General features: G+C 41.2%; 196 protein-coding genes, 1 other RNA gene, 13 pseudogenes and 2 riboswitches (2 of these 212 cut by a window edge). Of the genes and pseudogenes, 168 read left to right on the top strand and 42 right to left on the bottom strand.

The window, feature by feature from the left end; all coding sequences use genetic code 11:
- The 6 genes from IYQ92_RS01600 to IYQ92_RS01575 all read left to right on the top strand — a co-directional run.
- Window positions 1-328 carry the 3' end of a UDP-N-acetylmuramoyl-tripeptide--D-alanyl-D-alanine ligase gene (locus IYQ92_RS01600; RefSeq protein WP_195675009.1) on the top strand. 1,040 nt of this gene lie to the left of the window's left edge, so only the last 328 of its 1,368 coding nucleotides appear in the window; its start codon lies off the left edge, out of view; the stop codon is at window positions 326-328.
- A 229-nt stretch (window positions 329-557) separates the two neighbouring features.
- The gene (locus IYQ92_RS01595) at window positions 558-2,102 is read left to right on the top strand and encodes a peptide chain release factor 3 (RefSeq protein WP_195675008.1); all 1,545 of its coding nucleotides are present in this window, start codon (window positions 558-560) and stop codon (window positions 2,100-2,102) included.
- 236 nt (window positions 2,103-2,338) lie between these two features.
- Window positions 2,339-4,693 carry an SH3 domain-containing protein gene (locus tag IYQ92_RS01590; RefSeq protein WP_195675007.1) on the top strand — a complete coding sequence of 785 codons (2,355 nt, stop codon included), beginning with the start codon at window positions 2,339-2,341 and terminating at the stop codon, window positions 4,691-4,693.
- A gap of 142 nt (window positions 4,694-4,835) precedes the next feature.
- Window positions 4,836-5,216, top strand: a complete 381-nt coding sequence (locus IYQ92_RS01585) for a PH domain-containing protein (RefSeq protein ID WP_195675006.1) — start codon at window positions 4,836-4,838, stop codon at window positions 5,214-5,216.
- A 31-nt stretch (window positions 5,217-5,247) separates the two neighbouring features.
- On the top strand, window positions 5,248-5,586 hold the full coding sequence (locus tag IYQ92_RS01580) for a hypothetical protein (RefSeq protein WP_195675005.1): 339 nt from the start codon (window positions 5,248-5,250) through the stop codon (window positions 5,584-5,586).
- A gap of 128 nt (window positions 5,587-5,714) precedes the next feature.
- Entirely contained in the window at window positions 5,715-7,298 is a 1,584-nt protein-coding gene (locus tag IYQ92_RS01575) for a DEAD/DEAH box helicase (RefSeq protein WP_195675004.1), read from the top strand.
- A gap of 98 nt (window positions 7,299-7,396) precedes the next feature.
- Here the strand turns inward: IYQ92_RS01575 and IYQ92_RS01570 are convergent.
- The 3 genes and pseudogenes from IYQ92_RS01570 to IYQ92_RS01560 all read right to left on the bottom strand — a co-directional run bounded on the left by IYQ92_RS01570 (window position 7,397) and on the right by IYQ92_RS01560 (window position 9,437).
- A pseudogene (locus IYQ92_RS01570) lies at window positions 7,397-8,237 on the bottom strand (transposase).
- Window positions 8,238-8,401: 164 nt separating this feature from the next.
- Window positions 8,402-8,680, bottom strand: coding sequence for a GIY-YIG nuclease family protein (locus IYQ92_RS01565; protein WP_195675003.1), 279 nt, complete (start codon window positions 8,678-8,680; stop codon window positions 8,402-8,404).
- Window positions 8,673-9,437, bottom strand: coding sequence for a tRNA1(Val) (adenine(37)-N6)-methyltransferase (locus tag IYQ92_RS01560; RefSeq protein ID WP_195675002.1), 765 nt, complete (start codon window positions 9,435-9,437; stop codon window positions 8,673-8,675). The genes IYQ92_RS01565 and IYQ92_RS01560 overlap by 8 nt, the downstream gene beginning before the upstream one ends.
- Before the next feature lie 145 nt (window positions 9,438-9,582).
- Here IYQ92_RS01560 and IYQ92_RS01555 point away from each other — a divergent pair, with 145 nt between their 5' ends.
- Window positions 9,583-10,323, top strand: a complete 741-nt coding sequence (locus IYQ92_RS01555) for a lysophospholipid acyltransferase family protein (protein WP_195675001.1) — start codon at window positions 9,583-9,585, stop codon at window positions 10,321-10,323.
- A gap of 38 nt (window positions 10,324-10,361) precedes the next feature.
- Here IYQ92_RS01555 and IYQ92_RS01550 read toward each other — a convergent pair whose 3' ends face one another.
- Window positions 10,362-10,874, bottom strand: a complete 513-nt coding sequence (locus IYQ92_RS01550) for a cysteine hydrolase family protein (protein WP_195675000.1) — start codon at window positions 10,872-10,874, stop codon at window positions 10,362-10,364.
- Between the two features lie 100 nt (window positions 10,875-10,974).
- Between IYQ92_RS01550 and IYQ92_RS01545 the strand changes: the two genes are divergently transcribed.
- Window positions 10,975-11,634, top strand: coding sequence for a helix-hairpin-helix domain-containing protein (locus IYQ92_RS01545; RefSeq protein ID WP_195674999.1), 660 nt, complete (start codon window positions 10,975-10,977; stop codon window positions 11,632-11,634).
- On the top strand, window positions 11,627-13,849 hold the full coding sequence (locus IYQ92_RS01540) for a DNA internalization-related competence protein ComEC/Rec2 (RefSeq protein ID WP_195674998.1): 2,223 nt from the start codon (window positions 11,627-11,629) through the stop codon (window positions 13,847-13,849). The genes IYQ92_RS01545 and IYQ92_RS01540 overlap by 8 nt, the downstream gene beginning before the upstream one ends.
- A gap of 38 nt (window positions 13,850-13,887) precedes the next feature.
- On the opposite strand, the pseudogene IYQ92_RS01535 reads toward IYQ92_RS01540, so the two are convergent.
- The 6 genes and pseudogenes from IYQ92_RS01535 to IYQ92_RS01510 all read right to left on the bottom strand — a co-directional run.
- Window positions 13,888-14,514, bottom strand: a pseudogene (locus tag IYQ92_RS01535) (IS982 family transposase); the annotation flags it as partial.
- A 613-nt stretch (window positions 14,515-15,127) separates the two neighbouring features.
- Window positions 15,128-15,637 (bottom strand): DinB family protein, encoded by a 510-nt coding sequence (locus tag IYQ92_RS01530; protein WP_195674997.1) that lies wholly within the window; start codon window positions 15,635-15,637, stop codon window positions 15,128-15,130.
- A gap of 12 nt (window positions 15,638-15,649) precedes the next feature.
- Window positions 15,650-17,167: an ABC transporter permease/substrate-binding protein gene (locus IYQ92_RS01525; RefSeq protein ID WP_195674996.1), complete on the bottom strand. Its 1,518-nt coding sequence runs from the start codon at window positions 17,165-17,167 to the stop codon at window positions 15,650-15,652.
- Complete coding sequence (locus IYQ92_RS01520) at window positions 17,168-17,890, bottom strand: ABC transporter ATP-binding protein (protein ID WP_195674995.1); 723 nt, start codon at window positions 17,888-17,890, stop codon at window positions 17,168-17,170. It lies immediately after the preceding gene.
- Entirely contained in the window at window positions 17,887-18,342 is a 456-nt protein-coding gene (locus IYQ92_RS01515; RefSeq protein WP_195674994.1) for a MarR family winged helix-turn-helix transcriptional regulator, read from the bottom strand. Before IYQ92_RS01515 ends, IYQ92_RS01520 begins: the two co-directional genes overlap by 4 nt.
- Before the next feature lie 17 nt (window positions 18,343-18,359).
- Window positions 18,360-19,070: pseudogene (locus tag IYQ92_RS01510) on the bottom strand (hypothetical protein).
- Between the two features lie 225 nt (window positions 19,071-19,295).
- Between IYQ92_RS01510 and IYQ92_RS10475 the strand changes: the two are divergent.
- The 11 genes from IYQ92_RS10475 to IYQ92_RS01460 all read left to right on the top strand — a co-directional run bounded on the left by IYQ92_RS10475 (window position 19,296) and on the right by IYQ92_RS01460 (window position 27,704).
- Window positions 19,296-19,421, top strand: a complete 126-nt coding sequence (locus tag IYQ92_RS10475) for a hypothetical protein (RefSeq protein ID WP_267490022.1) — start codon at window positions 19,296-19,298, stop codon at window positions 19,419-19,421.
- Window positions 19,422-19,540: 119 nt separating this feature from the next.
- Window positions 19,541-20,347, top strand: coding sequence for an HAD family hydrolase (locus IYQ92_RS01505; protein WP_195675064.1), 807 nt, complete (start codon window positions 19,541-19,543; stop codon window positions 20,345-20,347).
- A 39-nt stretch (window positions 20,348-20,386) separates the two neighbouring features.
- Window positions 20,387-21,331 carry a LacI family DNA-binding transcriptional regulator gene (locus IYQ92_RS01500; protein WP_195674993.1) on the top strand — a complete coding sequence of 315 codons (945 nt, stop codon included), beginning with the start codon at window positions 20,387-20,389 and terminating at the stop codon, window positions 21,329-21,331.
- 197 nt (window positions 21,332-21,528) lie between these two features.
- Window positions 21,529-21,927, top strand: a complete 399-nt coding sequence (locus tag IYQ92_RS01495) for an NAD(P)-dependent oxidoreductase (RefSeq protein WP_229311257.1) — start codon at window positions 21,529-21,531, stop codon at window positions 21,925-21,927.
- Window positions 21,928-22,092: 165 nt separating this feature from the next.
- Entirely contained in the window at window positions 22,093-22,647 is a 555-nt protein-coding gene (locus IYQ92_RS01490) for a DsbA family protein (protein ID WP_195674992.1), read from the top strand.
- 185 nt (window positions 22,648-22,832) lie between these two features.
- A complete protein-coding gene (locus tag IYQ92_RS01485) occupies window positions 22,833-23,645 on the top strand; it encodes a TIM barrel protein (RefSeq protein WP_195674991.1) in 813 nt (270 codons plus the stop codon).
- 63 nt (window positions 23,646-23,708) lie between these two features.
- A complete protein-coding gene (locus IYQ92_RS01480; protein WP_195674990.1) occupies window positions 23,709-24,227 on the top strand; it encodes a GNAT family N-acetyltransferase in 519 nt (172 codons plus the stop codon).
- 9 nt (window positions 24,228-24,236) lie between these two features.
- The gene (locus IYQ92_RS01475) at window positions 24,237-24,683 is read left to right on the top strand and encodes a DUF805 domain-containing protein (RefSeq protein ID WP_195674989.1); all 447 of its coding nucleotides are present in this window, start codon (window positions 24,237-24,239) and stop codon (window positions 24,681-24,683) included.
- Window positions 24,684-24,746: 63 nt separating this feature from the next.
- Window positions 24,747-25,787, top strand: coding sequence for a DNA polymerase III subunit delta (gene holA / locus IYQ92_RS01470; protein ID WP_195674988.1), 1,041 nt, complete (start codon window positions 24,747-24,749; stop codon window positions 25,785-25,787).
- A 97-nt stretch (window positions 25,788-25,884) separates the two neighbouring features.
- The gene (gene sodA, locus IYQ92_RS01465; RefSeq protein WP_195674987.1) at window positions 25,885-26,493 is read left to right on the top strand and encodes a superoxide dismutase SodA; all 609 of its coding nucleotides are present in this window, start codon (window positions 25,885-25,887) and stop codon (window positions 26,491-26,493) included.
- A 146-nt stretch (window positions 26,494-26,639) separates the two neighbouring features.
- Window positions 26,640-27,704 (top strand): serine hydrolase, encoded by a 1,065-nt coding sequence (locus IYQ92_RS01460; RefSeq protein ID WP_195674986.1) that lies wholly within the window; start codon window positions 26,640-26,642, stop codon window positions 27,702-27,704.
- 35 nt (window positions 27,705-27,739) lie between these two features.
- On the opposite strand, the gene IYQ92_RS01455 is transcribed toward IYQ92_RS01460, so the two are convergent.
- Window positions 27,740-28,174 carry a MarR family winged helix-turn-helix transcriptional regulator gene (locus IYQ92_RS01455; protein ID WP_195674985.1) on the bottom strand — a complete coding sequence of 145 codons (435 nt, stop codon included), beginning with the start codon at window positions 28,172-28,174 and terminating at the stop codon, window positions 27,740-27,742.
- Between the two features lie 109 nt (window positions 28,175-28,283).
- On the opposite strand from IYQ92_RS01455, the gene IYQ92_RS01450 reads away from it, so the two are divergent.
- Entirely contained in the window at window positions 28,284-29,624 is a 1,341-nt protein-coding gene (locus IYQ92_RS01450) for a dihydrolipoyl dehydrogenase family protein (RefSeq protein ID WP_195674984.1), read from the top strand.
- Between the two features lie 31 nt (window positions 29,625-29,655).
- Here the strand turns inward: IYQ92_RS01450 and IYQ92_RS01445 are convergent, their stop codons facing one another.
- On the bottom strand, window positions 29,656-30,891 hold the full coding sequence (locus tag IYQ92_RS01445) for a DUF3114 domain-containing protein (RefSeq protein ID WP_195674983.1): 1,236 nt from the start codon (window positions 30,889-30,891) through the stop codon (window positions 29,656-29,658).
- Between the two features lie 222 nt (window positions 30,892-31,113).
- Between IYQ92_RS01445 and IYQ92_RS01440 the strand changes: the two genes are divergently transcribed.
- The 6 genes from IYQ92_RS01440 to IYQ92_RS01415 all read left to right on the top strand — a co-directional run bounded on the left by IYQ92_RS01440 (window position 31,114) and on the right by IYQ92_RS01415 (window position 39,193).
- Window positions 31,114-31,734 carry a hypothetical protein gene (locus IYQ92_RS01440; protein WP_195674982.1) on the top strand — a complete coding sequence of 207 codons (621 nt, stop codon included), beginning with the start codon at window positions 31,114-31,116 and terminating at the stop codon, window positions 31,732-31,734.
- The gene (locus IYQ92_RS01435; protein ID WP_195674981.1) at window positions 31,682-32,404 is read left to right on the top strand and encodes a hypothetical protein; all 723 of its coding nucleotides are present in this window, start codon (window positions 31,682-31,684) and stop codon (window positions 32,402-32,404) included. The genes IYQ92_RS01440 and IYQ92_RS01435 overlap by 53 nt, the downstream gene beginning before the upstream one ends.
- On the top strand, window positions 32,404-33,423 hold the full coding sequence (locus tag IYQ92_RS01430) for an ArsR/SmtB family transcription factor (RefSeq protein WP_195674980.1): 1,020 nt from the start codon (window positions 32,404-32,406) through the stop codon (window positions 33,421-33,423). The genes IYQ92_RS01435 and IYQ92_RS01430 overlap by 1 nt, the downstream gene beginning before the upstream one ends.
- A 284-nt stretch (window positions 33,424-33,707) precedes the next feature.
- Window positions 33,708-35,948 carry a 5-methyltetrahydropteroyltriglutamate--homocysteine S-methyltransferase gene (gene metE / locus IYQ92_RS01425; RefSeq protein ID WP_195674979.1) on the top strand — a complete coding sequence of 747 codons (2,241 nt, stop codon included), beginning with the start codon at window positions 33,708-33,710 and terminating at the stop codon, window positions 35,946-35,948.
- A gap of 17 nt (window positions 35,949-35,965) precedes the next feature.
- On the top strand, window positions 35,966-37,804 hold the full coding sequence (locus tag IYQ92_RS01420) for a bifunctional homocysteine S-methyltransferase/methylenetetrahydrofolate reductase (protein ID WP_195674978.1): 1,839 nt from the start codon (window positions 35,966-35,968) through the stop codon (window positions 37,802-37,804).
- 909 nt (window positions 37,805-38,713) lie between these two features.
- Window positions 38,714-39,193: an NUDIX domain-containing protein gene (locus IYQ92_RS01415; protein ID WP_195675063.1), complete on the top strand. Its 480-nt coding sequence runs from the start codon at window positions 38,714-38,716 to the stop codon at window positions 39,191-39,193.
- 165 nt (window positions 39,194-39,358) lie between these two features.
- Here IYQ92_RS01415 and queA read toward each other — a convergent pair whose 3' ends face one another.
- A complete protein-coding gene (gene queA, locus IYQ92_RS01410; RefSeq protein WP_195674977.1) occupies window positions 39,359-40,387 on the bottom strand; it encodes a tRNA preQ1(34) S-adenosylmethionine ribosyltransferase-isomerase QueA in 1,029 nt (342 codons plus the stop codon).
- A 173-nt stretch (window positions 40,388-40,560) separates the two neighbouring features.
- On the opposite strand from queA, the gene nagB reads away from it, so the two are divergent.
- Window positions 40,561-41,262 carry a glucosamine-6-phosphate deaminase gene (gene nagB / locus IYQ92_RS01405; RefSeq protein ID WP_195674976.1) on the top strand — a complete coding sequence of 234 codons (702 nt, stop codon included), beginning with the start codon at window positions 40,561-40,563 and terminating at the stop codon, window positions 41,260-41,262.
- 130 nt (window positions 41,263-41,392) lie between these two features.
- On the opposite strand, the pseudogene IYQ92_RS01400 reads toward nagB, so the two are convergent.
- Window positions 41,393-42,385 (bottom strand): annotated as a pseudogene (locus tag IYQ92_RS01400) (glutathione S-transferase family protein).
- 95 nt (window positions 42,386-42,480) lie between these two features.
- Between IYQ92_RS01400 and IYQ92_RS01395 the strand changes: the two are divergent.
- A complete protein-coding gene (locus tag IYQ92_RS01395) occupies window positions 42,481-43,200 on the top strand; it encodes a pseudouridine synthase (RefSeq protein ID WP_195674975.1) in 720 nt (239 codons plus the stop codon).
- A 36-nt stretch (window positions 43,201-43,236) separates the two neighbouring features.
- Here the strand turns inward: IYQ92_RS01395 and IYQ92_RS01390 are convergent, their stop codons facing one another.
- Window positions 43,237-45,999 carry a cation-translocating P-type ATPase gene (locus tag IYQ92_RS01390; protein ID WP_195674974.1) on the bottom strand — a complete coding sequence of 921 codons (2,763 nt, stop codon included), beginning with the start codon at window positions 45,997-45,999 and terminating at the stop codon, window positions 43,237-43,239.
- Window positions 46,000-46,113: 114 nt separating this feature from the next.
- Here IYQ92_RS01390 and IYQ92_RS01385 point away from each other — a divergent pair, with 114 nt between their 5' ends.
- The 11 genes and pseudogenes from IYQ92_RS01385 (at window position 46,114) to IYQ92_RS01340 (ending at window position 59,014) form a co-directional block, all read left to right on the top strand.
- The gene (locus IYQ92_RS01385; RefSeq protein ID WP_195674973.1) at window positions 46,114-47,061 is read left to right on the top strand and encodes a competence protein CoiA; all 948 of its coding nucleotides are present in this window, start codon (window positions 46,114-46,116) and stop codon (window positions 47,059-47,061) included.
- Between the two features lie 10 nt (window positions 47,062-47,071).
- Window positions 47,072-48,874, top strand: a complete 1,803-nt coding sequence (gene pepF / locus IYQ92_RS01380; protein WP_195674972.1) for an oligoendopeptidase F — start codon at window positions 47,072-47,074, stop codon at window positions 48,872-48,874.
- A 9-nt stretch (window positions 48,875-48,883) separates the two neighbouring features.
- Window positions 48,884-49,510 carry an HAD-IA family hydrolase gene (locus IYQ92_RS01375; RefSeq protein WP_195674971.1) on the top strand — a complete coding sequence of 209 codons (627 nt, stop codon included), beginning with the start codon at window positions 48,884-48,886 and terminating at the stop codon, window positions 49,508-49,510.
- A 542-nt stretch (window positions 49,511-50,052) separates the two neighbouring features.
- On the top strand, window positions 50,053-50,760 hold the full coding sequence (locus IYQ92_RS01370) for an O-methyltransferase (RefSeq protein WP_195674970.1): 708 nt from the start codon (window positions 50,053-50,055) through the stop codon (window positions 50,758-50,760).
- A 63-nt stretch (window positions 50,761-50,823) separates the two neighbouring features.
- Window positions 50,824-51,783, top strand: coding sequence for a peptidylprolyl isomerase PrsA (gene prsA / locus IYQ92_RS01365; RefSeq protein ID WP_195674969.1), 960 nt, complete (start codon window positions 50,824-50,826; stop codon window positions 51,781-51,783).
- Between the two features lie 155 nt (window positions 51,784-51,938).
- Window positions 51,939-52,010: pseudogene (locus tag IYQ92_RS10150) on the top strand (UDP-N-acetylenolpyruvoylglucosamine reductase); the annotation flags it as partial.
- Window positions 52,011-52,056: 46 nt separating this feature from the next.
- Window positions 52,057-54,675, top strand: a complete 2,619-nt coding sequence (gene alaS, locus IYQ92_RS01360) for an alanine--tRNA ligase (protein ID WP_195674968.1) — start codon at window positions 52,057-52,059, stop codon at window positions 54,673-54,675.
- 242 nt (window positions 54,676-54,917) lie between these two features.
- On the top strand, window positions 54,918-55,940 hold the full coding sequence (gene argC, locus IYQ92_RS01355) for an N-acetyl-gamma-glutamyl-phosphate reductase (protein WP_195674967.1): 1,023 nt from the start codon (window positions 54,918-54,920) through the stop codon (window positions 55,938-55,940).
- Window positions 55,941-55,950: 10 nt separating this feature from the next.
- On the top strand, window positions 55,951-57,144 hold the full coding sequence (gene argJ, locus IYQ92_RS01350; protein WP_195674966.1) for a bifunctional ornithine acetyltransferase/N-acetylglutamate synthase: 1,194 nt from the start codon (window positions 55,951-55,953) through the stop codon (window positions 57,142-57,144).
- Window positions 57,145-57,147: 3 nt separating this feature from the next.
- Entirely contained in the window at window positions 57,148-57,882 is a 735-nt protein-coding gene (gene argB / locus IYQ92_RS01345) for an acetylglutamate kinase (protein ID WP_195674965.1), read from the top strand.
- Window position 57,883: 1 nt separating this feature from the next.
- Window positions 57,884-59,014 carry an acetylornithine transaminase gene (locus IYQ92_RS01340; RefSeq protein WP_195674964.1) on the top strand — a complete coding sequence of 377 codons (1,131 nt, stop codon included), beginning with the start codon at window positions 57,884-57,886 and terminating at the stop codon, window positions 59,012-59,014.
- 244 nt (window positions 59,015-59,258) lie between these two features.
- Here IYQ92_RS01340 and thiT read toward each other — a convergent pair whose 3' ends face one another.
- From thiT to IYQ92_RS10675, 3 genes and pseudogenes are all read right to left on the bottom strand, one after another.
- Window positions 59,259-59,795, bottom strand: a complete 537-nt coding sequence (thiT, locus tag IYQ92_RS01335) for an energy-coupled thiamine transporter ThiT (protein ID WP_195674963.1) — start codon at window positions 59,793-59,795, stop codon at window positions 59,259-59,261.
- Window positions 59,796-59,858: 63 nt separating this feature from the next.
- Window positions 59,859-59,955: riboswitch (TPP riboswitch) on the bottom strand.
- Between the two features lie 46 nt (window positions 59,956-60,001).
- The gene (locus IYQ92_RS10470) at window positions 60,002-60,172 is read right to left on the bottom strand and encodes a hypothetical protein (protein ID WP_195674962.1); all 171 of its coding nucleotides are present in this window, start codon (window positions 60,170-60,172) and stop codon (window positions 60,002-60,004) included.
- Between the two features lie 27 nt (window positions 60,173-60,199).
- Window positions 60,200-60,271, bottom strand: a pseudogene (locus IYQ92_RS10675) (hypothetical protein); the annotation flags it as partial.
- Window positions 60,272-60,283: 12 nt separating this feature from the next.
- Here IYQ92_RS10675 and IYQ92_RS10465 point away from each other — a divergent pair.
- The gene (locus tag IYQ92_RS10465) at window positions 60,284-60,454 is read left to right on the top strand and encodes a hypothetical protein (protein ID WP_195674961.1); all 171 of its coding nucleotides are present in this window, start codon (window positions 60,284-60,286) and stop codon (window positions 60,452-60,454) included.
- Here IYQ92_RS10465 and IYQ92_RS10460 read toward each other — a convergent pair.
- The 4 genes from IYQ92_RS10460 to IYQ92_RS01305 all read right to left on the bottom strand — a co-directional run bounded on the left by IYQ92_RS10460 (window position 60,435) and on the right by IYQ92_RS01305 (window position 64,459).
- Entirely contained in the window at window positions 60,435-60,671 is a 237-nt protein-coding gene (locus tag IYQ92_RS10460; RefSeq protein WP_195674960.1) for a DUF6261 family protein, read from the bottom strand. The genes IYQ92_RS10465 and IYQ92_RS10460 overlap by 20 nt on opposite strands.
- Before the next feature lie 153 nt (window positions 60,672-60,824).
- The gene (nrdF, locus tag IYQ92_RS01315) at window positions 60,825-61,784 is read right to left on the bottom strand and encodes a class 1b ribonucleoside-diphosphate reductase subunit beta (protein WP_195674959.1); all 960 of its coding nucleotides are present in this window, start codon (window positions 61,782-61,784) and stop codon (window positions 60,825-60,827) included.
- Between the two features lie 183 nt (window positions 61,785-61,967).
- Complete coding sequence (gene nrdE, locus IYQ92_RS01310; protein WP_195674958.1) at window positions 61,968-64,127, bottom strand: class 1b ribonucleoside-diphosphate reductase subunit alpha; 2,160 nt, start codon at window positions 64,125-64,127, stop codon at window positions 61,968-61,970.
- Between the two features lie 107 nt (window positions 64,128-64,234).
- Window positions 64,235-64,459, bottom strand: coding sequence for a redoxin NrdH (locus IYQ92_RS01305; protein ID WP_195674957.1), 225 nt, complete (start codon window positions 64,457-64,459; stop codon window positions 64,235-64,237).
- A 417-nt stretch (window positions 64,460-64,876) separates the two neighbouring features.
- On the opposite strand from IYQ92_RS01305, the gene IYQ92_RS01300 reads away from it, so the two are divergent.
- The 6 genes from IYQ92_RS01300 to IYQ92_RS01280 all read left to right on the top strand — a co-directional run bounded on the left by IYQ92_RS01300 (window position 64,877) and on the right by IYQ92_RS01280 (window position 70,610).
- The gene (locus IYQ92_RS01300; RefSeq protein WP_195674956.1) at window positions 64,877-65,140 is read left to right on the top strand and encodes a phosphocarrier protein HPr; all 264 of its coding nucleotides are present in this window, start codon (window positions 64,877-64,879) and stop codon (window positions 65,138-65,140) included.
- Between the two features lie 4 nt (window positions 65,141-65,144).
- Window positions 65,145-66,878: a phosphoenolpyruvate--protein phosphotransferase gene (ptsP, locus tag IYQ92_RS01295; RefSeq protein ID WP_195674955.1), complete on the top strand. Its 1,734-nt coding sequence runs from the start codon at window positions 65,145-65,147 to the stop codon at window positions 66,876-66,878.
- A gap of 68 nt (window positions 66,879-66,946) precedes the next feature.
- Entirely contained in the window at window positions 66,947-67,435 is a 489-nt protein-coding gene (locus IYQ92_RS10580; RefSeq protein ID WP_324253039.1) for an SDR family oxidoreductase, read from the top strand.
- Window positions 67,436-67,471: 36 nt separating this feature from the next.
- Entirely contained in the window at window positions 67,472-67,738 is a 267-nt protein-coding gene (locus IYQ92_RS10575) for a hypothetical protein (RefSeq protein ID WP_324253038.1), read from the top strand.
- Window positions 67,739-67,791: 53 nt separating this feature from the next.
- The gene (locus tag IYQ92_RS01285) at window positions 67,792-69,219 is read left to right on the top strand and encodes an NADP-dependent glyceraldehyde-3-phosphate dehydrogenase (protein WP_195674954.1); all 1,428 of its coding nucleotides are present in this window, start codon (window positions 67,792-67,794) and stop codon (window positions 69,217-69,219) included.
- A gap of 140 nt (window positions 69,220-69,359) precedes the next feature.
- Entirely contained in the window at window positions 69,360-70,610 is a 1,251-nt protein-coding gene (locus IYQ92_RS01280) for a polysaccharide deacetylase family protein (RefSeq protein WP_195674953.1), read from the top strand.
- A gap of 46 nt (window positions 70,611-70,656) precedes the next feature.
- On the opposite strand, the gene IYQ92_RS01275 is transcribed toward IYQ92_RS01280, so the two are convergent.
- Window positions 70,657-71,739, bottom strand: coding sequence for a DEAD/DEAH box helicase (locus IYQ92_RS01275; RefSeq protein WP_195674952.1), 1,083 nt, complete (start codon window positions 71,737-71,739; stop codon window positions 70,657-70,659).
- Between the two features lie 144 nt (window positions 71,740-71,883).
- Here IYQ92_RS01275 and udk point away from each other — a divergent pair, with 144 nt between their 5' ends.
- The 9 genes from udk (at window position 71,884) to IYQ92_RS01230 (ending at window position 80,384) form a co-directional block, all read left to right on the top strand.
- On the top strand, window positions 71,884-72,516 hold the full coding sequence (gene udk, locus IYQ92_RS01270) for a uridine kinase (protein WP_195674951.1): 633 nt from the start codon (window positions 71,884-71,886) through the stop codon (window positions 72,514-72,516).
- A 335-nt stretch (window positions 72,517-72,851) separates the two neighbouring features.
- Window positions 72,852-74,405: a 2-isopropylmalate synthase gene (locus tag IYQ92_RS01265; protein WP_195674950.1), complete on the top strand. Its 1,554-nt coding sequence runs from the start codon at window positions 72,852-72,854 to the stop codon at window positions 74,403-74,405.
- Window positions 74,406-74,414: 9 nt separating this feature from the next.
- Window positions 74,415-75,452 carry a 3-isopropylmalate dehydrogenase gene (leuB, locus tag IYQ92_RS01260; RefSeq protein WP_195674949.1) on the top strand — a complete coding sequence of 346 codons (1,038 nt, stop codon included), beginning with the start codon at window positions 74,415-74,417 and terminating at the stop codon, window positions 75,450-75,452.
- Window positions 75,449-75,712 (top strand): DUF1294 domain-containing protein, encoded by a 264-nt coding sequence (locus IYQ92_RS01255; RefSeq protein ID WP_195674948.1) that lies wholly within the window; start codon window positions 75,449-75,451, stop codon window positions 75,710-75,712. The genes leuB and IYQ92_RS01255 overlap by 4 nt, the downstream gene beginning before the upstream one ends.
- Before the next feature lie 66 nt (window positions 75,713-75,778).
- A complete protein-coding gene (gene leuC / locus IYQ92_RS01250; RefSeq protein ID WP_195674947.1) occupies window positions 75,779-77,167 on the top strand; it encodes a 3-isopropylmalate dehydratase large subunit in 1,389 nt (462 codons plus the stop codon).
- A gap of 11 nt (window positions 77,168-77,178) precedes the next feature.
- On the top strand, window positions 77,179-77,769 hold the full coding sequence (leuD, locus tag IYQ92_RS01245) for a 3-isopropylmalate dehydratase small subunit (protein WP_195674946.1): 591 nt from the start codon (window positions 77,179-77,181) through the stop codon (window positions 77,767-77,769).
- A 171-nt stretch (window positions 77,770-77,940) separates the two neighbouring features.
- Window positions 77,941-78,438 (top strand): GAF domain-containing protein, encoded by a 498-nt coding sequence (locus IYQ92_RS01240; protein ID WP_195674945.1) that lies wholly within the window; start codon window positions 77,941-77,943, stop codon window positions 78,436-78,438.
- Entirely contained in the window at window positions 78,438-80,105 is a 1,668-nt protein-coding gene (gene dnaX / locus IYQ92_RS01235; protein ID WP_195674944.1) for a DNA polymerase III subunit gamma/tau, read from the top strand. Before IYQ92_RS01240 ends, dnaX begins: the two co-directional genes overlap by 1 nt.
- An 84-nt stretch (window positions 80,106-80,189) precedes the next feature.
- On the top strand, window positions 80,190-80,384 hold the full coding sequence (locus tag IYQ92_RS01230; protein ID WP_195674943.1) for a DUF3272 family protein: 195 nt from the start codon (window positions 80,190-80,192) through the stop codon (window positions 80,382-80,384).
- Here IYQ92_RS01230 and birA read toward each other — a convergent pair.
- The gene (gene birA / locus IYQ92_RS01225) at window positions 80,365-81,300 is read right to left on the bottom strand and encodes a bifunctional biotin--[acetyl-CoA-carboxylase] ligase/biotin operon repressor BirA (protein ID WP_195674942.1); all 936 of its coding nucleotides are present in this window, start codon (window positions 81,298-81,300) and stop codon (window positions 80,365-80,367) included. The two genes, IYQ92_RS01230 and birA, sit on opposite strands and share 20 nt — an antisense overlap.
- Window positions 81,301-81,627: 327 nt before the next feature.
- Between birA and metK the strand changes: the two genes are divergently transcribed.
- The 6 genes from metK to IYQ92_RS01195 all read left to right on the top strand — a co-directional run bounded on the left by metK (window position 81,628) and on the right by IYQ92_RS01195 (window position 88,098).
- A complete protein-coding gene (gene metK / locus IYQ92_RS01220; protein WP_195674941.1) occupies window positions 81,628-82,818 on the top strand; it encodes a methionine adenosyltransferase in 1,191 nt (396 codons plus the stop codon).
- 286 nt (window positions 82,819-83,104) lie between these two features.
- Window positions 83,105-84,364, top strand: a complete 1,260-nt coding sequence (locus tag IYQ92_RS01215; protein WP_195674940.1) for a UDP-N-acetylglucosamine 1-carboxyvinyltransferase — start codon at window positions 83,105-83,107, stop codon at window positions 84,362-84,364.
- Window positions 84,365-84,457: 93 nt separating this feature from the next.
- Entirely contained in the window at window positions 84,458-85,012 is a 555-nt protein-coding gene (locus IYQ92_RS01210) for a GNAT family N-acetyltransferase (protein WP_195674939.1), read from the top strand.
- The gene (gene spxR / locus IYQ92_RS01205; RefSeq protein WP_195674938.1) at window positions 85,005-86,288 is read left to right on the top strand and encodes a CBS-HotDog domain-containing transcription factor SpxR; all 1,284 of its coding nucleotides are present in this window, start codon (window positions 85,005-85,007) and stop codon (window positions 86,286-86,288) included. The genes IYQ92_RS01210 and spxR overlap by 8 nt, the downstream gene beginning before the upstream one ends.
- 27 nt (window positions 86,289-86,315) lie before the next feature.
- Window positions 86,316-87,176, top strand: a complete 861-nt coding sequence (locus IYQ92_RS01200; protein ID WP_195674937.1) for a methionyl aminopeptidase — start codon at window positions 86,316-86,318, stop codon at window positions 87,174-87,176.
- A 1-nt stretch (window position 87,177) separates the two neighbouring features.
- Window positions 87,178-88,098 carry a YihY/virulence factor BrkB family protein gene (locus IYQ92_RS01195; protein ID WP_195674936.1) on the top strand — a complete coding sequence of 307 codons (921 nt, stop codon included), beginning with the start codon at window positions 87,178-87,180 and terminating at the stop codon, window positions 88,096-88,098.
- Window positions 88,099-88,180: 82 nt separating this feature from the next.
- Here the strand turns inward: IYQ92_RS01195 and IYQ92_RS01190 are convergent, their stop codons facing one another.
- Entirely contained in the window at window positions 88,181-88,621 is a 441-nt protein-coding gene (locus tag IYQ92_RS01190) for a GtrA family protein (protein ID WP_195674935.1), read from the bottom strand.
- Between the two features lie 51 nt (window positions 88,622-88,672).
- Window positions 88,673-88,788: riboswitch (PreQ1 riboswitch) on the top strand.
- Between IYQ92_RS01190 and IYQ92_RS01185 the strand changes: the two genes are divergently transcribed.
- From IYQ92_RS01185 to IYQ92_RS01065, 25 genes are all read left to right on the top strand, one after another.
- Complete coding sequence (locus IYQ92_RS01185) at window positions 88,786-89,295, top strand: QueT transporter family protein (RefSeq protein WP_195674934.1); 510 nt, start codon at window positions 88,786-88,788, stop codon at window positions 89,293-89,295. It overlaps the preceding riboswitch by 3 nt.
- 120 nt (window positions 89,296-89,415) lie before the next feature.
- Complete coding sequence (gene ligA / locus IYQ92_RS01180; protein WP_195674933.1) at window positions 89,416-91,374, top strand: NAD-dependent DNA ligase LigA; 1,959 nt, start codon at window positions 89,416-89,418, stop codon at window positions 91,372-91,374.
- 10 nt (window positions 91,375-91,384) lie between these two features.
- Complete coding sequence (locus IYQ92_RS01175) at window positions 91,385-92,407, top strand: diacylglycerol kinase family lipid kinase (protein WP_195674932.1); 1,023 nt, start codon at window positions 91,385-91,387, stop codon at window positions 92,405-92,407.
- A gap of 3 nt (window positions 92,408-92,410) precedes the next feature.
- Entirely contained in the window at window positions 92,411-94,711 is a 2,301-nt protein-coding gene (gene pulA / locus IYQ92_RS01170; protein ID WP_195674931.1) for a type I pullulanase, read from the top strand.
- Window positions 94,712-94,884: 173 nt separating this feature from the next.
- Window positions 94,885-96,801 carry a 1,4-alpha-glucan branching protein GlgB gene (gene glgB / locus IYQ92_RS01165; RefSeq protein WP_195674930.1) on the top strand — a complete coding sequence of 639 codons (1,917 nt, stop codon included), beginning with the start codon at window positions 94,885-94,887 and terminating at the stop codon, window positions 96,799-96,801.
- On the top strand, window positions 96,798-97,937 hold the full coding sequence (locus IYQ92_RS01160; protein ID WP_195674929.1) for a glucose-1-phosphate adenylyltransferase: 1,140 nt from the start codon (window positions 96,798-96,800) through the stop codon (window positions 97,935-97,937). The genes glgB and IYQ92_RS01160 overlap by 4 nt, the downstream gene beginning before the upstream one ends.
- The gene (gene glgD, locus IYQ92_RS01155; RefSeq protein ID WP_195674928.1) at window positions 97,927-99,060 is read left to right on the top strand and encodes a glucose-1-phosphate adenylyltransferase subunit GlgD; all 1,134 of its coding nucleotides are present in this window, start codon (window positions 97,927-97,929) and stop codon (window positions 99,058-99,060) included. The genes IYQ92_RS01160 and glgD overlap by 11 nt, the downstream gene beginning before the upstream one ends.
- On the top strand, window positions 99,057-100,484 hold the full coding sequence (gene glgA / locus IYQ92_RS01150; protein WP_195674927.1) for a glycogen synthase GlgA: 1,428 nt from the start codon (window positions 99,057-99,059) through the stop codon (window positions 100,482-100,484). The genes glgD and glgA overlap by 4 nt, the downstream gene beginning before the upstream one ends.
- Window positions 100,485-100,682: 198 nt before the next feature.
- The gene (locus IYQ92_RS01145; protein WP_195674926.1) at window positions 100,683-100,883 is read left to right on the top strand and encodes a F0F1 ATP synthase subunit C; all 201 of its coding nucleotides are present in this window, start codon (window positions 100,683-100,685) and stop codon (window positions 100,881-100,883) included.
- 32 nt (window positions 100,884-100,915) lie between these two features.
- A complete protein-coding gene (atpB, locus tag IYQ92_RS01140) occupies window positions 100,916-101,626 on the top strand; it encodes a F0F1 ATP synthase subunit A (RefSeq protein ID WP_195674925.1) in 711 nt (236 codons plus the stop codon).
- Window positions 101,627-101,643: 17 nt separating this feature from the next.
- Window positions 101,644-102,141, top strand: a complete 498-nt coding sequence (gene atpF, locus IYQ92_RS01135; RefSeq protein WP_195674924.1) for a F0F1 ATP synthase subunit B — start codon at window positions 101,644-101,646, stop codon at window positions 102,139-102,141.
- On the top strand, window positions 102,141-102,677 hold the full coding sequence (locus IYQ92_RS01130; RefSeq protein ID WP_195674923.1) for a F0F1 ATP synthase subunit delta: 537 nt from the start codon (window positions 102,141-102,143) through the stop codon (window positions 102,675-102,677). The genes atpF and IYQ92_RS01130 overlap by 1 nt, the downstream gene beginning before the upstream one ends.
- A 15-nt stretch (window positions 102,678-102,692) precedes the next feature.
- Window positions 102,693-104,198, top strand: coding sequence for a F0F1 ATP synthase subunit alpha (atpA, locus tag IYQ92_RS01125; protein ID WP_195674922.1), 1,506 nt, complete (start codon window positions 102,693-102,695; stop codon window positions 104,196-104,198).
- Window positions 104,199-104,214: 16 nt separating this feature from the next.
- A complete protein-coding gene (locus IYQ92_RS01120; RefSeq protein WP_195674921.1) occupies window positions 104,215-105,096 on the top strand; it encodes a F0F1 ATP synthase subunit gamma in 882 nt (293 codons plus the stop codon).
- Window positions 105,097-105,134: 38 nt separating this feature from the next.
- Window positions 105,135-106,541 (top strand): F0F1 ATP synthase subunit beta, encoded by a 1,407-nt coding sequence (gene atpD / locus IYQ92_RS01115; RefSeq protein WP_195674920.1) that lies wholly within the window; start codon window positions 105,135-105,137, stop codon window positions 106,539-106,541.
- A gap of 12 nt (window positions 106,542-106,553) precedes the next feature.
- On the top strand, window positions 106,554-106,970 hold the full coding sequence (locus IYQ92_RS01110) for a F0F1 ATP synthase subunit epsilon (protein ID WP_195674919.1): 417 nt from the start codon (window positions 106,554-106,556) through the stop codon (window positions 106,968-106,970).
- A 163-nt stretch (window positions 106,971-107,133) separates the two neighbouring features.
- Complete coding sequence (locus IYQ92_RS01105; RefSeq protein WP_195675062.1) at window positions 107,134-107,364, top strand: DUF1146 family protein; 231 nt, start codon at window positions 107,134-107,136, stop codon at window positions 107,362-107,364.
- A gap of 67 nt (window positions 107,365-107,431) precedes the next feature.
- Window positions 107,432-108,703, top strand: a complete 1,272-nt coding sequence (gene murA, locus IYQ92_RS01100) for a UDP-N-acetylglucosamine 1-carboxyvinyltransferase (RefSeq protein ID WP_195674918.1) — start codon at window positions 107,432-107,434, stop codon at window positions 108,701-108,703.
- A gap of 2 nt (window positions 108,704-108,705) precedes the next feature.
- On the top strand, window positions 108,706-108,894 hold the full coding sequence (locus IYQ92_RS01095; RefSeq protein WP_229311256.1) for a DNA-directed RNA polymerase subunit beta: 189 nt from the start codon (window positions 108,706-108,708) through the stop codon (window positions 108,892-108,894).
- A gap of 22 nt (window positions 108,895-108,916) precedes the next feature.
- Window positions 108,917-109,795 (top strand): DNA/RNA non-specific endonuclease, encoded by an 879-nt coding sequence (locus tag IYQ92_RS01090; protein WP_195674917.1) that lies wholly within the window; start codon window positions 108,917-108,919, stop codon window positions 109,793-109,795.
- A gap of 476 nt (window positions 109,796-110,271) precedes the next feature.
- The gene (gene pheS, locus IYQ92_RS01085; protein WP_195674916.1) at window positions 110,272-111,312 is read left to right on the top strand and encodes a phenylalanine--tRNA ligase subunit alpha; all 1,041 of its coding nucleotides are present in this window, start codon (window positions 110,272-110,274) and stop codon (window positions 111,310-111,312) included.
- Between the two features lie 3 nt (window positions 111,313-111,315).
- Window positions 111,316-111,837: a GNAT family N-acetyltransferase gene (locus tag IYQ92_RS01080; protein WP_195674915.1), complete on the top strand. Its 522-nt coding sequence runs from the start codon at window positions 111,316-111,318 to the stop codon at window positions 111,835-111,837.
- A gap of 276 nt (window positions 111,838-112,113) precedes the next feature.
- On the top strand, window positions 112,114-114,519 hold the full coding sequence (gene pheT / locus IYQ92_RS01075) for a phenylalanine--tRNA ligase subunit beta (RefSeq protein WP_195674914.1): 2,406 nt from the start codon (window positions 112,114-112,116) through the stop codon (window positions 114,517-114,519).
- A 150-nt stretch (window positions 114,520-114,669) separates the two neighbouring features.
- The gene (locus IYQ92_RS01070) at window positions 114,670-115,101 is read left to right on the top strand and encodes a YbaK/EbsC family protein (protein WP_324253040.1); all 432 of its coding nucleotides are present in this window, start codon (window positions 114,670-114,672) and stop codon (window positions 115,099-115,101) included.
- 12 nt (window positions 115,102-115,113) lie between these two features.
- A complete protein-coding gene (locus IYQ92_RS01065; RefSeq protein WP_195674913.1) occupies window positions 115,114-115,530 on the top strand; it encodes an EamA family transporter in 417 nt (138 codons plus the stop codon).
- Between the two features lie 125 nt (window positions 115,531-115,655).
- Here the strand turns inward: IYQ92_RS01065 and IYQ92_RS01060 are convergent, their stop codons facing one another.
- Window positions 115,656-116,423 carry a DUF6261 family protein gene (locus IYQ92_RS01060; RefSeq protein WP_195674912.1) on the bottom strand — a complete coding sequence of 256 codons (768 nt, stop codon included), beginning with the start codon at window positions 116,421-116,423 and terminating at the stop codon, window positions 115,656-115,658.
- A gap of 681 nt (window positions 116,424-117,104) precedes the next feature.
- On the opposite strand from IYQ92_RS01060, the gene IYQ92_RS01055 reads away from it, so the two are divergent.
- The 8 genes and pseudogenes from IYQ92_RS01055 (at window position 117,105) to IYQ92_RS01020 (ending at window position 130,128) form a co-directional block, all read left to right on the top strand.
- Entirely contained in the window at window positions 117,105-118,991 is a 1,887-nt protein-coding gene (locus IYQ92_RS01055) for an Eco57I restriction-modification methylase domain-containing protein (RefSeq protein ID WP_195674911.1), read from the top strand.
- Between the two features lie 27 nt (window positions 118,992-119,018).
- Window positions 119,019-123,224, top strand: coding sequence for a hypothetical protein (locus IYQ92_RS01050; RefSeq protein WP_195674910.1), 4,206 nt, complete (start codon window positions 119,019-119,021; stop codon window positions 123,222-123,224).
- A gap of 200 nt (window positions 123,225-123,424) precedes the next feature.
- Window positions 123,425-124,150 (top strand): Fic family protein, encoded by a 726-nt coding sequence (locus IYQ92_RS01045; RefSeq protein WP_195674909.1) that lies wholly within the window; start codon window positions 123,425-123,427, stop codon window positions 124,148-124,150.
- Window positions 124,151-124,155: 5 nt separating this feature from the next.
- Window positions 124,156-127,449 (top strand): DEAD/DEAH box helicase family protein, encoded by a 3,294-nt coding sequence (locus tag IYQ92_RS01040; RefSeq protein ID WP_195674908.1) that lies wholly within the window; start codon window positions 124,156-124,158, stop codon window positions 127,447-127,449.
- 20 nt (window positions 127,450-127,469) lie between these two features.
- Window positions 127,470-127,817 (top strand): annotated as a pseudogene (locus tag IYQ92_RS01035) (GTP pyrophosphokinase); the annotation flags it as partial.
- A gap of 64 nt (window positions 127,818-127,881) precedes the next feature.
- Window positions 127,882-128,505 carry a protein adenylyltransferase Fic gene (gene fic, locus IYQ92_RS01030; protein WP_195674907.1) on the top strand — a complete coding sequence of 208 codons (624 nt, stop codon included), beginning with the start codon at window positions 127,882-127,884 and terminating at the stop codon, window positions 128,503-128,505.
- Window positions 128,489-129,415, top strand: coding sequence for a PfkB family carbohydrate kinase (locus IYQ92_RS01025; RefSeq protein WP_195674906.1), 927 nt, complete (start codon window positions 128,489-128,491; stop codon window positions 129,413-129,415). Before fic ends, IYQ92_RS01025 begins: the two co-directional genes overlap by 17 nt.
- A 14-nt stretch (window positions 129,416-129,429) precedes the next feature.
- A complete protein-coding gene (locus IYQ92_RS01020) occupies window positions 129,430-130,128 on the top strand; it encodes a carboxylesterase family protein (RefSeq protein WP_195674905.1) in 699 nt (232 codons plus the stop codon).
- A gap of 220 nt (window positions 130,129-130,348) precedes the next feature.
- On the opposite strand, the gene IYQ92_RS01015 is transcribed toward IYQ92_RS01020, so the two are convergent.
- Entirely contained in the window at window positions 130,349-131,014 is a 666-nt protein-coding gene (locus IYQ92_RS01015; protein WP_195674904.1) for a Crp/Fnr family transcriptional regulator, read from the bottom strand.
- Window positions 131,015-131,161: 147 nt separating this feature from the next.
- On the opposite strand from IYQ92_RS01015, the gene nrdI reads away from it, so the two are divergent.
- The 10 genes and pseudogenes from nrdI to IYQ92_RS10670 form a co-directional block, all read left to right on the top strand.
- The gene (gene nrdI / locus IYQ92_RS01010; RefSeq protein WP_195674903.1) at window positions 131,162-131,635 is read left to right on the top strand and encodes a class Ib ribonucleoside-diphosphate reductase assembly flavoprotein NrdI; all 474 of its coding nucleotides are present in this window, start codon (window positions 131,162-131,164) and stop codon (window positions 131,633-131,635) included.
- The gene (gene nrdE / locus IYQ92_RS01005; RefSeq protein ID WP_195674902.1) at window positions 131,632-133,800 is read left to right on the top strand and encodes a class 1b ribonucleoside-diphosphate reductase subunit alpha; all 2,169 of its coding nucleotides are present in this window, start codon (window positions 131,632-131,634) and stop codon (window positions 133,798-133,800) included. The genes nrdI and nrdE (IYQ92_RS01005) overlap by 4 nt, the downstream gene beginning before the upstream one ends.
- A gap of 9 nt (window positions 133,801-133,809) precedes the next feature.
- Complete coding sequence (locus IYQ92_RS01000; RefSeq protein ID WP_195674901.1) at window positions 133,810-134,757, top strand: ribonucleotide-diphosphate reductase subunit beta; 948 nt, start codon at window positions 133,810-133,812, stop codon at window positions 134,755-134,757.
- A gap of 9 nt (window positions 134,758-134,766) precedes the next feature.
- Window positions 134,767-135,717 carry a class 1b ribonucleoside-diphosphate reductase subunit beta gene (gene nrdF / locus IYQ92_RS00995; RefSeq protein ID WP_195674900.1) on the top strand — a complete coding sequence of 317 codons (951 nt, stop codon included), beginning with the start codon at window positions 134,767-134,769 and terminating at the stop codon, window positions 135,715-135,717.
- A 106-nt stretch (window positions 135,718-135,823) separates the two neighbouring features.
- A complete protein-coding gene (gene sufB / locus IYQ92_RS00990; RefSeq protein WP_324253037.1) occupies window positions 135,824-137,227 on the top strand; it encodes a Fe-S cluster assembly protein SufB in 1,404 nt (467 codons plus the stop codon).
- A gap of 91 nt (window positions 137,228-137,318) precedes the next feature.
- Window positions 137,319-140,558, top strand: a complete 3,240-nt coding sequence (rexB, locus tag IYQ92_RS00985) for an ATP-dependent nuclease subunit B (RefSeq protein ID WP_195674899.1) — start codon at window positions 137,319-137,321, stop codon at window positions 140,556-140,558.
- On the top strand, window positions 140,548-144,168 hold the full coding sequence (gene addA / locus IYQ92_RS00980) for a helicase-exonuclease AddAB subunit AddA (RefSeq protein WP_195674898.1): 3,621 nt from the start codon (window positions 140,548-140,550) through the stop codon (window positions 144,166-144,168). Before rexB ends, addA begins: the two co-directional genes overlap by 11 nt.
- 115 nt (window positions 144,169-144,283) lie before the next feature.
- Window positions 144,284-145,551 (top strand): annotated as a pseudogene (locus IYQ92_RS00975) (glycoside hydrolase family 68 protein); the annotation flags it as partial.
- 12 nt (window positions 145,552-145,563) lie between these two features.
- Window positions 145,564-146,073 carry an HRDC domain-containing protein gene (locus IYQ92_RS10570; protein ID WP_195674897.1) on the top strand — a complete coding sequence of 170 codons (510 nt, stop codon included), beginning with the start codon at window positions 145,564-145,566 and terminating at the stop codon, window positions 146,071-146,073.
- Between the two features lie 233 nt (window positions 146,074-146,306).
- Window positions 146,307-146,576: pseudogene (locus tag IYQ92_RS10670) on the top strand (IS110 family transposase); the annotation flags it as partial.
- Window positions 146,577-146,969: 393 nt separating this feature from the next.
- Here IYQ92_RS10670 and IYQ92_RS00960 read toward each other — a convergent pair.
- Window positions 146,970-148,508, bottom strand: coding sequence for a cation:proton antiporter (locus IYQ92_RS00960; protein WP_195674896.1), 1,539 nt, complete (start codon window positions 148,506-148,508; stop codon window positions 146,970-146,972).
- Between the two features lie 320 nt (window positions 148,509-148,828).
- Between IYQ92_RS00960 and glnA the strand changes: the two genes are divergently transcribed.
- From glnA to IYQ92_RS00945, 3 genes are all read left to right on the top strand, one after another.
- Window positions 148,829-150,175 (top strand): type I glutamate--ammonia ligase, encoded by a 1,347-nt coding sequence (glnA, locus tag IYQ92_RS00955; protein ID WP_195674895.1) that lies wholly within the window; start codon window positions 148,829-148,831, stop codon window positions 150,173-150,175.
- 159 nt (window positions 150,176-150,334) lie between these two features.
- Window positions 150,335-154,855 carry a glutamate synthase large subunit gene (gltB, locus tag IYQ92_RS00950; RefSeq protein ID WP_195674894.1) on the top strand — a complete coding sequence of 1,507 codons (4,521 nt, stop codon included), beginning with the start codon at window positions 150,335-150,337 and terminating at the stop codon, window positions 154,853-154,855.
- Window position 154,856: 1 nt separating this feature from the next.
- Window positions 154,857-156,293 carry a glutamate synthase subunit beta gene (locus tag IYQ92_RS00945; RefSeq protein WP_195674893.1) on the top strand — a complete coding sequence of 479 codons (1,437 nt, stop codon included), beginning with the start codon at window positions 154,857-154,859 and terminating at the stop codon, window positions 156,291-156,293.
- 117 nt (window positions 156,294-156,410) lie between these two features.
- On the opposite strand, the gene mnmE is transcribed toward IYQ92_RS00945, so the two are convergent.
- Window positions 156,411-157,787 carry a tRNA uridine-5-carboxymethylaminomethyl(34) synthesis GTPase MnmE gene (mnmE, locus tag IYQ92_RS00940; protein WP_195674892.1) on the bottom strand — a complete coding sequence of 459 codons (1,377 nt, stop codon included), beginning with the start codon at window positions 157,785-157,787 and terminating at the stop codon, window positions 156,411-156,413.
- Between the two features lie 93 nt (window positions 157,788-157,880).
- Here mnmE and IYQ92_RS00935 point away from each other — a divergent pair, with 93 nt between their 5' ends.
- The 7 genes and pseudogenes from IYQ92_RS00935 (at window position 157,881) to IYQ92_RS00910 (ending at window position 166,341) form a co-directional block, all read left to right on the top strand.
- The gene (locus IYQ92_RS00935; RefSeq protein WP_195674891.1) at window positions 157,881-159,791 is read left to right on the top strand and encodes an ABC-F family ATP-binding cassette domain-containing protein; all 1,911 of its coding nucleotides are present in this window, start codon (window positions 157,881-157,883) and stop codon (window positions 159,789-159,791) included.
- Between the two features lie 227 nt (window positions 159,792-160,018).
- Window positions 160,019-160,987, top strand: a complete 969-nt coding sequence (locus tag IYQ92_RS00930; protein WP_195674890.1) for a thiamine pyrophosphate-dependent dehydrogenase E1 component subunit alpha — start codon at window positions 160,019-160,021, stop codon at window positions 160,985-160,987.
- Window positions 160,988-161,025: 38 nt separating this feature from the next.
- Window positions 161,026-162,027, top strand: coding sequence for an alpha-ketoacid dehydrogenase subunit beta (locus tag IYQ92_RS00925; protein WP_195674889.1), 1,002 nt, complete (start codon window positions 161,026-161,028; stop codon window positions 162,025-162,027).
- A gap of 63 nt (window positions 162,028-162,090) precedes the next feature.
- Window positions 162,091-162,337: pseudogene (locus tag IYQ92_RS10665) on the top strand (biotin/lipoyl-containing protein); the annotation flags it as partial.
- A gap of 116 nt (window positions 162,338-162,453) precedes the next feature.
- Window positions 162,454-163,473: pseudogene (locus tag IYQ92_RS00920) on the top strand (dihydrolipoamide acetyltransferase); the annotation flags it as partial.
- Between the two features lie 45 nt (window positions 163,474-163,518).
- Window positions 163,519-165,270, top strand: coding sequence for a dihydrolipoyl dehydrogenase (gene lpdA, locus IYQ92_RS00915; protein WP_195674887.1), 1,752 nt, complete (start codon window positions 163,519-163,521; stop codon window positions 165,268-165,270).
- Between the two features lie 81 nt (window positions 165,271-165,351).
- Window positions 165,352-166,341 (top strand): lipoate--protein ligase, encoded by a 990-nt coding sequence (locus IYQ92_RS00910; protein ID WP_195674886.1) that lies wholly within the window; start codon window positions 165,352-165,354, stop codon window positions 166,339-166,341.
- 42 nt (window positions 166,342-166,383) lie between these two features.
- On the opposite strand, the gene gatD is transcribed toward IYQ92_RS00910, so the two are convergent.
- Entirely contained in the window at window positions 166,384-167,172 is a 789-nt protein-coding gene (gene gatD, locus IYQ92_RS00905; RefSeq protein WP_195674885.1) for a lipid II isoglutaminyl synthase subunit GatD, read from the bottom strand.
- Window positions 167,172-168,515, bottom strand: a complete 1,344-nt coding sequence (gene murT, locus IYQ92_RS00900; RefSeq protein WP_195674884.1) for a lipid II isoglutaminyl synthase subunit MurT — start codon at window positions 168,513-168,515, stop codon at window positions 167,172-167,174. The genes gatD and murT overlap by 1 nt, the downstream gene beginning before the upstream one ends.
- Before the next feature lie 125 nt (window positions 168,516-168,640).
- Here murT and cdaA point away from each other — a divergent pair, with 125 nt between their 5' ends.
- From cdaA to ssrA, 17 genes are all read left to right on the top strand, one after another.
- The gene (cdaA, locus tag IYQ92_RS00895; protein WP_195674883.1) at window positions 168,641-169,489 is read left to right on the top strand and encodes a diadenylate cyclase CdaA; all 849 of its coding nucleotides are present in this window, start codon (window positions 168,641-168,643) and stop codon (window positions 169,487-169,489) included.
- Window positions 169,486-170,448 carry a YbbR-like domain-containing protein gene (locus IYQ92_RS00890; RefSeq protein ID WP_195674882.1) on the top strand — a complete coding sequence of 321 codons (963 nt, stop codon included), beginning with the start codon at window positions 169,486-169,488 and terminating at the stop codon, window positions 170,446-170,448. Before cdaA ends, IYQ92_RS00890 begins: the two co-directional genes overlap by 4 nt.
- Window positions 170,449-170,499: 51 nt before the next feature.
- The gene (gene glmM / locus IYQ92_RS00885) at window positions 170,500-171,852 is read left to right on the top strand and encodes a phosphoglucosamine mutase (protein ID WP_195674881.1); all 1,353 of its coding nucleotides are present in this window, start codon (window positions 170,500-170,502) and stop codon (window positions 171,850-171,852) included.
- A gap of 74 nt (window positions 171,853-171,926) precedes the next feature.
- The gene (locus IYQ92_RS00880) at window positions 171,927-172,571 is read left to right on the top strand and encodes a GNAT family N-acetyltransferase (protein ID WP_195674880.1); all 645 of its coding nucleotides are present in this window, start codon (window positions 171,927-171,929) and stop codon (window positions 172,569-172,571) included.
- A 42-nt stretch (window positions 172,572-172,613) separates the two neighbouring features.
- The gene (gene hemW, locus IYQ92_RS00875) at window positions 172,614-173,744 is read left to right on the top strand and encodes a radical SAM family heme chaperone HemW (RefSeq protein ID WP_195674879.1); all 1,131 of its coding nucleotides are present in this window, start codon (window positions 172,614-172,616) and stop codon (window positions 173,742-173,744) included.
- A 3-nt stretch (window positions 173,745-173,747) separates the two neighbouring features.
- Complete coding sequence (locus IYQ92_RS00870) at window positions 173,748-174,476, top strand: acyl-ACP thioesterase domain-containing protein (RefSeq protein WP_195674878.1); 729 nt, start codon at window positions 173,748-173,750, stop codon at window positions 174,474-174,476.
- A gap of 8 nt (window positions 174,477-174,484) precedes the next feature.
- Window positions 174,485-175,255 (top strand): TIGR01457 family HAD-type hydrolase, encoded by a 771-nt coding sequence (locus tag IYQ92_RS00865; RefSeq protein ID WP_195674877.1) that lies wholly within the window; start codon window positions 174,485-174,487, stop codon window positions 175,253-175,255.
- Window positions 175,245-175,880: a TIGR01906 family membrane protein gene (locus IYQ92_RS00860; protein ID WP_195674876.1), complete on the top strand. Its 636-nt coding sequence runs from the start codon at window positions 175,245-175,247 to the stop codon at window positions 175,878-175,880. Before IYQ92_RS00865 ends, IYQ92_RS00860 begins: the two co-directional genes overlap by 11 nt.
- Window positions 175,881-175,970: 90 nt before the next feature.
- The gene (locus IYQ92_RS00855) at window positions 175,971-176,141 is read left to right on the top strand and encodes a hypothetical protein (protein ID WP_195674875.1); all 171 of its coding nucleotides are present in this window, start codon (window positions 175,971-175,973) and stop codon (window positions 176,139-176,141) included.
- Window positions 176,142-176,253: 112 nt separating this feature from the next.
- The gene (gene ndk, locus IYQ92_RS00850) at window positions 176,254-176,670 is read left to right on the top strand and encodes a nucleoside-diphosphate kinase (RefSeq protein ID WP_195674874.1); all 417 of its coding nucleotides are present in this window, start codon (window positions 176,254-176,256) and stop codon (window positions 176,668-176,670) included.
- A 148-nt stretch (window positions 176,671-176,818) separates the two neighbouring features.
- On the top strand, window positions 176,819-178,651 hold the full coding sequence (gene lepA / locus IYQ92_RS00845) for a translation elongation factor 4 (protein WP_195674873.1): 1,833 nt from the start codon (window positions 176,819-176,821) through the stop codon (window positions 178,649-178,651).
- A 588-nt stretch (window positions 178,652-179,239) separates the two neighbouring features.
- Window positions 179,240-179,365: a hypothetical protein gene (locus IYQ92_RS10450; protein WP_267490021.1), complete on the top strand. Its 126-nt coding sequence runs from the start codon at window positions 179,240-179,242 to the stop codon at window positions 179,363-179,365.
- A gap of 117 nt (window positions 179,366-179,482) precedes the next feature.
- Window positions 179,483-179,782 (top strand): rhodanese-like domain-containing protein, encoded by a 300-nt coding sequence (locus IYQ92_RS00840; protein WP_195674872.1) that lies wholly within the window; start codon window positions 179,483-179,485, stop codon window positions 179,780-179,782.
- A gap of 108 nt (window positions 179,783-179,890) precedes the next feature.
- The gene (locus IYQ92_RS00835) at window positions 179,891-180,544 is read left to right on the top strand and encodes an HD domain-containing protein (protein WP_195674871.1); all 654 of its coding nucleotides are present in this window, start codon (window positions 179,891-179,893) and stop codon (window positions 180,542-180,544) included.
- A gap of 19 nt (window positions 180,545-180,563) precedes the next feature.
- A complete protein-coding gene (locus tag IYQ92_RS00830) occupies window positions 180,564-181,028 on the top strand; it encodes a GNAT family N-acetyltransferase (RefSeq protein ID WP_195675059.1) in 465 nt (154 codons plus the stop codon).
- Between the two features lie 138 nt (window positions 181,029-181,166).
- Entirely contained in the window at window positions 181,167-181,673 is a 507-nt protein-coding gene (locus IYQ92_RS10130; protein ID WP_229311253.1) for a DUF2798 domain-containing protein, read from the top strand.
- A gap of 123 nt (window positions 181,674-181,796) precedes the next feature.
- Window positions 181,797-182,148, top strand: a transfer-messenger RNA (tmRNA) gene (gene ssrA / locus IYQ92_RS00820).
- A 97-nt stretch (window positions 182,149-182,245) separates the two neighbouring features.
- Here ssrA and IYQ92_RS00815 read toward each other — a convergent pair.
- From IYQ92_RS00815 to IYQ92_RS00800, 4 genes are all read right to left on the bottom strand, one after another.
- The gene (locus IYQ92_RS00815; RefSeq protein ID WP_195674870.1) at window positions 182,246-183,391 is read right to left on the bottom strand and encodes an Mbeg1-like protein; all 1,146 of its coding nucleotides are present in this window, start codon (window positions 183,389-183,391) and stop codon (window positions 182,246-182,248) included.
- A 127-nt stretch (window positions 183,392-183,518) separates the two neighbouring features.
- Window positions 183,519-184,289 carry an ABC transporter permease gene (locus tag IYQ92_RS00810; protein WP_195674869.1) on the bottom strand — a complete coding sequence of 257 codons (771 nt, stop codon included), beginning with the start codon at window positions 184,287-184,289 and terminating at the stop codon, window positions 183,519-183,521.
- Window positions 184,290-184,308: 19 nt separating this feature from the next.
- The gene (locus IYQ92_RS00805; RefSeq protein WP_195674868.1) at window positions 184,309-185,007 is read right to left on the bottom strand and encodes an ABC transporter ATP-binding protein; all 699 of its coding nucleotides are present in this window, start codon (window positions 185,005-185,007) and stop codon (window positions 184,309-184,311) included.
- The gene (locus IYQ92_RS00800; protein ID WP_195674867.1) at window positions 185,007-185,375 is read right to left on the bottom strand and encodes a GntR family transcriptional regulator; all 369 of its coding nucleotides are present in this window, start codon (window positions 185,373-185,375) and stop codon (window positions 185,007-185,009) included. The genes IYQ92_RS00805 and IYQ92_RS00800 overlap by 1 nt, the downstream gene beginning before the upstream one ends.
- A gap of 197 nt (window positions 185,376-185,572) precedes the next feature.
- Here IYQ92_RS00800 and IYQ92_RS00795 point away from each other — a divergent pair, with 197 nt between their 5' ends.
- From IYQ92_RS00795 to IYQ92_RS00755, 9 genes are all read left to right on the top strand, one after another.
- Complete coding sequence (locus tag IYQ92_RS00795; RefSeq protein WP_195674866.1) at window positions 185,573-188,677, top strand: DNA polymerase III subunit alpha; 3,105 nt, start codon at window positions 185,573-185,575, stop codon at window positions 188,675-188,677.
- Window positions 188,678-188,759: 82 nt separating this feature from the next.
- A complete protein-coding gene (gene pfkA, locus IYQ92_RS00790) occupies window positions 188,760-189,773 on the top strand; it encodes a 6-phosphofructokinase (protein WP_195674865.1) in 1,014 nt (337 codons plus the stop codon).
- Window positions 189,774-189,830: 57 nt separating this feature from the next.
- Window positions 189,831-191,333 carry a pyruvate kinase gene (pyk, locus tag IYQ92_RS00785; RefSeq protein WP_195674864.1) on the top strand — a complete coding sequence of 501 codons (1,503 nt, stop codon included), beginning with the start codon at window positions 189,831-189,833 and terminating at the stop codon, window positions 191,331-191,333.
- A gap of 92 nt (window positions 191,334-191,425) precedes the next feature.
- Window positions 191,426-191,983 carry a signal peptidase I gene (gene lepB, locus IYQ92_RS00780; protein ID WP_195674863.1) on the top strand — a complete coding sequence of 186 codons (558 nt, stop codon included), beginning with the start codon at window positions 191,426-191,428 and terminating at the stop codon, window positions 191,981-191,983.
- A gap of 211 nt (window positions 191,984-192,194) precedes the next feature.
- Entirely contained in the window at window positions 192,195-194,009 is a 1,815-nt protein-coding gene (gene glmS / locus IYQ92_RS00775) for a glutamine--fructose-6-phosphate transaminase (isomerizing) (protein ID WP_195674862.1), read from the top strand.
- 81 nt (window positions 194,010-194,090) lie between these two features.
- Window positions 194,091-194,420, top strand: a complete 330-nt coding sequence (locus IYQ92_RS00770) for a zinc ribbon domain-containing protein YjdM (RefSeq protein ID WP_195674861.1) — start codon at window positions 194,091-194,093, stop codon at window positions 194,418-194,420.
- A gap of 148 nt (window positions 194,421-194,568) precedes the next feature.
- A complete protein-coding gene (locus IYQ92_RS00765) occupies window positions 194,569-195,210 on the top strand; it encodes an amino acid ABC transporter permease (protein WP_195674860.1) in 642 nt (213 codons plus the stop codon).
- A 10-nt stretch (window positions 195,211-195,220) separates the two neighbouring features.
- A complete protein-coding gene (locus IYQ92_RS00760; protein ID WP_195674859.1) occupies window positions 195,221-195,850 on the top strand; it encodes an amino acid ABC transporter ATP-binding protein in 630 nt (209 codons plus the stop codon).
- A 17-nt stretch (window positions 195,851-195,867) separates the two neighbouring features.
- A complete protein-coding gene (locus IYQ92_RS00755; RefSeq protein WP_195674858.1) occupies window positions 195,868-196,704 on the top strand; it encodes an amino acid ABC transporter substrate-binding protein in 837 nt (278 codons plus the stop codon).
- Window positions 196,705-196,808: 104 nt separating this feature from the next.
- On the opposite strand, the gene rpsT is transcribed toward IYQ92_RS00755, so the two are convergent.
- A complete protein-coding gene (rpsT, locus tag IYQ92_RS00750; RefSeq protein ID WP_195674857.1) occupies window positions 196,809-197,042 on the bottom strand; it encodes a 30S ribosomal protein S20 in 234 nt (77 codons plus the stop codon).
- Between the two features lie 68 nt (window positions 197,043-197,110).
- Window positions 197,111-198,031: a type I pantothenate kinase gene (gene coaA / locus IYQ92_RS00745; protein WP_195674856.1), complete on the bottom strand. Its 921-nt coding sequence runs from the start codon at window positions 198,029-198,031 to the stop codon at window positions 197,111-197,113.
- 99 nt (window positions 198,032-198,130) lie between these two features.
- On the opposite strand from coaA, the gene IYQ92_RS00740 reads away from it, so the two are divergent.
- From IYQ92_RS00740 to nox, 9 genes are all read left to right on the top strand, one after another.
- Window positions 198,131-198,718, top strand: a complete 588-nt coding sequence (locus tag IYQ92_RS00740) for a class I SAM-dependent methyltransferase (protein ID WP_195674855.1) — start codon at window positions 198,131-198,133, stop codon at window positions 198,716-198,718.
- Between the two features lie 2 nt (window positions 198,719-198,720).
- Complete coding sequence (locus IYQ92_RS00735; protein ID WP_195675057.1) at window positions 198,721-199,998, top strand: pyrimidine-nucleoside phosphorylase; 1,278 nt, start codon at window positions 198,721-198,723, stop codon at window positions 199,996-199,998.
- Window positions 199,999-200,029: 31 nt separating this feature from the next.
- Complete coding sequence (gene deoC / locus IYQ92_RS00730; RefSeq protein WP_195674854.1) at window positions 200,030-200,692, top strand: deoxyribose-phosphate aldolase; 663 nt, start codon at window positions 200,030-200,032, stop codon at window positions 200,690-200,692.
- Complete coding sequence (locus IYQ92_RS00725; protein WP_195674853.1) at window positions 200,679-201,068, top strand: cytidine deaminase; 390 nt, start codon at window positions 200,679-200,681, stop codon at window positions 201,066-201,068. Before deoC ends, IYQ92_RS00725 begins: the two co-directional genes overlap by 14 nt.
- 59 nt (window positions 201,069-201,127) lie before the next feature.
- On the top strand, window positions 201,128-202,177 hold the full coding sequence (locus tag IYQ92_RS00720; RefSeq protein ID WP_195674852.1) for a BMP family lipoprotein: 1,050 nt from the start codon (window positions 201,128-201,130) through the stop codon (window positions 202,175-202,177).
- A gap of 144 nt (window positions 202,178-202,321) precedes the next feature.
- Entirely contained in the window at window positions 202,322-203,848 is a 1,527-nt protein-coding gene (locus IYQ92_RS00715; protein WP_195674851.1) for an ABC transporter ATP-binding protein, read from the top strand.
- Complete coding sequence (locus IYQ92_RS00710) at window positions 203,848-204,909, top strand: ABC transporter permease (RefSeq protein WP_195674850.1); 1,062 nt, start codon at window positions 203,848-203,850, stop codon at window positions 204,907-204,909. The genes IYQ92_RS00715 and IYQ92_RS00710 overlap by 1 nt, the downstream gene beginning before the upstream one ends.
- A gap of 1 nt (window position 204,910) precedes the next feature.
- Entirely contained in the window at window positions 204,911-205,867 is a 957-nt protein-coding gene (locus IYQ92_RS00705; protein WP_195674849.1) for an ABC transporter permease, read from the top strand.
- A gap of 189 nt (window positions 205,868-206,056) precedes the next feature.
- The gene (gene nox / locus IYQ92_RS00700; RefSeq protein ID WP_195674848.1) at window positions 206,057-207,427 is read left to right on the top strand and encodes a H2O-forming NADH oxidase; all 1,371 of its coding nucleotides are present in this window, start codon (window positions 206,057-206,059) and stop codon (window positions 207,425-207,427) included.
- A gap of 112 nt (window positions 207,428-207,539) precedes the next feature.
- Here nox and IYQ92_RS00695 read toward each other — a convergent pair whose 3' ends face one another.
- Window positions 207,540-208,526 carry an L-lactate dehydrogenase gene (locus IYQ92_RS00695; protein WP_195674847.1) on the bottom strand — a complete coding sequence of 329 codons (987 nt, stop codon included), beginning with the start codon at window positions 208,524-208,526 and terminating at the stop codon, window positions 207,540-207,542.
- Between the two features lie 341 nt (window positions 208,527-208,867).
- Between IYQ92_RS00695 and gyrA the strand changes: the two genes are divergently transcribed.
- The 6 genes from gyrA (at window position 208,868) to IYQ92_RS00665 (ending at window position 215,338) form a co-directional block, all read left to right on the top strand.
- Window positions 208,868-211,318, top strand: coding sequence for a DNA gyrase subunit A (gene gyrA / locus IYQ92_RS00690; protein ID WP_195674846.1), 2,451 nt, complete (start codon window positions 208,868-208,870; stop codon window positions 211,316-211,318).
- On the top strand, window positions 211,319-212,062 hold the full coding sequence (locus tag IYQ92_RS00685; protein WP_195674845.1) for a class A sortase: 744 nt from the start codon (window positions 211,319-211,321) through the stop codon (window positions 212,060-212,062).
- 43 nt (window positions 212,063-212,105) lie between these two features.
- Window positions 212,106-212,519 (top strand): VOC family protein, encoded by a 414-nt coding sequence (locus IYQ92_RS00680; RefSeq protein WP_195674844.1) that lies wholly within the window; start codon window positions 212,106-212,108, stop codon window positions 212,517-212,519.
- A 130-nt stretch (window positions 212,520-212,649) separates the two neighbouring features.
- The gene (locus tag IYQ92_RS00675; protein WP_420705735.1) at window positions 212,650-213,591 is read left to right on the top strand and encodes a DUF1002 domain-containing protein; all 942 of its coding nucleotides are present in this window, start codon (window positions 212,650-212,652) and stop codon (window positions 213,589-213,591) included.
- A 160-nt stretch (window positions 213,592-213,751) separates the two neighbouring features.
- Window positions 213,752-215,014, top strand: a complete 1,263-nt coding sequence (locus tag IYQ92_RS00670) for an NRAMP family divalent metal transporter (protein WP_195674842.1) — start codon at window positions 213,752-213,754, stop codon at window positions 215,012-215,014.
- A gap of 90 nt (window positions 215,015-215,104) precedes the next feature.
- Window positions 215,105-215,338, top strand: coding sequence for a hypothetical protein (locus IYQ92_RS00665; RefSeq protein ID WP_195674841.1), 234 nt, complete (start codon window positions 215,105-215,107; stop codon window positions 215,336-215,338).
- 95 nt (window positions 215,339-215,433) lie between these two features.
- Here the strand turns inward: IYQ92_RS00665 and IYQ92_RS00660 are convergent, their stop codons facing one another.
- Both IYQ92_RS00660 and IYQ92_RS00655 read right to left on the bottom strand, forming a co-directional pair.
- Window positions 215,434-215,988, bottom strand: a complete 555-nt coding sequence (locus IYQ92_RS00660; RefSeq protein ID WP_229311252.1) for a hypothetical protein — start codon at window positions 215,986-215,988, stop codon at window positions 215,434-215,436.
- Between the two features lie 352 nt (window positions 215,989-216,340).
- The gene (locus IYQ92_RS00655) at window positions 216,341-217,351 is read right to left on the bottom strand and encodes a site-specific integrase (protein ID WP_195674840.1); all 1,011 of its coding nucleotides are present in this window, start codon (window positions 217,349-217,351) and stop codon (window positions 216,341-216,343) included.
- A gap of 245 nt (window positions 217,352-217,596) precedes the next feature.
- On the opposite strand from IYQ92_RS00655, the gene IYQ92_RS00650 reads away from it, so the two are divergent.
- The 6 genes and pseudogenes from IYQ92_RS00650 (at window position 217,597) to IYQ92_RS00625 (ending at window position 222,958) form a co-directional block, all read left to right on the top strand.
- Window positions 217,597-217,872: a hypothetical protein gene (locus IYQ92_RS00650; protein ID WP_229311251.1), complete on the top strand. Its 276-nt coding sequence runs from the start codon at window positions 217,597-217,599 to the stop codon at window positions 217,870-217,872.
- A 165-nt stretch (window positions 217,873-218,037) separates the two neighbouring features.
- Window positions 218,038-218,217: pseudogene (locus tag IYQ92_RS00645) on the top strand (restriction endonuclease); the annotation flags it as partial.
- Window positions 218,216-218,506: pseudogene (locus IYQ92_RS00640) on the top strand (hypothetical protein); the annotation flags it as partial. The pseudogenes IYQ92_RS00645 and IYQ92_RS00640, both read left to right, overlap by 2 nt.
- A gap of 526 nt (window positions 218,507-219,032) precedes the next feature.
- A complete protein-coding gene (locus tag IYQ92_RS00635) occupies window positions 219,033-220,559 on the top strand; it encodes a DUF262 domain-containing protein (RefSeq protein WP_195674838.1) in 1,527 nt (508 codons plus the stop codon).
- Between the two features lie 2 nt (window positions 220,560-220,561).
- The gene (locus tag IYQ92_RS00630; RefSeq protein ID WP_195674837.1) at window positions 220,562-222,637 is read left to right on the top strand and encodes a DUF262 domain-containing protein; all 2,076 of its coding nucleotides are present in this window, start codon (window positions 220,562-220,564) and stop codon (window positions 222,635-222,637) included.
- 84 nt (window positions 222,638-222,721) lie between these two features.
- Window positions 222,722-222,958 carry a hypothetical protein gene (locus IYQ92_RS00625; protein ID WP_195674836.1) on the top strand — a complete coding sequence of 79 codons (237 nt, stop codon included), beginning with the start codon at window positions 222,722-222,724 and terminating at the stop codon, window positions 222,956-222,958.
- A gap of 254 nt (window positions 222,959-223,212) precedes the next feature.
- Here IYQ92_RS00625 and guaA read toward each other — a convergent pair whose 3' ends face one another.
- Window positions 223,213-224,775: a glutamine-hydrolyzing GMP synthase gene (gene guaA, locus IYQ92_RS00620; protein ID WP_195674835.1), complete on the bottom strand. Its 1,563-nt coding sequence runs from the start codon at window positions 224,773-224,775 to the stop codon at window positions 223,213-223,215.
- Window positions 224,776-224,933: 158 nt separating this feature from the next.
- Between guaA and IYQ92_RS00615 the strand changes: the two genes are divergently transcribed.
- The 3 genes from IYQ92_RS00615 to trmFO all read left to right on the top strand — a co-directional run bounded on the left by IYQ92_RS00615 (window position 224,934) and on the right by trmFO (window position 228,626).
- On the top strand, window positions 224,934-226,400 hold the full coding sequence (locus tag IYQ92_RS00615) for an HlyD family secretion protein (protein WP_324253035.1): 1,467 nt from the start codon (window positions 224,934-224,936) through the stop codon (window positions 226,398-226,400).
- Window positions 226,401-226,472: 72 nt separating this feature from the next.
- Complete coding sequence (locus IYQ92_RS00610; protein WP_307977307.1) at window positions 226,473-227,168, top strand: GntR family transcriptional regulator; 696 nt, start codon at window positions 226,473-226,475, stop codon at window positions 227,166-227,168.
- Between the two features lie 117 nt (window positions 227,169-227,285).
- Complete coding sequence (gene trmFO / locus IYQ92_RS00605) at window positions 227,286-228,626, top strand: methylenetetrahydrofolate--tRNA-(uracil(54)-C(5))-methyltransferase (FADH(2)-oxidizing) TrmFO (protein WP_195674834.1); 1,341 nt, start codon at window positions 227,286-227,288, stop codon at window positions 228,624-228,626.
- A gap of 30 nt (window positions 228,627-228,656) precedes the next feature.
- Here trmFO and IYQ92_RS00600 read toward each other — a convergent pair whose 3' ends face one another.
- A complete protein-coding gene (locus tag IYQ92_RS00600; protein ID WP_195674833.1) occupies window positions 228,657-229,148 on the bottom strand; it encodes a PASTA domain-containing protein in 492 nt (163 codons plus the stop codon).
- A gap of 157 nt (window positions 229,149-229,305) precedes the next feature.
- Here IYQ92_RS00600 and IYQ92_RS00595 point away from each other — a divergent pair, with 157 nt between their 5' ends.
- The 3 genes in view from IYQ92_RS00595 to IYQ92_RS00585 are tightly spaced (at most 25 nt apart) and all read left to right on the top strand, a layout consistent with a single transcriptional unit that may run on beyond the window.
- Complete coding sequence (locus tag IYQ92_RS00595; protein ID WP_195674832.1) at window positions 229,306-229,452, top strand: hypothetical protein; 147 nt, start codon at window positions 229,306-229,308, stop codon at window positions 229,450-229,452.
- The gene (locus IYQ92_RS00590; protein WP_195674831.1) at window positions 229,449-230,369 is read left to right on the top strand and encodes a S41 family peptidase; all 921 of its coding nucleotides are present in this window, start codon (window positions 229,449-229,451) and stop codon (window positions 230,367-230,369) included. Before IYQ92_RS00595 ends, IYQ92_RS00590 begins: the two co-directional genes overlap by 4 nt.
- 25 nt (window positions 230,370-230,394) lie before the next feature.
- Window positions 230,395-230,686 carry the 5' portion of an ABC transporter ATP-binding protein gene (locus tag IYQ92_RS00585; protein ID WP_195674830.1) on the top strand. 461 nt of this gene lie beyond the right edge of the window, so only the first 292 of its 753 coding nucleotides appear in the window; its start codon is at window positions 230,395-230,397; its stop codon lies off the right edge, out of view.

Below are 230,686 nucleotides of genomic sequence, written 5' to 3'. Positions count from 1 at the left end.
TGGCAAGAAAATTGCTGTACTGGCAGACATGAAAGAACTAGGAGAAGCTTCAGTCAATCTTCATAATCAAATGATTATGAGCTTACGCCCAGATGTTATTGACACATTGATTTGTTACGGAAAAGATATCCAAGACTTATCACAACTAGCTAGTCAAATGTTTCCAATTGGAAAAGTTTATTTCTTCAAGAAAAATGAAGAAGAGGATCGATTTGATGACCTTCTCAGCCAAATTCGCGAAGTTTTGGGAGAACATGACCAAATTCTCTTAAAAGGCTCAAATTCAATGAATCTATCAGCTATTGTAGATGCCTTGGTTGAAAATTAGTATTAAACGTGAGATTAGCTTGCTCACGTTTTTTTTAATTTTTAAGGTACTGCGCCAGCTTTTTCACCGTGGATAATGATTGAAAAAAGCCCCTAAATTCGTTATAATAGTAAAGTTAGAGACAGTGCCTCTATTTTTTATTGTCACGAAATAGGAATGACCAATGTAAAAAGAAAAGTAGCTATTTATCTGTAAAAAGCTCTGCTATTATCAAAAAAAGGAAAAGAAAATGACATTACAAGATGAAATTAAAAAACGCCGTACTTTTGCCATCATCTCTCACCCGGATGCTGGTAAAACGACGATTACTGAACAATTACTTTACTTCGGGGGCGAAATCCGCGAAGCGGGTACTGTTAAAGGGAAAAAGACAGGGAACTTTGCTAAATCTGACTGGATGGATATTGAAAAGCAACGTGGTATCTCCGTTACTTCATCAGTGATGCAATTTGATTATGCTGGAAAACGTGTCAATATCCTTGATACACCAGGGCACGAGGACTTCTCTGAAGATACTTACCGTACGCTAATGGCGGTGGACGCTGCGGTCATGGTTGTCGACTCTGCCAAGGGTATTGAAGCGCAGACCAAAAAACTTTTTGAAGTTGTTAAACACCGCAACATCCCAGTTTTCACTTTCATTAACAAATTGGACCGTGATGGTCGTGAGCCTCTTGATTTGTTGGAAGAATTGGAAGAAGTGCTTGGTATTGCAAGTTATCCAATGAATTGGCCAATTGGGATGGGAAAAGCTTTTGAAGGACTTTACGATTTGTACAACAAACGTTTGGAACTTTACAAAGGCGATGAACGTTTTGCAGCACTTGAAGCTGGTGATGAATTATTTGCTAACAACCCATTCTACCAACAAGTTTTGGAAGATGTTGAATTGTTAGAAGAAGCAGGTAATGAGTTCTCAGAACAAGCTATCTTGGATGGTAATTTGACACCAGTATTCTTCGGTTCAGCCCTTACAAACTTTGGGGTACAAACTTTCCTTGACACCTTCTTGGAATTCGCGCCAGAACCTCACGGTCACAAAACGACAGAGGGTGACATGATTGACCCGCTTGATAAAGATTTTTCAGGTTTTGTCTTTAAAATCCAAGCCAACATGGACCCACGCCACCGTGACCGTATCGCCTTCGTTCGTATTGTCTCTGGTGAATTTGAACGTGGGATGAGCGTGAATTTGACCCGCACGGGTAAGGGGGCTAAGCTATCAAACGTGACTCAGTTCATGGCTGAGAGTCGCGAAAATGTAAGCAATGCTGTTGCAGGTGACATCATCGGAGTCTATGATACGGGGACTTACCAAGTTGGCGACACGCTTACTGTCGGAAAAAATAAATTTGAATTCGAACCACTGCCAACCTTCACACCAGAATTGTTCATGAAAGTTTCTGCTAAAAACGTCATGAAACAAAAATCCTTCCATAAAGGAATCGAACAATTGGTACAAGAAGGAGCTATCCAGCTTTATAGAAACTACCAAACAGGCGAATACATGCTTGGTGCTGTTGGTCAACTTCAGTTTGAAGTCTTCAAGCACCGTATGGAAGGTGAGTACAACGCAGAAGTTGTCATGACACCAATGGGTAAAAAGACGGTTCGCTGGATTAGTCCAAATGATTTGGATGAGCGCATGTCTTCAAGCCGTAATATTTTAGCTAAAGACCGCTTTGACCAACCAGTCTTCTTGTTTGAAAATGATTTTGCTCTCCGTTGGTTTGCTGATAAATATCCTGATGTTAAACTAGAAGAAAAAATGTAATAATTGACACCTTTTTGTCACAATAAAGTGATTTAAAAGGTGTTTTTTAGTTGCAAATGTTATTTAGTATATGACAATTTAGCTTAAAAACGAAATAAAGATGACAAAATATTACAAAAGTGTTGCAAAATATTCTAAAAGCGTTACAATAAAACCATAAAGAAATAGAAAACGATTTAGGAACTTGCCAAATCATTTTCAACAGATGATTAGTAAGTTTAGGAAGTGTGATTAAGATGATGAAAACAAAAGGATATAACCACCAAGAACAACGTTACTCAATTCGTAAATATTCAATTGGTGCTGCTTCAGTATTGATTGGTTGTGTGATGTTTGCCAATTCTCCACTTGTTTCTGCAGACGAAGTAACAACAAATACCGTCTCAACCTGGGTTCCTGGTTTAGTGGATAGTAATCAAGCACAAGCTGATACTAATAATATCATTGTCAGCACTAAGGAAAAAACACCAGCAGAAGTTACTAGCACAAGTAGCGCAGCAGTTGTTACTGATAATACTACTGAATCAACTACTACAGAAACTAAATCTGCACCAGCTAAAGAGGATGTACCTACAGAAACTGTGACATCAGAACCAGTTGAAGCAAAAACACCAGCAACAGAAGTTACTACCACTACAGCGAAATCTAGTGAACTTCCAGAAGTTTCAGCGGACACAACAGTAGAATCTACAGCAACAGAGACTGTTGACCCTAAGACAATTTCTAGCACATCGGCTGATACACTAGCAACAAGCAAAGTTGTTACAAGCACTCTCCCAGCGCAAGGAACCTATGTTTTCACAAAGCGTACAGAAGTCAAAAATGCTGCCAATATGAGCCAACCAACTGTCTTTTATTTCAACGAAGGCGACAGCGTTAACTACGACAAGGTTGTCAATGAAGATAACCACACTTGGGTCAGCTATCGTTCATACAGCGGTACTCGTCGCTACGCTCCCATTGCAGAGCTAAAAACAGCAATCCAAGAAAGTCCAACCATTACAGATAAAACAACCAAAGATAGCAATCTTCCTGATAAAGGAAAATACATTTTTGTTGAAAAAGCTGCTATTAAAAACGAACCAAAAACATCAAGTCCAACCATCTACTATTATGACAAGGGTGAATCTGTTAATTATGACAAGGTTTTAACAGCGGATAGCCATCAATGGATTTCTTACGTGTCTTACAACGGTACACGTCGTTACATTTCTGTTGGGGAAGCGAAAGCTCAAGTATCTTCTGATGCTAAAGCGCCAGCTATTACTACGACAGATAAAAAAGAAGAAACTCTTCCAAGTAGCGGTAGCTATGTGACAACTGACCGTACTGCTGTTCGTAATGATGCTAAGATGGATAGTCCAGTCGCTTTCTATCTAAACAAGGGCGACAAGATTAATTATGACAAAGTTTTGACAGCGAACAATCATTCATGGATTTCTTACGTGTCATACAGTGGTACTCGCCGTTACATCGCTCTTGAAAAAGCAACTGTAGCTAAGGATACGACTAAAGATGTGGTTAGCACACCTGTTAAACAAGCAACTACAGGTACTATTACCATTCAAAATCAATCTGATAAGGGCTTTGATGTTCGTGTAACAGATGTTTACAATAAAGATGGTATTTCAGAAGTCAAAGTGCCTGTTTGGTCAGAAGTTGGTGGACAAGATGACCTTATCTGGTACACAGCTAGCAAACAAGCCGACGGTTCTTATCAAACAAGTGTCAAAGTGAGTGATCACAAAGGTGACTTAGGTGTTTACAATGTTCATCTTTACTACGATCAACCAAATGGTCAATTGAAAGGTGTCACTGGTCGCCAAGTGACATTGGAAACTAAGGCAGAAACAAAACCTATTACTGAAACAACCCTTCCAGCGAGCGGTACTTATACCTTTACTGAAAGAACAAGTATTAAGGCAGAAGCAAAAGTTACTTCTCCAGAACTCGCTTACTACGATAAAGGTGACAAAGTCAACTATGATAAAGTAGTCAAAGCTGACGGTTATCAATGGATTTCATACATAAGTTATAGCGGTGCTCGCCGTTATCTTCCTGTTGTTAAATTAGCAACGGAATCGGCGAAGACAAGTGATACAACTACAAAAACAGCGACTGAAGCAACAGCGCAAGCAGTGACATCTAATCTTCCAGCAAGCGGCACTTATACCTTTACAAAAACGGTTGATGTGAAATCAGAAGCTAAAATGGCTAGCGCGACTGAATTTAATTTCCAAAAAGGGGAAACAATCAATTATGACCAAGTACTTGTAGCTGATAATCATGAATGGATTTCATATAAGAGCTATAGTGGTACTCGTCGTTACATTCCGGTAGCTACTGTTTCAGCTAGTCAAGCATCAGCTAGACCTGCCGAAACCGCTAAAGCTAGCCTTCCAGCAAGTGGTAGCTACACTATGACAAAACACTCTGCTATTGTTAACAACCCAAGTAAATCTGCTGATGTAGTTGCTTACTACAATGCTGGCGACAAGGTTAACTATGATAAAGTTATTAGTAGAGATGGGGCACAATGGATTAGCTATATCAGTAATTCAGGCGTTCGTCGTTATATTAATGTTGCTTAATGCGTTAGGAAACTAGCGATTAAGATAGATATCTTGCCTAGCAAGATGGAGGTTCTTATCAAGAAGGTGCAGGGAACAAGTTTTCCTGTGCTTTTTCTTTGGCTTTTGGGTATAATGAAGAAAAAACATAGGAGGTGCTGATATGGGACTATTTTCAGGGATGATTGGTAATGCGTCACAGCATGACAATGATAAGGTGGAGCGTCAGCTGGAGGATATTCTGATTCCAGATGAGCAGGTTAATCTGGCTTTTATTTTGGTGCGGGATTTGATTGTCTTTACAGATTATCGTTTGATTTTGGTGGATAAGCAGGGGGTGACTGGGAAGAAGACTTCTTACAAATCTTTACCTTATCGGTCTATTTCGCGATTTACGGTAGAGACTTCGGGACATCTTGATTTGGATGCGAAATTGAAAATTTGGATTTCATCGGCAGCAGAGCCAGCTGAAGTTTTGCAGTTTAATAGTGACCATAACGTGGTGGAAATTCAGCAGGCACTTGCTGAAGCTGTTTTGCGGTAATCAAATTGAGGTTTAGGGGATGGGAAAGAAGATGACAAACGTTGTTTGGGTGATGACTGGGCTAGCTTGGTTGACATTAGTCATTGCTATGGTTGGTCATCTGGCTTTCCCAAAGGTGTTTTTGACCGTGCTTGCTCTATTGACTGGGTTATTTTATCTTTTTGTTGTAATGGTTGGTTTGATGCGTTTTCGGGTGGCTTCTATTGAGCGAAGGCGCAAGCGCTATGGGATTGTGCTTATTTTGGAGATTGGGGTTTTATGTCGCATGGTTAGCTTGATGATTAGACAGAACCAGGAATTAGTGTTTAGTTTGATTTTGGCTTTTGTCTTGGGCTTGCTGGTGTTTAGCGCAGCTTATTATCCTAAATAAAAACCTTTTCACAACTTATTTTCTATCTTTTTAGTTTTAATTGTGTTACACTAGTTAGGTTGTTAATAAAGACAATGAATAAAGGCTTATAAGACAGCTTCGCACTGTCTTTTAGAAAAGAGAAACATTTGAAATTTACAGAACTTAACTTATCGCAAGATATTCTTTCAGCGGTAGAAAAAGCAGGCTTTGTTGAGCCATCTCCAATTCAAGAAATGACCATTCCACTCGCCCTCAAAGGTAAGGATGTTATCGGTCAAGCGCAAACGGGTACTGGTAAAACAGCTGCCTTTGGGTTGCCAACTCTAAATAAAATTCATACTGAAGATAATACTATTCAAGCACTTGTCATTGCGCCTACTCGTGAATTGGCTGTGCAGTCTCAAGAGGAACTTTTCCGTTTTGGTCGTGATAAGGGTGTTAAAGTACGCTCTGTTTACGGTGGTTCTAGCATTGAAAAACAAATCAAGGCGCTTCGTTCAGGTGCTCATATCGTTGTGGGGACACCGGGTCGCTTGCTTGACTTGATTAAACGCAAGGCGCTTAAACTTAATCATGTTGAGACTTTGATTTTGGATGAAGCGGATGAAATGCTTAACATGGGCTTCCTTGAAGATATTGAAGCTATCATCAGCCGTGTGCCAGAAACACGTCAAACCCTTCTTTTCTCAGCAACGATGCCAGATGCTATCAAACGTATCGGTGTGCAGTTCATGAAAGAGCCTGAGCATGTGAAAATTGCGGCTAAGGAATTGACAACGGACTTGGTTGACCAATATTATATCCGTGTCAAAGAACAAGAAAAATTTGATACCATGACGCGTCTTATGGATGTTGACCAACCAGAGCTGTCTATCGTTTTTGGACGTACCAAACGTCGTGTTGATGAATTGACCCGCGGACTTAAGTTACGTGGTTACCGTGCAGAAGGTATCCACGGAGACCTTGACCAAGGCAAACGTCTTCGTGTTCTTCGTGATTTTAAAAATGATAACCTTGATATCTTGGTTGCAACAGATGTGGCGGCGCGTGGTTTGGATATTTCAGGTGTGACTCACGTCTACAACTACGATATTCCACAAGACCCTGAAAGTTATGTTCACCGTATCGGTCGTACCGGTCGTGCTGGTAAACATGGTCAATCAATCACCTTCGTGTCACCAAACGAAATGGGTTACTTGGCTATCATTGAGAACTTGACTAAGAAGCGCATGAAAGGTCTTAAGCCAGCGACTGCTGAAGAGGCTTTCCAAGCTAAGAAAAAAGTGGCTCTTGCTAAAATCGAACGTGATTTTGCGGACGAAGCCATTCGTGCTAACTTTGACAAATTCAAGGGTGACGCGGTTAAATTGGCTGCGGAATTCACTCCGGAAGAGTTGGCTTTGTATGTTTTGAGCTTGACTGTCCAAGACCCAGATACACTTCCAGAAGTGGAAATTGCACGTGAAAAACCATTACCATTCAAACCATCAGGCGGTGGCTTCCAAGGTAAAGGTGGTCGTAATAATCGTGGTGGTGACCGTCGTCGTAATGACCGAGGAAATCGTCGTGGCGGACGTGATGGTAATGATCGCAACGGTGACCGTCGTGATTTCAAACGTACCTCAAACAAGAACCGTAGGGATTTTGAAAACAAAGAAAATCGTCGACCACACCGCACTTCAAGTGAGAAGAAAAACGGCTTTGTTATCCGTAACAAAGGCGACAAATAATAATGATATAACATGGAAATAAGCATCTAATTCAGGTGCTTATTTGTTTTGTTGCCTATTAACTTGGCTCATTGTCAACTGTAGTGGGTGACTTATCACTAACATCTAGAGAGAATCAGATTGGTTCTCTCTATTTTGATGTTCAAAGCGATGAGAATTTTTGTTTTAAAGTTTTTGAAGTTTCGAAAGCCGAAAGCTTGACGCTTAATGTCCTTGATGAGTTTGTTAGTGGCTTCTAGCTTAGCGTTAGAATAAGGGAGCTCCAGGGCGTTTGCGATGTAGGATTTGTATTTCTTGAAGGTCTTAAAGACAGCGGTAAATATAGGATTGACAAAGGGAAGGTTGTCGTCAATCAGTGCCATAAAATGGTCGGTATTCTTCTCTTGAAAATGGAATAATAAGAGTTGATACAAGTCATAATAATAGCGGAGTTCGTCCGATAAATCTAGAATTTTCTTAACAATTTCTTTCGGAGTCAAGGTTTGCCTAAAGGTTCGTGAATAAAAGCGTTTGTCAGAAAGTTTGTGACTGTCTTTCTGGAGTATTTTCCAGTGATTTTTCATAGCTCGATAAGGGAGAGAATGCTTGTCAAAGGTCTTCATCATGGCAATTCTGGTCGCTATCATAGCCTTGCCAAGGTGTTGGACGATATGGAAGCGGTCGAGCACGATTTTAGCTTTGGGGAGTGAAACAGTCTGGGGAGAGACTGTTTCAGCCTGAGCCTAAAAATAGGAGAGCGAAGGGTCTTAGGATTGGAATAGTAGAAGCTCGTTGAAAGTCATACTTGCTCATCTGACTTTTGCAGTGAGGGCAGAGTGGAGGCTGATAGTCTAGGCTAGCCTCAATCGTGATGTGGGTATCAGCCTTAAAAACCGTCTTGATTTTGATATTTTTGTCTTTTAATCCGATGAGTTCTGTGGTATTCTTAAGCTGTTCCATAAGGTCTTCCTAATGATGGTTTAGTCGCTTTTCATTATAAGTCTTATGGAGCTTTTTTGCTACACTGAAAAAGCCCCATAATCTCTGTGGTGGATTTACCCACTACAGAAATTATAGAGCCCTTATTTTGGGAGTCCTTCCTCTTTTAATCTATGGTTTGATGGTTAGTCGTTAGTCGAGTCCTCATTTTTGTGTGTGGCGATGTAGTCGAGTTTTTGTTTTCTAGTTTTGCGTTTGAAGGTGGCTTCTGCGGACATGGCTTGGTTTTTGCTAGCGAAACTTTCAGAGTAGATGAGTTTGACGGGTCTGCGGACGCGGGTGTACTTAGCGCCTTTGCCTGCATTGTGGGTCTTGATGCGGCGCTCTAAGTCGGTTGTGTAACCGGTGTAGAGCGTGTCATCTGCGCAACGGACCACGTACATGTAAGCTACTGCATCAGCCATTAGCTCTGCTATTTTTCCCAAAATATATCTCGAAAATCTCGTCGGTATAGTCGCCGTTGTCCTTGTGGACGATGAGGGGCGGGAGGATTTTCATGCCTTCGGTTGAGCCGTCCTTGATAGCCTCGATGAGGAGCATGTTGGCATCCTTGCCTAGCTTGGGATAGACAAATTGGATACGTTTGGGCGCGAGGTTATACTGGCGCATGGTGTCAATAATCTCCAAGAAACGGTCAGGACGATGAACCATGGCCATACGACCGTTGGACTTGAGCGCGTGTCTAGCTACGCTGAAAATTTCTTCTAGGTTGGTCGTAATCTCATGGCGGGCAAGCAAATAGTGCTCACTGATATTCTTCTTGGAGGTCTCCGTCGCTTTAAAATAGGGCGGATTGCAGAGGATGAGGTCAACTTGTGACCGTGGCACATGGTTAAGCAGGTTTTTGAGGTCGTCGTTAACCATGGTCACTTGGTCGCTAAGGTCGTTTAGCTGGATTGACCGCTCAGCCATGTCCGCTAGGCGCTCCTGAAGCTCAACTTCCACAATCTTGGCAGAAGTCTTGGTGCTAGCAAAGAGCCCAACGGCGCCATTACCAGAGCAAAGGTCCACGATAAGCCCGCGCGATGGCAACTTGGGAAAGCGCGACAGGAGGACGCTGTCGATAGAGTAGGAAAAAACTTCCTTGTTCTGAATAATCTTCACATCAGTCGAAAAAAGCTGGTCGATACGTTCATTTTCTTTTAAAATTGGATTTGTCATAGGCTTATTATAGCAAAAATTGCTGGCGCAGAATAGCTAAAATCCCCCAAGCCTGCACTTCAAAACCAGTTTCTTCTTTCTAAATTAGCCTAAGCATGGTAGAATAAGGTAAGTTAAAAATTTGATTTAGGAAAGGAAAAAGCTCGTGTTTTATACTTATTTACGTGGATTGGTCATGTTCTTGCTGTGGATTTTCAATGGCAACGCGCATTTCCATAATGAAGACAAAATTTTGAACAAGGATGAGAATTATATTTTGGTGGCGCCACACCGTACTTGGTGGGACCCCGTCTATATGGCTTTCGCTGCTCGTCCTAAGCAGTTCATTTTCATGGCTAAGAAGGAATTGTTTACCAACCGTATCTTCGGTTGGTGGATTCGCATGTGTGGGGCTTTCCCCATTGACCGTGACAATCCTGGTCAAGAAGCTATCAAGTACCCAATCAAGATGCTCAAGAAAAGCAAACGTTCTTTGATTATGTTTCCAAGCGGTAGCCGTCATTCGACAGATGTTAAGGGTGGTGTTGCTGTCATTGCTAAGATGGCTAAGGTTAAAATCATGCCTGTTGTTTATGAGGGACCTCGTGAATTGAAGGGACTTGTGACTGGTGAGCGCGTGGACATGAACTTTGGGAATCCAATCGATATCTCAGACATCAAACGCATGAATGACGAGGGAATTGAAGAAGTAGCCAGCCGTATCCAAGCAGAATTTGACCGTTTGGATGCTGAAAATGCCACTTATAACAATGGCAAGAAACCAAATCCATTGACCTACATCTACCGTATTCCACTTGGACTCGTAGCGTTGGTTGTGGTTATCTTGACCCTAATCTTTAGCTACATTGCTAGCTTTGTTTGGAAACCAGAAAAACATTTGAAATAATAGAAAAGTCCTCGGTGTGATTGCCGAGGACTTTTTAGCTAGTTCAGTCGGTCTGTTGGGATGACTTTGGCGAAGTTTGGCCAGATAGTTTGGTTGTAGAAACCCATGATGGCTTGACCAGTCATGTTATCACGGTCGTAGGTGGTGACGGCGTCGGATAGAACCGTTAGATTGATTTCTTTTTCAAAGCCAACGGTCAGGGTTGCATTGATGCAGTACTCAACCTGCATGCCACAGACGACAAGGTGGTCAATGGCTTTCTCTTTTAGGTAGCTTTCGAGGTTGGTTTTTCGAAAGGCAGAGTTGAAGTATTTGCGGATGATTTTATCATCCTTTCTGACATCAAGTCCTGCGTAGAGCTGCCAGCCCTTGCTATTAAGCGCCAGCAATTCTCTATCATCTTCGGTGTGTTGAACGAAGATGACCTCCTCGCCTCTTTCTCGGAAGTGAGCGATGGCTTTGTCAACCTTGGCTAGATAAGTGTCTTTGTTGGTTGGCTCTAGGTCAATCAAGGCTTGCTGGATGTCAACGACTAGAAGTGCACGTGTCATAGGGTCTCCTTTTGATCTAATAGCTCCATTATAGGAATTTTTTCAGCTTTTGTAAAAGATTTTCACCTTCCGTTGCGAATAAGTAAGTGGAGGTCTTTTTATGTTAGAAACGTTATTAGAAAAAGCAAAAGAATACAAGTGGCAGGCTGGCCTTGTCTTGGGAGCAGTCCTTGTGGTTGCTGTCTTTTTGGTGACAAAGGCAGAGCCAAAAGTCGAGCAGGTCAGCCAACTGACACCGCAGCTTGAAGCAGTCTCGCAATCGTCTGCTCAGCCCAAAACAGATCAGTCTCAAGAAAAAGTGGCGACTGAAAGCCAGCAAGTGACTGTCGATGTCAAAGGAGCGGTGCAAAAACCAGGTGTATACACTTTACCCGCTGGCAGTCGAGTGACTGATGCGGTTAAGGTTGCGGGTAGCTTCTCGGGAGAGGCAGACAAAAACTCAGTCAATCTGGCTCAGAAAGTAGCCGATGAACAAGTGGTCTATGTCGCAAAAGTTGGCGAAGCAGTCAGCGAGGTTACTGCCACACCTGCAACCTCAACGGCATCAGAAACACAGTCTAGCCAAGGAAAAATCAACCTCAATAAGGCGACGCTAGCAGACTTGCAGACCATTTCAGGTATCGGAGAAAAGCGTGCTCAGGACATTTTGGATTATCGCGACAGTAATGGTGGCTTTAAGTCGGTGGATGATTTGAGCAATGTCTCTGGCATCGGCGACAAGACCTTGGAGCGCCTGAGAGCAGAGGTGACGGTTGATTAGCCGTCTGCCCCTCAAGCCCATCTCGCTTGCATTTTTCATCGTCCAGCTTTATTTTTTGCTATTTTCTTGGTCAATAGCAGGGCTGGGGCTATTTGTCTTTTCTTTGCTCTGCCTATGGTTCAACCAAGACCGAAAAAACGTCTTAAAAACTCTCGTCATTTTATCCCTATTTTCAGGCTATTTTGCCTATTTGCGACATGATGAGACGGTGCAGGACAAGGCTCAGCCCTCGCAACTGACCAGCATCCAAGTCATCCCAGATACCATCAGCGTGAATGGTGATTTGCTCAGCTTCCGCGGGAAATCGCAAGGACAGACCTATCAAGCTTTTTATCCCTTGAAGAGTCAGGATGAACAAAAGCGATTTGCTAACTTGAATAAGACTGTTCAACTTAACGTTAAGGCAAGTCTAGAAATTCCAGATGGTCAACGTAATTTTGGTGGTTTTAATTATAGGCGTTACCTCAAAACACAAGGCATTTACCGCCTTGCTAGGATTGAACAAATTCAGTCAGTGCGAGTTATCTCTCCGAGAACACCTGTGGAATGGTTGCAGGAGAAACGTCGTCAAGCTATTTTACTTAGCTTGACCTTCCCCAATCCCATGCGCCACTATATGTCAGGGCTCTTGTTCGGCTATCTGGATAAGTCTTTTGAGGAAATGAGTGACCTTTATAGTAGTTTGGGTATCATCCACCTATTTGCTCTTTCTGGGATGCAAGTTGGTTTTTTCTTGGGAATTTTTCGCTATTTCTTTTTGAGATTGGGTGCGAGACGGGATTATGTGGCTTGGTTGCAAGTACCATTCTCCTTTGCCTATGCAGGCATGACTGGCTTTACGGTGTCTGTGGTACGGTCATTGCTACAAGCTATTTTATCCAATCTAGGACTTAAGAAACTTGATAATTTTGCCGCAACACTCTTAGTTTGTTTCTTTATCATGCCAAATTTCCTGCAGACGACAGGTGGGATTTTAAGCTTTGCCTACGCCTTTATTTTATCTATGACAAGCTTTGAAGGACTATCCAAGGTCAAACAGATAGCGGGTCAAACAGTCAGCATCACATTTGGCGTCCTACCCTTACTCATGCTTTATTTTGCTAGTTTTCAACCCCTTTCGATTGTCTTGACCGCCTTGTTGGGCTTTGCCTTTGACTTGGTCTTTCTGCCTCTATTGAGTTTGGTCTTTTTGCTGGCACCGCTGGTACGGCTAAGTTTTGTCAATCCCTTATTTGAGCTTTTGGAGGTTTTGTTAAAAGGGGCTGGCGCTTTGTTTCCTCGTCAGTTGGTTTTCGGTCAGCCCAGTTCATTTCTGCTCTTAGCCCTGCTGCTAGGTTTGGGTTTCCTATATGATTATCATAAAAGAAAGAGCTGGCGTCGAGGATTGCTAGTGTTGGTTGCTCTGCTATTTTTCATCTGTAAAAATCCACTGACCAATGAGGTGACGGTGGTGGATATTGGGCAGGGGGATAGCATTCTGCTGAGGGACTGGCGTGGGAAGACGGTTCTGATTGATACGGGTGGCAAGGTGGAGTTTGGGGTCAAGGAGGCTTGGCGCAAGCGCAGGTCGGATGCTAATGCTGAACGGACGCTTCTGCCGTATTTGAAAAGTCGTGGGATTGGAAAGATTGACCAGCTGGTGCTGACCCATACCGACACTGACCACATGGGGGACATGGAAGTGGTGGCAAGACAAGTTAAGGTTGGCGAGGTGCTGGTTAGTCAGGGAAGTTTGACGAATGGTGACTTTGTCAAGCGACTGAATGCGATGAAGCTGCACGTGCGAGCTCTTTCAGCTGGTGACAGAGTGCCGATTATGGGAAGTTCCTTGCAGGTGCTTTACCCTTGGGAGGTTGGTGATGGCAAGAACAATGATTCGCTGGTTCTGTATGGCAAATTGCTCGATAAGACTTTTCTCTTTACAGGTGATTTGGAAGAGGCTGGGGAAAAAGATTTGCTTTCAGCCTATCCCAATTTGCAGGTGGATGTGCTGAAAGCAGGTCACCATGGCTCCAAAGGGTCATCCAGTCCAGACTTCATCAAACAATTATCACCTAGCGTCAGCCTCATTTCCGCTGGGAAAAATAATCGCTACAAACACCCTCACCAAGAAACATTGGAACGATTGAAGGAAACTACTATTTATCGAACGGATGAGCAAGGGGCAATCCGTTTCTCGGGGTGGCGAAATTGGAAGATTGAGACGGTGAGGTGAATAAAGTTTTCCTTGAAAAGGATATTGTATTCTTAACTATTTCTAAGCTCGCGACTAAGATAGCCCAAATCAGCCAAAATGTAAGAGTGATGGCAGTTTTCCAGTAAGTCCTCAACGGCTCTAATATCGTGAACAGATGCTGGTGTCACAACGTAGTTCAGAATATAGTCTGATAGAGTGACCAGCATATGAACTTTGAACCCATAGAACCATAGGTTCTTGGAAGCATTGTAACCAATGTCTGCCAAGCCATTAAAAATACGTGTCCTATAATTACGGACAGGTTGACATAGTGATAAGGGAAAACTATCTATGATAACAATGGTATCAAGAGATAGTTGGGTATTCATTGCTTGTCTGATGAGTTGAACTAACCAAATCAGTTGTCGTGCTCGCCGGTTAAAACGACTTCGTTCCAGTAACCTTCCGCAAGAAAATAGTTGGCAGATACGATAGAAATGACGTTGAGACTTAATTCCCAGTTCAGCTTGCAAGATAAGTAAGACTAATAGAGATTGGTCTGAAACCTTAGATAGGTTAACCTTTCGACGATGTTTGAAAGATTCAGGACAGTAATTCCTATACAGCTGATGGCATATTTTTGATAATTGCTTTAAATTCCATTGTAAGTGATGAGATTTAGCGGTATACTGTAAGTGGCTCATTTGGACGTCCTCTCTGTTTGTTTAGTCACTTACAGTATAGTCCTTTTGGACTTTTTATAGTATTTTGAAATTAACTAGCACCACGGGTTAGTTAGTTAAATTAATAAGGATAAATAGGCTTACTTGAAATTTTGTTATTGCTCTTTAATTCATGGTATGATTTTAAGTGGTGAATCATCAGTTTTATAAATAGCTGATGACTAATTATGTTAATAAAAAGTGAATTCAAAAAAGTTGAAGCAGAAATGGAGGCTAACTTGACTAAAAATAAGCTGGCTCACCTCAAATAATCAAATTTTCGGTAAAAACCTTTCCGTCCTTCCCCGATTAACCTTGTGGATACCCTATGGGAGAATGACCTGACTTGAGTTGAGATTTTTCGATTTTCTTAGAATGTTCAGGGGCTATTTAGACGATTTGACTGTTTAGCAATTCGATTTTAACTTTAGCAAACTAAAAACGAACTCGGTCGAGCTCGTTTTTAGTTAAGTATCTTTTGTTTTATCAATTATTGAAAATATCATTAACATTGCATTACACTTGCTTACCCTAGCTAGTGGTAAAGTGCCTTCAATATTTTTGACTTGAATGGCTTTCATCTTGGCTACCTCGTTTATTTGTTAATGACTAGGCGACGTGTGTAGACCGCTTGTCCGGAGTGCATGACTGCGTCATCTATGGTTGACACTAATCTGACATCACGGGTAACGGCTGGTGTCCATGAGCGATCGATGATATCAGAAAGACTGCTTTCGTCTAGGGTGTACAAATAAGTTTTAGCGCGAGCGATTGTTGCCTCCAAATAATCAATCAAAACTTGCTTGTCGCTGACCACGACCTTTGCAGCTTCCTCAGGCGTGTGCTTCCAGTCTTGAGTATCGTCGGGCAAATCAAGATTGAAGCGGTCTTTAAAGCCGTCAGTGGTATAGAGTTGGTCAAGTCCAGCCAGCGGAGAAACTTGGTAGTCCAGCATGCGACTGGTGTGCCAAATGAGCCAAGTCACCGATTTGATAAGTGGGTGAGGCATGGTATTTGCCTGGTCCACAGTCATTTGGTTTAAGGTGTCAAGAAAACGTTCTTGAGCTCGGTCAAGGGTATCGATGGATAATTGTGTTGCTTTCATGGGAGTTCTCCTTTAGTTTAACAGACCTTCTTTTTCAAGATAGGTTTTGGCGACGGTTTTAGCAGACTTGCCTTCCACACCGACTTTGTAGTTCATGCTCTGCATTTCTTTTTCGCTGATTTTGCCAGCTAGTTTGTTGAGGGCAGTCTTGACTTTTGGATATTTCTTCAAAGTGCTTTGGCGCAATAGCGGAGCTCCTTGATAAGGTGGGAAGAGTTGCTTGTCATCTTTGAGGGCGACCAGATTGTATTTGACCAGCTCCGCGTCGGTTGAGTAGGCATCGATGATTTGCACTTCATTTGATTGAATGGCTTGATAGCGGAGGGCTGGTTCCATAGTTGCGACATTGAGGTTGAGTCCGTAGAGTGAGGTCAAGCCCTTGTTACCATCTTGGCGGTCGTTAAATTCCAAGGTGAAACCAGCTTTTGCAGTGTCTTGGACCTTAGCCAAGTCAGTGATTTTGCTGATGCCATTTTCAGTGGCGAAGTCTTTTTTCACAGCGACAGCATAGGTGTTTTGATAAGCCATAGGCTTGAGCAGTGCTAGTTTATTTTGTTTAGCAATACCAGCCTTGGCAGCCTTGTAGACAGCCTCGGGGTCGTGCGACACCTTAGGCGGATTTTTGAGCAGGCTCTCGGTCACGGTCCCCGTAAATTCGGGGTAGATATCGATATCGCCAGATTTAAGCGCCTTGTAAAGGAAGGTTGTCTTCCCAAAGTTCGGTTTGACGGTTACCTTGATGTTGGTTTCGTCCTCGATGAGCAGTTTATACATATTGATGAGGATTTCAGGCTCAGCTCCCATTTTCCCAGCAACGACAAGGGTTTCTTGCTGTTTTTTAGGCCAATAGGCTGGCGCGTAAGAACCAGATAGTCCTATCAGCATAATGAGCAAAGCCACCGCCATGGTTTTGAGCTTGGCTTTTTCCAAATACCCAATCACGATGTTGAAAAGAATGGCTAGCAGTGCTGATGAGATAGCCCCAATCAAAATGAGTGAAGTGTTGTTGCGGTCAATCCCTAAGAGAATGAAGGAACCAAGTCCGCCAGCCCCAATCAAGCTAGCCAGTGTAGCTGTCCCGATAATCATAACAGCAGCTGTCCGAATCCCAGACACAATGACTGGCAGACTGAGAGCTAGCTCAAATTTTTTGAGCCGTTCCCAGTGGGTCATGCCAAAAGCAGTGGCAGCCTCAACCAAGTTGGGGTCGATTTGGCGGATAGCAGTGACCGTATTTTGCAAGATAGGAAAGATGGCATAAACCACCAGAGCTACGACGGCGGGTAGGGTACCAATTCCCATGAAAGGGATGAATAAACCTAATAGCGCTAGCGATGGAATGGTTTGAAAAATACCAGTGATTTGAAGAATCCAGTTGCTGATGCGCTTAGAATTGCTAATGAGAATCCCAAGCGGGATAGCAATCAGCATGGCAACCAGCAAAGTCAAAAGAGAGATTTGCAAGTGTTCAACCAAGCTCGTCACCCAGTCGCTAAATCGGTCTTGAAAGGTTGATATTAAGTTGGGCATCTAGTCTTCCTCCTCAAATAAGTGGCGCACAAAATCGCTGGCAGGACGCGACTTGATGTCTTTTGGATTTGCAATCTGTTTAATCTGCCCATCGTTGATAATGCAAATGCGGTCTGCTAATCGCATGGCTTCCTTCATATCATGAGTGACAAAAACCAAGGTGATTCCAAGTTCTTTCTGCAATTGCTTGGTCAATTCCTGCAATTGTCGGCGTGAAATCGGGTCCAGCGCCGAGAAAGGCTCATCCATGAGAAGAACCTTCGGCTCAGCAATAATGGCCCGTAAAATGCCGATACGCTGCTGTTCCCCACCAGAAAGCTCAGCAGGGTAGCGGGTCAAGTATTTATCAGGGTCAAGTCCGACTTTGGTTAATAGCTGGCGCGCTTTTTCTAGACGACGAGCCTTGTCCCAGCCCTTCATTTCAGGAATGAGTTCAATATTTTCCTGCACGGTCAAATTTGGAAAGAGAGCAATCTGTTGAAGGACGTAGCCTGTCTCCAAACGCAACTGACGCAAATCAATAGTCGAAATCGACTTATCATCACGCTTAATTTGACCCGAGCTAGGCTCAATCAAGCGGTTAATCATCTTGAGAATGGTTGTCTTCCCACTCCCACTTGGTCCAACCAAGACGAAAAATTCTCCATCTGCAATCGAAAAAGTGATATCAGTCAAGACTTCGTTGTCTTCGTAGGATTTGCTGATATGGTTGAAACTAATCATTTATTGTCCTTTCTGTCTAAGCCTTCTTGGAGATTGGCTACCACGCGTTCTAGGTAGCCGTTCAGTTGAGCAATCTCTTGGTCAGAGAAGCCCTTGTAAAAAATGTCGTCCAGTTCCCGACTAACCTCATTGCCAACAACTTCTTGACTTTTTCCTAAGTCGGTTAGGTCAAATAATCGCTTGCGCTTATCAGTCGGATGCGGTCCGCTAGTAATTAGTCCCTTTTCCTCCAATTTTTTTAACATTTGGGTTAAGGTATTGTTGGCCAAGCCTGTCACAATTGCAATATCCGTTGCTGTTTGAGGAGATTTTCTCCAAAGAGCAGATAAAATCTTGCCCTGCTCAGCCGAATAAATGGCTCTGCCATCTTGGGCTAAAAGCCGATTAAATAAACGTCCGTTGAGAAAACGTACCTGCAAGGTCAGGTAGCCTCCTGATTTTGAAATGGTCATAGTTGTCTCCTTTACTTCTAATCATCAGTTGAAAAGTGTGTTGAATGCCTGTTCTTCCAATCTTGAATGTATTTTAGCCGTTGCTTAACCCGAGCTTCGTTGCCTTCCTCAGTTGGTTTGTAGTGAACGTGGTCAGCAACGCTGTCGGGTCTCGTTGGCATGGCGGTCAATTTATCCTCATAGAAATGCGCCAGCTGATAGCCCTTATCGTAACCAACTTCTTTCATCAGTTTAGTCGCGCCATTTCGCAGATGAAGTGGGACAGGCTCGTTTTGCGTCTTCTTAATATCTTTTTGAACAGCTGTGCGTGCCTTGTAGACAGCGTTGGATTTGGGAGCCAGTGACAGATAAATAACGCACTGGATCAGGTGAACGTCACACTCAGGTAGCCCAAGAAATTGGCAGGCTTGAAAGGTGTTAATGGCCAGATTAGAGCGCTGTTGTCAGCTAAATCAACATCTTCGCTAGCAAATTGAATCAGTCGTCTAGCAATGTAAACTGGGTCCTCGCCACGCAATAATTTCAGCCAAGGTTGTTTTTCCAACGCTAGGAGGTCCCCAGAAAATCATGGAAGAGACCTGGTCGTTTTTGATCGTATCACGCAGAAACTTTCCCTGACCAACCAAGTGCTCCTGACCAACAAAATCATCTAAAGTTTCAGGTCTCATGTGATTAGCAAGCGGAGCAGTAGCTACCATGTCTGAATCAAATAACGATGCTTGTGTCATGCCTTCCTCTTAATTAGTTCTATATAGAATTATTATTTACCTAAATATTACCATATAGAACTAAACGATGCAAGAAGAAAGCGTGACAGAAATTGGTAAGACCAAGTCTTCGATTACGTTGTCACGACTCTTCATCGAAGTCACTTTAATTGGCGAGTCAAGTATCATAGCGTAAACTAAAATAATCGCACACGACTGCGTTTGTTTCAAGAAAGAGGTGACCTGATGATTACGAATGATTTTAAAGGGATCATGTTTGGTCGCAAATCTGTCAAAGTTTACGATGAAACAGTCAAAATTTCCCCAGCTCGTTCTGTTGGACAGGCTGTTGTTGAAGCCCTCCAAGCATAATTTTAGGAAACATCGGACAGTGGTTCGGTGTTTTTTTGAAAAATTAAAAAAAGTACTTGACCTGGAACGCGTTCCAGCTATTATACTGTAGTCAAGAAATGAAAACGAGGTAAATGAAGATGATTAAACGTATCTTTTCTGACATGGATGGGACTCTTTTAAACAGCAAGGGTTGGGTTAGTGACTCAAATGCACAAAAAATTCGTCAAGCGGGTCTTCCAGTCACCTTGGTATCAGCACGTGCTCCAATGGAAATGCGTCAAGCTATCGATGCACTTGGTTTGGATGGGGTTCAAGTTGGTTTTAATGGTGGGCTCATCTATCAACTCATTGATGGGGCAGTTAAGCCACTTCATACCGAGATTATTAAAAAAGCGACAGCTCAGCACTTGTTACAAACGGTGCGCCAGCATTTTCCAAGCGTCAGCTTGTCTTACTATGACCTAAACCGCTGGTATTGTGATAAAATAGATGACGGAATCCGATACGAGACCAGCATTACGCTTCAAGACCCGACTATTTTGACAGAGTCAGCCTTTCTTAAAGGTGAGACTTATACTTTCAAAATCATGATGATTACCTTTGATGAGGCGACTATGGTTGAGATGGAAGCATACTTGCAGAGCTTGGAACTTGACGGCGTGACTATTCAGCGTTCAGGACCTTTTCATCTTGAAATCACGCATAGCCGTGCTAAAAAATCAAAAGGTATTGCCTTTATCATGCAAAAAGAGGGGCTAAGAAAAGAAGCGACGGCCGCTTTTGGTGATGGGCATAATGACATTCCCATGCTTGAAATGGTGGGTTATCCAATTGTTATGGCTAATGCTTTTGACGATATCAAGTCGCTAGCATACAAGGTGACCAAGTCTAATGACCAAGATGGTGTCGGCTACGGTATCGAGAATTATTTGATAAATTTATAGAATACCTAAAGTCAATGTACTTAGGGAGAAGGAGTTAGAATGACCTCAGTCAGTGATATCGCAAAGAAGGTTGGTGTTGCTAAATCCACCGTCTCAAGGGTGCTCAACAACCACCCACATGTTTCCAATAAAACTAGAGAAAAGGTCATGGCTGCCATTGCCGAGTTGGATTATAGTCCCAATCAGGTGGCGCGTGACCTCAGTCGTGGCAAGACTATGAAGATTGGCGTCGTTATTCCTCATACCCGACACCCCTATTTTACCCAGCTCATCAATGGTCTTTTGGATGCGGCTAAAGAAAGTCATTATCAGCTGGTCATGATGCCTTCTAATTATGACCACGAGTTGGAGATTTCATATCTGGAGCAGCTACGTCATGCAGCCATTGATGCCCTGATTTTCACCTCGCGTGAAATTTCTGTTGATGTAATCGAAGGCTATGCCAAGTATGGTCGCATTGTACTTTTGGAAGATTTGAAGGGGCATAATCTCCTATCATCGGCTTTTGTGGACCGCTACTGGGCTTACTTGGGTATCTTTACTCAACTTAAGGAGCAGAAACTCACCAATCCAGCTCTGCTATTTACCCGAAACAACCCCGACTCAGCCACCTATCGGACAGCCATGGCAGCTTATGAGGCGGTCTTTGGAGAGCAAGAGCCCCTGACTTTTGGAGGAGTCAATACCTATGAGGATGGCTACGCTGTGGTCGAGCAACTCCTAGTTGCGCCGAGAAAAATCGATGTCGTCATCGCAAACAGCGACAATATGGCAGCGGGAATCTTGGACGGTTATCAGGACAAACAAGTGACTGCTCCGCTGGTCATCGGACAAGACAGGCAATTGGTTAGCAAGCACTTAGGTCTCATCACCATCGACCATAAATCTTACCAGCTGGGAAAGTTAGCTTTTGAGCAAGTATTGTCAGAAGAGGTCAGTCAAAAATGGCTGAAATCCGAAGTGATTAGACCAGATAAGGGATGAGAGTGAGACAGAAATCGATTTTGTCGTCTCAACTGAGACTCGCAACCTGTCTAGACAAAATACGATGAGGTTAGGATTTTATACCAGACTCATTTTTCATTGCCAAACCTTTTTCTTGTCAGCCTGGTTAAGAAGTGCTAAACTATACTTGTAAATTTAAAAAGTACAAGTTTTTTTAAAAAAGAAAGAGGTTTATTATGAAAATTACAGTTCTTGGTGCCAGTGGTAAAGCAGGTCATTTGATTGTTAAAGAATTAGTCAATCGTGGGCATGATGTGACAGAAGTGGTTCGCCGTCCAGAATCGACTCAGACAGAGCAAGTCATTGTGAAAGACTTCCTTGAATTAACTAAAGAGGATATTGCTGGTGCGGATGTGCTAGTCAGCGCACTCGGTGGCGCAGCCGATTTCCACATGCAGATGGTTGAAAAATTTGCAGAGCTGTTGGCAGGAAGTTCAACGAGACTGGTCATGATGGGTGGTGCTGGTAGCTTGTTTGTCAACCAAGAGCACAGTTTGCAACGTTATCAAGAGGCTGATTTCCCAGAAGCATTCAAGGAAACAGCGACAGCTATGTCAGCCCTGCCGATTTCTTAGATGTCAATGGACCAAAGACAGGCAAGTATCGTATTGCTGGTGAAGAAATGGTCCGAGACAATGATGGTAAGAGCTACATTTCTTATGAAGATTATGCTTTAGGCTTCGTTGATATCGTAGAAGAAAACCATATTCGTCAACGTTTGTCCTTAGTCGGAGAGTGAGATGACGATTTACTATTTTTTTGATACTTATTGTGGCTGGTGCTATGGTTTTGATAAGGCAGTTTCAGAATTTTTAGACCGAATGCCTGATGACCTTGATATTTGTTTGGTTAGTGGTGGTCTTTTTACAGGTGACCGCGTCGCACCAATTTCTGCTTATGGTCATATCAAAGCTGCCAATCAGCAGATTGCTGACGTGTACGGTGTGACTTTTGGTGATGCCTACAATGATTTATTTGACGACGATAGTCAACTGATGGATTCAGCGCATCCAGCTTCTGGTTTGGCTTTGGTTAGACCTCATTTGACTGGTAAAGAGTTTGTTCGTTTTGCTATTGCTCTGCAAAAGGCTTTTTATCAAGATGGTGCGGATTTGAGCAAGCCTGATGTTTATCTGACGTTAGCGCAAGCATTTGGCGTAGCCGATAAAGTCAGTAAAGAGGAGGTGGCGCAAGCCTTGGTAGACAAGACACTTGCCAGTGCAGACTTTGACTTCACTGCCAAATGCGGTATCCAATCTTGCCCAACTTTCTTGCTCAATAAGGGCGATAAGTGAGTGGTACGACCTTCGTGGGCAAGCAAGCTCAGGTGAGGAGCTTTTTGCTAATTATCAATATCTTTTGGAGCTGGACAAATAGAAGACGAGAGATTGGGCAGATGGCTCAGTCTCTTTTTGACTGACAGCACTTGCCAAGAGATGCTATAATGAAGAAGTGTATTAAAACTGATAAAAGGAGTAGCATGAAACATTTATTAGGCTTAAAATCAAGTAGCGATAGCCAGCAACTCAACAGCCGTCTAATCTACCACCCAGACGTTTTCGAATTTTATACTAGCCAAAAGAATTTCAGCAAAGAAGGTTTGAGACGTTTGGAGGAGGCTATTCAGGAAGTGCAAGTCCAAGCCACCAAACGCATCGTGCTCCATCATCCCATGACTTTTGAAAATGAGTATTTAGAGATGGTTGTGCCAGAAGCGACTTTTCCAAGGACCTATGCTTTTTTGCAAGAGTCAACGGAAGCCTTGCTAGATTTGGCTGATTCTTATGACACCAAGGTGCTAGTGCACGGCTCTTATGAACTGCGTAACCCAGCTACGGTTGACTATTACGGCAGTCTTGAAGCTGCCAATGACTATCTTTTTAGAGAATTGGAAAAGTGGACTAGATTAGGTAAAGGGCATATCTTTTTTGAAAACGGCATCTCGCCTCTGTTTTCATTCGGTGAACCCGATTATGATAAAGCTATTTTGGAGGCGGGTTTCCCGTTAGCTTATGACGTTTCACACGCCTTCATTCATTTAGCTGGGGACAATGCTGCGCTGGTACAATCTTTGGAGACCTTAAAACCCAATATCCAGCATTATCATTTGGTGGATTCTATGGGGATTAGCCACGATAGCCTTCCACTAGGGCAAGGAAAAATTGATTGGAAGAAGGTCTATCAGCATCTCAATCCAAGCGCCAGCAGCATTTATGAAATTGACCTCAAGGATGTAACTAATCCCTACGAACAACTGGCGTCCCATCAGTATTCCTTGGACTTGGAGGACTAAAGAAGAGAGCCTCAACGCTCTCTTTTGTGCTATAATGAAAGTATTAGAAAGTGAGACAATAAGATGACTAGAGAAGATTTTTCTCACACTTTGTCGGAGCAAGGCTTGCGCCACGCAACCCTTGATGATTTGAACAACTTAGCTACTATCGAAGCTGCTTCTTACCCTAAAGCAGAAGGCGCTAGTTACGACAGCATTCATGACCGTTTGGCGGTTTTCTCAGATTATTTTTGGCTGTTGGAGGACAATGAGGCGGTGCTGGCATTTATCAATGGCATGGCGACTAACCAAACAGATTTGACAGATGATATGTACGATGACGCTAATCTGCATAATCCTGCTGGCGACTGGTTCATGATTTTCTCAGTCGTGACCAACCCTGATTTTCGTGGCAAGGGTTATGCCAGTCAGGTCATGACCAGAGTCATTCAGGACATCAACTCCCAAGGAAAGAAAGGTATTGTCCTAACTTGTAAGGAGGACCTTCTTGGCTTTTATGGCAAATTCGGATTTATCAACGAAGGCATTTCCTCGTCTGAACACGGAGGCGTAGCTTGGTACCAAATGCGCTTGACCTTTTAGGAGGGGAAGATGTTATCAGATTACAAAGACTTTTGGAAAAGTTTTGTCTACTTTAAAGGGAGAACCAGTCGTAGCCAGTTTTGGTTGACCTATCTGGTCAACAGCCTGATTAGCTTGGTTAGCTTTGGTCTAGTTGCTCTTCCCTTGTTTGGAAATGTCCTTCTCAGACAATCCAATATTTTTCATCTGGCGCCGACCTACCAAGACATGATTTGGGCTAGGTTACTGCCCATTCTTTTAGTCTTTTCAGCGCTAGCCATTCTCTGGCAAATCGTCATCCTACTCCCCAATTTCGCCATTCAGGTTCGCCGTCTAAGAGACGCTGGCTTTCATTGGACGTTTATCCTTTTTCGTCTTGGGGACATAGCGGTGCTGATTCCTTATGTGGGCTGGGTGCTGACGCTAGCCTGTCGAGTGACTTTGCTGGTATTCTTTTGTTTGAGAAGTAAGAAATGACTTATTAAGGATTTTATCTGGTTCCTTAAGCAGAAAAGTGACTATTCATGTTATAATAGTCCCATGATTGCAATCGAAGAAATTGGGCGTATGAGCCCTGATAATATTGGTTTAGTGACAGTTTTGGCAGGTGAGGATTTAGGGCAGTATGCTCAGATGAAGGAGCGCTTGTTTGAAGCTGTTGCTTTTGACAAGGACGACTTGACCTATTCTTATTTTGACCTGTCAGAGGAGGATTATGCGACGGCTGAGATGGATTTGGAGAGCCTGCCCTTTCTGTCTGACTACAAAATCGTCATTTTTGATAACTTTCAAGATTTGACTACGGATAAAAAGTCTTACTTGGACGAAGCTGCCCTCAAGCGGTTTGAGGCTTATTTGGCAAATCCAGTTGATACGACGCGATTGATTGTACTTGCTCCGGGAAAATTAGATGGCAAACGTCGCCTGGTTAAATTGCTGAAAAGAGATGCAAAGGTTCTCGAAGCTAATGCCTTAAAAGAAGCGGACCTCCGCACCTATTTCCAAAAACAGGCTCACCAAGCGGGATTGATTTTTGAGTCGGGTGTTTTTGAGGAGCTTTTCATCAAGTCCAATTTTGATTTCAGCGATATTCAGAAAAATCTTGCCTTTCTAAAAGCCTATAAAAAAGATGGTCACATCACCTCAAAGGATATCAGCGAAGCTATTCCCAAGAGTCTGCAGGACAATATTTTTGACCTGACTCAGATGGTTCTCCGAGGGAAAATTGATGCTGCGCGTGATTTGGTACGTGATTTACGCTTGCAAGGTGAAGATGACGTCAAGCTCATCGCCATCATTTTAGGGCAATTTCGTATGTTTCTGCAAGTTAAAATTCTAGCCAGTCATGGGAAAAATGAGTCGCAGATTGTGGCAGATTTGTCGGATTATCTAGGTCGGAAGGTCAATCCTTATCAGGTTAAATTTGCGCTACGTGATTCTAGAACCTTATCGATAGCTTACTTGAAGACCGCCATCAAAACTTTGATTGAAACGGACTACGCCATCAAGACTGGTACTTACGAAAAGGAGTACCTATTCGACATTGCTCTCTTAAAAATCGCACATACTAAGTTAGCTTAGCTTTTATCCTTGATTAGAATCTTTGCAGACAAATTATTTGAAAGCTCTGCCATTTTTCTATAAAATAAGGGTACAAAAACGAAAAGAGGACAACATCATGGCAATTATTTTACCAGATCTACCATACGCTTACGACGCACTTGAGCCACATTTTGATACAGAAACAATGACTCTTCACCACGATAAACACCACGCAACTTACGTGGCAAATGCTAACGCAGCACTTGAAAAACATCCAGAAATCGGTGAAGATTTGGAAGCTCTTCTTGCAAATGTTGAGTCAATTCCAGCAGACATCCGCCAAGCACTTATCAACAATGGTGGTGGTCACCTCAACCACGCCCTTTTCTGGGAACTTTTGTCACCAGAAAAAACTGAAATCTCTGCAGAACTAGCAGCGGATATTGATGCAACATTCGGTTCATTCGATGCTTTCAAAGACCAATTCACAGCAGCTGCAACTGGACGTTTCGGTTCAGGTTGGGCATGGTTGGTTGTCAATGCTGAAGGCAAACTTGAAATCACTTCAACAGCTAACCAAGATACACCAATCTCAGAAGGCAAAAAACCAATTTTGGCACTTGATGTTTGGGAACACGCTTACTATCTTAACTACCGTAACGTTCGTCCTAACTACATCAATGCCTTCTTTGAAATCATCAACTGGAACAAAGTTGACGAACTTTACAAAGCTGCCAAAGCGTAAATCTTATTTAACACATTGAATCTAAAATAGGAGTTGAGACTTGTTGCTCAACTTCTTTTTTTCTAACAATTTAATAAAAACGCCTAAAAACCATTTGATTTTTCATTAAATAATGCTTATAATAAAACAGTTATGAGGAGGAGGATGTGCGAAAAGAAAAGGACTGTTTAATTTTAGGAAGTTTAGTGAGTGTTTTGCTGGCACTCTTGACGCTATTTGTTTTTTCAGTCATGTTTCAGCAATCGACAAAAAACAACAAGGTTCAAAAGACATCCGTCAAGCAGACAAGTAGTTCAAGTTCATCAAAACCAGCTACTAAAAAAGAGACTGCCACAGTCAAATCAGCAGAAGCTAAGCAGGCAGTCATGACAGCAGAAGCGACAGCTTTGAGCAATTTGGGACTCTATTATGATTATGCCAACCTATCTTTAGAAGACACCATTAAGGCTTACATGGCGGAAAATGGTATAGCTGATGACCAAGTTGCCTTCTCCTATAAGGATTTAGCCAGCGGTCAGACGGCATCTATGAACGATACCGAGTTGATGACAGCGGGCTCAACTTACAAGTTACCACTCAATATGTTGGTCGTTGATGCTGTAGCTAAAGGCAAAATATCAATGGACGAACGTTTTGACATTACGAATACTGATTACGAATATATCGGCGAACACAACAATTACGTTGCAGCCTTCGATGGAGCTATGAGCATTTCAGACATGCAAAAGTATTCACTAGTTTATTCAGAAAATACGCCAGCCTATGCCCTTTCTGAACGCATCGGAGGTATGGACAAGGCCTACACCATGTTTGGGCGTTACGGCAAATCAAAATCAAAAGAAGTTAAAACCATTCGCCAAGAGGGAAATAAAACAACAACGGACTACTATATCCAAGTTTTAGATTACCTCTGGAAGCACAAGGACAAGTATAGTGACTTGATTGGATACCTAGAAGAAGCCTTTCCACAAGATTATTACCACGCCCTCTTGCCAGATTTAGTGGTTGCTCAAAAGCCAGGTTATGTACGTGAGGCGCTGAATGTCGGAGCAATTGTTCAAGAAACAACTCCATATATCGTTGCCATCTACACCAAAGGTCTCGGTGGCGCAACAGAGTCTGATAGCGAGATCAATGGTGTTGGACTTTACGAGTTGGAGCAACTATGTTATGTTGTCAACGAATGGCACCGCGTTAACATGAACCCATAGTAAACAAAAACCAGATTGTCTCGGCAATCTGGTTTTTAGTCTTCACGTAAGGCTTGATTGATTTTTTGGAGAAATAACAGAGCTGTTCGATATTCTTCTTCTGACAAGCCACTGAGACAGGCACCACAAGAACGAACAGAGGCCTGGATGCTGTCCTTGGAAGCTTGTCCTTTTTCTGTTAATTGAATCATCAACTGGCGTTTGTCCTCTTTGGGTTTGTGTCGCACCAGCCAGCCTTGCTCTTCCATTCGGCGCAGCAAAGGCGTCAGCGTATTGGAATTCAGGGATAAAATGTAAGCCAGCTCCTTGAGGTGACGATTGTCCTCTTCCCAAAGTGCTAGCAGGACCGTGTACTGGGTGTAGGTCAGTTTGTAGTTCTCAAGCGCTTTTTGATAGAATTTATTAAATAATTTATGGGTCTCATTGACCGTGAAACAAAATTGTTCGTCTAAGGGTAATTGCTCTTTCATGTTTCTATTATACCATGTTTTTCCAAACCATTTTCTTGAATAATGGTTTGGAAGTGTTATAACAAAGTAAATCAATCGCGTACGATTAAAAAGAAGTGGAGCGACAATTATGAAACAATATGATGCGATTTTTATCGGAAGTGGTCATGCAGCCTGGCATGGCGCAACAATTTTGAAACAGGCTGGCAAGTCAGTTTTGATTATCGAAAAGGACCTTGAGGGTGGGACCTGTACTAACTATGGTTGTGATGCCAAAATTCTCTTGGACGGACCATTTGAAGTTCTTCATAAATCAAACCGTTACCAAGGTATCGGAAAAGAGGGTGATTTCACCATTAACTGGCCTCAATTGATGGCTTACAAAGATGCAGTGACTAACCCCTTCCCACAATTTTTGAACGGTATGTTCCAACGCCTCGTCTTTGACTTTATCAAAGGTCACAGTCAATTGACAGGTGAGCACACGGTCTTGGTCAACGGTGAAGAAATTTATGGTGAGAACATCATCATCGGAATTGGCGCTCGCGAGGCTCGCCTCAACATTCCTGGTCAAGAATTCTTGAAAGACAGCCGTGATTTCTTGTCTCTTCATGCTCTTCCAGACCGCTTTGTCATGATTGGCGCTGGTATCATCTCACTTGAATTTGCCTCAATGATGGCACTTCTTGGCAAAGAAGTTCATATCATTGAATTTACCAGCCAAGCGCTCGCTGCTTACCACCAAGATTATGTGGCGACAGTGGTAGCTGACTTGGAAAAACAAGGCGTGCAATTTCACTTCAACCAAGCAGTTGCCTCCGTTGAAGAAGTGGCTAAGGGTTATCTTGTTAAGACGCAAAATGGGCTTGCGCTTGAAGTTGACTATGTCCTAGACGCGACAGGACGTGTGGCAAACGTTGAAAATATCGGTCTTAAATCACTTGGTATCGAAGCGTCAGCGCGTGGTATCAAAGTTGATGACCATTTGCGGACAAAGTATCCACATATCTACGTTTCAGGGGATGTCATTGACAAAACCGTGCCTAAGTTGACACCGACGGCTATTTTTGAATCAAAATACATCGCCGGTCAAATCTTAGGAAACCAAGAAGCTATCAGCTACCCAGCTATTCCAAACCTTGTTTTCACCCTTCCACGTATTGGACAAGTCGGTGTGACAGTCAAAGAAGCAAAAGCCAATGAAAATCTCCAAATCATCCCATACAAATACGGTCAAGCTAGCCTCTTTGAAACAAAAAATGAAAAAGATGCTGAAATTACCTTCATTTTGGATGAAAATAAACACCTTGTCGGTGCTGAACTAATCAGTGATGATGCGGAAGCAATTCTCAACATGATGACCCTCATCATCAACCAAAAAATCACAGGTCAAGACCTTGGCAACATGATTTTTGCCTTCCCAGGTGTGACCCACGCCATCATCAGCCAACTTGGAGCAGTGATGCGTTAAGTTGAATAAGACAAAAGAGGGTTAATCGCGTTTAACTCTCTTTTTTGATGTTTCCGATGACGGATTGGTAATAGTCGATGAGCTTAGAAAACTGTTTAACCACAGCCTTGACCAGCTGTTTTGAGGATTTTCCTTTGCGACTAAAGATTTTATTGTGCTTGGATTTTTGTTGCTTGATTGTTGGCACCATGAAGACGCTGTCGCCGTGGAGCAGAGCTTGCAAGGCAAACTTAGGCTCGTGGGGCTCGATAGAATTGACATCTAACTGGAAGTGTCTGGCGTCGTTTTGGTTGGCATAATTGAAGCTAGCGCTATTGATGATTGCATTTCTGGAGCGATTTTCGACATCCGTCTCATTCAAGAATTGTCCTTGCTCGGATACAATAAATTCCGAGTGGAACTTAATCAGCACCTTGAAATTGCTCTGCTCAACGTTATCCGCATAAACCGCTTTGAGTTTGCCACTGCTTGTTTTTTCTGCCGCGACTTTATTGTGGTAGCGGGAGGATTCGGTCAGACTGTAGTCGTCCTTGGACAGGTGAGCCAAGTATTTGGCTAGGGCATCGCTGTCTGTCTCGCCGTCCTCACGATAGAAATGGCGGACCCACTGGGCTTGTTGGCCAGAAATAATATAGCGTAGCTGATGAACCTGGTCACTAAATGGACTTGCTAGGGTAAAATCATCATTAGGGTAAAGCGTCTGAACCAGCAGGGCTAATTGGCTCCAGAAGGGGTCGCTGGGTGTCAGGCTGTTATCGAAATGGCTGAGCAATCGTTTGGTCTGCTTGACTTGACCGTTGAGAGCTTTTGGCATCTTAATGCTGGTCATAATCAGGTGGAGTAGTTTGTCTGCCTTGTCTTGACTGAGATTTTCAGCGTTGCCGTATTCAGTCTGCCAGAGTTGGCGAAAGCTGTTACTGCCGATGATGCGGGCTTGTTTGACAGGCTTTTCAATTTGTTTTTTGAGAGATTTTGATATGTCAGAGCGGAGGTAGAGGCTGTTTAGGTAGGTCGTCTGAATCGTCGTCTGGGACCAACCTTGAGCTTGTAGCGCAGCAATATTTTTCAAAATAATGGGGCGAATCTTTAGCTTATCCTCAAAGGGGAGAGCTCGGTAGCTGGAATTTTTGGCGACCATTTTCTCAAAGAGGGGTGTCTGCTTGCGAAAACGCGTTTCAAAGGCGCGCTGTCTGCTGTCGTGCTGCCAAATCATGAAGCCCAGACTAGCTAAAATGATAAGGCTAAGTAGTCTTTTTAGGTAAATCATGTTGGTTTGTCCTTTTTGTCCTGCCTTCTATTTTAGCATAAAAGTAGTAGGGGTGTCACTTTAATGTTATTTAGCATCTGTTTTATTCATTTTAGATAATTCTTTTTAAATTAAGTATTGGCTTAATGAATATGAATGCTAAACATAATCAAGTAATTACTTAATAGAACAAAATATATTAAGCTGGTGTTTATAAAAAAACTATTAACCAATCGCCTCTACATGACAACTTTAGCTAGTGACATGCTATCAAACTTCGGGGATGTCCTTTATTATCTAGCTTTGATGAATTACGTTTTACTTTTACCTACCGCCAAGTTCGCCATTTCGTTGATTTCTGCCTCGGAGACCTTTCCGATTTTATCTGCCTTCCTCATTCTTGTTGAATTTTTAGCAGCGATAGCAGGTCAGTACGAGAATGGCTTGTACACATCCATCAGTCTACGAGTGGTCTCCAATGATGACCGTCAAGATGCTCTGGCTTTTCGCCAAGCTATTTCTTTCGACCTAGATATCGCTTTTCAAGGAGCAGGTGTCGCTCTTATCACCTTCCTGTCTTACCGAACCCACGCTTTCCTCAACTCTGGCACTTTCTTAATTTGCGGTCTCATTATTTTTTCTTTGAGGCCTTCTCTAAAAGCATTGCTGTGCCAAGAACACTATCAAACGCTGGGCACGACTTCAGTAGAGACTCGGAAATCAGAAGCATCCGGCCTGCTCAATGAATTATGGTTAGGACTTAAAGATGCCCTTAGAGAATTGATGCATATTGATGAGCTCCGTCCCTATCATGAATGGCATGTTTTCAAGTTTATCTCTTATAGTTGTTCTTTTGATTGCTGAAGATAAGCAGTTTGTCATCGTCAATTCTGCCATAACACTTGCAACCATCTCTATTGTGACAGCTATCGGTAATGTTTTAGGAAATGTTTTAAGCATGCGTTTCTTACATCATGCTCACACCATCAACTTATTACTAGCAGAATTGCTCCTTAGTATCTTATTGTTTGCTGGTTTTTATTACCATAATATCTTTTGGGTGCTAATGATTTTGGGTATTATGATTGTCTTGCTAGGTTTTATCAATCCTAAATTTGTAGCGACTATGATGAATCAAGTCCCAGAAGATAAGATTGCCACGGTCTCAAATGGTACGACTTCTTACTTTCAAGCAGGAAATATTCTCATGAAGCTTTTGCTTTCAGGCTTGATTTTGCTAGTAAAATCCTCTACAATTATTGTGCTAATGATTTTGGGTATTATGATTGTCTTGCTAGGTTTTATCAATCCTAAATTTGTAGCGACTATGATGAATCAAGTCCCAGAAGATAAGATTGCCACGGTCTCAAATGGTACGACTTCTTACTTTCAAGCAGGAAATATTCTCATGAAGCTTTTGCTTTCAGGCTTGATTTTGCTAGTAAAATCCTCTACAATTATTGTGCTAATGATTTTGTTAAGCGTCGGCTTAACTATTTATGGTTACTCTATTAAACGTAAAGAAGAATTATAATGACAACTTATTATTTTGAGGCGTATCGAGGTCAGATTTTCGAATTTCTAGCCATCAGTGCTATGGCAGTCGTGGATTATTCAGATGATTTCAAGGTTTTATTGAGCTCTGTCAATAAGGATGTGCTTTCTGATTATGAAGAAGTAGCAAAAGCTCTGGCTCCGTTAAAAGATGAACTTGCACCTTATATTCTAAAAGGACCTCATTTTAAATTTCCTTCTTACCTCTACTGGAATTTACTTAGACAAGGGCAAGACCCTAAGACTTTTGAAGAAACCTTAGCATTTTTTGAGGGAATGTCAGCAGAAAGTATTATCGAGAGTCTGCTAGAAGCAATGGAAGTAGCTGAGGACAGACGAGGTCTGCTTATTTCCCAATTACTAGAGGAATCAGACCGATTTTCAGCTCAAGAAAAGTGGTATTGTTACACTATTGCTCAACACCCTAAGGAGATGGTTAGCAAATTTGCGGTTATTTTAAAAAAGGTCAAGGCTATTTACGACCCCTACTATAAAAAATATAGTCAAGAGCTTGCTAATTTTTCAGCTCAGCTTGATTTAAACGCTCTTCGTATCAGTGAACACGAAAGTAATTTTCTAGATTATGTTGGCCAACTAGATGACGTGCATGTTATGGTTGTTAGTAAGCTCATCGGCTCCTTTGCCCTTATCACGGAAGAAAATGAAGCAAAGGGGTTATTAGTTGTCTCTACATCAACACCACATTACTTATCCAATGTTGAACAATTTAACGAAGAACGCTTTTCCGAAATCGTTAAATGTTTGAGTGATACCAACCGCTACAAAGTCCTAGTTGAATTGGTTAAATCTCACATGAAGAATAAGGACATTGCTGAAAAAATCGGTATTACCACCGCAGGCGTGTCTTTCCACACAAAAAAGTTAATCAACCAACGCCTACTAACCTTTAACGAAGAAGATAAGAATATCAAATATAACATCAACAAAACCCTCCTCCGTCAAGTCGTTGACAAATTGACTAAAGATTTTGATTTATAAATGAAAATAATCGTCAGCTCCAATTGACGATTATTTTTTAGATAGTGAAGCAACGATTTTATAAGTAGCAAAGCGAAAGAAACTACCATCACCCAAAAATACATGAACAATAGAGTAAAAAAAACTTTCAACATCATATTCCAACACAGATATAGTTTAAAACTATATCAAGAGATAATCAAATAATATACTAAAACCTATTGCAATATGGTATACAGGTATTGTAAAATTAGTTTCAAAAATATAGGTTATAGTTATTAAATATAACTAGCTTGGAGGTAATTATGGTAAAAGTGTCAAATTTGGGTTATCCGAGACTTGGTGAGAATCGTGAATGGAAGAAATTGATTGAGTCTTATTGGAATGGCGACATCAATCAAGATGATTTATTAGTCCAAATCAAAGCTTTACGAGTAGCTTTCTTAACCAAGCAAGCTGAACTTGGTGTGGACTTGATTCCGGTAGGCGATTTTTCGCTGTATGATCATATCTTGGACTTGTCTTTCCAATTCAATATTATTCCTGAGCGTTTCGCCAAAGAAAATTTTGATTTGGACCTCTACTTTGCTCTTGCGCGTGGCAATAAAGACAATGTAGCGTCAGCTATGAAAAAATGGTTCAATACCAACTACCATTACCTTTTGCCAGAATGGTCTGAGCAAAAACCGACTTTAACAAACAATCGTCTTTTAGAGCTTTACCTAGAGGCGCGAGACTTAGTCGGTGATAAAGCGAAACCTGTCATCACAGGTCCCATTACCTATGTTGCTTTGTCTTCGGGCGTAGAGGACTACACGGCAGCCATTTTGAGTCTCCTTCCTCTCTACAAACAGATTTTTCAAGAGCTTGTTGCTGCGGGTGCGACCTATATTCAGGTTGATGAACCGATTTTTGTAACCGATGAAGGGCACAATTTTCTAAATGCCGCTAAGAATGTCTATGCTTATTTTGCTAAGGAGGTTCCTGAAGCCAAGTTGATTTTCCAGACTTACTTTGAAGCATTAGTGGATGCTGAGACTTTGTCAAGCTTACCAGTTGCGGCTTTTGGTCTTGATTTTGTCCATGGTTTAGAGGAAAATGTGGCTGCGCTAGAAGCTGGCTATTTCAAGGACAAGGTCATTTTTGCAGGTCTTATCAATGGTCGAAACGTCTGGGGAACTGATTTAGCCCAAGCACAAACCTTACTTGGCAAAATTCAAGATCAAGTCAAAGAAGTCATTATCCAGCCATCATGCTCACTTTTGCATGTGCCAGTAACTACCAAAAATGAAACTGGCTTAGACCCAGTTTTGAAAGATGGCTTAGCCTTTGCCGATGAAAAATTGCAGGAGTTACGTCTTTTAGCTGACCAAGTGGGACAGGCAGAGCATAGCCCAGCATTTGCTCAGAAGCTTCTAGCCTATGAAGCCTTGCAGGCAGCTGATTTCCGTCATGTGGCTTTAGAAGATTTGGAAACTGTTGCTAAGGAGCGCCAGCTTCCATTTAAAGAACGTTATGCCCTTCAACAAGAAAAGCTCAACTTACCGATCTTGCCAACGACAACCATTGGTTCCTTCCCTCAATCTGCTGAGGTGAGAAGGACGCGTCTGGCTTGGAAGCGTCAGCAAATTTCTGACCAAGATTATGAAGACTTTATCAAATCAGAAATTGCGCGTTGGATTAAGATTCAGGAAGACTTGGACATTGATGTTTTGGTACACGGAGAATTTGAGCGCGTGGACATGGTAGAATTCTTCGGTCAAAAATTAGCTGGTTTTGCAACAACAGCAGGTGGTTGGGTGCAATCTTATGGCTCTCGTGCTGTTAAACCTCCGATTATCTATGGGGATGTGCAACATATTCAGCCCTTGACGGTTAAAGAAACTGTTTATGCACAAAGTTTGACTAAGCGACCTGTCAAAGGGATGTTGACTGGACCAATTACCATTACCAATTGGTCATTTGAACGGACAGATATTTCACGTCAGGAGCTTTTTAATCAGATTGCACTTGCCATTAAGGATGAAATCAAACTCTTGGAAGATGCAGGTATTCCGATTATTCAGGTGGATGAAGCAGCGCTTCGTGAAGGCTTGCCCCTTCGTAAAACGAAACAAAAAGCTTACTTGGATGACTCGGTTGCAGCATTCCGATTAGCAACTTCATCTGTTAAGGATAGCACTCAAATTCATACGCATATGTGCTATTCTAATTTCGCTGAAATCATTGATTCCATTCGTGACTTGGATGCTGATGTTATCTCTATTGAAACTAGTCGTAGTCATGGTGATATCATTGAAGCCTTTGAAACTGCAACTTATCCGCTAGGAATTGGTCTTGGAGTTTATGATATCCACTCACCACGTGTTCCGACTTTGGAGGAAGTTGTGGCAAATATTGAACGCCCATTACAGCAATTATCAGTGCAACAATTTTGGGTCAATCCAGATTGTGGCCTTAAAACAAGACGTGAGCCTGAAACAATCGCTGCTTTAAAAGTCTTGGTCGCAGCCACCAAGCAAGTCCGTCAAAAATTTAATAACTAAGCTAGAAAGGAAGAACTATGGCCCAACTATTAGAACGTTTAAAAACTGATATTCTCCTAGCAGATGGTGCTATGGGAACCCTTCTCTATAGTAATGGCTTAGACAATTGTTATGAAGCCTATAATTTAACAAATCCGCAAGATATTAAAGCCATTCACAAGGCTTACATTGATGCAGGGTCTGATATTATTCAAACCAACACCTATGGTGCCAAGCGTCATAAGTTGAAAGGCTATGGCTATGACAGCCAGGTCAAGGAAATCAATGTGGCTGGCGCTCGCTTAGCAAGAGAGGTGGCAGGCGAGGAGACTTTTGTACTGGGTACCATTGGTGCTTCCCGTGGCGTTCGTCAATGTGACCTTTCCTTAGAAGAAATCGTTGAAGAAACACTAGAACAAGCGACTTATCTCTTAGACACAGGACTGATTGATGGTATTCTTTTAGAGACTTATTATGATGTTGAGGAGTTGGAAGCGGTCTTAACTGCCTTGCGTCCTCTGACAGAGCTTCCAATCATCGCCAATGTTTCTCTCCAAGAAGTAGGCGTTACAGCGTCTGGACAATCAGTCGTAGAAGTCTTTAGCCACTTAGTCATGTTAGGTGCTGATTTGGTTGGTCTCAATTGTCATCTTGGCCCTTACCATATGATTCAATCCTTCAAGCAAGTACCGCTCTTTGCTCAGGCCTACCTAGCGGTTTATCCTAATGCCAGTCTTTTATCATTAGATACAGGAGGAAACAGCGCCTACCAATTTTCTTCCAATGCGGAGTATTTTGGAAAATCGGCGGTGCTTTTAGCCAAAGAAGGGGTGCGTCTGATTGGTGGTTGTTGTGGGACGACCCCAGCTCATATCAGAGCAGCAAGACGTGCCCTGAATGGCATGAAACCTATCAGTAAAAAACATGTCACTCCACTTGTGGCAGAAGCGGAGCTATTTCCCCAACCAATCGGTAATGAAAATTTAGTTGATAAAGTAAAGCGAGAGATAACCGTTATTGCTGAGTTAGACCCTCCTAAGACCTTGGACATTACCAAGTTCAAAGAGGGGATAAGAGCACTAGATGCTAGCACTATCTCAGCTATTACGCTAGCCGATAATTCTCTAGCAAGAACTAGGATTTGTAATCTAAGCATGGCAGCTTTGATGAAAGAAGAATGTCAGACTCCGTTTTTATTACATATGACTTGTCGTGATCATAATATGATTGGTCTACAATCGCGTCTTTTAGGAATGGATTTATTGGGGATTGATCATGTCTTAGCTGTGACAGGTGATCCATCAAAATTGGGGGATTTTCCAGGTGCGACAAGTGTTTATGACGTGACCAGTTTTAAACTGATTGAGCTTATAAAAGGGCTCAATAAGGGACAAAGTTACAGCGGAGCGAGCTTAAAGAAGGCGACCAATTTCACCGTTGCGGCAGCCTTTAACCCTAATATCAAAAACTTGGACCGCTCTAGTCGCTTGATTGATAAGAAAATCGCTTCAGGGACAGATTGCTTTATAACGCAACCGATTTTCAAGGAAGAAGTTATTGAAGAGTTAGCCGCAGTAACTGCTAATTACGACCAGCCATTTTTCATTGGCATTATGCCTATCACAAGTTATAATAATGCGGTCTTTTTACATAATGAAGTGAGAGGAATTGATTTATCAACTGGTTTCTTGAAATCTCTAGAAGCTGTCAAGGATGACAAGGAAGCCTGTCAGCAACTCGCTCTAGCAGAAAGCAAGCGCCTGATTGACCGTGCTCTCAAGTATTTCAATGGCATATACCTCATCACACCATTTACAAGATATGACCTCATCTTGGAGTTAAATGATTACATCAACCAAGTTAAGGAAAACCGATAAAACCTGACCAATAACCAAAATCAATCAAAGTAGTAACGTAAAAGTGACTAACTACTTTGATTGATTTTTTCTGTGTTGGATTGATAGTGATAAAAGTCTATAGTGAAGTTAGCTAACATCATTAAAAATACAGGGGTATCGGAGTGATTTTAGCCAACATTACTAAAAAACTATGCGTATCGTAGTGAAGTCAGTCAACATCATCAAAAATTCATGAACACCAGAGTGATGCAAACCAACATGATAAAAATTTTACGAACGCCGGTGCAAAACATTTAACATGACGAAAATGATACGAATTCCGAGCTGAAGCAAGTTAGCATGACAAAAAATTCATAAGCAATAGAGTAAATCCATCTGAAATTGAAACCACACCATGTCATTCAAAGTGAATCTGATTGGATTTAGAAAAATACCGTAGTCACAGGAGTGAATCTGACTAGATTTAGAAGAATACTGTAGTCTTAGGAGTGAATCCGACAGAATTTAAGAAAATACTGTAGTCTTAGGAGTGAACCCGATAGGATTTAAGAAAATACTGTAGTCTTAGGAGTGAATCCGACAGAATTTAAGAAAATACTGTAGTCACAGGAATGAATCTGACTGAATTTAGAAAAATACTGTAGTCACAAGAACGAATCTGACTGAATTTAGAAAAATACTGTAGTCTTAGGAGTGAATCTGATTGGATTCAGAAAAATACTGTAGTTTCAGGAGTGAATCTGACTGTATATAGAAAAATACCATGTTATCGCGAGTAAATCTATGACATAGTAGAGAGCGACAAAACAAAGACGCTTTTACTACAGATATGAATTTTGAATAGCTTATCTGTCTAAATAAAAAGGAGAAAACACAATGAATGAATTATCTTTATCTTTCCAAGATACCGAGTGACCTAATAAGGGCATCACTCATGACCGTTTGATTGCTAGAGCGATTGTTTTTGATGATGAGGGGCATTTCTATTTTGTTCGGGTGGAGCGGGACGATGATTTTGGCAGGGCTACTTTGATTGAAACGGCAGGTGGTGGCGTGGAGAGTGGTGAGGATTTGGAAGCTGCTGTCCATCGTGAGTTGAAAGAGGAGTTGGGTGTTCAAGTTGCGATTATCAAGAAGCTTGGGCTGGTTAGTGATTATTACAATTTGGTTCACAGGCACAATCTCAACCACTATTTTCTCTGTCGGATTGTGGGGCAGGGAGATAAATCGCTGACGCAGGTGGAAGAAGAGGACTTTCACTTATCCACCTTGAAACTAAGTTATGAAGAGGCAGTGGCGGAATATGGAAACTCTTCGCAGACGAAACTCGGCAAGCTAATTGCCAACCGAGAATTACCTGTATTAAATGAAGCCAAGAGATTCTTAGATACCTTGCTCATTGATTGATTTAACAAAAGATTTCTAAAAGACGCAACCATTTCTGTCGGGCAAAGGCAGTGACTGGTTGCGTCATTTTGTAAGTATCGAAAAGTTTAGCAATGTTTCCTGATTAAAAACTGATAATGAAAAAAACAAGCTCATCAACAATCTGTGAACCTGCTTTTAACGATTTTATTTAACAAACATGGCATCGCCAAAGCTAAAGAAGCGGTATTTTTCATCAACAGCGTGTTTGTAGGCGTCGAGAACAAACTCGCGTCCTGCAAAGGCTGAAACCAACATAACTAAGGTTGATTTTGGCAAGTGGAAATTGGTTGAAAAGGCGTCGACAACCTTGAACTCATAGCCTGGTTTGATGAAAATATTTGTCCAACCTGAGTCAGCTTGAATCTTGCCGTCAAATTTTGAGCCGATAGTTTCAAGGGTACGGATAGAAGTAGTTCCGACAGCGACAACGCGCCCCCCAGCAGCTTTGACTTCATTTAGAGTTTTAGCAGCCTCTTCAGACAAACTGTAAAATTCAGAGTGCATTTCATGTTCGTCAACGTTATCAACTGAGACAGGACGGAAAGTTCCAAGTCCAACGTGGAGGGTGAGGTAAACTAATTTAACACCCTTTGCTTCGATTTTCGCAAGAAGCTCATTTGTAAAGTGGAGCCCTGCAGTCGGAGCAGCGGCGGAGCCATTTTCCTTAGCATAAACAGTCTGATAACGGTCACGGTCTTCCAATTTTTCGTGTATGTAAGGTGGGAGGGGCATTTCGCCAAGGCTTTCGAGGACCTCAAGGAAGATGCCGTCGTAGCTAAACTCGACGATACGACCGCCGTGGTCAAGCTCTTTGATGACAGTTGCGACCAGGCGACCGTCCCCAAAGGAAACTTTGGCACCGACACGGAGGCGTTTAGCAGGCTTAGCCAAAACTTCCCATTGGTCGCCCTCCGTATTTTTGAGCAGAAGTAGCTCCACATGACCGTGCGTCTCAGGTTTTTCACCGTAAAGACGGGCAGGCAGCACGCGCGTGTTATTCATGACCAGAGCGTCGCCAGGATTGAGCTCGTCCAAGATGTGGTCGAAGTGCGTATCTACCATAGAATGGCTAGCGCGGTCAATGACCAAAAGTTTTGAGCTGTCGCGCTTCTCAAGCGGTGTCTGAGCAATCAGCTCCTCAGGCAAATCAAAATCAAAATCGTTAGTATTCATATCTTCTCCTTATTCAAAAACTTTAGCCTATCTATTATAACACGATAGCAAGGAAATACCCTAGATAATCTTCGGAATCTCCCACTTGGAATCCTTTTCAGAAATCTCTTGACAGGAATTGGTATATACCATATAATAAAATTAAGAAAAAAATAGACCGAAAGGAGCTCCTCATGAACATTATCACCGTTAAAAATCAAGAAGAAGGCGGCAAAATTGCCTTCGATTTGCTCAAAGACAAATTAACAGCTGGTGCTAAGACGCTAGGTTTGGCAACGGGCAGCAGCCCCATCACTTTTTACAATGATATAATCGCAAGTGACCTCGATTTTTCACAAGTGACCACCATCAATCTTGATGAGTATGTCGGTTTGCCAGCTGAGAATGACCAAAGCTACGCTTATTTTATGAATGAGCATTTGTTTAAGTCGAAAGCCTTCAAAGCCAATTATCTCCCAAATGGTTTGGCAAGTGATTTGGATGCCGAAGTGGCTCGTTATGATGCCTTGATTGCTGAACATCCCATTGATTTTCAGGTTCTAGGAATTGGTCGCAACGGTCATATCGGTTTCAACGAACCAGGAACGCCTTTCACCCAAAAAACTCATTTGGTAGATTTAACTCCAAGCACCATTGAAGCCAATAGTCGCTTTTTTGATACCATCGACGATGTTCCTAAACAAGCTATTTCCATGGGAATTGCTTCTATTATGTCAGCCAAGACCATCGTCCTCATGGCATACGGCGCAGAAAAAGCAGATGCCATCTACGGCATGGTCAAAGGACCAGTAACCGAAAACATGCCAGCCTCCATTCTCCAAACCCACGATGATGTCGTGGTCATTGTTGATGAAGCAGCTGCTGCAAAATTGTAAGTCATTTCATAAGAATGCAGGTTTGAGCAATCAGACCTGTTTTTAAATGCCGTAGAAATCAAAAATGACATGATGAGTTCAATCCAGAGAAATAGCGAACGAAGTGAGCTTCTACTCTAATATTTTCACCTTAAGAAAATATCAAAAAGGGGCTGGGCAAAAAGTCTAATGAAGTCCACTCCAATACAGGTCCCAAAGGAATAACGCCCGTTGGGTTAATGGTTTTATGGCTACCATAGTAGTGGGTCTTGATATGGTCGAAGTTCACCGTGTCAGCAATTCCTGGCATATTGTAGATGCGTTTGGTGTAGTTCCAGAAGTTTGGATAATCGACCAAGCGTTTGAGATTGCATTTGAAATGACCATGGTAAACGGCATCGAAGCGCACGAGTGTAGTGAAGAGGCGAATATCAGCTTCAGTGAAACGATTGCCAACTAGATAATCTGCTTGATTCAAATCAGCTTCAAGTTTATCCAGCGCAGCAAAGAGGGCTTTGACCTCTTTTTCATAAACGTCTTGCGAAGTAGCAAAACCTGCCTTGTAAACACCATTGTTGATGTTAGGGTAGACAAAGTCGTTCATAGCGTCAATCTCAGCCTGAAGCTCCTAGGGATAGTAGTCGTCGGTGTTGCCAGTCAGGTCGTTGAAGGAAGTGTTGAGCATGCGCATGATTTCAGCCGACTCGTTGTTGACGATGGTGTGAGTTTTCTTGTCCCAGAGCACTGGCACGGTGACCCGACCAGTGTAATCAGCTTGCGCTGCCTTGTAAACCTCGTAGAGGAAGCGACTGTGATTGATGTCATCAGCCACGACACCGTCCGTCTCTTAAAATGTCCATCCGTTTTCGAGCATGTAAGGGTTGACGATGGAAATTGAGATATGGTCTTCAAGACCTTTGAGCTTACGCATGATGAGGGTACGACAAGCCCAAGGACAAGCCAGCGAAATATAGAGGTGATAGCGACCAGATTCTGCCTTGAAGCCAGCTTTTCCAGTCGGACCAGCGGAACTATCTGCCGTCACCCAGTTACGAAATTGTGCGGTGGTGCGAACGAAGTTGCCGCCCGTTGATTTGGTGTCATACCACTGGTCAACCCAGTTACCGTCTACTAAAAGTCCCATGATGTCTCCTTTTGATGTTTAAATGTTACTAACTAGTATTATATGGCACTGAAAATCAAATGCAAGTTTTTGATTTCTTGTGTTAAACTAGTCTTATGCGTTTAGATAAATTATTAGGACAAGCGGGTTTTGGTTCCCGCAATCAGGTTAAGAAATTGATTCGTTCCCAGCAGGTGCGGGTGGATGGTGAATTAGCTCTCAGGGACAATCTCAATGTTGACCCTAGCCTGCAAGACATTCGAGTTTCTGGGAAGCTGCTTGCTCATTCGACCGACGTGTATTTTATGCTTCACAAGCCAGCAGGTGTGGTGTCGGCAGTTTCAGATAGCCAGCACCAGACCGTCATCGATTTGATAAGGGGAAAAGACCGTGTTGACGGACTCTATCCTATCGGTCGTCTGGACCGCGATACGGAAGGGCTCTTGCTGATTACTAATAACGGACCGTTGGGATTTCGCATGCTCCACCCCAAGCACCATGTGGACAAGACTTATTATGTGGAGGTCAATGGCGCACTTGATAGCGACGCGCCAGCTTTTTTTGGTAATGGCATAGCTTTCTTAGATGGCACTGTCTGCAAGCCAGCTAAGCTTGAGGTCATCTCATCGAGTGATACACAGAGCTACGCCCATATCACCATCAGCGAAGGTAAGTTTCATCAGGTCAAGAAAATGTTTTTAGCCTACGGCGTCAAGGTGACCTATCTAAGACGAGAAAGTTTTGGTGATTTTGTTTTGGACGCCAATCTACCAATAGGCGCTTATCGAGAACTGACAGCAGATGAAAAAAACATTTTGAAGCAGTATTTAGATTAAAAACAGTCTGGAAAGTAAGATTCCAGACTGCTCTTTTTATTTCATCAATTTTTTCCGGAGTTCATCTAAACCAATCATGACAAATGGACAGAGGATGAGGTAAATCCAGTGCCACAAGCCAAGGGCTGCGGTATTGAAGAGTCCGTGGAAGATAGGGAGATAGACGAGGGCTAAGAAGATAATCAACTCGGTGATGAGACCGATATTGATGAGACGGTTGCCGAAAATCTTGAATTGGCGGATAGAATGGTCGCCAGCACGGCTATTCATGACCATACCGATTTGGCAGAAGACGATGGCGCCTAGTGTCATCGTGGTCGCTTCGCGATAAAGGCTACCACTAGCAATTAGGTGACTAAGATTACCTTGATTTATCCAGTAAGTGAGGAAGAAGGCACCCATGGCCAAAATGGATTCAATGATACCATACCAAAGAAAGGCTTTCATCAATAATCCCTTGTTTAGTAGGCGGTCGGTGAGCTTGCGTGGTGGGTGATTCATGACACCTGGTGCAGGTGGTTCAACCCCTAAACCAAGGGCGGGAATCATATCAGTCCCCAGATCAACAGCAAGAATTTGCATGACGGTTAGTGGTAGTGGCACCCAACCTTTAGAGAAGAGGAAGAAGGCTGAAGGCACTGCTTCAGGTGTATTAGAATTAAAAATGTAGGTCAAGAATTTCTTGATGTTTTGATAAACAGCTCGGCCTTCTTCAATGGCATGTACGATTGACGTGAAATTATCGTCTGTCAAAATCATATCAGCAGATTCCTTGGCAACATCGGTACCAGTGATACCCATTGCCACACCGATGTCGGCTTTCTTGAGGGCAGGTGCATCATTGACCCCGTCACCAGTCACGGCAACAACTTCGCCAAGTTCTTGGAGGGCAGTCACGACACGGTATTTTTGTTCAGGAGCCACGCGGGCAAAGACGACTTCGCCTTTGAGGGCTTCTTTAAGTTGAGTATCTGAAAGACTTTCGAGTTCCAAACCGCTGATAACACGGGCATCATCACCACGGACGATACCGATTTTCTTGGCAATGCTGAGGGCGGTTAGACCGTAGTCCCCAGTCACCATGATGATACGAATGCTAGCTTGGTGGCATTTTTCAACGGCTTCGCGAACACCTTGACGAGGAGGGTCACTCATGGCAACGAGACCAAGGAAAATCATTTGATTTTCGAGAACTTCTTGTGTCCATTGGTCAGATTCTTCTTGGACAGTACGGTAGGCAATAGCTAGCACGCGCAAGCCATCTTGAGCAAACTGGTCATTGGCAGCCAAGATTTGATTGAAGACCTGGTCGTTCATGCCATGGATGCCATTTTGGTCTTTGTAAAATCGGCAGAGCTCAGCAATTTCTTTAGGAGCGCCTTTGGTGATGGAGATATAGTTGCTCTTATCGACTGGCGTTTCCAATGAATGCACAGTGGTCATGCGTTTGCGGACAGAGTCAAATGGTAACTCCTTGAGACGCGGTGCCCAGGCATGGTTCTTGTCCAGAGAGAGTCCAGCTTTTTCAGCCAAAACATTGAGGCAGGCTTCGGTCGGGTCACCAAGGACGGTGTAATTTGGGTGATCACCATCTGGTGGGAGGACTTGTGCGTTGCTGCAGAGGTGAGCGAAGCGGACTAGGTGTTCAAGGGATTCATTGTCAGCCAGGGAGACCTTTTTGCCATCTGATTTGCGGATATCGCCTTCGTTACTGTAACCGAGCCCTGACACATTATAGCTGTCAGAGACTTGCCAGAGGTGGTTGACGGTCATAGCGTTTTGAGTAAGGGTTCCGGTTTTATCAGAGCAGATGACAGAAGTGGCACCGAGGGTTTCAACGGATGAAAGTTTTTTCACTAGAGCATTTTCTTTTGCCATGCGTTGCACCGCCATTGCCAAAGAAAGGGTAACTGTAGGAAGCAGTCCTTCAGGGATGAAGGCCACAATCATACCGAGGGCGAAAATAAAGGCTTGCGCTACGGATTCTTTAACGATGAAGGTCGCAGCTAGGAAGAAAAAAATCCCCACCGTGATAGCAATGGCTGAAATTTGCTTGGTCAAGTGGTCAAGTTCTTTTTGAAGAGGACTCTTTTCATCAGCCATAGACTGTGTCAAACTAGCAATTTGTCCAAACTGGGTGGTCATACCGATAGCTGAAACAACGATTTTAGCGCTACCACTGGAAACGCTGGTTCCAGCAAAGACCATGTTGTCGTATTCTAGGCTGGTTTTATTGGTGTCGGTGTCTGCTTGATTATTTTTGTAGACGGGATTGGATTCGCCGGTGAGGGCGGATTGGTTGACTTGGAAGTCAGTCGCAAAAACGATGCGACCGTCAGCAGAAATCTTATCCCCTTCTTCGATGAGGACTACATCCCCTGGTACTAAGTCCTGCGCTAGCACTTTTTCTTCCTGACCATCACGAATGACACGGGCATAGGAAGGCAACATCTTCTTCAAGGCTTCAGTGGCTTGGCTGGCTCGATATTCTTGGATGAAGGAGAAGACGCCATTGACGATATTGACGAACCAAATGGCAATCCCCAGAGCCAAACTCTGGGACAGCATGGCAACAGCCCCCCCAACCCAGAGCAGAATCGCCATTAGGCTGGTGAAATTACGGATGAAAACCAGAGCGACAGGCTCTTTTTTGGTTTCCCGCAGGATATTGACGCCGTATTGATTTTGGCGCTCCTTAACTTGTTCCTTGGTCAACCCAGAAACTTGCGAATTGGCGGCAGCATAAACGTCGTCGGGTTCGTAGGTTTCGAGGTCAAATTTTTGTAGATTTGTAGCCATAAAAGACTTACCTCGATTCTAAACGCTTACATTTTATGTCTATATTATACACCTTTTTTCAGAAAGCGGATGAAAAAAGCTAAGTTTTACGAATATGATAGTAGGAGGAAGCCTATGTTATCAGCCTTAGACCAAGATGGAAAACTGTATAATCTTTTGGAAAAATTGCCCAGCAGAGGAGTTTATTTCTGCCCTGGCTGTCAGACAGCGGTCAGGTTAAAAGCAGGAAAAATCATGCGCCCCCACTTTGCACACGTTAACTTGGAAAGTTGCGATTTTTACAATGAAAACGAGTCAGCAGAGCATTTGAATTTGAAAGCAGGTCTATTTACCAGCCTAGCTAGTACAGAGCAAGTTGTGGTTGAACAAGTCTTACCCGACCTCAATCAGATTGCAGACCTTATGGTCAATAGCAAACTAGCCTTGGAAGTCCAGTGCAGTCGCCTGTCAGAAGAGCGTCTGAGAGAACGGACGCATACCTACCACCAAGCAGGCTATCAAGTGCGTTGGTTATTGGGGAAGAAACTCTGGTTAGCTGGGCGTTTAACCAGTCTTCACAAGCAGTTTCTTTACTTTTCCAGAAACATGGGTTTTCATTTGTGGGAATTGGATGCGGAGCATGGGCTCTTGCGGATCAAATATCTGATTTATGAGGATTTGCGGGGGCAGGTTCATTATTTGGAGGAGACTTGTTCGTTTGATGGGGATATATATGCTTTTCTGCGCAAGCCTTATCAAGCCCAATCTTTAAAATCCTATCAAGTGGCCTCCGATAAAGGGATTGTGACCTACATTCAGAAGCAGTTGGCTTATGGCAATGCTTACTGGCTAGCGCGACAGGAGGAGGCTTATTTGTCAGGGGACAATTTGCTGGCGCAGGCAGTTGATGATTTTTACCCGCAGGTTAGACCGCCTGCGAGCAAGGACGGCTTTTGCCAAATTCAGCAAGACCTATCTGCTTTTGGCGCAGCTTATTTTTCCTACTACCAAAAACAAAAGGATAAAAGTCGGCAAATCCTCTATCCGCCTGCCTTTTATGATAGAATAGAAGAAAAAACTTAAGGAGTTAAGAATGTCAGATAATCGTGCACATATCGATGAAAAATACCAATGGGATTTAACAACGGTCTTTGCGACCGATGAGCTTTGGGAGGCTGAAATGGTGGAACTGTCTGCTGAATTGGAAAGAGCCAAGGCTTTTGCGGGTCACCTTTTGGACTCAAGCCAGTCGCTCTTAGAAATCACCGAGGCAGAGTTAGAGCTGTCCCGCCGTTTGGAGAAGACCTATGTCTACGCGTCAATGAAGAACGACCAAGACACGACGGTAGCCAAATACCAAGAGTTCCAAGCTAAGGCAACTGCCCTTTACGCCAAGTTCAGCGAGACTTTCTCTTTCTACGAGCCAGAATTCATGGCTCTTTCAGACGACACCTACAAGGCTTTTGTCGCAGAGGCACCCGAACTTTCAAAATACGCTCATTTCTTCGAGAAGATTTTTGCTCATAAGGCGTATGTGCTGTCGCAGGCAGAAGAAGAACTCCTAGCTGGCGCTAGCGAAATTTTCGGCGCAGCCGCAGAGACTTTTGAAATCTTAGATAATGCAGACATCGTCTTTCCAGTGGTTAAAAACGAAGTGGGTGAAGAGGTGGTCTTGACCCACGGCAACTTCATCTCACTCATGGAATCAAAAAATCGTGACGTCCGCAAATCTGCCTACGAAGCCATGTACAGCGTCTATGAGCAGTACCAACACACCTACGCTAAAACCCTTCAAACCAATGTCAAAGGGCATAATTTCGATGCCCGTGTTCATAAATTTAGCTCTGCGCGTGAATCAGCTTTGTCTGCTAACTTCATTCCAGAATCCGTTTATGAAACTTTGGTTGATGCAGTCAATAAACATTTGCCACTCTTACAACGCTACATGAAACTTCGTCAAGAGGTGCTGGGGCTTGATGACTTGAAGATGTACGATGTTTACACGCCTCTGTCAGAGACGGATATGAGTTTCACTTACGACCAAGCGCTTGAAAAAGCTGAAAAGGTCTTGTCTGTCTTTGGGAAAGATTATTCAGACCGCGTGCACCGTGCTTTCACCGAACGTTGGATTGATGTTCAGGTCAATAAGGGCAAACGTTCAGGTGCTTATTCTGGTGGTTCTTACGACACCAACGCCTTCATGCTTCTCAACTGGCAGGATACCTTAGACAATCTCTTCACCTTGGTTCACGAAACAGGGCACAGCCTGCATTCAACCTTTACCCGTGAAAATCAACCTTATGTTTATGGTGATTATTCGATTTTTCTAGCGGAAATTGCCTCAACGACTAATGAAAATATCTTGACCGAAACGCTTTTGAAGGAAGTTGAGGACGACAAGGACCGCTTTGCTATTCTCAATCACTACTTGGATGGCTTCAAGGGCACCATTTTCCGTCAAACACAGTTTGCTGAGTTTGAGCACGCTATCCACAAGGCTGACCAAGACGGTGTCGTTTTGACCAGCGAGTATCTCAACAATCTCTACGCAGACCTCAATGAGAAGTACTATGGACTTGCTAAAGAGGATAACCATTTCATTAAATACGAATGGGCACGCATTCCGCATTTCTACTACAATTACTACGTCTTCCAGTACGCCACAGGCTTTGCTGCGGCCAGCTATTTAGCGGAGCGCATTGTCCACGGCAGCCCAGAAGACAAGGAAGCTTACCTCAACTATCTCAAGGCGGGGAATTCTGATTATCCGCTCAATGTTATCGCCAAGGCTGGGGTTGACATGACTAGCAGCGACTACCTCGATGCTGCCTTCAAGGTCTTTGAAGAACGCTTGACGGAGCTGGAAGACTTGGTTGCTAGAGGGGTTCATTTGTAGGGAAAGCTTATGATACAAACAACATTTATCTGGGATTTTGATGGCACCTTGGTGGAGTCTTACGAGGCCATTCGTCAGGTGTTGGTTCTACTTTACAAGACTTACGATTTGCCGCTGGATGAGGACTTTGTTTTCGACTTTATCATCAAGGAGTCGGTGGGGTCTCTTCTTCGTCGTTTGGCCGCGGAGCACGATTTGCCTTTTGAAGAATTGCTGCGCTTTTTCAATCGGGAGCAGGAAGCGCGTGACGACATGATTAACCTCATGCCCTATGCCAAAGAAGCTCTGCAATTGACCAAGGAAAAGGGGGTCCAACATTTTATCTACACCCATAAGGGGGCGACGACTGGGGCGGTGCTTGCGCGTCTGGGGATTGACCATTTTTTCACCGAGGTTATCACTAGCGCTAATGGGTTTGCTAGAAAACCACATCCTGAAGGCGTGGACTATCTGGTGACCAAGTACGGGCTGGACAAGTTGCAGACCTACTATATTGGGGACCGCAGACTGGACGTGGAAGTGGCTGAAAATGCAGGTATCCAGTCCCTCAATCTCCATCAGCCAGACTCAGCTATCAACCGCAAGATTGATGACCTGTCTGACTTGGTTGATTTGCTGTCAGACGGGACTTTGTAAGTAGATAGAATTTTTTCTGAAAGGCTGACCTTGATGGGGTCGGTCTTTCATTTTTAGTATAAGGTCAACCGATGGCTTGGTTGTTATTTCTAGATTATCAGAGAGTGCAATCAACCCCTCGATTGCCTCCCTCGAATTTCGGAGAAGCTAATCAACCCCTCAATTTATCTCCTCGGATTTCGGAGAGTCCAATCGATACCTCAGTTACCTTCCTCGGACTGCGGAGAGCCCAATGCCTCGGTTGTCTCCCTCGGATTTCGGAGAAGTCAATCGTCCCTTGGTTGTCATACCTCGATTCTCGGAGACACCGACCGACCCCTCGATTACCTTCCTCGATTTGCGGATAAGGTCAGCCGACCTCTTGATTTTAAAAGAAAGTAAACAGCGAAAGCCTAGCATTTATTTTTTTCTGGGAAGCTGCCTCATCGACAGTCTGGGCTTTTAATCGCTAAGCTAAACAAATCAACTCCCAGCTCGGCTATTATCCTTGCCAAAAATTTGGTATAATAGGGCAGTTAAGAATAGAGGTAGAAAGTGACATTATGGTTCAATCTTATAGTAAAAATGCTAACCACAACATGCGCCGTCCTGTGGTTAAGGAAGAGGTCGTGCGATATATGCGCACGCATCAGAAGCAAAATGACGGTTTTTTGGCAGAATTAGAGGCTTTCGCTAAGAAGGAAAATATCCCGGTCATCCCGCGTGAGACGGTTGCTTATTTCCGCTTTCTCATGCAGACCCTACAGCCTAAGAAAATTCTAGAAATCGGGACAGCTATCGGCTTTTCAGCCCTGCTTATGGCAGACAATGCGCCACAGGCTCAGATAACGACCATCGACCGAAATGAAGAAATGATTGGCTTTGCCAAGGACAATTTTGCCAAATACGACAGCAGGCATCAAATCACCTTAGTAGAAGGCGATGCGGTGGATATGTTGCAGACTTTGGATGAGACTTATGATTTCGTCTTTATGGACTCGGCCAAGTCCAAGTACATTGTCTTTTTGCCAGAAATTCTGGAAAAATTGGAGGTTGGTGGTGTCGTTGTCATGGATGATATCTTCCAAGGGGGTGACATTGCTAGACCGATTGAAGAAGTCCGTCGCGGTCAGCGTACCATCTACCGCGGTTTGCAGCGCCTCTTTGATGCGACCTTGGACAATCCCGGTTTGACAGCCACCCTAGTCCCACTTGGCGACGGCTTGCTCATGCTTCGAAAAAACGCGGAGCATATTGACCTTGGAAGTTAAGCCCTTTTTAAGAAAATGTGGTATAATAGACAAGTTAATGTATAAAAAAGGAGTTTTATATTAATGAAAAAACGTTCTAAATTTGCTGCAGGAGTGGTAACATTGCTCTCAGTTGTTACCTTGGCTGCTTGTTCTGGGAAATCATCAGAAGGTACAAACATCATTACCATGAAAGGTGATACTATCACTGTCTCTGATTTCTATAACCAAGTGAAAAGCTCAAGCTCTGCACAACAATCAATGCTAACTTTAGTATTGTCACGTGTTTTTGAACAACAGTACGGCGATAAAGTATCTAAAAAAGCAGTTACAAACTCTTACAACAAAACAGCTGCTAATTACGGAGATTCATTCTCAAGTGCCTTGTCAAAAGCTGGCTTGACAACTGAGTCTTACAAACAACAAATTCGTACAACCATGTTGGTCGAATACGCTGTTAAACAAGCAGCTAAGAAAGAATTGACAACTGCCAACTACAAAGCAGCTTACAAGAACTACACACCAGAAGTGACTGCTCAAGTCATCAAACTTGATTCAGAAGACACTGCTAAAACAGTTTTAGAGTCTGTAAAAGCAGACGGAGCTGACTTTGCTAAGATTGCCAAAGAAAAAACAACAACATCAAAAAACAAATACGAGTACACTTTTGACTCAGCTGATTCAACACTTCCAAGTGACGTTATGTCTGCAGCCTTTAAACTGGATAAAGACGGTATCTCAGATGTCATCTCAGTTGTAGATTCATCGACCTATAAGACAGCCTACTACATCGTTAAAGTAACAGCTAAGGCAGAAAAGAAAACTGACTGGAAATCTTATAAAGCTCGTTTGAAGAAAACTATCATGAATAAGAAGACTAGCGACGCTAGCTTCCAAAACAAAGTGATTGCAGCTGCGCTTGAAAAAGCAAATGTGAAAATCAAGGATAAAGCCTTTGCAAATATTCTTGCTCAATATGCAACATCAAGCAGCAGTTCTTCAAGTTCATCAAGCTCATCAAGTTCATCAAGCTCAAGCAACTAATTTTAGCAGTTGACCTAGTCTAGAAAAGACTGTATAATAAGGCTATTGAGAATTATTTTTTCATCGATTTGAGACAGAAAAGTGGCGGTCGCTGTGAGCCATGGATAATCTGAAAAAGTATGCTACTCGAAGGCTATAATTGAAAATTAACGAGAATGACAAGTTCATTGAATGAAGGTGGTACCGCGGTTTTTCGCCCTTCGTCTGGTGGACTTGTCTTTATTATTGGTTAATAAAGCTAGCAAACTACCATTTAATGTTAGGAGAATAGAAATGAAACAAATGACGTCAGCACAAGTTCGCCAAATGTGGTTGGACTTCTGGAAATCAAAAGGACATGCTGTGGAACCATCAGCCAACCTTGTTCCTGTTAACGACCCAACCCTCCTTTGGATTAACTCAGGTGTTGCGACCCTTAAAAAATACTTTGACGGGTCAGTCATTCCAGAAAATCCACGTATCACCAATGCCCAAAAAGCTATCCGTACCAACGATATTGAAAATGTTGGTAAAACAGCTCGCCACCATACCATGTTTGAAATGCTTGGTAACTTCTCAGTCGGTGATTACTTCCGTGATGAAGCTATCGAGTGGGGATTTGAACTTTTGACAAGCCCAGAATGGTTTGGCTTCCCTAAAGATAAACTCTACATGACTTACTATCCAGACGATAAAGATTCATACAACCGCTGGATTGAAGTTGGGGTTGACCCAAGTCACTTGATTCCAATCGAAGATAACTTCTGGGAAATCGGTGCTGGTCCTTCAGGCCCTGATACAGAAATCTTCTTTGACCGTGGTGAAGCCTTTGACCCAGAAAATATCGGTATCCGTCTCTTGGCAGAAGATATTGAAAACGACCGCTACATCGAAATCTGGAACATCGTTTTGTCACAATTCAACGCTGACCCAGCCGTTCCACGTTCTGAGTACAAAGAATTGCCACACAAAAACATTGATACGGGCGCAGGTCTTGAACGTCTTGTAGCCGTTATCCAAGGGGCAAAAACAAACTTTGAAACTGACCTCTTCATGCCAATCATTCGAGAAATCGAAAAATTGTCTGGTAAAACTTACGACCCAGATGGCGATAACATGAGCTTCAAGGTTATCGCTGACCACATCCGTTCATTAGCATTTGCCATCGGTGACGGTGCCCTTCCAGGAAACGAAGGTCGCGGATACGTTCTTCGCCGTTTGCTTCGTCGTGCTGTAATGCACGGTCGTCGTCTCGGTATCAACGAGACTTTCCTTTACAAATTGGTTCCAACTGTCGGACAAATCATGGAATCTTACTATCCAGAAGTCGTTGAGAAACGTGATTTTATCGAGAAAATCGTTAAACGCGAAGAAGAAACATTCGCGCGTACTATCGATGCTGGTTCAAGCATGCTTGACGAGCTTTTGGCTGAATTGAAAGCTGAAGGTAAGGATACACTTGAAGGTAAAAATATCTTCAAACTTTACGATACCTACGGCTTCCCAGTTGAATTGACTGAAGAATTGGCTGAAGACAAAGGCTTCAAGATTGACCACGAAGGCTTCGAAGCAGCTATGAAAGAACAACAAGAACGTGCGCGTGCAAGTGTTGTCAAAGGTGGTTCAATGGGGATGCAAAACGAAACCCTCTCAAGCATCACTGAAAAATCAGTCTTTGACTACGAAAACCAAGAATTGGATGCTAAATTGTCGGTTATCATCGCCGACAATGAACGTACGGAAATAGTTTCAGAAGGCCAAGCGCTTCTTGTTTTTGACCAAACACCATTCTACGCTGAAATGGGTGGACAAGTTGCTGACCACGGTGTCATTTTGAATGCTAAAGGTGATGTTGTTGCGCAAGTGACAGATGTTCAAAAAGCACCAAACGGTCAACCGTTGCACACTGTTGATGTTCGCGCCAACCTTTCTGTTGGTGAAACTTACCACTTGGCTATCGATACTGACCGTCGTAACCGTGTCATGAAAAACCACACGGCAACTCACTTGCTTCACGCAGCCCTTCACAATATCATCGGAAACCACGCTACTCAAGCAGGTTCTCTCAACGAAGCCGAATTCCTCCGTTTTGACTTCACTCATTTTGAAGCAGTAACTCCAGAAGAATTGCGTCAAATCGAAGCGCAAGTCAATGAAAAAATCTGGGAAGCTATTCCAGTAACAACTATCGAAACTGACATTGATACCGCTAAAGGTATGGGAGCAATGGCCCTCTTCGGTGAAAAATACGGAAAACATGTTCGTGTCGTTTCAATCGGTGACTACTCTGTTGAACTTTGTGGTGGTACTCACATCAAGAATACTTCTGAAATCGGTCTCTTCAAGATTGTCAAAGAAGAAGGTATCGGTTCAGGAACACGTCGTATCCTCGCTGTGACAAGTCGCGAAGCTTACATGGCTTACCGTGAATCAGAAGAAGCTCTCAAAGAAATTGCGACAACTGTTAAAGCACCGCAATTGCAACAAGTTGCTGCCAAAGTGGCATCACTTCAAGAGCAATTACGTAACCTGCAAAAAGAACACGCCGAATTGGTGGAAAAAGCAGCGGCAGCAGTTGCTAGAAATGTCTTTAAGGAAGTTAAGGAAGCTAATGGCAAATCATACATTGCAGCCCAAGTTTCTGTATCTGATGCGGGTTCACTTCGTACCTTCGCTGATAACTGGAAACAAAAAGACTACTCAGACGTTCTTGTCTTGGTAGCGGCAATCGGTGAAAAGGTTAATGTTCTTGTGGCAAGCAAGTCTAAAGACGTTCATGCAGGTAACCTCATCAAGGTCTTGGCACCAATCGTATCAGGTCGTGGTGGTGGTAAACCAGACATGGCCATGGCCGGTGGTTCAGATGCCTCAGCTATCGATGCCCTTCTTGCAGCAGTCGCTGAAAATTTGTAAGATAACAATAATTAAGGAACAGGATTTAGTCTTGTTCCTTATTTTTATGATAAGAATGTTATCGACAGTAGCATTAGCATAACTGTGTTTGGAAATTCTTTCAACAGACCTCGCGATTTCTTTAAATAAATGTAATAATATACAAAAAATGTTCAAATATTGGATGTTTTTTTATTTTATCCTTGACAAAAGAATAAATATGCATTAAATAACATACATATTTATAAAAGGAGCGAATAAATATGAAAGTTTCTATTGTAGGTGTGACAGGTTATAGTGGGCTAGAACTTGTGCGACTATTGAATAATCATCCAAATGTTACCATTGTGTCTGTTCATGCTACGCGTGACATCGGGCAGAAACTTTCGAATATTTATTCATATTTAAAAGGTGTCTGTGACCTACCGATTGAAGTCTTTGATAGTCAGGCTATTATGGCTAAGTCAGATTTAGTTTTCTTTGCGACACCGAGTGGTGTGGCTAAGGAGTTATCAGCAGACTTTGTTAAAGCTGATTTTCCAGTGATTGATTTATCAGGTGACCATCGTTTGCCTGCTGAGACTTACCAAAAGTGGTACGGAAAGGAACCTGCTGAGCAGGAGATACTCAATCAATTCACCTATGGTTTAACAGACTTTACGTATGTGGCGGGCAAGAAATGGATTGCTAATCCTGGCTGTTACGCTACAGCAACATCTATGGCACTTATCCCCCTCATTCAGGCGCAAGCCATTGACCTAAAAAGCATCATCGTGGATGCTAAGAGTGGCTTGACAGGGGCGGGAAAGGTCTTGTCTGAGTCCAGCCACTTCGTCAATGTGCATGATAATTACGTGACCTACAAGGTTAATCGCCACCAGCATATTCCCGAGATTGTGCAGACCCTTAAGCAGTTTGACAGCCAGCTCGACCATATCCAGTTTTCAACCTCATTGCTGCCGGTCAATCGTGGCATCATGGCGACTTGCTATGTACAGCTGAAGGAGGGCGTGACTGAGGACGACATCAAGCAGGCTTATCAGAAGGCTTACGCTGACAAACCCTTCGTTCGCCTCCAGTCAAGTCTGCCTGAATTACACAATGTCATCAGCTCAAATTTCACCGACATCGGCTTTGCCTATAACTCAGTCACCAATATTCTGACTGTCGTTTCTGTGATTGACAATCTGGTCAAAGGCGCAGCCGGTCAGGCCATGCAAAATATGAACCTCATGTTCGGCTTTGAAGAGACAGCTGGTTTCATGAGAATCCCAAGTTATTTATAAGGAGAACCCTATGAAGATTATTGAAGGAAATATCGCAAGTCCACTCGGCTTTTCGGCAGACGGTCTCCACGCAGGTTTCAAAAAGAGAAAAATGGATTTCGGCTGGATTGTTTCAGAAGTTCCAGCCAGTGCAGCGGGCGTTTACACGACCAATAAAGTCATTGCGGCTCCCCTTATCGTCTCTCGTGAGGCAGTTAAGAAAAATGGGCTACTACAGGCTATCGTTGTCAACTCTGGTGTTGCCAATTCTTGTACAGGTGCCCAAGGTATGGATGACGCTTACCAAATGCAAAAACTCACCGCAGACAAACTAGGAATTCAAGCAGACTTGGTAGCCGTTGCCTCAACAGGAGTCATTGGAGAACTCCTATCTATGGACAAATTGGAGAACGGTCTCTCAAAAATCGTCGTCAACGGCAACGCAGATGATTTTGCAAAAGCTATCTTGACGACAGACACTGTGACCAAGACCGTTGCAGTGACCGAAAACTTTGGCATGGACGTGGTAACTATGGCGGGTGTGGCAAAGGGTTCAGGTATGATTCATCCCAACATGGCAACCATGCTTGCCTTCATCACTTGCGATGCCAATATTTCCAGCGACACCTTGCAGCTTGCCCTCAGTCAACAAGTCGAAACCAGTTTTAATCAAATCACGGTTGACGGCGACACCTCTACCAATGACATGGTTCTAGTCATGTCTAACGGCTGCACGAAAAACAAGGAAATTCTTCCAGATACTGATGACTTTGACAAGTTTGTCGCTATGCTTGATTTTGTCATGACAGATTTGGCGAAAAAGATTGCCAAGGATGGTGAGGGGGCGACCAAGCTCATTGAGACTCAGGTGGTTAATGCACCGAATGCAATAGATGCTCGTATGATGGCTAAAAGTGTAGTAGGTTCAAGTCTCGTCAAAACAGCTGTTCACGGAGAAGACCCTAACTGGGGACGTATCCTATCTGCGGTTGGTTATGCGGGAGTGGATGTACCAGTTGATAATATCAACATCTATTTGGGACATTTGCCTGTTATGTTAGCTTCAAGTCCAGTTTCCTTTGATGAAGAAGAAATGGCGGAAATCATGCAGGCAGACGAGATTAAAATCACGGTTGACCTTCATGCAGGAGATAGCACTGGTCTCGCTTGGGGATGTGACCTTTCGTATGATTATGTGAAAATCAATGCACTTTATAGGACATAAGCGATGGAAAATATTATTGTAATTAAAATTGGTGGTGTTGCCAGCCAACATCTTTCAGAAACAGCTATCAAGCAACTGAAAAAATGGCAACAGCAGGGCAAAAAACTCATCATCGTGCACGGCGGTGGCTATGCCATCAACAAACTCATGAAAGAAAAGCAAGTGCCCGTTCAGAAGGTCAACGGTTTGCGCGTGACCAGCCAGTCAGACATGGACCTCGTGACCTACGCCCTCTGTGACCAGGTCGGTCAGCACCTCAGCCGTCAGCTGATTAAGGCTGGGCTAGAAGCGGTGCAGGTTGAGGCCAGTCTTTCAAAAATCGTCACAGCTGATTTTTTGGACAAGGAGACCTACGGCTATGTCGGTCAGGTTCAGAGCATCCAGACAGACTATCTTGAGAGTATGCTTTCAAGCGATATGATTCCTGTCATTCCGTCACTTGGATTTGACAGCAGGGGTCAGGCGCTTAACATCAATGCGGATTATCTAGCGACAGCCATGGCTTGTGAGCTGTCAGCGCAGCGATTGGCCCTCATGACTGACGTCAAAGGTGTCATGGAAAATGGGGCGGTGCTGGACAGTTTGAGTGTGGGAGCGGTGCAGGAGAAAATCGACAAAGGTGTGATTACAGGTGGCATGATTCCCAAAATTCAATCTGCTGTGCAGACAGTTTTGGCGGGTGTGGGTCAAGTCATGATTGGGGATAATCTGACCACGGGAACAGTGATTGAGGTGTGAGATGACAAAGTTATTTGAAAATTATAAGCGTGCAGACATCGAATTTGTCAAAGCAGAAGGCAATTATCTGTTTGACAGCCAGGGCAAGCAGTACTTGGACTTTTCATCAGGTATCGGCGTGACTAATCTGGGCTTTCACCCTCAGGTCAAGGCTGCGCTGGAAAAGCAGGTGGTTGAAATCTGGCATACGCCTAACCTTTACCAGAATAGCCTGCAAGAAGAAGTAGCTAGCAGGCTGATTGGTGACGGTAATTATCGTGCTTTCTTTTGCAATAGCGGTGCCGAGGCCAACGAAGCGGCTATCAAACTGGCTCGTAAGGCAACTGGCAAGCAAGAAATCATCACCTTCCAAAATTCCTTCCACGGACGAACCTTCGGCTCCATGTCTGCAACTGGTCAGGACAAGATTAAGACTGGTTTTGGTGAGGGAGTGCCTCATTTTAGCTACGCTGATTACAATGATTTAGATAGCGTCAAGGACTTGGTGACTACTGATACAGCGGCAGTTATGCTGGAGCTGGTGCAAGGGGAATCTGGCGTCCTTCCAGCTGACAGCGACTTTGTCACGGACTTAGCAGATTTCTGCCAAGCTCAGGGCATTCTTCTGATTGTGGACGAGGTTCAGACGGGCATGGGGCGCACGGGCAAGCTCTACAGCTTCCAGCACTACGGCATCACGCCCGATATTTTCACCCTTGCCAAGGGGCTCGCTAACGGCGTTCCGGTCGGGGCCATGTTAGGTCTGGAAAAATGGGCTTACGCTTTTGATTACGGTAGTCACGGATCAACCTTTGGGGGCAACAAATTAGCTATGGCGGCCAGCTCAGCGGTGCTGGATGTCATGTTGGCAGATGGCTTTCTCGCTGAGGCCGGCCAAAAAGGAGACTACCTCCAAGCCCAACTCCAACAAGCCCTTGAAAACAAGTCAACAGTCACTCAAATTCGTGGACTTGGTATGATGATTGGGATTGAGACAAATGAAAATCTGGCTGATATTGTTGAGGCTGCGCGTGGAGCGGGGCTCATTGTCCTCACTGCGGGTAAAAATGTTATCCGACTCTTGCCACCGCTAACATTGACAAAGGATGAGATTGACCAAGGGGTGACCATCTTGGCTCAAGTCTTTAACTGATTAGAAAAGAGAGTGGGGCAGAAATCGGTAAGACAAGTCTTCGATTTTCCCTCACATCTTTATATTTTTCGGTTCGGGCTGAAACAGTCTCTCCCCAGACTGTTTCACTCTCACCTCCGCACAGTTGAGTAGGTCTCTAAGTGCTGATTTATCGGTGCTTAGATGCCACTCAACCACTGCGACTCACAATAAGTCCGTACGAAAAGTGAAAAGGTTGAGATTTTTGTCTCAACCTTTTTATCATCTATTTTCTAAAAAATTCAGGTCGTGCCTTGTAAATGACCACTAGCAGGCTGGCGCAAAGAACGATTGACGGAATCATGTAAGAAGCGTTGTAGGTCAAAGAATAGAGCCAGACAGGTATTCCTTTTGGCGCATAGTCAGCATAGAAAATGACACCAGCTAGAAAACTCCCCAGCAAGCGACAACCACCACCCAGAAGACTAGCCCCCAGCAGGTAGCTGATTTTAGGTTTACGGGTAAAAGCTTGCGCGAAGGCTCCGCCTAATCCAACCCCAGCATAGGCCAAGCCATAATCGAGAAAGACCTGAAAGACATTCAAGAAATAGCCCCCGAAGAATAATTGCACCAGCCCAACAATGAGACCAGCTAATACCCCCAACCGCCAGCCATGACGAAGGGCAACCAACAAAATAGGTAACATGACCAAGGACACCGAACCACCCTGAGGCATGGTGAAAAGTGTAATCTTATCAAGAACGATAGCAATAGCAGCAAAAACAGCCAGTTCAGTAATAACCTTAATAGAAGAACGAGACATAAAAAACTCCTTTTTAACAAAGGAGTTTTGGGTTAGTCTGATATAACTTGCTCTGATAGCTATCTTCTTCTATCTCACAATCCCTACGCTCGTCCTAACGAGATCAGGTTATCAGGATTTCGCTTGCGCGATCTCAGCCTTGGCACTCCTTTGTGATATGTAATTGCTTACATTATAGCGTCAAATGTGTGGGTTGTCAAGACTTGTTAAATAGAAGTGATCGTATCTTTTTCTGTATCTGGCTTAGTTGTTTGTGGCTCATCTGTTTTAGGGGAGTCAGTTGTAGAAGCTGTTTTGCGACCTTGACGTTTTTTGATGATGTTAGCAAACTCTTTACGGCTATGATTGACGATAGCAAGGAGGGGCTTGTAGTCCACTTCCTTATCACGACGCGTCAGCAGGTCAATGTAATTGCAGATGTCGGTATAATCATCAAGTAGATTCTGACGGAGTTCACGGTAGTCATAGACTGTTTGACTGAGTTTTCCATGACTGCGTGTCTTGGTAGCTTCCTCAAAAGCAGCTTGGCTATTTTCCTAACGGGTGACAAAACACTTCAAGCCGAGATAATCAATATGCTTGATGGTATCATCGTCCTTGAGCTTTTGGAGGAGGTGGTTAATCTGAACGGTTTCGGCCTCATAGTTGAGAACGACTGACGGTACGATAGTCCTTGAAAAGGCTAGCCAATTGCGTATAAGCCTTAGATTCCTCGGCATCAGGAGTCTCCGCGAAAGGTTTAATGGAAGATAGCAGAGCCTTTAAGTCAGCGTCTCTGCGGTCATCAAACTGGGCGAGATTGTCAGCACTTGTAGGCTGTGTGACCTGTTCCTGTGAACGGTTATAATGAGCCAGCGTCTGACGAAGGGATGACATCAAGTCAAGCAAGCGCTCGTCAGAAATGCTGAACTGACTTTCCTCATAATCAGCAATGGATAAAAAGGCTGTAAATGATTAGCATGGGTTACATATTAGTATCAGGAAATTCAACATAGAAAAAGCTACCGCACATGCGATAACTTTTTCTTTTTACAATCCATAGTTATAATCATCATCCTGCATAGCTTCAACAGAACCGAGCAGGTAACCATTTCCGACTTGTGAGAAGAAGTCGTGGTTGGATGTCCCAGTTGAGATACCGTTCATGACGATTGGGTTGACGTCGTTAGCGGTGTCTTGGAAGAGTGGGTCTTGCCCCAGGTTCATGAGGGCCTTGTTGGCGTTGTAGCGCAAGAAGGTCATGACTTCCTCAGTCCAGCCGACTTGGTCATAAAGGGTTTGGGTGTAGAGCTCCTCGTTTTCGTAGAGTTGGTAGAGCAGGTCATACATCCAATCGCGGAACTTATCTTGTTCTTCCTCTGACAATTCATTGAAACCAAGTTGGAACTTGTAGCCGATATAGGTACCGTGCACAGATTCGTCACGGATGATGAGTTTGATAATTTCAGCAACGTTGGCTAGCTTGTTATTGCCAAGATAGTAGAGTGGGGTGAAGAAACCTGAATAGAAAAGGAAGGTTTCAAGGAAAGTTGATGCCACCTTCTTCTCTAAAGCTCCGCCATTTTCATAAATATCATTGATGATTTTGGCTTTCTTTTGCAGGTATTCGTTGTTGTTAGTCCACTCGAAAATCTCTTCAATCTCAGACTTGGTGTTGAGGGTTGAGAAGATTGAGGAGTAGGACTTGGCGTGGACGGACTCCATGAATTGGATGTTGTTGAGGACGGCCTCTTCGTGAGGGGTGCGCACATCACCGCGGATGGCCTCAACCCCAGATTGAGACTGCATGGTATCCAGCAGGGTCAGACCACCAAAGACCTTGCCCACCAAATCCTTTTCCTCTTCTGACAGCTTGCGCCAGTCGTCCAAGTCATTTGACAAAGGGATGCGGGTATCGAGCCAAAATTGCTCGGTCAACTTTTCCCAAGTTGACTTGTCAATCACATCCTCGATTTCATTCCAGTTTATTGCTTCGTAGTATGTCGTCATGTGTTTCTCCTATGAGTGACTATATTTCTTAAAAATAATTCAGTTTGAAAGTTTAAGTTACGACACGGAATAAAAGCTGCCGATATTGCGACTTTTATGCAGTTAGTGAGGTTGTTAGCTAATCCGCCATAGCGGTTAGCCTAGTAATTGTTACGGCTTTAGTCGTTACAATTACTTACAACGCTAGATGACACAGCTTTCACACTGGTTAGACCCAACTTCTTCCCCATCATCCGTGTAAGTACGCACATAGTAGATTGACTTGATGCCCTTGTTGAAGGCGTAGTTACGAAGGATTGACAGGTCGCGAGTGGTTTGCTTGCTTTCAGATTTCCATTCGTAGAGTTCTTTTGGCAATTCGCTGCGCAGGAAGAGAGTGAGTGACAAGCCTTGGTCCACGTGCTGAGTCGCTGCCGCATAGACATCAATGACCTTGCGCATGTCCATATCGTAAGCAGAGGTGTAGTAAGGGATGGTATCAGTAGAAAGCCCGTTAGCTGGGTAGTAGATTTTACCGATTTTCTTCTCCTGACGCTCTTCGATACGTTGCGTGATTGGGTGAATAGAAGCAGAGCAGTCGTTGATATAAGAGATAGACCCATTTGGCGCTACCGCAAGACGGTTTTGGTGATAGAGTCCCTCTTTCATAACAGCCAGACGGAGAGCTTCCCAGTCTTCTGCCTGAGGAATAAAATGATCTTTAAAGAGTTCTTTAACTTTATTAGATTTAGGAACGAATTGACCAGTCACATACTTGTCGAAGTAAGTCCCATCAGCGTATTTAGACTTTTCAAAACCAACGAAAGTTGTCGCGCGTTCACGAGCAATATTGTTAGACTCAACCAGTGTCCAATAGTTCATGAGCATAAAGTAAATGTCTGTGAACTCGATTGACTCAGGGCTACCATATTCAATGTGATGAGTAGCAAGGTATGAGTGCAGTCCCATGGCACCAAGCCCGAAAGTATGAGCCTGGGCATTCCCGTTTTTAATGGTTGGCACAGCATCAATGTTTGATGAATCCGTTACGAAAGTAAGCGCACGCGTCATAGCCTTGATAGAACGCCCAAAATCAGGTGATGTCATCATGTTGAGAACATTGGTTGACCCCAAGTTACATGAGATATCCGTCCCCATTTTGACAAATTCTTGTGCATCATTAATCGAGCTAGGCGTTTGCACTTGCAGAATTTCGGAACACAAGTTTGACATGATAATCTTACCATCAATTGGATTGGCGCGGTTAGCCGTGTCAATGTTAATGATGTATGGGTAACCAGATTCTTGCTGCAATTTAGAAATTTCAGTTTCTAACTCACGGGCATTGATTTTCGTTTTGGTGATGTTTGGATTGGCAACCAATTCATCGTATTTTTCAGTGATGTCAATGTAGCTAAATGGTACGCCGTATTCTTTTTCAACCGTGTATGGGCTGAAAAGGTACATGTCCTCATTCTTACGCGCTAGCTCATAGAACTTATTAGGGACAGTAATTCCAAGTGACAAGGTCTTGACGCGAATCTTTTCATCCGCATTTTCTTTCTTAGTCGAAAGGAAGTGAAGAATGTCTGGGTGGAAAACATCAAGATAAACTACCCCAGCACCTTGGCGTTGACCAAGTTGGTTAGAGTAAGAGAAGCTGTCTTCGAACAATTTCATGACAGGCACAACCCCAGAAGCAGCGCCAGCATAACCCTTGATAGGAGCACCAGCTTCACGGAGATTGCTAAGCGAGATACCGACCCCACCACCGATACGGGATAATTGCAGAGCTGAATTGATAGAACGACCGATAGAGTTCATGTCGTCGGTCACTTGGATGAGAAAGCAGGACACCAACTCTCCACGACGGCTACGCCCAGCATTCAAGAATGAAGGAGTGGCAGGTTGGTAGCGCTGATGAATCATCTCCATGGCTAAATCAGCAGCCAAAGCTTCATTTCCATCAGCAAAGTAGAGAGCGTTGAAAAGCACACGGTCTTCAATGCTTTCCAAATAATAGGCGCCATCGTTAGTCTTCAAAGCATACTGTTGGTAAAACTTGTAAGCAGCCATGAAAGATTTGAAACGAAAATTTTGCTCTTGAAGCGATTTAGCAAGACCTTCGATAAATTCAGGCTTGTATTTACCAATAAACTCAGCTTCAAGATAATCATTTTCAATGAGAAAGTTGATTTTCGCAGTGATGCTATCAAAAGCCATAGAATTTGGCTCTACATTTTCTTTAAAAAATGCAGCCAAGGCTTCCTTATCTTTATGAAGCGGAATTTGCCCGTTAACCGGACGGTTGATTTCATTGTTTAAGCGGAAGTATGATACATCCCCAAGATTTTTTAAACTCATGTCGTAGTTCCTTTAACAATATAAATGGGGAGTCAGATAAAAATCAGAAATCCATGACTGATTTTCATCCTTCCCCCTTTCCGAAGTTGGTTTGGTTCTTTTGTGACTTAGACAATCTCTTTAAGTTTAGCAGGCTGGAAACCTGAGAAAACAAGGTCACCAGCTTCGATAACAGGTGCTGATGTAAAACCAAGACTCTTCACATAGTCAACTTTTTCTGGATGCTCATCAATGTTGATTTCTTCAAATTCAGCACCATTTTGCTCTAAGAATTTTTTAGTCATTTTGCATTGCATGCAGTTATTTTTTGAAAAAACGGTAATTTTAGCCATTTCATCCTCCTCGATTTTTAACATGTTCCTAGAATATAAAAAAATAGCTAAAAAAGCAAGTGATTTATCTGCATGATAACACAACATATAGTACAAAAATATGTATAAAAAACACAAGATATTGTGCTCGTCCTAGTTTTAATAATGATTAGACTAGTGCATGAAGAAGAAAAATATTCATTCAAAAATATCAAAATAATATGAGCTCAAAAACAAAAATTATCCAACAGATTGCAATTTTTATATTTGTCAATTTTCTATAGAAGAAAAGTTGTGAAAAGTCAAAGAAATATTTCAAGTTTTTTTCCTAAAAGAACTTTTAACCTTGAAAATCAAAAATCAATATGGTATAATTTCATATTGTAAGGGTTACCATAAAGGTAACCTAAATAAACACATAAAAAGGAGAACCATAACATGGCTTCAAAAGATTTCCACATCGTTGCAGAAACAGGTATTCACGCACGTCCAGCTACTTTGCTCGTTCAAACAGCTAGCAAATTTGCTTCAGACATCACTTTGGACTACAAAGGTAAAGCAGTAAACCTTAAATCAATCATGGGTGTTATGTCACTTGGTGTTGGTCAAGGTGCTGATGTTACAATCTCAGCTGAAGGTGTTGATGCAGGCGACGCTATCGCAGCTATCGAAGAAACAATGACTAAAGAAGGATTGGCATAAGAATATGACAGAAATGCTTAAAGGAATCGCAGCCTCTGATGGTGTTGCAGTTGCTAAAGCATATCTACTCGTTCAACCGGATTTATCATTTGAGACTGTTACAGTCGAAGATACAAACGCAGAGGAAGCTCGCCTTGATGTAGCACTTCAAGCTTCACAAGACGAGCTTTCTGTTATCCGTGAGAAAGCAGTAGAAACGCTTGGTGAAGAAGCAGCAGCAGTTTTCGATGCACACTTGATGGTACTTTCAGATCCAGAAATGATCAACCAAATGAAAGAAACTATCCGTGCAAAACAAGTAAATGCTGAAGCAGGACTTAAAGAAGTGACTGACATGTTCATCACTATCTTTGAAGGCATGGAAGATAACCCATACATGCAAGAACGTGCAGCGGATATCCGAGACGTGGCAAAACGTGTATTGGCTAACCTTCTTGGTAAAAAATTACCAAATCCAGCTGCAATTAACGAAGAAGCTATCGTTATTGCACACGATTTGACACCATCTGATACTGCCCAATTGAACAAACAATTCGTTAAAGCCTTTGTAACAAACATTGGTGGACGTACAAGTCACTCAGCTATCATGGCTCGTACACTTGAAATTGCAGCAGTTCTTGGTACAAATGACATCACTGAACGTGTTCAAGATGGTCAATTGATCGCAGTTAACGGTATCACTGGTGAAGTCATCATTGAACCAACTGATGAACAAGTTGCTGAATTTAAAGCAGCAGGTGAAGCTTACGCTAAGCAAAAAGCTGAATGGGCTCTTCTTAAAGATGCAAAAACAGTTACAGCTGACGGTAAACACTTCGAATTGGCTGCTAACATCGGTACTCCAAAAGACGTTGAAGGTGTTAATGATAACGGTGCAGAAGCTGTTGGTCTTTACCGTACAGAATTCTTGTACATGGACTCACAAGACTTCCCAACAGAAGACGAACAGTACGAAGCATACAAAGCTGTTCTTGAAGGTATGAATGGCAAACCAGTTGTTGTTCGTACAATGGATATCGGTGGGGATAAAGAACTTCCTTACTTCGACCTTCCAAAAGAAATGAACCCATTCCTTGGTTTCCGTGCTTTGCGTATTTCTATCTCAGAAACTGGAAATCAAATGTTCCGTACACAATTGCGTGCTCTTCTTCGTGCATCTGTACATGGTCAATTACGTATCATGTTCCCAATGGTTGCCCTTCTTAAAGAATTCCGTGCTGCTAAAGCTATCTTTGAAGAAGAAAAAGCTAACTTAGTTGCTGAAGGTGTTGCAGTTGCAGACAACATCCAAGTTGGTATCATGATTGAAATCCCAGCGGCAGCCATGCTTGCTGACCAATTTGCGAAAGAAGTAGACTTCTTCTCAATTGGTACAAACGATCTTATCCAATATACAATGGCTGCTGACCGTATGAACGAACAAGTTTCATATCTTTATCAACCATACAATCCATCAATCCTTCGTTTGATTAACAACGTTATCAAAGCAGCTCACGCTGAAGGTAAATGGGCTGGTATGTGTGGTGAAATGGCTGGTGACCAAACTGCTGTACCGCTTCTTGTTGGTATGGGCTTGGATGAATTTTCAATGTCAGCTACATCTGTACTCCGTACACGTAGCTTGATGAAGAAACTTGACACAGCTAAAATGCAAGAGTACGCAAACCGTGCTCTTACAGAATGCTCAACAATGGAAGAAGTTATCGAACTCGGTAAAGAATACGTTAACGTCGACTAATTGAGATGAGGAGACTAGGGATTTCCCTAGTTTTTTTCATTTTGTAAAGAATATTAGAAAGAGTGAACATGTCAAAAGTTATTGTGATTACAGGAGCTTCATCTGGGATCGGTGAGGAGACTGCAAAATTATTAGCTAAGGATGGTGCTAAACTTGTTTTGGGAGCTAGACGTGAGGAACGTTTGAAAGATGTTGCCTCAGAGGTGGTAGCTCTAGGTGGTCAGGCAGTCTATACTGTCACTGATGTGACGAAATACGAGGATGTTGAAGCTTTAGCTAAACTGGCACTGGCTACTTACGGACGGATTGATGTCTGGATTAGTAATGCTGGGGTAATGCCTCAGGCGCCCTTTATGAGCCAGACGGTGAAAGAATGGGAGTCGGCTATCGATACCAATATTAAGGGCGTTTTGTATGGTATCAGCCTAGCTTTGCCACAAATGAAAAAGCAAAAATCTGGTCAAATTATTACAGTTGTCTCTGTTGAAGGGCATCATGCCCATGTAGGCGGAGGTGTTTATTTAGGGACAAAATACGCTGTGCGTGCTATGGCATAATCGCTCCGCGAAGAAATAACGCAAATGGAAGGTAACTTGCGGCCAACAATTATTTCGCCAGGGGCTATCAATACAGAATTGTTGACCTCAGTGGCAGACGAGTCTATTAAGGAGCGCTATGAGGATTTTTATGCCAGTCATGGCATTCCTGCGGATCGCGTAGCCTTGACCATCAAACAAGCCATAGATTTACCAGAAGATACTGCTTGGAATGAAGTTGTTATGAGACCCATTGAGCAAGTTTTCAAAAACCTCAATCAAAGTTTTAAAAATTTTCAGATATTTTACGTACCAAATGATTGAAAAATATTTTTAAAATGATAAAATAAGGATATTACATTTAAAGGAGACTGACTTTGACTAAAGAATATAAAAACTATGTCAATGGTGAGTGGGTTTCTTCTGAAAATTCAATCGAAATCTTTTCACCAATTAACGATGAGTCTTTAGGTACTGTTCCGGCTATGACACGTGCTGAAGTTGATGCAGCGATGGCTGCAGGACGTGCTGCACTTCCTGCCTGGGCTGCACTTACTGTTTATGAACGTGCACAATACCTTCATAAAGCTGCTGATATCATCGAGCGTGATAAGGAAGAAATGGCTACCATTCTTGCTAAAGAAATTTCAAAAGCTTACAATGCTTCACTTACAGAAGTTGTTCGTACAGCAGATTTGATTCGTTATGCAGCTGAAGAAGGTATCCGTCTTGAAACACGTGCTGACGAAGGTGGTAAAATGGATGCTTCAACCGGTCATAAGTTGGCGGTTATCCGTCGCCAACCAGTTGGAATCGTTATGGCGATTGCACCTTACAACTACCCAGTTAACCTTTCAGGGTCTAAGATTGCACCAGCCCTTATTGGAGGAAATGTGGTGATGTTTAAACCACCAACGCAAGGTTCAATTTCAGGACTTGTTTTAGCAAAAGCCTTTGCTGAAGCTGGTATCCCTGCTGGTGTTTTCAACACTATCACTGGACGTGGTTCAGAGATTGGTGACTACATCGTTGAACACGAAGAAGTTAACTTCATCAACTTTACAGGTTCTACACCAGTTGGTAAACGTATTGGTACATTGGCTGGTATGCGTCCAATCATGCTTGAATTGGGTGGTAAAGACTCAGGTATCGTTCTTGAAGATGCTGATCTTGAAAATGCTGCTAAACAAATCGTTGCAGGTGCTTATGACTACTCAGGTCAACGTTGTACAGCAATCAAACGTGTATTGGTTGTTGAATCAGTTGCTGACAAATTAGCTGAATTGATTTCAGAGAAAGTTGCCGCATTAACAGTTGGTGATCCATTCGATAACGCAACAGTTACACCTGTTATTGATGATAAATCAGCTGATTTTATCGAAGGACTTGTTGAAGATGCACGCGCTAAAGGTGCTAAAGAACTTAACCAATTCACACGTAACGGTCGTCTTTTGACACCAGGTTTGTTTGACCATGTTACAACTGACATGCGTATTGCCTGGGAAGAACCATTTGGTCCTATCCTTCCAATCATCCGTGTTAAAGATGCTGATGAAGCCGTAGCTATTGCTAACAAATCAGAATATGGTTTGCAATCTTCAGTGTTTACACGTGATTTCCAAAAAGCATTTGACATTGCTAACAAACTTGAAGTTGGTACTGTTCACATCAACAATAAAACAGGTCGTGGGCCAGATAACTTCCCATTCTTGGGACTTAAGGGTTCAGGAGCTGGAGTACAAGGTATCAAGTACTCAATCGAAGCGATGACTAATGTAAAATCAATCGTATTTGATATGAAATAATAAATACTGTTAAAGCTAGGACTCGTTCCTGGCTTTTTCTTTAGACAAAATGCAATCTTTATGACAGAATTATTACTTTTACAAACTCTACTTTATGCTATAATTAAAAGCAATAATGTAAAAGATTAGGATAGAGGTATATGAGAAAATTACTGCTAGGATTGGTAGCAATTTTGGGGATTTTGACTTTGCTAGGAGTTAGTTATTTAAAGTCGGGTAGGCATTATCACCAGTCTTATCGTAAAATTATAAAGCAAGAGAAAACTTTAGCAAATAAATCAATCGCAATAAAACAAGTTGAGCAGAACGGTCATACTGTTATTCTAGCGCCAGAAGGCTATGGAACATCGATTTACCGTGATTTGATAGCTTGGAATCAGGCTGTTTTAAGTAAGAGGGCGCTAAAGGCTAATCAATTTGCAGTGCTGAGACCAGAGATAAATAAGACTAATATTAAAAATGTAAGTCTAATGACTATCCATCGTACGGTTTACCAAAAGGAAAGATTCACTTATCGAAAGGTCAGCTCAAAAGTCATTCGCAAACAGCATGTCAATGAAGATTTGACAGCATTCACCTTAGAGAATTTATTGAACGGGCGCACAGAACGCTTATCTGAGGAAATGTCTAAAATCTCTTCAGGAGCAAATTATACTGGTCACGATGCTCAGGCAGAGATTTCTCAAAATGGTTATTCGTCTGATGGCTTTGATGTGAAAGATGAGCACCTGATTGTTGATAAGGTCAGTGTACCATTGGAAAATCTTTCTGATGTGGTCAACGATTCATATCTCCAAGGAGATGATTTAAAGGCAGTTGTTGATAAACGAAACCAAGGTCCAGCTATTGCCTTGACTTTTGATGATGGACCTAGCGCTGAGACGACTCCACAGGTATTGGACATTCTCAAAAGGTATAAGGCTAAGGCGACATTTTACATGTTAGGGTCAAAAGTTGCTGGAAATGAGGACTTAATCAAGCGTATGGTTAGTGAGGGGCATGAGATTGGAAACCACAGTTGGGATCACCCAAACCTCTCTAAATTAACATCAGACCAAATTGCTTGGCAGGTTAATACTACAAATGATACTATCGCCTCTATCATTGGACAGCCACCGCATACCTTGAGACCTCCCTATGGAGCAACAAATGATACAGTAAGAGCAGTGACGGGAATGCCTGAGGTACTTTGGACAGTTGATACCCTGGATTGGCAAAGTAAGAATACACAAGCGATATTAGCTAAAGTTCAGTCTCAAGCCAATGCAGGAGGGATCATTTTGATGCATGATATTCACCAGACAACTGTCAATGCGCTGCCGACGGTGTTGGATTATCTGGTGTCGCAAGGCTATCATTTTGTCACTATTGATGAATTGAATCAGAATTAGAGGTGTAAAAAAGAAGTTCAGTTGTTCTGGACTTCTTTTAATATGACTATTTGTGATGTAGGGTTTGATTTTTCAAATATAACTCAGAAACAGAAGCGTATTTTTTTAATTGCTTAAGCTCTTCTTTGTGAGTAACTAATGTGATGACGGTCCCTGGTTTCCCCATACGTCCAGTGCGTCCAGCACGGTGCGTGTAAATCTCCTTATCGCGAGCAACATCAAAGTTAATCACGTACTCTAGATTATCAATATCAATGCCACGCGCAACAAGGTCAGTTCCTAGTAAAAGCGAGATGTCATGATTTTTAAATTTTTCTAAAATAACCTTGCGGAATTTAACATTGATATCACTGGCTAGCGACACAGCCGAAGCGTTATTAAATTGCAGACGCTCCTCCGTTGCCCCTAAATCAGAAAGACTGTTAAAGAAAACTAAGCCACGAAAATCAGGGATATTTGCCATTTTACGAAGTAATTCAGTGCGTTCACGTTTGTTAACCAAAATATAGTAGTGGGAGATGCTATCAAGTTTCTGATTAGAAAGATCAAAGGTAATAGTGTTTTCAGCTAGAACTTTATTATCAACTTTATCAGTTGCGCTGATGTAAATCATTTGGTGGTCACGTGGCACACGGTGGATGATATTGTCAACAAAATGGTATTGAGAATCGCTGAGCAATTCATCGAATTCATCAAGAACAATGGTACCCACATTCATCATTTTGATCTTTTTGAGTTTGACTAGTTCAAAGACGCGTCCAGCAGTTCCAATCAGGATTTCTGGTCCTTTTTTGAGGCGTTCAATTTGGCGTTTCTGACTTGAGCCAGATAAAAAGAGTTGTGCTGTTAAGTTTAAAGGCTCTGCCCATTCCTTTGTAACCTCAAAAATCTGCCCAGCCAATTCAGAATTGGGTGATAAAATCAAGAGTTGTTGTGACTTTTTAGGTTTTAATTTTAAGAGAATCGGCAATAGGTATGCCAAGGTTTTTCCTGTGCCTGTTGGGCTAATGCCTAGGACATTATCGCCGTCGCTAATAGGCTGAAAGAGTTTTTCTTGGATGGCAGTCAGTTCAGTGAAGTGTCGCTCCGCCAATTTTTCCTGCCAAATAGTTGGAAATGTTGTAATCATAAGTTTCCTTTTCTAGTTGAAATGTTCTTCTAGCTATTATACCATGATTTTTTGAATTAGAACGTTTTCAATCGTCCTTTCCTCTTTAAAAAAAATGATATTGTAGTAAAATAGATAAAGGATAATTTGAGAATGGAGTTATAAATGCGTAAAAAACCTATTATAATTGGTGTTACAGGCGGTTCTGGTGGCGGTAAGACCAGCGTATCGCGTGCAATTTTATCAAACTTTCCTGATGAAAATATTGCTATGATTGAGCACGATTCTTACTACAAGGACCAAAGTCATTTGACCTTTGAAGAGCGCGTCAAGACTAACTATGACCATCCGCTTGCTTTTGACACTGATTTAATGATTGAGCAATTGAATGAATTGATTGAAGGGCGTCCAGTCGATATTCCAGTCTATGACTATACTCAGCATACACGTAGTGACCAAACCATTCGCATGGAACCGCAAGATGTCATTATCGTTGAAGGAATTCTTGTCTTAGAAGATAAACGCTTGCGCGATTTAATGGATATCAAGCTCTTTGTGGACACTGATGATGATATTCGTATTATTCGTCGTATCAAGCGCGATATGGAAGAACGCGGACGTAGCTTGGATAGTATTATCGAGCAATACACTGAGGTGGTTAAGCCAATGTACCACCAATTTATCGAGCCAACAAAACGTTATGCCGATATTGTCATTCCTGAAGGGGTCAGCAATGTTGTTGCTATTGATTTAATCAATACCAAGGTCGCAAGTATTTTGAGCGATGCTCATGATTAATATTTGATGGTAAGCTAGGGAATTTTCCTTAGCTTTTTTGTTAAATTTATTGACTCATTTCACCTGTGAAAAATGCATATCTTTATTTTTCAGAAAATTTGATATTTTATCACCTTTATCATTGACAAAATAGTCAGAAAATTATATCATATATAACAAGTAATATCGAAAAAGGAGAAAGTCAAATGATGACACGCAATGAAACTTTGTTGTTGAGGTGTTCGGGCTAGTGCAAAAGCATTAGTCCTGTTTGGCTTACCAAGCGGGAGAAAGACATCTCGCTTGGTGTGAGGTGTCTTTTCTTTTGATGTTCTAAAATTTGAAAGGTGAACAATATGCGTAAAGTTGAATTTCTTGATACTTCCCTTCGTGATGGGGAACAAACTCCAGGAGTAAATTTCTCCATTAAAGAAAAAGTAGCGATTGCTAAACAATTGGAAAAATGGGGGATTTCATCAATTGAAGCGGGCTTCCCAGCAGCTAGTCCGGATTCGTTTGAAGCTGTTAAACAAATTGCTGCAGCAATGACAACAACTGCGGTTTCAGGTTTGGCACGTTCAGTAAAATCTGATATTGATGCTTGTTATGAAGCTATCAAGGATGCTAAATTCCCACAATGTCATGTTTTCATTGCGACTAGTCCTATCCATCGCGAGTACAAATTGAAAAAATCAAAAGAAGAAATTCTAGAGATTGTTAAAGAACACGTTTCTTACGCGAGCGAACGTTTTGATGTTGTTGAATTTTCACCAGAGGATGCAACACGTACTGAACTTGACTACCTTCTAGAAGTTGTCCAAACGGCTGTAGATGCAGGTGCAACTTACATCAATATCCCAGATACAGTTGGTTTCACAACCCCTGAAGAGTTTGGACACATCTTTAAATATCTGATTGCTAATGTCAAGTCAGACCGCGAAATTATCTTTAGTCCTCACTGTCACGATGACCTCGGAATGGCAGTAGCTAACACTTTGGCTGCCATTAAAAACGGTGCAGGTCGTGTCGAAGGTACAATCAATGGTATCGGTGAACGTGCAGGGAATGCTGCCCTAGAAGAAGTTGCAGTTGCCCTTAACATTCGCGAAGACTACTATCAAGTTGAAAGCCCAATCGTCCTCAATGAAACTGTCAACACTGCGGAAATGGTATCACGTTTCTCTGGAATTGCTATTCCTAAGAACAAAGCAGTGGTTGGTGGCAATGCCTTCTCACATGAATCTGGTATTCACCAAGACGGTGTCCTAAAAAATCCATTGACTTATGAAATTATTACTCCTGAACTCGTTGGGGTTAAGAAATCATCACTGCCACTTGGAAAACTTTCCGGACGTCACGCTTTTGTTGAAAAACTCAAAGAACTTGAACTTAACTTTGAAGAGTCAGAAATTGTATCACTATTTGCTAAATTCAAACGTCTAGCTGATAAGAAACACGACATTACAGATGCCGACATTATTGCGCTTGTATCAGGTACAGATATTGCCAATCCTGAAGGTTTCCACTTTGAGAATTTACATTTGTCATCAAACAGTGACGATACAATCACGGCAGAAGTGTTTATGATCAATAAAGACGATGAAGAAATTGCTATCCTTGCTAACGGGAAGGGCTCAGTAGAAGCCATTTACAATGCAGTTGATAAATTCTTCAATCAAACCGTTAAGTTATTGAGCTATACGATTGATGCCGTAACTGATGGTATTGATGCTCAGGCACGCGTGTCAGTTTCTATTGAAAATGTTGACACTGGTACAATTTTCAATGCTTCAGGGATTGACTTTGACGTGTTAAAAGCTGGTGCTATTGCATACGTTAATGCAAATGCGCTTGCGCAAAAAGAAAATGCAGGTGAAATCGGACACCGTATTTCTGAAAAAGATTACTAAGAGGCACTTATGACAAAAACAATTGTAACCCTTGCAGGGGACGGAATCGGACCAGAAATTATGGCAGCGGGACTTGAAGTCTTAGAAGCTGTTGCTAAAAAAAATAACTTTGATTACACAACCGTAGCCAAACCATTTGGAGGTGCTGGTATTGATGTAGCAGGGCACCCACTTCCTGAGGATACCCTGGAAGCTGCAAAAACAGCGGATGCTATTCTACTTGCCGCTATTGGTAGCCCTAAATACGATAATGCGCCTGTTAGACCAGAACAAGGTTTACTTGCCATCCGTAAGGAATTGAACCTTTTTGCCAATATTCGTCCAGTGAAAATCTTTGATGCATTGAAGCATTTGTCACCTCTGAAACCAGAGCGTATTGAGGGTGTTGACTTTGTTGTTGTGCGTGAGTTGACTGGCGGTATTTACTTTGGTGAACACATTCTTGAGGACGAAAAAGCGCGTGATATCAACGATTATTCAGCCGATGAAATTCGTCGCATTATGCATAAAGCCTTTAAATTGGCTCAGATGCGAGGTAAGAAGGTAACTAGCATTGATAAACAAAATGTTTTGGCGACTTCAAAATTATGGCGTAACGTGGCTGAAGAAGTGGCTACTGAGTATCCAGATGTCACGCTTGAGCACCAATTGGTGGACAGTGCAGCTATGATAATGATTACTAATCCAGCTCGCTTTGATGTGGTTGTGACTGAAAATCTTTTCGGTGATATCCTGTCAGACGAATCTTCAGTTCTTCCTGGAACGCTTGGCGTTATGCCTTCTGCAAGCCATTCTGAAGGTGGTCCAAGCCTCTATGAGCCAATCCACGGTTCAGCACCTGATATTGCAGGCCAAGGTATTGCCAACCCAATCAGTATGATCTTATCAGTTGCTATGATGCTTCGCGAAAGCTTTGGAGAAATTGCTGGCGCTGAAATGATTGAAAATGCTGTCGATAAGACCCTCAACCAAGGTATTCTAACACGAGATATCGGTGGTCAAACATCAACAGCAGACATGACTGCAGCGATTATCAGCAATCTATGAGGCAAGACAGTTTAATCGTTCTCATTCTGTTAATTTGGAACATCATTGTCTTTATTACGTATGGGATTGACAAGAGACGAGCTGTCCAAAAAGCGTGGAGAATTTCTGAAAGGACTCTATTACTGGAGGCAATTTGTCTAGGTGGACTTGGAGCCATTCTGGGAGGGAATTATTTTCATCATAAGACTCGAAAATGGTATTTTCAGGTGACTTGGCTCGTAGGTTTGGCAATTTTAGTGATAGTTATTTACCTTATCTAGTCAATCAGAAAACGATAATAATAAACGAAGGGATATTTTCCCACACAAAATAAATGGAGAAATAATATGAGCGGAAAATCAATTTTTGATAAGCTTTGGGAACGTCATGTGGTGACTGGTAATGAAGGTGAGCCACAGCTTATGTACGTTGACCAACATTACATTCACGAGGTAACAAGTCCGCAGGCTTTCCAAGGACTTCGCGATGCAGGTCGTAAAGTGCGTCGTCCTGATTTGACATTTGGAACAACTGATCACAACGTACCGACTGTAGATATTTTTAACATTCGCGATTTGATTTCAAAAAATCAAATTGATACCCTTGCACGCAACGTTGAGGAATTTGGAATTGATGCTGCGACACATGGTACTGAGCGCCAAGGTATTGTTCACATGGTCGGTCCTGAAACAGGTCGCAGTCAACCTGGTAAATTTGTTGTTTGTGGTGATAGCCATACAGCAACACATGGTGCCTTTGGTGCCATTGCCTTTGGTATCGGGACCTCAGAAGTTGAGCATGTCTTTGCGACTCAATGTCTCTGGCAAGTGAAACCAAAACGTATGAAGGTTGAATTTGTTGGAAAACCACAAAAAGGTGTCTACTCTAAAGATTACATCCTTGCCCTTATTTCACGTTATGGTGTTGACGCTGGTGTTGGTTACTCTGTAGAATACACCGGTGAAGCTGTGGATGCTCTTTCAATGGATGAGCGCATGACCATCTGCAACATGTCTATTGAATTCGGTGCTAAGATGGGACTTATGAATCCTGACCAAAAAACTTATGATTATGTAAAAGGACGTCCATGTGCACCCAAAGGACAAGATTTTGAAGATGCTGTAGCTGATTGGAAAACACTTGTGTCAGATCCGGACACTGTCTATGACAAAGTCATTACCATCGATGTTTCAGAACTTGCTCCAATGGTTACTTGGGGAACTAACCCTGAGATGGGTGTCGAATTTGACCAGCCTTTCCCAGAAATCAAGGACATTAACGGTGAACGTGCCTACAAATACATGGATGTCAAACCTGGTGATAAGGCTGAAGATATTGACCTAGGTTATGTCTTCATCGGTTCTTGTACCAATGCTCGTCTCTCTGACCTTGAACTTGCTGCTAAATTTGTCAAGGACAAACATATTGCACCTACCCTCACAGCCATTGTTGTACCAGGTTCACGTCCGGTTAAGAAAGAAGCAGAGCGTCTTGGACTTGATAAAATCTTTATGGACGCTGGATTTGAATGGCGCGACCCAGGCTGTTCAATGTGTCTTGGAATGAACCCAGACCACGTTCCAGAAGGTGTTCACTGTGCATCAACAAGTAATCGTAACTTTGAAGGTCGTCAAGGATATGGAGCTCGTACCCACCTTTGCAGCCCTGCTATGGCTGCGGCAGCAGCTATTGCTGGTAAATTCGTGGATGTTCGCCAAATGCCAGAAGTCAACTAAGAGGAGAAATCATGGAAAAATTTACAGTTTACACTGGGAAATCTGTCCCACTCATGAATGACAATATTGATACGGACCAGCTGATTCCAAAACAATTCCTCAAAGCCGTTGATAAAAAAGGTTTCGGGAAAAACTTGATGTTTGAATGGCGCTACCTTAATGATAATTACGATGAAAATCCAGATTTCATTTTCAATAAGCCTGAATACCGTGATGCAACTATCTTGGTGACAGGGGATAACTTTGGTTCAGGGTCTTCGCGCGAACATGCAGCTTGGGCACTGGAAGACTACGGTTTCCGCTGTGTTATCGCTGGTTCATTCTCAGATATTCACTACAATAATGAATTAAAAAACGGCATGCTGCCTATCGTTCAACCCCTTGAAGTACGTGAGCAATTGGCTGCGCTGCCAGCTGGTGAAGACATCACTATCGATCTTCCAAACCAAGTCATCAAAACTTCTGTTGGCGATTTTCCATTTGAAATTGACCACGAATGGAAACGTAAATTGGTTGAAGGGCTTGATGATATTGGCATCACACTTCAGTATGAAGACCTCATCACAGCCTACGAAAAACAACGTCCATCTTATTGGCAATAAATAGGGAACTGGAGTGTTTGCTCCAGTTTTTCTATATCTAACATGATTAAAAGTTATCGAAATGACTGAGGGAAGAGAGGCGAAAAAGCAATTCAGATTACCTTTCATAAAAGCTGAGCAAAATCGCTCGGCTTTTTAAGTTTTAGTAGAAATTATGTTATAATAAATCCTATGAAAAAGACGACAAAAATTGAGAATTATGAGCTACTATTGCTGCAAGCGCAAGCCATGTTTGCGGATGAGACCAATGCTTTGGCAAACTTGGCTAACGCCTCAGCCATGCTTAACAGTCTTCTACCCAACTCAGTCTTTACGGGTTTTTATTTGTACGATGGGCAAGAATTGATTTTAGGTCCCTTTCAAGGTGGCGTATCCTGTGTGCGAATTACTCTTGGAAAAGGTGTTTGCGGTGAGTCCGCGCAAAAACGTGAGACTTTGATTGTTGAGGATGTCACTAAACATGCCAACTACATTGCTTGTGACTCAGCAGCCATGAGTGAGATTGTTGTTCCCATGGTCAAAAATGGCAGGCTGATTGGTGTCCTTGATTTAGATTCTCGTTTGGTTGGGGACTATGATGCTATTGACCGAGAATACTTGGAAAAATTTGTAGCGATTTTAGTGGAGAGAACCGTCTGGAATTTAGATATGTTTGGAGTTGAAAAATAATGTATCAAGCCCTTTATCGAAAATACCGAAGTCAAACTTTTGATGAGATGGTTGGTCAGGAAGTCATTTCAACGACTCTCAAGCAAGCTGTCGCCAACAATAAAATTAGTCACGCTTATTTATTCTCCGGACCACGTGGGACTGGGAAAACCAGCGCAGCTAAGATTTTTGCCAAAGCCATGAACTGCCCTAATCAGGTGGACGGAGAACCTTGTAATCACTGTGATATTTGCCGAGACATCACCAATGGTAGCCTTGAGGATGTCATCGAAATTGACGCGGCGTCAAATAATGGTGTTGATGAAATCCGTGATATTCGTGATAAATCAACCTATGCGCCCAGCCGTGCAACCTACAAGGTTTATATCATCGACGAAGTTCATATGCTGTCAACTGGAGCCTTCAATGCGCTTTTGAAGACTCTGGAAGAGCCAACCGAAAATGTTGTTTTCATCCTAGCGACCACGGAATTGCACAAGATTCCAGCGACGATTTTGTCGCGTGTCCAGAGATTTGAGTTCAAAGCGATTAAGCTGGTAGCTATTCAGAACCACTTGGCAAATATTTTGGACAAGGAAGGAATTGTCTACGAGACGGATGCCCTATCCTTGATTGCTCGTCGTGCGGAAGGTGGCATGCGCGATGCCCTCTCTATCTTGGATCAGGCACTGAGTCTGACGCGCGATAACCGTGTTTCCCTGACGATTGCCGAGGAGATTACAGGAAGCATTTCTCTAGTTGCTTTGGACAATTTTGTGGCCAATGTGCTGGCGCAAAAAGTGTCAGATGCTCTGGCTAATCTCGGAACAATCTTTGACAGCGGAAAAAGCATGAGCCGTTTTGCGACGGATTTATTGACCTATTTGCGTGATTTATTGATTGTTCAGGCTGGCGGTAAAAATACGCACTCTAGTGATTTATTCAGTGCTAATCTGTCAGTCAGTCAGGAAAAATTATTCCAAATGATTGATAAGGTGACGACCGTTTTACCCGAAATCAAAAATGGCAGCCAACCTAAAATCTATGCTGAAATGTTGACCATTCAGTTAGCTGAAATGTCGGAGACTGTTAGCCATGAATTACCAGATAATATTGCCCAAGAAATTGCAGCCTTAAAGCAAGAAATCAAAGATTTAAAACAGGCTCTAACAAAAGTTTCAAATGGTCTAGCCAACAATCAAACAAAAGTTGTCAAAACAAAATCACAAGTTAAATTCAAAGTTGATCGGGTGAAGATTCTGACTATCATGGAAGAAACAGTGGTGGACAGCCAGCGCTCGCGTGAATACTTGGATGCTCTCAAGGGCGCTTGGAATGAAATTTTAGACAGCATTTCAGCCCAAGATCGAGCACTTTTACTGGGCTCTGAACCAGTTTTAGCTAATAGCGAAAATGCCATCCTTGCCTTTGATGCTGCTTTCAATGCTGAACAAGCCATGAAACGTACCGATTTGAATGCTATGTTTGGTAATATTATGAGCAAGGCAGCAGGTTTTTCACCCAATATTCTTGCAGTGCCAAGAGTTGATTTCAATCAATTACGTACCGAATTTGCGCAAAAATTGAAAGCTCAAAAGCAAGAACCAGAAGAAACTCCTAAAAAAGAACCAGAAGTCCCTGCTCAATTTAGCTTTTTAGCTGAAAAAATGGAAATCCTTGATGATTAGTGAGTGATTTGATAAAAATAAGGTTGGACCATTCGCCCAACCTTATTTCACCGCTAAACCTTGAAAATTTGATATAATAAAACTATGAACATTCGTCAATTTATTTTTGTGACCTTTTTGTGTGCCTTTGAAACTTATTTTTTTAATGATTCAATTATGTCGGGAGACTATATTTTTGCGGTAATCTGGGGGATTTTACTTTACCGTGATCTCCGTCGCGTTTGGCTGGTTTCTCGTTTTACCAAAGCGATTATTGATGCTACCAAGAAGAAAGACTGACTTCGCCACTTCTAAGAATTTTTTCTCGTCCGTTTTCTAAACGAACAATGAGATGCCCTTGGTCTGTGATATCTGTAGCAGTGCCGGTCATTTCAATACCATTTTCCACAAAGGTCACTTGTTTATCGAGAACAAGTGATTTTTCTTTATAGACCTTAACGAGATCTTTTTCTGGAATGGTCAAAAAAAGTTTCCAGATTTCGGCAATGAGCTGGTTACGTGTGATGCTTGCTTTTTCAGAGAATAAACTGGTCGCCTTGCTCTGCAATGTTTCAGGAAACTGCTCAATTTGGAAATTTATACCGACTCCGATGATGACATCGGTCACTAAGCCGCTTTCTACCGAAGCGACAGCCTCAGTCAAAATACCAGCAACTTTGCGATTATCAAGGTAAATATCGTTAACCCACTTAATTTCAGTTTCAATGCCCGTAAGGCGCGAAATAGCCTTAACGATGCTTGAAGCGACCATAACAGTATAAGGCGGCAGCTCGGTTACAGTCACCTGTGGTTTGAAGTGGAGTGACATGTAGATGCCACCTTGTGGACTGGTGAAAAAGTTACGGTTAAACCGCCCCTTGGCAGCCGTCTGCTGGTTCGCCAGATAGAGATGGGGCGACTCCAGTCCTTTTTCCATACCATTCTTGGCATCTGTTTGAGTTGATTGACTATCGGGGTTAAAAGTCACAGTAATCCCTAGTTCCTGACTCAGAAATTCTGGCAGTAGTAAATCTCCCTTCAGCAGTTTATAACCACGAGTTTTGACTGATTGAATGGTGAGTCCTTTGCTCTCAAGTGTTTTGATTCCTTTCCAAACTGCTGTTCGCGAGATTTCTAGACGTTTGGCAATAGCTTCGCCACTCATAAAATCTCCGTTTTCTTGTAGCAATAGATAAATCTTTTCGTATGTAGTCATAGCACTAGTATAATACAAATGCGCAGAAAATTCTAAAATAATCCATAATATCTTTGTAGGGAGTTTCCTTATAATCTGAAAAATGGTACAATAAATCCCATGAGTCCCGAAAAGGTGGCCGAAAGGTCAGTTCTTTGTAACTCGACACTCATAAAGGTAACTAAAGTTGCTCCTTATGAGACGCCAAGCCCTATGGGCCTTGGCTAGTCGACTTACTAGATTCCTAGGCAAATATAATCGATTTGCCCAGAAATCGTCGTAACCTCTCTTAATTATTTAATAGGTACGGTAAGTTGACACAATTTAATTTTAAGGGGGGACATTTTTATGTCAGAACGTAAACTTTTCACGTCTGAATCTGTATCTGAGGGGCACCCAGATAAGATTGCAGACCAAATTTCAGATGCTATCTTGGATGCTATTTTAGACCAAGATCCAGAAGCACACGTTGCTGCTGAAACGGCTGTTTATACAGGTTCCGTTCATGTTTTTGGTGAAATTTCCACCACAGCTTATGTGGACATTAACCGAGTGGTACGTGACACCATTGCAGAAATCGGTTATGATAAAGCTGAGTATGGCTTTTCAGCTGAGTCAGTCGGAGTTCATCCGTCACTTGTTGAGCAGTCGCCCGATATCGCTCAAGGGGTTAACGAAGCTCTGGAAGTACGCGGTAATGCGGACCAAGATCCACTGGACTTAATTGGTGCGGGTGACCAAGGTCTCATGTTCGGCTTTGCTATTGACGAAACGCCTGAACTGATGCCACTGCCGATCTCACTTTCTCATAAATTGGTGAAGAAATTGGCTGATTTACGTAAGGCTGGAGAGATTGCCTACCTGCGTCCAGATGCTAAATCTCAAGTGACCGTTGAATACGATGAGAACGACAAGCCCGTTCGTGTAGATACAGTCGTTATTTCAACTCAACATGATCCAGAAGCAAGCAATGAGCAAATCCATGAAGATGTGATTAATAAAGTCATCAAAGCTGTTATTCCAGTTGAGTATTTGGATGATAGAACTAAGTTCTTCATCAATCCGACTGGTCGCTTTGTTATCGGTGGGCCTCAAGGGGATTCTGGTTTGACTGGTCGTAAGATTATCGTTGACACTTACGGTGGTTACGCTCGCCACGGTGGTGGTGCCTTCTCTGGTAAGGATGCCACCAAGGTTGACCGTTCGGCATCATACGCTGCGCGCTACATTGCGAAAAATATCGTGGCAGCTGGCCTAGCTAAGAAAGCTGAAGTACAGTTAGCTTACGCTATTGGTGTTGCCCAGCCTGTTTCTGTTCGCGTTGATACATTCGGTACTAGCACAGTAGATGAAAGTAAATTAGAAGCGGCAGCTCGTAAAGTATTTGACCTCCGCCCAGCTGGTATTATCCAAATGCTTGACCTTAAACGTCCGATTTATCGTCAGACAGCTGCTTATGGTCACATGGGGCGTACTGATATCGACCTTCCATGGGAAAAAACAGATAAAATTGATGCTTTGAAAGAAGCAGTGAAATAAATTACCGAAGTGCCATTTTGGTGCTTCTTTTTTGTCTATCGTAGTAAATTTTTGGTCAATAGTGATGTCTGTGGTATTCTTAAGTTGTTCCATAAGGTCTTCCTAATGATGGTTTGGTTGCTTTTCATTATAAGTCTTATGGTGCTTTTTTGATATACTGAAAAAGCTCTATAATCTCTGTGGTGGATTTACCCACCACAGAAATTATAGAGCTTATATTTGTCAATCTGCTAGTCTTATGGTAAAATAAAAAGGTTGAATTCTAGTAAAAGAAAGTATTGAATGTATGCGTAAAATTGTTATAAATGGTGGCAAACCACTATCAGGTGAAGTTGCAGTATCTGGAGCAAAAAACAGTGTCGTTGCCTTGATTCCTGCGATTATTTTGGCAGATGACATCGTTACTTTGGATGGTGTACCCGCTATTTCAGATGTCGATAGTTTGATTGATATCATGGAAATTATGGGTGCCAGCGTTAAACGTGATGGTGAAACCCTTGAAATTGACCCACGTGGTGTCAAAAATATTCCAATGCCTTACGGCAAAATCAATAGTCTTCGTGCGTCCTATTATTTTTACGGTAGTCTGCTTGGGCGATTTGGCGAAGCGACAGTCGGTTTACCTGGTGGCTGTGACCTCGGACCTCGTCCAATTGACTTACACTTGAAAGCCTTTGAAGCGATGGGGGCAAGTGTTTCTTATGAAGGTGAGTCAATGCGCTTGGCAACGGATGGTCAGCCTATTTACGGAGCACATATTTATATGGATACCGTGAGCGTTGGTGCGACAATCAATACTATGATTGCTGCTGCGAAAGCCAAAGGTCGTACAGTGATTGAAAATGCTGCGCGTGAACCTGAGATTATTGATGTGGCTACGCTTTTGAATAATATGGGAGCTCACATTCGTGGAGCTGGAACAGATATTATCACGATTGATGGTGTTGAAACCTTGAAGGGTACTCGTCATCAGGTGATTCCTGACCGCATTGAGGCTGGGACTTACATTGCAATGGCGGCCGCTATCGGTGAAGGTGTCAAAGTGACTAATGTGCTTTATGAACATTTAGATAGCTACATTGCTAAACTTGAAGAGATGGGTGTTCGTATGACGGTCGAAGAAGATGCGATTTTTGTGGAAAAGCAAGGAGAGCTTAAGGCCGTTTCCATCAAAACATCACCTTACCCAGGTTTTGCAACTGATTTGCAGCAACCAATCACCCCATTACTTTTGACAGCCAAAGGTCGTGGAAGTATTGTTGATACTATTTATGAAAAACGTGTGAACCATGTGCCAGAACTTGCGCGTATGGGAGCTGAAATTTCTGCGCTCGGTGGACAAATCGTCTATCAAGGACCAAATGAATTGACGGGAGTACCTGTTAAAGCTTCTGATTTACGAGCTGGCGCTGCGCTAGTAATCGCTGGTTTGATGGCCAAAGGTCGCACAGAAATTACAAATATCGAATTTATCTTACGTGGATACTCAAATATTATCGAGAAATTAACAGCTCTAGGTGCTGATATCGAATTAGTCAATGATTAAAAAGTAGGGGTTGGGCATCTGTCTCAATCCCTATTCTATCGTTCAGTTTGACTGTTGTTAGGCAAATGTCCAGCCTTGTGGTATAATGATGTCATGGATATTTGGACTCGTTTAGCAAGGTGTTCTGTTATTGAACTGGACACCCTTTGGTTACGACCTTTCGCAATGAAGGACAGCCATGATTTTTGGGAAATAGCTTCAAAGCAAACTAACACGACCTTCATCTTCCCACCGCAGGTCAATCGCCAAGAAAGTGACTTCTTAATGGTTCATTATTTTATGAAAGAGCCTTTGGGTGTGTGGGCGATTGAGGAAAAATCAACAGGAAAAATGATTGGCTCTATTCGTCTGGAAAATCTTCGTCTGGTGGAGGCAAGTGCTGAGATCGGTTATTTCTTACACCAAGATTATTGGGGAAAGGGATTGATGACAGCTTGTCTAAAAACGGTAGCTGATTTTGCTTTTCGAGAGGTTGGTCTGTCCTCGTTGCATTTATTGACACATCAAGAAAACCGAGCTAGCCAGAGAGTGGCTGAAAAAGTGGGCTTTCAACTGAAACGTCAATTCAAGGGGAGCGACCGCTACACTCGAAAAATGAGAGATTACCGCGACTATTTAATGACACGAGAGGTTTTTAACCATGAGTAAGCATCAAGACATTTTAGAGTATTTAGAGAATCTTGCTGTTGGAAAGCGTGTTAGTGTTCGAAGCATTTCAAATCATCTCAATGTTAGTGACGGAACAGCTTATCGTGCGATTAAAGAAGCTGAGAATCGAGGAATTGTTGAGACTCGCCCACGGAGCGGAACAGTCCGTGTGGAGCAGAAGCCCAAAGTTCATATTGAAAAACTGACCTATGCTGAGATTGCCCGTATCAGTGATTCGGAAGTTTTGGCGGGGGCAGAAGGGCTAAGCCATGAGTTTAGCAAGTTCTCAATTGGAGCTATGACACGGCAAAATATCAGCCGTTACCTAATCAAAGGTGGGTTGCTGATTGTTGGTGATCGTGAGAATATCCAGCTGTTAGCGCTTGAAAATCGTAATGCTATCCTAGTTACTGGTGGTTTTACAGTATCAGAAAAGGTTATCCGTATGGCTAACAATCAAAGGATTCCGGTCATGGTAACTCACTATGACACCTTTACCGTGGCTACCATGATTAATCATGCCCTGTCAAATGTCCGCATCAAAACAGACCTCAAGACCGTTGAGCAGGCTTATCAATCAAAATTAGACTATGGTTTTTTGATAGCTTCCGAAACGGTTAAAGATTTTAACAATTTGGTTAAACAAACTAAAAATGTTCGTTTTCCAGTTGTCAATCAAGACGATGTTGTGGTTGGTGTCATCAGTGTGCAAGACATTGTTGGCAAAGAAAATGATGTTAGTGTTGAACAGTTGATGTCTAAAAATATCATCGTTGCTAAGCCTCGCATGAGTCTTGCCAATATCAGCCAGAAGATGATTTTTGAAGATTTGAACATGATGCCTGTCGTTTCTGAAAATTGGGAGTTACTGGGTGTGATTACACGTCGTCAGGCCATGGAAAATCTGTCAAACACACAACGGACCGATCTTTACACCTATAGTGACCAGATTCTTGCCAATCTTCAGTACGAGGAAGGTCATTTTTGCTTCTTAATTGAGCCAGCTATGATTGACCACGCCGGGAACCTAGCCCAAGGTGTCTTAGCTGAATTTATCAAAGAAATTAGCATCCGCGTTTTGACCAAAAAGCATCAAAAAAATATCATGATTGAGCAGATGATGATCAACTTTCTTCAAGCCGTCCAAATTGACGATTTGGTCATGGTTGAGCCGAGGGTTATTTCGGAAAAAAGGCGGAGCGCCACACTTGATTTTGAGTTCTGTCTGGATCAACAAGTTATTGTCAAAGCTGTTGTCACAGTTAAAATTAATTAGTTTAGTAGTTAGAGGAGAAAAAGACAAATGATTACATTGAAATCAGCACGCGAAATCGAAGCTATGGATCGCGCAGGGGATTTCCTTGCCAGTATTCATATCGGACTTCGCGACCTTATCAAACCAGGTTTGGATATGTGGGAGGTTGAAGAGTATGTTCGCCGTCGTTGTAAAGAGGCTAATGTTCTTCCCTTGCAAATTGGTGTTGATGGTGCTGTTATGGACTACCCTTATGCAACTTGTTGCGGGTTGAACGATGAAGTAGCGCATGCTTTCCCACGTCACTACATCTTGAAAGATGGTGACTTGTTGAAAGTTGATATGGTTTTGAGTGAGCCGCTTGATAAATCTGTTGTAGACGTGTCAAAATTGAATTTTGACAATGTTGCGCAAGTTAAAAAATATACTGATAGCTATACTGGTGGTTTGGCAGATTCTTGCTGGGCTTACGCTGTTGGTGAAGTTTCACAAGAAGTCAAAGACTTGATGGAAGTGACTCGCGAAGCCATGTACATCGGTATCGAAAAAGCTGTTATTGGCAATCGTATTGGTGATATTGGCGCAGCGATTCAAGAATATGCAGAAAGTCGTGGTTACGGTGTTGTCCGTGACTTGGTGGGACACGGTGTCGGTCCAACTATGCACGAAGAACCAATGGTGCCTCACTACGGGACAGCTGGACGTGGACTTCGCTTGCGTGAAGGTATGGTCTTGACTATTGAGCCAATGATTAACACTGGTACATGGGAAATTGACACAGACATGAAGACTGGTTGGGCTCATAAGACGCTTGATGGGGGCTTGTCATGCCAATACGAACACCAATTTGTTATCACCAAAGATGGTCCAATTATCCTGACCAGCCAAGGAGAAGAAAGAACATACTAAGATGAATAGGAAACCCTTCTTGGGGAGGCTGTTGGCTAAATTAGAATACGAGCCTCTTCAAGTTTATCTTCGGCATTATCGAAGTGCGGAGATGGATTTATCAGCGATTGCAGTGGCCTATTATCTCTTGTTGACAGCATTTCCTTTGTTGGTAATTGCGGCCAATATTTTCCCCTATCTCCACATAGATATTAGCGATTTTTTATCTTTTTTGCAAAAAAACTTGCCAGCTAATATCTATCGACCGGTGTCAGGTGTGGCCATTGACCTTTTTTCTAAGCCATCTACGGGGATTTTGGGAGTGGCGACTTTGACAGCTTTTTGGACCATGTCAAAAAGTTTGACATCACTGCAAAAAGCTATTAACAAGGCTTATGGAGTTGCCCAGCATAGAGATTTTGTGATTGGACACTTGGTTGGAGTTGGAACGGGTTTAATCATCCTCTTCCTACTGACCTTTGTCTTGATTTTCTCAACTTTTTCAAGACCATTTCTCCAGATTTTTGTGGCTCAATATGATTTTGGCGATACTTTTACAGGACTTGTTTTAAATTTGGCGCAGCCTGTCACAGTGGCAACCATTTTTATAGGGATTCTACTGCTATACTTTATTCTGCCCAATGTTCGGATCAATCAGATTCGTTACATTTTGCCAGGAACGATTTTCTCAACGATGGTTATTATTCTGTTGAGCAATATGGTTAGTAAATACGTCCTTCGCACGATTGAGCGCATGGTTAATTTGAAAACCTTTGGTTCGGTGGTGATTTTCATCCTCATGGTCTGGTTTATTTTCTTGGCCAATATCTTGATTTTTGGTGCTATTTTTAACGCTACCTATCAGGAGCTGCGCTGTGGAAAGATTGAAAGCCGCCGTGGAGATATTTTGTCCATTATCCAGAGTCGAAAAGGTGAACACTGAACATGTAAAAGATTTGAAAATTTCAGGTCTTTTTTGATAAAAATGAAAAGGAGTTGCTGGAAATACAACTCCTTTTAGTGGTTTAAGCCTTATTTTTAAAAACGAGTAATTTACTGAAAACGTAGTTTAAAACAATAATCAAAACCTGAGAAAATAGCGTTTCAATGGCATTAACCGCATCGATGTTTTGGTGAACGAATTGTCCAATAATTTGTGGAAATTTGGTTACCAACAAATAAGCAAGCACTAAATCGAGCGCCAAAGTTGACAGGCGGGCAATAAAAAACTTAACAAAGCGTTGAAACCAGCCTTGACGTACTTGCTTAAAAACAAAACTATCGTTGGTGAAGAAGGCGAAAATGATAGCAGTGAAGTTAGCAATAACTGCTGAAATCGTAGCTTCTCGGGTAATAGCAAATAAAATCGAGCGTGTAATCATGTAGACTAGTGTCGCAAGAACACCAAAGACGAGATAAAGGAAGACCTCGCTCTTCATAATGGAAATTAATTTATTCTTATTCATGTTTTGATTATATCATAGAAGTTTGGGCTTGTCTTGGTTTTGTGAGTGTTTTATGTTATACTAGAAAAGTTGCCTAGCAACCCTTGGTGCTTAGTTCCTTTCGCCAAGCATATTACACACGCTGGATTGATGGCAATCAATCTGAGACGTCAAAGGAGATTCTTATGCAAAAATTAACTGTCCGTGACTATGCGCACATTGCAATTGTCGCCGCACTCTATGTTGTCTTGACTATGACACCGCCTTTAAATGCTATTTCTTATGGGGCTTATCAGTTCCGCATTTCAGAAATGCTTAACTTTTTAGCTTTTTACAACCGCAAGTACATTATTGGCTTGACTTTGGGTTGTATGATTGCCAACTTCGCAAGTTTTGGCTTAATCGATGTTTTTGTTGGTGGTGGGTCAACCCTTGTCTTTGTGACCTTAGGTGTGATTTTATTTGACCGTTATAAAAAAGATTATGTTTTAGCAGGTGTGTTCAATAAAGCCTTCTTATTCTTTGCGATCTTTTTCTCAGTTTCAATGGTCACAGTAGCAGCAGAATTGACAATCGTTTCCAAAGCACCATTTTTCCTAACATGGTTTACAACTGCCTTTGGTGAATTTGCTTCCCTACTTGTCGGAGCCATCTTGATGGACAAAATCGGCAAACGCCTTGATTTAACAAAATAAAATACAAAAAACGGGACTTGTTTTGAGTGGTGACATCCGCTTAGCACAAGTCTCGTTTTTACTTTTGCAAAATCAAAGTTTATCACTTTCAAACACTTACATTTGTGGTAAAATAATAGCATGATAAATCGAATGACAGAATTGGTAGCGCTTTTAAATCGTTACGCCAAAGAATACTATACAGAAGACAAGCCAACTGTTTCAGATAGCGAGTATGACAAGCTTTATCGAGAATTGGTTGAATTGGAAAAGGCTCATCCTGAGCAAGTTTTGCCTGATAGTCCGACACATCGCGTCGGCGGTCTTGTTTTAGAGGGTTTTGAAAAATACGAACACGAGTATCCTTTATATTCCTTGCAGGATGCTTTTTCGCGCCAAGAATTGGATGATTTTGACCAGCGTGTTAAGGCAGAGTTTCCAGACGCAAGCTACATGGCAGAGCTGAAAATTGACGGATTGTCCATATCTCTGACCTATGTTAATGGCGTTTTACAAGTTGGAGCAACACGGGGTGACGGTTCGGTCGGTGAGAACATCACTGAAAATCTAAAACGGGTTAAGGACATCCCCTTACAGCTAGAACAGCCATTGAACATCACTGTCCGAGGAGAATGTTACCTCCCAATAGCGTCTTTTGATAAAATCAATGAAGAGCGCAGAGAAAACGGTGAAGCTGAGTTTGCCAATCCGAGAAATGCGGCTGCGGGAACACTTCGCCAATTGGACACCTCCGTTGTTTCAAAACGCAACTTGGCAACCTTCTTTTATCAAGAAGCTAGCCCGACTGAAAGGGAAACGCAAGATGATGTTTTGCGTGAACTGACAGCCTACGGTTTCTCTGTCAATGACCGTCGCATTGTGACGGAGTCCATGAATGAGATTTGGAACTTTATTCAACAAATCGAAGCTGACCGTGATGATTTGGCTTATGATATTGACGGTATTGTGATTAAGGTTAATAGCTTAGCCATGCAGGAGGAGCTTGGTTTCACAGTTAAGGCACCTCGTTGGGCTATTGCTTATAAATTCCCCGCTGAGGAAAAAGAAGTGGAGCTTTTATCAGTGGATTGGACAGTTGGTCGTACAGGTGTCGTAACGCCAACTGCTAACCTAACTCCTGTCCAACTAGCAGGAACGACCGTTAGCCGTGCAACCTTGCATAATGTAGATTATATCGCTGAAAAAGACATTCGTATTGGTGACACCGTGGTCGTCTACAAGGCGGGTGACATTATTCCAGCTGTCTTAAATGTTGTTCAAGCTAAGCGTGATAAGCAGGAGCCAATACCTATTCCGACAGCTTGTCCGTCTTGTGGCAGTGATTTGTTGCATTATGAGGACGAGGTGGCCTTGCGTTGTATCAATCCCCTCTGTCCGGCTCAGATAAAAGAGCGTTTGTCGCATTTTGCCAGCCGTGATGCCATGAACATTTCTGGTTTTGGTCCGGCTATTGTTGATAAACTGTTCGAAGCCAAGTTGGTAGCAGACGTTGCGGATATTTATCGCTTGACAGTTGCGGACTTGGTGACACTTGATGGTGTTAAGGAAAAATCGGCAACAAAACTTTACGATGCCATTCAAACCTCAAAAGCTAATTCAGCGGAGAAACTCTTGTTTGGTTTGGGGATTCGTCACGTAGGTAGCAAGGCTAGTCGTCAGCTCCTCGAGGTCTTTGGGGATGTGGACACATTGGTAGCCGCAGATGAGGATGCTATCTCAGCCATTGAAGGCTTAGGCGAGGTTATTGCAAAATCGCTGCGCAGCTATTTTGCTAAGGAAGAGGCACAGAGGTTGCTAGCGGAATTAAAAGCTAGCGGCGTCAACTTGGTCTACCTAGGTAAAAAAGTAGAAGCAGACGCGCAGTTATCAGGAATGACCGTCGTTTTAACAGGAAAATTAGAACAAATGACCCGCAATGAGGCCAAGGAAAAATTGCAAAATTTGGGTGCCAAGGTAACCGGCAGTGTCTCTAAAAAAACCAGCCTAGTTGTAGCTGGCAGTGATGCAGGAAGCAAGTTAGCTAAGGCACAAGAATTGGGAATCGACATCCGAGGTGAGGACTGGTTGCTCAATTTATAGGAGAAATAGGATGAAAAAACATAAAAAAGCACGTTTGATTTACAATCCGACATCTGGTCAAGAAATCATGAAGAAAAATGTGGCTGAGGTTTTGGATATTTTGGAAGGTTTCGGTTATGAAACATCAGCATTTCAGACGACACCGGCTCCTAATTCGGCACGAGATGAGGCTAAACGAGCAGCTAAGGCTGGTTTTGATTTGGTGATTGCAGCTGGCGGTGACGGCACAATCAATGAGGTTGTGAATGGTATTGCTCCACTTCCCAAACGTCCTAAAATGGCTATCATCCCGACGGGAACAACCAACGATTTTGCGCGTGCTTTGAAAGTTCCTCGCGGAAATCCTGTTGAAGCAGCCAAACTGATTGGTAAAAATCAAATGGTCAAAATGGACATTGGTCGTGCGCGTGGTGAAGTCTACTTTATCAATATTGCTGCGGCTGGCTCCTTGACTGAGTTGACTTACAGCGTCCCAAGTCAGTTGAAAACGACTTTTGGTTACTTGGCTTATTTGGCAAAAGGGGCAGAGCTATTGCCACGTGTCAGTAAAGTCCCAGTAAAAATCACCCATGATGATGGTGTGTTTGATGGTGAAGTGTCAATGATTTTTGCAGCCATCACCAATTCTGTCGGAGGCTTTGAAACCATTGCGCCCGATGCCAAGTTGGACGATGGAAAGTTCACTTTAATCCTTGTCAAAACAGCCAATTTGATTGAAATTCTTCACTTGATTCGTCTAGTTCTAGCTGGTGGCAAACACATCAACGATCCTCGTATCGAGTACATTAAGACAAGCTATATCAATATTGAACCCCAGTCTGATCAACAAATGATGATCAATTTGGACGGTGAATACGGTGGCGACGCACCGATTGTGCTTGAAAATTTGAAGAATCATATCACATTCTATGCAGATACAGACGAGATTTCAGACGATGCTTTGTTACTTGACCCAGAAGTCTTGGCGCGCGAAGCTATTGCACAAAAATTCTCTCATGAAGTAGAAGATTTAGAAGTTGCAGAGGAGAACTAAAGGATGGATAATTCCGTTTTAATTCATTATCATAGTCGTCACAGTAATTATTTTAAGCTGAGTTTGTGGACTTGGCGGGATGGTAAGGAAGGTAGCGACAGCTATTTTTCACGATTCGATAGTTTCGGTGCCATGGCTAAGGTGTCATTTCCTCTGCCTTTCTTTTTGCCCCACTGTTATGTCATTGTCAAAGACCAGCACTGGAATCACCACAGTAGTGAATTTCGGATTGATTTGACTCAGGGCGGTGCTAAGAAGGAAGTGTGGCTGATTGAAGGAGATGACACGGTTTATTACTCTCGACAAGCGGCAGTTGCCAGTCATGCTTACAGCCGTCGTCAGCCTCGTGCTTTTGATATGGCGGTAAATAGCAGAGCTTTTGACCGTAAATGGGGGTTTGATGGATGGCTAGGATTTTCTTACCAAGAGACGCAGACCGATTTTCGCCTTTGGGCACCGACAGCAGAGCGAGTTGAATTAGTTCTATATAACTCAACAGATGAATCAGCCAGCGTTCATCGTGTCATTACCATGACGCGGGGAGAACAAATCAACCCAAATCATCACGAGCATAATACGATTGGACTTTGGTCTACTACGGTTCAGGGAGATTTGAATTACCAGGCTTATTGCTACCGAGTTTATCACCGTAAACGAACTTTCTCAGATACTAGAGACCCTTACACCATCGCGACGACAGCCAACGGTCGTCGTTCGATTGTTGTTGCCAGCCACCATCTGAAACCAGAGCATTTTAAGGTCAAACACGGTAAAGAAGCCTTTTGGCGGTTGGACAATCCTAATCAAGCTGTCATTTATGAAACACACATCAGAGATTTTTCAAAATCTGAAACTTCAGGGGTATCTCCTGAAAATCGTGGCCTATTCAAAGGATTCCACGAATCAGGCACACGAAACCGTTTTGGAGACGTGACAGGTTTTGATTATGTGAGAAGTTTGGGTGTCAATTACGTTCAGTTGCAACCGATTTTCGACCACCATCAAAATTTTGACTCAGATGGTAACTATGCTTACAACTGGGGTTATAATCCAGAAAACTATAACGTTCCTGAGGCTAGTTTCAGTTCTAATCCACATGAACCTGCGACACGTGTCTTAGAATTAAAATCATTAATTCAAGATTATCATGATTCAGGGCTAGGAGTCATCATGGACGTGGTTTATAATCATACCTTCTCATCAACTGATTCAGCCTTCCAAATGACCGTTCCCGATTATTATTATCGTATGAATCCTAACGGCACTTTCCAAAACGGCTCTGGTTGTGGTAATGAAATGGCCAGCGAAAAGGAAATGTACCGCAAATACATGATTGACTCAATTCTATATTGGGCTAAGGAATACAACATTGACGGTTTCCGTTTTGACCTTATGGGGCTCCATGATGTTGAGACGATGAATCGTATTCGTGCGGAAGTTGATAAAATTGACCCACGTATTCTGATTTTTGGTGAAGGATGGGATATGGGAACAGGCCTTGCTCCAGAACAAAAAGCTAAGAAAGACAACGCTCGCCTCATGCCAAGAATTGGTTTCTTCAATGATGACCAACGAAATGCGGTTAAAGGTGCAGAAGTCTACGGTGATTTTAAACGAGGTTTCGTGTCAGGTGAGGCGACAGAAGACAAGATTGCTAAGGCTGTGCTAGGAAGTGATGAGCTTTCTTCTTATCTAGCTCCAGAACAGGTTGTTAATTACGTGGAGGCTCATGACAATTATAACCTTAACGACCTTCTACTAGCTTTACATCCAGAGGATGATGCTGAGCAGCACCGTCACCGAGTTGAATTGGCTGGCGCTATGAATCTATTGATGCAAGGGATGTCCTTCATGCAAATCGGGCAGGAGTTTCTACGCACTAAACTCTTCCCAACTGGTAACAATGGACAATTGACACAGGCAGACCGCGAAAGAGCCATGAATGCTTACAATGCTCCAGACAACGTTAACCAAATCAACTGGGAACATGTGACGACCTACAAAACAACGATTGATTTTATGAGAAAAATGATTGCTTGGAAAACCAAGACACCATATTTCTCATACCCAACCTATGAAGATATTCGAAAGCATGTTTTCGTTGAAGAAGCAGAAAGTGGCACAGGTTTTGTCAAGTATACCATTGAAGATGATAAAAAAATTGAAATTGTTTTCAACAGTACTAGAAAACGCTTGCAAAAACCAATTGAAAGTGGTATAATAATATCAAATCATAAAAAAACAAGCCACGATAAATCAACTTTGGAAGATTTATCCGTTATGATCCTTGATATTACGGAATAATCTGAGTTTTCTCAGGTTATTTTTTTGTTAGATTAATCGTTTGTGATTAGTCTTGAGGAAACGATTTGCAGAAAAATAGTAGGGATGAAAATAATTACAAATGGCTTGTATCACATTTATTTTTATCACTTTTACACTATTTTCATGGCTTTGAGGGAAAAAGAGGTAAGTAGATGAACGAAGAGAGTCTCTATACTTTTGGAACAGGAGAAAATTTCCATATTCAAGAGTATTTTGGTGTTCATCAGGATGAGGAAAATCCTGACTATTACTATTTTAGGGTATGGGCACCCAATGCTGAGCAAGTGTGGGTGATTGGCGACTTTACCAATTGGCGAGAAAATGCTCTTGCTATGACCAAAAATGAAGCGGGTGTTTGGGAAGTTCGCACAGATTTGGCTAAAGCAGGTCAACTCTACAAATATCTTGTTCAAAGACAAGGTGGTCAACAGGCTGAAAAAATCGATCCAGTATCCATTTATATGGAAAAACGCCCAGGAACAAGTGCAGTCGTCAAAACACTTTCAGACCGTAAATGGACAGATGGTCTCTGGATGGGACGTCGTAAGCGACTAGGTTTCAAAGAGCGTCCCGTTAGCATTTATGAAGTTCACGCAGGTTCTTGGAAAAATGATGAGTCAGGCAAGCCAATGACTTTCTCACAATTGAAAGATGAGTTGGTCCCTTACCTGGTTAAAATGAATTACACACATGTTGAATTCATGCCACTGATGGCACACCCTCTGGATATGAGTTGGGGCTATCAGTTGATGGGCTACTTTGCTTTTGAACATACCTACGGGACACCAGAAGAATTCCAAGATTTTGTAGAAGTCTGTCACAAGAATAATATCGGTGTCATTGTTGACTGGGTTCCTGGACATTTCACTCAAAATGATGATGCCTTAGCTTATTTTGACGGGACTGCAACCTATGAATATCAAGATAGCGACCGCGCTCACAATTACCGCTGGGGAGCTCTCAACTTTGACTTAGGCAAGAATCAGGTGCAATCTTTCTTGATTTCAAGTGCTCTGTTCTGGATTGAATACTACCATATTGATGGTATTCGTGTTGATGCTGTAAGTAATATGCTTTATCGTGATTACGATGAAGGACCATGGACACCAAATGTTTTCGGTGGCAATCGTAACCTAGAGGGCTACAATTTCCTACGCCGTCTAAATGGTATCATCAAGTATCGCCATCCAGATGTCATGATGATTGCAGAAGAGTCAACGGCAGCGACGCCTATCACCAAATCTTTGGAAGAAGATGGTTTAGGTTTTGACTACAAATGGAACATGGGCTGGATGAATGATATTTTGCGATATTATGAAGAAGATCCATACTACCGCAAGTATGATTTCAATCTTGTGACCTTCAGTTTCATGTACTGCTTCAATGAAAATTTCATTTTGCCATTCTCACACGATGAAGTTGTCCATGGTAAAAAGAGTATGATGCATAAGATGTGGGGAGACCGCTACAATCAATTTGCAGGCTTGCGCAATCTCTACACCTATCAAGTTTGCCACCCAGGAAAGAAATTGCTCTTTATGGGAAGTGAATTTGGACAATTTTTGGAATGGAAGTATAACCATGAATTGGAATGGGGCAACTTAGAAGATAAGTTGAACCTAAAAATGCAAGGCTTTACCAGCCACCTCAACCAATTTTACAAGGAGCACAAAGCTCTTTGGCAAATCGATGATTCCTACGATGGAATTGAGATTATCGATGCTGACAATAAAGATGAATCTGTTTTATCCTTTATCCGAAAAGATAAAAAAGGAAATCTGTTAGTCTGCGTTTTTAATACAACTCCTGTTGAGCGTCGCCAGTTTACAATTGGTTTACCGATAGCAGGTCTTTATGAAGAAGTATTAAATACTGAAATGAGTGAATTTGGAGGTACTTGGAAAGAAGGTAATCCTGTAACAAAAACAAAAGCAGGGCTATGGAAAGACTATCAACAAACCCTAACCTTTACCTTGCCGGCTTTAGGAGCAAGTATTTGGCGTCTAAAACGACGACTAGGTAAACGTAAAGAAAAAGACGAAAAGAACGCTGAAAGGAACGAACTATGAAAAATGAAATGTTGGCACTTATCTTAGCAGGCGGACAAGGAACTCGTCTCGGAAAATTAACACAAAGTATTGCAAAACCCGCAGTACAATTTGGTGGACGCTATCGTATCATCGACTTTGCACTGTCAAACTGTGCTAACTCTGGTATTAACAATGTCGGAGTCATCACGCAATACCAACCACTAGCCCTCAACAGTCATATCGGGAACGGTTCATCTTGGGGACTTGATGGCATCAAGTCTGGAGCTACAATTCTTCAGCCCTATTCAGCGACTGAAGGTAACCGTTGGTTCCAAGGTACCAGCCATGCCATCTACCAAAACATTGACTACATTGACAGTATCAATCCAGAATATGTTCTCATCTTGTCAGGTGACCATATTTACAAGATGGACTATGACGATATGCTCCAAACACACAAAGACAATAAGGCAAGCCTAACGGTTGCTGTTATTGATGTGCCGCTTGAAGAAGCAAGTCGTTTCGGTATCATGAACACAGACTCAAATGACCGTATCGTTGAGTTTGAAGAAAAGCCAGAACATCCAAAATCAACTAAGGCTTCAATGGGTATCTATATCTTTGACTGGAAACGCCTACGTACGATGTTAGTTGATGCTGAAAAGAACAATGTTGATATGTCTGACTTTGGTAACAATGTTATTCCAGCCTATCTTAAATCTGGTGAACGTGTTTACACTTACAACTTCAAAGGCTACTGGAAAGACGTTGGAACAATCCGATCACTCTGGGAAGCAAACATGGAATACATTGGTGAAGACAATGAGCTTCACAGCCGTGACCGTTCATGGAAAATTTACTCTAAAAACTTGATTGCTCCACCAAACTTTATCACTGAAAAAGCTGATGTCAAAGATTCACTGGTTGTTGATGGATGCTTTGTTTCAGGTAAAGTAGATCACTCAATTCTTTCAACTAATGTTCAAGTTAAAGAAGGTGCTGAAATCAAAGATTCATTTATCATGAGTGGTGCAATCATTGGTGAAGGTGCTAAAATCACTCGTGCTATTATTGGTGAAGGTGCCAAAATTGGTGAAGGTGTCGTCATTGACGGTACAGAAGAAGTGCAAGTTGTTGGTTATAATGAAGTAGTGGGGGTACCAAATGAAGATTGATAAATATTCTGCAATCCTAGGAAGCACAATTGGCTTTCATGAAATGAAAAGCTTAACAGATACACGTCCTTTGGCAAGCTTACCTTTTGATGGTAAATATCGTCTCATTGACTTCCAATTGTCAAATCTAGCAAATGCCGGCGTTCGTAGCGTCTATGGAATCTTCCGTGGACAAAATATCCGTTCTATCTTTGACCACATTCGTTCAGGTCGTGAATGGGGACTCAATACCTTGCTTAGCCACTATTTCCTTGGCTTCTACAATGCAAGTATGGAAAGTTCAACAGCAGATAAAGATTACTATGACCAAATTTTGACTTATCTCAAACGTTCAGGATCTGACCAAACTATCTATATGTCTTGCGATATCCTCTGCAACATTGATTTGGCGCAAGTTATTCATTTACACAATGCAAACAAGCGCAATTTGACAGTTGTTTATAAGAAAATGCCTAAAGAAGCTGTTTCCTCTGTTAATGATATTCTTGAAGTTGATGATTCAGACACAGTTGTCGGTCACAAATCAGAAGCTAGCAATGAAGGAACAGAAAAAATGTCAGCTGGTATCTACATTGTCAATACACCTTGGTTGATTGAGCAAATGGAAGCAGAAGCTGAAAAAGAAGCGCCTCGTAAGCTCCGCTATCTTCTTCAAGATTTGACAGTGTCTGCCCAAGCTTTGGCCTTTGAATACACTGGCTACCTTGCTAATATCTTATCTATCAAGTCATACTATGATGCCAACATGGACATGCTTGACAGTCAAAAATTCTATTCACTTCTTTACTCAAATCAAAAGGTTTATACAAAAGTTAAGAATGAAGAATCAACATATTTTGCTAACGAATCAACTGTTAAAAATGCACAATTTGCATCTGGTAGTATTGTTAAAGGAAATGTTGAACATTCAATCATTTCACGTAACTGCCGTGTCAAAGAAAATTCAAAAGTTGTTAACAGTATCATTTTCCCTAAAGTTATTATCGGTGAAGGCGCAGTTGTTGAAAATGCCATCATTGATAAAAACGTTTCAATTGCACCAGGCGTAACTATTCGCGGTACAAAAGAAAATCCAGTTGTTATTGCTAAAGCTACTGAAATTGTTGAGGATGTGATTCAATGAAAATAATGTTTGTTGCGGCAGAAGGTGCACCTTTTGCCAAAACAGGCGGTTTAGGCGATGTCATTGGGGCATTACCTAAATCTCTTGTTAAAAACGGTAACGAGGTTGCCGTTGTGCTCCCCTATTATGATGTCGTTGATGCTAAATTTGGTGACCAAGTCGAAGATGTTATGTACTTCTACACAGAACTCGGCTGGCGTCGTGTATATGTTGGTGTGAAGAAGATTGTCCGCGATGGTGTGACTTTCTACTTCATTGACAATCATGATTATTTCTTCCGAGGGCATGTTTACGGCGATTGGGATGATGGTGAACGCTTTGCCTTCTTCCAATTAGCTGCGCTTGAACTCATGGAAAAAGTTGATTTCATTCCAGATGTTCTTCATGTGCATGACTACCATACAGGGATGATTCCTTTCTTGCTTAAGGAAAAATATCACTGGATTAACGCTTATAAAGACATCAAAACTGTCTTTACTATCCACAACATCGAATTCCAAGGTCAGTTTGACCCAGGCATGCTTTGGGAACTCTTTGGTGTCGGTTACGAACGTTACGCAGACGGTACTCTTCGCTGGAATGATTGCCTTAACTGGATGAAAGCAGCAGTGCTTTACGCAGACCGTGTGACGACTGTTTCACCATCTTATGCCGAAGAAATCAAAACTCCTGCATTTGGTAAGGGACTTGACCAAATCATGCGCATGGAATCTGGCAAACTATCTGGTATTGTCAATGGTATTGATACTGATTTGTTCAATCCAGAAACAGACCCACACTTGGTTACCCATTTCTCAGTCGATGATTTGACTGGTAAGGCTAAGGACAAAGCTGCGTTGCAAGAACGTGTTGGTTTGCCAGTCCGTGATGACGTACCTCTTATTGGTATTGTTTCACGCTTGACTGACCAAAAAGGTTTTGATTTGGTGGTCAATGAGTTGAGCAATATTCTGAAAAGAGATTTGCAAATCGTTGTGCTTGGTACAGGTTATGCTGATTATGAAAATGCATTTTCATGGTTTGGTCAACATTACCCAGATAAATTATCTGCTAACATCACATTTGACCTAGAATTGGCACAGCAAATTTACGCTGCTTGTGACCTCTTCCTCATGCCTTCAGCCTTTGAGCCATGTGGGCTTTCACAAATGATGGCTATGCGCTATGGAACGCTTCCATTGGTTCATGAAGTAGGTGGTCTTCGCGATACCGTTGAGTCTTACAATCCAGTAACTGGTAGCGGAACAGGATTTTCATTTAATAACTTCAGTGGTTTTTGGATGACTACTACACTTGATTTCGCCTTAGATACTTACAAGAATCACAAAGACGCTTGGCGTAAGTTGCAAGAACAAGCGATGACTAGAGACTTTTCTTGGGATAGTGCTAGTCAAGACTACATTGCATTATATCAAGATTTATAAAGAAGCAGAGCTATTTCGTTCGGGAATAGCTCTTGTTTTGCAAGGGAATGAAAACAAAACAAATCAAGGCGCTAGTAAAACTAAACAAAGGTTAAGATTGGTTTAAGAAAGCGCAAACATTTTTATGATTTCGTTGACATCTACCCAAAATAGGTCTAAAATAACGAAGTAAAATAATTTTAAAAGGAGAATTCTATCATGAATTTAGCTATTTTAGCACTCGGTATTGCCGTTATGGGTGTTTCTATCGGTGAAGGTATCTTGGTTGCCAACATCGCCAAATCAGCTGCTCGTCAACCAGAAATGTTCAGCAAATTGCAAACATTGATGTTCACTGGTGTTGCCTTTATCGAAGGTACTTTCTTCGTTCTCTTCGCCTTCACATTCATTGTGAAATAAACTCAATTTAGAGCAAAAAGGAGGGATGAGGTTTGGAATCAACTAGTAATCCAACCGTATCTTTTTTAGGTCTTGACTTTGACTTAACAATCCTTGCGATGTCTCTTCTTGCAGTCACTATTGTTTTCGTATTAGTTTTCTGGGCTAGTCGTAAGATGACTTTGAAACCAAAAGGAAAACAGAATGTCCTTGAGTATGTTTTTGAACTTGTAAATAGTACCATTAAGCAAAATCTCGGTGGCTACACTAATAACTATAGCTTATTAATGTTTGTTATCTTCGGTTTTGTCTTAACATCAAACATGATTGGTCTACTTACAAAACTCGAAACAAAAGACTACAATTTTTGGACTTCTCCAACAGCTAATTTCGGTGTGACTTTGACTTTGTCATTGCTCATCGCAGTTGTCTGTCACGTTGAAGGAATTCGAAAACGTGGTTTCCTAGGTTACCTTAAAGGTTTCCTTGAACCAATGCCTGGTATGCTCCCAATGAATATCTTGGAAGAATTGACAAATGTTGCCTCACTTGCTTTGCGTTTGTTTGGTAATATTTACTCTGGTGAAGTTGTAATGTCATTGATTCTTGAACTTGCAAAAGTCAATGCCTTTACAGGTCCAATTGCATTTATTATTAACATTGCATGGACAGCCTTCTCAGTCTTCATTGGCTTTATCCAAGCGTATGTCTTTATCATTTTGAGCTCAAGCTACATTTCTAACAAAGTTAATGGTGAAGAATAGAAAGAGAGGGGAGAATTATGTCAATACTTTTTAATAGTACAACCTTAGGTGACATTATCATTGTTACCGGCTCAGTAATCCTCTTACTCGTTCTTATTCGAGTGTTTGCTTGGAATCAAATTACTGGAATTTTTGAAGCTCGTGCCGAAAAAATTGCCAACGATATCGATTCTGCAGCATCTGCTCGTAAAGAAGCTGAGGAATACGCAGCAAAACGTGAAAAAGAGTTGTCTCAAGCTAAAGATGATGCAGGTGAAATCATTGAAAGTGCAAAAGAAACTGGTCAAGCAAAAGGTGATCAAATTATTGCTGAAGCTAAAGCAGAAGCAGATCGCTTGAAAGAAAAGGCTAACCAAGATATTGCACAAAGTAAAGCAGAAGCACTTGCTGGTGTCAAATCTGAAGTTTCTGATTTAACAGTATTGTTAGCTGAAAAAATCATGACAAAAAATCTTGACAAAGAAGCCCAAAGCCATCTCATTGATAGCTACCTTGATAAGCTAGGAGATGCCTAATGGACAAGAAAACACAAGCTCTAGTTGAGCAATATTCTAAGAGTCTTGTTGAAGTTGCTATCGAGAACAACCAAGTTGAGTCTGTTCAAGAAGATGTTGCAGCTTTAGTGAGTGTTTTTGAAACAAGTGGTCTTGATGATGTCTTATCAAGCTTAGCTGTTCCACATGCAGAAAAAGTAAAATTTGTTAGGTTATTTCAAGAGTCTAGTTCAGTCTATATGAACAATTTTCTTGAGGTAATTTTGCAAAATGAACGTGAGTCTCTTTTGTTGGCAATCTTGACATCAGTTCAAGATAAATTTATCCACGAAACGGACACATTTGATGTTAAGGTGACAACTGCTGTCGCTTTAACAAAAAAACAAAAAGAGCGTATTTTCGAAGTCGCAAAAGACAAACTTGCCATCGAAAATGGACGTTTAGTTGAAGTCGTTGACGAATCTATTATCGGTGGATTTATCATCAACGCAAACAATAAAGTAATTGACGCTAGTGTTCGTAGCCAATTGCGTCAATTCAAAATGAAATTAAAATAGAAAGTGGTGTGACTTTTGGCAATTAATGCACAAGAAATTAGCGCTTTAATTAAAAAGCAAATTGAAAACTTCCAGCCAAATTTTGACGTCACAGAAACTGGTGTTGTCACTTATATCGGTGATGGTATCGCACGTGCTCGTGGTTTGGATAATGCCATGAGTGGTGAACTTCTTGAATTTTCAAATGGTGCCTTCGGTATGGCTCAAAACTTGGAGTCAAATGATGTAGGTATCATTATCCTTGGGGATTTTTCAGAAATTCGTGAAGGTGATGAAGTAAAACGTACTGGTAAAATCATGGAAGTGCCAGTAGGGGAAGCACTTATCGGACGTGTTGTTAATCCACTCGGACAACCAGTCGATGGACTTGGTGATATTAAAACAACAGCAGCTCGTCCAGTTGAAACACCTGCTCCTGGCGTTATGCAACGTAAATCAGTTTCTGAACCGCTCCAAACTGGTCTTAAAGCTATTGATGCTTTGGTTCCAATCGGACGTGGTCAACGTGAATTGGTTATCGGTGACCGTCAAACAGGTAAAACATCAGTCGCTATCGATGCTATCTTGAACCAAAAAGGTCAAGACATGATTTGTATTTATGTAGCGATTGGTCAAAAAGAATCAACAGTTCGTACACAAGTTGAAACACTTCGTAAATACGGTGCTCTTGATTACACAATCGTTGTGACAGCCTCTGCTTCACAACCATCTCCGTTGCTTTACATCGCTCCTTATGCTGGTGTAGCAATGGCTGAAGAATTTATGTACAATGGTAAACATGTTTTGATTGTCTATGATGATCTTTCAAAACAAGCCGTAGCTTACCGTGAACTTTCCCTTCTTCTTCGTCGTCCACCAGGTCGTGAAGCTTACCCAGGGGATGTTTTCTACTTGCATAGTCGTCTATTGGAACGTTCTGCCAAAGTTTCTGATGAGCTAGGTGGTGGCTCAATCACTGCCCTTCCATTTATCGAAACTCAAGCGGGTGATATTTCAGCCTACATCGCCACAAACGTTATCTCAATTACTGATGGACAAATCTTCTTGCAAGAAAACCTATTCAACTCAGGTATTCGTCCAGCCATTGATGCTGGTTCATCAGTATCTCGTGTTGGTGGTGCTGCCCAAATCAAAGCTATGAAACGCGTTGCAGGTACACTTCGTTTGGACCTTGCATCATATCGTGAACTTGAAGCCTTTACGCAATTTGGTTCAGATTTGGATGCTGCAACACAAGCTAAATTGAACCGTGGTCGTCGTACAGTGGAAGTATTGAAACAACCATTGCACAAACCACTCTCAGTTGAAAAACAAGTTGTGATTTTGTATGCTTTGACACATGGATTCTTGGATGATGTGCCAGTTAATGATATTTTGGCATTTGAAGAAGCTCTTTATGATTACTTCGATGCACATTATGAAAACATCTTTGAAACAATCCGTACAACTAAAGATTTACCAGAAGAAGCAGAATTGAATGCTGCTATCCAAGCTTTCAAAGATCAATCACAGTTTAAATAAATAGGAGGGTTCACATATGGCAGGCTCTCTTAGCGAAATTAAAGAAAAAATCATCTCAACTGAGAAGACAAGTAAAATCACAAGTGCCATGCAAATGGTATCCTCTGCAAAACTTGTTAAATCAGAGCAATCTGCAAAAGACTTTCAAATTTACGCATCAAAGATTCGCCAAATTACAACTGACCTATTGAAGTCTGAACTGGTTTCAGGTTCTGACAATCCGATGTTGGTATCTCGTTCTGTTAAGAAAACAGGGTATATCGTGATTACATCTGATAAAGGTCTCGTTGGTGGTTACAATTCGAAAATCTTGAAAGCCATGATGGATACTATTCATGAGTATCATACAGGTAAAGATGATTATGCGATTATTTCAATCGGTGGGACAGGTTCAGATTTCTTTAAAGCACGTGGTATCAATGTTGCCTTTGAATTACGTGGCTTAGAAGATCAACCAAGTTTCGATCAAGTTGGTCAAATCATTTCACAATCTATTGAAATGTATAAAAATGAACTCTTTGATGAACTCTACGTTTGTTATAATCACCATGTGAACAGCTTGACAAGTCAAGTTCGTATGCAACAGATGCTTCCAATTACTGAATTGGATGCGGAAGAAGCATCCGAGGATAAAGTGATTACTGGTTTTGAGTTGGAACCAAATCGTGAAGTGATTTTGGAACAGCTCTTGCCACAATACACTGAAAGCTTGATTTATGGAGCGATTATTGATGCCAAAACAGCAGAGCATGCAGCCGGAATGACAGCCATGCAAACTGCCACTGATAACGCCAAAAACGTTATCAATGACTTGACCATCCAATATAACCGCGCCCGTCAAGCTGCAATCACACAAGAAATCACAGAAATCGTTGCTGGTGCAAACGCACTTGAATAAACTTTTTCTGTAACTAAAAATCTTAAAAGGAGAAATACATGAGCTCAGGCAAAATTGCTCAGGTTGTAGGTCCTGTCGTTGACGTGGCATTCGCTACTGGCGACAAACTTCCTGAGATTAATAATGCATTGATTGTTTATAAAAATGGCGATAAAGCACAAAAAATCGTTCTCGAAGTTGCTCTAGAACTTGGTGACGGTCTTGTGCGTACCATCGCTATGGAATCAACTGATGGGCTTACTCGTGGAATGGAAGTTCTTGACACTGGTCGTGCTATCAGCGTACCAGTAGGTAAAGAAACTCTTGGTCGTGTTTTCAATGTCCTTGGTGACGCTATCGACCTTGAAGAACCATTTGGCGATGACGTAGAACGTCAACCAATCCACAAAAAAGCACCAGCTTTTGATGAATTATCAACATCATCAGAAATCCTTGAAACTGGTATCAAAGTTATTGACCTTCTTGCCCCTTACCTCAAAGGTGGTAAAGTTGGACTTTTCGGCGGTGCCGGTGTTGGTAAAACCGTTCTTATCCAAGAATTGATTCACAACATTGCCCAAGAACACGGTGGTATCTCAGTATTTACCGGTGTTGGGGAACGTACCCGTGAAGGGAATGACCTTTACTGGGAAATGAAAGAATCTGGCGTTATCGAAAAGACAGCCATGGTCTTCGGTCAAATGAATGAGCCACCTGGAGCACGTATGCGTGTTGCTCTTACCGGCTTGACCATTGCCGAATACTTCCGTGATGTGGAAGGTCAAGACGTGCTGCTCTTCATCGATAACATCTTCCGTTTCACCCAAGCAGGTTCTGAAGTGTCAGCCCTTCTTGGTCGTATGCCATCAGCCGTTGGTTACCAACCAACCTTGGCTACTGAAATGGGGCAATTGCAAGAACGTATTACATCAACCAAAAAAGGTTCTGTTACCTCTATCCAAGCCATCTATGTGCCAGCTGATGACTATACTGACCCAGCGCCAGCGACAGCTTTCGCTCACTTGGATTCGACAACTAATTTGGAACGTAAATTGACGCAAATGGGTATTTACCCAGCCGTTGACCCATTGGCATCATCATCACGTGCCCTCGCTCCTGAAATTGTTGGGGAAGAACACTATGCTGTTGCCACAGAAGTTCAACGTGTCCTTCAACGTTATCGTGAATTGCAAGACATCATTGCCATCCTTGGTATGGATGAATTGTCAGATGAAGAAAAGACCTTGGTAGGTCGTGCTCGTCGTATCCAATTCTTCTTGTCACAAAACTTTAACGTTGCCGAAACATTTACAGGTCAACCAGGTTCATACGTTCCAGTTGAAGAAACAGTTCGTGGCTTCAAGGAAATCTTGGAAGGTAAACATGATGATCTTCCAGAAGATGCCTTCCGTATGGTTGGTGGTATCGAAGATGTTATTGAAAAAGCAAAATCAATGAACTACTAATGAGGTGATACTATGGTATATATGACCGTTCAGGTAGTTACACCAGACGGTGTTCGTTATGATCACCATGCAAATTTTATTTCAGTTAAGACGCCAGATGGTGAGATGGGGATTTTACCAGATCACATCAGTATCATCGCACCTTTGACTGTTCACGAGATGAAAATTCGTCGTATTGATGATGATAGTCACGTGGACTGGGTTGCTATTAACGGTGGCATTCTTGAAATGAAAGACAATCTTGTCACTATCGTTGCCGATTCGGCTGAGCGTGAACGTGATATTGATGTCAGCCGTGCTGAACGTGCTAGGTTACGCGCCGAACGTGAACTTGAGCATGGTCAAACAACGCATGATATTGATGAAGTTCGTAGAGCACAAGTTGCCCTTCGACGCGCCCTCAACCGTCTTAGCGTTGGTAGCAAGTAAGAGAAAACTAAGTAACAGTCGTTGCTTAGTTTTTTGTTGTCCTGCCTTCCAGGAGTCGAGCAAGTCTCTATATGATGCTTACTTGCTCTTTGGATGCTGTTAAGTTTCTTCTCTTATCCTCATTTTGGTATTTGGCAAATTTTGTTATAATAGAAGCATGGAAATGATAATGTCTATCGTGACTTTAGTTAGTCACTTATTGTTTATTACACTGGTTAATCAACTCCTTCGACAATTGTTTGATTGGTCTAAGCTGATTAAGGTGTCTCCTGAGAATATAACACGTCTCAATGTTTTTATTTTATTATTGAGTATTGCGATTGGTTATCTTATCAGCCATTTTTTGATTGAAGTGATTCAAGTCAGTCAAAGTCTGTTTTTCGTGTTCCGATAAGAGAAAACTGAGGGAAACTATGGTATAATCAATTTGCTATTGTTAAAAGAATGGAGAAAATTTTATTATGGATAAAATCATTGTTGAAGGTGGCAATACCCGTCTTCAAGGTGAAGTTGTCATTGAAGGAGCAAAAAATGCAGTCTTGCCATTGCTAGCTGCAACAATTTTACCTAAGGAAGGTCAAACGCGCTTGCGCAATGTTCCAATTTTGTCAGATGTTTACACCATGAACAACGTTGTTCGTGGACTTGATATTGACGTGGATTTTGACGAAGCCAAAAATGAAGTTCTTGTGGATGCTTCAGGGAATATTCTTGATGTAGCGCCATATGAGTACGTCAGTCAAATGCGTGCCTCAATCGTTGTCTTGGGACCAATCTTAGCTCGTAACGGGCATGCTCAAGTTTCTATGCCAGGTGGTTGTACGATTGGTAGTCGTCCGATTGACCTTCACTTGAAAGGTTTGGAAGCGATGGGTGCGACCATCACTCAAACTGGTGGTGATATTACAGCAGTAGCAGACCGCCTTAAGGGGACTAAAATTTATATGGATTTCCCTTCAGTTGGTGCGACTCAAAACTTGATGATGGCGGCAACCTTGGCTGATGGTGTTACTGTCATTGAAAATGCTGCTCGTGAACCTGAAATCGTAGACTTAGCTCTGCTATTGAACAAAATGGGAGCAGACATCAAGGGTGCTGGTACTGAAACATTGACGATTACTGGTGTTGAGAGTCTCCACGGTGCTGAGCATGATGTGGTTCAAGACCGTATTGAAGCAGGTACTTTTATGGTCGCAGCTGCCATGACAAATGGCGATGTTTTGATTAAAGATGCTATTTGGGAACACAATCGTCCGCTACTGGCTAAATTGATTGAAATGGGTGTTGAAGTGATCGAAGAAGATGGCGGTATTCGCATCAAAGCTAATACAGCGTCACTAAAACCAGTTACGGTTAAAACCTTACCGTACCCAGGATTTCCAACAGATATGCAGGCGCAATTCACTGCCTTGATGGCTGTGGTCAAGGGGGAATCTACAATGGTTGAGACAGTTTTCGAAAATCGTTTCCAACATTTGGAAGAAATGCGTCGTATGGGATTGCACACTGAGATTCTTCGTGATACTGCCATGGTTCACGGCGGTCAAAAACTTCAAGGTGCTCCAGTGATGTCAACAGATTTACGTGCTAGTGCAGCCTTGATTTTAGCTGGTATGGTAGCAGAAGGAACAACGACTGTTGGTAAATTGACACATTTGGATCGTGGTTATTACCAATTCCATGAAAAATTAGCAAAACTTGGTGCCAATATTAAACGTGTAAGCGAGGCTTAATCATGAACAGCGGTGGACAATACGTACTCAAACAACTTGTCTTGATTTTAATTGTTGTTATTCTTTGCTTAATCTTTTTAGCTATCGGTTTGATACTAGGCTATGCTGCTTTTGGTGATGGAAAAAATGCTTTCGCTATCCTCTCACCAAGTAAATGGTCAGCCATCATTGCTAAATTTACAGGGCAGTAGTAGTCTTATTTGAAGGGAAATTATGGCTAAGAAAAAACAAGTGGCGTCTATCACGTCGCTCATTATCGCGGGGCTTTCTGCGGGGGCAGTCTTTTTATCACAATCGAATGCAATCCCAGATTCTAGTCCCATTAAGCAAGTCGCTCATTTAGTTGTTAATCAGAGTAAGACTTCAAGTAGTCAGGTCAAGGTAACCTCAAATCAATCATCGGCTAGTGATGATGCACCGACAGAGAGTCTAGCAAGTTCGGTTATGACAGTATCCGTGAAGCAACAACTAGGCAAAGCGGTAACTTGGAACAAAGCTGGTGCTTATATCGTCAATGGAAATAAGAACGACCTGAATGCTAAAGTTTCAAGTGCTCCCTATGCCAATAACCAAACGAAGACAGTTCAAGGCGAAACGGTTCCGACAGTTGCCAATGCTTTACTGGCAAAATCAACGCGTCAATACCGGAGCCGTGAAGAAACTGGTAATGGGTCAACTTATTGGAAGCCTGCTGGTTGGCATCAGTTGCAAAATCTCAGTGGTTCATATAGCCATGCGGTGGACCGTGGTCATTTGATTGGCTATGCTCTGGTTGGAAACCTCAGAGGATTTGATGCGTCAACTAACAATCCTAAAAATATTGCTACCCAAGCAGCTTGGGCTAATGAGGCCAATTCATCAACATCGACAGGTCAGAATTATTATGAAACACAGGTTCGAAAGGCACTTGATAATAATAAACGCGTTCGTTATCGAGTGACGCTTATCTACGATGGCAATAATATTTTGGCATCTGGAACGCATTTGGAGGCTAAATCTTCGGATGGGAGTTTGGAATTTAATGTCTTTGTGCCAAACGTTCAACCTGGTTTGACCTTTAACTATGCTAATGGCGAGGTTTCGAAAAATTAGACGGAAAAATCAAAAGACTGAGGACGAAAATAGTTGTCTTCTGCCTTTTGGTAATGGTTGCTATCATCAAATAAGTTGAGGAGATCAGCTATTTTCATAAAAGTAAGAGAAATTTATCGGTAGCATAAGGCTTCGCAGACTTTGTTTAAGAGGAGTGAGCATTGTAGCGACAGCAGAAAACATGGGTAGTCAGCGCTATCAATTTGATTTGGGTTTGCAGAATGGTTAAAGTTTTGGTAAAATAATATCAATTGAATATCGGTCTGTGAGACTAGTACATCAAGGGAAGCTGTCCAGGGAGTTGAGCCGTGACTGAAAGCTCAATCAGTGAAAATTGGTCGAATTCACTCGCAAAAAGACTGTAAATTAAGGTCTGATTATCAGATAAAAACGGATGGTACCGCGTGTCAACGCTCCGATGAAGGAGTATTGGCACGTTTTTTTGTTAGTCAGATGGTCAAATGTTTGGAGGAAAAATGGATTTACAATCACAATTGGAAGAGTTGAAAGTTTCGACTCAAGCAAAATTGAAAGAAATGAATGGTAATCACGCCAAAGAATTGCAAGATTTGCGTGTTGCCGTATTGGGTAAAAAAGGCTCTTTGACAGAATTGCTTAAAGGGCTCAAAGATTTGTCAAATGACCTTCGTCCTGTCGTTGGGAAACAAGTCAATGAAGTGCGCGATGTCTTGACATCAGCCTTTGAAGAGCAAGCTAAAATTGTTGAAGCAGCCAAAATTCAGGCACAGTTGGAATCAGAAAGTCTTGATGTGACTTTGCCAGGTCGCCAAATGAACCTTGGTCACCGTCATGTGTTGACACAAACCAGCGAAGAAATTGAAGATATTTTCTTAGGCATGGGCTTCCAAGTCGTTGATGGTTACGAAGTTGAGCAAGACTACTACAACTTTGAACGCATGAATTTGCCAAAAGATCACCCTGCACGTGATATGCAAGATACTTTCTACATCACAGAAGAAATTTTGCTTCGCACACACACATCACCAGTTCAAGCGCGTACAATGGACAAACACGATTTTTCTAAAGGTCCTTTGAAAATGATCTCGCCAGGACGCGTTTTCCGTCGTGATACTGACGATGCCACTCACTCACACCAATTCCACCAAATCGAAGGCTTGGTTGTCGGTGAAAACATCTCAATGGGTGATCTTAAAGGAACTCTTGAATTGATTTCACAAAAAATGTTTGGTGCTGACCGCAAAATCCGTCTTCGTCCGTCATACTTCCCATTCACTGAACCATCCGTTGAGGTTGACGTCTCATGTTTCAAATGTGGCGGTAAAGGCTGTAACGTCTGCAAGAAAACAGGTTGGATTGAAATCCTCGGTGCCGGTATGGTTCACCCAAGCGTTTTGGAAATGTCTGGCGTTGATTCAGAAAAGTACTCTGGCTTTGCCTTCGGTCTAGGTCAAGAACGTATCGCCATGCTCCGCTATGGAATCAACGACATCCGCGGCTTCTATCAAGGTGATGTCCGATTCACAGAGCAGTTCTAAGTTATGGCTGAAATTATTTTTAAAAGAGTTGGTCTTGAAGATGTTGAGGATTTGCAGGCAATAGCAGAGCAGACCTTCCGAGAAACTTTTGATCATGCCAATACGCAAGAGCAACTGCAAACCTTCTTCGATGAGGCTTACGCTCTGCCAGTATTAGAAGCGGAAGTCAGTCATCCTGAATCAGCAACTTATCTTGTTTATTTTGGAGATGACTTAGCTGGTTACCTCAAGGTCAATTGGGGCAGTCAACAAACCGAGCATGAACTAGAAAATGCTTTTGAAGTGCAACGAATTTATTTACTACAAGCCTTTCAAGGTCAGGGACTTGGTAAAGCCACCTTTGCATTCGCAATGGACTTGGCTGAACAGTCTGGACTAGACTGGGTATGGCTAGGCGTCTGGGAACATAATCACAAAGCGCAAGCCCTCTATCAAAAATTCGGCTTTGAAAAATTCGCCGAACACCAATTCCCAGTTGGAGACAAAGTAGACACCGATTGGTTGCTCAAAAAACGCTTAAAATAAACTTCAAATAAAAGTAGCGCAGCGATCGTGAGCGAAGCGAACCCCACAAAATATTTTTCGTCGTGGTGAAATTTTTAGTGATAACATTGTTACCACTAAAAACGGAAATTTGGAGACTTTGGCTCAAATTAGGAATGCTTTGACAGTCAGGGGAGTGACTGTCAAAGGTGGCAGATAGAAAAAGCGTAGCTTTTACCTTCCGTCCGTAGGAGGTCGCTTCTGTCCGCACTACTTAAAGAAAGTATAGTAAAGAAATAATATTAAGAAAGAGATTACATGTTAGTATCATACAAATGGTTAAAAGAGTTGGTCGATGTAGATGTCACAACGGCTGAACTTGCTGAAAAAATGTCAACGACAGGTATCGAAGTAGAAGGTGTGGAAACACCAGCAGAAGGCTTGTCAAAATTGATCGTAGGACACGTTTTGTCTTGCGAAGATGTGCCTGAAACACACTTGCACCTCTGCCAAGTGGACACTGGCGATGAAGAACCTCGCCAAATCGTCTGCGGTGCCCCAAATGTTAAGGCAGGCATCAAGGTTATCGTTGCGGTGCCAGGTGCTCGTATCGCTGACAACTACAAAATCAAAAAAGGGAAAATCCGTGGCATGGAATCTCTCGGAATGATTTGTTCCCTCCAAGAACTTGGCTTACCAGACAGCATTATTCCGAAAGAATTTTCAGATGGTATCCAAATTTTGCCTGAAGATGCCGTGCCTGGCGACAGCATTTTCCCATACCTTGACTTGGATGACGAAATCATCGAATTGTCCATCACGCCTAACCGTGCGGACGCTCTTTCTATGCGTGGTGTCGCCCATGAAGTGGCTGCTATCTACGGCAAGGACGTTCATTTTGAAGAAAAAAATGTGACAGAAGTAGCTGAAAAAGCAGCCGACAAGATTTCTGTAGCTATCAAGTCTGACAAGGTCTTGACTTACATGGCGCGCGTAGTTGAAAATGTGACTATCGCACCAAGTCCTCAATGGCTCCAAAACAAACTCATGAACGCGGGCATCCGTCCAATCAATAACGTGGTTGACGTGACCAACTACGTACTGTTGACTTACGGACAACCTATGCATGCCTTTGATTTGGATAAATTTGATGGCTCTGCTATCGTGGCGCGTGAGGCCGTCGCAGGAGAAAAACTAGTAACACTTGATGGTGAAGAACGTGAATTAGTCGCCGGTGACTTGGTCATCACAGTTGATAACAAACCCGTTGCTCTTGCTGGTGTTATGGGCGGTCAATCAACTGAAATTGATGATAATTCTAAAAACGTTGTCCTTGAAGCTGCGGTCTTTGACGGGACATCAATCCGTAAAACAAGCGGACGACTTAACCTTCGTTCAGAAAGCTCATCACGCTTTGAAAAAGGCATCAACTATGACACAGTAGCAGAAGCCCTTGACTTCGCAGCTGCTATGTTGACTGAATTAGCTGGCGGACAAGTCCTTGCTGGTCAAGTGGTTGCAGGTTCTGTTCCCACTGAACCCGTTGAAGTGTCAACAACTCTCGGCTATGTTAACACTCGCTTGGGAACTGAATTGACTTACGCTGACATTGAAGAAGTCTTTGCTAAACTTGGTTTTGGTGTAACTGGCAATGCAGATAAATTCACAGTTTCTGTACCACGTCGCCGTTGGGATATTTCAATTCAAGCTGACTTGGTTGAAGAAATTGCGCGTATCTATGGTTACGAAAAACTTCCAACAACCCTTCCAGAAGCTGGTGCTACTGCAGGTGAGTTGACAGCGACACAAAAACTCCGTCGTCAAGTTCGCACCATCGCAGAAGGGGCTGGTTTGTCAGAAATCATTTCTTACGCTTTGACGACGCCTGAAAAAGCGGTTGAATTTACAACTGTCCCTACAAATGTGACTGAGCTTATGTGGCCAATGTCTGTTGAGCGCTCTGCCCTTCGTCAAAACGTCGTGTCTGGTATGCTTGATACCGTGGCCTACAACGTTGCTCGTAAAAACGGCAACCTTGCCATCTACGAAATCGGTAAAGTCTTTGAACAACCGGGTAATCCAAAAGAAGAGCTTCCAAATGAAGTTGAAAAATTTGCCTTTGCAGTGACTGGATTGGTTGCTGAGAAAGATTTCCAAACCAAAGCAACACCAGTTGACTTCTTCTATGCTAAAGGAATCGTCGAAGCCTTGTTTGAAAAACTTGGTTTGGCAGTTGATTTTGTTGCTAACAAAGAATTGGCAAGCATGCACCCAGGTCGTACGGCCTCAATCCTTCTTGACGGTCAAGAACTTGGCTTCCTCGGTCAAGTTCACCCACAAACAGCTAAGAACTACAATATCCCAGAAACTTATGTGGCTGAAATCAACTTGACTGCTGTTGAAGCCAACTTGAACGATGACCAAGTCTTTGTGGAAATCACTAAATTCCCAGCAGTTTCACGCGACATCGCCCTTCTTGTCTCAGCAGAAACAAGCCATAAAGACATCGTTGAAGCCATCAAGGCTGCTGGTGTGAAACGTTTGACTGATATCAAACTCTTCGACGTTTACGCAGGAAGTAATATCGCCTCTGGCTTTAAATCAATGGCCTACAGCTTGACCTTCCAAAACCCAAGCGACAACTTAACCGATGAAGAAGTTGCCAAATACATGGAAAAAATTGCCAAATCATTGACTGAAACGGTTAATGCTGAGGTACGTTAATTATTTGATAGAGAAAGAGTCTGACGATTTGTTCAGGCTCTTTTAGAAAGGAAAAAGATGAAACTTAATTTTCAGCTTTTGGCTCAGAATATAGATTTGGTTCCAGCTCAGCTATTGGTCAATGCCAAAACATTAGATGACTTTTAGGCTATCAAGGTTGCAGAGATTGCCCCTGCCAATGCTGATGGCGATAAGCTCAGCCAGGCTTATGATATTCCTTATGACATGGAGGTGAATTGCCTTGTCGTTGAGGTGCGGCGTGGTGATATGGTGAAATATGCTGCGCTTTTGGTCCCATACGGTAAGCGTGCCAATACAGCAAGTCCCACCAAGCGTGCTTTGGATAGTTCCCAGGTAAGTTTTGCCGATTTAGAGCTGGTGACTGAGGCTACGCAAATGATGTTTGGGTCTATTATTACGACTGGATTGCCCAGCGACTATCAAGTTTTGTATGACCCCATTCTGTTAGAGCAAGAGGAATTGGTCGTAGGAGGGGGCTTTGTTCACTCTAAGTTGTTAATTCCTAGTCGCATCTTAGAACAGTTGCCCAACAGTCAAGCTGTAGAAGGTCTAGTCAAATAGGAGGAACATTAAATGTGGGCTATATTCGCCATTTTATCTGCTGTTTTTGCAGCTTTGACATCCATTTTAGCTAAGGTTGGGATTGACGGGGTTAATTCTAATCTGGCGACGGCTCTACGGACGATTGTTGTCCTCATCATGGCTTGGGGTATGGTCTTTATCACCAATGCCCAGACTGGTTTGGGAGATATTAGTCGTAAAAGTTGGATTTTCCTCATCTTATCAGGGCTAGCGACGGGTGCCTCATGGCTTTTCTATTACCGCGCACTGCAAATGGGAGACGCTTCAAAGGTTGTCGTCATCGATAAACTAAGTGTCGTCCTGACGCTGGTGCTTGCCTACCTCTTTCTTCACGAAGATTTTACGACTAAGTCTTTGGTCGGGGCTGTTTTGATAACCGTGGGGACTTTGGTTATGGTTTGGAAGTGAAAGATGTCTCGCCCTAAACAAACAATATGAGTAAAGCCTCTGAGAAATGGACCTCAGGGGCTTTTTCTAATAATTATCCACAACAAAAGCTCCCAATCATCACGATTAGGAGCTTCTTTATCTATTTATTCACCAGCGACAGCTAGTTCTTCAGTCTTTTCAGCTTTCTTTGCTGATTTTTTCTGTTTGCGTTCCATGATATTAGTGTATTCAATGCGAATTTTGTTGAAGGCTTCTAGCATAGCCTTGTAATCGCTCTTTGGGTCAAAGGTGACTAGGTTTTGGAGGTGGCTGTAGAGGAGGGCGTAATCTGCCTGCATGTTTTGACGGAGGGCTTTGCCCTTTTGTCTTACCTCACTAATAGTCATATCCGTTTTATTCAAGAAAACATCGTAAAAGATGTCCTGACTAGACTTGATTCCTTTGACGTAGTCAGCTAAATCAAGGGTTTCGACATGCTCTTGGTAAGGGTCGCTAGCTAATTTGGCAAGTAAACTTGTGACTAGAGCAGTCTCTTTTTCGTAGTTTTCCTTTTGAATACCATTGTAGGTCTTGATGAGTTCCAAAAGGCTTTTTGCGGCAGCTTGTTTGCCAGCGTTGGGGTGCTTTGTACCAGCTTTCACAGTTTGGAAAAATGCCGTTAGCGCATTGTCTCGGGTCTTGTCAGCCTGAGAAGCAGTCAGAGAGTTAGCAGCTGATTTTTCCAGCTTAATGAGTTTCTCAAGTTCAGGCAATTGCTGTTTGAGTTTAGCAATTTGAGTGGTGACGATGATGTCATCCCCTAAAGAAATCTCTTTTTTGCTTAGATTAGCTAAGCTAGAAGAGATGAACTGAGTAAACTCAGGGAGTTGAAAGTGATGAATTGGCGTTCCGACATGAAGTTTTTGCGTCAATTGATGTACCTCATAAAAATATTTTAATTCTTCCGCTAAATCATTTGACAATCAAAGTATTTAGTGAAAGGACTTTCATTATAGCACAGAAAGTAATGTAAGCGCAAGGTATTTTTCAGAAAAATCTGAAAAGAGAGAAAATAATTGGTGTGTATTTTGGGTGAATCGTGTCGGACTTACCTAAAATACAGTAGTCTTCAGAGTAAATCTGATTGGATTCAAAAAAATACAGTAGTATCTAGAGTGAATCTGATTGGATTCAAAAAAATACAGTAGTATTTAGAGTGAATCCGATTGGATTTAAAAAAATACAGTAGTATTTAGAGTGAATCTGATTGGATTTAAAAAAATACAGTAGTATTTAGAGTGAATCTGATTGGATTTAAAAAAATACAGTAGTCTCTGGAGTGAATCCGAGCAGATTTAGAAAAATACAATAGTATTTAGAGTGAATCCGAGCAGATTTAGAAAAATACAATAGTATTTAGAGTGAATCCGAGCAGATTTAGAAAAATACAGTAGTATTTAGAGTGAATCCGAGCAGATTTAGAAAAATACTATAGTTTTCAAATTGAATCTGAATAGATTTGAAGATACCAACCTCTAAATCTGTTCACACCTGTGGGGATCAGCCATCAATATGGTAAAATAGAGTAGTATATATCCTATATCGGAGGTTGCATGGACATACTATCACAAGCGGTTGATTTAGATGAGCGCAGACTCTATCAGCAATCACCAGACATTCTAAAGATTTTACTAAAAGACAGGACGACTAAGCGCAATATCGTCTGGGGCACCAGCTCTTACGACTATCTTGGCAAGGGCTTTGAGTCTTACTCCCCCATCACGGTCAAACAACTAGCTACTTATGACCAGCTTATTCAGCCCCGGTCTGAAAAGACCCGAAGTGAGCAAAAGGCTAGAACAAAGGTTAATGCTGAAGTCTTCACTCCCACTTGGTTGGTCAAAAAACAAACGGACTTTGCGGAAGAAGATCTTAATAGCCTCCCCTTTGAGGACTACGTCACTAGCAGTTGGCTAGAGATTACCTGCGGTGAAGCGCCCTATATCGTGACCCGCTATGATGCCGTTTCAGGCGACCTTATCCCCTTGAGTGAGCGGGTTGGCTTTTTAGACCGAAAGCTAGCACGCATCTCTAAAGAAGTTTCTGATGAGGAACAATGGCTGGCGCTAGTTAGGAAAGCCTATCAGGCGTCCTATGGTTACGAGTGGCAGGGAGATTCTTTACTTCTGGCGCGTGAAAATTTACTCCTAACCTTTGAAGATTATTACCAAGCTAAATTTGACAAAACAGCTAGCCAAGCTCAGCTAAAAGAAATAGCCACCATAATATCCTACAATCTTTTTCAAATGGACGGACTGAACTACATTAGTCCAGCAAAAGAGAGCCAAGTAGAAAGCCAGCAACTCAGTCTCTTTGATGATGTAGCAGTCGTTGAAAAGACAGATATAAAAACACAACTCAAAAATTGGAAGACAAAGAAAATGCTAGGTTTTGAGCGCCTAGCCAACGGAGAAAATGAAATGAAATTTGATGTTGTTATTGGGAACCCACCGTATCAAAAAGAAGGTGAAGCTCGTGATGAGCCAATATATCATAATTTTATGAGTTCTAATTATGATATTGCAGATAAAGTTTGTTTAATTACACCAGCTAGATTTTTATTTGATGCGGGTCAGACACCTAAGCCTTGGAATAAGCAAATGCTGAATGATGAACATCTCAAAGTGTCTTTTTATGAGCAAAAAAGTAGTAATGTTTTTCCAAATACTGATATTAAAGCAGGTGTAGCAATAACATATAGAGATAGTTCAAAGTTACTTGGTCCGATAAAAACTTTTACAGTCTTTAGTGAATTGACATCAATCGTCAGAAAAGTTGAAAGACGAGAAGATTTTTTGCCTTTTTCTGATATTGTTCAGCCACAAGGAATTTATCGATTTAGTGACTTATTTTTTGAAGAATTTCCAGAAGCGCTAGAACTCCAAGGAAAAGGGACGAAGAGTAAAATTGTATCTAAGTCATTAGTGAGTTTAGAATTTGCATTTCCAAATGAAGTTGAAGATGAGGATGATTATATACGATTGCTAGGTCGTATAGGAACTGCTAGGGTTTATCGATATATTAAAAAAGAGTATATCAATTCACCTGAAACATTATTTTTATACAAAGTTTTTGTTCCCGAAGCAAATGGAAGCGGCGCCATAGGTGAAGTGCTCTCTACACCCCTAATCGGGGAACCCCTAATCGGGCATACTGATACTTTTCTAACTGTTGGTGGCTATGATAATATTGTTGAAGCTGAAAACTTGTTAAAATACATCAAAACAAAGTTTGCTAGAACTTTATTGGGTGTATTAAAGGCTACACAGCATAATTCGCGTGCAACTTGGGCAAAAGTTCCCCTCCAAGATTTTACGGTCAAATCAGATATTGATTGGTCACAATCAGTGGCAGACATTGACCACCAACTTTATAAAAAATATAACCTATCCCAAGAAGAAATTGATTTTATTGAAGAAAAAGTGAAAGAGATGGAGTAAATATATTTAAAGGAGAGTGATTAGTTAATGGGAAATGAAATAAATTGGGAGAAATTTCAATATGTACATCCTGATGCAAGAACTAGTTTTGAGCAATTGTGTAGAATATTGTTTAAACGTCAATTTTTCGATGATACTTTCACTTTTAGATCAGATCCTAACCATCCAGGGATTGAGATATCTCCAATTTATAGTCCAAAAACGGGAAAGAAAATTAGCTTTCAATCTAAATATTTTAAAAATAGAATAGATTATAAACAAATTCAACATTCTGTTGATGAAGCAGTCAAATACTATCAAGGTGAACTTGAAACTTTTTATCTCTATTGTAATTATAATTTAAAGTCTACTAGTGAGGGATATAAAAAGATTAACTCTACTCTGAGTGATGCTGGAATCAAATTGGAAGTAATTAGTGGTGATGAAATTATTACGCAAGTCATGCAGTTCACTGATTTACAACTATTCTTCTTTGAAAAACACAATATAGCAAGAGAATGGTTCCAAGATTATAACCAACTCTCCTTTGAGTCATTGGGAGAAAGATATAATCCAAGATTTAATATTGAAACTGAAGCGAAGAGAAAGTTAGATTTATTTACGAAGAATCAGGAGTCATTATCTGCGATTAACGACAAGAAATTAGAACTTATTTCTGATTTACAAGGATTATTTAACTTCCGATATTCTACCTTAATTGATAAAATCCAGAACTTTATCGCAACTTTAGACGATATTAATGCAGATAATCTTACCAGTTATTTTAGTTGGAATTCTGAAATAAAAGAATATCTGTCTAAAGATATTGAAAATCTTATGGATAAACGGGGGAGATTAAATAACGAGTTAGAATCAAACGAAAATTTAGATACCGAGAGTAAAAATAAAATTTATTATAAAGTTCGTGATATTGATTATGTATTAGATTTGATAGATCATTTTGGATGTTCTGACGAAGAGAAAAAATTGCTTACCGATAAGGTTTTATTTGTAACCGGAGAGGCTGGCATGGGAAAATCTCAGTTATTTGCAACAGAAACAAAAGAAATTTTTGATAATGATGGTTATGCTCTATTGTTATTAGGACATCACTATTTACAGGGTAATGATATTTCTTCACAAATTATTGAGAGATTCAATCTTAAATATGGCTTTTCTGATTTTCTACAGATTCTTGATACACTGGGAGATAATGAAAATAAAGATATTCATATTTTTATTGATGCCATCAATGAAACACCTGAAAAAAGAGTTTGGAAAAACGGAATAAGTAGGCTTATTTCAGAGATAAAAAAAAGAAAACATATAAAACTTATTTTTTCCATCAGAAGTGGTTATGAAGAACCTGTTCTTGAAGATAGTGTCAAGAAGAAAATATCTGATGGAAGTATTTTACGGTTGATTCATTATGGTTTTAGAGATGAATCAGTTACAGCAACGAAAGAATTTTTAAACTATCATAATATTCCGTTCTCTCCATCAGATTTGCTAAGCTATGAGATGATAAATCCTTTATTTCTGACCCTATTTTGTAAAACCTATACTGGCGAAGAGATGAATATTTTCCAAATGTTTGAACGGCTTATTACGATAGTTGATGAAGAAATTAAAGATCAACTCGGGTTTTCTGGGGTAAGTAAGATTATAGAAGATCTTCTTTTGGAAATTTCAAAATTCCAGTTAGAAAACGACCGTAACTACATCACAAAAAAGGAACTACTTAAGTTAGAATTCTGGATGGACTATGGAATTCTTGATAAAAAAGTTACCATAATCACTGCATTAAATCAATCTAGTATACTAAATAGCTTTATTCTAAAAGGCGAAGAAGTATATTCTTTTGGATATAATCTCTTTGAGGATTACATTAAAGCTAAATCAATTATAAACTCTTTTCCAGAGAAAAAAGAATTGGAAATATATCTTAACGAAAGACTGCTAAATATTGAGGATGGCAAAATTGAAAATTTCCATAATATAGATATTTTTGTATTTGTGTGTTATTTCTGCTCTGAAAAGTTTAGTGATGACTGTATTGGAATAATAGAGAATTTAACTGATGAGAATGACCAATATCATCTAGCAAATAGATATATAAAAAGTTATTCTTGGAGACCATATCAAACAATAAATATAGAGGTATTCAAACAAGTCGTTAATAACTATCCAATTAACCATAACGAAATATTTATGGTTTTGATAGAAAATAGTACTAAAGACAATAATCCACTGAACGCTGAATTCCTACATAAGATCTTATTTGGAAAAAAGTTGAATGAGCGAGATAGTTTCTGGTTACCTTTTGTCAATCATTTAATCTCTGAGGAAGATAGAATATTTCAGTTAGTTAGTCTATTTGATAGTGGTGAAAGATTCGAAAATCTTTCAAAAAATAAAATTAAGTTATTGTTGGTTTTATTTACATGGTTATTAGCATCTTCAAATAGAAGGTTGCGTGATATTACTTCAAAAGCAATGATTGAGTTATTGAAGGATAATTTTGAGCTTTGCGAGTACATCTTGAGAAAGTTTGAGAATATCAATGATCCTTATATTATTCAACGACTTTATGGAGTTGTATTTGGTGCTTGTGTAAAGAGAACGAACTGTTTTGATGAAGAGTTTAGATCATTATTCGATTTTGTATATGCAAGTATTTTTGATAAAGAGTTTGTCTACCCTGATATTTTATTGAGGGATTACGCTAGGCTAATTATTGAGAGATATTTATTTGAGTTTTCGTTGGATAAAGAAAAAATAGAGTATTCTAAAGTAATTCCTCCGTACAAATCTTTAGAGATTCCTAAAGTAACATTTGAAGAATACAATGACCCAAGTATAAAAAAAGATGGGTTCAACGGGATTAATATTTCAATGAAACCTGAAGGAGTTGGAATGTATGGCGATTTTGGAAGATATACCTTTCAATCAGCTCTCAATGACTTTGAGGATACAGATATAGAGAACCTTTATCATTATGCAATGCAGTATATTAGGGACGAGTTAGGCTACTCAAATGAACTATTTTCTGAATATGATACATCAAGAGTATTTACACTAGATAGGTCGCGAAATTCCTCTATTGAGAGAATCGGGAAGAAATATCAGTGGATTGCATTTTATCACATACTTGCTAGAGTATCAGATAATAGCAAGGTGAGGTCTTGGGGAGACACCCCCGACCAAGATTACAATGGTGCTTGGGAACCTTATGTTCGTGACTTTGATCCGACTATGAATTATCATTTCATGAAACCTAGTGATGGTCTTCCTAAATTTGAAGTATCTCCGAATGAAGATTTTATTGAAGATATTGCAGGTTTAGATGTCCAAATTCAAGAATGGGCTAGAAATAAAGCACATCTTTTTGATGAACCTTTATCATATAAGGATAAGGATGGTATAGAGTGGATGCTGTTATACCAGCACAAAGAAATTAAGTATGAAAATGATTCTTCATATGAGAGTGGTTTAGGATTTCCAGAGGGATCACAAAGAATTAGGCGTATTGTACAGGCTTATTTTGTATCTAATAATGAGTTTGACAAGTTAAAAGAAAATCTTCAAACTAAACGTTTCTGGGGAAGGAATTTTCCAGAGGGGAGATCTTCTCTTTATCAAATATTTAACAGAGAATTTGCATGGTCTCCGAGTATTGATGATATTTTAGGGGATTATTGGTGTGATTACGAAGTTGAGACAGGGGAAGAAATTATTGAACGTATTTCAGTTCCAGATGTCATATTTATTGGAGATTCGTTTGAAGATGAGCAAATTATTTTTCAAGAGAAGGAAATAGAGAGGGTTATCAAGCCTAAACGTCTACTTGCAAAAGTGCTACCAGCGCATGTTCATTATTTATGGGAAGAAGAATATGATTATTCTAAAAAAGAAGCTATATCATTTGATATTCCTTGTCCTGCAATAGTTGAAAAATTAAATTTGAGACAAGAAGAATATGATGGTTACTACTATAGTCCCTCAGGGGATTTAATTGCATTTGATGGGGAAATTACAAAAACTATAAATGGACTAGTTATTCGAAAGGATTACTTAGAAACGTTTTTGATCCAGAATAATTTACGTATGTTTTGGACTTGTTTAGGGGAAAAACAATATTTCAAAAATAAACCAGACGGACAAATTTATAGTGAGTGGGATGGTTTATATTGGCTTAATGAACAACTAGAAGTTAAGGGTGAGATTACTAGAAATAGTGAAAATCCTAATTGAATTATTTAAGGAATCAGAACCCCCGATAAATTTATCGAAAGGATAGAATAAACAAAATAAAAAAGATAACCCCAGGCACATAGGAATGCTCAGTGCTTATGCACCTACCCCTTTCTGGGACCCAGCGTTACTCCGTCATAAGTTATCTTACTAGTATTGTACCATGAAATTTTAAGAGCAGAAAAAAACAAAGGAGTAAGATGTCATTATTAGAAAGACTACGTGAAGAAAAAGATTTAAAGGTATTAGGCGGGATTTATCATCGCTTGCAGATTGATTTTGCCTACAATAGCAATCGCATTGAGGGGAGTCGTTTGTCAGAGGAGCAGACGCGCTATATTTATGAGACCCATAGTGTGGGGCTTGATGGTGATGAATTTATCCAGCTTGATGATATTTTAGAAACCCTCAATCACTTTGAAGCTTTTGATAAGATGTTAGACAGTGTAGAGGAGCCTTTAACAGAAGAATGGTTTAAAAACTATCATGCCATTTTGGAAAAAGGGACTAGCCAGTCAAAACTTGACCATTATCGAGTAGGTGACTACAAGATTATTCCTAATGTGATTGGTTTTAGAGAAACATCCGCACCAGAAGATGTTACTGACCATATACAAGCACTTCTTGAAGATTATCATAGAATAGCTGCTCCTAGTTTTGAGGATGTCTTAAACTTCCATGTGACCTTTGAGCGTATTCATCCTTTTTCAGATGGGAATGGTCGTGTGTGGCGCTTAGCGATGTTCAAGGAAATGCTTCGCTTAGACTTGGTTCCCTTTATTATTACCGACCAAGTTAAACCTTACTATTACCGTGGTTTATCTGAGTGGGGCGACAACAATGGTTTCTTGACGGATACTTGTTTAAGTTGTCAAGACCAGATGAAAGCCTACCTCGATTATTTTAGAATTGATTACAAGGACTAAAACTTATGACCTTTTCAACCAGTGACAAAGTCAATGTCAACCGTGAGATTAAGCCTGTTATCTACGCTTATACCACACCAGATAATCCTAAGCATAATGGCTGGATTAAGATTGGCGATACCATTCGTGATGCCGACACGCGCATCAAGGAACAAACCCACACAGCGGGACTTGATTACCAAAAATTATGGGTGCATCCAGCTTTTCTAAAGTCTGGTAAGTATTTCCGTGACCATGCCTTTCATCGCTATTTAGCCAAGCACGATATTGAACGTGAAGCAGGGCATGAATGGTTCTATTTCAATGGTCATCCTGAGAGAGCAGAAGAGCTCTATTATTCATTTGTCGGTCAGGACTACTCTAAAACCCAGCAGGGTAAACAGTCTGACTATGTTCTACGCGCGGAACAAGCGCAAGCTGTTTCCCAAACGATGGCCTACTTTGAGGCAAATCCTAACTCACATTACCAAAAGTTGACTAAGTATTCTTATCTCTGGAATGCTAAGCCACGTTTTGGTAAGACTTTATCGACTTACGACTTGGTTCAGCAGATGGACTTGCAAAGTGTCTTGATTGTCACTAACCGTCCAGCCATTGCCAACTCTTGGTATGATGATTTTGACCAATTTGTAGCAGGGAAGACTGATTATAAGTTTGTTTCAGAATCTGATAGTCTCAAAAACCGTTCGCCTTTATCTTATGATAACTTTAAAACTCTTGCCATGTCAGGGGCGGATAATGTAAGGCTCTTATCCTTTGTTAGTCTGCAAGATTTAAAGGGTTCTGTCTATTTTGGCGGTGCTTATGATAAGTTAAAATGGATTGCGGATTTGAAATGGGGTATGCTGGTTATTGATGAAGCGCATGAGGGCGTTGATACCTTTAAGACCGATAAGGCTTTTGACCGTATTGACCGAAAATACACGCTTCATTTATCAGGTACACCTTTTAAAGCTTTGGCGCAAGGGAAGTTTGACCAAGAGCAGATTTATAACTGGTCTTATGCCGATGAGCAAGAAGCTAAAATGACTTGGGATGCCGAGCAAGAAGACGAAAATCCTTATGAAGACTTGCCACGACTCAATATGTTTACTTATCAGATGTCTAAGATGATTATCGATGATGTCAAACAGGGAGCAGATTTGGGTGAATCATCTGTTGATTTTGCCTTTGACCTTAATGAATTCTTTGCGACCAATGATTCTGGAAAATTTATCCATGATGCAGAAGTTGATAAGTGGTTAGATACCCTTACTCATAATGAAAAATACCCATTTTCAACTAAAAAATTACGTGATGAATTAAAACACACCTTCTGGCTCTTAGACCGTGTTGCCTCTGCTAAGGCTTTGAAGAAAAAGTTGGAAGAACATCCTACTTTTGAACGTTATGAGATTATTTTAGCAGCTGGTGATGGCAAGGATGATAATAACGATAGCACCTTGGGCAGTCAGAAATCATTAGATAAGGTTCGTAAAGCTGTTAAGGAATTTGACCGAACCATTACCTTGTCAGTCGGTCAGTTGACGACTGGTGTGACCATCAAAGAATGGTCAGCCGTGCTTATGTTGTCTAATCTCAAATCACCTGCTCAATACATGCAAGCTGCTTTTCGTGCACAGAATCCTTATACTTGTCAGGAAGGTGATAAGACTTACAAGAAAGAAAATGCCTATATTTTCGACTTTGCTCCTGAACGCACACTGATTATTTTTGATGAATTTGCCAACAATTTATCAATCGCTACTGCTGGCGGCGGTGGCACATCTGTTGGTCGTGAAGAGAATATTAAGCGTCTCTTGAATTTCTTCCCAGTCATTGCGGAAGATCGTGATGGTCAGATGATGGAAGTAGATGCCAGTCAAGTCTTGACCATTCCTCGTCAGATTAAAGCACAAGAAGTCATTAAACGTGGCTTTATGTCTAATTTCCTCTTTGATAATATTTCAGGAATTTTCTCAGCTTCTCAGACTGTACTTGATATTTTAGAAAGTTTACCAGAAGAAAAAGAAGGCAAGGTTCGTCAAACAGATGGCATGCTTGATTTTTCAGGAGTGTCAGTTGATGAAAATGGAGATGTTACCGTTTCAGAAGAAATGGTTATCAATAAGCAGGAGGTTTTATTTGGTACAAAGATTTACGAGTTGGAGTCTAATGTTGACCAGCTAGTTGAAGACTCTATTGAGACAAGCTCATTTGTCAAAGACATTGCTAAAACATTTGCGGATGCTTATGCCGATGAGATAAAGAGTTCCTATCAACTCAACAAGCGTGAGGAAAAGACTCTCAACAAACAGATTGAAGAAACTATTTCTCGACAAATGGCTAGTTTAGAGCATGATAGAAAAACAGACCAGTCTATTCTGGAACAAGAATTGACTAATAACCTCAAAGAAGCTAAAGATGATTTGGCTAAACAGGAAGAAATCAAGCAAAGTTATGAAGCCAAGCGTCAAGAAATTGACCAAGATTATAAGGAATCTGTTAAGAAGCAGTTGGAAGAGACGGCGCGTGAGATGCCAAAACAATTGGTTCATGACCAAGAAGTTAAAGAGGCGACTAAGGTTAAGAAAACTGCTGAAGAAGATGTCCGCGCTCACTTGCGTGGCTTTGCTAGAACGATTCCTAGTTTCATTATGGCTTATGGTGATGAATCGCTGACACTTGCCAACTTTGATAGCAAAGTCAATCCAGATGTTTTTCATGAAGTGACGGGTATCACGGTTGAAAAATTCAGTCTTTTGCGCGATGGCGGCTTGCTTGAGGGAGAAGCCTTTGCAGGACATCTGTTTGATGAGTCAACCTTCAACGAAGCCATTCAAGAATTTTTACGTAAAAAGGCAGAGCTAAGTAATTATTTTGAAGAGACTGAGGAAGACATTTTCGATTATATCCCCCCTCAAAAGACTAATCAGATTTTCACACCGAAAGCAGTTGTTAAAAAGATGGTTACGGAACTGGAAAGTGAAAATCCTGGGATTTATGATGATTCTAGCAAGACTTTCTTTGACCCCTACATGAAATCAGGGCTTTACATTACAGAGATTGTTAAACGACTTTATAACAGTCCAATCATTAAAGCAGAATTTCCAAACGACCATGAGCGTTTGAAACATATTTTGGAAAATCAGGTTTATGGTTTGGCACCGAGTGAAATCATCTACCGTATTGCGACCAATTTCATTTTTGGAAATATTGATGAAACGATTAGTCGTAAGAATTTTGTTCAAAAAGATAGCACCGAAGCCGCAATGTCTGGAACTATGCAGGAATTAGTGGATGATGTGTTTGGAGAGTGATATTTTTAGAAAGGATAAGTATGTTAGATAAAGTAGAACGTTTGATTTCAGAAATAAACAAGCTACACATACTTTTCTTTGAGGAGTACAGCCATTTACAAAAGATTAACTTAAATCAACCATTCTCCAAAGTTCCAACGGATGCGATTTTAGCTTATCGTCTCAATTTGCATGAGAGTATCAATGATTATATTAAATATTTTTACCGTGTGAAAACATCGGAGAGTATTTTGGATAAGATTGAGCGTTTTTCAAAACGTCAAGAGGATTATCCTGTCAATTCAATTTTGAATGATATTTTTGGTGCGCACATTATTTTAGATTCTGCTGATATTAGCCGAGTCATGGAGTCGCTAGATGGTTGGCAGACTTCATCTTCTAGCAATGACTCATCATTATTTTATAATTTAACCTAGCTAGAGAAGAGGTATTATGGTATTAAAAAACAAACTAAACATCACTCAATCATCAGAACTAGCGCGTGTTGAGGAAAAAATGACTAAGCAAAAAGCGAAGGAACTCTACGATTCTGGAGACATTGAGCTAGCAGAAGTTGGGACTTTCAAAGGGCTTGCTTATATCCATGAGTACTTGTTTCAGGATATCTATGATTTTACCGGTAAGATTCGTGATGTTAATATCTCCAAAGGCGGTTTTCGTTTTGCTCCAGTCATGTATTTGTCGGCTTCTTTAGATTATATTGATAAGATGCCTCAATCAACTTTTGATGAGATTGTTGAGAAGTATGTCGAGATGAATGTAGCTCATCCTTTCTGTGAGGGAAATGGGCGGAGCACGCGCATTTGGTTGGACTTGATTTTTAAACAAGAACTGCATCAGGTGGTGGATTGGTCACTCATTGATAAGGAGGACTACTTGCTGGCTATGGAGCGCAGCCCTATTCGCGATATTGAGATTAAGTATCTGCTAAAGGGAGCTTTGACCGATGCGATTGATAGTCGCGAGATTTACACGAAGGGGATTGACCAATCCTACTATTATGAGGGCTACACAACTTATACCATTGAGGAGTTACCAGATGAAGACCAAAGTTAATGCCAACATCCTAGTGATTGGCTCGACAGTGTGTGATGTTATGATTTATTTGGACCGGTTGCCTAGTCGCGAGGGGGATGCGCATATTCAGTCTCAGCATTGGCAGGTGGGTGGTTGTGCTTATAATGTCGCTCGCTTTTTGAAGCAGGTTGGTGCGGAGATTGATTTTCTATCACCAGTCGGGTCAGGTATTTATGGTGACTTTGTGGCTAGTGAATTGGGCAAGCAAGGCTTTGATTTACCTCTTCGTCTTGCTGGGGCAAATGGTTGTTGCTACTGTTTTGTTGAGTCGGACGGTGAGCGGACTTTTCTGTCTGACCACGGGGTGGAGTATGGCTTTGACAAGGCTTGGCTAGCGACTTTGCCCAAGCTCGCCTACGATTATATCTATATCTGTGGCTTGGAGATTGAGGAAGAGACGGGTCAGGCCTTGATTGAAGCCTTGAAGCAGTTGACTGGACAGATTGTCTTTGCGCCTGGCCCTCGTCTTAGTCTCATCGCTCCTAAAAAAATGGCTGTGCTTCTTGCCATGTCCCCCATTCTTCATTTGAATGAAGCGGAAGCTATGACATTGGGACAATCGGCAGAGCTAAACACAGCCATTAAGGCAATCTATGCCAAAACGCAGGCTCTCGTCATCGTGACCAAGGGGGCAGACGGTGCGGTCGCCTATGACGGCACTTGGTATGAAGCAGCTGCCTACCCGAGCCAAGTCGTCGATACTATCGGAGCAGGAGACAGCCATGTCGCAGCCGTCCTTGCAGCACTCGATAAAGAACAATCAGTCGCCTCGGCGCTAGACTTTGCCAATAAAGCAGCTAGTCTAGTCGTGGCAAGTCAGGGAACTTACTTAACGGCTAATGATTATGAGCTGCTGCAAGCTGACTTAGACAGATATACAGAAAAATAGAGGGTCATTTGTGGATGACTCTCTATTTTTCACTATGTATTTTGGTTTCGGGTCCTGTGATTGATGACTTGATTCCCTACACGCCTTGGGAGGCTATGGAAAAAGGCATTTCAAGTCAGGTCAAATGTATCTTTGGGACTTGTCGAGATGAGGGAAATTTATTCTATATGATGAAAATGACGCCAACTTCTTGGTCACAAATAGAGGACATGCTGGCGCATAATCAAGGGATGGATTTGCTTCCAGTCTTAAAAGACCTCTATTCTGATTTATCTGAGAAGGAAGCCATGCGAGCATTTAGCAGAGATCGGATGTTTTGGGCTAGAAGCATTAGTTGTGATATTGCCCAATCTCCGCACAATACTGTTTACCAATTTCGCTATGACCTTGAACCCTTTTTATGTAAATTAGTAGGTCTAGGAGCAACGCACGGGGTGGACATTTGCAGTGGCTTGGACACTTGGGTGGGGCCGATGTTCCTGTTTAATAAATTCACATCTAAAAAACGCTTATTGAAGATTCACCAGGATTTTCATGGTGCTTTCGTACATTTTTGCAAGTATGGTCGTCCTGGAATGGTTGATGGTATCGATTGGCAGACCTACACAGAGGACAATAAATACACCTTTATCTTTGATGATAAATGTCACTCCACCGTCAATCCTAATGAAAAATATTATGAGATTTGGAAGGATATTGATTTGTATCAATGATTTGAAACAGAATTATTGAGATGCAAAGTTATCAATTTTCTATGTGCTATCTCAATGATGGTATGTTTATAAGTATCAACAACATTTTACCAAAGTCGGCGGAGCTCTGGGTATTAGTAGAAGTTCTTACGCTGATTTTAAGGAAATTATGAATAAACTACAAAAAGACTCTTGGTATTCTAGTGGATAGAATCAAGAGTCTTTTTTACTGCTTTTATTGTCAACTAACTCCAAAGCGTTGCCAAAAGTTGTTTAGGAGTTGGATGTGTCGTCCTCGGCGCTGGATAAGGTCGGTCTCCTCTAGGTGTTTTAGCTTGCGGGAGATGGTTTCAGGACTAGTTGCCAGATAACTAGCCACTTCTTTTAGGGGAATGGAAATGGTGATATGATTTCCATTGTGTTTTTCTTGAGAAAGGCTAATCAGGTATTTAGCAATCCGTGTTTCTATGTCATCAATAGCCAGAAGTTGATTTTGTTCTCCTAGAGCAACGGTCTTTTGAGCATTGAGTTGTAGGAGTTGATAGCCGACTTGAGGGTAGTTGGTGAGAATATCATTGACAGACTTTTGAGATAAGCAGCAAATTCTGCTTTCACAAACCGCTTCAATATAAATGGACTGATTTTTGAGACCAAAAATGTAATTTTCTCCCTCGTATTCTCCTTCATGGATCATACGAATCAGCTGTTCCTTACCATTGGGATTGAGTTTATAAACTTTTAGTTGCCCAGAAGCCACAATGGTCAGCTGTGCCTCAGTTTCAGGAGATTGAACGATTTCGCCCTTCTGAATCGTTTTGTGATGGATGAGTGGGTAAATTAAGTCCTTTTCTGATGGTGAAAGGTTCTGTAATAGTGGTACCTTGTGGACACAATTATCTTTTGTCATATTGCCTCCTTGAGAGTAATTTATCTGAAATTGACCGCGGTCAATTATTTTTTGAAATAGTTCATATAGAATAATAAGCACAAGATATAGTATATCTTATCAATAAATTACACTATATCTTGATATTATAGTCGAATAGGAGACAAAATGCAAACGGTCAAAATCTATTATATTAGTCTCAGTGGCAACACGACAAGCTTTCTTAAGCGTTTAAAAAATTATCTCAGAGAGGATTATGCCATTCATTTATCCCTATCAAATGTTAAAGATTGGGTTCGCGACGGTGAAACTGTTGAGCGTATCATTGACGAGCCTTATTTTAGTTTTCTCCCCTCATATCTTGAAGGGGGAAATGGTCTTGATACGGGTTTTCAAGAAATTTTAACGACACCTTTGAAAGAATTGATTGCCTATGGTTCAAATCGTGACAAATGTTTGGGAATCGTTGGCAGTGGCAATCGTAATTTTAATAAGCAGTACTGCTTAACTGCGCATCAGTATGCGGAAAGTTTTGGCTTTCCAGTCATTGATGAATTTGAACTCCGAGGAACCGAAGCTGATGTTCATCGAATTGGAGATAAATTAGTGAGCCTAGCGAGAGAAGGAGGACTTATCAAATGAGTCAAGATTATTTTGTTCTGAATAATATGTTAAATATCCCAGTTGATGGGCAGATTCCGCTTCACTATGACCAAGAAGCACTGGATGACTACTTGAAGTCAGAAATTAAGGCTAAAACTATGACTTTCGATAGTGTGGAAGCTAAATTGGATTACTTGGTAGCTAATCACTACCTTGATGACAAGATTTTGGATGTTTATTCAGATGATGGTCAGGATTACAAAAATGAGTTTGTTTTGTCTTTATATGCACGCGCAGCGGATTTTAACTTCACCTTCAAAAGTTTCATGGCTGCCTACAAATTTTATAACCAATATGCCCTCAGAACCAATGATTTGAAGCATTATCTTGAATCATTTGAGGAACGTGCGGTGATGAACGCCTTGTATTTGGGTAAGGGGGATAAGACCTTAGCACAAAACTTGTTAGAGGAGTTGTTGACCCAACGCTATCAACCAGCAACGCCAACTTTTTTAAATGCGGGTAAGAAGCGCCGTGGGGAAATGGTGTCCTGTTTCTTGATTGATATTGAGGATTCCATGCTTTCTATCGGTCGTGCTGTCAATTCAGCGCTGCAATTGTCCCGTATCGGTGGTGGTGTTGGTGTCAATCTGTCAAATCTACGAGCTGCTGGGTCTCCGATTAAGGAGATTGCCAACGCTTCGTCAGGTGTTCTACCTGTTATGAAACTACTAGAGGATTCCTTTTCTTATAGTAATCAACTTGGTCAACGTAATGGGGCTGGTGTTGTCTATCTCAATGTCTTTCATCAGGATATTTTAGGCTTTTTATCCACCAAAAAGGAAAATTCGGATGAAAAGATTAGGGTTAAAACTCTGTCACTAGGTCTAGTTGTGCCAGACAAGTATTATGAACTATTGAAAACCAATCAACCCATGCACCTCTTCAATCCCTATCATGTCGAACGCGTCTATGGCAAGCCGTTTTCCTATGTTGATTTAACGAAAGAGTACGATGATATGGTAGCCAATCCAGAGATTGAGACAGTCCAAATCAATGCGCGTGAATTAGAACAGGAAATCTCACGCCTCCAACAAGAATCTGGTTATCCTTACATTCTAAATATTGATACCGCCAATAATACCAATCCTGTCAAAGGAAAAATCATCATGAGTAATCTTTGCTCAGAAATCTTGCAGCCTCAAGACCCATCTGTTTTGAATGATGATTTGAGTTATAAACAAGTCGGCACAGATATTTCATGTAATCTTGGGTCAATGAACATGGTTAATCTTATGGCTTCGCCTGATTTTGAAAAATCTATTGACCTGGCAGTTCGTGCTTTGACAACAGTGACGGATAGCGAGTCTATTGAAGAAGTGCCGACAGTGGCTAAGGGAAATCAACTCTATCATACGATTGGTCTTGGTGCTATGGGACTTCATACCTTGCTTGCGACTCATCAGATTGCCTACGATTCACCTGAAGCCTTGGAGATTGTGGATGCCTTCTTTTTAGCCATGAACTACTATTCTCTAAAAACCAGTCATGCTATTGCGGTTGAAAAAGGTCAGGTCTTTCATGACTTTGTAGCATCGACTTATGCAGATGGGGCTTATTTTGACCAATATTTGACGTCTGATTTTCAGTTTTCATCAAGCAAAGCAGCTCAGCTATTTTCCAATATCAAACTACCAAGTGTCGAGGACTGGAAGGTGTTGAAAGAAGCAGTCATGAAGGACGGACTCTATCACCGTAACCGTTTGGCTATCGCTCCAAATGGGTCTATTTCATATATCAATGAGACTAGCGCCTCGCTTCATCCTATAACGCAGTTGGTGGAAAATCGTCAGGAGAAGAAGGTTGGCTCAATCTTTTACCCAGCACCTCACTTGTCAAATGAGACCTTGCCTTACTATAAAACCGCCTACGACATGGACCAACGCCGTATCATTGATGTCTATGCGACAGCACAAAAGCATATTGACCAAGGGATGAGTTTGACACTCTTTATGCGCTCAAAATTGCCAGAGGGCTTGTACGAATGGAAGGCTGCTGGAAATCCAAATTTGACGACGCGGGACCTGAACCGTCTGCGCAATTACGCTTGGACTAAGGGTATCAAGTCGCTCTACTATGTTCGAACTTACACTGAGGATGATGAGTTTGCTAGTGTCAACAATTGCGAATCATGTATGATTTAAGGAGAAAAGATGTATCAACAGTATTTGTATTATAAAGCTATTAACTGGAATGTGGTTGAAGACGAGCTGGACAATGCGACTTGGGAGCGGGCGACCTCGCTCTTTTGGTTGGACACTCGTATTCCGATTGAGGAGGATTTGGGAAAATGGCTGGCGCTAAGTGATGATGAGAAAGACCAGCTTAATCGCCTACTGGCTGTCTTAAATCTTCTTGCCACCTATCAATCTATCGAAGCAGGAGAGATTATTCGCCACAGCGAACGTTCCCAACAAGAAATTGCTATTATCAATAATCTCCAGTTTACAGAGATGGTCAATACCAAGGCCTACAATCGGATTTTACGTATTTTCAACGACAATCAAGACGTGTCTCAATGGTTTGACAGTGCTGATAGTGACCCTGCACTTCAAGATCTACTCCAAGAAGTGGATGCTATCTATGCGGGGAGTGATCCTTTGAGAAAACGATTCATGGCACTCTGCTTGGAAGGTTTGATAAATAGCGCCTTTTTAGCTTATCCTATTCACCTCTGGGTTGATAAAGGCTTCAAGCAGTTGGGAGAGACGATAAAGATGGTTCTTCGCAACGAATCTCTTCATGCTATCTATCTCAGTCATAAGCTAGGTCTGATGATGGCACAGCAGGAAATAAATCAGGTTAACAGTTTCTTAGCCTGGGCTCAGGAGACGGTAGTAGATTTGGTCAATCGTTTGACGACTCTTGTTGTGACCTATTATCAGGTGCCGGGTAGTGTTAATCTAGGGATTGATTTTGTTAGAGAATCTGCGAATGAGATTCTTACTAGTCTCAATTTATCAGCCCAGTACAGCTCAAGAAAAGAGCTCTTGGCACCTTATGAACACGCGCTTGCTCCGCTTCGCAGGCATGATTTGACTAAGCATGGTCGAAACATGGTTCAAAATGATGCGATGACAGATGATGACTATGATTTTTAGGGGGTTAGGATGCTACATAAATCAATGAACTGGCAGTTGGTAGAGGATGAGTTTGACGAGTATGTCTGGGATAAGGCGACAGCTCAATTTTGGCTGGACACGCGCGTGCCTGTTTCCAACGACCTCTTGGATTGGCAACAATTATCAGAGGTTGAAAAGACCGTGGTTAAGAAGGCTGTTGGTGGTTTAGCACTTCTTGATACCTTGCAGTCTGAGGAGGGCCTCTATGCTATTAAGAAAAATCACCGGACACAAAAAGAATTGGCAGTTCTGACTGACTTTAATTTCATGGAATCTATTCACGCCAAAACTTATGGGACAATTTTGATTTCTCTCAATACTTTCAAAGATATTGAGGCTATCTATGACTGGATGAATAATGACCCTCGTATGCAATTTAAGGCTCGTAAAATTAATGAGTATTACCAAAATGGGACTGCCCTGCAGGTTATGGTTGCCAGTGTTTTCTTAGAAGGAATCCTCTATTACAGCAACTTTTTCATTCCTCTTTGGTACCGAGGACAAAATAAATTAGCCAATCTGGCAGAGCTGATTAAATTGGTTATCCGCGATGAATCTGTACATGGTACCTATCTAGGCTATAAATTCAGACTCGGTTTTGATGAATTAAGTGACAGCGAACAGGCGGATTTCAAAGCCTGGATGTATGCCTTTTTAGACGAATTGCTTGACAATGAATTTGCCTATACAGACGAAGTCTATGCAGAAATTGGCTTGACCGAAGATATTAAAACCTTCGTTAAATACAATGCCAATAAGGCTCTTCAAAATATGGGATTTGAAGCCTATTTTGACCATGCCACAGCTAGTGACGTCAATCCTATCGTTATGAATGGTATCTCAATCGAGACCGCCAACCACGATTTCTTTTCACAGGTCGGTGCTGGTTATTTGATGGGAGAAGCGGAAGCTATGGCTGATGAGGATTATGATTTTTAGGGTTGTGATGATGTTATCAATCTTTTCAGTGAAAAATGCTTAATTTATATTAAAAAGTATGGTAGGCTAGTAATAGTATTTTTTAGAAGGGATTGGTGATAACATTGTGACAAATGACAATACAATCATTGAACATAAATCATATGAAGTGGGTTTCCATGTTGATGTGGACCCTGTATATAGCACAGGCAAGGGGCTGAATGAGTCGGTCGTTAGACAATTGTCTGCTGCCAAGAATGAACCGGAATGGATGTTGGACTTTCGCTTGAAATCACTGGAGATTTTTAACAGTATGCCCATGCCTGATTGGGGACCAGATTTGTCAGAGATTGATTTTGACGATATTATTTATTATCAAAAGGTTACGGATAAGCCTGCTAGGGATTGGGATGAGGTACCTGATAAGGTCAAAGAGACCTTTGAACGCTTAGGCGTCCCTGAAGCTGAGCGCTCTTATTTGGCAGGTACAGTCGCCCAATATGAGTCTGAAGTGGTTTATCATAATATGAAGAATGAGTTTGAGTCCAGAGGTGTGATTTTCACGGATATCGACAGTGCTCTGCAAGAATACCCAGACTTGTTTAAAGAATATTTTGCAAAACTCGTACCTCCGTCAGACAATAAATTGGCTGCGCTCAATTCTGCGGTTTGGTCTGGTGGAACATTCATTTATATTCCTAAAGGGGTGGAGCTTGATATTCCTTTACAACTTTACCTGCGTATCAATAATGAAAATACCGGTCAGTTTGAAAGAACCTTGATTGTTGTTGATGAGGGCGCTAGCATGCACTATGTGGAAGGGTGTACAGCTCCAACTTACACAACCAATAGTTTGCATGCGGCGGTGGTAGAGGTTTATGCAATGGCCGGCTCTCATCTTCGCTATACGACCATTCAAAACTGGTCAGATAATGTCTATAATTTGGTTACCAAACGTGCCGTAGCTAAGGAGCATGCGACGGTTGAATGGATTGATGGCAATCTTGGGTCACACACGACCATGAAATACCCTGCGGTTTATTTGGAAGGGGAAGGTGCGACTGGTACCATGATGACCATCGCCATGGCAAATGAAGGTCAGCACCAAGATACAGGTGCCAAGATGATCCACAAAGCGCCACATACCAAATCATCTATTATTTCCAAATCTCTTGCACGCGCTGGTGGTAAGGTTGATTATCGTGGGCAAGTTTACTTTGGACCAAATTCTGCAAAATCAAAAAGTCATATCGAATGTGATACTATTTTGATGGATGACTTGTCATCATCAGACACAAAGCCTTTCAATGAAATCCATAACGCCAGTGTTTCACTTGAACATGAAGCAAAAGTTTCAAAAATTTCTGAAGACCAGCTCTTTTATCTGATGAGCCGAGGTTTGACAGAGCAAGAAGCCACAGAAAAAATCATTATGGGTTTTGTGGAGCCATTTACCAAAGAATTACCGATGGAATACGCTGTTGAGTTGAATCGTTTGATTAGCTTTGAAATGGAAGGGTCAATCGGATAAGATTTTTGAGGTTGGGAGTAAGTGCCCAATCTCATTTTTATTTGCTGATTTTTGCTATAATAGACCTAAGCATCTCAAAGATTGGAGACCTATGAAATTACTTTATACTGATATTTCACATAATATGACAGAAGTTCTGGTCAATGAAGCTGCGCAGGCTGCAAGCGACGGTCGGCGCGTTTTTTACATTGCCCCTAACTCCTTATCTTTTGAAAAGGAGCGTGCGGTTCTTGAAGCTTTACCAGAGCAGGCTTCTTTTGCCATCACCATCACGCGTTTTGCTCAACTGGCGCGTTACTTTGTGCTTAATGAGCCTAATCAAAAGGAAAGCCTCAATGATACAGGGTTAGCCATGATTTTCTATCGAGCCCTTTCTCAATTTGACGATGGCGAATTGCGTGTTTTTGGTCGTCTTAAACAGGACAGCTCATTCATCCAACAATTGGTGGACTTGTACAAGGAATTAAAAACTGCCAATTTGACGGTTTTAGATTTGCAAGCTCTGCATTCACTTGAAAAGTATGAGGACTTGGTCAAGATTTTCACGGCTGTTTCCGACTTACTTCGTGAGGGGAATTACGACAATCAGACCAAGATTGCTTTCTTTGCACAGCAGGTTGCGGCAGGGCATATGGATGCTGAACTGAAAAATGTTGTTCTAGTCGTTGACGGTTTTACTCGTTTTTCAGCTGAGGAAGAGGCCTTGATTGGTCTTTTGAATGCCAAGTGTTCGGAGATTGTTATTGGTTCCTACGCTAGTCAGAAGGCCTACCAAGCTAATTTTACCAACGGTAATGTCTATGCAGCTGGGGTTGATTTTTTGCGCAGCTTGGCAGAGACTTTCAAGACTAAACCGCAATACGTGATATCAACCTGGTCAGGTCGTGAGGGCTTTGCCTCTATTTCCCAAAAGTTTGAGCGTCATCATGACTTTACGGGTGATGATTTGGGCTTGTCTGCGGATGCTAAGGCACGTACGACTATCTGGGAGTGTCTCAACCAGAAGGAGGAGGTCGAGGCGGTGGCGCGTGCGATTCGCAAGAAACTGCAGGCTGGGCATCGTTACAAGGATATCTTGGTTCTCTTGGGGGATGTGGATGCCTACAAGCTTCAGGTCGGCAAGATTTTTGATAAGTATGATATTCCTTATTATTTTGGGAAGGCTGAGTCAATGTCTGCGCATCCCTTAGTGCATTTTATGGATTCGCTGGCGCGTGTTAAAAGCTATAATTTCCGTGCAGAGGATGTGGTCAATCTCTTTAAGACAGGAATTTACGGTCGACACAGTCAGGATGCTTTGGATTACTTTGAGGCCTATGTGACCTATGCGGACATAAAGGGACAGAAGAAGTTTTTCAATGATTTCACGGTTGGGGCTAGTAAGTATGATTTGGCTAAGCTTAATAGCATTCGAGCTGATTTACTTGGGCCACTGGAGACCTTGGTAAAGGCTAAGAAGCAGACAGGTTCTGGTCTTTTGAAAAAATTGTCAGGATTTTTGACGGAGATTGCTTTGTCGGAAAATTTGGCTGCGCTAGTTTCAAAAATGCCTGAGATTGAGCAGGAGAAACACGGAGAAGTCTGGAAGACCTTTACAGGCATTTTAGAGCAATTCCACACCATTTTTGGCACTGAAAAATTAACCTTGGATGAATTTTTATCACTTATTGGTTCAGGCATGATGCAGGCAGAGTATCGTATGGTTCCAGCGACGGTGGATGTGGTGACGGTTAAATCCTATGACTTGGTAGAGCCTCATACCAATAAATTCGTTTATGCGCTCGGCATGACCCAATCGCATTTTCCAAAGATTGCTCAAAATAAATCGCTGGTATCTGATGAGGAGCGTCAGCTTATCAATGAGCAAGGAGACTTGGCAGGACATTTTGATATTATAACCCGTGAAAATCTCAAGAAAAATCATTTTGCGGCTTTGTCTCTCTTTAATTCTGCTACGGAAAAATTGGTTTTGAGTTTGCCTCAGTTGCTCAATGAAGCTGAGGACAGCATGTCATCTTACTTGAGTGAATTGGTGCACATGGGTGTGTCTGTTGAGGCTAAAGGACGCAATCAGCTGGCGGCGGAAGCGGGGCAAGTGGGAAACTACAAAGCGCTCTTGTCTCGCGTTGTCGACATTAATCGCTCTGCTATTTACCAAAATTTGGAAATGACGAAGGAGGAGCAAACGTTCTGGTCAGTGGCTGTGCGTTTCTTGCGTCATAAGTTGGAAGCGGGAGGGATTTCTGTACCAGCGATAACGGATACGGTAGCCACCACGCGCGTGGCACAAGAAGTCATGGCAACGCGTTTCCCGGATGACCAGCCTTTGAGCCTGTCTTCGTCTGCTGTGACAACTTTCTACAATAATCAGTATAAGTATTTCTTGCAGTATGTGTTAGGCTTGCAGGAGCAAGAGTCCATCCATCCAGATGCACGACATCACGGAACTTACCTTCACCGCGTTTTTGAGTTGGTCATGCAGGAGGATAGCTCGGAGGATTTCGACCAGCGATTAAATGAAGCAATCGCACAGACCAATCAAGAAGAAAGCTTCAAAGCTCTTTATGAAGCTGATGCGGAGAGTCAGTATTCTTTAGAGGTTTTGGAGGACATCGCTCGCGCAACGGCAACCATCTTGCGACAAGACAGTCAGTTGACGGTTGAAAATGAAGAGGAGCGCTTTGAGCTCATGCTAGACAATGCCGTTAAAATCAACGGTATCGTGGACCGAATTGACCGACTGTCGGACGGAGCACTTGGAATCGTCGATTATAAATCAAGTGACCAGAAATTTGATATTCAGAAATTCTACAATGGACTTAGTCCTCAGTTGGTAACCTATATGTCTGCTGTGCGCGAAAGCAAGAATCTATCTGCGCAGGATAAGATTTTTGGGGCTATGTATTTGCACATGCAGGAGCCCAAACAAAATCTTAACGACGTTAAATCGCTAGACAAGTTGGTTGAGAAATCCCATCAATCGCTGCGGTATCAGGGCTTATTCTCAGAGGATGAGAAGGTATTTTTGGCTAACGGTAAGTATGATATCAAGTCCAGCTTGTATTCAGAAGCGGAGCTTGCGGTTTTGCAAAATCATAATAAACACCTTTATTTATCAGCTGCGGAGACCATCAAGTCTGGTAGCTTTGCCATTAACCCTTATACTGAGGATGGCAAAACGGTGGCGGGTGACCAACTCAAGGCTATCACTGGTTTTGAGGCGGACCGTCACATGAGGCAGGCAAGGCGTCTCTATCGTTTGCCAGCAAAAGAGAAGCGTCGGGGCTTTTTAACCTTGATGCAGGAAGAGGAGGACCAGGATGAGCTTTAAGCCTTTTTTGACGGCAGAGGAAATCGCTGCGCTGCAAGAGCAAGAAGCGGCTTCGGACAAGAAACAAAAACGCACGTCAGAACAAATCGAGGCTATCTACACCAATGGTAACAACATCTTGGTGTCAGCTTCGGCGGGGTCTGGGAAAACCTTTGTCATGGTTGAGCGCATTATGGACATGATTTTGCGTGGTGTAACCGTAGACCAGCTCTTTATCTCAACCTTCACCGTTAAGGCGGCGGGGGAGCTCAAGGAACGTCTGGAAAAGAAAATCACGGCTGCGCTAGCTGAGACCAAGAATCCAGAAATGCAAGCCTTTCTCAATCAGCAATTAGTTGGCGTGCAGACCGCTGATATCGGAACCATGGATGCCTTCACTCAAAAATTGGTCAATCAATACGGCTATACTATGGGCATTTCACCAATTTTCCGAATCATGACCGATAAAAATGAGCAGGATATGCTCAAGAATGAGGTTTACGAGGATTTATTTGCGGATTACATGGCTGGCGCTAATAAAGGAGTTTTCACCACGCTAGTCAAGAATTTCACTGGTAATCGTAAGGATAGCAAGGGCTTCCGCGATGCGGTTTATAAGATTTACGACTTTAGTCAGTCAACGGATAATCCTAGGCGATGGTTGCAGGATAATTTTTTAAAAGGAGCACAGACCTACACGGACTTTTCTGCTCTTCCTGAACAAGAAATTCAAGGCATTTTATCGACCATTCAGGATACAGCGGATGCCCTTCGTGACTTGACGGATTTAGAAGATTACAAACAAATGACCGCTAAAGGGACACCGACTGCGACTTATAAAAGACATCTGGCTATGATTGAAAATCTGTACGACTGGGCGCGTGATTTTGCGACACTCTATGGTCATGAGGGACTGGGTCGCCTAGCGCAGGATGTGACTACTTTAATTCCATCATCGGATGCGGTGACGGTTGCGGGTGTCAAATACCCAATCTTTAAAACCCTACATGATCGTCTTTCTGGGCTGGTTCATCTGGAGACTATTTTTAAGTATCAGGCTGAGACCATTCCGCTTTTGGAAACATTGCAGAGCTTCTTACTTGACTTTTCAGACCAATATTTACAGGCTAAAATGCAAGAAAACGCCTTTGAATTCTCGGATGTTGCTCATTTTGCCATTGCTATTTTGGAAGAGAATGAGGATATTCGTCAACTTTATCAATCTAAATATCACGAAGTTATGGTTGATGAGTACCAAGATAATAACCATACACAAGAACGCATGTTGGAACTTTTGTCAAACGGTCGTAATCGTTTTATGGTGGGGGACATTAAGCAGTCCATCTATCGATTCCGTCAGGCGGACCCACAGATTTTTAATCGTACATTCAAAGATTATCAAGAGAACCCAGAGCATGGCAAGTTGATTATTTTGAAAGAAAATTTCCGTAGTCAATCAGAAGTTTTGAATAGCACAAATACCATCTTCACACATCTCATGGATGAAGCGGTCGGTGAGATTCTCTATGATGATAGTCATCAGTTGCGAGTCGGTTCACCAAAACAAAAAGAATCACATCCGCAGAATGAGACGCAGGTCTTCATAATTGATAGTGACGAATCAGAAGAGTCATCGACGGAAACCGAGTCCAACGACATCAGCCCAGCCGAGGCTAAATTGGTTGCCAAGGAAATCATTCGTCTGCATAAAGAAGAAAAGGTGGCTTTTGAAGACATTACTTTGTTGGTGTCTTCTCGTACCCGAAACGATGGCATTTTGCAAACCTTTGATAAGTATGGCATCCCTTTGGTGACTGACGGTGGTGAGCAAAACTACCTCAAGTCCGTCGAAGTCATGGTTATGTTAGACACTCTGCGCAGCATTGATAATCCTCTCAACGACTACGCCTTGGTAGCGCTTTTGCGCTCGCCTATGTTTAGCTTCAACGAGGATGACCTTGCTCGCTTGGCTTTGCAGGCTGAAAAAGACGTCTTTTACCATAAATTGCAGCGGGCTCATAGAGGTTCTGGTCTTCATCAAGACCTCATCATGCCTGATCTGTCCCACAAACTTGAGCATTTCTTTGAAACATTTTTAGAGTGGCGTGATTTTGCAAAATGGCATGCGCTTTACGACTTGATTTGGAAGATTTACAATGACCGTTTCTATTATGATTACGTGGGGGCTTTGCCAAGAGCAGAGCAGCGCCAAGCAAACTTGTACGCCCTAGCCCTCAGAGCAAACGCCTTTGAAAAGTCAGGTTTCAAGGGGCTATCACGCTTTATTCGAATGATAGACAAGGTCTTGGAAAATCAAAATGATTTAGCGGATGTGGAGGTCGCCCTCCCCAAACACGCCGTTCAACTCATGACCATTCACAAGTCTAAAGGCTTGGAATTCAAGTATGTCTTCATCCTCAATGCAGACAAACGGTTTAGCATGGTGGATATGACCTCCCCGGTCATTCTGAGTCGTGAGAATGGAATTGGGATAAAATATCTGGCTGACATGCGCCAAGAGTTGGAAGAAAACTTGCTCCCAACCGTCAAAGTATCCATGGAGACTCTGCCCTACCAGCTCAACAAGCGAGAGTTGCGGCTAGCAACCCTTTCCGAACAAATGCGTCTACTCTATGTCGCCATGACACGGGCTGAGAAAAAGCTCTACATCATCGGAAAAACTAGTCAGTCCAAGTGGCAGGACAAGTATGAGTTGCAGTCAGTGAATAATCATCTTCCGGTTGCTAATCGCGAGAGTTACATGACCTTTCAAGACTGGATTTTGGCTATCCATGAGACCTATAGAAGGACGGATTTGCATTATAGGGTTGATTTTGTGACGAATGCTGATTTGACTGAGGATAAGATTGGTTTTGTGGAGGCAGACAAGCCTTTCAACCCAGACGACCAAGCTGATAATCGCCAGTCTGACCAAATCGCGCAAGCTATTGCCCAGCTTGAAAATGTTGAAAAACTCAATCAAGACTACAAGGCGGCCATCAACTTGCCAACGGTCCGAACGCCGAGTCAGGTCAAGAAATTTTATGAGCCTGTCATGGATGTCGAGGGTGTTCAAGTCATGGATGAGACCTACAAACCCAAGTCCACCTTTGAACTTCCTGATTTTTCAGCTAAGAAAAAAGCTGACGCAGCCGCAGTTGGTTCTGCTGTCCATGAGCTCATGCAACGCCTAGATGTCAGCAGTAGGGTGACCCAGGAAACAGTAGCGCGTGCTTTAGCAGAAGTGGATGCAGAGGATATCGTTAAAGCTAACATCCAATTAGACAAGATTATAGCCTTCTTTGAAAGCAGCAATCTTGGTCAGCTCATCCAAGAAAATGTTGCTCATCTTCATCGCGAAGCTCCGTTTGCCATGCTAAAGGAAGACCCAGAAAGCGGTGAGAAGTTTGTCGTTCGCGGGATTATCGACGGTTACCTCCCGTTGGAAGATCGCATTGTCCTTTTCGATTATAAGACAGACAAGTTCACCAATCCACAAGAAATCAAAGACCGTTACCAAGGACAGATGGCGCTTTACGCTGAGGCCTTGTCTAAATCTTATGGCGTGTCAAAAATTGATAAGTATTTGGTGTTGCTTGGCGGGGAGCAGTTAGAGATTGTATCCTTGTAAAAATTAAAAAACTCATTTTTGAATAAGTACAGGTTAAATCAAATTAGTCTACGACGAGGTCACTAAAAGGAATATCGGTGATGTTATAGGATTTTACAAATAGAATCAAAGTTAAACGTTTATTGATACAACTGATAATAATTCAAACAACCAAATGTTAGCATCTGCTACATTGAATTTAGCGGTTGAAAATGGAGAAGTCGTCCTTAAATCTGTTGATAATAAACAGGTCTTGACACCTAAAGGTGGGGATAGCTACCATTATCAAAGTTATGCACAATGGCGTTCAACTTTTACAGGTGCTGATAATATCGCTATGCGTGACCCCCATGTAATTGAAGATGAAAACGGGGTTCGTTACTTAGCTTTTGAGGCAAGTACAGGTACAGAAAACTATCAAAGTGAGAATCAGATTTACAATTTGATGAACTACGGTGGGGATACTAAATTCAAAACATCAAGTCTTTTCCGTATTCTTGAAAATGAAGATATGAAAGTTCGTGCGTCTGTTTCAAACGCTGCTATTGGTCTTGTTCGCTTAACTGGAGATGATAAGACACCAAGTATCGCGGAATATTATACACCATTGTTGTCATCGGTGATGGTCAGTGATGAAATCGAACGTCCAAATATTGTTAAGCTCGGAAATAAGTATTACCTTTTTGCAGCATCACGCTTGAATCATGGTAGTAATGATGACGCTTGGGAAATGACTAATAAGGTAGTGGGTGACAATGTTATCATGCTTGGATACGTTTCAGACAGCTTGACTTCTGGTTATAAGCCACTGAATAATAGTGGAGTTGTTTTGACAGCCTCAGTCCCATCAGATTGGCGTACAGCAACGTACTCATATTATGCAGTACCCGTTGAAGGATCTGACGATACCCTTTTAGTAACAGCTTATATGACTAACCGTAATGAAGTGGCTGGTAAAGGGAATAATTCAACATGGGCACCAAGTTTCCTAATTCAAGTTCTTCCTGATGGAACGACTCGTGTTCTTGCTAAGATGACTGAACAAGGCGACTGGATTTGGGATGAATCTAGTGATACGAAAGCGACTGTTGGTACGTTGGAAACATCTCATTTTCCGAATGAGGATGATGGTATATTGATTGGAATGTAATTGGTGGTTATAATTTTAAACCACACATGCCTGTAGATATCGACAAGCCGTCGGTTCCGACCACCCCAGACAAACCAACAACTCCAAACACCCCAGTAACACTAATAATTCCTAAAGATGTTCCTACTGCATCAGCCTCTATCTTGCCTAAGACAGCTGATAGTGATAATTTTGCAGTGATGGCACTTGGTTTTGCAATTATGGCTTCAATGACAGCCTACCTTGCTTACGGTGGTTACAGACGTAAATACTAATAGTTTTCTATAGTGATAAAAGGAAAAAATACAGCTGATAACCGCCAATTTGGTTTTGACCGCCTATCAACTTATGGACTGCTTAGCGACCTAGCGGAAACCACTATCAAGAAATACATTTCATCCCTAGTTGCGGACAAATTCTTACGAGTTGAGTCAGATTATAAAGTGCTCAAATTAACCAACAAGGGCAGGCTTGAATTGAAGGAGCGTCAGCCAATCCTTGCCAAACGTATCAAGGAAAGTAAGCAAGCACAGCGCGCTTTTGCTAGAACAGCTGAGCCTATGGACTTTGACCAAGAGCTCTTCGAACACTTGCATCAAATACGATTTGAGCTAGCGCAAGACCAGGGTGTGCCACCTTTTATAATCTTTTCGGATGTCAGTCTTAAAGAAATGGCTGCCCACCAGCCCACGATGGCTCAAGAGTTTCTAGACATTAAGGGAGTCGGAGCGCAGAAGTTGGAACGGTACGGGGAAATATTTATGACTGTTACCGATGACTACATCAAAACATACTAAGATTAGTAGTGAGGAAATCTCCGACGGGAGAGAGTACTTACTACTTTTTCTTTATATTAAAGTAGGGGTGTCTTGTTAAGTCGTAGGGCTCTATGGCGCTAGACGTCGCGATTAAAACTGGCAAGACACCTGTTTTAGGTAGAATGTTATCAAAGTATGTGGGACGCTTGACGTCGTGTATTGAAAATGAAATCACTAAAACTAGGAATCTTTCAAGATAAAGAGGTAATATCATGCGAGTCGTGTTTGGAATTGATGTGAGTAAAGCAAGTTCAGGAGTGGCCATTTGGCTCAATGGGAAGAAGGTTCATGGCTACACCATGCCTAACGATGCGGCAGGTTTCGGTCGTTTATCCGATGACTTAAAAACGGTTCATCAGCCTAAGATTGTCTTCGAAGCAACAGGAGTCTATTCTCATCACCTTCAAGCCTTTCTTGAGAACAATGGCTGCGCTTATACACGGTTAAATCCTCTAGAAGCTAAAAAGCAACTAGACAGCTTACTGTCTATCCCTAGCATTGCAGAAACAACAGCGACCTCTATGAGAAACGAAAAAGACAATCACAAATAGCTTCAACTAAGCCACATACGATTGCCTCTATACATCGTCTCATTCGGACAATGTATTACCTCATAACGCATAACAAACTTTACGATTATACTTCGATCCAAAATCATTAAAGCTTTTATGCCATATTATTCTGACACCTTATTTTTAAAAAGGCTAGATAAGGTGTTCCTTTTGCGTACACTTTTATCATGCTTACCACAGAAAAAGAGGGCAATAACCTACATCAAGCTATTATCTTCAAAATCTTTTTACCTTAAAGCCTTGGGAGGCTTGACAAATGGTAGAAAAAAGAGAGTTGAGAATGTTTTCTCAGCCCTCTTTTGATTAACGGTGACTCTCTTGCTCAAGTGACTTGATGAGATTGTCTTCGGGAATGTTGCCGTTGTGGTATTTTTGATAAACAGCTTGGAGTTCTGTGCGATGCTTGCGCCAAAGTTTTTTACGACGGTGAATCATTTTTTGGTGGAAAGCAAGGTCTTCGTTGCGTTGTTGTTGAATGAGCCTGCGCATTTCACGGCGTTCATCAGGATTATCGATGGCATCCACACGAGAATTAATTTTTTCAGCTGCAAAATCGCGGTATTGCTTAGCACGTTTGCGTTCTAATTCAATGTGTTTTTGAATGATATGACTCATTTCACGAGGAGAATGAATGATTTCCTTGACCGCTGTCAGAGGTTCACTATCAACGACAGAATAAGTCGCAGCACCGAGATATGGCATCAAGAAGACAGATACAGCTCCCGCTGCGATGAGCACGGATGCAATATCGCTAGTCATGAAACCTTCGTTGACTGCAATTCCTGTAATCCCCACAATAAGTGGCAGAGCAGTTGTACAATAGAAGGCAACCGAGAAACGATTGTGGAGTGAGAGGCGTTTTTCAACATCTTTCTCCAAGGATAAGGATATCACGATTGGAATGGCACGAACAAGAAGCAAAGCGATGATGAAAATAAGCAACAAGCCAGGATTCTTGGTTACGGAAGCAGGATTGATACCAGCACCAGAGATGATAAAGAAAAGCGGAATCAAGAAGCCGTGCGCCAGTCCATTTAACTTAGACTCTAAGGTATTATTTTCTTCGGGCAGAATATAGCGGAGGACAAAGCCTGCTGCAAAGGCACCGAGGACAATATCCAAATCAAAAATAGAAGAGAAGGCAACCAGCATAATCATGATGAGAATGGTGATGCGCAACATGAGCTGGGAGGTCGTCTCAGATTTTGATTCGATGAAGCGATAAATGGCACTTCCGCCCTTAACAGCACGATTTCCAAGATGGGCAACCCAGAGACAAATCAGTAGCAGAGCTCCCAAAATCAGTGCTGTCTTCCATGTCCGTCGAGTTGATAGCAGAATGGCCATGGCGATGACGGTCGCAAGCTCACCCCAAGTACCGTAGGCGAGAATCTGATTTCCAACTCGAGTACCAGTCAGTCCGCGCTCTTCCAGGATTGGCATCAAGGTACCGAGGGCGGTTGTGGTAAATAGCAGAGCAGTAGCAATCATGCCCTGCTTCCCAGAAGCAATGTCTGGCAAGAGAAAAGCAACGGCAAGCCCAATGATGAAGGTAACCATCCAAGTAGAAAATCCCTTCTTACCCTCTTTGCCAATCAATACCTTAGGGTCAATTTCAAAACCGGCAAGAAGAAAGAGGAAGGCACAGCCCAATTCAGACAAGAGCTTCAAGGCTTCGCTGTTAGAATGGATAATTCCTAGTGTATTCGGTCCTAAAATCGCTCCCGCAGCAATGAGAATGACGGTTTCTGGAACCACTTGCCTAGGAATTACCCTTGCAATAAGTGGCGTTACCGCTGAAACAAAGGCGATAATCGTCAAAGAAATAAAGGTTTCTGTCATAATAGACTCCTATAAAAATTAACAATTGTTAACATTATAGCACTTTCAAATCATCAATTAAAGTCGGATATCTTGTTGCTTGATTAGCTTCATTAAACTTCATGAAATTATGATAACTGTCGGAAAATAAAAAAATTTGCACGCGTGTTAGAAAATCTCACACAAACCCTTGACATCTCAAAAAAGGAGGTCTATAATGGTGGTGTTAATAAGAAATGAGCTAACAAATTAGTTCTTTAGTTAACTAATGTTCGGAAATTGATGCTAAATTTAACAGTTTAGTACTGAAAAAATATTTGTATTACAAAAGGAGACCCTTTATGGCAATCACAGCAGCTGACATCCGTCGCGAAGTTAAAGAGAAAAACGTTACTTTCCTCCGTTTGATGTTCTCAGATATTACAGGAACACTTAAAAACGTTGAAATTCCTGCTACCGATGAGCAGCTAGACAAAGTTCTTTCAAACAAAGCAATGTTTGACGGTTCTTCAATCGAAGGTTTCGTGCGTATCAATGAATCTGATATGTACCTTTTCCCAGACTTGGATACTTGGACAGTATTCCCTTGGGGTAGCGAGAATGGTGCTGTCGCTGGATTGATTTGTGATATTTACACTGCTGATGGTGAACCATTTGCTGGTGACCCTCGTGGTAACTTAAAACGTGCTCTTAAACACATGGAAGAAGTTGGATTCAAATCATTCAACCTTGGTCCAGAACCAGAATTCTTCCTATTTAAGCTTGACGAAAAAGGTGAACCAACGCTTGAAGTCAATGACCGTGGTGGATACTTCGACTTAGCACCAACTGACCTTGCAGATAACACTCGTCGTGAAATCGTTAATGTTTTGACTGAAATGGGATTTGAAGTTGAAGCAAGTCACCACGAAGTTGCTGTAGGGCAACACGAAATTGACTTTAAATATGGCGATGTGTTGAAAGCTTGCGATAACATCCAAATCTTCAAACTAGTTGTTAAAACGATTGCTCGTAAACACGGTTTGTACGCAACATTCATGGCTAAACCAAAATTCGGTATCAACGGTTCTGGTATGCACTGTAACATGTCATTGTTCGACAAAGATGGAAACAATGCTTTCTTTGACCCGGAAGATAGTCGTGGTATGCAATTGTCAGAAACAGCTTACCATTTCCTTGGTGGTTTGATGAAACACGCATACAGCTACACAGCAATCATGAACCCAACAGTTAACTCATACAAACGTTTGGTTCCAGGCTACGAAGCGCCAGTTTATATCGCGTGGGCAGGTCGTAACCGTTCACCATTGATCCGCGTTCCTGCATCTCGTGGTATGGGAACTCGTTTGGAACTTCGTTCAGTTGACCCAACTGCAAATCCATATCTTGCTCTTGCAGTGCTTCTTGAAGCAGGGCTTGACGGTATCAAGAATAATATTGAAGCGCCAGCACCTGTTGAAACAAACATTTATGTGATGACTCCAGAAGAACGTAGAGCAGCAGGTATTATTGACCTTCCTTCAACTCTTCACAATGCCGTTAAAGCTCTTGAGGAAGATGAAGTGGTTAAAGCAGCGCTTGGTGATCATATTTACACAAACTTTGTTGAAGCTAAACGTATCGAATGGTCAAGCTACGCAGCCTTTGTTTCTCAATGGGAAATCGATAACTACTTGGATCTTTACTAAGAAGATTAAGCAGAAAACGAACAAGGTTGAGCAAAACGCTCAACTTTGTTTTATTCTATAAAATTATCAGAAAATTCCTCTAATTTAAAAAATATGTTATAATAATAGGGGTTTTAACTTAGAATTTGCTGAATATTATTGAAGTTAGGAGTATTAGCTATGGATGAACAGGCTTTGAAAGCACAGCAGACGACCATGTGGGATCCATCTTTTGAGTCAGCTGCCTGCGGGATGGGCTATGTCGCTCAAATTGATGGTCGAGCTAGTCATACGCTGATTGAGTATGCTTTGACCATGTTAACACGCATGAATCACCGTGGTGGTACAGGTGCAGAACCTGATACAGGTGATGGTGCAGGTATCCTTTTAGGACTACCAGACCGATTTTTCCAAAGTGTTGCTAGTGAATCAGGTGTTAACTTGCCTCCAAAAGGTGACTATGCTGTCGCACAGCTTTTCTTACCAAGAGAAGTAGTTGCTAAACAAACCTTACAAGCGAGTCTTGTATCAGCTATTGAAAAACGAGGATATCAAGTCCTTCTTGAGCGTGATGTCCCATATCGATTTGAAAATTGTGGTCCGACAGCACAAGAAATCATGCCTTCTTTTGTGCAGCTCTTTATTAAAAAACCAGAGGGTACAGAGGCAGGACGACCATTTGAGGATAAATTATTCCGTCTACGTCGTCAGTTGGAAAAAACTTTTTCAGCATCTGATTTGACTGTATGTTCTTTGTCTAGTAAAACAATCGTTTACAAGGGAATGCTTCATGCCTTTCAAGTTGGGCTTTTCTTCCCTGATTTGACAGATGAACGTTTTGAGTCTCATATTGCGCTTACACACTCACGTTTCTCAACCAATACTTTCCCATCTTGGAATCGTGCGCAGCCATTTCGCTTTATTGCTCACAATGGTGAAATCAATACCCTTCGTGGTGCAGAAAATTGGATGCACAGCCATCAAGTGGAAATGTACGATGACGAAAATTCTGATTCTGCCAAACTTGAAAACTGTATGGAATTTTTCTATCGTAATGGTCGCTCAATTCCAGAAAGTCTTTTGATGATGGTTCCAGAAGCTTGGGGTGATGAATCTGGTCTTGATGATGACCTCAAGGCTTTCTACGAATATTCGTCAAGTTTTGTAGCACCATGGGATGGTCCAGCCGCTATCGTCTTTACCGATGGTGATTTGGTTGGGGCTCGTCTTGACCGAAATGGCTTGCGCCCAAGCCGCTATTCAGTGACTAAAGATAACTTTATCATCTGTTCAAGTGAGTCTGGTGTCGTTGACTTAGAACCAAGCCGAGTGATTGAAAAAGGTGTGCTTGGTCCAGGTAATATGATGCTAGTCGACACTGTCGAAGGACGCATCTACAAAAATGATGAAGTTAAGGCAAAATACGCTAGTCAACACCCTTACAAAGAATGGGTTGACCAAAATGTTAAAGCTCTTAATGACCTTCCAGGAAGTCAAGTTGTTCCAGTTGAAGAAGATGTTCAAAAAGTCTGGAAACTCTTTGGTTACAACGAAGAAGTGATTCGTAATGTCATCGTAGCTATGGCTGATAAGGGAGAAGAACCAGTTATTTCAATGGGATTTGATAGCCCACTCTCAGTTTTATCTAACAAGCATCAATCCCTATTCACCTTCTTCAAACAACAATTTGCGCAAGTAACCAATCCACCTATTGATGCCATCCGTGAAAAAATTGTTGTATCAACTAACGTCTATCTTGGTGGTGATGGTGATGTTCGTCAAAATGGTGCTGATAATTGTACGAAGTTGAAAATTGACAGCCCAGTCTTATCATCAGAAGATTTCGCTAAAATTGCATCTCTTAAGGATGACCGTTATAAGGTTCAAGTTTTGCCTACAAGCTATGCCTTGGTTGAACCAGCTAAAAATCGTCTTCAGGGAGCACTTGATAGCCTCTTCAAACGTGCTGAAGAAGCTGTTGATGCAGGTGCTAAAATCATTGTCTTGACTGACCGTGGTTTGACTGAAGGTCACATGGCTATTCCAATTTTATTGGCGGTAGCTGGTCTTCAAAACTATATGGTTCGTAAGGGGAAAGGCTCTGCTTTCTCAATTGTCGTTGATTCTGCAGAAGTCTTTGAAGTACATCATTTTGCGACCTTGGTTGGCTATGGTGCGGCAGCTATTCACCCATATGGTGCCTACCTCACTTTGAAAGAATATGGTAAATCAGAAGCGACTTATGAAAAATTCCGTAAGGCTGCTGAAAAAGGTATCGTCAAAGTCATGAGCCGTATGGGAATTTCAACGGTTCTTGGCTACAAAGGTGCTCAATTATTTGAAGCTGTTGGACTTTCAGAAGCTCTTGTGAAACAATACTTCACAGGAACAGTGACTCGTATCGGTGGTCTTGATTTGGACCAACTGGAAGCCGAATATATCGGTCGATATGACTATGCTTTTGGACCTTACGCTGATGATTATCTTGAGAGTGGCGGTATTTACCAATACAAAGCTGATGGTGAATATCATCTCTTCAATCCAAAAACTATCTATAATTTCCAAAAAGCTGTCCGCAGTGGTGACTATAACCTCTTCAAAGAATACACTGCTGAGATGGAAAAGGAAGCTCTTGAACACCCAACGACCTTGCGTTCTATCTGGGAATTCAAATCTAACCGTCCAAGTGTCGACATTTCAGAAGTCGAACCAGCATCTGAAATCGTAAAACGCTTCAAAGCTGGTGCCATGAGTTTCGGGTCACTTTCAAAAGAAGCACACGAAACCATTGCCGAAGCCCTCAACCGTATCGGAGCTAAATCAAACTCTGGTGAAGGTGGTGAAAACCGCAATCGTTTCAAACCACAAGCTGATGGACGCAATATTAACTCTAAGATTAAACAAGTTGCATCGGGTCGTTTCGGTGTTAACGCTGAATACCTCATGTCGGCTGAAGAATTGCAAATCAAGTTGGCACAAGGAGCTAAGCCAGGTGAAGGTGGTCAGTTGCCTGGGCAAAAAGTCTTCCCATGGGTGGCCGAAATTCGTGGCGCAACGCCAGGGGTTCGCTTGATTTCACCTCCACCGCATCATGATATCTACTCAATCGAAGATTTGGCGCAGCTCATTTTTGACCTTAAAGCCATCAACCCTTATGCCAAAATCAATGTTAAGTTGGTTTCAAGTACCGGTGTTGGGACTATTGCGACTGGTTGTGTCAAAGCTGGCGCTGACAAAGTTGTTATCTCTGGTTATGATGGCGGTACTGGTGCCTCACCACGTAACTCCGTTCGTGACGCAGGGCTTCCTTGGGAAATGGGATTGGCAGAAGCCCACCAAACGCTTTCAATGAACAAACTCCGTCAACGCATGACGCTTGAAACTGATGGTAAATTGATGACCGGGCGTGATATCGCCATTGCAACGCTTCTTGGAGCCGAAGAATATTCATTTGCCAGTCTTACTTTGGTATCTGTAGGATGTGTTATGATGCGTGTTTGCTCGCTCAACACATGTCCAGTCGGAGTGGCAACGCAAAATCCTGAACTTCGTAAGAATTTTGTCGGTAAACCAGAACACGTTATTAACATGATGACCTTCCTTGCAGAGGAATTTCGTGAATACATGGCAGAGCTTGGTTTCCGTTCAGTAGACGAAATGGTCGGACATGCGGAACTCTTACAAGCTAAATTTGTTTCGTTTGGTAAAGCTAAATCACTTGATTTCAGTCGTGTCATCGGACAAGCATGGCCAATCGAAGCTAAGATTGATGACCCATTTGAGGTTAAACGTCAATGGAAAGAATTGGATAGTTTTGCCAAAGCTGCAGTTGATAACAACAGTAGCGTCACTGTTGAAAATGACATCAATAATGTCAACCGTGCAGTCGGTGCTCGTATGGCTGGTTGGCTTGCTGAACGTTATGGTAATGACGGTGTTCCAGCAGGACTGCTTAAGTACCACTACAAGGGTATCGCAGGACAAAGTTTTGCAAGCTTCATTCCACAAGGTATGGAATTGACCTTGACAGGTGAAGCCAATGATTACATTGCCAAATCAATGTCAGGCGGTCGCTTGATTGTTAAGGCGCCAGAAGATGCGGCTTATGACCATGAAAATTCACCAATCGTTGGTAACGTTGCCCTTTTTGGTGCTGTTAATGGTGAAGCCTACTTCGCTGGTCGTGCTGGTGAACGTTTCTGTGTTCGTAATTCAGGCGCTCATGTGGTTGTTCAAGGGGTCGGTGCCCACGGCTGTGAATACATGACCGGTGGTGTGGCTGTCATCCTTGGTTCAACTGGACGTAACTTCGCTGCCGGTATGAGTGGTGGTGTTGCTTATGTTTACGATGAAGCTGGCGACTTCGCTGACAAAGTGAATATGGAAATGGTTGACTTGTACAAAGTTGGTGAAACTCGTGGTGATGATGTTCTTGTTGATCTCATTCAAAAGCATTACCAATACACTGGAAGCCAAAAAGCTAAATTCCTTTTGGATAACTGGGCAAGTGAAGTTAAGAAATTTGTCAAAGTCTACCCAACAGAATTCCATGAAATCAACGATATTGAACATGCCCTTAAACATCAAGGTATGGAAGGCGATGCCCTTGAACTACGTACCTTTAAAATTGCTACCGGTGGTGCAGAAACCGCTCAAGAAAAAGCAGACTTGCTAACAGAAAGTCACAGAGGAGGTCAATAAGATGGCAGATCCATTTGGATTTTTGAAATACAAACGTGTCGATAACCCTTATCGACCAGTCAGCGAACGCATTCTTGATTTTGAAGAATTGCAGACGCCCTTATCAGAAGAGAAACGCCAAACACAGGCTGCACGTTGCATGTCTTGCGGGATTCCTTTCTGTCACAGTGGTGAATTCTATGGTGGCGGTCGTGCCGTATCAGGTTGTCCTAACGATAATTTGATTCCAGAATGGAATGACCTACTCTTCCGTGGTGAATTCAAGAAAGCTTTTGAACGCCTTACTCGCACCAATCCACTTCCAGAAATGACGGGTCGTGTCTGCCCTGCACCTTGTGAAAAAGGTTGTACCGAAGGACTTCATGGTGAAGGCGTCACTATTCATGATAACGAACGCTTCATTATTGATACCGCTTTTGAAAATGGATGGGTTGAAGAGTCAGGTCGTCCAAGTCATCGTACAGGTTTCAAGGTTGCTATTGTCGGTTCAGGACCAGCAGGACTTTCAGCCGCTTGGCGTCTCAACAAACTTGGTCATTCTGTAACTGTTTATGAGCGTAGCGACCGCTTTGGTGGTCTCCTCATGTATGGTATTCCAAACATGAAATTGGATAAAGAAATTGTTCAACGTCGTATTGATGTCATGACTAAGCTTGGTATCAACTTCATTGCTAACACTGAGATTGGCCGTAATGTGACTGCTGAAGAACTTCAAGAGAATTTCGACCGTATCATCCTTGCTACTGGTGCCAGTGTTGCACGCGATTTGCAAGTTCCAGGTCGTGAGCTTGAAGGGATTCGTTTTGCGGTGGATTTCCTAACGGAAACCACAAAGGCGGTACTTGAGTCTGACGACAATAAGCTGGGCAAGAGCTTGGCCGGCAAGCATGTCTTGGTAATCGGTGGTGGTGATACAGGGAATGACTGTATCGGTACCGCAGTTCGTCTTGGTGCTGCCTCAGTCAAGCAATTAGAAATTACACCTGAGCCACCAATCAAACGTCGACCAAGTAACCCTTGGCCAGAATACCCAATGATTAAACGTATAGGTTATGGTCAGGAAGAAGCTAACTTCGTCCAAGATGAAGAATTGACTTTGTTTGCAATATCAACAACTGAATTTGTCGGTGAAAATGGTCATGTAACGGCTGCCAAAACCATCGAAATGGGACCAGGTTTCAAGCCAGTTGAAGGAACAGAATCTGAACTTAAAGCGGACCTTGTTTTACTAGCTATGGGATTCACAGGTGCAGAAACAGCACTCTTTGACCAATTTGATATTAAAGCAGTCTATGATGACTACTCAACCTCAAATGAGAAAGTCTTCGTTGCAGGTGACGCACGTCGTGGACCAAGTCTTGTGATTTGGGGAATCCGTGAAGGTCGTAAGACTGCAGAACAGATTGACCGTGACCTCCGCGTCCTAGTTGCACAATAATGGATGTTTAGAGAAACTTGCTGAAATGCAGGTTTCTTTTTTACTAAATGAAATACATATATTTAATTATGTAAAACACTTATTAAAAAACAAGCACCGTTTGGTGTTTGTTTTTGCTTATTTTCCAAGACAGAATTGACTGAAGAGTTGGGTGATGAGTTCGTCTGGAGAAGCATCGCCAGTAATTTCTCCCAAGATTTCCCAAGTGCGGGTCATGTCAACTTGAAGAAGGTCAACTGGCATACCCAATTCAAGTCCTTCGTTAACAGCTTTAAGGCTTTCAACCGCTTTTTCAATCAAGGAGATGTGACGAGCATTTGACAGGTAGGTAGCGTCGTGCTCAACCATACCAGCATTATCAAAGAAGAGTTGATTGATGCGTTCTTCGATTTGATCGATATTTTGATTTTGGAGGACGGAGATTCGGATGACATCGTCTGGCAATTGATCAACTTCGATTTGTTCAGGGAGGTCAGTTTTGTTGAGGAGAACGATGCGATTTGCCATATCAGAAATAGCAAGGAGATCGCGATCTTGTTGCGTTAGAGGCTCTGAGCTGTTTAAGACCAGAAGGACCAGATCAGCCTCAGAGAGAGCTTTCTTGGAGCGTTCAACACCAATTTTTTCAACGACATCATCGGTTTCACGGATACCAGCTGTATCAACTAGCTTGAGTGGCACTCCTTTGATGTTTACGTATTCTTCAATGACGTCACGCGTTGTTCCAGCGATGTCAGTTACGATGGCTTTTTCCTCACGGAGAAGATTGTTTAGAAGACTTGATTTACCGACATTTGGACGGCCGATGATAGCAGTCGATAAGCCTTCACGGAGAATTTTACCACGACGAGCTGTACGAAGAAGGTTTTCCAATAACTCTTGGAATTCTTGTGTTTTCTCACGAACGAGCGCAGTAGTCACTTCTTCAACATCGTCGTATTCTGGATAGTCGATATTGACTTCGACTTGGGCAAGCGTATTGAGGATTTCTTGACGGGCTTTATTGATGAGGTCTTTGAGGGAGCCATCTAGCTGTTTGACAGCGATGTTCATAGCTTGGTCAGTCTTGGCACGGATGATATCCATGACAGCCTCGGCTTGAGTCAAGTCCACACGACCATTCAAAAAGGCACGCTTTGTAAACTCTCCGGGCTCTGCCATTCTTGCGCCCTGGCGCAAAATCAACTGCAGAACCTCATTGGTGACGGCAATTCCACCGTGAGTGTTAATCTCGATAATGTCTTCGCGAGTGAAGGTCTTTGGAGCCAGCATGACACCCACCATGACCTCGTCAAGCACTTCGTCATTTTGCGGATCAACGATGTGTCCGTAATTAAGCGTGTGCGACTCAACCTGACTGAGGTCTTTGCCACGATAGATTTTTTGGGCAATGGCTAGCGCGTCTGACCCAGAAATGCGGACGATACCGATAGCCCCTTCACCAAGTGGTGTTGAAATTGCGGCGATAGTATCAAATTCTTTTGTAATTGACATAATGTATCCTTTAATAGAAAATTTCTACTTTTCATTGTAACGCAAAGGGGAAAAAGGTGCAAATTTCTGGTTGGGATATGGTATAATATCAGTATGATTATTTTAAACGGGAACAAAATTGAGCGCTCATTTTCAGGTGATGTGCTTTTTGATAACATTAACATTCAAGTCGATGAGCGAGATCGCATTGCGCTTGTCGGGCGTAACGGTGCAGGGAAATCGACCCTTCTCAAAATTTTAGTCGGAGAAGAAGCGCCAACTAGTGGCGAAATTAATACCAAGCGTGATTTAAGTTTGTCTTATCTGGCCCAAGATAGTCGTTTTGAATCTGACAACACCATCTACGACGAGATGCTCCATGTTTTTGACGACCTTCGTCAAACGGAGAAAAAGCTACGTGCTATGGAATTGCAGATGGGAGAAGTGACGGGGAGCGACCTAGACCAGCTTATGAAGTCCTATGACCAGCTATCAGAGGATTTCCGCACAAAGGGCGGCTTCAACTACGAGTCAGATATTAGGGCTATTTTAAACGGTTTTAAGTTCGATAGTAACATGTGGGACATGAAAATTGCAGAGCTGTCAGGCGGGCAAAATACAAGGCTAGCGCTGGCAAAAATGCTTTTGGAAAAACCAGAGCTTTTGGTGCTGGACGAACCGACTAACCACTTGGATATCGAAACCATTGCTTGGCTCGAAAATTACTTGGTCAATTACCAAGGTGCGCTTATCATTGTCAGTCATGACCGCTATTTCTTAGACAAGGTTGCAACCGTGACTTATGATTTGACTGCGCATTCCCTTGACCGCTATGTCGGAAATTACTCAAAATTTATGGACCTTAAGGCTGAAAAAATAGCCACAGAAGAAAAGAATTTTGAAAAGCAGCAAAAAGAAATCGCTAAATTAGAAGACTTTGTCAATCGAAATATTGTTCGCGCTTCAACAACCAAACGCGCTCAAGCTCGTCGGAAGCAACTTGAGAAAATTGAACGTTTGGACAAACCATCTTCACAACAAAAATCAGCTAATATGACCTTCCATGCGGACAAGGTTTCAGGAAATGTTGTCTTGACGGTGACTGATGCAGCCATTGGTTATGACGGTGAGATTTTAGCGCAGCCTATTAACCTGGATGTGAAAAAACTTGATGCCATCGCTATTGTTGGACCAAATGGTATCGGAAAATCAACCTTCATCAAATCTGTCGTAGGACAGATTCCATTTATCAAAGGAACAGCGACTTACGGTGCCAATGTTGAGGCAGGTTACTATGACCAAACACAGTCTAATTTGACGCGTACTAACACGGTGCTTGACGAGCTTTGGAACGATTTTTCAACGACGCCAGAAGTAGAGATTCGCAATCGTTTGGGCGCCTTTCTCTTCTCAGGCGATGATGTCAAAAAATCGGTTGCCATGCTGTCAGGTGGTGAGCGCGCACGCCTATTGCTGGCAAAACTCTCAATGCAAAACAACAACTTCCTTATCCTTGACGAACCGACCAACCACTTGGATATTGACAGCAAGGAAGTTTTGGAGAATGCCCTTATCGACTTTGATGGGACACTGCTCTTTGTCAGCCATGACCGTTACTTCATCAACCGTGTCGCCACAAAAGTGCTAGAAATCTCCGAAGAAGGCTCAACCCTTTACTTAGGTGATTACGATTACTATGTGACCAAAAAGGCAGAGCTGGAAGAGTTAGCTCGCTTAGAGGCAGAAGCTAGTGCACAAGTCACAGTTGAAGTAGCACCAGCCAACGATTACGCTGCTCAAAAAGCCAACCAAAAAGAACTTCGCAAACTCACACGCCGTATTACCGAAATCGAAGAAAGATTGGACGTTATCGAAGAGCGTGAAACGGAAATCAGCGAAGCTATGTTAACAACCAACGATATCGGTCAACTATCCGACCTCCAAAAAGAGCTAGATACCATTCAGGAAGAGCAAATGCTCCTCATGGAAGAATGGGAAAACTTGAGCGAGCAAGTTGAAGGATAGCATAAAAAATATCCATTGAAAGCCATCTGAAAAGGTGGTTTTTTGACTCTAGATTTAAAAATCGTAGGCAACTAAGTTTGTGAAAATGATATTTTATAGTACAGCTATCACCTGTTATACCACAAAGAAAGCGGTTCAATTATTTGCACTTTGTGAAATTTTGGGTAGAATAGAAACATAAAGAAGAATTATTCTAACTTAGTTTTATAGATTTATGGAGGCCTAATATGGTTAATTTGTCTAAAGAACAGCACTTGGAAATGTTCCATAAAATGCAACAAATCCGTGATGTTGACATGAAATTCAATAAATTGGTTCGCCGTGGTTTCGTACAAGGGATGACGCACTTTTCCGTAGGTGAAGAGGCAGCGTCAGTTGGTGCCATTGCTGATTTGACAGACCAAGATATTATTTTCTCAAATCACCGCGGTCACGGTCAGACCATCGCTAAAGGCATTTCGATTCCTGGGATGTTTGCGGAGCTTGCTGGAAAAGCAACAGGGACTTCAAAAGGTCGTGGTGGCTCAATGCATTTGGCAAATCTTGAAAAAGGCAACTACGGTACAAATGGTATCGTTGGGGGAGGTTACGCCCTCGCTGTCGGCGCAGCTTTGACCCAACAATACGAAAATACAGGTAACATTGTTATTGCATTTTCAGGTGATTCTGCAACCAACGAAGGTTCCTTCCACGAATCAGTCAATCTCGCTGCGGTTTGGAATTTGCCAGTGATTTTCTTCATCATCAACAACCGTTACGGTATCTCAACGGATATTTCCTATTCAACAAAAATTCCGCATCTCTACATGCGTGCTGATGCCTATGGCATTCCAGGACATTACGTTGAAGATGGTAATGATGTTATCGCTGTTTACGAAAAAATGCATGAAGTGATTGACTGTGTTCGTGCTGGAAATGGCCCTGCTATTGTGGAAGTAGAGTCATATCGCTGGTTTGGTCACTCCACTGCTGATGCTGGCGCTTACCGTACCAAAGAAGAAGTAGATGCCTGGAAAGCAAAGGATCCATTGAAAAAATACCGTCACTATCTCACTGAAAATGGTATTGCAACAGATGAAGAATTAGATGCGATTGGTAAAGCAGTCGCACAGGAAGTTGAAAAAGCGGTTAAATTTGCGGAAGAAAGTCCTTTCCCAGATATGTCAGTCGCTTTTGAAGATGTTTATGTTGACTAGTGGTTTCATAAAATAGTTGAGTTTTTCAAGGAGAAGATATGAGCGAAACGAAAGTAATGGCCTTGCGCGAAGCAATTAATCTTGCCATGAGCGAAGAAATGCGTAAGGATGAAAAAGTATTTTTAATGGGTGAAGACGTCGGTGTCTACGGTGGCGATTTTGGGACATCTGTTGGGATGCTTGAAGAATTTGGTGAAAAACGTGTTAAAGACACTCCGATTTCAGAAGCAGCTATCGCGGGTGCAGCCATTGGTGCTGCCCAAACTGGCCTTCGTCCCATTGTAGATTTGACCTTCATGGACTTTGTGACGATTGCTATGGATGCCATTGTTAACCAAGCTGCTAAAACTAATTATATGTTTGGTGGCGGATTGAAGACCCCAGTAACTTTCCGTGTGGCATCTGGTTCTGGTATCGGTTCAGCAGCGCAACACTCGCAGTCCTTGGAAGCATGGTTAACTCATATTCCTGGGCTTAAGGTGGTTGCACCAGGTACTGTTAATGAATCAAAAGCCCTTTTGAAGGCTTCAATCCAAGATAACAATCCAGTTATTTTCATGGAACCAAAGGCACTTTATGGGAAAAAAGAAGAAGTTAATCTTGACCCAGATTTCTATATTCCGCTTGGCAAAGGTGATATCAAACGAGAAGGAACTGATTTGACTATCGTGACCTATGGTCGTATGTTGGAGCGTGTCCTGCAAGCAGCTGAAGAAGTGGCTACGGAAAATGATATCAATGTTGAAGTGGTTGACCCACGTACCCTTGTGCCTCTGGACAAAGAATTGATTATTAATTCTGTTAAGAAAACTGGTAAGTTGATGCTTGTTAACGATGCTTATAAGACAGGTGGATTCATCGGCGAGATTGCAACAACTGTTGCGGAAAGCGAAGCATTTGACTACCTAGACCATCCGATTGTTCGCTTGGCATCTGAAGATGTTCCAGTACCTTACTCACGTGTTTTAGAGCAAGGAATTTTACCAGATGTTGCAAAAATCAAAGAAGCCATCATTAAAATGGCTCGTAAAGGAAATTAAGAAAGTAGGATAAGGCGTAACCGAGTGGTTGCCCTTCTACTGATTTTGAATGAAAGGACTATTATGGCTGTCGAAATTATCATGCCTAAACTCGGTGTTGACATGCAAGAAGGTGAAATCATCGAGTGGAAAAAACAAGTCGGCGATAGCGTCATGGAAGGCGATATCCTGCTTGAAATCATGTCAGATAAGACCAATATGGAGCTTGAAGCAGAAGATTCAGGTATCCTCTTAAAAATCACTCACCAGGCAGGCGAAGTGGTTCCAGTGACTCAAGTTATCGGTTACATCGGAGCTGAGGGCGAAGTCCTAGAAGAATTGGCTGCGCCAGCAGAAAGTGCGCTACCTGCGCAAAAAGCTGTTTCAGCGCCAAGCTCAAGTGCTCAACCAGCGCCAACAATTAGCCATGAATCTGCAGCAAGCAAGGGTGAAAAAGTTCGTGCAACACCTGCTGCGCGTAAAGCGGCGAGCGAACACAATATTGACCTAGCGACAATTCCTGGCACTGGTCAAAATGGTCGTGTCCACAAAGATGACGTGGAAGGCTTCTGGCATCTTCACAAGACAAAAGCCTCACCGCTTGCTGAAAAAATGGCTCGTGATCTGGGTATCGACCTTTCAACAATCAAAGGGTCTGGCTTTGGTCACAAAATCATGAAAGACGATATTCTAGCTGTTCTTGAAGCAAGTAAGCCAGTTCAAGAAAAAGCGCCAGTGGTTGAAGCACCGAAAGAATTACCTGAAGGTGTTGAAATCATCAAGATGTCTGCCATGCGTAAGGCTATTTCAAAGGGGATGACCAATTCTTATCTTACTGCGCCATCATTTACCCTTAACTATGATGTCGATATGACAGAAATGATTGCCCTTCGTAAGAAATTGATTGACCCTATCATGAATAAGACGGGCTTGAAAGTTAGTTTCACGGATTTGATTGGTATGGCAGTTGTTAAGACCTTGATGAAGCCTGAACACCGTTACCTCAATGCCTCATTGGTTAACGATGCTACTGAAATCGAGCTACACAAATTCATCAATATCGGTATCGCTGTTGGTCTTGACGATGGTTTGATTGTACCAGTGGTGCACGATGCTGACCAAATGACTTTGTCAGAATTTGTCGTGGCTTCAAAAGATGTTATCAAAAAAACGCAAGCTGGTAAGTTGAAAGCTGCTGAAATGACAGGTTCAACCTTCTCAATCACCAATTTGGGAATGTTTGGAACCAAGACTTTCAATCCCATCATCAATCAACCAAACTCTGCCATTTTAGGTATCGGTGCAACCATTCCAACCCCAACCGTTGTTGATGGCGAAATTGTGGCTCGGCCAATTATGGCACTTTGCTTAACCATCGATCACCGTATTGTTGATGGTATGAATGGTGCTAAATTCATGATGGACCTTAAAAACTTAATGGAAAATCCATTTGAATTGCTAATTTGATAAAAAGCTCTGCTATTAACCTAGGAAAGAAAGAGGAAGAAAATTATGGCTTTTGACGTCATTATGCCAAAACTCGGTGTTGACATGCAAGAGGGTGAAATCCTTGAGTGGAAAAAACAAGAGGGTGATGTGGTCAATGAAGGCGATATCCTGCTTGAAATCATGTCAGATAAAACCAACATGGAAATCGAAGCTGAAGAATCAGGTGTTCTTTTGAAAATTGTCCACCCTGATGGTGATGTGGTTCCTGTAACAGAAGTTATTGCTTATATTGGAGCTGAAGGTGAGACAGTCAGAGAGGTCGCGGCTGATGCTAAAATTGTAGCTGCTGACGGTCAATCGGTTTCTGGGCCAATCGCTCCAGCAGCAGAACAAGTAGCACAAGCTTCAGTTTCACCTAAGGAAGAATTAGGTGCTGATGAATTTGATATCGTTGTTGTCGGCGGTGGACCTGCTGGTTACTATGCTGCCATTCGTGGTGCGCAATTGGGTGCCAAAGTTGCTATCGTTGAAAAATTTGAATTTGGTGGTACTTGCTTAAATGTCGGTTGTATCCCAACAAAAACCTACCTCAAAAATGCTGAAATCCTTGATGGCCTTAAGATTGCAGCTGGTCGTGGTATCAACTTAGCATCAACCAATTATGCTATTGATATGGACAAAACAGTTGAGTTTAAAAATTCTGTAGTTAAGACTTTGACAAGTGGAGTCCGTGGGCTTTTGAAAGCAAATAAGGTTGAAATCATCAACGGATTTGGTCAAGTTAATCCAGATAAATCAGTTGTCATTGGTGACCGAGTTATTAAAGGTCGAAATATTATTCTTGCAACGGGTTCAAAGGTCTCTCGCATCAATATTCCAGGAATTGACTCGCAACTAGTGTTGACATCTGATGACATCCTTGACCTTCGCGAAATTCCTAAATCACTTGCTGTTATGGGTGGTGGTGTTGTTGGTATTGAACTTGGACTTGTTTGGGCATCATATGGAGTTGATGTGACGGTTATTGAGATGGCTGATCGCATTGTACCAGCTATGGACAGAGAAGTTTCTTTAGAACTTCAAAAACTTTTGACCAAAAAAGGTATGACGATTAAGACAGGTGTTGGGGTTTCAGAAATTATAGAAGCTAACAACCAATTGACCTTGAAACTTAACAATGGTGAAGAAGTTGTTGCTGAAAAAGCTCTGCTTTCAATCGGACGTGTCCCACAATTAGGAGGACTTGAAAACCTTAATCTTGAGATGGAACGCGGACGCATCAAAGTCAATGACTACCAAGAAACCTCAATCCCAGGAATCTATGCACCAGGCGATGTCAACGGTAGCAAAATGCTAGCTCACGCGGCTTACCGCATGGGTGAGGTTGCGGCTGAAAATGCTATTTGGGGCAATGTGCGTAAAGCTAATCTCAAGTACACCCCAGCTGCTGTTTACACACATCCAGAAGTAGCTATGGTTGGTCTTACTGAAGAAGACGCTCGCGCAAAATATGGCGATGTTCTTATCGGTAAAAATTCATTTACTGGAAATGGTCGAGCTATTGCATCAAATGAAGCCCATGGTTTTGTCAAAGTTATCGCTGACACCAAATACCATGAAATTCTTGGTGTTCACATCATCGGTCCAGCAGCAGCTGAAATGATTAACGAAGCAGCAACTATCATGGAAAATGAATTGACCGTTGATGAATTACTTCGCTCGATTCATGGTCACCCAACATTCTCAGAAGTTATGTATGAAGCCTTCGCAGACGTTCTGGGCGAAGCTATTCACAACCCACCAAAACGCAAATAAGTGTATTGATAGGAGTTTGCCTAAAAACAAGCTCCTATTTGACTACATGACATTATTAGATTAGAGAGATGGAGATATTTTATGAAATATATCGTCAATACAAGCAAGAACCCAGCTTACAATATCGCCCTTGAAGCTTATGCCTTTAAAGAACTTCGTGATATTGATGAGATTTTTATCCTTTGGATTAATGAGCCAGCTATCATCATTGGAAAACATCAAAACACCATTCAAGAAATCAATAAGGAATTTACCGATGCCCATAATATTCATGTTGTTCGCAGGTTGTCTGGTGGTGGTGCTGTTTATCACGACCTCAATAATTTGAATTATACCATTATTTCTAATAAGGCAAATGAAGGTGCTTTTGATTTTAAAACCTTTTCAAAACCTGTTATTGATACTCTGGCAAAAATGGGAGTTAAGGCCGAATTTACTGGACGTAACGACCTAGAAATTAATGGGCAAAAATTTGCCGGAAATGCGCAAGCCTATTACAAAGGTCGCATGATGCACCACGGTTGCCTGCTCTTTGATGTCGATATGACTGTCCTCGCGCAAGCTTTGAAAGTATCCAAAGATAAAATCGAATCTAAAGGAGTTAAATCTGTCCGTGCGCGTGTGACAAATATCATCGACCATTTGGAGAAAAAAATCACAGTTCAGGAATTTAGTGACGCCATCCTTGCTCAAATGAAGGAAGAATATCCTGAGATGGAGGAGTATGTGTTAAATGAAGCAGAGCTAGCAGCCATTCAAGACTTGCGCGACCAACAGTTTGCCACTTGGGATTGGACCTATGGAAAAGCGCCAGAATACACGATTGAACGCTCAGTCCGCTACCCAGCAGGAAAAATTACGACCTATGCTAATGTTGAAAATTCTATCATTAAAGGTATCAGAATATATGGCGATTTTTTTGGAGTCAGAGGTGTTGAAGATATCGAAAACCTTCTCATTGGTGTTCGTTATGACTATCAAGATATACTTGAAAAGCTCAAAACGATTGATACGACACAATACTTCTCACGCATGACAGTGGAAGAAGTTGCTAAGGCGATTGTGGCTTAAATACTCAAAAACGCGATTAACTCAAGATTAACCGCGTTTTTATTATTTTTCAAACTCTGCTTTCGATTTAGTATCCGAATAATCTTCTTGAACTTCCTGTGACAGAATATCTTGATAATTTGGTAGTTTAATATCGTGTCCGTATTTATTACGAAGAGCTGTGGTTACTAGACGATAGGCTAGGTTGGCATTACGAGATAAGATTGGTCCGTGGAAATAGCTTCCGAAAACATTTTTATAATAAACACCTTCCGTGCCATCTTCTTTATTATTTCCGTTTCCGTAAACGACTTTTCCAAGTGGCTTTTCGCCATCTGATAGGAAGGTCCGTCCCTGATGATTCTCAAATCCATAATAGGTTTCGTCGAATTCATCATTATGAATCTTAATGTCGCCGATATAACGATTATTGTCTTGGTTGAGGGTATAGTGTCCCATAACACCGATACCATCGATGCGGACGCCATTTGCTTGGATATAATATTGACCTAGCAATTGGAAACCGCCACAGATGGCAAGAATAACCCCGTTGTTTTGAATATAAGTATTGATATCCTCTTTTTTACTTGGAAGGTCACGCGCGACGATAGACTGCTCGTAGTCCTGACCACCACCGAAAAAGGCGAGATTGTAGTAATTGGGATCAAATCGGTCGCCTATTGATACGATATCAACAGTCATCTCACAATTCAGTTTTTCAGCAACGTATTTCATCATGAGAACATTACCGTTATCACCGTAAGTATTCATGAGGTTTCCGTATAGATGAGCCATGTTTAGGCTGTATTTGTAGTTTTTACCGCTAGGAGATTTTAGTGAAGTATAGGTCATTAGTTCATCTCCTTTCCAACGGCATGACGGCTAGCTAAAATTTCACGGAACTCAAGCATGGCAGTGTAAGTAGCTAAAATATAAGCATGCTCAGTCTCTTGATTTTCAATCATGGTCATGATGTCTTCTAATTTTTCAGCCTGACGAATCTTCTTGTCATCATATCCAGTCACCCGTAGACGTCGCGCGATTTCTGAATGACGGACACCACCGGCGTTAATATTAGTAATGTCCATGTCGTTAATGGCTTCAAAGTTTGCATCCCAAATCCAGCTAGTATCAATTCCGTCTGCATAGTTAGCATTAAGTAGCACAGATAAACTAAATGGATAAGGTGCTAATTTAATCATATCCAGCGCCTGACTCGCTCCAACCGGGTTTTTAATAAGAACCAGCGTACAAGATTTATCACCGATTTTAAAGGTTTCTTGACGACCAAAGACAGCTCGGCTCTTATCAAATCCAGCTTTAATTTGACTCGGTTCAACACCGAAAAATTCAGCAACGGCAACCGCTGCAAGGGCATTATAAATGTTATACAGCCCTCCGACATTGATATGGTAATCTTGTCCATCAATGACAAAACCAGAAGAAGTATTGGTGATTTCAGTTAGTTTAGTCAAGGCATAGTCTAGTTTTGGACGTTCAAAATCACAATTTGGGCAAGTGTAGTCACCCAAGTTAGCATAAGTATTGAGGCGATACTCTAAAACACTTTCACATTTAGGACACAAAATCCCTTCAGTGTTATAGTGAGCAAGTTTAGGTGCATGTTTTTCAGTGTCAAATCCGTAAAATTGAACGGGATTGACAACTTCTTTAGAATTGAAGAGCGGGCTGTCCCCATTTGCCAAGATTGTTGCTTTTGGAGCATTGGCTGCGCCATCTAGAATCATTTGATAAGTTGTGTAAATCTCACCATAGCGGTCCATTTGGTCACGGAAAATATTGGTGAAAACAAAAAGACTTGGTGTGATGTACTTGGTGATGCGGGGCAGGCTGGCTTCGTCAATTTCTAGCACAGCGATTTTCTTACCTGATTTTGCTTTTTTAGCAGTCAAAAAAGTTGACACGATACCGGTAATCATGTTGGCACCGCTTGGATTGGTCACGACTTCTCCAAAAGCTTCCTTGAGAATACCGACGGTAAGGGCTGTAGTCAAGGTTTTACCATTAGTCCCCGTCACAACGACGATCTCGTAATCTTTGGCAATGGTGTCAAGAATGTCTTTGTCGAATTTTAGCGCCAAGCTACCTGGATAGGTAGAGCCGCGCCCCATTTTACTTAAAAGGAAGTGCGCAGATTTACCAGCTGCAATTCCTAAGGCTGTATTCATTTTCATAAGAGTATTTTATCATAAAAAGTACTTTTCTTGCTAAAGAAAATATTTTGAAAACGTGGTATAATGTTTGTTGGACAATAAATAGTATTGTTTATCAAAGTTTTATAGATTGAGTAGTGAGAGAAATGAATATTTTTTCGGTATTAGACTCTAAATTTTTGACGAGTCTTTTAGATAATCCGTGGCTGATTATTGTGCATAGCCTGGACATATTGATTGTCGCCTGGTTGATTTACCGGTCCATAAAAGCCTTAGCAGGAACCAAAATCATGTCCTTGATTCAAGGGGTGATTTGGTTTATCGTTATCAAATTGGTGGCTGAATGGATTGGGTTTACGACCATTACTTATTTGATGAATCAAGTCATCACCTACGGTGTCATCGCAGCGGTGGTGATTTTTGCACCAGAAATTCGTACAGCGCTAGAACGCATGGGACGAACCACCCAAGTTTTCACGCAGCGCCAGCAATTAAGTGATGAAGAAAAACTCATCAATGCCTTGGTTAAATCGGTCGCCTACATGAGTCCACGTAAAATTGGTGCCCTAATTTCGATTGAAGAAACCCAAACCCTTCAAGAGTACATTTCAACGGGGATTCCACTTGACGCAGATATTTCCAGTCAATTATTGATAAATATCTTTATCCCCAATACCCCTCTTCATGATGGTGCTGTCATCATTCGCGGAAATAAGATTGCGACAGCTTGTTCTTACCTCCCTCTGTCAGAATCAACTCAGATTTCAAAAGAATTTGGGACACGCCACCGCGCAGCTATTGGTCTCTCTGAAAATTCAGATGCCCTAACAATCGTTGTCTCCGAAGAAACGGGTGGCATTTCCGTGACACACAAGGGGGAATTTTTACACGATTTATCAAAAGATAATTTTGAAGCCATTCTTCGTGACCATTTCATCAAAGAAGGGGAGCCAAAAGCACGCTGGTTCCATAAATTCTGGGGGAAGACAAAATGAGTAAAAAACGTTTTTTTAGCAGTCGTCCCTGGTATATTGTGGTTTCCATCTTTCTAGCTCTGCTATTATTTATGACGGCGACAGCTAACAGTGCCAATAAAACTGGCAGTCAAATTTCTGGGACAACAGAGACCTACACGCACACGCTGACCAATGTCCCGATTGATATTAAATACGATAGTGATAAATACTTTGTCAGTGGCTATTCTTACGAGGCTGAGGTTTATCTCACCTCTATGAATCGTGTCAAATTAGATTCTGAAATCAACGCAGACACGCGCAAATTTAAAGTTGTCGCAGACCTTACCAAGGTTGACTCAGGAACGCAGACCGCAAAACTAGAAGTGACTGACTTGCCTAATGGCGTGACCGCAACGGTGTCTCCAACAACCATTCAAGTGACAATTGGCAAAAAGAAAACCAAGTCTTTTGAAGTGAAAGGATCAGTGGACAGTAGCCAAGTTGCTGAAGGATACGAAATCAAACAAATCGAAACAGCCGATTCACGTGTTGACGTCACTAGCGACGAAGCGACAATCAATAAGATTGACCACGTTGTGGCAAAATTACCTGAAGAAGATATTCTTAGTGATGATTTTAGTGGCAAGGTGACCTTGCAAGCTGTATCGGCAGATGGAACGATTTTAGCTAGTATCATTGACCCATCGAAAACAACTTTGAAGGTGGCTGTTAAAAAATTATCAAAAGTAGTGCCAGTCCAGTTAAAAGTTACTGGAAATATGAATGACAAATTATCAAAAATTGATTACAAATTAAGTCAGGATATGGTCACTATTTCAGGTACCAAGGAAGCCTTGGAGGCGGTCAGCGCTGTCACAGCAACAGTTGATATTTCAGATGTTATGAAAAATACGGTACAAACAGTCAATTTATCAGCTGAAAATGTTACAGTAGACCCATCAGTTGTGGAGGTTCAGTTGACAACAACTAAAAAATAATAGATAATATCAAAGAATTATGAACGGAGGAGCGATTTTCGCTAAATAATTATGGGTAAATATTTTGGTACAGATGGTGTACGTGGAGAAGCAAATGTTGAATTAACGCCAGAATTGGCCTTTAAACTTGGTCGTTTTGGTGGTTATGTGCTAAGTCAGTACGAAACAGAACGCCCTCGCGTTTTTGTAGCACGTGACACACGTATTTCTGGTGAAATGCTTGAATCTGCCTTGATTGCAGGCCTTTTGTCGGTCGGAATTGAAGTTTACAAACTTGGTGTTCTCGCAACACCTGGAGTTTCTTATTTGGTCCGTACGGAAAAAGCTAGCGCTGGGGTCATGATTTCAGCAAGTCATAATCCAGCTCTTGACAATGGTATCAAGTTCTTCGGTGGCGACGGGTTCAAATTGGACGACGACCGTGAACTCGAAATCGAAGCTCTACTTGATGCCGAAGAAGATACCCTTCCACGCCCATCAGCAGAAGGTTTGGGAACATTAGTTGATTATCCAGAGGGACTACGCAAGTATGAAAAATTTATGGTTTCAACTGGTGTTGATTTAGAGGGGATGAAAGTTGCTCTGGATACTGCGCATGGTGCTGCGACAGCCACAGCACGCAATATCTTCCTTGACCTAAATGCAGAAATCACAGTTATTGGCGACAAACCAAACGGATTGAATATCAATGACGGTGTCGGATCAACTCACCCAGAACAATTGCAAGCCTTGGTTAAAGAAACTGGCTCTGCTATTGGTCTTGCCTTTGACGGTGACAGCGACCGCTTGATTGCTGTTGATGAAAATGGAGAAATCGTCGATGGCGACAAGGTGATGTACATCCTTGGCAAGCACCTTGTTAGCCAAGGGAAACTTGCGAAAAATACTATCGTAACAACGGTGATGTCAAACCTTGGTTTCCACAAGGCACTTGACCGTGAGGGCATCAATAAAGTGATTACCGCTGTTGGTGACCGTTATGTCGTTGAAGAAATGCGCAAATCAGGTTACAACCTCGGTGGTGAACAATCAGGTCACGTTATTATCATGGATTACAACACAACAGGTGATGGTCAACTGACAGCTATCCAATTGACCAAGGTCATGAAAGAAACTGGTAAAAAATTATCAGAATTGGCTGCCGAGGTAACTATTTACCCTCAAAAATTAGTTAATATCCGTGTTGAAAATAGCATGAAAACGAAGGCTATGGAAGTTCCTGCGATTGCAGCTATCATTGAAAAAATGGAAACTGAGATGGCTGGTAATGGTCGTATCTTGGTTCGCCCTAGTGGTACAGAACCTCTCCTTCGTGTTATGGCAGAAGCGCCAACAGATGATGAAGTGAATTACTATGTTGATACCATCGCCGACGTTGTTCGTGCAGAAATTGGGTTAGATTGATAAAGCGACTAATTATTATGGATTACATACTAAGAGGTTGGGTACTTTTGTCCCAACCTCTTTAAGGAGGTAGAATGGATAATCGCATTGAGAGACTCATTGAAGCATTGTCGGAAGATGTCAGAGATGTCTACAAGGTTATGCTGCCAGAGTTTCAGCAATCTTATGCTGACTACGTTTATAGTGCTGAAAAAGAAATCACAATCTTTAAGCGTAAGAAGCATTTGGAAAAATCGTTTCGGAAATTGCTTACGGAGGTCTATTTTTACTTGACGCCTATGTCTCAGCGGACAGCGGAAGAAATTGCGAACGACTGGAAATATGAACCTCCCTACGATTTTTATGATATGACAGCAGACCCAGAAGATTACGCCGAAATCTTGTCGCCTGAGGCACGTGGAGATAATTATTTTCAAGTTGTGCGAAACGGACAGCTGGTGGGCTTCGCGACCTTTCTCAGTGAAGGCTCTGAGCTAGAAATTGGTTTGGGTATGAAACCAGCTTTTATTGGTCAGGGTTGGGGACGAGATTTTTTCAAGGCTATTGAGAATTTTGCTAAGGAAAAGTATGAAGCTAAAACTTATGTCTTGCGGGTTGCAGCATTTAATGCGAGAGCACAGCACCTCTATCAAGAAATGGGCTACCAAATCATAGAAAACTACCAGCAATTGACCAATGGCGCCAGCTATCCTTTTGTAAAAATGGTGAAAACTCTGTAGCATAAGCGTGCCAATCACGCTTCAAAATGTTAAAATAGTAGCATGTTAAAAAAATCAACGTCAGCCTATGTGCATATCCCTTTTTGCACACAGATTTGTTACTATTGTGACTTTTCAAAAGTATTTATTAAAAATCAGCCTGTTGACGACTATCTTCAGGCTCTTATTCGTGAGTTTAGGTCTTACGATATCAAAAGTCTTCGGACGCTTTATATCGGCGGAGGGACGCCAACCTCAATTACTGCGCAGCAATTGGACTATCTACTGACTGAATTGACGCGGAATTTGGACTTGAGTCAGTTGGAGGAGTTTACGATTGAGGCTAATCCAGGTGATTTGACGGTGGAAAAAATCGCTGTGCTGCAAAAGTCTGCGGTGAACCGAGTATCGCTCGGTGTGCAGACGTTTAACGACCGTCACCTCAAGCAAATCGGTCGTAGTCATAATGAAGCTCAAATCTACTCTACCATCGATGCCCTCAAAGCAGCGGGATTTCATAATATTTCAATTGATTTGATTTACGCTCTGCCAGGTCAGACTATGGAGGATGTGAAAGAGAATGTTGCTAAGGCGCTAGCGCTGGATATTCCTCACCTCAGCCTCTATAGTTTGATTTTGGAGCATCATACTGTTTTCATGAATCGTATGCGTCGTGGCAAGTTGAACCTCCCAACGGAAGACTTGGAAGCGGAGATGTTTGAATATATTATCGACCAGCTGGAGCAAAATGGCTTTGAACACTATGAGATTTCAAATTTCACCAAGCCTGGTTTTGAAAGCCGTCACAACCTCATGTACTGGGATAATATCGAATATTATGGTGTCGGCGCAGGTGCTTCTGGTTACTTGGATGGTGTTCGTTATCGTAATCGAGGACCAATTCAGCATTATCTCAAAGGGGTCAATGAGGGCAATGCCCGTTTGTCAGAAGAGGTTCTAACCAAGGAAGAAATGATGGAAGAGGAACTCTTCCTAGGCTTGCGCAAAAAATCAGGTGTGTCCATCAAACGCTTTGAGGAGCGATTCGGACTTTCTTTTGATGGGTGCTATGGTCAAATTGTCAAAGAATTGCAAGCAAATGGTCTCTTGAAAAAGGATAAGGATTTCATTCGAATGACCAAAAAAGGTCTCTTTTTAGGAGATACTGTCGCGGAAAAATTTATTTTGGAGTAAATCATGGGAATTATTTATCGAGAACCTTATCAGGTTCCATTTTATGAATCAGACATTAATCACAATATGAAATTACCGCAACTGCTAGCCTTGGCTTTACAGATTTCTGGGCAGCATTCTATTTCACTGGGTATGAGCGATGAGGTCATTTTTAATCGCTTTGGTTTGGTTTGGATTGTAACGGACTATTCTATTGAAATCGAGCGTTTACCAAGGTATGCAGAGACGGTTATTATCGAGACAGAAGCGACAGCTTATAATAAACTCTTTTGTTACCGTGATTTCAATATTTATGACGAAAATGAGCACAAAATCATGACCATCCATTCAACCTTTGTTTTGATGGATTATGAGACGCGTAAGGTGCATCCGGTTGAGGAAGAGATTGTCAAGGTGTACGAATCCGAAAAAATTCGAAAAATGATTCGTGGACCACGCTATCACGAACTTGAAAATCCACAAAGCACGCCATATCGTGTTCGGTATTTTGATTTGGACATGAATGGTCACGTCAACAACAGCAAGTATTTGGAATGGATGTTTGATGTTTTGGATTTTGATTTCTTGAGCCAGCACACGCCGGAAAAAATTGATTTGAAATACGTGAAAGAGGTGCATCACGGAACTGACATTGAATCGCGCCTTACTCAAGAGGACTTGACGACTTATCATGAGATTGCCAGCGATGGTCTCATCAACGCGCAAGCTATTGTTACTTGGAAGAAAAAATAGGAGGATTTATGGCATATAAAGGCTATTTGATTGATTTAGATGGAACGATTTACAAGGGGAAGAACCGTATCCCTGCGGGAGAACGCTTTATTGAGCGCCTGCAAGCTAAAAAAATCCCTTACATGCTGGTGACAAATAACACAACACGAACTCCCGAGATGGTCCAAGAGATGCTTCGTGGCTTTAATGTGGAGACGCCACTCAATACGATTTACACAGCGACCATGGCGACCATCGATTACATGAATGACATGAATCGTGGCAAAACAGCCTATGTCATCGGCGAAGAAGGTTTGAAAAAAGCAGTTACCGAGGCTGGTTATGTAGAAGATAATGAAAATCCTGCTTATGTCGTTGTCGGTTTGGATTGGAGCGTGGACTACGAAAAATTGTCCATTGCGACTTTAGCTATTCAAAAAGGCGCTCTTTTTATTGGAACCAATCCTGACCTCAACATTCCAACTGAACGTGGTATGATGCCTGGGGCTGGCGCTATCAATGCACTCCTAGAAGCTGCGACACGTGTCAAGCCAGTCTTTATCGGAAAACCTAACGCTATTATCATGAACAAAGCCTTGGAAATCTTGGACGTTCCTAGAAATCAAGCTATCATGGTTGGCGATAACTACCTAACGGACATCATGGCAGGAATCAATAACGACATTGCAACGCTTCTAGTGACAACTGGCTTTACTCACGCTGACGAAGTTCCTAGTTTACCGGTTCAGCCCGACTATGTTTTGTCCAGCTTAGATGAGTGGACATTCAATGAAGGATAAACTATTGGCTGGTTTGACTTGGTTGTGGCTGCTTTCGTTAGCCATTGTGGCAACAATCTATTTTGCTTGGGTCAGCTACCCGCTAGAAATTTCCTGGCAGGGCTTAGAAAAAGTGGTCTTTTTAGAAGCTAAGACTATTTCCTATAATTTTAATATCCTGATGACTTACCTGACCAATCCTTTCAGTCATGTTTTGGATATGCCGAGTTTTCCGTCTTCGAAAGCGGGGCTTGCGCATTTCGCAGATGTCAAGCTTCTTTTTCATTTAGCGCAAGCTGTTTTTCTTGTGTTAGCCTGGCCAAGTTGTCACTTTTTACGAAAACATCTTAAGCAGAAGAGTTTGTTTTTATTTAAGGATTTTTTCTTAGGAACCAGTCTTCTTCCGATTGTCATTGCGATTATGGCTTTCCTTATTGGTTTCGATAATTTTTTCACGGTATTTCATAACATTCTATTTCCTGGAAAATCTAATTGGCTCTTTGACCCGCTTCAAGATTCTGTTATTTGGATTTTACCTGAGACTTTTTTCCTACACTGTTTTATTCTCTTTTTCATTTTGTATGAAGTAGCGATGTTAACGTGTTATTGGCTTGGTCGAAAGCAGCTTCAAGCGCGATTGTCATAAAGTGCAGTTTTTATTTGAAAAACGTTTTCAAATACGTTAAAATAACGATGAGAGAAGTAGTGTAACTTCTTCCTAGAGGGAGGTAGTCTTATGCTTTACTTGTTCATTAGTTTAGTGGCGCTTGCTTTGCTAGTTATCATTGGGGTACCTTACCTCATTGATACTTTTGAAGTTATGGAAGCTTTCAAAAAAGCTGAAGGTGAATCAATTCATGATCAGTTAGCTGAAATGATGGGCTTTCCTCGTCACTCACACGGTTAAATAGGGCGCTTTCGGCGCTCTGTTTTTGTCATAAAAGTTATAGAAAATGTTTTGAAAATTTACTGAAACAAGTATTTATGTTATACTAGTAAAAAACGAGGAGTAAGTATTGATGGAACAAACATTTTTTATGATTAAACCCGACGGTGTTCGTCGTGGGCTTGTTGGTGAAGTGTTGGGGCGTATTGAAAAACGCGGTTTTACAATCGATAAATTAGAAGTGCGACACGCTGATCAAACCTTGCTGGAGCAACATTATTCTGACTTGGTAGACCGCCCATTCTTTCCTAAAATTGTTGATTTTATGACAAGTGGTCCTTTGGTGATTGGTGTGATTTCTGGCGAAGAAGTCATCTCAACATGGCGTACCATGATGGGGACGACGAATCCTAAGGATGCCCTACCAGGAACTATTCGTGGGGACTTTGCTCAAGCGCCAGCGCCTGGCGAGGCAACCTTTAACATTGTGCATGGGTCAGACTCTCCTGAGTCTGCCAAACGCGAAATGGTCTTATGGTTTGGTGAGTGATTTTAGCGCCAGCCATTTTCCAAAAGCAGAGCCGTTGATGGTTTCATCTCGGCTCTTTTTTTGCTATAATGGTATGGAGTCCTTGTGACTGTTGCGCTTTGTTTGGGACATAGCAAAGTGGCACAATCAAAAAGTATAGGAAATAAAAATGAATATCGAAGAATTAAAACAACGACAGGAGAAAATTCGTAATTTCTCCATTATTGCGCATATCGACCATGGAAAATCGACCTTGGCTGACCGTATTTTGGAAAAGACGGAGACAGTATCGAGCCGTGAAATGCAGGCGCAGTTGCTTGATAGCATGGATTTGGAACGTGAACGTGGGATTACCATCAAATTGAATGCTATCGAACTCAACTACACTGCTAAAGATGGTGAAACTTACATTTTTCACCTTATCGACACCCCAGGGCACGTCGACTTTACCTATGAAGTTTCTCGTTCTCTTGCAGCCTGTGAAGGTGCTATTTTGGTTGTCGATGCTGCTCAAGGTATTGAGGCGCAGACGCTAGCCAACGTCTATCTTGCCTTGGACAATGACCTAGAAATCTTGCCAGTTATCAACAAAATTGACTTGCCAGCAGCTGACCCAGAGCGTGTTCGTACAGAAATTGAAGATGTTATCGGCTTGGATGCTTCAGAAGCTGTTCTAGCCTCTGCCAAAGCAGGTATCGGTATTGAAGAGATTCTCGAACAAATCGTTGAGAAAGTGCCTGCACCAACGGGCGACGTTGAGGCACCACTACAAGCCCTGATTTTTGACTCAGTTTACGATGCTTATCGCGGGGTTATTCTTCAAGTTCGTATCGTTAATGGTATGGTCAAACCTGGTGATAAGATTCAAATGATGTCAAATGGTAAAACCTTTGATGTTACCGAAGTCGGTATTTTCACTCCTAAGGCTGTCGGTCGTGATTATCTTGCGACTGGTGACGTTGGTTATATTGCAGCGTCTATTAAGACAGTTGCTGACACTCGTGTCGGTGATACGGTAACCTTGGCTGACAACCCAGCAAGTCAAGCCCTTCACGGTTACAAGCAAATGAACCCGATGGTCTTTGCAGGACTTTACCCAATCGAGTCTAACAAGTACAATGACCTTCGTGAAGCTCTTGAAAAATTGCAGCTCAACGATGCCAGTCTCCAATTTGAACCCGAAACTTCTCAAGCCCTAGGTTTTGGTTTCCGTTGTGGTTTCTTGGGACTCCTTCACATGGATGTTATCCAAGAGCGCTTGGAACGTGAATTTAACATTGACCTTATCATGACCGCTCCGTCGGTAGTTTACCATGTCAATACCACAGATGGTGAGATGTTAGAGGTGTCAAACCCGTCTGAATTCCCAGACCCAACGCGTGTTGACAACATCGAGGAACCATACGTTAAAGCTCAAATCATGGTGCCGCAAGAATTTGTTGGTGCGGTAATGGAATTGGCTCAGCGCAAGCGTGGTGACTTTGTGACTATGGATTACATTGATGATAATCGTGTCAATGTTATCTATCAGATTCCACTTGCTGAGATTGTTTTTGACTTCTTTGATAAACTCAAGTCTTCAACTCGTGGCTATGCTAGCTTTGACTATGAAATTTCAGAGTACCGTCGTTCACAATTGGTGAAAATGGACATTCTCCTTAATGGTGACAAGGTTGATGCGCTCAGCTTCATTGTCCACAAAGAATTCGCCTACGAACGCGGTAAATTAATCGTAGAGAAGCTCAAGAAAATCATCCCTCGTCAACAATTTGAAGTGCCAATCCAAGCGGCTATTGGTCAAAAAATCGTAGCTCGTTCAGACATCAAAGCCCTTCGTAAAAACGTTTTGGCCAAATGTTACGGTGGTGACGTCTCTCGTAAACGTAAACTGCTTGAAAAACAAAAAGCCGGTAAGAAACGTATGAAAGCTATCGGCTCCGTTGAAGTCCCACAAGAGGCCTTCTTGTCAGTACTTTCAATGGATGACGATGAGAAGAAGTAAGTTTTTAACTTTATAGAATCATCAAACAAGGTTGGGGCAAAAGTACCCAACCTTTTCTTTATGACAAGTCCTAACACTTGCATGAGACAGCTTAATCCAATAATCGATAAGTATAAGAAAATCAAAAATTTTTATAGCCGAGTAAAGGGCGATAGTAACCAATGTAATCCTATGTTGGGAAAAAGAGTCATTGTAGCTACTAAGTTATTCCTACCGTAGGAATCGATATGCTGTCTCTACCGAAGTCACTCCTACGTTAGGACTCAAGTTACAAAGGTTTACTAATCCATTCCTGCGATGGGAGCAAGGTTGTTAAGGTTATCAAACCCATTCCCATGATGGGAGCACAGCTACCAAGATTACTAAATCTGTTCCTATGGTGGGAGCGAGGTTTCTAAAGTTATCACATTCATTCCCACAGTGGGAGCGAGTTTGGCAGGACACATGAGACTGCTCCTGTGGTGGAAACTCATCTAGCAATAAACACCAAGCTATTCCCAGCATGGGAACAGAAGAGGATGGGACTTGGGCATAGTTTCCCGTACATCGATAGCTTATTGACAGGTGGAGAATTAGCAGTAGTGGTAGGTGACTAACAAGGAGGGCACTTACTTTTCTGCTTTCGTTAATGAATTGACAGTTCATCTGCTTGACCATCTGCCTAGCGGTTTGGTAGAATGGGACCACAATCAGGTTTGTAGTCAGCTGTCCTAATAGAATGGCCTAGGCTTTCAGTTAGCGGAGCCATTTTCCAAAATAAAGGGGGGTTAAAACCCAAATCAAGACGGCACTTATCAATGACTTATAGCGTAAAACCAGAGGAGATTATTCATGTCTAAAACCATTAACATTGACCAACTAGAAAACTTGTTAGCCAATCAAGAGATAAACTTGATTGATGTCCGCGAGGCGGATGAATATGCTTCAGGCCACATTCCGAGTGCTGTTAATATGCCCCTTAGTCAACTTGATGACAGTTTTTTAAGTCTTGATGCGGATAAAAGTTATTACCTTGTGTGTCAAATGGGCGGACGTTCTGCGCGTGCTTACCAATTTTTAGAAGCCCAAGGATTTGATGTCACTAATGTTGACGGCGGAACAAGTGCTTGGTCAGGGCCTTTAGCCTATTAAGCGGAGAGCTGGATTGTCTATCCAGTTCTTTTTGATTTTGGTGCAGTGAGTTCGATTTTTCATCGAAAAAACTAGGTCTTTTAGCTTGATTGCGCTATAATAGTCTTTATGATTAAAAGAGAAAAAGATATTCTGGCTGCCGCGGAAGTCATGGTTAAGGAGAAACTTGACGGGGAGTCTAGCGGTCATGACTGGTGGCATATTGTCCGTGTCAGGAATTCAGCGCGAGCCATTGCGGAGCAAGAAAAAGCGGACGTTTTTATTTGTGAATTAGCTGCGCTTTTGCATGATGTGGCGGATGAGAAGTTGGTAGAAGACCCTGAGCAGGAGCGCTATGAATTGGCACAGTGGCTTTATGGACAGCCTTTTGAAATCGACCGAGCAGACCATATTTTGACGATTATTGATACCATGTCCTTTAAAGGGGGGAATGGTCAGCCCATGACAAGCTTGGAAGGAAAAATTGTTCAAGATGCTGACAGGCTTGATGCGATAGGAGCTATCGGGATTGCTAGAACCATGGCTTATTCGGGAAATCACAATCGACCGATTCACGACCCAAACATGAAACCGCGTGAGCAGATGACTTTGGAAGAGTACCGTTCTGGCAAAGACACAGCAATCATGCATTTTTACGAAAAGCTATTAAAGCTCAAAGATTTGATGAACACTGACTATGGTAAAAAAATGGCAGAGCAGCGCCACCAATTTTTGGAATTTTACCTAGCAGAATTTTACGCCGAATGGCAAGGGAAAAAATAAGATTTAAGGAGAAAAAACGATATCAATCAGAAAAGCAACTTTGTCAGATACAGAAGCCCTAGAAACTCTCTTAGCCCAAATTTTATTAGTGCACCACCAAGCCCGTCCTGATATTTTCATGACCGAAGGTAGTAAGTTTACCAGAGAAGAATTAGAAGCTGTCCTTGAAAATCCACAGACGCCTGTCTTTGTATATGAAAAAGACGGTCGCATTTTGGGTCACCTCTTTACCATCATTCAAGAGCAAAAGGCTCCGTTGGCATCTCATAAGACCCTATTTATTGAAGATTTATGTGTTGATGAGAATGCTCGTGGTCAAAAAATCGGTGAACAACTTTATCATTTTGCCTTAGATTACGCCAAAGAAATCGGCTGCTATAATTTGACTCTAAATGTTTGGAATGCTAACGTCGGAGCGCTGCGCTTCTATGAACGTATGGGCTTGACCCCGCAAGAAACACGTATGGAACAAATCCTACCATAATCAATTAAGAGAAAGTGAATCAGAGGAATGTAAAACGTTTTCTCTGATTTGTTTTTGAAAAAATGCTTACACGATTTTTCAGAATGTGCTATTATAATCCCTGTTGCCTTTTAAAAAGATAAAAGAAGAGGAGATGTTATGCCTAGAAATTTTAAAGAAGCAATGATTTTCACATGTTTAATGTGTTCGATGATGGTTTTTGGAATGAGTGCCTGGAATCTGTTTGTGGCTGGTCATTTGTCACTAGTCCATATTACCAGTGGTTTTGTGCCTGGTTTTGCAGTAGCTTTCCTATTGGACGTTTTGATTGTTGGACCAATCGCTAAAAAGGTGGCAATTAGCTTGTTGACGTATATGGGACACCATGAAAAACGTTGGGCTAAGATCATTGCTATTTCAGGGACAATGGCAATCTGTATGGTAACCTTGATGTCTTTCTTTGGCTTGTTCATGAACGGCGTCGGTGTGACACCAGCAAGTTACGGTAATGCTTGGTTAACCAATCTTGTTATGGCTCTACCATTAAACTTTATTGTTGCAGGACCAATTTCACGTTTCATCCTAGGTCGCATTCAAAAAGTTTCCGATGGTGAAGCTGAAATTGAGGATTTCGACGATGATGAAGAGATTCCAACAATCATCTAACAGACTAAAGAGTTGTTTTCCGTTGAAAGCAGCTCTTTTATAATGCCATTTGACCTTAAGTTTTGCTATTTCATTGATGATTTGGTATACTATTAAAGTAAGTCTTTCTTACCTTAATGTTTTGGGGTCGTTACGGATTCGACAGGCATTATGAGGCATATTTTGCGACTCGGGTGGCGCCGTGTTAACGCTCAGTTAAATATAACTGCAAAAAATACAAATTCTTACGCAGTAGCAGCTTAATAACCTGCCTGTGTGATCTTCTCAGGATTGCTTGTGTTCTGCCAGAAGGTCTTATTATTAGCAAGCTACGTTTAACTATTGCCTAGCTAGTTAAAAAGAGATTTATGGGCTCGCGTTGATAAGGGTTGAGTTATGTCTCGTGTCAGCGTTAAATCAAATGCATAACCTATGGTTGTAGACGAATATGTTGGCAGGTGTTTGGACGTGGGTTCGACTCCCACCGGCTCCATAAAGCACGGAAGTTCCTTGTTGTTCTCAAGGGGCTTTTTTCTTACTTGCAAAACAGATTACATTAAAACTCCTTGAGAAAAAATCTCAAGGAGTTCGGCTTATTTTCGGTCGAAGAAATTAGGGAAATTAATTTTCGGCAAATCTGGTAAGCTTGGGTATCTAAGCTGACTCGTGTAACTGCTGATGAGTAGACGAAGAGACTTATTTAGAACTTGTTTTTTCTGAGGGTCGAGTCCATTTAATGTTGTTAGTGCTTGAAATACCCGAGATAGAGAGTCGAGACTAAAATCATTGAGACTGTAAATGCCGTTATCCATCAGGCTATCAAATAGCAGATCAAAGATTAATTTCAACTCTTGATTGCTAAGTTTATCCGTCCATTCTTTGAAGGTCTTTTCTAGATTTAGACTCAATTCTGTTTGTTGGTGTCCGATATCGAATTGTCCGTCCATGGTCACCTGCCATTGAGCAACGTCGTGCTGGCTGATTCCTGCTAGTTGGCTGTCCACCACATCGGGCACTAGGTCAAAGTAGAGCATAATTCCGACGATAGATTCTCTAGGAATCATGCGCCAGCATTTATTCTTAATAGCCAAATACCCTTGGGTGGCAAGCTCCTCTTTTTGTAGTCCAGGCGAATCAAAGAGGCAGATTAGTGGGATACGGTCTTGCAAAGGGCTATCGATGTGGCTTGAAGCATATAGGGCGAGATTCCCGCCTTTTGAGTGGCCTGAGACGACGATGTCCCCGTTGACCTCTTGCAAAATCTCTTTTAGGTAGGCAATGGCAGAGCGGTGTGCAGGAATTTCCCTCATGTAAGTCAGTTTAAAGTCCTCTTTCCAACCAATCAAGCTATCATCAGTCCCTCGGAAAATAACTTGCTGGTGCTGGATAGATGGAAGCGTCAGTAGCATGGCTGCGAATTGCTTTTCAAATTCTAAGTCAGTATCGCTGACATAATGTGACAGAGTGAGGTCCTTAAAGCGCTCTGATGAAAAGATGAGTTGACAGAGCTCAACCCGTTCCTTGGTCATCATGAAATCATAGGCTAACTGGCTGCTATCATAAGTTTCTAAAAGGCTAGCTAGCTGTATGGGCTGACTCAAATCGACGGAGTCGGGAAGCAATTTCTCAAAAGCGATATAACCGAGTTCGTTTAAGCAGAGCATGTCAACTCGGTTGAGAGGCATTTCTTCAAAGGCTGCTTCTTTCCTTGCTTGAAGATAATCAAAAATCGTTGGCATATGGTGTCCTTTCTGTTCTTGATTTTATGAATTTTTTTATTGGGTCAAGTTGTAGGAGGAGTTGTTATTTTCAAAAGGTGTGTTTTAGAGAAAAATGAAGCCGAGACAAAGTGAACGGCTTCATTTTCTATTGAATATTAAGATGATTTTTGAGCAAGTAATGCGTTCCCCAATAAAAAACAAGGGCTTGAACCACACATTCCCCAATAGTGTAAAGGAAATAAGGCGTGGTAAAGGGAAAATCATCATCTGCCAGAGGATTGAAAGCACCAGTGCTGAACATCGAAATCACAGCAATCAAGATGTACAAAAGGATGTAGGAAACGAATCCCATCAAAATGCGTTTATCAGAGAAGAGTTGACCAATTGAGATAGCTAAGAATATCATCAAGGTGCTAGAAACCCATGAAGCAAGCAGATAGGCAATTCCTAGCAACCAAAATGCTGGACTGGCCAGTTGAGCGAGCGATGGTAGAGCAACTAACATCTTTCCAACACCGATATTTGGTAGAAAAATCAACATAATCCCTAGGGCAACAACAATTGCATTGAAGATGGTCCATAGTACAGAGGCAACCAATTTGGACAAAATGATGAGGTGCGTTGATACAGGTAGAGTGAGCGTTAAATAGCCTTCTCTCCCGTAGATATTTTTGTAAAATCGTCTAACGATAATAACCAGCGTTGCAATCCATGAGCCGGCAATTAGTACAGCAAGCATCATCATTAAAAGGACGGGCAGAATCGCTTGCGCCGCATTGTTGCTGTCGTTAGTCAGGAGACTTAACGATTTGACAGCGAATCCTAAAACGATTGATACCAGAATAACAGCGCTATTTAATGCAAAGTACCATTTTCCAATGGATTTAAATTCATATTTTAGTAACTTTCCAAACATTTCATTCTCCTAAAATCTCCTAAGCCTTATATTTATCACGGAAAAGGCTGTCTATTGATTGACCATATTCTTCTCGTAAATCATCGGCATTTCCTTGCAGAGCAATTTGCCCATTTTTGAGAAAAATGACATGGTCTAGTATCGGCTCAACATCGGCAATCAAGTGAGTAGAAATAATAACAGATGCTTCTTCACAGTAGTTATTAATGATGGTCTTTAAAATGTAGTCACGCGCTGCTGGGTCAACTCCCCCAATTGGTTCATCGAGAATGTACAGCTTAGCCTTGCGACTCATCACTAAAATAAGTTGAACTTTCTCTTTATTACCTTTTGAAAGATTTTTAAGTCGGTCATCAATAGCTAATCCCAAATCAGCCATAAGCTGTTCTGCCTTGTTACGGTCAAAGTCAGCATAGAAATCTTCAAAGAAAGTCAAGGCGTCCTTAACTTTCATATTTTCTTGCAAATATGACGTATCAGGAAGATATGAAATGATTTTTTTAGTATCAACAGACGGGCGAAAACCGTCAATAACGATTTCTCCGATATCAGCTTTTAAAAGCCCATTTATCAATTTAATAAGGGTTGTTTTTCCGCTCCCATTAGGACCAATCAGACCGATAATCTGACCAGCAGGAAGGGAAATTGTCAAATCGTCAATAGCCTTGTGCTTTTGAAAATTTTTAGAAACGTGATGAAGTTGTAATAAATCAGCCATTAATTAGCCTCCTTCAAGTAATGCTCAAGAGCAGGAAGAATGTCTTCACGATTAAGCCCAATTTTCAACATATTTGAGACGAAGGTTTGCAACTCAGCTTGCGCGACCTCTTGTCTCTTCTGGGCTATTAAATCAGTATCTTCTGTCACATAACGTCCAGCGGTGCGCTGCGAATAGACTATTCCTTCGTGTTCTAACTCGGTAAAGGCACGTTGCATGGTGTTGGGATTGACCCCGGCCTCCTCAGCAAAATCTCGAACGGTTGGTAGTTGTTCGCCACTTTTGATAGCATGACTGATAATTTGTAATTTAATATATTTTGCAATTTGAGCATAGATGGGAGATTTCTCATCAAATTTCCAAGCCATGATGTCTCCTTTCATAACTATTATTAAATAAAAATCAATGTTAGATTACATTTGTACTACAAAAATGGTACAGAAAATATTTTGAATTGTCAAGTAAAAGCAAGCATTCTATCCACTTGGGTGCAGTTTTATTTTTGAAGACCCAGTTAATCTATAGTATAATAGTAAGATAAATATTTCATGAAGAAGGAGTGCCAATGTTTGCCCAATTAAATACCAAAACCGTTTATTCCTTTATGGATAGTTTGGTAGACCTAAAGACTTACATTAGTAGGGCAAAAGAATTAGGTTATCAGACAATCGGAATGATGGATAAAGATAATCTTTACGGCGCATTCCATTTTATTCAAGAAACGCAAAAAGCTGGTTTACAGCCAGTAGTTGGTATTGAGCTAGCGCTAGCCATGCCACAGGGGAATCTGACGCTTTTTTTGATTGCGAAAAATACTCAAGGTTACCGTCGATTGTTGAAGTTATCGACTGCTCAGATGTCGGACGGATTGACCTTGGAACAGCTGGCAGATGATTTGGATGGTCTAGCTATCCTCATTCCTCATTATAGTTGGAATGAGGAGCTGGCGCTTCCTTTTGATTACTATATTGGTATTGATTTAGAGGCTCCACAGAGGTCTTACCCCGAGCCAACCATTGCTTTCCATACGGTCCGTTATTTCTCAAATGATGACGTTGAGATTCTCCACATGCTCCATGCTATCAGAGATAACCAAGCCTTGAAGGACACCCCTCCTGTAGCAACTAACCAACACTTACTAGCTTGTGATGTTGCCACCCAAGCCTTTAAGCAACGTTTCCCTGAAGCTCTGTCTAATCTAGAACAACTGGCTGCAGGAATCACTTATCACTTTAATACCTACTTGAAGTTGCCCCGCTTTAATCGCCAAAAACCAGCTGTACAAGAATTGCGAGAACTGACAGAAGAAGGCTTAAAAGCAAAGCATATTTGGTTGCCTGAATATCATGAGCGCCTGGAAGAAGAACTTCACATCATTCATAAGATGGGCTTTGACGACTATTTCTTGATTGTTTGGGATTTGTTAAGATTTGGTCGGAGCAAGGGCTATTATATGGGGATGGGACGTGGTTCTGCTGCGGGGAGTCTGGTATCCTATGCTCTGGATATCACAGGTATTGACCCCGTGAAAAACAACCTTCTATTTGAACGCTTCCTCAACGAAGAACGCTACAGCATGCCTGATATTGATATTGACCTTCCTGATATTTATCGCAGTGAGTTCCTGCATTATGTGCGTAACCGTTATGGGACGATGCACTCTGCACAGATTGTGACTTTCTCGACCTTTGGAGCTAAGCAGGCTATCCGTGATGTTTTTAAAAGATTTGGTGCCCCTGAGTACGAATTAACTAATATCACTCGCAAAATTGGTTTTCGTGACAATCTGACTACAGTTTACGAGAATAATCTCACCTTTAGGCAGATTATCAATAGCAAGTTGGAGTACCAAAGAGCTTACGAAATTGCAAAGCGCATTGAAGGTAATCCACGACAGACCTCAATTCACGCAGCCGGAGTGGTAATGAGCGATGATGACCTCACAGACCATATTCCGCTAAAAGCTGGCGAAGACATGATGATTACTCAATATGACGCGGGAGCTGTCGAGGCAAACGGTCTATTAAAAATGGACTTTCTAGGCTTGCGAAACCTAACCTTTGTCCAAAAAATGAAAGAGCAAGTTCAAGCAAATTATGGTATTTCGATTGATATTAAAGCTATCGATTTAGAAGACCGTGACACCCTTGCTCTCTTTGCGGCAGGTCAGACGAAGGGTATTTTCCAATTCGAACAAGCTGGGGCCATCAATCTGCTAAAACGCATCAAGCCTAATCGTTTTGAGGATATCGTTGCTACAACCAGTTTAAATCGACCGGGAGCTAGTGACTATACAGACAATTTTGTCAATCGCCGATTTGGAAGAGAATCTATGGATCTCATAGATCCCGCTATCGCTTCAATATTGGAACCTACCTATGGCATTATGCTTTATCAGGAACAGGTTATGCAAATTGCGCAGGTTTATGCAGGTTTTAGCCTCGGTAAAGCAGATCTGCTACGACGCGCCATGTCAAAAAAGAATGCTGGTCAAATGCAGAAAATGTCCAGCGACTTTCTGGCAGGAGCGCTAGCTTTGGGACATTCAGAGTCTGTTGCGCGTGATATTTTTGACCGCATGGCTAAGTTTGCAGGCTACGGTTTTAACAGAAGTCATGCTTTCGCTTACTCAGCCCTAGCTTTTCAACTTGCTTATTTTAAAGTTCACTACCCAGATGTGTTCTTTGATGTCATGCTAAATCACTCTAGCAGCAGTTATATTGTGGATGCCTTGGACATGGGCTTTCAAGTCGCTACGCCTTCAATTAACACTGTTCCTTACCATGACCGAATCGGAAATAAGCAGATTTACCTTGGTTTAAGAAATATTAAGGGTCTTCCCAAAGATATGGCTTATTGGATTAGTCAGAATCAACCTTTTAAGAGCATTGAAGACTTCCTGACGAGACTTCCTAGTAATTATCAGAAAGCTGAATTTCTAACACCGTTGATTCGCATCGGCCTATTTGATGAATTTGACAAGAATCGCCACAAGATTGAGGAAAATCTTGAAAATCTTTTTACCTTTGTTGCTGAATTAGGGAGCTTGTTCGCAGATAGTTCTTACAGCTGGACGGATGCAGATGACTATACATTGACTGAGAAGTACCGTTTTGAGCAAGAAATTATAGGGATTGGAGTCAGTCCTCATCCGCTTACCGCAATAGCGGAGCAGGCACAAAGACCATTCACTCCGATTGCAGACCTCCAGGAAAATCAAGAGGTCACAGTCCTTGTCCAAATTGATTCAGTACGAATCATTCGAACGAAGTCTAGCGGTCAACAAATGGCATTTTTAAGCACAACAGACACCAAGCGAAAGTTGGATGTTACAATATTTCCTGAAACATATGTCCAGATAAAATCTCAAATCACCGAAGGACAATGTTGCTTCATCACTGGAAGAATTCAAAATCGTAATGGCAGATTGCAGATGATATTGAACGGAATTGAAGTAGCGACAACAGAGAAATTTTGGATCCTTCTAGAAAATCACGCCAACGATAAGGAAGTTTCTCGAGTTTTATCGCAATATCCAGGCAATATCCCGGTTATTTTACATTACCAATCACCTAAAGAAACCATCCAAAGTCAGAAGCATTTTGTTCAGAAAAGTTTAGACCTGGAAGAAGAGTTAAAGAAACTGGTTTTGAAAACGATTTTTCGCTAAAAAAAGAAAACAAAGTGAAGCAATTTACAAATTAATATGCTATAATGAAAATGTTAAATTAATAGAAGGAGTATCAAGCAAAATGAAACGTATTGCTGTTTTGACTAGTGGCGGTGACGCCCCTGGTATGAACGCTGCTGTTCGTGCAGTTGTTCGTAAAGCAATTTCTGAAGGAATGGAAGTTTTCGGCATTAACCAAGGTTACCTTGGAATGGTTAATGATGACATTTTCCCATTAGATGCCAATTCAGTTGGTGATAAAATCAACCGTGGTGGAACTTTCCTTCGTTCAGCTCGTTACCCTGAGTTCGCTCAATTAGAAGGACAATTAAAAGGTATCGAACAACTTAAAAAGCATGGCATTGAAGGTGTCGTTGTCATTGGTGGTGATGGCTCTTATCATGGTGCTATGCGTTTGACAGAGCATGGCTTCCCAGCAGTTGGTTTGCCAGGAACAATTGATAACGATATCGTTGGTACTGACTATACCATCGGTTTTGATACAGCTGTTGCGACTGCTGTAGAAAATCTTGATCGTTTGCGTGATACATCAGCAAGTCACAATCGTACTTTCGTTGTAGAAGTTATGGGACGTAACGCTGGTGACATTGCACTTTGGTCAGGTATTGCATCTGGTGCAGATCAAATTATCATCCCAGAAGAAGCATATGACATCAATGAGGTTGTGGCAGAAGTCAAAGCTGGTTATGCTGAAGGTAAACATCATCAAATCATTGTTGTTGCCGAAGGTGTTATGAGTGGTGAAGAATTCGCTAAAGCCATGAAAGCAGCTGGCGACGACAGCGATCTTCGTGTTACAAATCTCGGTCACTTACTTCGTGGTGGTACACCGACTGCTCGTGATCGTGTTCTTGCTTCACGCATGGGTGCTCATGCTGTTGAATTGTTGAAACAAGGTCGTGGTGGTCTTGCTGTTGGGGTTCACAATGAAGAAATGGTTGAAAGCCCAATTCTCGGAACCGCAGAAGAAGGTGCCTTGTTCAGCTTAGGCGAAGACGGTAAGATTATTGTTAATAATCCGCACAAAGCAGACTTACGTTTAGCACAACTTAACCGTGACTTGGCAAACCAATAAAATCAGTTAAAATCTGTCGTAAAAGACATTTAAAATATAAAGGAGTTCATATTTATCATGAATAAACGTGTAAAAATTGTTGCAACACTTGGTCCTGCGGTAGAATTCCGCGGTGGTAAAAAATTTGGTGAAGATGGCTATTGGGGTGAAAGCCTTGATGTTGAAGCATCTGCACAAAAAATCGCTGAATTGATTAAAGAAGGCGCAAATGTTTTCCGTTTCAACTTTTCACACGGTGACCATGCAGAGCAAGGTGCTCGTATGGCAACTGTACGTCGTGCAGAAGAAATTGCTGGTCAAAAAGTTGGTTTCCTTCTTGATACAAAAGGACCAGAAATCCGTACTGAATTGTTCGAAGGCGACGCTAAAGAATATTCATACAAAACTGGTGAAGTTATTCGCGTTGCTACAAAGCAAGGTATTAAATCAACACGTGACGTTATTGCATTGAACGTTGCTGGTGCTCTTGATGTTTTTGATGATGTTGAAGTTGGTAAACAAGTTCTTGTTGACGATGGTAAACTTGGTCTTCGTATCATTGAAAAAGATGCTGAAAAGCGCGAATTCGTTGTTGAAGTTGAAAATGATGGTATTATTGCTAAACAAAAAGGTGTAAACATTCCTTACACTAAAATTCCTTTCCCAGCACTTGCTGAACGTGATAACGCTGATATTCGTTTCGGTCTTGAACAAGGGCTTAATTTCATCGCTATCTCATTTGTGCGTACTGCAAAAGACGTTAACGAAGTTCGTGCAATCTGTGAAGAAACTGGAAACGGTCATGTTAAATTGTTGGCTAAAATTGAAAACCAACAAGGTATTGACAATATTGATGAAATTATCGAAGCAGCAGACGGTATCATGATTGCTCGTGGTGACATGGGTATTGAAGTACCATTTGAAATGGTTCCGGTTTACCAAAAAATGATTATCACTAAAGTCAATGCAGCAGGTAAGATTGTTGTTACAGCAACAAACATGCTTGAAACGATGACTGAAAAACCACGTGCTACTCGTTCAGAAGTGTCTGACGTCTTCAATGCCGTTATTGACGGCACTGATGCTACGATGCTTTCAGGAGAATCCGCTAATGGTAAATATCCAGTTGAATCAGTTCGTGCTATGGCTACAATTGATAAAAATGCTCAAACACTTCTTAACGAATATGGTCGTCTTGATTCATCACAATTTGCTCGTTCAACTAAGACAGAAGTTGTTGCTTCAGCTGTAAAAGATGCTACAAGCTCAATGGACATCAAATTGGTTGTTGCTCTTACTGAGTCAGGTAACACAGCTCGTCTTATTTCTAAATACCGTCCAGATGCTGACATCTTGGCAGTAACATTCGATGAAATCACTCAAAAATCATTGATGTTGAACTGGGGTGTTATTCCAATTGTAACTGATAAACCAGCTTCAACAGACGATATGTTCGAAGTTGCTGAAAAAGCAGCTCTTGCATCAGGTCTTGTTGAATCAGGTGACAACATCGTTATCGTTGCTGGTGTTCCAGTTGGTACTGGTGGAACAAACACAATGCGTATCCGCACTGTAAAATAATCTCTAATAAATAAAAAAGTCTATCAAGCCATTTGGTAGGCTTTTTTTATTATGTATAAAATGGTATAATGTTTATATCACTAGGAGTTGTTATGGTAAAAAGAGATTTAATTAGAAATATTATTTTGGCATTGATTGCCATTTTGACATTGGTTTTGTTGAGGTATTTTGTTTTTTCAACCTTTAAAGTGCATGAAGATGCTAAAAATTCTTATCTTGATTCTGGAGATGTTGTCGTTGTTAATCGTAACCAACCGCCAAAATATAAGGATTTTATAGTTTATAAGGTAAAAGATATTTATTATATCAGTCGTGTTATTGCTACCGAGGGGGAGCAGGCACGTGTTATTGATGATGTTCTTTACGTTGATAACGTGTATAAGGATGAACCTTACATTGAAAATCTAAAGACTGCTTATCTATCAACATCAGATACACAGACAGCCTTTACATCAGATTTTTCTTTGGAGACAATCACCAATAATAAATATACAACTATCCCTAAGGGTTATTATCTTGTGTTAAACGATAATCGCCAAAATACTAACGATAGTCGCAAATTTGGTTTGATTAAAAAAAATCAGATTCAAGGGGTTATAACCTTTAAACTATTCCCATTAAATCAATTTGGATTTATAAAAGCAGAGTAAAAAATCGCTCTGCTTTTTACTTTACCGCAAAAACTGTAGTAGGGCTGTTACAGTCATAATATTATTTTTAGAAGCTATACCAATCTTTTATTTGACAAGGAAAAGAATTAGTTATATACTGATTTTGTTAGCTTTTAAAGGTATAGATCGACCTATACCAATTTTAAAATAAATAAGAAAGTCAGAGTTAAAGCTCAGAAGGTATATTATTATGTGTGGTATTGTTGGTGTCGTTGGTAGTACTAATGCAACTGATATTTTGATTCAAGGTCTTGAAAAATTAGAGTATCGCGGTTATGATTCAGCAGGAATCTTTGTTGCAAACGAAAATCAGGGACAATTAATCAAGTCAGTCGGACGAATTGCCGATTTGAAAGCAAAAGTTGGAGACGCTGTCGAAGGGACGATTGGTATTGGTCATACCCGTTGGGCAACTCATGGTAAGCCAACTGAAGATAACGCTCATCCACACCGCTCACAAACTGAACGCTTTGTTTTAGTCCATAATGGTGTTATTGAAAATTATCTTCAGATCAAAGAGGAATATCTTACAGGTCATACTTTGAAAGGTCAAACCGATACTGAAATTGCGGTTCATTTGATTGGGAAACTTGTTGAAGAAGATGGTATGGATGTTCTTGAAGCCTTCAAAAAAGCCTTGAGCATTATCGAAGGTTCGTATGCATTTGCCTTGATTGACTCAGAAAATACTGATACTATCTATGTTGCGAAAAATAAATCACCTCTACTTATCGGTCTTGGTGATGGTTACAATATGATATGTTCAGATGCAATTGCTATGATTCGTGAAACAAACGAATACATGGAAATTCATGACAAAGAGCTTGTTGTTGTTACAAAAGATTCAGTCGAGGTTCAAGATTACCAAGGAAATGTTATCGAACGCGATAGTTATACAGCTGAGCTTGATTTATCTGATATCGGTAAAGGGACATATCCTTTCTATATGCTTAAAGAAATTGATGAGCAGCCAACAGTCATGCGTAAATTGATTTCTAAGTACACAGATGAAACTGGTCGTGTCACAGTTGATGATGATATTGTAAAAGCTGTTCAAGATGCCGACCGTCTTTACATTATTGCCGCTGGAACATCTTATCATGCCGGCTTTGCTTCGAAAAATACTTTGGAGGCTTTGACCGGAAAACCTGTAGAACTTGGAATTGCTTCTGAATGGGGCTATCATATGCCTCTTTTGAGCCAAAAACCATTGTTCATTTTTATTAGTCAATCTGGTGAAACAGCTGATAGCCGTCAGGTTTTAGTTAAGGCTAATGAGCTTGGTATTCCTAGCTTGACAGTAACGAACGTTCCAGGCTCTACCCTTTCACGTGAGGCCTCTTACACAATGCTCCTCCATGCGGGTCCTGAAATTGCGGTTGCTTCAACTAAGGCATACACTGCACAGGTTGCGACACTAGCCTTTTTGGCAAAAGCTGTCGGTGAAGCTAGCGGAAAAGCAGAAGCAAAAGCTTTTGATTTGGTACACGAACTATCTATTGTTGCCCAATCAATCGAAGCTACCCTTTCTGAAAAAGATGTTATTGCAGAAAAAGTTGAAACACTTCTTGGCAATACCCGTAATGCATTCTATATTGGACGTGGTAATGACTATTATGTAACAATGGAAGCAGCGCTTAAATTAAAAGAAATTTCATACATCCAAACAGAAGGCTTTGCAGCTGGTGAATTAAAACACGGAACGATTTCATTGATTGAAGATGGCACACCTGTTCTTGCTTTGATTTCTGGAGATGAAGCTGTTGCAGCACACACACGCGGAAATGTACAAGAAGTTGTGGCACGTGGTGCAAACGCATTGACAATTGTTGAAGAAGATTTAGCCCGTGAAGGTGATGATATCTTGGTTAACAAAGTGCATCCATTCTTGACAGCAATCTCAATGGTTATCCCAGCGCAGCTTATTGCATACTTCGCATCATTACAACGTGGCCTTGACGTTGATAAACCACGTAATCTTGCTAAATCAGTTACGGTTGAATAGTATAAAAGTCACGGAACACTATTGCCAAACGCTGTAAGATTAGGTAAAATAGATATTCAGAATAAAAATAGAGGAGATGTTATGTCTTTACCAAATTGCCCAAAATGTAATTCAGAATATGTCTATGAAGATGGTATTTTACTTGTCTGCCCAGAATGTGCCTACGAGTGGGATCCAAATGAAGTAGAAGAAGATGGTCTAGTTGTCTTGGATAGCAACGGTACAAAGCTTTCAGATGGCGACACAGTTACTGTTATTAAAGATTTGAAAGTGAAGGGTGCGCCTAAAGATATTAAACAAGGCACACGTGTCAAAAATATTCGCTTGGTTGAAGGTGACCACAACATTGATTGTAAAATCGATGGCTTTGGCGCAATGAAGCTAAAATCAGAATTTGTCAAAAAACTATAAAAGAAAAGTCTGACATAGGCAATTAGTGTAACTGCTAACTGCCTATTTTTGTTTATTGAAAATTCATTTTATGTATTTTTATAAATTAGTATCAAAAATTCTGATAATTTGGTATAATAAGAGCAACTATCTATATTTAGGAGGTAACATGGCTTATATATCACAGGTCCTGCCAAGTTTATTAAATGGAGCTGTTGTAACCTTACAAGTTTTCTTCATCGTTCTTGTGTTGTCAATTCCACTGGGAGCAATTTTAGCTTTTTTGATGAAAATCAACTTTAAACCATTGCAATGGTTTTTGACCTTGTATGTCTGGGTAATGCGTGGAACGCCCTTGCTCTTACAATTGATTTTTGTCTATTATGTTTTGCCTAGTGTTGGTATTTCATTCGATCGTATGCCAGCGGCGATTCTGGCCTTTACACTAAACTATGCAGCTTATTTTGCAGAAATTTTCCGTGGAGGAATCGCAGCTATTCCGAAAGGACAGTATGAAGCCGCTAAAGTTTTGAAATTTTCTCAACTTCAGACAATTCGCTACATTATCCTCCCTCAGGTGTTTAAGATTGTTTTACCAAGTGTCTTCAATGAGATTATTAACCTTGTTAAAGATTCATCACTCGTCTATGTCTTGGGTGTAGGTGATTTGCTTCTAGCAAGTAAAACTGCAGCAAACCGTGATGCGACCTTGGCACCAATGTTTATTGCTGGTGGCATTTATCTTTTACTTGTAGGGATTGTCACAATCGTCTCTAAACGAGTTGAGAAAAAATTTGATTTCTACAAATAAGGGAGGACACATGTTAGAATTAAAAAATATTTCTAAACGATTTGGTCAGAAACAAATTTTTGATCAGTTTAATCTAGTAGTGGAAGAAGGAAAAATTCTCTCTCTTGTCGGACCTTCAGGTGGAGGAAAAACGACTCTGTTAAGGATGCTAGCAGGTTTGGAAAAAATTGATTCGGGTGAAATCATTTACAACGGTGAAGTTGTGCCCACTGATCGCTTGGAAAGTTTAAACTTATTGGGATTTGTTTTTCAGGATTTTCAATTATTTCCGCACTTATCTGTTCTAGATAACCTAACTTTATCACCTATTAAAACAATGGGGATGGATAAGGAAGAGGCTCTAAAAAAAGCGCAAGCTTTACTAGAACGACTTGGTTTAGGTGAACATGGAAATGCTTATCCGTATTCACTTTCGGGCGGTCAAAAGCAACGGGTGGCTCTTGCACGAGCTATGATGATTGATCCGCGTATCATTGGATATGATGAACCCACGAGTGCGCTCGATCCGGAATTACGTCAAGAAGTTGAAAAATTAATTTTACAAAATCGTGAAGCTGGCATTACACAGATTGTTGTGACGCATGATTTACAGTTTGCTGAAAATATTTCAGATCACATTTTGAAAATTAATCCAAAATAGGAAAAGGGGATTGCTTTATGAAATTGAAAAAGATTCTTTTCGCTGCTACAGCGATTGTTAGTTTAGTTGGTTTAGCTGCGTGTTCGTCGACAAAATCATCTAGCACAAAATCAGATAATTGGGATACCTATCAATCCAAAAAATCAATTACAATTGGATTTGATAATACTTTTGTTCCAATGGGATTCGAAGATGAAAATGGTAAAAATACTGGGTTTGATATTGATTTAGCGAACGCTGTCTTCAAAGAATACGGTATTAAAGTGAAGTGGCAAGCTATTAACTGGGACTTAAAAGAAACAGAATTGAAAAATGGTAAAATTGACCTCATTTGGAATGGTTATTCGATTACAGATGAGCGTAAAGAAAAAGTTGCCTTCACAAATCCTTATATGAAAAATGAGCAGGTCCTTGTAACTAAGAGGGATTCAGGAATCGAGTCTTTTGCAGATATGAAAGGCAAAGTATTAGGAGCGCAATCAGGATCTTCTGGTTATGATGCTTTCACAGCAAATCCTAAGGTGTTGAAAGATATTGTCAAGGACAATGATGCAACACAGTATGAAACATTCACACAAGCATTGATTGATTTAAAGAATAACCGTATTGATGGACTTTTGATTGACCGTGTGTATGCCAACTACTACCTCAAACAAGAAGGCGATCTTGATAAATACAATATCACCCAAAGTGAATACAGCGGTGAAGACTTTGCTGTAGGAGCACGTAAATCAGATAAAACGCTAGTGAAGAAAATCAACGCTGCTTTCAAAAAACTTTACAAATCAGGAAAATTCAAAGAAATTTCAAACAAATGGTTTGGTGAAGATGTAGCGACAGATGCAATTAAATAAATTAAAAAGAGTTGAATTAACTGGTTCAACTCTTTTTAATTTATTTGTATAGAAAATAAAAAAGAAATCACCGAATAAACCGGTAATTTCTCTAGTTAATATGATTAACCAAGTTTAGCAGCAAGGCGTGCTTTATCGCGGCTTGCTTTGTTTGTGTGAATCAAACCTTTAGAAGCAGCTTTATCGATGCTTGAAGAAGCAGCACGGAAAAGTTCTTCTGATGGGTTTGATTCAAATGCTTTGATAGCAGAACGCATAGCTGATTTTTGAGCTGAGTTCTTTTCGTTTTGTTTAACGTTAAGTTCAGCGCGTTTGATAGCTGATTTAATATTTGCCAATGTTTTCACCTCCGTATTAATCTAACTATATCAGTATATCGAATTAATCAATATTTTGCAAGTCTTAATCACCTTTTCAGGTAAATTTCATCAATTTTATGGTCGCTTGATTTGTGGATGATAAGATCAGCGCGATTTTTGGTTGGTAAAATATAGTTGTTTAGATTGACGAGATTAATAGACTCCCAAGTTTTTTCAGCGATAGCGACAGCCTCTTCGATAGGAAGTTGCGAGTAATCGTGATAGTAGTTATGTTTATCCTTTTTTGCTAGCGCTAGCAATGTCTTAAAACGCTCAAGGTACCAATTTTTAATATGACTGCTGTCAGCATCAATATAAATTGAAAAATCAAAGTAATCATTGATATAAAGGTTATTGTTTTTGGGATTTTGAAAAACATTGATACCTTCCACGATAAGAAAGTCGGGGAAATCGATTGTTTGGTAGCAGTCGGGAACGATGTCATAAATCTCATGTGAATAGATTGGAAGTGTCGTCTTAATGCGATTTTTAACAGCATCCAAAAAGTTAATCAGCTTCTCCATATCGTAAGATTCTGGAAAACCTTTTCTGTTTAATAGATTATTTTGAATCAAGGTATCATTGGGATAGAGAAATCCGTCTGTGGTTACTAACTCTACCTTGGATTCTTTGAAAGTCCGAGCGAGTAAGAGCTGAATTAACCGACTGGTAGTGGACTTTCCGACAGCGACTGATCCGGAAATACCAATGATAAATGGTCGCGCCTGCCTTTCTCTTTTCAGAAAGATACTTTTAGCAAACGAAAGGTTGTTAGCGTTATTTTGATAAATCTGAACAAGGCTAATAATTGGTAGGTAGACTTCCACAACGTCTTGAATATTAATGGTGTCATTTAGACTCTTCAAAGATTCAAGTTCTTTTTCGGTTAACAAGGGATGGCTTTTTTGATGTAACACTTGCCATTCATTCCTCGAAAAACGATCAAAATTTATTAGTTCATTTATCATTTCCATAACTCCTATTGGAGCATATTATAACACTTTTAAATAGAATTGAACACAGTTACAGAATGTGTTAGAATTAAAAAGCAATGTAAAGGAGCAAATATGAATAATATGTATTATACTGAAAATCCTGATGCAGCTCACGATATTCATGATTTAAGAGTGAGTTTATTAGGAGAGGATTTTCAATTTTACTCGGATGCAGGAGTCTTTTCTAAAAAAATGATTGACTTTGGTAGTCAGGTACTTTTGAATGCTTTGGAAGTTGATAATGGCAAGAAACTTCTTGATTTAGGCTGTGGCTACGGTCCCTTAGGAATTTCCTTGGTCAAAGTGCATCAATTAGACGTTACAATGGTAGACATCAATAATCGGGCTATTGAACTAGCTAAAAAAAACGCTGAGAGAAACCAGGTTGTGGCAACAATCTTCCAGTCTAATGTCTATGAAAATGTAAATGGAAGTTATGATTACATTATCAGTAATCCTCCAATTCGTGCGGGCAAGAAGGTCGTTCATCAAATTATTGAAGAGAGTATTGACTACCTTAACGATGGTGGTAGTTTAACGATTGTCATTCAGAAAAAACAAGGTGCCCCAAGTGCAAAGGCTAAGATGGAGGAAGTCTTTGGAAACTGTGAAATTGTCAAAAAAGATAAGGGTTACTACATTTTAAGAAGTGAGAAATGAGTATGAGAGCAGTAGATTTAATTCAAAAAAAGCGTGATGGCTTGGAACTGTCAAGTGATGAGATTCAATGGTTAATTTCTGGCTATGTTGCTGGGACTGTGCCTGACTATCAAATGTCAGCTTTTGCAATGGCTGTCTATTTTCAAGGAATGACGACACGAGAAACCCGCGATTTGACCATGTGTATGGTAGAAAGCGGTGAACAGATTGATTTGTCAAGTATTCCAGGTATCAAGACAGACAAGCATTCAACAGGCGGTGTAGGTGACAAGGTGACCTTGATTTTGGCACCACTCGTTGCAAGTTTTGGTGTCCCTGTGGCTAAAATGAGTGGTCGTGGATTGGGGCACACAGGTGGTACTCTTGATAAATTAGAATCAATCAAAGGTTTCCAAATTGAGCGCACGCAGGAAGAATTTATCAACCAGGTCAAGGCAATCAACATATCTGTCATTGGGCAGTCTGATAATTTGGTCAAGGCTGATAAACTTCTCTATGCTCTGCGCGATGTGACGGCTACGGTTGATATTATCCCGCTCATTGCGAGCTCTGTGATGAGTAAAAAAATAGCTGCTGGCGCTGACAGTATTTTGCTAGATGTGACAGTTGGCGAAGGTGCCTTTATGAAAACTTTGGAAGATGCCGAAGAATTATCGAAGACAATGGTGGCACTTGGTAAAAAAGTTAGTCGTAAGACAGTTGCTGTCATTACAGACATGAGCCAGCCCCTTGGTCGCGCTATTGGAAATCGTTTAGAGGTCCTAGAAGCGCTGGAAATTATGCAGGGCAATGGACGTGAAGACGTGACACACTTCATCTGTGAGTTAGGACAGATTATGCTAAGTTTAGCTAGCGTTGACGAATCGCTAGAAACGATTCATGATCACCTTGTCAATGGACTCGCCTTACAAAAATTTGAACAAATGGTGGAAGCGCAAGGGGGAGATTTGAAAGATCTTTATCGGTCATCATCAGCACCTGTTGTAACTGAAGTCTTTGCTGAAGACGACGGTTACGTGGTGGCTCTTCCTGCGCTTGAGTTTGGACTGTTTGCAATGCGACTAGGCGCAGGACGCGCCGTTAAGACAGATCCACTCGATTATGAAAGCGGCATTGTTTTTAATAAAAAAATTGGCGATGCTGTAAAAAATGGCGATTCTATAGCAAAAATTTATTCTCAGGAAAAATTAACGGAAAAAGAGCTTACAGAATTCAAAAAAAATGTTAAAATAGACAGTGCTAGAATTGAGACAAAAGAAATCATAAAAATTATTTCATAAAATTATTTCATAAATTAGAGGGAGGTTTGTCATGTCAATTAATAAGTACATTGACCACACACTATTAAAACCAGAAAGTACGCAAGAGCAAATTGCGAAGCTTGTCTCTGAAGCAAAAGAGTATGATTTTGCTAGTGTCTGTGTCAATCCAACTTGGGTTTCCTACTGCGCAAATGAGCTTTCAGGTACCGATGTAAAAGTTTGTACAGTAATTGGATTTCCCTTGGGTGCTACTACAAGTGCTACAAAAGCCTTTGAAGCAAAAGAAGCTATTGAAAATGGTGCTTCGGAAGTGGATATGGTTATCAATATCGGTTTATTAAAATCAGGTCAATACCAAGTAGTCGAAGATGATATCCGTGCTGTTGTTGAAGCAAGTGGTGACAAATTGGTTAAAGTCATCATTGAAGCTTGCCTGCTGACAAATGAGGAAAAGGTAAAAGCTTGTGAACTTTCTGTTTCAGCAGGTGCAGACTTTGTTAAAACATCAACAGGATTTTCAATTCATGGGGCAACGGTTGAAGATGTCGCATTGATGCGTAAAACTGTTGGTGATAAGGTCGGTGTCAAAGCTGCGGGAGGTGCCCGTTCTTTAGCTGATGCAGAAGCCTTTATTGCAGCAGGTGCAACTCGGATCGGTACTTCAGCAGGTGTGGCAATAGTCAACGGAGAAGTATCAAATGGCGGATACTAGTTTAGTAAACCTTGCTATTGAGGCAAGTAAAAATGCATATGTGCCTTATTCTCATTTTCCAATTGGCGCTGCATTGAAAACAAAAGATGGTCATATTTTTCTAGGTTGCAATATAGAAAATGCCAGCTTTGGTTTAACTAACTGTGGCGAGCGAACTGCGATTTTTAAAGCAGTTTCTGAGGGCTACAGAGAATTTTCAGAATTAGCAATCTACGGCAAGACAGAGAAGCCAGTTTCACCATGTGGAGCCTGTCGCCAGGTAATGTCTGAATTTTTTGAGTCCTCTGTAGAGGTGACTCTAATTTCTAAAAATGGAGAGACGGTCGTGATGACGGTCGAGGAATTACTTCCATATTCTTTCACAGATCTTAAGTAGGACTGTGATTAACTTTAGGACATAATGTCCATAAAAAATGTTTTAGGAGGTTCATTTTAATGAACAAAAAGATCGTTGGACTTGGTTTAGCATCTGTTGCGGTGCTTGGACTTGCAGCATGTGGTAATCGCGGTGCTTCAAAATCTTCATTAGGGAAAACTGACTTGAAAGTTGCTATGGTAACTGATACTGGTGGTGTTGATGATAAATCATTTAACCAATCAGCTTGGGAAGGTCTTCAAGAGTGGGGTAAAGCTAACAAACTTAAAAAAGGTACTGGCTATGATTACTTCCAATCTGCTAGCGAGTCTGACTATGCTACAAACCTTGACACAGCAGTATCAAGCGGTTACAAACTTGTCTACGGTATTGGATTTGCACTCCACGATGCAGTTGAAAAAGCAGCTAAAGACAATTCAGATGTAAACTATGTTATCATCGATGATGTTATCAAAAACACAGATAACGTTGCCAGTGTAACATTTGCGGATAATGAATCTGGTTATCTTGCAGGTATTGCTGCAGCAAAATCAACTAAGACTAAAACTGTAGGTTTTGTTGGTGGTATGCAATCAGAAGTTATCTCTCGCTTTCGTGCAGGATTTGAAGCTGGGGTTAAATCAGTAGACGACTCAATCAAAATTAAAGTAGATTACGCTGGTTCATTTGGAGACGCTGCTAAAGGTAAAACAATCGCAGCAACTCAATATGCCGCTGGCGCAGACATTATCTACCAAGTAGCTGGTGGTACTGGTGCAGGTGTCTTCTCAGAAGCTAAAGCTGAAAATGAATCACGCAATGAATCGGATAAAGTTTGGGTAATCGGTGTTGACCGTGACCAAGCATCTGAAGGTAAATACACTTCTAAAGATGGTAAAGAATCAAACTTTGTACTTGCTTCAACAATCAAAGAAGTTGGTGAATCAGTTAAGAAAATCTCTACTGAAACTGCCAAAGGCAAATTCCCTGGTGGCAAAACTACAACTTATGGTCTTAAAGATGGTGGTGTAGATATCGCAACAACAAACCTTTCAGACGATGCTGTTAAAGCTATTGCTGACGCTAAAGAAAAAATTATTTCTGGCGACATCAAAGTTCCTGAAAAATAGTTTTTGACAAACTTTTTTGGAAGTAGAGCGATCGGTTTAGGATCGCTCTTTTTCCAAGCTGAGATGTTATATCTCAGTAAAACTCATCATTGCTTGGTGGGTTTTACTGAAATATAAATGATTTTTTCTGAAAGGGAGAACCACATGACGCAAAATGTCATTGAAATGAAAGAAATCACCAAAAAATTTGGAGATTTTGTGGCAAATGATCATATCAATTTGTCTGTTCGCAAGGGTGAAATCCACGCATTGCTTGGTGAAAATGGTGCTGGTAAATCCACTTTAATGAACATGCTTGCAGGTCTTTTGGAGCCTACAAGTGGACAAATTGTCATCAATGGTCAGCCAGTAAATATTGACTCACCATCCAAGTCATCTCAACTTGGTATTGGAATGGTCCATCAACACTTTATGTTGGTTGAAGCTTTTACAGTTGCCGAAAACATTGTACTTGGGAATGAAACTGTTAAAAACGGTGTCTTGGATTTAAGAAATGCTAGCGCTGAAATTAAAGAATTATCAGAAAAATACGGGCTTGATGTGGATCCAGATGCAAAAATAGCAGATATTTCTGTTGGAGCACAACAACGTGTTGAAATTCTTAAAACGCTTTATCGTGGTGCAGATATGCTCATCTTCGATGAACCAACAGCGGTTTTGACACCATCTGAGATTAATGAGTTACTTGAAATTATGAAAAATCTTGTCAAAGAAGGTAAATCAATTATTTTGATTACTCATAAATTGGATGAGATTCGTGCTGTTGCAGATCGAGTAACTGTCATCCGCCGAGGAAAAAGTATTCAGACTGTTAATGTTGCAGGTGCTACTTCGGAAGATTTGGCTGAAATGATGGTAGGACGTTCAGTTTCATTTACGACTCAAAAAGAAGCAGCGCATCCAAAAGATGTTATTCTTTCAATCAAAGACTTGGTTGTAAATGAAAATCGTGGTGTACCTGCGGTTAAAAACCTTTCACTTGATGTTCGTGGTGGTGAAATTGTTGGTATTGCAGGGATTGATGGCAATGGACAGAGTGAGCTCATTCAAGCTATTACTGGTCTGCGTAAAGTGAAGTCAGGTTCTATCTTTATCCAAGGTCAAGAATCTACTAAGATGTCAGCGCGTCAAATCACTGAACTTAGCGTGGGTCACGTTCCAGAAGATCGTCATCGTGATGGACTTGTGTTGGATATGACCATGGCTGAAAATATCGCCCTTCAGACTTACTATAAGGAGCCGATGAGTAAGCATGGTATTTTGAATTTCTCTTACATCAATGAATATGCTCGTAAGTTGATGAAGGAATTCGATGTTCGCGGTGCAGGCGAGTATGTTCTTGCCAAAGGCTTCTCAGGTGGTAACCAACAAAAAGCCATTATTGCTCGTGAAATTGACCGAGATCCAGATTTATTGATTGTTAGTCAACCAACTCGTGGACTAGATGTTGGTGCGATTGAATATATTCGTAAACGTTTGATTGCTGAACGAGACAAAGGAAAAGCAGTTTTGGTAGTCAGCTTTGAATTGGATGAAATTTTAGATGTATCCGACCGTATCGCTGTTATTCACGACGGGAAGATTCAAGGTATCGTTAAGCCTGAAGATACTAATAAACAAGAGCTTGGTATCATGATGGCTGGTGGAAAAATTGAAAAAGGAGGAGAGTAATGTCTAAGAGAGCTCAACAAATTGCGGTTCCTCTGATTTCAGTTTTACTTGGGATCATTCTTGGGGCCATCATTATGCTTATATTTGGATACGATCCATTGTGGGGTTATGAAGGTTTATTCCAAACAGCTTTTGGCAGTATTAAAAATATCGGTGAAATTTTCCGAGCTATGGGTCCATTGATGTTGGTTGCGCTTGGTTTCTCAGTTGCTAGTCGCGCTGGTTTCTTCAATGTCGGATTACCTGGACAAGCTTTGGCAGGATGGATTGCTGCTGGTTGGTTTGCACTAGAGCACCCACATATGGCACGTCCTCTAATGATTCTTTGCACTATCGTTATTGCAGCTGTAGCTGGAGGAATTGCTGGGGCGATTCCGGGGATTCTCCGTGCTTATCTAGGTACTAGTGAAGTTATCGTTACTATTATGATGAACTATATTATTCTGTATTCTGGAAATGCTGTAATTCAAAACCTATTCTCAAAGAGCATCATGCGTACAACTGATTCAAGTATCTATGTATCGGCAAATGCTTCTTATCGAACAGATTGGTTATCCGCACTCACTAATAATTCGCGGATGAATATAGGTATTTTTATTGCTTTAGTTGGCGTAGCCGTTATCTGGTTCTTGCTTAATAAAACTACTTTAGGTTTTGAAATTCGTTCAGTTGGGTTGAATCCAAATGCAAGTGAATATGCAGGGATGTCAGCTAAACGTACTATTATTATTTCTATGATTATTTCAGGTGCCTTTGCAGGACTTGGAGGAGTAGTGGAAGGTCTTGGTACTTTTGAAAATGTTTTCGTACAGTCAAGTTCAATTTCAATTGGTTTTGATGGTATGGCAGTTAGTCTTCTAGCCGCAAATAATCCAATCGGAATTATTTTTGCAGCCTTCCTATTTGCAGCATTGAGCGTTGGTTCACCAGGTATGAACATTGCAGGAATCCCTCCTGAACTAATTAAAGTTGTTACAGCCTTGATTATCTTCTTTGTAGGTATTCACTATATTATCGAACGCTTTGTCAAACCTAAAAAGCAAATGAAAGGTGGTAACTAAGTTGAGTTTAACAACAATTTTAGCCTTGATGGTTTCATCAATGTTGATTTATGCAACGCCACTTATTTTTACTAGTATTGGTGGTACATTCTCAGAGCGTGGCGGTATTGTAAACGTCGGACTAGAAGGTATCATGGTTATGGGAGCATTTTCTGGTGTTGTTTTCAATCTGGAGTTTGCTCAATCATTTGGTAAAGCAACGCCATGGTTGGCAGTGCTTGTTGGAGGAGTTGTTGGATTGATTTTCTCATTAATCCATGCTCTAGCTACAATCAATTTCCGAGCAGACCATGTTATCAGTGGTACCGTACTTAACTTGATGGCACCTTCTTTAGCAGTTTTCCTTGTAAAGGTTCTTTATAACAAAGGACAAACAGATAACATTCAACAATCATTTGGTAAGTTTGATTTCCCTGTGCTTTCAAAAATTCCATTTATTGGAGATATCTTTTTCCATAGTACAAGCTTGATTGGTTATCTCGCTATTATCCTTGCATTCGTTTCTTGGTTCGTCCTCTATAAAACCCGCTTTGGCCTTCGTCTTCGCTCAGTTGGGGAGCATCCTCAGGCTGCGGATACTTTAGGTATTAATGTTTACAGAATGCGTTATTACGGTGTGATGATTTCAGGATTCCTTGGTGGTATGGGAGGTGCAGTCTATGCACAATCTATCTCAGTTAACTTCGCCCCAACAACAATCCTTGGGCCTGGATTCATCGCTCTTGCAGCTATGATTTTTGGTAAATGGAATCCAGTCGGTGCTATGTTAGCAAGTCTATTCTTTGGATTGTCACAAAGTTTGGCAGTCATTGGAGGACAATTACCGCTGCTAAGTTCTATTCCAACAGTTTACCTTCAAATTGCACCGTACGTGTTGACTATTGTAGTCCTTGCAACCTTCTTTGGACAAGCTGTAGCGCCTAAGGCAGACGGTATTAACTACATTAAGAGTAAGTAGTTTTAATCGTAATCGACAAAAGTTATCGGATTCCTTCTGATAACTTTTTATTTTTATATTTTAAGAAAATGCAAATTGTCGAAAATTTGTAAGGAAGTCGGAATCTTGAGCATATATCTTGAAAGCGTTTTAATGCTATGTTATACTCACTATGTTAAGTTATTAAATATTTGAAAAGAGGATACTTAGATGAGTAAAATTGTTGTTGTAGGAACTAACCATGCAGGTACTGCGGCTATAAAAACTATGCTTAGTAACTACGGTTCAGAAAATGAAATTGTTACATTTGATCAAAACTCAAATATTTCATTTTTAGGCTGTGGTATGGCACTTTGGATTGGTGAGCAAATTGATGGCGCAGATGGGCTTTTCTATTCTGATAAAGAAGAATTAGAAAGTATGGGCGCTACTGTTTATATGAATTCACCTGTTCTTGATATTGATTTTGATCAAAAAGAAGTAACTGCTTTGGTAGATGGTAAAGAACATGTTGAATCTTATGAAAAATTGATTCTAGCAACTGGTTCACAGCCAATTGTACCTCCGATAAAAGGTGTTGAAATTCAAGAAGGTTCGCGTGAATTTAAGGCAACTTTAGAAAATCTTCAATTTGTGAAATTGTACCAAAATGCAGAAGATGTAATTCATCGATTGGAAAAAACAGGTATTGATCGTGTTGCAGTAGTTGGTGCAGGCTATATCGGTGTTGAATTAGCGGAAGCCTTCCAACGAAAAGGCAAAGAAGTAACTCTGGTCGATGTTGCTGATACTTGTATGGGCGGATACTATGATCGTGATTTCACGGACATGATGAATAAAAATCTCGAAGACCATGGTATTCGTCTTGCCTTCGGACAAGCCGTTCAAGCGGTTGAAGGTGATGGAAAAGTTGAACGTTTGGTAACCGATAAGGAAACTTTTGATGTTGATATGGTTATCATGTGTGTAGGTTTCCGTCCTAACACAGCTCTCGGTAAAGGACGTTTGGAAACATTCCGAAATGGTGCTTGGGTTGTTAATAAAAAACAGGAAACAAGTATGAAGGATGTTTATGCTATCGGTGACTGTGCGACGATTTATGACAATTCACGTGACGATGTGAATTATATTGCCTTGGCTTCGAATGCTGTTCGTACAGGTATTGTTGCCGCTCATAATGCTTGTGGAACTGAGCTTGAAGGAGCAGGAGTTCAAGGGTCAAACGGAATTTCAATCTATGGTCTTAATATGGTTTCAACAGGTTTGACTTTAGAAAAAGCTAAGCAAGCTAGATATAACGCCGTTGAAACAGGATTTAACGACCTACAAAAACCAGAATTTATCAAACACAATAACCATGAAGTGGCTATCAAGATTGTTTACGATAAGGATAGTCGTGTTATTTTAGGTTGTCAGATGGTATCTTATGAAAATATTTCAATGGGTATTCATATGTTCTCGCTTGCTATTCAAGAAAAAGTAACAATCGAGAAACTTGCTCTTACTGATATTTTCTTCTTGCCTCATTTTAATAAACCATATAACTACATTACAATGGCAGCTTTAAGTGCTAAAGAATAAAAATTAGAAATAAAGTGTATGTGCAGATTATTGACATACACTTTATTTTATATAAGTGAAAAAAGAACCAGGCCACTAAGACTTGGTTCTCTTGACTAACCATTTATGCTAATTAGTTTTTTGAAGCTGCTTGGAAGTCAGGGTTTTTCCATGCTTCGTTAATGATAGCTTGCAATTCTTTAGCAGATGCTTGCATTTTTTGAGTTTCTGCGTCGTTCAATGGGATATTTACTGGACGGACGATACCATGTGCACCAACAACAGCTGGTTGACCGATAAAGACGTTTTCAACTCCGTATTGACCTTCTTGGAATACTGAAACTGGAAGTACTGCGTTTTCATCGTCAAGGATTGCTTTAGTGATACGAGCAAGGGCTACTGCGATACCGTAGTATGTTGCACCTTTTTTGTTGATGATTGTGTAAGCTGCATCACGAACACCTTCGAACAATTCAATCAATTCAGCTTCTTGAACGTTTTGAGTATCTTTAAGGAATTCTTCAAGGTTTACACCAGCGATGTTAGCGTGTGACCAAACCGCAAACTCAGAATCTCCGTGTTCACCCATGATGTAGGCGTGAACGGAACGAGCATCAACATCCAATTTTTCAGCAAGTGCTTGACGGAAACGAGCTGAGTCAAGTGAAGTACCTGAACCGATAACGCGTTCTTTAGGGAATCCTGAGAACTTCCATGTAGAGTATGTCAATACGTCTACTGGGTTAGCTGCTACAAGGAAGATACCGTTGAATCCTGATTCAACAACTTGAGTAACGATTGATTTGTTGATTGCAAGGTTTTTACCAACAAGATCAAGACGAGTTTCACCTGGTTTTTGAGGAGCACCAGCAGTGATAACTACAAGGTCAGCATCAGCACAGTCTTCATATTTAGCTGCATAGATTTTTTTAGGTGAAGTGAAAGCAAGCGCGTGGCTAAGGTCAAGCGCATCACCAACAGCTTTTTCGAACAATTGTGGAATTTCGATGATACCAAGTTCTTGAGCGATACCTTGGTTTACAAGTGCGAAAGCGTAAGATGAACCTACGGCACCGTCACCAACAAGGATGACTTTTTTGTGTTGTTTAGTTGCAGTCATGTCTAAACATCTCCTTAATTTTATTCGGGTTTATACCCATACAATTATATTTTAGCACTTTAACCACATAATGTCACTAGAGAAATGTGTAAATTAGTGAAAAATATAACAGAAAATAAAAAAGCGCTATCAAAACTAAAATTCCTTTGTTACTCAAAGTATTATTCTTAAAAATTACCTAATGAATAAGCGAAAAAAGTAATAAAAACGTGGTACAGGGTCGTAAAAAGTAGTTGTCCGATTTATTTGCAAAACCAGCAATCTCATGGCTTTTGATAGTGATTTTAGCATGATTATGGTATAATAGAAAGAAGATAAGTCTAGAAAAGGGGCATTTTTTAATGCAAGATAAAAATTTAGTGGATGTTAATCTGACGAGTGAAATGAAAACAAGTTTCATCGACTATGCGATGAGTGTTATCGTTGCTCGTGCATTGCCAGACGTCAGAGATGGGTTGAAACCAGTACATCGCCGTATCCTTTACGGAATGAATGAATTAGGAGTTACGCCCGATAAACCACATAAAAAATCAGCACGTATCACCGGTGATGTTATGGGTAAGTATCATCCACATGGAGATTCATCAATTTATGAAGCTATGGTTCGTATGGCTCAATGGTGGTCATATCGTCATATGTTAGTTGATGGTCATGGAAACTTTGGTTCTATGGATGGTGATGGTGCTGCCGCGCAACGTTACACTGAAGCACGTATGAGTAAGATTGCGCTAGAAATGCTGCGCGATATCAACAAAAATACGGTTGATTTTCAAGATAACTATGATGGATCTGAACGTGAACCATTGGTGCTACCAGCACGTTTCCCTAACCTTCTGGTAAATGGGGCTACAGGGATTGCTGTTGGTATGGCAACCAATATTCCTCCACATAACTTGGGAGAATCTATTGACGCAGTCAAATTAGTCATGGATAATCCAGAGGTGACAACGCGCGAACTGATGGAAGTCATCCCTGGACCAGACTTTCCAACTGGTGCTTTGGTTATGGGGCGTTCAGGTATTCATCGCGCTTATGAAACGGGTAAAGGTTCTATTGTTCTTCGTTCTCGTACAGAAATTGAAACAACCAAAAGCGGACGTGAACGTATTATTGTTACTGAGTTTCCTTATGGTGTTAATAAGACGAAGGTTCATGAACACATTGTTCGATTAGCACAGGAAAAACGTGTTGAAGGGATTACTGCTGTTCGTGATGAGTCTAGCCGAGAAGGTGTTCGGTTTGTTATCGAGGTTCGTCGTGATGCATCGGCAAATGTGATTCTTAATAATCTTTTCAGATTGACCAGCTTGCAGACTAACTTTAGCTTTAATATGTTGGCCATTGAAAATGGTGTGCCAAAGATTTTGTCGCTTCGTCAAATTATTGATAATTACATTGCCCACCAAAAAGAAGTCATTGTTCGCAGAACACAGTTTGATAAGGCAAAAGCAGAAGCTCGCGCCCACATTTTGGAAGGCTTACTGATTGCTCTTGATCATTTAGATGAAGTGATTGCTATCATCCGAAATAGTGAAACAGACACGATTGCCCAGGCAGAATTGATGGCTCGTTTTGAGTTATCGGAACGTCAAAGCCAGGCTATTTTGGATATGCGTTTGCGTCGCTTGACAGGATTGGAACGCGATAAAATTCAAGCTGAGTATAATGATTTGCTTGCTTTAATTGCTGATTTGGCGGATATTTTAGCTAAACCAGAGCGTGTTATCACAATCATCAAGGACGAAATGGATGAAATCAAACGTAAATATGCTGATCCCCGTCGTACTGAGTTGATGGTCGGTGAAGTCTTGTCTCTTGAAGATGAGGATCTTATTGAAGAAGAAGATGTCCTTATTACTTTGTCAAATAAAGGTTATATTAAACGACTTGCTCAGGATGAATTTCGTGCTCAGAAACGTGGCGGACGCGGTGTCCAGGGGACTGGTGTCAATGATGATGACTTTGTCCGTGAACTGGTTTCCACCAGCACACACGATACGGTGCTTTTCTTCACAAACCAAGGTCGAGCATATCGTCTGAAAGCTTATGAAATTCCTGAGTATGGGCGTACAGCAAAAGGTTTGCCAATCGTTAACTTATTGAAGTTGGACGACGGTGAAACCATTCAAACGATTATCAATATGCCAAATGGCGGAGCGACTGATAAATATTTCTTCTTCACAACGAAGAAAGGGTTGGTTAAACGTACCAGCGCCAGCGAATTTGCCAATATCCGCCAAAATGGACTTCGTGCTATTAATCTTAAAGAAGATGATGAATTGATAAATGTTCTTTTAGCTAGTGAAACAGATGACATTATCATTGGCACGAAAACTGGTTATTCAGTTCGTTTTAAAGTTGAAGTGGTACGTAATATGGGGCGCACAGCATCAGGTGTGCGTGGTGTCAATCTACGCGAAGGTGACCGAGTAGTCGGAGCTTCCCGTATCACTGATGATCAAGAGGTGCTTATCATCACAGAAAATGGTTACGGTAAACGCACCAGTGCAACGGAATATCCAACAAAAGGTCGTGGTGGTAAGGGAATCAAAACGGCTAATATCACGGAGAAAAACGGACCTTTGGCAGGTTTGGTGACAGTCACGGGGGATGAAGACTTGATGGTCATTACAGATACTGGTGTTATTATTCGAACAGATGTCGCTAATATTTCTCAGACTGGTCGGTCAACTATGGGTGTTAAAGTGATGCGCTTAGATGCTGATGCGAAAATTGTTACTTTTGCTCTTGTTGAAAAAGAGGAGCAAGAAGAGGTAGAGGAAGACAACTAGATGGCATCTAAATCTAAAGTACGTAAGTTTTTAGGATTCTTACGAGGGTTGATTATCCTTGCGATGATTGTCGCCGGATTGGCATTGATTTTTAATAAATCTATCCGAAATTTTATTATCGGCTACAATTCAAACAAATATCAGATTTCTAAGGTTTCTAAAGAAGAAATTAAGAAGAATGAAACAGCGTCAGCTACTTATGATTTTTCATCGGTGAAATCGATTAGTACAGAGTCGGTTTTGTCAGCACAGATGGATGCTCAAAAGTTGCCGGTTATTGGTGGTATTGCTATTCCAGATGTTGGTATTAACCTACCAATTTTCAAAGGCCTAGATAACACAGCTATCAGCTACGGTGCTGGTACGATGAAGGAAAATCAAGTTATGGGGGGCGAAAATAATTACGCCTTGGCCAGTCACCACGTATTTGGAATCTCAGGGTCTTCAGAAATGCTCTTTTCACCGCTTGACCGTGCCAAGAATGGTATGAAAATTTATCTTACAGATAAAGAAAGGGTCTATACTTATGTCATCAATGACATTGTAACGGTTACTCCTGAGCATTCTGAAGTGATTGATGATGAGCCGGGCAAAAGTCAGTTGACCCTTGTTACTTGTAATGATCTTGAAGCTACTGGACGTATCATTGTTCACGCAGAATTAGAATCTACGACTGAATTTGATAAAGCTAGTCAGACCATTCTCGATGCCTTCAATGCGTCTTACAATCAAATGAACTTATAAGATTTTAGGCTGGTATCTATTGCCAGTCTTTTTAGGAGATAAAATGAATTTAAATGTTATTCACCATGTGGCGATTATTGTATCAGATTACAATAATTCACGGGAATTTTATGTTGATAAACTAGGGTTTGAAATAATACGTGAAAATCATCGTCCAGAACGTCATGATTATAAATTAGACTTGAGATGTGGTTCTATCGAACTGGAAATCTTTGGAAATAAGTTATCTGATCCTGACTATCAAGCTCCGCCTAAACGAATTGGTAGACCCGAATGGCCACGAGAGGCTTGTGGCCTAAGACATTTAGCATTTTATGTTGAAGATGTCGACGCTGTTAAACAGGAACTGGAAGATATGGGAATTTTTGTTGAGCCGGTTCGTTTTGATGATTTCACAGGTAAGAAGATGACTTTTTTCTTTGACCCAGATGGTTTACCCCTAGAATTACATGAGTAAGTTTTTTTCAAGCTTGATTTTCTCGAAAATGCTATAATAGGTATTTAAGAAAAGTAGGATAAGGTTAATTGAAAAGAGGATTATTATGTCTATTAAAAAATGGATGGTAGCAGGTTTAGCGGCCATATCAATGTTTGCAGCGGGAGCTACATCAGTTTCGGCAGCGACTTCAGATGTCCAAAAGGTAATCGATGAAACCTACGTGCAACCTGATTACGTGCTCGGCTATTCGCTGTCAAGCGACCAACAGAGCCAAACCCTTAGTCTACTGGGGTATGATAGTAGCAAGGATACGTCAGTTAAAACTTTGACGACAAGTGCTTACGCTAAAATTATGAATGTCGCTGATGATTCTAGTCTACAACTGTATTCATCGGTTAAGATTCAGAAGTTAGGTAGTAAGGAGACGCTCACTGTAGATATTGTGACGCCTGAAAATATTACCAAGGTGACGGAGGATATGTATCGAAATGCTGCGGTTACTTTGGGAATTGAGCATGCGAAAATTACGGTAGCATCTCCGATTGCAGTAACTGGTGAAAGTGCTCTGGCTGGTATTTACTATTCATTGGAAAAAAATGGAGCTATGGTCTCTGATGAAAGTAAAGAGCTGGCGCAAGAAGAACTAAGTACCCTCTCGACCATCAATGAAGCCAACGATGGTAAAGACGGCTATGACGCTAATAAATTGAACGTTGCTTTGACCGACATAAAATCAGCGGTAGCAGATAAAGGAGATAGTCTAACAAAATCAGATGCTCGTAAGATTGTTGAAGAAACACTTGACAATTACGGTTTGAAATCGTCTATGACGGATAGTCAGATTACCTTAATTGTTAATTTTGCCATCAATTTGTCAAAGAGTAGCATTATTGATTCAAGCAGCTTCAAGTCAACTTTGAATGATTTGAAGGATAGTATCGTATCAAAAGCTAGCTCAAGTTTCAAAGGGATTAACGTGAATTTCAATGCTGACAAGGCTCTGACAGCAAGTAAAGGATTCTTTGCTAAAATCTGGCAGGCTATCGTTGATTTCTTCAATGGAATTGCAAGTAGCTTTTCAACTAAATAACTAAAAATGACATCGATAGTTTTATCGGTGTTTTTTCATTGAAAACATGGAAATATCTTTGAAAAATTCCAGAAATGATGTTGACATATTTTTACGAGATGCTATAATGAGTATACATTTCTGAATTATCAGAAAATTGCAAACAAAAAGGAGCTTTTTTATGGAAAGTTATACTGATCAACAAACCTCCACCTGGCAAACCAAGTTTAAAGCAATGGGGCCTGGTATCTTGATGGCCTCTGCTGCAGTTGGTGGTTCTCATATTGTTTCTTCAACGCAAGCTGGTGCGATTTATGGCTGGCAATTGGCTGTTATTGTTTTATTGATAAATTTGTTCAAGTATCCATTTTTTCGTTTTGGGTCACAGTACACGATTCAAAACGGGAAAAGTCTGATTGAGGGTTATGGTGAAAAAGGAAAGGCTTATTTGATTGTTTTCTTCATCATGAATATTTTCTCAGCTATGGTCAATACGGCCGCCGTCAGCATCCTAGCGGCAGCTATTTTGTTCAACATCTTTCCAAATGGTTTTGGCTTATCAATCGCTCAATTAACAACGATGATTATCGTCTTCACATGGGCGATGCTTCTTATCGGTGGTTACAAGTTCTTAGATGGTTTATCAAAATGGGTAATGACTGCCCTAACCCTGGCGACGACCTTGGCTGTTATTATCGCCTTGTTTAAACATAAAGCGTATGCTCCAGGTTTTGTAGCACCATCGCCTTGGAATATGGCTGCTCTTCCATTCATTGTTTCATTGATGGGGTGGATGCCAGCACCGATTGAAATTTCTGCTATTAACTCAATGTGGACTGTTGAAAAGCGTAAGACAGTCAAAATTTCCTATCTTGACGGACTTTTTGACTTCAACGTCGGTTACATTGGTACAGCTATTCTAGCCTTCATTTTCTTGGCTTTAGGCGCACTTATTCAATTTGGTTCTGGTGAGAAGGTTCAAGGAGCTAGCGCAGCTTATATTTCACAATTTATCGGTATGTATGCTAAATCATTCGGTGATTGGTCACGTCTCCTTATTGCCTTTATCGCCTTCCTTTGTATCTTTGGTACGGTTATTACGGTTATCGATGGTTACTCACGCGCAAATGACGAAACACTCCGCATTTTACTTGGCAAGTCAGAGTCATCACAACGCTCACTTAACATCTGGATGACGGTGACATCTGTTATTGGTATCGTGATTGTCTACCTATTTTCAGGAAATGTTGCAACCATGCTTCGTTTTGCCATGATTGCTTCCTTTCTAACCACACCAATCTTTGCTTACCTTAACTATTCGTTGGTAAACAACAAAGAGCATCGCATTTCAGGTTGGCTCAAAAACCTTTCAATCTTAGGTTTGATTTACCTATTTGGATTTGCTTTCTTCTTCCTATTTGCCATGCTAACAGGTAAAGTTTAGGAAAATGGTTAGCGCTAAAGCACTCTCGCGAGTGCTTTTTTAGTGGAAAAGTGGTATGATGGAATCACTAAAGAGAGTGAGGGATAAGTAATGGCAGCGAATGACAAAATTATGGCTTTGGTAAAACCAGAATACTTAGAAAGAGTGCCACGTTTATTTCGAGGACACGCTAAAAGCGGAACCTGTAAACTAATCGCACGCGAATATCCAGAACTATATGCAAAAGCTGAAGCAGAAGGAGACTTGCCTACTGATGTAGCCAATGAACTAAGCAAAATTGTCAATGGCATCTTCGAAGAACGCATGGCGAAACATGATTTGTGATTGTGGTACAAATTAACGGGTAGGCTATCAGTAAGCGTATACGTTTATAAAAAAATACAGTAAGCTAGCGCGCTTACTGTATTTTTATTTTTTCTCTATTCCCACTCACTAAAAGTCAGATATTGACTATTCAGGATAGTTGATTTAATAGTGATTGATAATACAATCAATGAGTACATTTGAAACAAAAGAGAATGCTGATAAATCAACATTATTTTCATGTTCTCTTTAACAAACATTATAAAATTTGTCTGTTTAGCTACCAAAAAACTACCAATTAGTTTCTTTCGTATTGCTGAAATAGAGAGAGTTTCAAAATTTAAACCTCCATGATTCAGCTGTAGTAAGCAATAATTAACAGTATCTCTGCTTTCTTTTTTATAAATTTTTCCAATTTCAAGTCTTCCGAATTCCCTTGATTGGATAATTAAATCTTCTATCTGATTTGAATTGTAATTTAATTTTTTAACCTTATCAGGATTCTTTTTTCTGTATTCTTTCAGTTCCTCAATATCAACAATTAGATTTTCACCTAAGTTGAAATCCATGCAATCAAAGCCCCAAAAGGAATTCATGAAAGTAAAACAAGATTGAATTTCTTTCTCATTTAAATGCTTCTGTTCAGTAGAAACTTTAGGTTGTCTTTTCAAGTTTTTAAGGTTTCCTTTCTACTATTATTTTTGTTTGGAAATATGCTAAGAAGTATTAGATATTGTAAAAGAACAGTTAAATTATTTTAACCGCATTTGTAATTCAATTTACCCCTTTGTTTTTTCATATATAATTAGTATGCCAGGAACTTTGCAAAAAATTGTGCTTTTTTAGAAAAGAAGTGAAAAAAATGGAAAAAAATTTTAAAAACAAAAAAAACACTCAATTTTTGAGTGCTTTAAAAAACGCGTAGTGACAAGGTTTTGAAGGAAAAAGTAGGTAATTACCTACTAAATTATTTAAAAAAATTTTTTTCAACGAGAGCTATACCATTATTTTTAGAAGTGCTTATTAGTTTGCTTGTGCGATTAACTTATATGCGTAGGATTTTTGAAATTCTTCTGGTCGATTGTGTCCGAGAGCACGAGATACAATTAAACAAGCCTTCCTATCAAGGACAACTCCTTTTAATTCCCCCCTTAGATAAATTTTTTCTTTTTTATCTTTGATATCTTTGGGATCTCGCGCGACAAGAAGATAAAGACGTTTTGCGTATTCAGCACGATATTTGTGAGGTTTTAAAGCAGATGGAACTTGAAACACACGCTTTTTATCAGCTAGTTTAAATTCTTCAACAAGCATCTCTAACTCTTGTCGATCTCGTGTAATAATCGGAACCCAACGATCTCGTGCCCCTTTTGTTTTATGCTTTTTACCAATGATTTTAAGATAGTATCGACCATCCTCACGTTGATGTAGAGAATCACCTGTAATAGCTTTTAATTCATTTTTACGTAACCCAGTGGCAGATACGATTGAAAACCAGCGATTATTTGTTTCTTCAGACATTCTGTCGTCATTAGACTTCAAGCGATTATTCTTTTTGTCGGCTCGATATCGAATATCCGTTGCAATAAAAGCGGTAGAAGATACACCTAAGACTTTAGCTAATGCTGCTTTATAGGTTGACTGGGTTGGAGCAGAAAGCCCTGAATTCTTACAATGTTCTAAGTATTGATTCACTAAGTCAATCCATCCCTCAATATCATTAGATTCATCAAGAGCTTCTAAATCTTCGGCAGTGGTTATTGAGGCAACAAAGGAAGCGAACCTGCTCCAGGATCCAGCGTAATTGTGTAAGGTTCGGTCTGTATGGATTAAATGAATGTCCTCTCCCGTTTTTTTGGATTCATTTCGCTTGATACCTTTCCCTTTTTTAAAGCGCGTGACTAGATTAGTTAGTCCTTTTGATTGGACGAATTGTTTACGGCCTTCGAAAGTGGTTAGAGCATCCATCTGTTGTTTCTTAGCTTTCTCTTTAGCTTTTCGTCGTTCAGCACGACTACGTTTCTTTTTTGCCATAATTCTTTCCTTTCTATTGTAGATTGTGTACTTTTAAAGAAGATCTTAAGAAAAATCTTAAGGTCTTTTTAATTCAAGTTGAAGTAGTGCAGTGACTTAAGCTTATATTCACTGATATAGTATCTTCCCTTTGCTGAGGGCGCTTCTTAATTGATGGCTAAGAAGATAACCAAGTCATTTTACAACATGACAAGTTGACTCAATTCAAATAAGATGTAGAGTTCCATCTTACAGATAAAAATCTGTTGTTTTTTCTTGTTATGGAGATTGAGTTTTTTGATTATCATCTAGGAACAAAAAAATATCTATATTTCTTATATTACGAAATTGGAGAATATAGTTTTCATTCACCCATTTCTGAGGAAGTTGCTGAAAGTAATACAGAATTAGAAATTCAAGAAATCGACGAAAATTTTAAAACTCACGGCTCTAAGATTGAAGGATTGTTGTCAATGCAATTTGTAAAAAAAGTCTTGGAATTACTACAAAGCGAAGATTATACAATTGTGAATTTAGAGTAAAATAGTGAATTGTGGTTTCTATCATTATATTGTTGAATAATAGAATGAAATAAACACACTGGGACGAGTATCTCAGTGTGTTTTTGTGGTAAAATATAGTAGATTAATAAATGAAAAGTAGTCATTTTTTTAGAAATTCCAATCAATAAGAAGAAAGGTTGCTTTATGGCAATAGATATCAGTGAAGAACAGTTGGCTATGGAGTCTGCTGACTTATTAAAAATTCTTTTAAAAGATCGAACGACCAAGAAAAATATTGTTTGGGCGACACATTCTTATGAATTGTTGGGAAATGGATTTGCTCCAAGTGATCGCATTACTCCGAGTAGGGTGACGGGAGCCTATTGATTTATACATGAAGTCAGGTCTCTATATTGCAGAACTTGTCAAGCGGCTATACAATAGCGAAGGCCTGAAAGATGCCTTTCCAAATCCTGAAGACCGCTTAAAACATATCCTAGAAAATCAAGTTTATGGATTTGCGCCTTCAGAGATTATCTATAACATTTCCACTAATTTTATCTTTGGAAATCTCTCTCAAGATATCAGTAGAAAGAACTTTGTTTTAGAAGATACCATCCCTGCTGCCAAAGAAGGTAGGATTCAGAAATTGGTGGATAGATATTTTGGATAGGATGGTGGGACATTTTATCTATAAAGAGGGGATATATTAGCTCCCTTCTTCTTGTATGACTTTAAAATTAGATAGAATACTTAGTTGGGTAGAATCTAAAAAAGAAAAACCTTCTTTCTCATATGAAGGAAATTCCGTGATGGAGGAATCCGTAATAAACGTGTAGCTCCATTCATACGAAAAGAGTTAAATATTGGAGTTTTATTCGTCAATGGTCCAGCAATTGTTGTTGATTAATTTCAATTAGTAAAAATTATTGAAAAAACGTCAACTGGTAATATTATTGAATTTATAAGTCAAGATACATTAGGGCTGAGGAGGTGGCTGTTGAATCAAGTGGCAGCTCTAACGGTATTTTCTCCTCAATCGTTAATTGATGATGTAAAAAATCCCATTAAAAAAATGCGAGGAAATTATATTGACTAAAAATAGAATAATATCTTTAATTTGATATTTTGTTAACTTTTTATTTTATAATAAAAGTTTTTAGTATTTAAAAGCGAAAACAAATGAATAGGTGATTAAAATGGGTATTTCAGAGAAGAAAATTGAAGATTTAAGAGGTCTTAAGTTCAACGTTCCATCATATCAAAGAGGCTATAGGTGGACTGAGCATGAGGTTACAACTTTATTAGACGATTTTTATAATCATAACACTGAGTATAAATATTGTCTACAACCATTAATCGTAAAAAAAGTTGCTGATAGCACTTACGATGTTGTTGATGGACAGCAAAGGCTGACTAGTATATATATATTTCTTAAATTTATGTCTGCTGAATTCAACAATGGTCGTAGAAGAACTAATCAATATGATTTTTTTGATTTAGAGTACGAAACCCGAAAACATAGTGGAAACTATTTAAAGAATTTAAATTTTGATACTTATGAAGAAATCGAAAATATGGACATCGATGCTAGTCACATTAGTAAAGCATTTGAAGCAATAGATAAATGGCTTGATCGCGAAGAAATAAACTCAAATAATGCTTTGAATGATATTTACAAGGTTCTTACAGAAAATGTATTTTTTATTTGGTATGAAATTGATGAATCTGAAGACCCTATAAAGATTTTTACCAAAGTTAATATTGGTAAAATACCGTTAACAAATGCTGAACTGATTAAAGCTTTGATACTCGACAAAAATAATTATAAAAACGGAGAAGAGAGCGATAGAATACATCGATCTATTGCATGGAATCAAATAGAACATAGACTTCAACAGGATTCTTTTTGGCAGTTTTTGACTAATAATGAAGTTTATGATACAAAAATAGATTTTCTTTTCAATTTAGTTATACATGAAAATTCTGAAGGGGACAAAGTTGACAAATACTCCACCTTTTATTCGTTATATGAACAATATAAGGGGATTGAAAATAAATCAGAGTTTATATCAGATTTTTGGTCAAAAGTTCAAAAACAATTTGAAGAATTAAATAATTGGTACTTAGATTTAGATAAATATCATTTAATTGGTTATCTGCTTTCTTTAGATAGTAAAAATCTAGATAAAGTATTTAAGGCGACAAGAGACAAGAAAAAATCAGAAGCTTTTGATGAGTTAAAAAAATTAGCCTTTGATACTATTCCTGAAATTGATTCGCTAGGCGAATTAGTATACGGAAATAAAAGAATTAAAAATGTATTACTGCTATTTAACTTAGTTACTTTGATAAATAAAAGTGAGAAACAGTATCGTTTTCCGTTTGATATTTATAAAACTCAAAAGTGGGATATTGAGCATATTCATGCTACAGCTGATGAAACGGCAGAATCTGATGATGGCTTAGGGAATCTAACTTTACTAGACGCTAAAACAAATCGCTCATATCGAGATAGTCCATTTGAACAAAAAAGGAAAATTATTATAGATGTGGATGCTAAAGGTCGTTTTGTTCCAGTTTGTACTAGAAATATATTTTTGAAAGTGTATAGTGATGAAATTGAAAATTTTGAGGTTTGGTCAGACAATGATAAAACTGACTACATTAAGGCCATGAAGCTTGAATTTAATAAATTCTTTGGCAATGACGGGGAGAAAATATGAGTATGATTGATGATAAATATGACTTAAAGTCTCTTTTAGAAAGTTATCGCATTGTAATTCCACTAATTCAACGTGATTATGCGCAGGGTAGGAAAGATTTAAGAACTACCGAAGTCAGAAAACAATTATTAATTGATATAAATACTGCTTTAATTAACAGTGAAGTGCCGACCTTAGACCTTAATTTTATTTATGGGAAATCGCATAATAGGAATTTTATACCATTAGATGGTCAGCAGCGACTTACAACTTTGTTTTTAGTATATCTTTTTGCCTTTAGAGATAGTGATACTTGTGATTTTCTTAGCAATTTTTCCTATGAAACAAGAGATTCGTCCAAGCAATTTTTCACTAGTTTATTTGAATACAGAAAATCAATTTTTCAACTCGAAGAGAAACCGTCTGAAATAATAAAAGATGCAGCATGGTTTGCAGATTCGTGGATATTAGATCCTACTATTCAAGGTGCACTAGTAACCTTAGATGGGATAACTGATTTTTTTGATTTTCAATACAACTATTCAGAGGTATTAACATCAGAAACAAATTATAGAGTTGCTTTCAATTTCCTTGATATTGAAGACTTAGGGTCAGAGGATGAACTATACATTAAATTGAACTCTAGAGGACGTCCTCTAACTGATTTTGAAAATTTTAAAGCAAGATTTATTTCAAGAGTACATGAGATAGACACTAAGTTAGCAAACGATATAGCACTTAAGCTTGATACAAAATGGACTGATACTATTTGGAGATTTGATAAAAATCGATTTGATATAATTTTTTTAAATTTATTTGAAATTGCACTGATTAATAACTTAGATTCACTAGATTATTCTCAACGTGAAAATTGGACAACTAATATTGTATTTGAAGATATTAAGTTAGAAAATATAGAATTGATTGCAAGCGTACTTGACTTTTTAACGGAAAATGTGAACTCAAAAGTATCACAAGTTTTGGAAAAAGCTATCATAAATAAGAGCTTAAAAGATAGAGTCTATTTTCACTTCATCTCTTTGTATTTACTTCATTCGGGAAAAATATTAGATGATAAGTTTGAGAGTTGGTATCGTATTTTTAGAAACTTAACAGATAACTCTGAAATAGATTATCAACAACCTTACGAAAGAGCAATTCGAGGTATAAATGAGCAAATTAACCATGTTTCAGACCTTATCTATTATTTGGCTCAAAATAATAGAATTACAGGTTTTAGTACAGAACAGGTTAACGAAGAGATAGATAAGGCGAAATTAATTTTAGAAGATCCATCTCAATCAGAAGTGATATTTAATGCGGAAAATCATGTTTATTTTGGTGGACAAATTAGAAGTAGCTTTTATTTTGAAGATACAGATTCTACAGCTGATAAATACTCGAAAATAAGTTCTTATTGGGATAAGATAAGTACTATGTTTGAAGATAAGGAACCTAAAGAAGGTATATTGTTAAGAACGGCTTTGCTTTCTTTTGGAGACTATACATTAAATGTAGATAGCTATAAAACACTTTGCCAAGATGATCCTAATGAAAGTTCAAGTACACCAAGTTTAAAACGATTATTTTCTTCTAAAAATAAATATGTTAAAAAACTACTAGATTCGATTGATGTAAATAAACCATTAGAGTTTGAGTATAAGAGGATAATAAATGAAAACATAAATAGTATAGATGAGCAAGATTGGCGATATATTTTTATTTCGTACTACAAGGTAATGTTCAATGAAATGAACCGTTCACAGTATAGATTAAAAGCCCCTAACTGGTTAGGTAGACCAGATGAAATGCTTCTAATTCCTAATAAAAATTCTAGAGCAAGAAACTTTGATATTCATTTATTAGCATTGAAAGAGAAACTAAATGAATTTAATATTAAATCATATTATAAAAGTGAACCTGGTATAGGCACTTTAGATAGGGTTCTTCATGTTAAAAATCTTTATGAAGTTAGATTCTACGGTGATCATTATATATTTAAAAAATATGAGGATGAAAAATATTCAAACTTGACCAACTCCCCAGCATCTTTTATAAAATTAGCTGAATACTTGAGAAATAAATTGAACGATAAGTAATTGTGATGTATTTTGATAAAAATAATCATAATTCACCGTCTAAAGGGAAGTTATGAATACATCTTATTGTTATATGAGATAAGCATGAATATACAAGCAACGAGAAGTAAAATACACAATAAAGAATATTTTGTTAAAGTATTTTATATAGAAAAATTAAACTGGTATTCACAACCGTTAATAAAATCATTAGTTGATTCGTACCAAAGTAAAAATTATTATTCAGAGTACACCCTAGCAACAATTGCTATTGATGGGGATGTTAACAGATTTAATGAGATGACAGGTACTCAAACATTTGAAAGCAATATTAATAAGTAAAATTAGTCCTGAGAAAACGTGGTTTTACTCTGTTTTTAAAATAACTGTGAACTATTTTTTCAAAATCAGGTATTAAGAAATTTTGTAAAGCATCAAATATTAGAAGAATAAAATTTAATATAAAAAAATCCCATCAGAATATTTCTGGTGGGATTCTTGGTGGGGAACCAATCAATTTTGATTGATTTTTAACCTTTTATAATAACTGAAAATGCTGTTAAATCAACCATTTCACTTCAAATCATGTTTATAAATCATTCCCACTCAACAGTTGCTGGTGGTTTACTTGTGATATCGTAAACGATGCGGTTGACGTGGTCAACTTCGTTTACGATACGTGTTGAGATTTTCTTAAGGGTTTCCCATGGAAGTTGGGCAAAGTCTGCTGTCATTCCATCGATAGAAGTGATGGCACGAATGGCAATTGTGTAGTCGTAAGTACGACCGTCGCCCATAACACCAACTGAACGAACGCCAGTATTGACAGTGAAATATTGCCAAACATCACGTTCAAGACCAGCTTTGGCGATTTCTTCACGAAGGATAGCATCAGACTCGCGAACGGTTTCAAGTTTTTCTTCAGTGATTTCACCCATAACACGGATAGCGAGTCCTGGTCCTGGGAATGGTTGACGCCAAACGACTTCATCAGGCATACCAAGTGCAGTACCAAGTGCACGAACTTCATCTTTGAAGAGTGTATTAAGTGGTTCAATCAATTCAAATTGCATGTCTTCTGGAAGACCACCAACATTGTGGTGTGATTTGATCGTTTGGGCAGTTTCTGTACCAGATTCGATGATATCTGTATACAGTGTTCCTTGAGCAAGGAAGTCAACACCCTTAAGTTTACTTGCTTCGTCATCGAAAACATAAACGAATTCGTTACCGATAATTTTACGTTTTTTCTCAGGGTCATCAACGCCAGCAAGTAAGTCCAAGAAGCGTTTTGAAGCATCTACACGGATGATGTTAAGCCCAAATTTGCCACCAAGCATATCCATGACTTGGTCACCTTCATTTTTACGAAGAAGTCCATGGTCTACAAAGATACAGGTCAATTGGTCGCTGATGGCACGGTGAAGGAGGACACCAACAACTGATGAATCGACGCCACCTGATAGACCAAGAAGAACTTTGCGGTCACCTACAGTTTCTCGAATTTGTGCGATTTGCATATCAATGAAGTTATCCATTGACCAGTCGCCACGCGCACCACAGATGTTGATAGCAAAGTTACGGAGGATATCATTTCCGTACTCAGAGTGACGAACTTCTGGGTGGAATTGAATACCGTAGAAGTTTTTCTCAGTGTTTTCCATGGCAGCAAATGGACAGTCAACAGAGTCTCCTACCAAGTGGAAGCCTTCTGGAATCTCAGTGACAGCATCGCCGTGACTCATCAAAACAAGTTGTTCTTGAGGAGTGTTAGCAAACAAAGTAGATTCGGCACGAAGGCGAAGTGTTGATTGGCCGTACTCACGATTTCCAGCCTCACCAGCGGGAACAACTTTACCACCTAGTTTGTGAGTGATAAGTTGCATACCGTAACAAATTCCAAGGATTGGAATTCCTAATTCAAAAATCTCTTCGTCTATACCAAAGGCGTCATCAGCGTAAACAGAGTTTGGTCCGCCAGATAAGACGATACCAATTGGGTTGATTGCACGGACTTCTTCGGCAGAAATTTTGTGACTTTTCAATTCAGAAAATACACCAAATTCACGAATACGGCGTGCAATTAGCTGATTGTACTGACTACCATAGTCAAGAACGATAATTTTTTGAACACCATTCAATGTAGAAATATCAGTCATTGTTATCCTTTCTTTTTAGCAAGCCTAGAGACTAGCTATACCACTACTATTCTAACACACTTTAAGAGATTTATCAGTAAAATTATAGGCAAAATAGATTTTTAAAATGCTCTTGTCTATGATAAAATAGTAGGTAGAACAATATTAAAGGAGAAATCGTGCGAACACGAAGACATCGTCGAAGGAGGCTATTTAGGTCGGTTGAGTTGTTTGTTTTAGGGAGCTTGGTTGGTGGGTTAATTCTCTTACTAGCAGTTACAGATAGTTTCGATGTGATAAAAGGTATGGTTAAAGCGCCAGCCATTTCCCAGAAAAAAATAAAAGCCATCTATCAAAATAAGCAAAAGGTTCGGCTGAAGTCCAGTGCCAAAACTAATGGAAAGGGCAAGTCGTTAAAAGGCTATCGCCAATGGATCGGTAGTATCGAGTCGTCTGCCCTTTCTGAGGATGGAAAATCTGTCTTATACACGGTATCCTATGGTAAAAAGAAGGTAACTGCAATCAAGGAGTCGGATCTTCAGAAAGCACCTAAGGCCAAATATAAGAAAGGGCAGACCTTACAAATTGCCTCAACTGCGGAGACTGACTTGGACCAAGATAGCCTGATTTCTTATCGTGGCAAGGTCGTCACGGTGGAAAAGGTTCATTACAATTATCAAAGTCAAGATGGTGGCTATAAGTATGATGTCAAGGTTGGTGAATGGCTCTTTACGAATATTCGAGAGAAGGATTTGTCTGATATCTATCACGTCAAACTTAAGAAAAAAGGCTCTGCCTCTGAGAATAATGCCATTTTAAAAGCTGCCTTTGATTATACTCGCTCCAACCCTAATACAGTCTTAGGACTGCCAAGTGGGGAGTACACGATTGGCACGAAGAATCCTGATTCTGACTATGTGACACTGGCTTCTGATACGACTTTGATTGGTGACAATACGACCCTTATTGTTGACGGGACGGAGTATTGGTTCGGTTTTGCGACTGGTCCAAATGCTGTTGATGGTGTTAGTAATTTCACGATGAAAAATATTAATATCAGAGCGAAAGATTTGGTGAACGGTGATCATTTTATGATTATGGCGGATCATGGTGATAATTGGGAGATTGACAATAATACCTTTACGATGGTTCAGAAGAAGGGGAGTCATATTTTCGATTTGGGCGGTCTGCAAAATTCTGTATTTAACGGGAATCAATTCATCGGCTATGCGCCAGATTTGACCAATAGCACGACTCAACCAAATGATAATAATGCTCATGATTACTATGCGGAAGCTATTCAATTGGATAATGCTGAAAATACAGGTGTATGGGATGCTAATTTGTTAAAAAATAAAGATTCCAACTATGTCACCAACAATGCTACTAAGCATTTAAGTAACAACATCACAATAGCTAATAATAAATTTTTACCATACTATAACGCTTCAGGTCAGCTGGTTGCTTACGGCGCAACTCTTGGTCAACACTCATCAGATGTTGGGGCAATTCTTGTTGCCAATAACACCTTTACAGCTAGCTTAGTGTCACGATATGTGGAAAGGGCTAATGATTGGATGTTTGACCCTATCCATTTCCCAAGCACCTCTACTCAAGTTACTCTAAGCAATAATACTTACAACTAAGCTCAAAACTATTCTCATCAAAAATATGATAAAATAGTAGCACCAAAGAAAATCGGAGGGAGCAGCGTGGAAATTCCAACTTATATCAAAATTCATGACGCCATCAAAAAAGAAATTGATATGGAACGTTGGCAGATTGGGCAACGCCTTCCGAGTGAGCGTGATTTGGCAGAGCAATATGCAGTAAGTCGCATGACCTTGCGTCAGGCAGTGACTTTGTTGGTTGATGAGGGAATTTTGGAGCGCCGAGTCGGTAGCGGAACCTATGTCGCTAGTCACCGAGTTCAAGAAAAAATGCGCGGGACGACTAGTTTTACTGAAATCGTGAGTTCCCAGGGTAAGACACCATCTAGCAAAGTGATTTCCTATCAACGTAAGATTGCAAACGATACGGAAATCAAGAGATTACAACTGAAACCAACCGATTATGTTATCAGAATGGAGCGCGTACGTTACGCAGATAATGTGCCTTTGGTTTTTGAAGTCGCCTCTATCCCAGAAAGGCTTATCAAGTCATTTGCTCGCGAAGAGATTACAGAGCATTTCTTCCAAACGTTAACGGATAACGGCTACGCGATTGGTAAGAGCCAGCAGACGATTTATGCTAAATCAGCAAGCGAGCGCGTGGCAAATTATTTAGGGATTGAAAAAGGTCATGCAGTACTTGCTTTGACACAGGTGTCCTATTTTACAGATGGATGTCCCTTCGAATACGTGCACAGCCAGTATGTTGGTGACCGTTTTGAGTTTTATTTGGAAAATAATTAGTTTCAACTCGAGCCACTTTTATTTTAATGATTAAATAACCTCTCTATGGTATAATGGAGAGGTTATTATATTTTAAGAAAGATTTGAGGGACTTGGTCCCAAAGAGGTATTAGTTTCATGTCTCAATCTGTTGATTACATCAATGTCATCGGGGCTGGCTTGGCTGGTTCTGAAGCGGCTTACCAAATCGCTAAACGCGGTATCAAGGTTAAACTTTACGAAATGCGTGGGGTTAAACCAACACCACAACACAAAACAGCTAATTTTGCGGAATTGGTTTGTTCAAATTCCTTCCGTGGAGACTCTTTAACAAATGCAGTTGGTTTGCTGAAAGAAGAAATGCGTCGTTTGGATTCTATCATCATGCGTAATGGTGAAGAGCACCGTGTGCCAGCTGGTGGTGCTATGGCGGTTGACCGCGAAGGTTACGCAGAAGCAGTGACAGCTGAATTGCACACTCATCCTTTGATTGAAGTGGTGCGTAGCGAAATCACGGACATTCCAGAAGATGCAATCACGGTTATCGCGACTGGTCCATTGACCAGCGACAGCTTGGCGGCTAAAATTCACGAACTCAATGGTGGTGATGGCTTTTACTTCTACGATGCGGCAGCTCCTATTGTTGACGTCAACACTATCGATATGGACAAGGTTTACCTCAAATCTCGCTACGACAAGGGAGAAGCAGCCTACCTTAACTGCCCAATGACCAAGGAAGAGTTTTTAGCCTTTCAGGGAGCCCTTATCAATGCTGAAGAAGCTCCGCTTAATTCTTTTGAGAAAGAGAAGTACTTTGAAGGCTGTATGCCGATTGAAGTCATGGCTAAGCGCGGGGTTAAGACCATGTTGTATGGTCCAATGAAGCCAGTTGGTTTGGAATATCCAGAAGACTATAAAGGCCCACGCGACGGCGACTTTAAAACACCATATGCGGTTGTGCAATTGCGCCAAGACAATGCAGCGGGTTCGCTCTATAATATCGTTGGTTTCCAAACGCACTTGAAATGGGGCGAGCAAAAGCGTGTCTTCCAAATGATTCCAGGTCTTGAAAATGCGGAGTTTGTCCGTTATGGTGTCATGCACCGCAATTCTTACATGGACTCACCAAATCTTCTCAATCCAACTTTTGCCACTCGTAAGAATCCAGATCTTTTCTTCGCGGGACAAATGACTGGCGTGGAAGGTTATGTGGAATCAGCTGCTAGCGGACTTGTGGCTGGTATCAATGCCGTTCGTCGCTTCAAAGGTGAAGGCGAAGTCATCTTCCCAGAGACAACAGCCATCGGTTCACTCCCCCACTACATCACCCACACGGAAAGCAAACACTTCCAACCGATGAATGTCAACTTCGGCATTATCAAAGAACTGGAAGGTCCCCGTATCCGCGATAAGAAAGAACGCTATGAAGCTATTGCTATGCGTGCCTTGAAAGATTTGGATGGGTATTTGAATTACTAATATGACAAAAACTGACTGGTCAATAGGCGACTAGTCAGTTTTTTGTGTCTTCTTAAATAGGTTCTTAGGGCTTTTGAGGATATCGGTTGCTTTATTTTGTAGTTGTGCCTGGCGCTCTTGTTTTTCTACTAAGAGTTGTTTGCTGCCTGTGATGACGGTATCGGTAACATAGTAGAGCTTGATGAGAGAGCCAATTTTAACTTTGCTTGGTTTTGGGGACATCTTGACGACTTGATGGTCCTTAGCGCTAGCCCATTTGACATGAGGGGTGGCTAGGATACAAGCGACAACGAATCCCTTGCTTTCTAGGTGTTGTCTAGCTTCTGCGACGGGGAGGTGGACAACGTCATCCAGCTGCGTGAAAGATTGTTTATACTCTTGACGGCGCTCTAGCTCTTTTTCGATGATGGGACGCGTGTTGTCGATAGCTTTGCCAATGATTTCGGTTGTGTCAGGGATGACGGAGATGAGCTTTCCGACTGTGCCCAGGGACTTGGTCCATTTGCGTGTTTTGTTTGCCATATTTATCTTCCTTTGAGGTAATCTTGAAGAATATTATATCAGAAATGTGGGGAGTCTCGAAGTAAAAACCTTACAGGGTTGTAAGATTAGGGAGGGATACTGTAAGATTGCGCCAGCTATTTTCCAGTAAAATAAAGTATGAAAAGGAGGAAGTGTGATGACTACCGTCTTGCTAAAAGAAGCCCTTCATTTTTACATCAATATCCTGCTGTGGTTGTGCTTGGCTGTGCTGGTATTTGTTGGTTTTGGAATTTATAAGGCTGTCGCTTTTCTCAATACTATTGGAAATGGGAGTCGGTTATGAAGAATGTTTTGAAAATATTAGCTGTTATCGGAATAGTTTTTCTGTCACTGCTTTGCTATGGACTTTATCGTTACGGACCTAATTTTGGGGTCTGGATTCTCCCTCCGTCTCCGCAGGCTTATGGTAAGTTTGCTATCAGCCGCATGGAAAAACTTGGACTCTATGCTCAAGGAGAGAAGTGGGATCGAGAAGAAGCAAAGGCAATCAGACAAATTAAGTCTGCCAAGACTTACAAAGATACCTACGATACTTTAGAGAAATTGGTCAAAGTTGCTGGAGGCAAGCATTCAGATTTTATCTTTGCTAACCAAGCAAATGAAGATGTTCGTGAGAATCAGCTTCCGCAAACCAAGCTAGTCGACAGTAATATTTTATATTTGAAAGTGCCGACACATACTTTTGGCGATTCAAACAATAATAGAAACTATATCAAGATTTTAGATAGCGCTTTGGCTAAGGAGAATTTCAAGGCTGTCATCGTTGACCTTGCGGATAACCATGGTGGCAATACGATGCCTATGCTTTCTGGTCTGTCCAGACTTTTACCTGATGACACACTATTCACTTTTGAAGATAGGGATGGTAATAAAAGAACCGTCGACTTACCCGAGAAGATAGAGAAAATCAAGGTTCCTGTGGCTCTGATAATCAATGACCAAACGGCTTCATCGGCTGAAATGACTGCCCTTGCTTTTCAAGGTCTAGACAATGTCAAAATCTTTGGCAAGCCATCAGCTGGCTATACGACCTGCAACACGGTAGTCAGACTTTATGATGGTGCCTTGCTCCAATTAACAACTGGACGTGTCATTGCTCGCTCTGGTAAGGTTTACGAGAACCAGGCTATCCAACCAGATGTGGGAACAGACGACGCTCTAACCCAAACCCAATCTTGGCTTACGCAAACTCTAAAATAAGTTATAATAGAAAAAGGAGAAAATTATGTTACTAGAAATCAATCATTTAGAGAAAGTTTTTCGCACGCGCTTTTCAAAGGAAGTGACCCATGCCCTGCAAGATGTAGACTTTAAAGTCGAAGAGGGCGAATTCATCGCTATCATGGGGGAATCAGGTTCAGGGAAGACTACCTTGCTCAATATCCTAGCAACCTTGGAGAAGCCAACCAAGGGGTCTGTCCTCTTAAACGGGGACGATATCACCAAAATCAAGGAAAGTAAGCTAGCTGATTTTCGTCTTAAAAATCTGGGCTTCGTTTTCCAAGATTTCAATCTGC

Source organism: Streptococcus sp. HF-1907, from assembly GCF_015594605.1.
Classification (GTDB): Bacteria; Bacillota; Bacilli; order Lactobacillales; family Streptococcaceae; genus Streptococcus.
Note: the sequence above shows the minus strand (reverse complement) of the source record. Positions and strands in the feature narration are given on the sequence as shown.

What these genes read in the sequence shown, in the direction of transcription:
- IYQ92_RS01595 (WP_195675008.1), top strand. Translation starts at nt 558, where the DNA reads ATGACATTACAAGATGAAATTAAAAAACGCCGTACTTTTGCCATCATC.
- IYQ92_RS01590 (WP_195675007.1), top strand. Translation starts at nt 2,339, where the DNA reads ATGATGAAAACAAAAGGATATAACCACCAAGAACAACGTTACTCAATT.
- IYQ92_RS01585 (WP_195675006.1), top strand. Translation starts at nt 4,836, where the DNA reads ATGGGACTATTTTCAGGGATGATTGGTAATGCGTCACAGCATGACAAT.
- IYQ92_RS01580 (WP_195675005.1), top strand. Translation starts at nt 5,248, where the DNA reads ATGACAAACGTTGTTTGGGTGATGACTGGGCTAGCTTGGTTGACATTA.
- IYQ92_RS01565 (WP_195675003.1), bottom strand. Translation starts at nt 8,680, where the DNA reads ATGGCTGATGCAGTAGCTTACATGTACGTGGTCCGTTGCGCAGATGAC.
- IYQ92_RS01560 (WP_195675002.1), bottom strand. Translation starts at nt 9,437, where the DNA reads ATGACAAATCCAATTTTAAAAGAAAATGAACGTATCGACCAGCTTTTT.
- IYQ92_RS01550 (WP_195675000.1), bottom strand. Translation starts at nt 10,874, where the DNA reads ATGACACGTGCACTTCTAGTCGTTGACATCCAGCAAGCCTTGATTGAC.
- IYQ92_RS01545 (WP_195674999.1), top strand. Translation starts at nt 10,975, where the DNA reads ATGTTAGAAACGTTATTAGAAAAAGCAAAAGAATACAAGTGGCAGGCT.
- IYQ92_RS01530 (WP_195674997.1), bottom strand. Translation starts at nt 15,637, where the DNA reads ATGAAAGCAACACAATTATCCATCGATACCCTTGACCGAGCTCAAGAA.
- IYQ92_RS01525 (WP_195674996.1), bottom strand. Translation starts at nt 17,167, where the DNA reads ATGCCCAACTTAATATCAACCTTTCAAGACCGATTTAGCGACTGGGTG.
- IYQ92_RS01520 (WP_195674995.1), bottom strand. Translation starts at nt 17,890, where the DNA reads ATGATTAGTTTCAACCATATCAGCAAATCCTACGAAGACAACGAAGTC.
- IYQ92_RS01515 (WP_195674994.1), bottom strand. Translation starts at nt 18,342, where the DNA reads ATGACCATTTCAAAATCAGGAGGCTACCTGACCTTGCAGGTACGTTTT.
- IYQ92_RS10475 (WP_267490022.1), top strand. Translation starts at nt 19,296, where the DNA reads ATGATTACGAATGATTTTAAAGGGATCATGTTTGGTCGCAAATCTGTC.
- IYQ92_RS01505 (WP_195675064.1), top strand. Translation starts at nt 19,541, where the DNA reads ATGATTAAACGTATCTTTTCTGACATGGATGGGACTCTTTTAAACAGC.
- IYQ92_RS01500 (WP_195674993.1), top strand. Translation starts at nt 20,387, where the DNA reads ATGACCTCAGTCAGTGATATCGCAAAGAAGGTTGGTGTTGCTAAATCC.
- IYQ92_RS01495 (WP_229311257.1), top strand. Translation starts at nt 21,529, where the DNA reads ATGAAAATTACAGTTCTTGGTGCCAGTGGTAAAGCAGGTCATTTGATT.
- IYQ92_RS01490 (WP_195674992.1), top strand. Translation starts at nt 22,093, where the DNA reads ATGACGATTTACTATTTTTTTGATACTTATTGTGGCTGGTGCTATGGT.
- IYQ92_RS01485 (WP_195674991.1), top strand. Translation starts at nt 22,833, where the DNA reads ATGAAACATTTATTAGGCTTAAAATCAAGTAGCGATAGCCAGCAACTC.
- IYQ92_RS01480 (WP_195674990.1), top strand. Translation starts at nt 23,709, where the DNA reads ATGACTAGAGAAGATTTTTCTCACACTTTGTCGGAGCAAGGCTTGCGC.
- IYQ92_RS01475 (WP_195674989.1), top strand. Translation starts at nt 24,237, where the DNA reads ATGTTATCAGATTACAAAGACTTTTGGAAAAGTTTTGTCTACTTTAAA.
- holA (WP_195674988.1), top strand. Translation starts at nt 24,747, where the DNA reads ATGATTGCAATCGAAGAAATTGGGCGTATGAGCCCTGATAATATTGGT.
- sodA (WP_195674987.1), top strand. Translation starts at nt 25,885, where the DNA reads ATGGCAATTATTTTACCAGATCTACCATACGCTTACGACGCACTTGAG.
- IYQ92_RS01455 (WP_195674985.1), bottom strand. Translation starts at nt 28,174, where the DNA reads ATGAAAGAGCAATTACCCTTAGACGAACAATTTTGTTTCACGGTCAAT.
- IYQ92_RS01450 (WP_195674984.1), top strand. Translation starts at nt 28,284, where the DNA reads ATGAAACAATATGATGCGATTTTTATCGGAAGTGGTCATGCAGCCTGG.
- IYQ92_RS01445 (WP_195674983.1), bottom strand. Translation starts at nt 30,891, where the DNA reads ATGATTTACCTAAAAAGACTACTTAGCCTTATCATTTTAGCTAGTCTG.
- IYQ92_RS01440 (WP_195674982.1), top strand. Translation starts at nt 31,114, where the DNA reads ATGACAACTTTAGCTAGTGACATGCTATCAAACTTCGGGGATGTCCTT.
- IYQ92_RS01435 (WP_195674981.1), top strand. Translation starts at nt 31,682, where the DNA reads ATGAATGGCATGTTTTCAAGTTTATCTCTTATAGTTGTTCTTTTGATT.
- IYQ92_RS01430 (WP_195674980.1), top strand. Translation starts at nt 32,404, where the DNA reads ATGACAACTTATTATTTTGAGGCGTATCGAGGTCAGATTTTCGAATTT.
- metE (WP_195674979.1), top strand. Translation starts at nt 33,708, where the DNA reads ATGGTAAAAGTGTCAAATTTGGGTTATCCGAGACTTGGTGAGAATCGT.
- IYQ92_RS01420 (WP_195674978.1), top strand. Translation starts at nt 35,966, where the DNA reads ATGGCCCAACTATTAGAACGTTTAAAAACTGATATTCTCCTAGCAGAT.
- queA (WP_195674977.1), bottom strand. Translation starts at nt 40,387, where the DNA reads ATGAATACTAACGATTTTGATTTTGATTTGCCTGAGGAGCTGATTGCT.
- nagB (WP_195674976.1), top strand. Translation starts at nt 40,561, where the DNA reads ATGAACATTATCACCGTTAAAAATCAAGAAGAAGGCGGCAAAATTGCC.
- IYQ92_RS01395 (WP_195674975.1), top strand. Translation starts at nt 42,481, where the DNA reads ATGCGTTTAGATAAATTATTAGGACAAGCGGGTTTTGGTTCCCGCAAT.
- IYQ92_RS01390 (WP_195674974.1), bottom strand. Translation starts at nt 45,999, where the DNA reads ATGGCTACAAATCTACAAAAATTTGACCTCGAAACCTACGAACCCGAC.
- IYQ92_RS01385 (WP_195674973.1), top strand. Translation starts at nt 46,114, where the DNA reads ATGTTATCAGCCTTAGACCAAGATGGAAAACTGTATAATCTTTTGGAA.
- pepF (WP_195674972.1), top strand. Translation starts at nt 47,072, where the DNA reads ATGTCAGATAATCGTGCACATATCGATGAAAAATACCAATGGGATTTA.
- IYQ92_RS01375 (WP_195674971.1), top strand. Translation starts at nt 48,884, where the DNA reads ATGATACAAACAACATTTATCTGGGATTTTGATGGCACCTTGGTGGAG.
- IYQ92_RS01370 (WP_195674970.1), top strand. Translation starts at nt 50,053, where the DNA reads ATGGTTCAATCTTATAGTAAAAATGCTAACCACAACATGCGCCGTCCT.
- prsA (WP_195674969.1), top strand. Translation starts at nt 50,824, where the DNA reads ATGAAAAAACGTTCTAAATTTGCTGCAGGAGTGGTAACATTGCTCTCA.
- alaS (WP_195674968.1), top strand. Translation starts at nt 52,057, where the DNA reads ATGAAACAAATGACGTCAGCACAAGTTCGCCAAATGTGGTTGGACTTC.
- argC (WP_195674967.1), top strand. Translation starts at nt 54,918, where the DNA reads ATGAAAGTTTCTATTGTAGGTGTGACAGGTTATAGTGGGCTAGAACTT.
- argJ (WP_195674966.1), top strand. Translation starts at nt 55,951, where the DNA reads ATGAAGATTATTGAAGGAAATATCGCAAGTCCACTCGGCTTTTCGGCA.
- argB (WP_195674965.1), top strand. Translation starts at nt 57,148, where the DNA reads ATGGAAAATATTATTGTAATTAAAATTGGTGGTGTTGCCAGCCAACAT.
- IYQ92_RS01340 (WP_195674964.1), top strand. Translation starts at nt 57,884, where the DNA reads ATGACAAAGTTATTTGAAAATTATAAGCGTGCAGACATCGAATTTGTC.
- thiT (WP_195674963.1), bottom strand. Translation starts at nt 59,795, where the DNA reads ATGTCTCGTTCTTCTATTAAGGTTATTACTGAACTGGCTGTTTTTGCT.
- IYQ92_RS10465 (WP_195674961.1), top strand. Translation starts at nt 60,284, where the DNA reads ATGACTGCGTGTCTTGGTAGCTTCCTCAAAAGCAGCTTGGCTATTTTC.
- IYQ92_RS10460 (WP_195674960.1), bottom strand. Translation starts at nt 60,671, where the DNA reads ATGTCATCCCTTCGTCAGACGCTGGCTCATTATAACCGTTCACAGGAA.
- nrdF (WP_195674959.1), bottom strand. Translation starts at nt 61,784, where the DNA reads ATGACGACATACTACGAAGCAATAAACTGGAATGAAATCGAGGATGTG.
- nrdE (WP_195674958.1), bottom strand. Translation starts at nt 64,127, where the DNA reads ATGAGTTTAAAAAATCTTGGGGATGTATCATACTTCCGCTTAAACAAT.
- IYQ92_RS01305 (WP_195674957.1), bottom strand. Translation starts at nt 64,459, where the DNA reads ATGGCTAAAATTACCGTTTTTTCAAAAAATAACTGCATGCAATGCAAA.
- IYQ92_RS01300 (WP_195674956.1), top strand. Translation starts at nt 64,877, where the DNA reads ATGGCTTCAAAAGATTTCCACATCGTTGCAGAAACAGGTATTCACGCA.
- ptsP (WP_195674955.1), top strand. Translation starts at nt 65,145, where the DNA reads ATGACAGAAATGCTTAAAGGAATCGCAGCCTCTGATGGTGTTGCAGTT.
- IYQ92_RS10580 (WP_324253039.1), top strand. Translation starts at nt 66,947, where the DNA reads ATGTCAAAAGTTATTGTGATTACAGGAGCTTCATCTGGGATCGGTGAG.
- IYQ92_RS01280 (WP_195674953.1), top strand. Translation starts at nt 69,360, where the DNA reads ATGAGAAAATTACTGCTAGGATTGGTAGCAATTTTGGGGATTTTGACT.
- IYQ92_RS01275 (WP_195674952.1), bottom strand. Translation starts at nt 71,739, where the DNA reads ATGATTACAACATTTCCAACTATTTGGCAGGAAAAATTGGCGGAGCGA.
- udk (WP_195674951.1), top strand. Translation starts at nt 71,884, where the DNA reads ATGCGTAAAAAACCTATTATAATTGGTGTTACAGGCGGTTCTGGTGGC.
- IYQ92_RS01265 (WP_195674950.1), top strand. Translation starts at nt 72,852, where the DNA reads ATGCGTAAAGTTGAATTTCTTGATACTTCCCTTCGTGATGGGGAACAA.
- leuB (WP_195674949.1), top strand. Translation starts at nt 74,415, where the DNA reads ATGACAAAAACAATTGTAACCCTTGCAGGGGACGGAATCGGACCAGAA.
- IYQ92_RS01255 (WP_195674948.1), top strand. Translation starts at nt 75,449, where the DNA reads ATGAGGCAAGACAGTTTAATCGTTCTCATTCTGTTAATTTGGAACATC.
- leuC (WP_195674947.1), top strand. Translation starts at nt 75,779, where the DNA reads ATGAGCGGAAAATCAATTTTTGATAAGCTTTGGGAACGTCATGTGGTG.
- leuD (WP_195674946.1), top strand. Translation starts at nt 77,179, where the DNA reads ATGGAAAAATTTACAGTTTACACTGGGAAATCTGTCCCACTCATGAAT.
- IYQ92_RS01240 (WP_195674945.1), top strand. Translation starts at nt 77,941, where the DNA reads ATGAAAAAGACGACAAAAATTGAGAATTATGAGCTACTATTGCTGCAA.
- dnaX (WP_195674944.1), top strand. Translation starts at nt 78,438, where the DNA reads ATGTATCAAGCCCTTTATCGAAAATACCGAAGTCAAACTTTTGATGAG.
- IYQ92_RS01230 (WP_195674943.1), top strand. Translation starts at nt 80,190, where the DNA reads ATGAACATTCGTCAATTTATTTTTGTGACCTTTTTGTGTGCCTTTGAA.
- birA (WP_195674942.1), bottom strand. Translation starts at nt 81,300, where the DNA reads ATGACTACATACGAAAAGATTTATCTATTGCTACAAGAAAACGGAGAT.
- metK (WP_195674941.1), top strand. Translation starts at nt 81,628, where the DNA reads ATGTCAGAACGTAAACTTTTCACGTCTGAATCTGTATCTGAGGGGCAC.
- IYQ92_RS01215 (WP_195674940.1), top strand. Translation starts at nt 83,105, where the DNA reads ATGCGTAAAATTGTTATAAATGGTGGCAAACCACTATCAGGTGAAGTT.
- IYQ92_RS01210 (WP_195674939.1), top strand. Translation starts at nt 84,458, where the DNA reads ATGGATATTTGGACTCGTTTAGCAAGGTGTTCTGTTATTGAACTGGAC.
- spxR (WP_195674938.1), top strand. Translation starts at nt 85,005, where the DNA reads ATGAGTAAGCATCAAGACATTTTAGAGTATTTAGAGAATCTTGCTGTT.
- IYQ92_RS01200 (WP_195674937.1), top strand. Translation starts at nt 86,316, where the DNA reads ATGATTACATTGAAATCAGCACGCGAAATCGAAGCTATGGATCGCGCA.
- IYQ92_RS01195 (WP_195674936.1), top strand. Translation starts at nt 87,178, where the DNA reads ATGAATAGGAAACCCTTCTTGGGGAGGCTGTTGGCTAAATTAGAATAC.
- IYQ92_RS01190 (WP_195674935.1), bottom strand. Translation starts at nt 88,621, where the DNA reads ATGAATAAGAATAAATTAATTTCCATTATGAAGAGCGAGGTCTTCCTT.
- IYQ92_RS01185 (WP_195674934.1), top strand. Translation starts at nt 88,786, where the DNA reads ATGCAAAAATTAACTGTCCGTGACTATGCGCACATTGCAATTGTCGCC.
- ligA (WP_195674933.1), top strand. Translation starts at nt 89,416, where the DNA reads ATGATAAATCGAATGACAGAATTGGTAGCGCTTTTAAATCGTTACGCC.
- IYQ92_RS01175 (WP_195674932.1), top strand. Translation starts at nt 91,385, where the DNA reads ATGAAAAAACATAAAAAAGCACGTTTGATTTACAATCCGACATCTGGT.
- pulA (WP_195674931.1), top strand. Translation starts at nt 92,411, where the DNA reads ATGGATAATTCCGTTTTAATTCATTATCATAGTCGTCACAGTAATTAT.
- glgB (WP_195674930.1), top strand. Translation starts at nt 94,885, where the DNA reads ATGAACGAAGAGAGTCTCTATACTTTTGGAACAGGAGAAAATTTCCAT.
- IYQ92_RS01160 (WP_195674929.1), top strand. Translation starts at nt 96,798, where the DNA reads ATGAAAAATGAAATGTTGGCACTTATCTTAGCAGGCGGACAAGGAACT.
- glgD (WP_195674928.1), top strand. Translation starts at nt 97,927, where the DNA reads ATGAAGATTGATAAATATTCTGCAATCCTAGGAAGCACAATTGGCTTT.
- glgA (WP_195674927.1), top strand. Translation starts at nt 99,057, where the DNA reads ATGAAAATAATGTTTGTTGCGGCAGAAGGTGCACCTTTTGCCAAAACA.
- IYQ92_RS01145 (WP_195674926.1), top strand. Translation starts at nt 100,683, where the DNA reads ATGAATTTAGCTATTTTAGCACTCGGTATTGCCGTTATGGGTGTTTCT.
- atpF (WP_195674924.1), top strand. Translation starts at nt 101,644, where the DNA reads ATGTCAATACTTTTTAATAGTACAACCTTAGGTGACATTATCATTGTT.
- IYQ92_RS01130 (WP_195674923.1), top strand. Translation starts at nt 102,141, where the DNA reads ATGGACAAGAAAACACAAGCTCTAGTTGAGCAATATTCTAAGAGTCTT.
- IYQ92_RS01120 (WP_195674921.1), top strand. Translation starts at nt 104,215, where the DNA reads ATGGCAGGCTCTCTTAGCGAAATTAAAGAAAAAATCATCTCAACTGAG.
- atpD (WP_195674920.1), top strand. Translation starts at nt 105,135, where the DNA reads ATGAGCTCAGGCAAAATTGCTCAGGTTGTAGGTCCTGTCGTTGACGTG.
- IYQ92_RS01110 (WP_195674919.1), top strand. Translation starts at nt 106,554, where the DNA reads ATGGTATATATGACCGTTCAGGTAGTTACACCAGACGGTGTTCGTTAT.
- IYQ92_RS01105 (WP_195675062.1), top strand. Translation starts at nt 107,134, where the DNA reads ATGATAATGTCTATCGTGACTTTAGTTAGTCACTTATTGTTTATTACA.
- murA (WP_195674918.1), top strand. Translation starts at nt 107,432, where the DNA reads ATGGATAAAATCATTGTTGAAGGTGGCAATACCCGTCTTCAAGGTGAA.
- IYQ92_RS01095 (WP_229311256.1), top strand. Translation starts at nt 108,706, where the DNA reads ATGAACAGCGGTGGACAATACGTACTCAAACAACTTGTCTTGATTTTA.
- IYQ92_RS01090 (WP_195674917.1), top strand. Translation starts at nt 108,917, where the DNA reads ATGGCTAAGAAAAAACAAGTGGCGTCTATCACGTCGCTCATTATCGCG.
- pheS (WP_195674916.1), top strand. Translation starts at nt 110,272, where the DNA reads ATGGATTTACAATCACAATTGGAAGAGTTGAAAGTTTCGACTCAAGCA.
- IYQ92_RS01080 (WP_195674915.1), top strand. Translation starts at nt 111,316, where the DNA reads ATGGCTGAAATTATTTTTAAAAGAGTTGGTCTTGAAGATGTTGAGGAT.
- pheT (WP_195674914.1), top strand. Translation starts at nt 112,114, where the DNA reads ATGTTAGTATCATACAAATGGTTAAAAGAGTTGGTCGATGTAGATGTC.
- IYQ92_RS01065 (WP_195674913.1), top strand. Translation starts at nt 115,114, where the DNA reads ATGTGGGCTATATTCGCCATTTTATCTGCTGTTTTTGCAGCTTTGACA.
- IYQ92_RS01055 (WP_195674911.1), top strand. Translation starts at nt 117,105, where the DNA reads ATGGACATACTATCACAAGCGGTTGATTTAGATGAGCGCAGACTCTAT.
- IYQ92_RS01050 (WP_195674910.1), top strand. Translation starts at nt 119,019, where the DNA reads ATGGGAAATGAAATAAATTGGGAGAAATTTCAATATGTACATCCTGAT.
- IYQ92_RS01045 (WP_195674909.1), top strand. Translation starts at nt 123,425, where the DNA reads ATGTCATTATTAGAAAGACTACGTGAAGAAAAAGATTTAAAGGTATTA.
- IYQ92_RS01040 (WP_195674908.1), top strand. Translation starts at nt 124,156, where the DNA reads ATGACCTTTTCAACCAGTGACAAAGTCAATGTCAACCGTGAGATTAAG.
- fic (WP_195674907.1), top strand. Translation starts at nt 127,882, where the DNA reads ATGGTATTAAAAAACAAACTAAACATCACTCAATCATCAGAACTAGCG.
- IYQ92_RS01025 (WP_195674906.1), top strand. Translation starts at nt 128,489, where the DNA reads ATGAAGACCAAAGTTAATGCCAACATCCTAGTGATTGGCTCGACAGTG.
- IYQ92_RS01020 (WP_195674905.1), top strand. Translation starts at nt 129,430, where the DNA reads ATGACTCTCTATTTTTCACTATGTATTTTGGTTTCGGGTCCTGTGATT.
- IYQ92_RS01015 (WP_195674904.1), bottom strand. Translation starts at nt 131,014, where the DNA reads ATGACAAAAGATAATTGTGTCCACAAGGTACCACTATTACAGAACCTT.
- nrdI (WP_195674903.1), top strand. Translation starts at nt 131,162, where the DNA reads ATGCAAACGGTCAAAATCTATTATATTAGTCTCAGTGGCAACACGACA.
- nrdE (WP_195674902.1), top strand. Translation starts at nt 131,632, where the DNA reads ATGAGTCAAGATTATTTTGTTCTGAATAATATGTTAAATATCCCAGTT.
- IYQ92_RS01000 (WP_195674901.1), top strand. Translation starts at nt 133,810, where the DNA reads ATGTATCAACAGTATTTGTATTATAAAGCTATTAACTGGAATGTGGTT.
- nrdF (WP_195674900.1), top strand. Translation starts at nt 134,767, where the DNA reads ATGCTACATAAATCAATGAACTGGCAGTTGGTAGAGGATGAGTTTGAC.
- rexB (WP_195674899.1), top strand. Translation starts at nt 137,319, where the DNA reads ATGAAATTACTTTATACTGATATTTCACATAATATGACAGAAGTTCTG.
- addA (WP_195674898.1), top strand. Translation starts at nt 140,548, where the DNA reads ATGAGCTTTAAGCCTTTTTTGACGGCAGAGGAAATCGCTGCGCTGCAA.
- IYQ92_RS00960 (WP_195674896.1), bottom strand. Translation starts at nt 148,508, where the DNA reads ATGACAGAAACCTTTATTTCTTTGACGATTATCGCCTTTGTTTCAGCG.
- glnA (WP_195674895.1), top strand. Translation starts at nt 148,829, where the DNA reads ATGGCAATCACAGCAGCTGACATCCGTCGCGAAGTTAAAGAGAAAAAC.
- gltB (WP_195674894.1), top strand. Translation starts at nt 150,335, where the DNA reads ATGGATGAACAGGCTTTGAAAGCACAGCAGACGACCATGTGGGATCCA.
- IYQ92_RS00945 (WP_195674893.1), top strand. Translation starts at nt 154,857, where the DNA reads ATGGCAGATCCATTTGGATTTTTGAAATACAAACGTGTCGATAACCCT.
- mnmE (WP_195674892.1), bottom strand. Translation starts at nt 157,787, where the DNA reads ATGTCAATTACAAAAGAATTTGATACTATCGCCGCAATTTCAACACCA.
- IYQ92_RS00935 (WP_195674891.1), top strand. Translation starts at nt 157,881, where the DNA reads ATGATTATTTTAAACGGGAACAAAATTGAGCGCTCATTTTCAGGTGAT.
- IYQ92_RS00930 (WP_195674890.1), top strand. Translation starts at nt 160,019, where the DNA reads ATGGTTAATTTGTCTAAAGAACAGCACTTGGAAATGTTCCATAAAATG.
- IYQ92_RS00925 (WP_195674889.1), top strand. Translation starts at nt 161,026, where the DNA reads ATGAGCGAAACGAAAGTAATGGCCTTGCGCGAAGCAATTAATCTTGCC.
- lpdA (WP_195674887.1), top strand. Translation starts at nt 163,519, where the DNA reads ATGGCTTTTGACGTCATTATGCCAAAACTCGGTGTTGACATGCAAGAG.
- IYQ92_RS00910 (WP_195674886.1), top strand. Translation starts at nt 165,352, where the DNA reads ATGAAATATATCGTCAATACAAGCAAGAACCCAGCTTACAATATCGCC.
- gatD (WP_195674885.1), bottom strand. Translation starts at nt 167,172, where the DNA reads ATGACCTATACTTCACTAAAATCTCCTAGCGGTAAAAACTACAAATAC.
- murT (WP_195674884.1), bottom strand. Translation starts at nt 168,515, where the DNA reads ATGAAAATGAATACAGCCTTAGGAATTGCAGCTGGTAAATCTGCGCAC.
- cdaA (WP_195674883.1), top strand. Translation starts at nt 168,641, where the DNA reads ATGAATATTTTTTCGGTATTAGACTCTAAATTTTTGACGAGTCTTTTA.
- IYQ92_RS00890 (WP_195674882.1), top strand. Translation starts at nt 169,486, where the DNA reads ATGAGTAAAAAACGTTTTTTTAGCAGTCGTCCCTGGTATATTGTGGTT.
- glmM (WP_195674881.1), top strand. Translation starts at nt 170,500, where the DNA reads ATGGGTAAATATTTTGGTACAGATGGTGTACGTGGAGAAGCAAATGTT.
- IYQ92_RS00880 (WP_195674880.1), top strand. Translation starts at nt 171,927, where the DNA reads ATGGATAATCGCATTGAGAGACTCATTGAAGCATTGTCGGAAGATGTC.
- hemW (WP_195674879.1), top strand. Translation starts at nt 172,614, where the DNA reads ATGTTAAAAAAATCAACGTCAGCCTATGTGCATATCCCTTTTTGCACA.
- IYQ92_RS00870 (WP_195674878.1), top strand. Translation starts at nt 173,748, where the DNA reads ATGGGAATTATTTATCGAGAACCTTATCAGGTTCCATTTTATGAATCA.
- IYQ92_RS00865 (WP_195674877.1), top strand. Translation starts at nt 174,485, where the DNA reads ATGGCATATAAAGGCTATTTGATTGATTTAGATGGAACGATTTACAAG.
- IYQ92_RS00860 (WP_195674876.1), top strand. Translation starts at nt 175,245, where the DNA reads ATGAAGGATAAACTATTGGCTGGTTTGACTTGGTTGTGGCTGCTTTCG.
- IYQ92_RS00855 (WP_195674875.1), top strand. Translation starts at nt 175,971, where the DNA reads ATGCTTTACTTGTTCATTAGTTTAGTGGCGCTTGCTTTGCTAGTTATC.
- ndk (WP_195674874.1), top strand. Translation starts at nt 176,254, where the DNA reads ATGGAACAAACATTTTTTATGATTAAACCCGACGGTGTTCGTCGTGGG.
- lepA (WP_195674873.1), top strand. Translation starts at nt 176,819, where the DNA reads ATGAATATCGAAGAATTAAAACAACGACAGGAGAAAATTCGTAATTTC.
- IYQ92_RS00840 (WP_195674872.1), top strand. Translation starts at nt 179,483, where the DNA reads ATGTCTAAAACCATTAACATTGACCAACTAGAAAACTTGTTAGCCAAT.
- IYQ92_RS00835 (WP_195674871.1), top strand. Translation starts at nt 179,891, where the DNA reads ATGATTAAAAGAGAAAAAGATATTCTGGCTGCCGCGGAAGTCATGGTT.
- IYQ92_RS10130 (WP_229311253.1), top strand. Translation starts at nt 181,167, where the DNA reads ATGCCTAGAAATTTTAAAGAAGCAATGATTTTCACATGTTTAATGTGT.
- IYQ92_RS00815 (WP_195674870.1), bottom strand. Translation starts at nt 183,391, where the DNA reads ATGCCAACGATTTTTGATTATCTTCAAGCAAGGAAAGAAGCAGCCTTT.
- IYQ92_RS00810 (WP_195674869.1), bottom strand. Translation starts at nt 184,289, where the DNA reads ATGTTTGGAAAGTTACTAAAATATGAATTTAAATCCATTGGAAAATGG.
- IYQ92_RS00805 (WP_195674868.1), bottom strand. Translation starts at nt 185,007, where the DNA reads ATGGCTGATTTATTACAACTTCATCACGTTTCTAAAAATTTTCAAAAG.
- IYQ92_RS00800 (WP_195674867.1), bottom strand. Translation starts at nt 185,375, where the DNA reads ATGGCTTGGAAATTTGATGAGAAATCTCCCATCTATGCTCAAATTGCA.
- IYQ92_RS00795 (WP_195674866.1), top strand. Translation starts at nt 185,573, where the DNA reads ATGTTTGCCCAATTAAATACCAAAACCGTTTATTCCTTTATGGATAGT.
- pfkA (WP_195674865.1), top strand. Translation starts at nt 188,760, where the DNA reads ATGAAACGTATTGCTGTTTTGACTAGTGGCGGTGACGCCCCTGGTATG.
- pyk (WP_195674864.1), top strand. Translation starts at nt 189,831, where the DNA reads ATGAATAAACGTGTAAAAATTGTTGCAACACTTGGTCCTGCGGTAGAA.
- lepB (WP_195674863.1), top strand. Translation starts at nt 191,426, where the DNA reads ATGGTAAAAAGAGATTTAATTAGAAATATTATTTTGGCATTGATTGCC.
- glmS (WP_195674862.1), top strand. Translation starts at nt 192,195, where the DNA reads ATGTGTGGTATTGTTGGTGTCGTTGGTAGTACTAATGCAACTGATATT.
- IYQ92_RS00770 (WP_195674861.1), top strand. Translation starts at nt 194,091, where the DNA reads ATGTCTTTACCAAATTGCCCAAAATGTAATTCAGAATATGTCTATGAA.
- IYQ92_RS00765 (WP_195674860.1), top strand. Translation starts at nt 194,569, where the DNA reads ATGGCTTATATATCACAGGTCCTGCCAAGTTTATTAAATGGAGCTGTT.
- IYQ92_RS00760 (WP_195674859.1), top strand. Translation starts at nt 195,221, where the DNA reads ATGTTAGAATTAAAAAATATTTCTAAACGATTTGGTCAGAAACAAATT.
- IYQ92_RS00755 (WP_195674858.1), top strand. Translation starts at nt 195,868, where the DNA reads ATGAAATTGAAAAAGATTCTTTTCGCTGCTACAGCGATTGTTAGTTTA.
- coaA (WP_195674856.1), bottom strand. Translation starts at nt 198,031, where the DNA reads ATGATAAATGAACTAATAAATTTTGATCGTTTTTCGAGGAATGAATGG.
- IYQ92_RS00740 (WP_195674855.1), top strand. Translation starts at nt 198,131, where the DNA reads ATGAATAATATGTATTATACTGAAAATCCTGATGCAGCTCACGATATT.
- IYQ92_RS00735 (WP_195675057.1), top strand. Translation starts at nt 198,721, where the DNA reads ATGAGAGCAGTAGATTTAATTCAAAAAAAGCGTGATGGCTTGGAACTG.
- deoC (WP_195674854.1), top strand. Translation starts at nt 200,030, where the DNA reads ATGTCAATTAATAAGTACATTGACCACACACTATTAAAACCAGAAAGT.
- IYQ92_RS00725 (WP_195674853.1), top strand. Translation starts at nt 200,679, where the DNA reads ATGGCGGATACTAGTTTAGTAAACCTTGCTATTGAGGCAAGTAAAAAT.
- IYQ92_RS00720 (WP_195674852.1), top strand. Translation starts at nt 201,128, where the DNA reads ATGAACAAAAAGATCGTTGGACTTGGTTTAGCATCTGTTGCGGTGCTT.
- IYQ92_RS00715 (WP_195674851.1), top strand. Translation starts at nt 202,322, where the DNA reads ATGACGCAAAATGTCATTGAAATGAAAGAAATCACCAAAAAATTTGGA.
- IYQ92_RS00710 (WP_195674850.1), top strand. Translation starts at nt 203,848, where the DNA reads ATGTCTAAGAGAGCTCAACAAATTGCGGTTCCTCTGATTTCAGTTTTA.
- nox (WP_195674848.1), top strand. Translation starts at nt 206,057, where the DNA reads ATGAGTAAAATTGTTGTTGTAGGAACTAACCATGCAGGTACTGCGGCT.
- IYQ92_RS00695 (WP_195674847.1), bottom strand. Translation starts at nt 208,526, where the DNA reads ATGACTGCAACTAAACAACACAAAAAAGTCATCCTTGTTGGTGACGGT.
- gyrA (WP_195674846.1), top strand. Translation starts at nt 208,868, where the DNA reads ATGCAAGATAAAAATTTAGTGGATGTTAATCTGACGAGTGAAATGAAA.
- IYQ92_RS00685 (WP_195674845.1), top strand. Translation starts at nt 211,319, where the DNA reads ATGGCATCTAAATCTAAAGTACGTAAGTTTTTAGGATTCTTACGAGGG.
- IYQ92_RS00680 (WP_195674844.1), top strand. Translation starts at nt 212,106, where the DNA reads ATGAATTTAAATGTTATTCACCATGTGGCGATTATTGTATCAGATTAC.
- IYQ92_RS00675 (WP_420705735.1), top strand. Translation starts at nt 212,650, where the DNA reads ATGTTTGCAGCGGGAGCTACATCAGTTTCGGCAGCGACTTCAGATGTC.
- IYQ92_RS00670 (WP_195674842.1), top strand. Translation starts at nt 213,752, where the DNA reads ATGGAAAGTTATACTGATCAACAAACCTCCACCTGGCAAACCAAGTTT.
- IYQ92_RS00665 (WP_195674841.1), top strand. Translation starts at nt 215,105, where the DNA reads ATGGCAGCGAATGACAAAATTATGGCTTTGGTAAAACCAGAATACTTA.
- IYQ92_RS00655 (WP_195674840.1), bottom strand. Translation starts at nt 217,351, where the DNA reads ATGGCAAAAAAGAAACGTAGTCGTGCTGAACGACGAAAAGCTAAAGAG.
- IYQ92_RS00635 (WP_195674838.1), top strand. Translation starts at nt 219,033, where the DNA reads ATGGGTATTTCAGAGAAGAAAATTGAAGATTTAAGAGGTCTTAAGTTC.
- IYQ92_RS00630 (WP_195674837.1), top strand. Translation starts at nt 220,562, where the DNA reads ATGATTGATGATAAATATGACTTAAAGTCTCTTTTAGAAAGTTATCGC.
- IYQ92_RS00625 (WP_195674836.1), top strand. Translation starts at nt 222,722, where the DNA reads ATGAATATACAAGCAACGAGAAGTAAAATACACAATAAAGAATATTTT.
- guaA (WP_195674835.1), bottom strand. Translation starts at nt 224,775, where the DNA reads ATGACTGATATTTCTACATTGAATGGTGTTCAAAAAATTATCGTTCTT.
- trmFO (WP_195674834.1), top strand. Translation starts at nt 227,286, where the DNA reads ATGTCTCAATCTGTTGATTACATCAATGTCATCGGGGCTGGCTTGGCT.
- IYQ92_RS00600 (WP_195674833.1), bottom strand. Translation starts at nt 229,148, where the DNA reads ATGGCAAACAAAACACGCAAATGGACCAAGTCCCTGGGCACAGTCGGA.
- IYQ92_RS00595 (WP_195674832.1), top strand. Translation starts at nt 229,306, where the DNA reads ATGACTACCGTCTTGCTAAAAGAAGCCCTTCATTTTTACATCAATATC.
- IYQ92_RS00590 (WP_195674831.1), top strand. Translation starts at nt 229,449, where the DNA reads ATGAAGAATGTTTTGAAAATATTAGCTGTTATCGGAATAGTTTTTCTG.